This is a genomic window from Vagococcus lutrae, assembly GCF_023299185.1.
GTDB classification, from domain to species: Bacteria; Bacillota; Bacilli; order Lactobacillales; family Vagococcaceae; genus Vagococcus_A; species Vagococcus_A lutrae.
The window spans coordinates 975,172-1,205,857 of the sequence record NZ_CP097017.1 but is presented as its reverse complement, the minus strand read 5'-3'; the positions used below and the strand labels follow the sequence as shown (position 1 = coordinate 1,205,857).

Below are 230,686 nucleotides of genomic sequence, written 5' to 3'. Positions count from 1 at the left end.
CACATCTTTAATTTTTTAGAAGTCCAACTATTAGCGAATACAGGTGCCAATCCGTATAATGCGATTATTACCTGTTCTGTTGCCGCTCAAGGTGGTGCTGCACTAGCAGTTGGAATGAAGACAAAGTCTAAGACGTTAAAAACACTTTCCTTTTCATCTGCAGTTTCTGCCTTTTTAGGAATTACTGAACCCGCTATTTTTGGTGTTAACTTACGTTACGTGAAACCTTTCTTCATGGCGTTAGTGGGTGGCGCTGCAGGTGGCTTTATTGCCTCTATCTTACAGTTAGCAGGAACAGGGATGTCTGTGACTGTTATTCCAGGAACCCTGCTTTACTTAAATGGTCAATTATTTGGTTATTTATTAGCCAATGGTGTTGCGATTGCGGTTGCCTTTGCTTTAACGTATATGTTTGGCTTTAAGGATGAGGCTCATGCAGTATCGTAATCTGGACCGTCCACAGTGGCATGTCTATCCAGAACAGGGATTGTTAAATGACCCTAACGGTTTAGTCTATTTTAAAGGGAAGTATCACGTTTACTATCAATATAATTTTCGTGATACGACGCATCATTTTAAAGCGTGGGGACATCGCACGAGTTCAGACTTGTTGACTTGGTCGGAAGAAGATATTCCGCTCGTTCCAAGTGAATGGTACGATAAAGACGGTTGTTACTCAGGTGGGTCATTTGTAAAAGATGATTGCCTATATCTTTTTTATACTGGTACAGTGATTGAAGAAGATGGCTCGAAATCAAGTTATCAATGTTTGGCGACTTCGACAGATGGGTATCATCTTGTAAAACAAGGACCGATATTACCTCATCCGGAGGGCTATACACGTCATGTACGTGATCCTCAAGTGTTTCAAGGCACGAATGGTCGTTACTACATGTTGCTAGGTGCGCAGACAAATGATTTGCGTGGGACGACGTTGACGTATCAATCTGACGACTTACATACATGGAAGTTAATGGGTGAAACCGTCCCTTCAGTGTCTTTAGATAGCTACATGTGGGAGTGTCCTAATCTAGTGAGATTGGACGAATATGATTATTTTATCTTCTCTCCACAAGGGTTACCAAAAGAAGCAGAACGTTTTCGCAATGTTTTTTCTACGACATATTATGCGGGACGCTTTGATGAAGAAACAGGTTGTTTTACGCCCTTTACACCGTTAGAAGAGTTAGATAAAGGCTTTGATTTTTATGCTCCTCAAGTGTTTAAAGGCCCACATAATGAGTCCATTATGTTTGGATGGGCGGGAGTCCCAACGCCTGAAGAAGAATCAGCGATTCCGACGATAGCAAAAGGTTGGGTACACACCCTGACAGCAGCGCGTTTGCTAAAAGAAAAAGATAAGCGTTTGGTTGCTTTACCAGTTATTCCCGATCAACTTAAAACACTGTCCGAAGAAAAAAATTCATGTGTGGTCATTCCGCAGTGCAGTGGAGCCATTTGCATTATGCCACAGAAAGAAGAATGGCAATTGGTAAGTGAAGGTTGGCAACTCTCTTATCGTGATCAGACTTTAACACTAGAGCGTCAAAATTGGTATACAAAAGAACCTGAGTATCGTGTCGTTTATCGTGGAAAGATAGTTGAACTTTTAATAACAATCGACAAAAGTATTGGTGAACTTTACATCAATGATGGTGATGCTATGGCGACCTTTAAGTTTTTTACAAATAACAACAATATGTCTATAAAATACACTTAATCAAAACGTAAGATCTGCGGATCTTACGTTTTTTTCTCTTTAAATAATGAGCCAAAGACAAGAAGTTATCCTTTTACAAAATAAAATAAAGATGATAATATTTTAAAAAAATAACTAAAATGATAGAAAGGAGGAATCATTGTGTCATTCATTATCGACGTGTTTTTATTCCCAGAGTTCATTATGGGGCTGATTATCTTAGTTGGAACAAGTTTATTAGGCAAATCTTGGTCAGAGCGTATTGAAAGTACTGTACAAACGATTCTAGGTTTTATGGTATTACAGATAGGCTCAATGGTAGTGGTCAATAGTCTAACTCCTTTTTCGGAGATGTTTGACAAGGCTTTTGGATTGACGGGTTTAATGTTGGAGGATAATGCTGTCTCACAATTTATTCAAATGGCGCTAGGTAAAGAAACGGCGCTCATTTTAGTTGTTGGATTTGTGATGAATTTAGTGTTTGCTCGTTTAACGCCTTTAAAGTTTATTTATTTAACAGGAAACATGTTATTTACTTCTGCAGCTGTTTTTGCTCTCGCTTTAAAACAGTTAGATTTGTCGCTTGGTTGGATTATTTTGGTGGGAGGTCTTGTGCAGGGCTTGTATAGTGTGATCTTTCCAGCTATTAGCTATCGGTCAGTAAAAGCGGTCACTAGAGAGAAAGAGCCCCTTGGTTTAGCTTTTCCTGGAAGTAGTTTAATTGCTTTTTCCAGTGCCGTTGGGGGTAAAATAGGGAAAAACTCTGCAGATGCTGAGGAAATACCATTTCCAGAGAGCTTGGCCTTTCTAAAAAACCGTTCTGTGACGATGGCTTTGGTAATGAGTGTTATCTTCACGATCACTTCTTTTTTTGTAAAACATGATGAAATGATGGAGATTTCTCAACATATTCATCCGATTATTTTTTCGATTGCGACAGCACTAGAGTTTACAGCCGGCGTCACATTGATTTTGTACGGAGTGAAATTATTCGTTCAAGAATTAGTTCCAGCGTTTAAAGGGATTAGCGAACGAATGGTACCGGGTGCTAAAGCTTCCGTAGGGGTTCCAATCTTTATGCCTTACGGAGAAAATGCGTTGTTACTAGGATTTATTGTTGCTTTTATTACCAGTGTTATTACCTTGTTGTTGACAAGAGCATTAGGAATCGTCATCTTACCATCTGTTACCGCCTTGTTTTTTGTTGGAGGTGTTTCGGGTGTCTTTGGTAATCGACGAGGTGGTTGGATTGGAGCGGTGGTAGCAGCAGTCATAACCAGTATCTGCTTATCGTTGACCGGTATTTTAGCGTATTATTTGTTGGCACTTAATCAACTCGATTTAACAGGATTGACACTTGGCTATCCAGATATTGTCTTAGTCGCTGCACTGATTAAAATCATCGGCCGTTTATTCGGTTTATAAATTAGGAGGGATTTTAATGGTTAAAAAACCAAATGTCGTGTTTATTTTTGTAGATGATGTCGGAGTGGGAGATTTATCGTGCTTTAATCAGCAATCTCAGATTAATACGACTCAGCTAGACCGTTTAGCAGAAAGAGGTATGCGTTTTGAAGATTCTCATTCTATTTCAGCACTTTGTACGCCATCGCGTTATGGCTTATTAACGGGGAATTATAGTTGGCGTTCCCCTCTTAAAAGCTATGTATTACCAGGGGACTCATTACCATTAATTGAAAATGAACAAAAAACAATGGCAGATATGTTTAAAGGAATGGGATACCACACCGCTGTGGTAGGGAAATGGCATTTAGGTCTAGGTTGGAAATTAAAAGAAGAAAAAGATTTTGAGGCATATGGACTAGATGCTAATGACTATCACGATCCAGAGCAACAAATGGGACGCGACGGCGATTTTAATATCTTATCAGGAATGTACGATATGGAAGGACTTGACATCGACTATAGCCAGGCGATTGAAGATGGACCGTTGACTAAAGGTTTTGATTATTTTTACGGAACACCCGCATCGATTGACCAGCCACCCTACGTCATTATTGAAAATGATCGTGTTTTAGAAGAGCCAACTTATGTGAGCGGTATTCCTAATATTGAACGTCAAAGTGGTATCCATCAACAAGAGTGGCAAAATGGAGTGATTGCACCTAGTTATGATCACACTGCTTTACCAAGACAAATGCAAGATAAGGTGCTAGAGTTAATGGAAAATTATAGCCATACAGAAGAGCCATTCTTTATTTATTATCCTGTTCATATTGCACATGGACCGATATTGCCAGATAAACCATTTGCAGGAAAATCAGGCATTGGCCCTTATGGGGACATTATTTTACAATTAGATGCCTATGTCGGAGAAATTCAAGATAAATTAGCAGAGTTAGGGATTGATGAAGATACAATGGTCGTCTTTACGAGTGACAATGGCGCAAGTGCTGTTGCGGATTTTCCGCATTTATTAGCACAGGGACATAATCCAAGTGCCCATTTTCGTGGAGAAAAATTTGATATTTGGGAAGGTGGACATCGAGAGCCAACTATTATGACGTATCCTAACTATATTCCAGCTAACAGTTTCTGTCAGGGACTAGTCGCTCATACTGATTTTTATCGTACTTTTGCAGATCTTATCGGTTATGAACTTCATAGTGATGAAGCACTTGACTCTCAATCAATGTTAGATTTATTACAAGAACCTGAGCAAACGGGACGTGAAACCTTAATTGTTACCTCAGCAAACGGTGCGTTTTCTATCCGCAAAGGTCCTTGGAAATTAGAGTGTACGGCAGATGAGGGGTCAAAAGTGCCAGAGATTAATAACCCAGAGGCTTTTCAGCCGGCGCAACTGTATCATTTAGAAAGCGATCCGTGGGAACATCATAATGTCATTGATGGGCATCCTGAAATTGTCGCTAACTTGATTGATGAAATGACAGCCATTGTTAAAAATGGCCGCTCAACGCCTGGACCGATACAAAAAAATGCTGCTAATCCGCCAACATTTGAATGGCATCAGTTAGCCTGGATGCCTGATTATGAAGCCTATGTAGCAGAGATAAATCAGGATTATCAAGAGAAGTAGGATCGTAAGAGATGAAACATATCACAGTTTTAATAAAACCAGCCTCATCCGCTTGCAACATTCAGTGTCAATATTGCTTTTACGCTGATGTCAGTGCACATCGATCGGTAAAAAGTTTTGGACGGATGAAGCAAGCAACGATGGAAAAAATGATTGCGAATATTTATCAAGATTTAGACGAGGGAGATGAAGTGACCTTTGCTTTTCAAGGTGGCGAGCCGACTTTAGCGGGATTAATGTATTATCGCCATTTTGTTGAGGAAGTGAAGAAACAGACACCCGTTTGTCGCGTTCACTATACTTTACAAACCAATGGAACGCTTCTAAATGAACGTTTTGTTCGTTTTTTTAAAGAACATGACTTTCTTATCGGTTTATCTCTTGATCCACTTAAAGAGTTACACGATCATCATCGCATTGATACGAAAGGGAGAGGCACTTTTTCTCGTGTCATGCAAGCTAAGAGGTACTTGGACAGTTATGACGTACCCTATAATATTTTATCTGTTTTAACTGCTCAGGCTGCACGTCATCCTCAAAAAGTTTTTCGTTTTATTCAGCGAGAAAACATCCGACATATTCAGTTTATTCCATGTTTGGATGATCTGGATAAAGGAAAAGAAAATCCTTTTATTTTGACACCTGAAGGGTTTGCTCATTTTTATAAAGGGTTTTATCCATTATGGAAAAAGGAATGGCAAAAAGGGAACTACATCAGTGTGAAATTTTTTGATGATTTAGTGACGTTGTTAAAGGCAGGCCGTATGTGCGCATGTGGAATGTTAGGTCAATGTCAAATTCAATATGTGATTGAAGCTGATGGGAGTGTTTACCCGTGTGACTTTTATGTTTTGGATGAATGGAAGTTAGGGAATATCACGGAACAGCCTTTACGTGAACTATTTGAAAGTGTTCCCGCACAGGCGTTTTTGACAGAAAAACGAACACTCTCTAAGATGTGTCAACGCTGTCCTTTTTATAAAATGTGTCGTGGTGGTTGTAAACGCCTTAATGATGCTATGTATGTAGATGAAACAGATAGTCATTGTGGTTATCAAGATTTTTTAACTCACTATCTTGAGGATTTGTTAAAAGTGACAGAAAAACCGTTTCTTGCTTAAGCAAGAAACGGTTTTTTAATCGTCTGTATGTAAATCAGAAAAAGTAAAACTAGGCAATTCTATTCCTTCTGAGTGAATGGCATCAATATATGCACCTAAAAAATCACGACGTATTTGTTTTTGGTCAAACACATCCGTGTATACGACACTGCGAATAAATAAATTACCGACACCCTTATCCGTTACTCCTAAGACTTTCGGCTTTTGAGAGATTCGGTCATCTTTGTGTTGAAGTAGTTCGTTGACGTCTTCCATAATTTGTTCGATACGATGGATATCACTGTTGGGGAGAATCCGGACATCAATAGTGACACGTCGGTCATAAAGTGAAAGGTTTTTTACGATATCAATCGATCCATTCGGGATGAAAATAGCTGTGCCATTATCCGACCGAATTTGCATACTACGAATACCAATGGAAATCACTGTGCCTTCAATTTCATCTTGTAGACGAATATAGTCACCTACGTTGATTTGTTTTTCAATTAAAATAAAGAGTCCTGTGATCACATCTTTAATTAGACTCTGTGATCCTAAACCAATCGCCGCTCCGGCAATCCCAGCCCCAGCTAAAATAGAATTAACTGGTACATCAAAAGTAGATAACACGCCATAAATAAGAAAAAATCCTAATAAATACCGATAGATATTGGAAACAAGTGAATGCATGGTTTTTACTCGGCCTTTATGATGACGCTTGGCAATATTTTGATCGCTAATGGTATTTTTAATAAAATACAACCCTCCTTTTTTTAAGGAAAAATATACAAGGATTAATAAACCTAACGTGATAAGTTTATGTAAAGTTGAGACGATAATCTCTTCCCATTTTATCCCGTTTAAGGCAATCATAAAATCATTTTTTATTCGATTATAAGTAGAATTTAAGACGTCACTTTTAAGTATGTACATAATGATAACTCCTTTTAAAATTAATTTTGGTATTTGTAATAAAACAATATAAGTGCCAGCGTTAAAGAATTAGTATAATAATCAAAATATACCTTAAAATATTATTATATTTTATTTTTAACTCATTTAAAATAATTATAATAAAAGAATTGACGATAATCATATTTTTATATTATTATGTTATTTAATCAATGTAAATAAAAATAACTAAATAGTTATTTGTCAGGAGGCAATGATGAAACGGAAAAAGTGGTTATCGTTGTTTATTGCAAGCAGTATGCTGCTAAATGCTAGTCTGCCTACAGCAAAAGTAGGAATACAATGGGTACAGGCACAAGGAGTATCTAGTGAGTGGCAAAAGGAGCTAGCCGATTATAATCAAGGACGGCATTACGCCTCTATCGAGTGGTTACTTCAAAAAGTCAAAGAAGAAAGTGCTGAAGACAGTGAGATATACCTGCAGGCGATAACGTTAGTAGACGTACTAAAGAAACCGTCACAAGAAACAGCACGTTTGTTTAAGAATACCGATGCAGTTCTATACGAGAAATGGCTCACCTCTGTAAAGGATGACCATGCCTCACTATATGAACAGTTTGTGGCACGTACCAAAACAGAAGTCCCAAAAGATGTGGAGGGTACAGAGGAAACAGACGCGACAAAGGAAATAAGCGAAGAATCAATTAAAGAAACCATCGAAGAAACGGTCGATACAAAAGATCCTACTACGACAGACTCTTCTGAAGAAGTAAGTGAAGAGACGGCAGGGGTAGAAACAAGTGATCAGACGGAAGAAGCTGACTCGCGAAAAGAAACATCTCTGAAAGAAAAACCAGTAAAAGAAGTTATTGAAAGCGCACCGAAAGGGCTTCGGCTATATGACTTGATGCAAAAAGCAGATACGAATAATAATAATAATAATAATGCACAGGTTGTAACAAACGGCGCTAATAATACCGATGTCGTCATTATTACGGATGACAAAGATGGAGGTCAAGCAGGGGCGATTTGGTCGGAAGAGGGATATCGTATTGATCTGCGACGCTCATTCCACCTGAAGATGAAAGTGTACCTTGGAAATAAAGGGAAAGATGCCGCAGATGGTATCACGTTTACGATGCACAATGATCCGCGTAAAGGAAAAGCTATCGGACACGATGGTCAATCTCTTGGTGCGATGGGGAATTTTAAAGGCAAAAAACCTTGGGAAGATGGGGTTATTAAAAATAGTTTTTCCATAGAGTTCGATACTCATCTGAATAATGATGGGAAGAATGAATCGGATAAGTATAATTTTCAAGGTAAAAATAAACCACATCCAGAGTATCATATGAGTATGTATTATCCCAATTTAATGAGTAGTTACACAGATATGGGTACTAAGGACTATTCTTTATTTCACGAGCGTTTTAGCAAACGTAAAAATGGATCGAGTACAGACAATAATAGGTTTTTAACATTAGACAAGTCACCCGCAGATGGAGCGTGGCATGATTTTAGCTTAGATTATGAGCGTATAGAAGTAGATACTGAGAAAGACGTTTGTTTTGGTGGAATTCCAAAGGGTCAAAGGTCTAAATACTCGTATCGCTTATCGTATACGTTTGATAAGAAAACGTATGAATTTTATGAAGATAAGAATGAGCAAGCAACAAATGAGTTAAAGAATCATCATGATAAGCATTCTTTAGAGTTAAATCGTTTAGGAGTAACGCGCGATCCAAGTGATGATTATGAGCTTTATAAGGATGAAACGGAGTTAACAGGAGACAATCCTTACGTTTACTGGGGATTAACAGGAGCGACAGGAAAGCAATCTTCTGTTCAAGCGGTCGTTTTTACGGAGTTACCTGATTTAGGTGCACCAACAGTCACTCAAGATGTGCTGAAAGAAGACGAAGGTCAAGATGTTTCTGTTAATGAGATTAACCCTAATACGACAAACTTGTCAGTTGAATCTGGTGATAAGCTAAAGTATCAGTATATGATTGACTTTCCGGAAGAAGGAAAGCAATCCATTCGTAATTTAGTGTTTGATGCTTCTTTTAATGACAAGATTGCTCAAAGTGTGAAGACAGAAGATGTCAAGATTACATATGAAAATCAAAAACCTGGACCAGGAGAAGAGAATGTTGGGCAAGTATTACCGGTTGAAAATTTAAGCTATGAAGATACCACCGGTAAGTTGCATATTGAAAACTTTCAAGCAATCGGTCCAGGTGACGGCTATCCGACTCGTGTAAAAATCGAAGTACCATTTATTGTTGACCAAGATTTTACTTTAGATGAAGACACTACTTTACAAGACAATGTGGTAATTGGTGGGACGTACGAAGATCAATCGACTTCACGCCAACTTTTGACCAATCAAGTAAAATATACAGTCAAGCCATTTGATGGCAAGATAACAGGAAATGCTATTGAGATAGAATCGAGAGACTTGATAAAAGAAGCAATTCATTTACAGAAAGCTCAAGTTTTAAAAGACCGTACCCTTATTCACCCTAATGAGTTAGAAACTCTGATTATCGAGAAGATTAAAAACGATGACGAATGGCAATTAGGAAGTATTCCTAAAGATGAGTGGGTAAAGGATTTGATAATATCAGGACTGGATCGTGTTACGTATCATCCAGGAGAGTATGGACTGAGAGCAACCTATAATAAAGGGCCCAAACCATATACTGACTTTCGTTTGATAGTTAGCGATGGTGCTTTAGAGATTAAGTCTGAGGGTGGGTTAGATTATCGACCTAAGATAAGTAGTCAGAAAAAACAGAGCGCTCTTTCAACTGAGGGGGCGACTGTCACAGTGACTGATCAGCGTTTTGCACAGGATGGTTGGCAAGTAGAGGTAAAAGCTTCGCCATTTAAGAAGCAAAATGAAGAGCAGGGAGAGCAACGTTTACAATTAAAAATAGCAGGAATGATACTTCAAAACGATACTTATATATGGAATGACGGTAACAATAAATCTACGTGCTTAGAGATTGACGGGAAACAGCCTAGAAATTCTAACGTATTCTTACCTATTGAATTATACATGGAAGACGCCTCAACTTGGGCGAGAGTTAAAGATAGCTATCACGCCACAGTTTCTTGGAATTTGTCACCTAAAACAAGTAACTTACCTCGTGTGACCTTGCCTAAAGCACGAGAGGAGGAGGCACCATGACAAGAACGTACAGGAAAGTGATTTACTACGTGCTTAGTGTCGGATTAATTTGCTTGAGCTGTGGGAGTTTCGGACAAGAAAGTCAAGCTGTGACAACAGAAGTGGGCGTTACTTTTTTAAATGATGGTTGTATCTGTCCGCCATCCAATCCAGATTTGCCAATCGTCTGTCCACCTCACGCACCACAATGTTCGACGCCTCCAGGTAAGTTACCACCAGGAAAGGGACGCCTCCCTCAATTGAATGAGCAACGCTCATCTTTGTATAGCATCATTGGAATAATGTGTATTGCCTTATTCTTTTTAATAAAAAAATATAGAAAAAAACAATCAAAGGAGATTGAAACGAATGAAAAAATTAACTGCTAATTTATTAATCGCTAGCACTATCTTAGGAAGCATCGCAGCTCCTATTGTAAAAGCAGAAGAAGAAACTCAAAAACCTGCTAATGTAGTAGAGACAAAAGCTAACGTGCAATTTACAGCAAATGATGAGGGAGAGACAACACCAGTTGACCCAGTTGAACCTGGAAATCCTACAAACCCAACAGACCCAGAAAGTCCAGGCGGACAAGAAGGCGGTATAGGTGCTCTTCGTATAGACTGGGCACCGCACTTTAATTTTGGTAAGAACGAGATTAAAGGCGGAGGAGATTTTGTTATTCCTGCGACACATTATGTGAACGAAAACGGAAACTCTATGCATTACTTTGTCCAAGTGTCTGACCTACGTGGATTAGATGATGCTAATTGGAAACTAGACGTTACTGCTAGCGCTCTTGAAAAAAAAGAGACTAAAGAAGTTGGTGTTGAAAATCAGCTAGAAGGTTCACAAATTAAGTTTACACCAGGAAGAATTTTAAATGATGGCATAGCTCAACTGGCATATGAAGAAAATTATAATGGTGTTAAATTTGAAAAAGTGCAAAAGATTGAATTTGGTACACAACAAACATTAATCAACGCTGAAAATAAACAAAACCCACGAGGGACATGGTCACTGGCAATGGAAAGAAATTCTGAACCATATACAGATGAAGAGTCCTCAGAAGACAGTAGAACGTCAGAAGTGACCTTGACAATACCAGCTAGTCAAGTCAAAAAAATCCGCAAAGCTACTTATCAAGCAACATTGAACTGGGAGCTATCATCTACTGTTTCAAGTGATACAAAAGGATTATTACCTGTTGCTAAATAGACAAAACGAGGTTACGGCCTCGTTTTTTCGTATGAAAAAATGAAAGGAGCTACTATGAAACGATATTATCTAGCAATCATCACGATGGTAGTGTTTTTTGCGGGAAATATGATGTCGGTACTCGCAGATGAAAATCGTATGAACTTTACTCCGACAGTTGAAAGTTCTAAGGGAAAGATGGATGAGTCGACAAGTGATATTAAATTAAAAGGAGAACCAGGCGAAACAGTCGTAGCACGCGTGCGTATTCGCAACGAAGCAAATGAACCGATTAAAGTAGTCGCACAAGTACACGATGCAATGACAAACGGACAAGGGATTATGACATATACGGGAACACGTGAGGTCTTAGATCCAGACTTTGCAGCATCACAATGGGCTAAGTTTAAAGAATCTTATTCATTAGACCCACAAGAAGAAAAAGTCGTGGAGGTTCCGATAACATTGCCGAAAGAGCCTTTTTCAGGAGTTGTCTTAGGTGGACTCTTGCTGGAACAAGAAGCTAAAGATACGGATGACATGATCAAAAATGTCTTTTCTTACAGTATCCCACTTTTAATTATCCAAGATGAGACGAATCTAGAAGCTCGCTTAGAAAAAGGAGGGGTTAAACCAGAGCTGACTAACGGTCGTAATGCTCTCGAAATCAGTGTGAAAAATCCTATTCGACACGTCTTACCAGAAGCTGATTATAAAGTATCCGTCACGCGACGAGATGAAAAAAAGGTTTTATATGAAGGTCATCTTGAAGATGTTACGTTTGCGCCTAATAACATGTTCATCTATGATTTAGAAATGGGAAAAGATGCTTATCAAGCGGGGGATTATACTGCCCATATTAAAATTCATTCACCTTATGGGGATTGGGAATGGGATGAGCCTTTTACGATTACAAAAGAACGTGCAAAAGAACTTAATCGTGACTCTATTAGTGTTGAAAAACCTAACTATCTTATCCCTATTTTAATTATAATCATCATTTTACTTGTCTTATTAGTGGCAGTGTTACTATGGAGACGACGTCATCAAACAGAAGAAAAATAAAAAGATCTGGCCATTATGCCAGATCTTTTTTATTTATGTATTTCCATTTCTAAGGCTTGATTACGAAATTCTTTAAAAGCTGCAAGGTATTGAAAAGCCTCATCTATTTTACTTGGATCTTGCATGACAATTCCTTTTAATAAGAAAAGCTCATCTAAGTAATACGTTACTTGTCGTTCTTGCGCCCAAGAGATTCCTTGATTAATAATGGTTAAAGCAAGGTCGTACTCTTGATAGCGTGTGTAAGATAAGCCAATCGTGTAAAAAACACGTACCAATTCGATATTTAAACGTTTACGTGAATGTTGTTGTAAAAAAGTGAAAGAGCGAGATAAATTAGACACGCCCATTTCTGTTTTATCCATTGCTAAGTATGTTTTACCTATTTCACATAGAATAAGGACTTCCATGTCTGTCACGAAGTCTTTGTCATGACTAAAGGTGTATTTCAGACTCTTTTGGAACATTTCGAGTATTTCTTCCGGTGCTTTTTGTTCCAAATAGGATAAAGCACAGGCGTAATAGTAATAAAAAATTTGCAACTCATCATCGGTCTTTAGAGATTTTTTAGGGTTAAAATTTTCTATAATACTTAGCAATTGGTGGTATTGTTGTGTTTGATGTAAATAACGCATTTGTTTTAAAACATCTTTAGTTTGGTTTTTACTATGTATGAAAGTGGTATCGTCAGAAGAAACGATATCATCTAATGAAACATTTAAACGGTGACAGAGTTGTTGCATGATAACAACATTAGGAATAACGTCGTTGTTTTCAATGCGGCTTAGCATCGCTTGCGAACAAATATCATGTGCTAGTTCTTTTTGAGATAGATGCTGATGCTTACGTATTTTCTTTAATTTAGTGCCGTATGTGTAGCGATTCACCGATTTTCCCTCCTATTTTTTGGACATCATCAATTAGAATAGTATTATTTTAACTTATTTTTCTAGTAATATCAAACAATAATAAAGTAAGAATGTTATAAAACATAGAAATGACTAAATTGATAACAAATTATTTCAATGTGATTAAAAAAGCAACAGAATGACGGGTGACCCCTTACACTTTGATTAAAATTTGTTACAATAGGAATGGGGTAAACTGAGCAGAAAGAAGGAGGCTATTATTAAATGAGTAAAGAATTAGAACAATTTTTAGCTGAAGGATTAGCAGAGCTGAAAGATAACGGTATGTACAATGAAATCGAGCCGCTATCCAGTCCCAATGGGCCGATGATTCAAATTGGAGAGAAAGAGTTAATTAACTTGTCTTCCAATAACTATCTAGGACTGGCAACAGACTCATCGCTAAAAGCAGTAGCAAAAGAAGCGATTGATGAATGGGGAGTGGGTGCAGGGGCCGTCCGCACGATTAATGGGACGCTTGACTTGCATTTAGAGTTAGAGCAAGAGCTAGCGAAGTTTAAAGGAACCGAAGCAGCCATTGCGTATCAATCAGGATTTAATTGTAATATGGCAGCTATTTCAGCTGTGATGGGTAAAGGAGACGTGATTTTATCAGATGAACTAAATCATGCGTCTATTATTGACGGCTGTCGTTTATCAGGTGCGAAGATTGTTCGTGTGAAACATTCGGATATGGCCGATTTACGTCAAAAAGCTCAAGAAGTCAGAGAGTCGGGTCTTTATAAAAAAGCTATGTTCATTACAGATGGTGTCTTTTCAATGGATGGAGACATTGCAAAGTTACCAGAAATTGTGGAGATTGCGAAAGAGTTTGACATGATGGTATATGTGGATGACGCACATGGTTCTGGTGTTTTAGGTAAAGGGCATGGAACGGTAAAACATTTTGGTTTAGAAAAAGAAGTAGAATTCCAAATTGGAACCTTATCAAAAGCAGTAGGCGTTGTAGGTGGTTATGTTGCTGGAAGCCAAGCGTTGATCGATTGGTTGAAAGTCCGTTCGCGTCCGTTTCTTTTTTCGACTGCCGTCACACCAGCCGATGCAGCAGCAGCAACCGCAGCTTTGCGTCGTATAGACGAGCATCCTGAGTTGAATGAAAAACTGTGGGAAAATGCGCGTTATTTTAAAGAAAAACTAGAGGCACTTGGTTTTGAAACAGGGATTACAGAAACACCCATCACGCCGGTAATTATTGGAGATGAACAAGCCGCTCAAGATTTTAGTAAACGACTCTACGAAGAAGGGGTTTATGTGAAATCGATTGTGTTCCCAACCGTACCAAGAGGGACAGCTCGCGTTCGTAATATGCCGACAGCGGCACACACAAAATCAATGCTAGATGATGCTTTAGCGGTGTATGAAAAAGTAGGGAAAGATTTTAACCTAATCTAATCTAAAGGGGACATTTATTTTGGAAAAAATACTGATTACAGGGGCATTAGGTCAAATAGGTTCTGAATTAACGCGTGCGTTACGTCAAAAATATGGGGTAGAGAATGTCATCGCAACGAGTCTTGAAGCAGATGAAACGTCTGATATTGTGACAGAAGGTCCTTTTGAGGTCTTGGATGTCTTAGATTACGAGCGGTTTTTAGCGATAGCTCGTGAGTATCAAGTAGATACAGTCATTCATTTAGCAGCCCTTCTTTCAGCTGTTGCTGAAGGGAATCCTCAACTGGCATGGCAAGTGAATATGGGAGGCTTATTAAATGCTTTAGAAGTCGCTCGTGAATGTCAGGCATTATTTTTCACGCCAAGTTCGATTGGAGCATTTGGTCCAGATACACCAAAAGATCAAACACCACAAGTGACGATTCAACGTCCTACGACTATGTATGGGATTAACAAAGTAGCAGGTGAATTGTTATGCGACTACTATCATCAAAAATTTGGCGTAGATACGCGTGCGGTGCGTTTTCCAGGGTTAATTTCTTATTTAACCCCTCCAGGTGGTGGAACAACGGACTATGCGGTTGAAATATTTTACGAAGCATTACGGCACAATCACTATACCTGTCCATTAGCTAAAGATACGTGGTTGGATATGATGTATATGCCAGATGCGATTCAGTTGATTATTGATTTGCTTGAAGCGGATGGCGAGAAGTTACAACATCGCAACGCTTATAATGTGACAGCGATGAGCTTTACGCCAGAGATGTTAGCACAAGCCATCCAAAAGGTGCGTCCTGAGTTTACCATTAGTTATGAGGTCAATCCGATGTTGCAAAAGATTGCCAATAGTTGGCCAAATTCCTTAGATGCGACGTGTGCACGTGATGAATGGGGCTTCAACTGTCATTATGATATAGACGCCATGGTGGCGGATATGTTGGAAAATGTGAAGATTTAAAAAAAAGCAAGGGGAATCCCTTGCTTTTTTATATACACAGTATCATCAGTCCAGAGTTAAGAAAAAAGGCTATCGTTAGGTAAACGCGTAAAAATATGGCAAAATATAGGTAGACTAGGAGGGATATTTCATGACATATCAAGATGTATTACATTTTTGGTTTGAAGAAGCAACGCCTGCGCAATGGTTTGAAAAAGATCCGACGTTTGATGAGACAATTCGCCAACGTTTTGGGGAGTGTCATCGTCAAGCAACGCAAGGAGAGTTAGTCGATTGGCGAGCGAGTGTTCGAGGACGTTTGGCAGAGATTATCGTGCTTGATCAATTTTCACGTAATTTATATCGTGATGACGCACGTTCATTTGCCTATGACGGTATGGCACTGGTTTTAACGCAAGAAGCGATGGCCCAGGAAGATTTATCCGAACTCACGACAGCAGAACGAGCCTTTTTGTATATGCCTTTAATGCACTCCGAATCTGAAAAGATTCATCAGATTGCTTTGAAAGCTTTTTCTGAACCGGGACTGGAAACTAATTTGGCATATGAAAAACAGCACTATGATATTATCAAACGCTTTGGTCGTTATCCACACCGAAATGCTGTCTTAGGTCGTCCGTCTACATCGGAAGAAATTGCCTTTTTAAAAATGCCGGGGTCTTCATTTTAAAGACGAAAGGAAGAAAAAAATGGAAAATTTTGATTTTCAAGCACCAACTAATATTTTATTTGGAGAAGGACAATTACAGCACTTACCACGACTATTACAAGAACACGGGCAGCGTGTGTTATTGACGTATGGTGGAGGAAGTATAAAACGTAACGGGCTGTATGATGAAGTTCAAGCATTGTTAAAGAATGCGAATATGACCGTTATCGAATTAGGGGGCATCGACCCTAATCCGCGCTTAGAGACTGTCAAAGAAGGTGCTCGCTTATGTCATGAACATGATATCGACGTGATTTTAGCAGTGGGCGGTGGTTCTACAATCGATTGTTCCAAAGCTATTGCGGCTGCGTATTACTATGATGGCGACCCTTGGGATTTTACACAGAAACGAGAGCTAGCAACAAAAGGACTACCGATAGTCACGGTCTTGACATTAGCTGCAACCGGCTCAGAAATGAACGGTGGGGCTGTTATTTCAAATATGGAAACAAAAGAAAAGTTAGGAATGGGTGGTCGTGCATTAATTCCGAAAGCATCGATTCTTGATCCGACCAATACGTTTACTGTGCCACGTTATCAAACAATGGCTGGGTCAGCCGATATTTTAAGTCATTTAATAGAAAACTATTTTAGTGTGACAGAGCATGCGACGGTGCAAGATCATGTCGCAGAAGGGCTAATGAAAACAGTTCTTCACTATACACCGATTGCTTTAGAACAACCTGAGCATTATGACGCGCGTGCTAATTTGATGTGGGCGAGCTCTCTTGCACTGAATGGCCTGACAGGAAGTGGGAAAAAAGGCAGTTGGTCTTGTCATCCGATGGAGCATGAACTGAGTGCTTATTACGATATTACGCATGGAATCGGTCTAGCTATTTTAACACCACGTTGGTTGGCACATATTTTAAATGCCGATACGGTTGAAAAAATCGCTGCGTTTGGTCGTGCTGTTTTAGGTGTGGAATGGGAAGAGCCATGGGCGGCAGCGCGTCAAACAATTCAACGTTTATATGAAACGTTCGTTGCGTGGGGCGTTCCGATGACGCTAGGCGAAGTTGGAATTGATCGTGAGTATTTAGAAGAAATGGCTGAACAAGCGGTCAAGCATAGTACGCTGGCGACACATGCCTACGTGCCACTGGAAGTAAAAGATGTGCAAGCTATCTATGAAGCTTGTTTAACACCGATGACCTTTACAGAGTAAATTACTAGATAAGAAAAAGCCCTGCCTTTCTCGTTCAAGAGAAGGGGAGGGCTTTTTGTGTGAGGTCAGTTGCTTGCTTCTACCAGTGTAGAAAATCTATGCGTTGTTTGATGTCCACAGCGTGGTGTGAATTTCAGCTGGTAATAAAGTTGACGTCAATGCTTTGTCAGAGACTGTTTCAATTAGCGTACTTCTAACCGCTTGATGTCCTGGAATGTCTAATGTCAGTGGCGCTTCATCATCAGAACTTAAGTTATAACCACGCATGATAATATTTAACGTGTGTTCTTGACACTTGAAGCTTGTTAATTGATAATTTGGACTTTCAATGGTCGCAAATTGTTTGTCGGCTGGTAAGGCACCAGCATGACGTGATGTTTGCGTAACAGAAATCGGTATTTGGAAATTATGGGCTTCTTGATATGTCGCAAAGCCGTCATTAGCTCCATGTGGCTCTATCGTGAAAGCAGCTGTTTGTTCTCCTAGGCACTGTGCTTCAGGTGTTTCAAAATAACCCCAATCTCCTAATTCGGCGGTAGCGCGTAAGATGGTGACAGCGATTGTCGTGTCTTGTTCTAATAATTCATATTCGTTTAACCCATAGTTACCAATCGTTAATCCATGTGTTTCGTTATGAACGTTAACAAAAGTTTGTTGATGTTGTGGATTCGTTGGATTTGTCCACGTATCCGCTACATCGTTAGGACGTGTCGCCACTTCGTAAATGCTGTCAGCAACATGTTTATTCGTTTCAATCATCGTTGGGAAGAGCACGCGTAAACGATGATTTTTCATTTGATTGTTAAAACGTGCTTCACATTGGATTTGGCGTTTGCCACGTTCTAGGCGTAATATCGTTTCTATTGTTAAAGGAGCTGTTTCTTTCGTACGTGTCGCGTGACGTTGACGAAACTCCGTAACAGACTTCATCTCTTCGCGTAATTGTTCTTCTTCTACACCAACAGGTACAGGTAAAGTTTGACGAATCATGACTTCGGCTAATAACGGGGTGTCGGTTATGACGTTGACTTCCGCTGGGTAATCATGACTGTATAAGACAGTCTTATCTGGTGATTGTTTAAAGATATATTCATTCCCAACATCGCCGACATTTTCATACGTTAGTAAGTTTTCAAAACGTTGTGCCGTTACTTTATCTGTTAAAGTAAGACGTCCATCTTCTTGAATTGTAAGTGTAACGTGTTCATTTTCTAGGTGATAACCATCGTTGGTTACCATAGAAGTTAGTGAGAATTCTTTCGCCTTACCTGCAACTAGAGCATAGCCTTTCCATGATAAAGGATCAAATGCTTCGTGGACACGAACGGTCACATAATTCGCCATAAACGGAATTCGGAAGCCATCTTTTGGTAAATCATAACCAAAACGAGTGTCGTATGCGACGATTTCCGCTGCGACTTGTTGTCCCTGTTCATCGATAACGTAAAAATCAGGCAAATCTTTGGCTTTTAATTCACGATAACCAGCAGGTGGGGGCATTTCTGAAAACGGAATGCGTTCCCACTCGATTTCTGTTTCAAATACCGTCTGTTTTTGATTTCCGCTAGTATTAAATGCGATAAATGGGCGACTTTCTTCTGGGAACACCTCAGTATTCATCGCAAGTGTTAAGGTTTCGAGTGCTTCACTAGCGACAAAGCGACCTACTTCAAGTGCTTTGTCAAAGCGGGTCATCATTTCTCGGTGAACTTCATCGACACTACAACCACAAATACTATCATGAGGGTGGTTTTGTAATAGTAATTTCCACGCATAGCGTAATTCATCGTGTGGATAACGACCTGACACTTGGCTTGCCATAGTAGCTAAAGGCTCAGCAATGCTTTCTAATTGACGTTGCACTTCGGTATTTTTTTGCTTTAAGTAGATGCGAGAAGAAGAAGTATTAGCTAACGTATACCAACCGTCTGTTTCTTGACTCGTTAATTCTCCTTCAACAGTACTTAGGTTGTCTGGTAAGTCGGTCATCACTGCCTCTAGGTACTCTTCAAAACTACTGTGAATAAATTCATAGTCATCGTAAAGTTCATTTGCGACTTTGATAGCTTGCGTCACATCCTTTTGTAAAGGTTGATGGTCACAACCATTCATCATCAGCAAATGATTCGTTGAAGCGTATAATTCTGCGTCTGCTAATTTGCGTTCCCAAAATACTTTAGCTTCTTCTTTATCTACAGGGATTTCATTACCATTACTGTACCAGTTAGCAAAGAGAAGGCCGAAAATTTTAGAGCCGTCTGGACCTTGCCACCACATTTCTGAGAATTGCGATGCATATTTTTCATCGTTAATTACGACGTTGTTAAAGCCGGTTGGTTTGACACCACGACCGAACGCCGCCATTTCAATGCCGGCTTCAAGCATCATTTGCGGAGCTTGTCCCATATTTCCAAAGGTGTCTGGAAAATAGCCTAGCTTAACTGGTGTTCCCCATTTGCGACTTTCTTCTAAACCAATCAACATATTACGTGTGTTGGCTTCTGAACTAATAAGGAAATCATCTTGCAAGATATAGAAGGGGCCGATTTTTAATTTTCCAGCGTCAATCGCTGCTTGGACTTCCTCTTTTTTATGAGGTCGGACTTCAAGATAGTCGTCTAAAATAATCGTTTGACCATCTAAATGGAAACTGTGAAAATCAGGATCTGTCTTGATAATTTCTAGTAAATCATCCATCAATGTGACAAGGCGCATGTGATGTTGCTCGTAAGGCATGTACCACTCGCGGTCCCAATGACTATGCGAGATAATATAAACTTTTTTCTTACTCATCGTAGTTGTTCCTCCTTATTTTTCAACGCGAATGTCATAGTAATCCATGACTAATTCGCAAAACATCATGTTCGCCCATGAGAACCATTCACGTGTATACTTAGTCGGGTCATCTACATGGACACCTTCGTGCATTAAATCGGTACCCCCGGTTGTTGCAGCGAGCATATCTAAAATACGTTTTTTCTCCGCTTTATCGGACGTCGTCATTCCTTCGATAGAAACAGCGATTGGCCAGATATAATTTTCAGGTGTATGTGAGCTACCAATGCCTTTTGCATATTTTCCTTCGTAATAATAAGGGTTTTCCTTACTTAATAGAGTGCGACGTGTCGCGAGATAAACAGGATCGTCGTCCGCGCAGTAGCCAAGGTATGGAGCAGACATCAGGCTTGGTACATTGGAGTCATCTTGAATAGAATGGTGACCTAGTCCGTCGACTTCGTAAGCATAAATAGTCTCACCGGCTTGATTTTGGATCTGTGCGTATTGGCGAATCCCCGCATCGATTTCTTCTTTGAGTTTTTTCGCTCGTTGTGCTACTTTAGGTTGATTGAAAAGAGAGGTATAAAGCTCTTCTAAATAGCCTAAGATGACGACGACAAACATATTAGAGGGGACTAAGTAGCCATAGATACAGCGGTCGTCACTTGGACGGAAACCTGACCATGTCATACCAGTATAGCCAACAGGAGTACCGCGCCCATCATGGGTTAACGTATCTTCTTCACGCCATGTGTCACGCTCAAATGTATAAGGTGAATTTTCATGATGTTGTTCTGTTTCAAACACTTCTAAAATTTTCGCCACACCTTTATGAAAATCGGCGTTAAATTGGTCGGTTTGCCCAGTTGCTTGATGTAATAAATAAGCGAGCTGAACAGGGTAGCAGAGTGAGTCAATCTCGTATTTACGTTCCCAAATCCAGGGGTTCATCTCAGTATGGTCTGTTTGATGCCCGGCATTATTGGGTTCTTCGTTGAAAGCGTTCGCATAAGGGTCGATGTTAATATAGAAAAATTGACGTTTGACTAGTCCAGCAATCATATCTGCTAAATCAGCGTCATCTTTTGCAATCGGTAAATAAGGACGTACTTGAGCGGTTGAATCACGTAACCACATGGCAGGAATATCGCCTGTTAATAAAAAGGTCGTGCCGTCTTCTTGACGCTTAACCGTTGTTAAAAGGGTATTGGCAAAACATTTGTTAAAAATCTCTCCCCACTTAGGGTTGTCCTGTTGTGTTAAAGAATTAATGTGATCCATAAAAGATTGGACAGATGCAGGTATCGTTTGATAAACCATGATGAGCCTCCTATGATATATGTATTTTATTTTTATACCCAAATGATATATCATTTACAAAAGAATGTCTATCTTTTTCTAAAGTTTAATGACAAGATGTGGTAAAATGATAAAGAAGACAGAAGAAAAGAGGGAACGTTATGAGTAAAATACCCTTATATCAACAAATTATTAATGATATAAAAAAAGATATAGTCTGTGGAAGATATACCAAAGGGGATAAAATTGCGACAGAGTTGGAGTTGTCGGAAAAATATCAAGTGAGTCGTATTACGTCAAAACGAGCCTTAGTAGAGTTAGAAGCTGAGGGGTTGATTTATCGCGTTCGAGGTAAGGGAAGTTTTGTAAAGGGGATACCAAGTAAAGTGTCGACAAATAAAAAAGAAGATTTATTATTTGTCAGTCCGTTTTCACATGACACGAGTTTTGGAAACTATGCTCAGGGTGTTTTTCAAGCGTTAGCGGGCACATCTTATCGTGTCGTCATGTTAGGACATGACCAGCTTTCGCAGTACCAAATTGCTGAAGTTGTAGAAAACTATGCGGGTGTGTTGTTCTATCCGATGACGCAAGAGATAGATATTGATTGGTTATATCATTTATATTTACATCGTGTCCCCACCGTTATTTTGGATAAAGAGTATGAAGCTATTGGCTTTCCGAGTGTTGTCGCAGATAACGAACAGGGAGGATACGAGGCGACGAAACATATGCTTGCGAGTGGTTTGAAAAAGATTGCGTTTGTTTCTAGTATGCCATTGCTTGAAGTGTCGACTATCCAAACACGTTATCTAGGTTATTTAAAAGCGCTATATGAAGAGAATGTGACAGAAAAATGCTTATATCAAAATTTAGAACGATTAGCTTTAGATGATTATTTAGAAGAAGTCGTCAGTCAGATGTTAGCGCAAGGTGTAGAGGGAATCGTAGCGGAAAATGATATTGTCGCAATTTCACTGGTTAATCAACTTAAAGAACGCGATGTACAAATTCCTGAAGAAGTTTCAATTGTCGGCTTTGATAATAGTCAGGCGAGTCAATTGATAACACCTAAACTAACAACGGTAGCACAAGATTTTGCTGAAATGGGTGCATTGGCAGCTAAACGATTAATACATCAAATTGAAGAAGCGAGTATTCAGGCGACGCAAGATGTGGTGCCAATTTGTTTAAAAGTGAGAGAAACGACTCATCAAGAAAAATAAGTATATCATTTGTTTACTTTTTCAAATTAATGGTATATCATTTAGTCAACTAAATGATGAAAGGCGTGGTAATATGATACGAACAGAACGTGATTTACTTTCGATAGACACGCGTCAAGGAACAGACAATCAGTATACTTTTTCTAATGGTAATGCTCTTCCATACACAGGCGTACCGTTTGGCATGAATTATTTTGTGCCGCAAACAGCTGGAGAGCGTGGAAGTTGGTTTTTTAATCCGAACGATCGTACCTTCCAAGGGTTTCGTTTAACGCACCAACCTAGTCCTTGGATGGGCGATTTTTCCTCATTTGTTATGACTCCTACTCAATCTAACGTGGCAGAGACGACTCTCTTTTTTCATCAAAGTAGTTATCGTCCAGACCAGAGTGTGTTTGCACCGCACTATTTAAATATTACATCTTTACGTCACAGAATTGTGTCTGAGTTAGTGCCGACGCGCTATGGTGCACAGTTGTGTATGACGTACCAACAACCAGAGACAGCAGCGTGGCTATTGTCTTTAAAAGGACGTTATACGTTTTCCCTATCAGATGATGGTTTAGCTTTGTCTGGTTATATAATCAATTATGCAGGCTGTGAAGATCCTGACTTTAAAATGTACGTCACGTTTCGTTTTTCAACCCCTGCGACATACTTATCAACAGAAGAGATGTTTAACGAAGAAGAGTCTGAAAAGACACATAGTTTGTTATTTGGTTTTGCTTCTGCGGCTGATAATGTAACCGTTTCAATCGGCACGAGTTTTCTTTCCAGCGACCAAGCGACACGACATGCTCTGGCAGTCGAAGGTGATTCTTTTGAGAGTTGGCGACACGCAGCGTGTCAAGAGTGGTTAGATTATTTAGGACGGATTCATATCGATGATCAAGCGTCAGCAGATAGTCGTACATTTTATGGTAATCTTTATCGAACGGGTTTATTTCCTCAAACCTTTTACGAACGTGACGAAGCTGGGAATGACTATCACTACGATACGATGAGTCGTAAAATACGACCGGGTAAATATTTTACAAATAATGGGTTTTGGGATACGTATAAGACGCTCTTCCCGTTATATTCCATTATTGCTAGCGATTACTATGACATTATGCTAGAAGGTTTTTTAAATGCATATCGTGAGACAGGTTATTTGCCTAAGTGGTTATCGCCTGATGAGCGTGGTCTAATGCCAGGAACTTTAGTGGATGCAGTGATCGCAGATGCCGCGGTAAAAGGCATTCGTTTAGATTTAATGCCTGAATTTTTAGAGGCGATGATCAAAGGAGCTACCGTTCAAAGCGAGCATGAACATTACGGACGTCGAGGAACGGAACAGTATATAGAGTTGGGGTATGTTTCGAGCGATTATGGTGAAAGTGTCAACCATACGCAAGATTACGCGTACAGTGATTTTTGTATTGCTCGCGTGGCAGAGCAATTAGGAGAAAGAGCTGTTATGGAAAAGTACGATCAACAATCGTTAAATTATCGCCATTTGTTTGATGCAGAAACAGGATTTATGCGACCGAAAACGGCTGCTGGTGAATTTGTGACACCTTTTAATCCTCTTGACTGGGGCAAGCATTATACAGAAGGTTCTGCTTGGCAAAATAGTCTAGCTATGTATCATAATTTTGCAGATATGATTGAACAAATGGGTGGAGCGGAAGCCTTTACGCATCATTTAATCGCCTTAGTTCAAAGTTCGCCTGATTTTAACGTGGGAGGCTATGGTTTTGAAATTCATGAAATGAGTGAGATGGCGGCGGTGGATTTTGGTCAGTTAGCGATGTCCAATCAGCCAAGTTTCCACATACCGTATTTGTTTAACTATGTGAATCAACCTGCCTACACGCAAATGCTCGTCAAAAAAATTCAAGACGAGCTATTTGATAGCTCTTGGCAAGGCTATCCGGGAGATGAAGATAATGGCAGTATGTCAGCTTGGTATATTTTATCAAGTTTAGGTTTTTACCCAGTTTGTCCAGGTTCAGGTGAGTATGTCGTTGGCGTCCCACGTTTTGAAAAAATGACCGTGAAGGTAGGCACTGATCGTGAATTAGTCATCCGGACGACTGCCTGTCCCAAAATGTATCCTTTCGTAAAAGGACTGCGAATTGACGGTGTAGAAGTAGCACCGTTAGCCATCCGTCATGAACAATTGATGACAGCCAATGAGATAGAATTTGAAATGAGTTTAATTCCCCCACTGCCTCAAGAAAAATGGCAGAAACACTTACCTTATTCATTGCATAAAAAATAAACTTAGAGGAGAATTTTAAGATGAAACGTTTAATTAGCAGTACGGCTTCAGAAATTAAGAGAATGTCAGCGACCGAGTTATTTCAATCAATCAAAGCAAGTGAGGGACGTACTGTTGTTTGTGAGAACATCAACCACGCCCAAGCGATGTGGCCATTAACAAATGCGGAAGTCTCCGTTTCGTTTGGTGGCGACATGATTTTGTTAAATGGCATGGATGTGTTGCAACCTCATGTTGCGGGGGTGGATAGTGAGACGGATGTGATAGCCCGCCTAAAAGAACTATCCGGTGCGCCTATTGGGGTTAATTTAGAGCCTGTTGCAGGAGAGGCTGCCTTAATGGAGTCGCAAATTGCGATTGCCAGTGGGCGTAAAGCAGTGAAGGAAACATTTGAAGAAGCGAGTCGTTTAGGGTTTGATTTTATTTGTTTGACTGGCAATCCAGGGACGGGTGTGACAAATGTCGAGATTGAAAAGGCAATTCGAGTGGCGAAAGAATCATTTGACGGTCTGATTATTGCAGGAAAAATGCATAGTTCAGGGGTAGATGAACCCGTTATTTCTCAAACGGCGATCGACCAATTTATAACAGCCGGTGCAGATATTATTTTACTACCATGTCCGGGTACGGTTCCTGGTATTCGTGAGCAAGAAGTCTATGAAGCTTGTCAACAAATTAAAGCAGCAGGTAAATTATCTATGTCTTCTATTGGCACGAGTCAAGAAACATCTGATGAAGCAACTATTCGCGAATTAGCTTTAGCAAGTAAACGTTGTGGTGTTGATTTACAACATATTGGCGATGCTGGTTTTGGTGGCATGCCGACTCCTGAAAATATTATGGCACTTTCTATTGCGATTCGCGGTAAGCGACATACTTATTATCGTATGTCACAGTCTATCGTTCGCTAGTATAAAGTAAAACAGCCACGCTCTCTAATAGAGCGTGGCTGTTGTTTTTGTTAATAGGTAATAATCATATCATCTTCGTCATCATCGGTAACGCCTTGAATTTCAATGACTAATTTATGTGGCAGGCAGATACTCGTCTGGCCCGGTTGACTAATCCAACTAGTACGAACAGCAATTTGGTCAGGACTATTATCTTCTTTGACTCGAATACGCGTACCGTCTACTTCAATAATATTATACTGTTTTTTTGAAGGGTGGTAAGTTTTCTCTTGATGAGGTGTTTCTTCCGATAGGACAAAACGGTCGACCTCTTTGCCGTCGATAGAAACGATTGCCACTGTTTCTCCTTCTTTATGTTGTTGCTTAGCTTGCGTATATGAAAATACCCCGATCGGTAAAAATGATAGTATCACTAAGAAAATAATGATAATGCCGTCCATGTAACGATATTGTTTTTTTAATTCTTTCCATAACATGAAACGTTCCTCCAATCATTATTTCTAAAGTGTAACAAAACTCATGACATGATGCAATCTTCTTTTTATTTGTTTTTTCACAATCTTTTAAAGTGAAAAAATGAACGACTATTAGCTCGTAAAACACAAACAAAACTGTTTACAATCGTCTTAGTTTGTATTATTGTATTATAGACGAATTATGTTTGTGAAAGGACTAAAAAAGATGAAATACCAAGTTTTATTATACTATCAATATGTAAGAATTGACAATCCTGAGGCATTTGCAAAGGTTCACTTAGAGATGTGCCGTTCTCTTAATTTAAAAGGGCGTATATTAGTAGCAGAAGAAGGAATCAACGGTACCGTATCAGGTACGATTCAAGATACTGAAAAGTATATGGAGTTAATGCATGCGGATGAGCGTTTTAAAGATATTCTCTTTAAAATAGATGCGTCTGAAGGTCATGCCTTTAAAAAAATGCACGTTCGTCCACGTCCGGAAATCGTTTCGTTAAAATTAGAAGATGATATTGACCCATTAGAAATCACAGGGAATTATCTTTCACCAAAAGAATTTAAAGAAGCGTTGTTAGATGAAGATACGATTGTGATTGATGCGCGTAACGACTACGAATATGACCTCGGCCATTTCCGCGGCGCTGTCCGTCCTGATATTCGTGTGTTTAGAGATTTACCTCAATGGATTCGTGATAATAAAGAACAATTTATGGACAAACGTATTGTCACGTATTGTACAGGTGGTATTCGTTGTGAAAAATTCTCAGGTTGGTTATTAAAAGAAGGTTTTGAAGATGTTAGTCAATTAAAAGACGGTATCGCTAAATATAGTCGCGATGAAGAGACACGTGGTGAACTATGGGACGGTAAAATGTACGTCTTTGATGAGCGAATCAGTGTGCCGATTAACCATGTTAATCCAACTGTTATTGGAAAAGACTGGTTTGATGGAACACCATGTGAACGCTATGTAAACTGTGGTAATCCAGAATGTAACCGTCAAATTTTGACATCTGTTGAAAATGAAGATAAATACGTTCGTGGATGTAGTGCAGAATGTCGTGCACACGACCGTAATCGCTATATTGCTGAAAATGATTTATCAGAAGCAGAATGGGAAGCACGTTTAAATGCTTTAGGCGAAACGCGTCAACAAACAGCTAACGTGTAATAAGTATAAAAAGCTAGCAGGGATTTTCCTTGCTAGCTTTTCTTTATGATTAAAAACGGACTATGTTAAAATGAAGAGCAAAGGAGGCCAATCATGGTAAACGTGCAAATGACAGAGATTGTGATGGACAAAGTGCAGCTGTGGATAGGGTTGTGTGAGGACGTTATTGTCTTTGTTGGCTCACCTAATGGATCGAAGGAGGAGGTTCATCAGTTTATAAAGAACGCCCATCTTGAAACGATTTTGATGCCAACAGATGTATTAAAGCAAGCCTTTACTGCGTATTTCGAAGAAGGTGTCCCTTTGACGCTTTCTTATAGCGATATTTTCGGAACGTCTTTTCAGCAAAAAGTTTGGCAGGCTGTTAGAATGATTCCGTATGGTGAAACACGATCTTATAGTGATCTGGCGAGAGCAATCGGCATGCCAAGTGCCGTTCGCGCTGTGGCGTCAGCAGTCGCTCGCAATCCACTTCTTTTAGTTGTACCGTGTCATCGTGTTATTCAAAAGTCAGGGAAGTTAGGAAACTATCGAGGAGGAGCGACATGGAAACAATCACTACTGAAATTAGAAAAATCTTTCCACGAGCCGACCGTTTAACACCTGATTGGTTTCAAAATAAAACAACAGTCGTGGCACAAGCCTTGTTAGGAAAACTGCTTGTTCATGAAACGACCAAAGGAGTGACAGCTGGTTATATTGTGGAAACAGAAGCTTATTTAGGAGCCGAAGATCAAGCTAGTCACAGCTTTCAAAGGAAACGCAGTCCTAAAAACGAAAGCATGTATCAGCAAGCTGGGACGCTTTATTTGTATCGAATGCACCGTCATACGTTGTTAAACGTGGTAACAGGCCCCCTTAATCAACCAGAAGCTGTTTTAATCAGAGCGATTGAACCTGTGATAGGGGAACGTATTATGCAAGAAAATCGCGCGCAACATGGTGTTAACTTGACTAATGGTCCAGGTAAGTTAACTCAAGCGCTAGGGATATCGTATATGTTAGACGGTTATTTACTCAATCAAGCGAATGTGAGTATCTGGGATGTGTCGCAAGTGCCGATGGATATTGTGGCTACACCCCGAATTGGTATTCCTAATAAAGGAGAGTGGACACACCGTCCTTTGCGTTATACAGTGCTAGGTCATCCGCATATATCTAGGCAATTAAAAAAAGAAGTTCGCACGTCCGTGTGGCAAAATAGAAAGTAGGTAAAAATGATGCGACAAGAAATTATCGACTTGGTCAATCAATTTCGTGATGAAAGAAATTGGCGACCGTTTCACAATGCAAAAGACTTTGCATTGTCTATCTCGCTAGAAGCTAGTGAATTGTTGGAAAACTATCAGTGGTTGTCGAGTGAAGAAGCCAATGAACGTCATCGAGAGAACATTGAAGATGAGGTGGCGGATATCCTAATCTATCTGACGATGTTCTGTGATGATTTAGATATTGATATGGAAGAAGTGATAAAGAAAAAACTTAAGAAAAATGCGATAAAATATCCTATTTCCTCTCAACCTAAAAATTTGATGAAGTAAAGAAGAAGCTTGTTTTGATTTTAAGAAACAAGCTTTTTTCTTTTGTCTATTATATTTAAAATCACCCTATTAAAAAAACTTTTTAAAAAGTATTGATAATTATTTCACAATAGAATATAGTAGTTACTGTAAGGAGCTACTATAAAAGAAAAAGTGAGGAAGTAAGATGAATACCATTAAACAAGTAATGAAAAAATTTGGCTATACAGAAAACGAGACAAGTATCTACATTACGCTATTAGAAAGCGGTAATCTCTCTGGATACGAAGTCAGCAAACGTTCCGGTGTGGCGCGTTCAAAAGTGTATAATCTGTTAGAAAATTTAGTGAATAGTGGACTTGTTGTGGTAAATAAGACTGAACCGAAGCTTTATCATGCGATATCAAGTGAAGAATTGCTCAATCTTTTGGAGCGAGATATTCATGCCGATTTAGCGCAACTCGAAAAGCAACTTACAAAAGTAAAAGAAACGGATGAAAGTGATGATTTACTGTGGAAAATTAATGGCTACGGGCCAACGTTAAGTAAAGCAAAATATTTAATTGAACAAGCAACAGAAAGTCTCTACATTCAGATTTGGGAACAAGAGTTAACACCCGAACTGATTGACGTGTTAGCTGCTGCCGAACAGCGTCTTGAGCATTTTGTCTTGATTCTATTTAAAGAAAATAATGACTTTACTTTACCGTTTACTCGTTACTATGATCATGGCTTTCAACAAGATAAATTAGCCGATTTTGGCAATCGATGGCTAAGTATCGTGAGCGATTCACAAGAAGTTCTATTTGGCGATTTGAACTTTGAAGTTAAAGAAGTTGAGTTGATTTGGACGAAGAATCGGGCGATGATGACTCTTGCGAAAGAGTACATTAAGCATGATGCCTATACATTAAAACTCATCGCTCAGTTACCAGACTCGATTGCAGAAACGTATCACGGCGATTTAGGACAGTTACGACAAATATACTGAGAAGAGGAAACGAAATGATAAAACCGCTATTATTATTGTCTATTGTATTGATTAATGGTTATTTTCTATTCACGTTTATCAAAGATTTATTGTTACATAAAGAAGAGATGAAAGCTGAAAAAGCAAATGGTAAAGTTTTACCGTTCACGTCATTTATCATGTTTTTCTTATCAACATTTGGTATTTCGGATTTTGCGATTGGGAGTGTGTTATATCCCAAGTTAGGTTGGACTTCAATGAAAAAGCTACCAGGGACACTTAACACGCAATGTGTTATTCCTGTCGCAACAATGGCGCTATCTTATATCACATCCATTGATGTGGGGATTAAAACATTACTCGTTTGTATCGTGTCACAAGTTATCGGGGCGTATGTTGGGCCACGTTTTGTTGTTAAATTACCTGAGCGAACGATTAAATTGTTTGTAGGGGTGGGCTTAATCGTAGCCGCAGGATTAATCTTTGCCGGTCAAATGAATTGGATAAAATCAAACGGAACAGCCACGGAGCTCTATGGAGGTAAATTAATTTTAGCTGCGGCATTATTATTCTTGTTTGGTGCGTTAAATAATATTGGAATTGGCTCATATTCCTTGACGATGGTTACCGTCTATATGTTAGGCTTAAACCCTGCAGCTGCTTTTCCAATTATGATGGGGGCTTGTACCTTCTCTGTACCTGTTGGCAGTGTCCAATTTGTTAAATTTGGAGAATACAGCCGTAAAATTACGCTTTATACCGCAACGTTTGGTGTGTTAGGTGTTTTAGCCGCCGTATTTTTAGTTAAAAACTTAAATGTGACCATGTTGAAATGGCTAGTGATTGTGGTCTTAATTTATAGTGCATACAGCATGTTGTCATCTTTAATGAAATCAGAAAAAGCAACCGCTTAGGAGGAAAAAATATGTTAATCTTAACAAAAGAAGATGTCCAAAAATGTTTTTCAATGAAAGAAGCAATCGAAGTATCCAAACAAGCTTTGGCAATGTATACTGCAGGTGACGCGCAAGTTCCTTTAAGAACAAATCTAGACGTCGCGCTACATGAAGGGCAAAGTCTGTATATGCCAGCTTATGCTAACGGTGATGTAGAAGCGTTAGGCGTAAAAATCGTTTCAGCGTATCCTAAAAATATTGATAAAGGGTTGCCAAGTATCCCAGCAACAATGGTCGTATTAGATCCAGAAACAGGGATTGTTTCAGCGATGATTGACGGCACGTACTTAACGCAGTTAAGAACGGGGGCAGTTCAAGGAGCAGGAACAGACTTACTCGCACGCCAAGATGCCACTGTTGGTGCGTTGATTGGAACGGGAGGCCAAGCAGCGAGTCAATTGGAAGCCATGTTAACCGCGCGTCCGTTAAAAGAGGTTCGCGTATTTGATATTAATTTAGAACGAGCGCAAGCTTTTGTCGCACAGATGGAAGAATTGTTAAGTGAATTTGAAACAACGTTTATCGCACTAGATGATATTTCAGCAGTTGTTCAAGGAGCAGATGTGATTACAACCGTGACGACATCGAAACAACCTACTTTTAAAGCAGAAGATGTTAAAGAAGGAGCGCACATCAATGGTGTTGGAGCTTACACACCTGAGATGAAAGAAGTTCCTGCCGGTATCATCGCAAGAGCGGACCGCATTATTTTTGATACGATGGATGGCGTTTTGGCTGAAGCGGGTGATTTCATCAGCCCACTAGAAGATGAAGTCGTAACTGAAGCTGATTATCATGGTGAGTTAGGTCAAGTCGTACGTGAAGAAGTGGCGGGCCGAGCGTCAGATAAAGATATTACGATTTTTAAAACTGTCGGCTCAGCTGTTTTAGATATTGTGACAGCACAAGCGATTGTCAATAAAGCAAAAGAGCAAGGAATTGGATTAGAATTAGATGTATAAAAAAGAGCTTCTCGTATAATCACGAGAAGCTTTTTCATTTAGATTTATTTTTTCATAAAGCCGATAATCAGGGCACTAATCAATGCGCCTAAAAGAATAAAGGCGATATAAAGCAATGGATGGCTAATTAAAAAGATAACGAATATCCCACCGTGTGGCGCCATTAATTTGATTCCCATACCGCTAACAAGTGCACCTGTGACAGCGGAACCTGCTACAAATCCTGGGATAATACGTAATGGGTCTGCTGCAGCAAAAGGAATGGCTCCTTCTGTGATAAATGATGCCCCCATAATTAAGTTAGTTAAACCAGCATTTTGTTGTTGCTTGTCAAATTTATTTTTGAAAAGGGTTGTAGCTAAGAAAATAGCAAGGGGTGGCACCATTCCGCCAGCCATGACAGCAGCCATCACACTACTACCACCTGTGGCAACAGAAGCTGCAAGTGTCCCTGTACCGAAGACGTAGGCGGCTTTGTTAACAGGTCCTCCTAAGTCGATCGCCATCATTCCAGCCAGTAACGCACCGAGTAGGGCAGCGTTTGCTCCAGAAAGGCCATTTAAGAAATTATTTAGACCGTTGTTAATGGCTTGCATTGGGATGTTAATAAGTAACATTAATCCACCTGTGATTAAAACACCTAGCACTGGATAGAAAAGAATCGTGCGAATTCCTTCGAGTGATTTAGGTAAATTAGCGAGCGCTTTTTTCAAGAAGACCATGACATAACCTGCTAGGAAACCACCGATTAAGGCGCCTAAGAATCCAGCCCCGCCAGACGCGGCTAAACTCCCCGCAACAAACCCGGCAACTAAACCAGGACGGTCAGCAATACTAAAGGCGATATAACCTGCAAGGATAGGTAACATAAAGCTAAATGCAGCGCCGCCGATTGTATTTAAGTAACCTGCAAAGGCGTTGTAGCTACCTAGTTGACTAAGTTCGCTTTGTGGGACTCCCATAAATTGGTCAACCATAAAGGCTAAGGCAATTGCAATTCCTCCGCCGATAACAAACGGTAACATGTTACTAACACCATTCATTAAATGTTTATAAATTTGTGAACCAACAGAAGTATTGCTTGAACGGCTTTCGTCCCCTGTATTTTTCTTATCTTTAGCATGATAAGTCGGGGCTTGTTCATCTAAAATTTGATTAATGAGTGCTTCTGGTTGGCGAATACCGTCGCCTACCGGACGACTTAGTAAAGGTTTGCCGTCAAAACGTGCCATTTCAACATTTGTATCTGCTGCGACGATAACGCCTTTCGCTTCAGCGATTTCTGAATCAGTCAGACGATGTTGGACTCCGTCAGAGCCGTTTGTTTCAACACGAATTCTAACATTCATTTCTTTTGCTTTTTTAATAAGAGCTTCTTCTGCCATAAAGGTATGAGCGATACCTGTTGGGCAAGCAGTAACTGCAACAATCAACGGTTGTGTCTCTGCAGCTGTTGCTTTAGGTGCTGTTTCTTTTGTTTCTTCTTGTGTCAGTACCGCGGTGATTTCTTGTGGTGTTTTAGCAGAACGAAGTGCCGCTAATTTGTCCGCGTCTAGCAATTGACGTGAAATCGCTGCTAACGTTTGGAGATGTGTATCGTTTTGGTCATTAGCTGGTACGGCAATCATGAAAAACAAGTCCGTTGGCTGTTGATCCAGTGCTTCATAATCTAGTCCATTCAATGATCGAGCAAACAAAACAACCGGTTCGGTCACTGCTTCATTTTTTGCGTGAGGCATGGCGATACCATCCCCTAATCCAGTTGACGTTTGTGCTTCACGTTTTAAAATGGCCTCTTTAAACTGCTCATGGTCTGTGACATAGCCATGTGTGACAAGGCTATTAATCATTTCATCGATGGCGGCTTCTTTAGATTGAGCCTTTAAATCGAGTAACATAATTTCTTGTTTTAATAAGTCGCTAATTTTCATCAGATTCTTCCTTTCTTGTTAAGCTGTTTATTTTGACTTGTTTGAGCATTGCTTCTATTTCTGTTTTAGTTGCTAAGTCGGCTGCAAATGCCGTAGCTGTTCCACTTGCTACCGCCAATTTGAAACTTTCAAGCGGAGAATAGCCTAGTGTCACACCCGCTAAAAAGCCTGCCACCATAGAGTCCCCAGCTCCGACAGAATTAATCAATTCGCCTTTAATAGGTAAGGCTTGATATACCTTGTTTTCCGTGAAAAATAATGAGCCATCTCCACCTAAAGAAATAATGACATGTTGGGCACCTTTTGCCTGTAAGTCTTGTCCGTAAGGTATCATTTCTGCTACAGACGTGAATGTCGTTTGATATAAATCAGCAAGTTCATGATGATTAGGCTTAATTAAAAAAGGCTGATAAGGTAGTGCTTCTTGCAGTGGTTCACCTGTTACGTCTAGTAAAAAGCGAGCACCTTGTTTAGTAATTTGTTGGATAATCGTGTCATAAAAATCAGCTGGTAAGCTATTTGGCAAGCTTCCTGATAAAATGACCGTGTCGTCTTCGGTTAAATCTGCTAGTTGTGCTAAGAGCGCCTTTTGCTCTTTGGTAGAAATAAGTGGACCTTTTCCATTTATTTCGGTTTCCACATGTGATTTCATCTTGAGATTAATACGCGTGGTGGCGTTTATCGGTGTAAATTGATGAGAAATTCCTTCATCTGTTAGGGCGCTTTCGATAAAAGCTCCCGTGAAATCACCTAAAAAACCTAAGGCAGTGGCTGGAACATTTAATTGATGTAAAACACGAGAAACATTAATACCTTTACCGCCAGGGAAGTAGTAAGAGTCATCATAGCGGTTTAAAGATCCTTCATGAAATTCATCTAAAAAAAAGTTAAAATCAATGGATGGATTTAAAGTTAATGTGTATATCATAGTGTGACCTCCGTAACTGTTGTGTCTTGATAGAGCGTGTGCCACTTTTCAGGTAAAACGTCTGTAATAATTTTAGCTTCTTCTAAATTTGCTACTTTCGAAAAGCTTAACGCTTCAAATTTAGAATGGTCAGCTAAGACAAAGCACTGCGAAGATTGACGCATGGCAGTTGCTTTGACGGTGGCTTCCTCTTCATCAGGCGTTGTAAAGCCATATTGATGATGAACGGCATTCATTCCCATAAAAGCTTTACTAAAATGATACTGGCCGAGTTGTTTAACACTTTCGCTCCCAATAATAGCTTGCGTAGATAACTTTAACCGTCCGCCAATCATAATGGCAGGAATCTGATGTTGCGCTAGATAATGAGCATGTACAATCGAATTTGTGACAATGCGAATATCCGTCCGTAATATAAAAGGTAACATTTCATAAGTAGTAGAACCTGCATCTAAATAAATAACATCATTTGGTTCAATGAGCTGTGCTGCTGAACGAGCAATCGCTTTTTTCTCCACTAGATATAAGTCAGCTTTTTCACTCATGCTAAGTTCAGTATTTAAATGAAATAACGTACTTGCACCGCCATGAACTCGTTTTAACTGACCATCTTGTTCAAGTTCTTTTAAATCACGACGAATGGTGGATTCTGACGTCTGGGTTTCTAACACTAAATCAGATGTCTTGATGGTGTGTCGCTGTGCTAATTCTTTAAGAATGTATGCTTTACGTTCTTCTGTTAACATAATCATCCCTCACTTTATGTATAGTTTAGCATAAAAACAAAACGCTTTCAATCAAAAACATCCAAAATCATCCAAAAACAACCAAAAGCAATTGGTTTTAATAAAGAAAAAAGTCGCTAGCTTTCAATTCTACTTATTTATTGTTAAAATATAAGGTAATGAAAAAGAGAAGAGGATGCATGAATGCGAATATTATTTGTAGGGGATGTCGTGGGAAGTTTAGGTCGAAAAATGGTGGCAGAATATTTGCCGCGATTAAAGCAACGGTATCGTCCTCAAGTGACCATTGTTAATGGCGAAAATGCTGCGGCAGGTCGAGGTATTACTGAAAAAATCTATAAAAAATTATTACAAGACGGGGCAGATGTCGTCACTCTTGGTAATCACGCTTGGGATAATCGGGATATCTTTAATTTTATCGATACTGCACCGAAAATGGTTCGACCGGCAAACTTTCCAGTGGCCTCTACGCCGGGTCAAGGAATTGTCTATGTGAAAGTCAATCAAGTGGAGTTGGCGGTGATTAATCTTCAAGGACGCACATTTATGACGGCGATTGATGATCCATTTGAAAAGATAAGCGAATTAGTTGCTGAAGCGAAACAGCGTACGCCGTTAATTTTTATAGATTTTCATGCAGAAACGACCAGTGAAAAGCAAGCGATGGGTTGGTATTTAGATGGCCAAGTCTCAGCAGTTGTTGGGACACACACGCATGTTCAAACAAGTGATGCACGTATTTTGCCGGGAGGAACGGCTTATTTAACGGACGTTGGGATGACAGGTCCGTATGATGGAATTCTTGGGATGCAGCGAGAAGCTGTGATAGGGAAATTTCAAACGGCGTTACCCCGTCGATTTGAAGTCGTTGAAGAAGGTCGCGGCCTTGTCTCTTATTGTGTGATTGAATTGGATGACCAGACGGGACAAGCTAAATCGATTACACCGGGCTTAATAAATGCTGATCATCCTTGGCGTGATTAGAAGGTGATAATATGACAGAAGAAAGACATATTCAAGACGATGACATTCAAGGAGCGTTGACAACATTATTGCATCAGTTGCAAGCGTACGATGTGATTCAAAACTATCAATTGATTGAAGCACAAGCAAAAGATCATCCTGCGCTACAGGAGCTGATTGAACGTATTAAAGCTGAGCAAAAAAATGTCGTGCAATTTGAGCATTATGATAAACCAGTAGCTGCTCAAAAAGCATTAAAGGAAGCTGATCGTTTACAAGCGGAGCTAGAAAATCATCCACTAGTGGTCAGTTACCGTCATCATCTTATCGAGGCCAATGAACTCGTCCAATATATAACACAGCGTATCGAGACAACTGTGAACGACGAATTAGAACATAAATTTTTAGAAACGTTTCAACAAGAAGAACCGTTTGATGAGGAGTGACGTAGAAAGTGTCTCAATCTAAAAAAATAACCCCTATGATGGAACAATATTTGGGAATAAAAGCGCAATATCCGGATGCTTTTTTATTTTATCGTTTAGGCGACTTTTATGAAATGTTCTATGAAGATGCTGAGCGAGCGGCGCAATTGTTAGAATTAACGTTAACAAGCCGCAATCGTAAAGCAGAAGATCCGATTCCCATGGCGGGTATTCCTTATCATTCTGCAGAAGGATACATCGAAACTTTAGTGGAGTTAGGCTATAAAGTTGCTATCTGTGAACAAGTAGAAGATCCTAAGATGACCAAGGGGATGGTCAAGCGAGAAGTCGTCCGTTTAATCACACCGGGAACGGTAATGGAAGGAAAAACGATTGAAGCCAAAGGGAATAACTACTTAACAGCGCTTTACTATGAAAACGAGAGTGACATCGGTTTTGCCTATGTCGATTTAAGTACGGGTGAATTGAAAGTCACACATTTAGTAGATGAGATGAGCGTTATTAATGAATGTGCTAACTTAAAAACGAAAGAAATAGTTTTAGGGACAACTATTCCCGACTCATTAAGAGAACAACTGGCATTGCGTTTTAATATTTTGTTTTCTGAGCACGATGCGTCGGAAGTTTCGACAAGTCATACAGTAGATGATTCACAGCTTGACATGCCGAGTATGAAAAAAGTTCTCGACACGTTAATTAGCTATTTGTCGGTAACACAGAAAAGACATCTGAGTCACTTGCAGCCAGCAGAAACGTATGAACCAGCTCATTATTTAAAATTAGATCACTATTCAAAATATAATTTAGAGCTTACACAGTCAATTCGGACGGGAAAAAAACACGGTACGCTGCTTTGGTTATTAGATGAAACGCAAACAGCTATGGGAGGGCGTCTTCTAAAGCAATGGCTCGACCGACCGCTTATTCAAAGTCATGTAATTGAACGTCGTCAACAACGTGTGCAAATTTTGGTTGATAGTTTTTTTGAACGGCTAAGCTTGCAAAATCTACTCAAAAATGTATACGACTTGGAGCGCCTAGCAGGTAAGGTCGCCTTTGGAACAGTGAACGGTCGCGATTTATTACAGTTGAAACACTCTTTGCAACAGATACCAGACATCCGTCATGTTTTGACGGGGATTAATCAAGGGGAGTGGGATGACGTACTAGAGGAAATGGATCCTGCACCAGACGTGGTCGCTTTGATTGACCGTGCGATAGATGAAGAAGCACCTCTTTCGATTACAGAAGGCAAGGTAATCAAAGACGGTTATCACGAGCAACTCGACCAATACCGAGATGCGATGCGTAACGGAAAAAAATGGTTGGCGGAGTTAGAAGCGCGCGAAAAGTTAGAAACAGGTATTAAGACTTTAAAAATAGGATTTAATAGAGTATTTGGCTACTATATAGAGGTCAGCAAAGGACAATTAGCGAACTTACCTGAAAGTCGTTATGAAAGAAAGCAGACGTTAGCGAATGCCGAGCGTTTTATTACCCCAGAGTTAAAAGAAAAAGAATCATTAATTTTAGAAGCAGAAGAAAAGTCACAACAACTAGAGTATGAGCTGTTCTTAGAAGTGCGTGAAGCAGTCAAACATGAAATTAGTCGTTTACAACGTTTAGCACGTGCTGTCGCTGCTGTTGACGTTCTACAGGGGTTTGCGACAGTCAGTGAAGCGTATCAATATGTTCGACCAGAAATGGTACAAAATGGACAAAACTTATGTATTCAAGATGGCCGACATCCTGTGGTTGAAAAAGTGATGGGGCATCAATCATATGTTCCAAACGATATTGAAATGTCTGAAGATACAGAGATACTACTTATTACGGGGCCTAATATGTCAGGTAAGAGTACTTATATGCGTCAACTTGCTTTAACGGTTGTCATGGCTCAGATGGGCTGTTTTGTCCCGGCAACGCATGCGGTCTTGCCTATATTCGACCAAATCTTTACACGTATCGGGGCGTCGGATGATTTAATAGCCGGACAAAGTACCTTTATGGTTGAAATGATGGAAGCGAATGAAGCCTTGCAACACGCGACGCCTCAAAGTTTAATTTTATTTGATGAACTGGGTCGTGGAACGGCGACGTATGACGGTATGGCGTTAGCACAGGCTATTATCGAATATATTCATCAAGAAGTTCATTGTAAAACACTGTTTTCAACGCATTATCATGAACTGACTGTTTTGGAAGAGAATTTATCAAAAGTGGTCAATTATCATGTGGGAGCTGTTGAAAAAGACGGGGATGTTGTGTTTCTCCATAAAATGTTACCGGGACCAGCGGATAAAAGTTACGGTATACATGTAGCCAAGTTAGCTGGGATGCCATCTAAACTTCTAGCGAGAGCAGCTGAACGCTTAACTGAGTTAGAGAGTTTATCCGCCGCACCGTTAGTAAGTGATACCCGCGTTCAAGTGAACGAGAGAACTGAAAAGAAAGCACAAGAACAGCTCAGTCTGTTTCCAAGTGTAGACCAAGATGAACAAGCAGTATTAGAAGAAGTCAAGCAACTTAATTTATTAACTATGACGCCACTTGAAGCGATGAATGTCTTAAGTCAGTGGCAAGAAAAATTAAAGGGGTAAAAAGAAGGAGGCACTCGTAAATGAAACAAATCCGTGAACTTTCTGAAGTACTAGCGAATCAAATCGCCGCCGGAGAAGTCGTTGAACGACCTGCCTCCGTCGTGAAAGAGTTAGTTGAAAACGCCGTTGACGCCCAAAGTACGCAAATTGATATTTTGTTAGAAGAGGCGGGGTTAAAAAAAATCACAGTGATTGATAACGGCCTAGGTATCTACGATGAAGATGTGATTGATGCTTTTAAACGACATGCCACCAGTAAAATTCAAACCCAGCAAGATTTATTCCGTATTCAAACGTTAGGATTTCGAGGTGAGGCGTTACCGAGTATCGCCTCGGTATCCAAAGTAACAGTGGAAACGTCGACAGGTAAAGAAGGCTCGTATGTGGCATTAAAAGGTGGCGAAGTGGTCGAACATAGACCGCACTCTCTACGTCAAGGGACGAAAATTGTTGTAGCGGACTTGTTTTTTAATACACCGGCACGGTTAAAATATGTTAAAACATTACAAACCGAGCTAGCAAATGTTGTGGATATCGTGCAACGCATGGCGATGAGTCATCCAGAAATTGCGTTTCGACTGGTTCATGATGGAAATGCATTGTTTAGAACGAGTGGTAATGGCGATTTAAAGCAAGCGATTGCTGGTATTTATGGTGTCAGTACGGCCAAAAAAATGATACACGTTGAAGCAGAGGATTTAGACTTTCAATTAAGTGGTTATATTTCGTTACCTGAATTAACGCGTGCCAGTCGTAAGTATATGACTGTGTTAATCAATGGTCGCTATATCAAAAACTTTGCCTTGAATAAGGCGATTACAAATGGGTATCGCTCGAAGTTAATGATTGGCCGTTTCCCTATTGCCGTCCTAAAGATAGAGATGGATCCACTCCTTGTCGATGTTAACGTACATCCTACTAAACAAGAAGTCCGTCTAAGTAAAGAAAAAGAATTGGAAGCATTGATTGAGACGGCAATTCATCAAGCGTTAAGCGAGGAAGTATTGATTCCATCAGTACCAGGTGCTACTATGCAAGAGAAAAAACAAGTTGTCTCATCAAGACCACCTGTTTCACCTATACCTAATACAATGTCTGAGAAAAAAGATGAACCTAAAGCGAAGGAAACAACCTTAAAATTTGATCCGGTTCGTCATCAATTTTTTGTGAATGAACCGACAGTGGCGGTTAAAGATGATAAAGAACAAGCACATATCAATCCTCACGAATACATTAATGAATTAAGTGATGTTGAGAGTGAGAAATTACGACATCCTTTTGGAAAACAAGAAACAGAATCCTTAGTTGACATTGAACCAGAGAGAGCGAAACAGGCATTTCCAGAATTAGAATACTTTGGTCAAATGCACGGCACTTACTTATTTGCTCAAAGTGAGCAAGGTCTTTATATTATTGATCAACATGCTGCACAAGAGCGTATTAAATATGAGTATTATCGAGACAAAATCGGAGAAGTGGGCGAGGATCGTCAACATCTGCTATTGCCTTTAGTTTTGGAATATCCGTATCAAGATTTGGTGACGTTTCAAGAGAAAAAACCATTGCTTGAAGCGGTCGGTTTATATTTAGAACCGTTTGGGAATAATAGTATAATTATTCGTGAACATCCTACTTGGTTTCCAGAAGGACAGGAAGAAGCGGTCATTCGAGACATGTTAGATTATTTGTTAAAGCATGGCGACATTAGTATCGCTAAGTTTCGCGAAGAGCAAGCCATTATGATGAGTTGTAAAAAATCGATTAAAGCGAATCATCATTTGTCCGATGCACAAGCACGACAGTTGCTTTTAGATTTAAAAATGTGTCAAAATCCATTTAACTGCCCTCATGGACGTCCAGTGCTCGTTCACTTTACGCCGCATGAAATGGAGCGGATGTTTAAACGGATTCAAGATTCCCATTAAGAGGAGTGAAAAAGCTATGCAGCCCTTAATTTTAGCCTCTCAGTCTCCAAGAAGACATGAGTTAATGCGTTATATTACGTCCGATTTTGAAATTGTGTCTGCTTCAATTGACGAGTGTGTTTATGAAAATGAATCGGTCGAAGATTATGTCGTGCGTATGGCAGAAACTAAAGCAGAAAATGTCTATCAAAATCATCCAGAATCAGTGGTTATTGGATGCGATACGATTGTTAGTTACAAAAATGAAATTTTAGGCAAGCCGGTAGATAAAGATGAAGCTTATCGCGTATTGTCGTTATTATCAGGGAAAACGCATCATGTCCTAACGGCTGTTTCGATTGTGTCTTCACAAAAGAAAAAATCCTTTATATCGAAAGCAGAAGTTACTTTTTTCTCTTTAACATCAGAAGAAATATGGCGCTATATACATACAGATGAACCTATGGATAAAGCAGGCGCTTATGGCATCCAAGGGCAAGGTAGCTTGTTTGTTTCTGAAATAAAAGGGGACTATTATAGTATTGTAGGATTGCCAGTTGCGCATTTACAACGTCACTTAATGAGTTTTATACAAGGAGAATCGCTATGAAAAGAAAACAAGAAGAACTTCGTCAAAAATTAACTCCCTTACAGTATCAAGTGACACAAGAAAATGGAACAGAACATCCTTTTAGTAGTGAGTATGATAAATTTGATAAACCGGGTATTTACGTGGACATCGTGAGTGGTGAGCCGTTGTTTTGCTCGCTTGATAAGTATGATGCAGGGTGTGGATGGCCTTCGTTTACTAAACCAATTGCTAAGTTAACTGAAAAATCTGACACGACGTTAGCACGTGAGCGCACGGAAGTCAGAAGTATTGAGGCAGATTCACACTTAGGACACGTCTTTCCAGATGGACCTCAAGATAAAGGCGGCTTGCGCTACTGTATAAATGGAGCAGCGTTACGTTTTGTCCCGATTGAAGACATGGAAGCGGAAGGGTATCGCGCGTATCTTTCTTTATTTAAATAAGATGGTAGCAATGAAAAAGACTGAGAACGATGTTTCTTAGTCTTTTTTCAATTTTGAGGATGAAAAGAGATAGAACGCAAGAAATAAATACGTTATGATAGAAGGTAGAAATCGCATGTGAAAGGATGAGACAGGGTTGGAGATTATTGGAACGCTTCAAGAAACCTATTCAGCACTTTCTATTAAAGAAAAAGCTGTGGCAAGTTATTTATTGCAACACCCTGATAAAATAAAAAATACGAGTATTAAAGAATTGGCGAAAAGGACTGAGACATCGCCAGCGACGATTACTCGCTTAGTGAAGAAATTAGGGATGGAAAATTTTGTTGAATTGAAACTAGCATTAAATGCCGTGCAAACACCAGAACAAAAAGTAGTAGACCGAACGGATGCAGTGTTTGACTACTATCAAAAAGCGATTCATTACACGCGTGAGATGAATACGAGGGAGATGCTGGAGCGAGCTGTTCATCGTATTATGAAAGCTAATCGCTTATTAGTGTTAGGGATAGGTAGTTCTGCTTTAACAGCTGAGGAGTTTTGTCAGCGTTTATTGCGAATGGGATTAAACGCTTCTGCGGTGACCGATTCTCATTTTATGTTAATTAGTAGTAGCATTGTAACGGCAGATGATTTAGTTATTGGCATCTCTGCTTCTGGCGAAACAGTTGAAGTGATTGAGTCGATGAAAACAGCTAAAGAAGCAGGCGCTAGAACGATGAGTTTGACCTGTTTTTCAAAAAGCACGTTGGCTGAGATTAGTGATGAAGGGCTAACAGCTTATAGTAGTTCGTTTATCGATAACCGGCGTTTTATCAACAGTCAGTTTGGTATGATGTATATGATTGACGTCTTATCCACACAGCTCCTTGAACAACCTATTTTACAACAAAATATGGATCGAACAGTTCAAGTTTTTAGTCGAACTAAGAGTAGTCACTAACTCAATAAAAAGAAAAATTCGTACAATATTTCTTGTACAATTATCAAAAAAACTTATAATAGATAGAGTGTTAAAAAAATAGGCAAGGAGATGGATGGTCAAGATGAAAAAAGTAGGGTTTGATCCAGCGAAATATATCGAGGAACAATCGAAATATATTTTGGAACGCGTGAATCATTATGACAAATTGTATCTAGAATTTGGTGGGAAACTGATAGGTGACATGCATGCAAAACGTGTCTTACCTGGTTTTGATGAAGATGCCAAAATCAAGTTACTTCACCGTTTGAAAGAGCAAACAGAAATTATCATTTGTGTCTATGCTGGTGATATCGAGCGAAACAAAATTCGTGGCGATTACGGTATTACTTATGATATGGATATTTTACGTTTGATTGACGATCTATCTGAATATGAATTAGCAGTGAACAGTGTGGTCATCACTCGTTACAATGGTCAGCCATCGACGAAAATTTTTATGAACAAGTTGCGCCAAAGAGGAATTACCGTTCATACACATACTGAAATAGAAGGATATCCAGTGGATGTTGATAAGATTGTCAGCGAAGATGGCTTTGGTAAAAATACATTTATTCCAACAACGAAGCCTATCGTCGTTGTGACAGGTCCTGGAGCAGGCAGTGGGAAATTAGCAACCTGTCTAAATCAGTTGTATCATGAAAGCCGTCATGGTCGCACTGCCGGTTATTCTAAGTTTGAAACATTTCCTGTTTGGAATGTTCCTTTACGTCATCCTTTGAATATTGCCTATGAAGCAGCAACAGTTGATTTAAAAGATGTGAATATGATTGATTCCTTCCACTTTGATACTTATGGAGAAATAGCGGTTAATTATAATCGTGATTTAGAAACGTTTCCGATTATTAAACGAACAATCGAGCGAATTACAGAGCGTGAATCAGACTTTCATTCTCCGACCGATATGGGTGTGAACCGTGTTGGCTTTGGGATTACCGATGATGAAGTCGTTCAAGAAGCATCGAAACAAGAAATTATTCGTCGCTACTTCTCAACGGCGTGTGATTATAAAAAAGGGTTAACAGATTTAGATACACTAAACCGCATGAAATTAATTATGGAAGAAATGGACTTACGTCAAGAAGACCGACCGGCAGTTGTCCCAGCACGTGACTATGCTGCGAAACTAAAAGCCAGTCAAGAGGAAGAAGTACCAGCTGTTATGGCGCTTGAATTGAACGACGGTCGGATGATTACGGGGCGTGCTTCTAGCTTAATGGATGCAGGTTCGGCAGCGTTGTTAAATGCAATAAAAGAACTCGCTAACATTGCCGATGAAATCTTGTTGTTGTCGCCTGTTATTTTAGAACCAATTCGTAATTTAAAAGCTAATGAACTAGGTGGACGTATGACAGCCCTAAATGCCAATGAAATTTTAATTGCGTTATCGATTAGTGCTGTTACGAATCCAACGGCACAATTGGCTTACGAGCAATTAGGGAATTTAAAAGGGGTTCAAGGACACGCAACAGTGATGTTAAATAAAGATGAGGAACAAGTGTTACGTAATTTAGGCATTGAATTTACGAGTGACCCGTATTTCCCTTCTAAAAACTTATATTATATTTAAAAGTAAATCAGAAGCACGACGGATGACGTCGTGCTTTTTTGCAAAGGAGAGTGCATCAGTGGATAAAATAGACGTGTATGAAGCCGTTCAGCAGTTTGTGGTGAAGCAGTTGGAAGACGATGCTACTGGGCATGGGGTGGATCATATTAAGCGTGTGGTGGCGCTAGCACAACATTTAGCTTCTCTTGAAACAACGGCAGTCATTAATATGACGCGTGTGGAACTAGGGGCGTGGCTTCATGAAACATTTGATAGCAAACTCGTACGTGACGTTGATGAGCGTGAGCGACAATTACGTGCGTTACTAAACGCTCATCACATGCCAGAGTCAGAGCAAGTAGCGTTACTAACCCTTATCAAGACGGTTTCGTATCAACGAACGCTAGCTCATCCATCTGTACTAGAAGATTCAATTGAAGCCAAAATTGTGCGAGATGCAGACTTTTTAGATGCACTTGGTGCGATTGGGATTGCGCGTGCTTTTTACTATGGTGGGGCTAAAGGGGACCAAATATACCATTCTGATATCTTGCCTCGTGAAGTATTGACAGCCGATAATTATCGCTTGTCTAATACGGTAGTGAATCATTTTTATGAAAAATTATTTTTACTACCAGACTTAATGAGTACGACACAAGGGAAAAAAATAGCACATGAACGCGTGGCAGTAATGAAAGAGTTTTTGAACTCTTTTTATAAGGAATGGCACTTTGCCTTGAAGGATAAATAGTTATAAAAAACGTTTCTCAATGAAGAGAAACGTTTTTTTAGTGATTGAGTGGTTCGTCATCTGCCATGACACGCTCTTTTTCACGATATTTCGTCATTTTTTTGCTAAATAATTCACCGTTGCTTGGTGGCGTGTACGTAATAGCGTTGGCACCGGCTTCAATTGTTTCGGCAATGCTTTCTTCAGTCGGTCCACCTGTCGCGATAATTGGGATTTTAGGATAAATTTCACGAATGGCGCGTACGACTTTCGCTGTTTCTTTCCCAGCACTGACATTTAAAATTTTGGCTCCTGCTGCAATTTTTTCATCGATTTGAGAGTAGATTGAAGTGACGGTTGCTACAATAGGGATATCAACGGTGTCAAAAATATCAGCGATTGTTTCAGGTTGAGTAGGAGAATTGACCACGACGCCAATGGCACCTTGAGATTCGGCAAAACTACTCATTTGAACCGAGCGTTTTCCTTGAGTAGTACCGCCCCCAACGCCTGAAAAAACAGGTATATCCGCTGCTTCGGTAATGCTTTTGGTAATAGTTGGATGGGGAGTGAAGGGATATACGGCAATGACCGCATCAGCGTCAATATTTCGAATAATGGCGATATCAGTTGAGTAAACAATCGATTTAATTCGTTTGCCAAAAATACGTATTCCCGTGCATTGTCTAATAACAGTTGGAACGTGGATTAAATCTTGGCGTAAATCGGTCATGATTTCAGGAACTTCTCGTTGAGTCATTGCTTTCACTACTTTCTATGTTATTTTATTTATTATAACCGATAAGCAATCGGAAAGAAAACGATAACAAGTATATTTTTTTCAGAAATTTTCAAGAATAACTAACGAGATGACTAGAAAAATGCTATACTACTAGGGAATAGAAGGAGAGACGGTTCATGAAATTATTTCGACAGTTTTTAATTATTATTAGTTTTACGTTTGCGGGAGTCGTTTTACAAACGCTATTTTCACTACCTATCCCCGGGTCGGTTATTGGTATGGTAGGACTATTTGTAGCGCTCATGACGGGAAAAGTCCGGCTTGATAGCGTGGCAACAGTAGGCGATTTTTTACTAGAAAATTTAAGTTTGTTTTTCTTGCCAGCAGGTGTTAGCTTAATGTTGCATTTAGCTAAAATTAAAACGACGTGGCCACAATTATTAGGGATTACGGTAGTGACTTTTGCCTTATCTTTTATCGTCGTAGGTCGTGTGGTTCAGTTTATAAAAGTTCGCTATGAAGAAAAACCAGTGAATATCACGGAGGAGGATAAGCAACATGTTATTGACATTGACGAGTAATCCATTATTCGGTTTGATTTTAACGATAGCGGTTTTTTTATTTTTCAAAGAAATCGAACGACGCTATCCGCATCCGTTGATTAGTCCACTACTACTATCAATCGTAGCGATTATGCTGATTCTTTGGCTAACAAAGATTCCGTATGAGCATTATTTTAAAGGAGGACAATTTATCGACATGATGATTAGTCCGGCTACCGTAGCACTGGCTATTCCGTTATATCGGTCGATTCATTTGCTGAAAAAACACTTTAAGTCGATTTTAATTGGTATCACTATTGGTTCTGTATTTAATATTGGATTAACATTTTTATTCGCTGTGATGTTTAAGTTGGATAAGATGTTAATAGCGTCTTTAATCCCAGAATCTGTCACGACGGCGATAGCTTTAGATATTTCAAAACAAATTGGAGGTATTTCAGCTATTACAGTATTAGCCGTAATTGTGACGGGGAATTTAGGTCCGTTGTTAGGGCCAACATTAATGAAAATAGGGCGAATAGATGATGAAGTGGCACAGGGGCTCGCCTTAGGAACAACTGCCCACGCGATTGGAACAGGCAAAGCGATGGAAATGGGAGAAGTACAAGGAGCAATGTCTGGTTTAGCCATTGTGATTGCGGGTATTGTGACGGTTATCGTAGCGCCGTTGTTTATGCTTTTCTTAAATTAAGTGAAGATACTCAAAAAAATCGAAAAATGATCATCTTTTTAACATAAAAGACTTCCAGTTAATGGGAGTCTTTTATTTTTTATTAAGATGTGTTGTTTTATATTAAGACGTACTATATAATGAAAGTAATCAAATATAAGATGAGGTAATGTCATGGAACTTACAGAAAGACAAAAAAAAGTCATCCAAATTGTAAAAGAATGTGAACCGATAAGTGGAGACAACATTGCCAAACAATTAGGCTTGACGAAGCCGACACTCAGGAGTGATTTATCTCTTTTAACCATGACGGGCATTTTAGATGCACGTCCGCGTGTAGGATATATTTACTCTGGTCAGACGATTGAACCGTTGCTTTATGAAGAGTTATTCCATTTAAAAATCGGTGAAATTATGGTGCCACCTACTATTGTCAACCAAACAGCCCCTATTAGAGAAGCTGTCATGGAGTTGTTTTTAAATGATACGGGTAGCTTGTATATTGTCAACGATCAACGTGAGTTTGTGGGGCTAGTTTCGAGAAAAGATTTACTGAGAGCCACACTCAACAATCAAAACTTAGATGAAACACCTGTAGCGATGATTATGTCACGGATGCCAAATATCATTACGATTACACCGGAAGAGCGGATTATTGATGCTGGCTATCTGATTATGCATCAACAAGTAGATTCATTGCCAGTTATGGAAAAAAATGGGAGTTTAAAAGTCATTGGGAAAATCTCTAAAAGTAAATTGTTGAACCATTTTGTCACAGCAGGTTATGAAATGGAAAAAAATAAAGAAAAGTAAAGAGGTATAGAATAATGAAAGAAGTTTCGATTTTTATCGTATCAGATTCAGTTGGAGAAACAGCGCAAAAAGTGATTTCAGCTGTTATGGCACAGTTTCCAGATGTAGAAGAAACTAATATCAAGCGTTATCCGTTTATAACGACGGAAGAGGATTTAAAAGTCATCTTACGTGACGCTTTAAACGAGCGAGCGATTGTCGTTGCCACACTTGTTAATAAAGACTTGGTTCAATCGTTAGCAGACTTTTCAAGCAAAACAGGCTTAGACTATGTCGATTATATGACACCATTAACGAAACTTGTTCAAGGAAAGACGGGCTTAACGCCTCAAGAAAAACCGGGTGCATTACATAAACTTGACCAAGAATATTTCAACCGTGTAGCAGCTATCGAGTTTGCGATTAAATATGATGATGGCAAAGACCCACGAGGCTTTAAAGATTCTGATTTCGTCTTGTTAGGTATCTCGCGTACATCAAAAACGCCGTTGAGTATGTATCTTGCGAATAAGTCTTACAAAGTATCTAATTTGCCGCTGATTCCTGAAGTGCCACTACCAAAAGAGCTAGACCGAATTCCTTCAGAAAAAATCATCGGATTAATTGGTGAGCCTGAACGAATTTTAGAAATTCGTCAATCACGTTTGCAATCATTAGGATTGAACGGCGATTCTAAATATGCTGATTTAGACCGTATTCGTGAAGAAGTAGCATATTCTAAAGAGGTGTTTGAGGCATTAGGCGCTCATGTGATTCAAGTGGATGATAAGTCAATCGAAGAAGCAGCAGCCATTATTGAATGTGTGGCTAAAAAATAAGATATGTAAAAGGTTATTCTTATGGAATAGCCTTTTTTTGTATGTGCTAATAAGCGTCAAAAGATACTTTTTCATAAAAATAGCGTAAAATAAAAAGGTGAGAGAAGGTGGGGAAATGAGACGTTTTTTAGTGTTATATAATCCAGGTTCTGGGACAGATAGTGGCCGAGCTATTGCCGAGCGCTTTAAAGAGATTGTTAAGGGAGATAATGCGAGTCATCACGTCTACTTGCACTCGTTTGATGAGAAGACAGATAAGGAGCCGTTACGTGAAAAAGCAGAGGTTAATCAAATTGATACGCTTGTGATTGTCGGTGGAGATGGGACGATTCGACATGTAGTACAGACATTTCGTGATTGCTTAGTTGATTATAAAATTGGGTTACTACCTGGTGGAACAGTCAATAATTTTATGCGTTCACTCGACTTGCCGCTTGATATAGGAGAAGCGGCACGCGTGATTCTTGGTGATGAGACGCAAGCAGTAGACTATGGTGTTGTCAATGGGGAAGTCTTAATTTCCACACTGACAATTGGCATATTAGCAGACACGGCAGCTGATATAACACAGAAAGAGAAGCAAAAGTATGGCCCGTTTTTATTTGTGAAACGTTTTATTGATTTACTTAGAAAAAGGAAACGTTATAATTTAAATGTGGTAACCGACGAAACAACATGGCATGGAAAGAGTCAGCTATTATCGATTAATATGACCCATTCAGTAGGAGGTTTTACTCGATACGACCGCTTAGCACGACCAGATGACGGAATATTGCATATGACGATTATGCCTAAGTTAAACATATGGGAGCTCATCCGTTATTCTCCTAAAATTCTTCAAGGTCGTCTTTATGAATTGCCACAAATCGAGTATTTAACTGCGCGTAGTGTTCGTATTACTGCTCAAGAGATTAACGTCGGTACACGCATTGATGGGGACCCGAGTATGGATTTGCCAGTGGAAATGGAAGTCATACCTAGAGGTTTACAAATATTAATCAAAAAATAAAAAAGCTAGTTTTGAGAATTCTCAAAACTAGCTTTTTTTATGGAGGCGAGGGGAGTCGAACCCCTGTCCAAACATATCGCCACTCAAACATCTACGCTCATAGACATATTACTAGAGATTCGCTTTGCTAACTGCCATATGACGGGCGTTTAACATCGCTAGTCTGATAATCTCTTCTTATTTTTACAGACGGAAAAAATAAGCGTATCCCACTAAGTTTGAGACCCTGGTCCGAGCACATGGGCGATGCCGGTAGGATCTTCACTAAGCTGTTTTTAGGCAGCTAAAGCGAAAGTATTGTTTTCGTTTTTTGCAGTTATATTTAACTGTGACGTTTTTATGTAGTCGTCACCTACAAAGCGCCATTCGAGCTCGAACTATGCCTGTCGAATCCAGAACGCCCCCTTATTAAGAGCTATTCTATTATAGCATTTTTAAAGAATAAAGGAAAGTATCACTCGTTATCGAATGATACTTTCTTAAAGGACTAGATTAAGTTAAAGTGTTTTAAAGCATGGACGATACCGTTATCAGTATTGGCTTTTGTCACGAAATCTGCTTGTTCTTTTAGAGCTGGAATAGCATTTCCCATCGCAATTTTATAATCACAAGCAGCTAGTAAATCCATATCGTTTGGTCCATCGCCAAATCCGTAAGTTGGAATATCCGTTAAGCCGATGTGTTCGACAAATTTGGCAACACCGCGTCCTTTTGACCCACCCTTACTGATGACATCTATAGTGTATGGACCATTGCGGAAGAAAGTGAGTTCTGGAAAATGTTCATGATAGAACGCATCTTGGTCTTTACCAATAATTAACATCATATTAATAGGTTCTTCCCAATGACGCTTAGCATTTTCTTCTGGCATACCTTGATGGATGTATTCATAAGCCACTTTGACGGCAGGTGTTTGTTCAGAAATGGTAATACCTTTTTCGTTATACAAACCAAGCTGATGTCCTTTTTCAGCTGTTTTTTGTAACATTTTATCGACAACATCGGAGCTAATTAAATCACTGTAAATTTCTTCTCCTTCGAACAAAACATATTGCCCGTTCATTGTAATGCTTGATTCGATGACTGTATCATCGAGTACATGTTGGATTTCCGTATTTGTACGGCCTGTTGCAATAACAGGGATAATACCATTATTTTTTAACGCAACTAAAGCAGAAGCAACCTGCTCATCGACTTCAGATTGATGATTTAATAATGTTCCATCTAAATCAAAAAAAGCAAAACCTTTTATATTTTTCATCGTTTATGACTCCTTTTCAGAAAACTCTTCTTCATCATAGCAAAGTTTAAGTCAAAACTCTAGTTTACTTTCTAATAAAGGATGGACTAAGCTGTTGTTAGAGTGAAAAGGTGATTTGTAGTATAATGAAAGAGAATGAATCTGCTAAAGAGGTGAAAAAATGAAAATACTAATGATTGAAGATAATGAATCTGTTTCAGAAATGATGCAAATGTTTTTTTTAAATGAAAAATGGGAAGCGACGTTTAAATATGACGGGAAAGAAGGACTCGATACGTTCCTTGAAAATCCAGATGAATGGGATATGGTGACGCTTGATTTAAATTTACCGACTATGGATGGGGTAACGGTTTGTCGAGAGATTCGAAAAGTGTCGCAAACCGTACCAATTATCATGTTAACTGCGCGTGATTCAGAAAGTGACCAAGTGATAGGGTTAGAACTTGGTGCGGATGATTACGTGACTAAGCCGTTTAGTCCGATTACTTTAATTGCTAGAATGAAAGCTCTACATCGTCGTTCAGAGTTGATTGAGAATAAGACTGGCGCAAGCGAGCAAGAGGACGAAGGCTTTGATGTTCAAACAGAACACTTTAAAATGAATACTAAGACACGTGAAGCATATTTAGATGACGAACTAATTGAAGGGTTGACACCGAAGGAATTTGATTTACTTTACACACTGGCGAAAAAGCCACGCCAAGTCTTTTCACGTGAAAAATTATTAGAACTTGTTTGGGATTATCAATATTTTGGAGATGAACGGACAGTGGACGCTCACATTAAAAAATTACGTCAAAAAATGGAACGTGTCGGTCCGCAAGTCATTCAAACCGTTTGGGGAGTGGGTTATAAGTTTGACGACTCTGGAGTACTAGAAAAATGAAATACCTCTATCAACAAATGTTAGCCTTTTGGGCGATTATCATTTTGATTATGGTTGTCGTTGGTTTGTCATTTACTTCATTTACGAAAAAAACGATTCTCGACAGTATGTATGAGCAAATGTTTGGGTACGCTGATAGCGTGTTAGAAAACAGTCAAGATGATCCGACGACGATTTTAGCGAATGTTAAAAATACCGAAGTAGTTTTACACAATCAAGGCGTCCGGTTATTTTATATTTCAGATGACCAGACGATTATCTACCCTGACTGGTTAGAAGGTACGATTGGTAATAGTTTTATGACAGACGATCAGTGGCAACGTTTAAAACAAGGCGAGCGTGTAAAGGCAGATATGGAAGTCCCATACAACCGCTCTAAGACGAGAAATATGGCCATCGTGCTGCAACCTTTTTTCTTATGGGAAGATAAACCGACATTTATCGGTGCGCTGGCCGTCATGCAGCCGGTCAGCAATTTAGAAGCTAACATGGATTTATTAACCGAAAACTTATTCAAAGGCTTTTTAATTTCCAGTGTGATTGCGCTTGGTTTTAGCTATGTGTTAGCACAATTCCAAGTAAATCGAATTAATCGGATGAAAAAAGCCACAAAACAGATTTCAGAAGGAAACTTTGATGTTTATCTGGAAGTAAAAGGACAGGATGAACTGGATGAGCTAGCTGAGGACTTTAATCAGATGGCCACGACATTAAAAGCGTCACACCAAGAAATAGAGCGTCAAGAGGAACGACGTCGCCAGTTTATGGCCGATGCGGCTCATGAGATGAGAACGCCACTTACTACGATTAACGGCTTATTGGAAGGAATGGCCTATCAAGCCATTCCAAAAGATCAAGAAGCGAAGTCGATTGAACTCATGAGAAAAGAGACGAAACGGTTGATTCGTTTAGTTAATGAGAATTTGGACTATGAAAAAATACGAACGAATCAAATTAGCATGGTCATTCAAAAGATGAACGCGACGGAAATTGTTCGAAATGTGTTAACACAATTAGAAAATAAAGCGTCAGAAAATGGCAATAAGTTGCAACTTACATCGCCTGAGTCGGTAGAGGTGTATGCTGATTATGATCGCTTTGTCCAAATTATGGTGAATTTATTACAAAATGCCATTCAATTTACGACAGACGGTGTGATTAGTGTAGTGCTATCAGAGGACGATGAACAGACGAAAATTGCCATTTCAGATACGGGCATTGGTATGTCAGAAGAAGAGTTGGCAAATATTTGGGAACGATACTATAAAGTTGATCCTTCTCGCAAAAACACTAAGTATGGCGAGTCTGGTTTAGGACTTTCAATCGTCCAACAATTAATGAAATTACATCATGGAACGATTGACGTGACGAGCACGCAAGGTGAAGGAACGTGCTTTACGCTTTTATTTCCTAAACAATTAAAAGAAGAGAAAGAAACTGAATAAAGAGGAGTGGACAGCAATGGAAGGATATACTTATCCCCTTGATTTAGATTGGTCGCAAGCCGAAATGGTCGCCGTTGTAAATATGTGGGAAGCGGTCGAAAAAGCTTATGAAGAAGGGATCGAACGTGAGCAGTTACTAACACGTTATCAAAAGTTTAAAGAAGTGGTCAAAAGTATTGGAGAAGAACGCACGCTAGGGAGAGAATTTGAAGAAGTGTCGGGTTACTCACTATATCGCGTCATGCAAGAAGTGAGAAAAACGACCGCTCCTGTGATTAAGATGAAAGGAAGAAAAGTATGACCGAACAAGTGATAGCCGATGTGAAACAATGGATAGCTGAAGCGGAAAAGCTGATTATCGAGCGTTTGCAAACGCCGTTACATGTTGAGGAGAAGACTAGTCAAGCAGACGTCGTAACGAATGTCGACAAAGAAGTAGAAGCTTTCTTTGTTAAGAAAATTACTACGCATTACCCTCAAGACGGTATCTTAGGAGAAGAAGGTATGGCTGAGCCTGTGACATCAATGGATGGGCGCGTGTGGATTATCGATCCTATAGACGGGACGTTAAATTTTGCTAAGCAACAAGACCATTATTGTATGATGCTTGCACTCTATGATAATCAACAACCAGTTGTTGGGTTTATCTATGACGTGCCGAGAAGAGAGTTGCTATGGGGTGGACCTAGCATGGGCGTATATTTTAATGACAAAGCTATCACAGAGGTTAATCCAGATACATTGGCTGATGGGATTATTAGTGTGAATACGCATATGTTTGTTGACAATCGCTACCGTGTTCGTGAAATAGCAATGGATGCATTGGCGGTGCGCATGACGGGGTGCGCTGGAATTGGTTTTAAAGAAGTAATTCTAGGCAAACAAAATGCATATATTTCGATGCTTGCTCCTTGGGATTATGCGCCGGGTATGGCAATCGCAGCAGGTCTAGGTATTAAAACAACACCATTGAATGGAGAACCTTTTACCTTTAAAGACCGTGTCCCTGTTCTCGTTGCAGCTGAGAATACCCATCAGGAAATAGAAAAATATCTCTAATTGAAAATAAAAATGAAACTTTCAGTTGTGCAAGTCCCGTTTTATTTGTTATAATGACATGTTGATTAAAATGAGTCACTGTGTCATCAAGGAAGGTAAGGATAAAAAAGTGAAATTAAGAGAAGATATTAGAAACGTTGCCATTATCGCCCACGTCGATCACGGCAAAACAACGTTAGTAAACGAGTTATTAACCCAATCAGATACTTTAGATGAGCGTACTGAAATTGAAGACCGTGCGATGGATTCAAATGATATCGAGCGTGAACGTGGTATTACAATTTTAGCTAAGAATACCGCTATTCGTTATAAAGATACACGTATAAATATTATGGATACACCAGGGCATGCGGACTTTGGTGGCGAAGTAGAGCGTATCATGAAAATGGTAGATGGGGTTGTTTTAGTCGTCGATGCGTATGAAGGAACAATGCCACAAACACGTTTTGTTTTGAAAAAAGCACTAGAACAACGTTTAACACCAATAGTAGTGGTTAATAAAATTGATAAGCCTGCGGCTCGTCCAGCAGAAGTTATCGATGAAGTATTAGAGTTATTTATTGAATTAGGAGCCGACGACGATCAGTTGGAATTCCCAGTGATTTATGCGTCTGCTGTAAACGGGACATCTAGTTTATCAGATGATCCTGCTGACCAAGAAAAAACAATGGCGCCGATTTATGATCAAATTATTGAGCATATTCCAGCACCAGTGGATAATAGCGATGAACCATTACAATTCCAAGTTTCACTATTAGACTATAGTGATTATGTTGGACGTATTGGGATTGGTCGTGTTTTCCGTGGAACTATCAAAGTAGGAGACCAAGTGTCTTTACTGAAATTAGATGGAACAGCGAAAAACTTCCGTGTTACAAAATTATTTGGTTTCTTAGGTTTAGACCGTGTGGAGATTAAAGAAGCACGCGCGGGTGATTTGATTGCTGTTTCGGGTATGGAAGATATTTTCGTCGGGGAAACAGTGACACCTGTTGACCATCAAGAAGGTTTGCCAACGCTCTTTATTGATGAACCAACATTGCAAATGACATTCTTAGTGAATAACTCACCATTTGCTGGTCGTGAAGGTAAGCACGTTACCTCTCGTAAAATTGAAGAGCGTTTAATGAGCCAACTTCAAACAGATGTTTCTTTACGTGTTGATCCAACTGAATCGCCAGATGCTTGGATTGTTTCAGGTCGTGGAGAATTACATTTATCTATTTTGATTGAAAACATGCGTCGTGAAGGCTATGAATTGCAAGTTTCACGTCCAAAAGTTATTGAGAAAATCGTAGACGGTGTTAAATGTGAACCGTTTGAACGCGTGCAAATTGATACTCCTGAAGAATATATGGGTGGTATCATCGAATCTATGGGTAACCGTAAAGGTGAAATGCTTGATATGATTAATTCTGGAAATGGTCAGGTTCGTTTAATCTTCTTAACGCCTGCTCGTGGTTTAATCGGTTACTCTACTGAGTTTATGTCATTAACTCGCGGCTATGGTATTATGAACCACGTGTTCGATCAATACTTACCTAAAATTCAAGCAAGTTTAGGTGGACGTCGTAATGGGGCTTTAGTTTCAATGGATACAGGTAAAGCGACAACGTATAGTATTATGAGTGTGGAAGAACGTGGGACAGTCTTCGTTGAGCCAGGGACAGAAGTCTATGGTGGGATGATTGTTGGTGAAAATAGTCGTGAAAATGACTTAACTGTCAATATTACCCGTGCCAAACAAATGACTAACGTGCGTTCTGCTAACAAAGACCAAACTAGTGTTATTAAACGTCCTAAGATTTTAAGCTTAGAAGAATCATTACAATTTTTAAACGATGATGAATATTGTGAAGTAACACCAGAAAGTGTTCGCCTTCGTAAGCAAATGCTTGATAAAGGTGAGCGTGAACGTGCTGCTAAAAAGAAAAAATGGGCAGAGCAAGAATAATTGTCCTTAATGAAAACACGTAAAGTTTAAGACTTTGCGTGTTTTTTTATTTGTCTAGGTTTATTTCATGATACAATGATAATAGTTTGTTAAATGAACGGAGAGGAAACGGACATGATTTTTTTACTCTATTTTATTGTAATTTTCTTAGCGAATACGATTGGGGCTATCTCAGGGATGGGTGGCGGTATCATTATTAAGCCGGCGCTAGATATGATTGGGTTTCATAATTTGACACAAATAGTATTGTACTCAAGTATTGCTGTATTCGTGATGAGTATCAGTTCGACATTAAAGCAAGTCAGGCGAGGAACGAAATTAGATGTCGGACATGTTTTATTTTTGTCTGCTGGTTCGATTGTCGGAGGGTTTGTTGGAAACAAAGCGTTGACGTATTTATTAAAAAATGTAGCGGAAAACACCGTCTTAGTGACGCAAATCATCATTATGCTAGTTATTTTATTTTTAGTTTTATTGTATACAAATTATAGTCACTTTCAGTTGCATTGGTTGAATAATCCTTCTTTTTTTGGAGTGGGTATACTACTTGGCTTTTTCTCAGTCATTTTAGGTATTGGAGGAGGACCAATAAATGTTAGTTTGCTTGTTTTATGTTTTGGTTTTACCCTTAAAGAAGCCATGGCCTATTCGATTGCGACTATCTTTTTTTCACAGCTAACACAGCTAGTGACGTCTTGGAGCAATGGTTCTTTTGTTTATTTAGATTCACGCTTTCTGTTAGTTATCTTACCGGCCGCTCTTTTAGGTGGCTATGTTGGCAGTACGATTAATACACATGTAAATGATGTGTCGGTACGTCGACTTTATAATGCAACTCTTATCGGTGTAATGTTACTAAATATTTATAATTTAGTAGTCGCACTGGGAATAATAGGGTAAAAAAACCACTTAACTGAAAAGTTAAGTGGTTTTTGTTATTTATTAGCGTTTGATACCGAATAAGTCTTCTTTCGCATGAATTAAGTCGGTAATGATTTGACAAGTTGGTGCTTCAAAATTGTGCTCTTCTGCCATTTTTGCTACGGCACCGTTCAAGTAGTCAACTTCAGTAGGACGTTTGTTTTGGATTAAGTCTTGGTGCATTGAAGGGTAATGTGGTCCAACAGTTTTGTTGACTTCTACTAAGTAGTCGACTGTTTCTGTCACATCTAATTCAACGCCTTCTGTTTTAGCTGCAAGTGAAAATTCTTCGATGATCGCTGTCATCATTTCGCGAGAGTTTTCTGTTTTAGAAAATTCTTCAATATTACAGTCTAAGATAGAACATAATACGTTTAATGTTCCGTTGACACATGCTTTTCTCCAAATTGAGAATAGCACGTTATCACTGTAAACTCCATTTAATTTAGCGTCTGTTAAAAGCGCTACGACTTCTTTAGCCGCTGCTTCACCGCTTGGATGAATATTTTGTAACTCAACAGGACCTTTCCCCATAAAGTGAACTTCACCCGGAGCGTCAATCCCAGCAGTCCAGACAGTTGTTCCCATTAAAATATTTTCTTCTTTTACATATTGCATTAATGTTTGACGGTGTCCTAAACCGTTTAATAGACAAACAACTTTAGTATCTTCTCCTAAGATAGGTTGGATTTTTTCAAGCATGCTAGCAAGTTGCATAGACTTAGTGAAAGTAAAGACTAAATCAAACTCTCCTTTAACGTCTTCTGGATAGACAGCAGGAATCATTTCTGTTCCTTTTTCTCCATTAAAGTCGACTGTTAACCCTTTTGAGTTAATAGCGTCAATGTGCGCTGGCCATTGGTCGATAAGTGTGACCTCATTTCCTGCTTTGTGCATTAAGTAACCAAAGCCACATCCTAAAGCTCCAGATCCTGCAATTGCGATTTTCATATCTAAAAACTCCTTTTCGTTTTTTATTTTTATTAATAATTAATAAACTAAATTAAACAGCTTTGTATAAGAAAGCGTCTTTTGTATATAATTTTAACACGTTACTGAACAGATAGTCCATTGCAAACCCTACCACAAATGGAACAACGATAAAACTGATGGTAACAGCAAGTAATTTCGCTACGGCACTGCCTTGTAAGAATTGGAAAGCATGAATAGGTCCAACCAATCCTACTAAACCAAAACCAGCACTAGCTGGGATACCTTGAATGTTTAAGAGAGCAGAAACAATACCGCTGACAGCTGCTGTACTTACGATAGGTACAAGAATAATTGGTTTTCTAACCATATTAGGCATCATCATTTTCATCGCACCTAAAAGGATGGCTAGTGTTGTTCCGCTGTTATTTACTTTACGTGAAGCAATTACGAGTACGGCAGTACATGCTGCTACTCCAATCGCAGCTGAACCAGAAGCGATTCCGTCTAAACCGATAGCTAAGCCGATTGCCACAGTAGAAATAGGTGAAATAATTAAAATAGAGAATGTGATGGCAATCAAAATACTCATTAAAACTGGTTGTAAGTTTGTAAAACTATTAATCATATTACCGATAAGTGTCGTGATTTTGCTAACGTAAGGAAGCATGAAAACGCCGATAGCGGCTGGTAAAGCGCCTCCTATAATTGGTAAGCCAATTGCTGTTAATGAACCTAGATGGTCTTTAATTTTTAAAACGACGTAAACTGCTAAGGCGGCAGTCAACATCACGTTAATTAAATCGCCAATGCCTCCGCCTGTCCAGACGCCATCAACGAGCTTAACGGCACCAGACGCAACAAAAGTAGCTGTTCCGACGGTCGTTGTTTGCATAGCGTTGAATCCAAATTGCATGGCTACAAGGACTCCGATAATCGCCGGTGTCGCAAATTGTAATGAGAAAACAACTTCCCAAAGTGTTTGGAAAATGTTTCCGTAAGGCATTAAAGCTTTAAAGATTTCTCCTAGAACAGCGTTAGGAATTAATCCGACGATAATACCGGTCGCCGTTCCGTTTAGTACTTTAAATAAAAAATCTTTACCTGACATACGTGGTTGTTCTGTCATATGAATCCTCTCCCTTGTTCAATATGTAACAAATAATTGCTATGGATAAATAATATCAAATTGTGACTGAGTTAGCAATAAAAATCACAAACTTTCTTTAAAAGGGGATATAAACAGACAGTAGGTATTTGAACAAAAAATGCTTTTATAAGTGCGTTAATTAGACTTTGTTATTTAATAAGTTGATAATCTCAACGTTTCTAAAAGGAGAGTTTGTTCGATAATTATCTATGATAACTGTATAACAAAATGTGATAGTACGTTATTTAAAATTAGAATACTATGAGAAAGGAAAAGTGATTTCACAAATTATCTTAAAGTTATAAAATACTACAAACGTTATTATAACAACGTTTGTATATAAATGGTATACCTATATCTTAAGAGATGTTTAAGAAAAAAGTGTTTAACAAACAGATAACTTGAGAGAAAAATGTAAACGGTGTATATTGCAATATATAAAGAGTATTAGGAGGAAAGATATATGGTTAAATTAGATGTTCAGAAGAATTACGGTTTATTTATCAATGGAGAATGGACAAATGGTACAGGTAATGAACTGATAGATGTTATCAGTCCAGCTACAGGTGAAAAAATCGCTGCGTTCGTTGATGCTACGAATGAAGATGTTGATGCAGCTGTTGAAGCGGCAGAAGAAGCGTTAAAAACATGGCGTCATACTAGTATTGAAGAGCGCAGTCGCTTGATGCTAAAAATTGCTGATATCATTGATGATAACTTAGAACATTTAGCACTTGTAGAGACGTTAGATAATGGTAAGCCAATTCGTGAAACATTAAATATCGACTTACCTGCTGCGTCAGATCATTTCCGTTATTTTGCGGGTGTCATTCGTAGTGAAGAAGGAACGGCACAAGCGTTTGATGAAAATCGTTTAAGTATTGTGATAAAAGAGCCTATCGGTGTAGTCGGTCAAGTTATTCCATGGAACTTTCCATTCTTAATGGCAGCTTGGAAACTAGCTCCTGCTTTAGCCACAGGAAATACAGTAGTGATTAGCCCGTCATCTACGACCTCTTTAAGTATTTTAGAGTTTGCGCGTCTCATTGATGGGGTATTACCAAAAGGTGTCTTAAACGTGGTAACTGGTCGTGGACGTAAATCTGGTGACTACCTATTAAATCACCCAGGCATTGATAAATTAGCATTTACAGGGTCAACAGAGGTCGGATATACTGTGGCAGAAGCAGCAGCGAAGCGTTTAGTTCCAGCCACACTTGAACTTGGTGGGAAGTCAGCTAATATCTTTTTTGATGACATGCCTTATGAGAAAGCGCTAGACGGAGCTCAAATGGGTATTTTGTTTAATCAAGGGCAAGTATGTAGTGCTGGCTCACGTATTTTTGTACAAGAAGGTATCTACGATCGTTTTGTAGCAGATTTGAAAGAAGCGTTTGAAAAGATAAATGTTGGCTTGCCTTGGGAAGAAGAAACACAGATGGGCTGTCAAGTTAGCGAAGGACATTTGAATAAGATTTTAGACTATGTTCGTATTGGAAAAGAAGAAGGCGCTACTGTTTTAACAGGTGGTAACCGTATTACAGATGGAGAGCTTGGTAAAGGTGTCTTTATGCAACCAACGTTATTATCAGACGTGACCAATGACATGCGTGTGGCACAAGAAGAAATATTTGGCCCAGTGGCTGTGATTATTAAATTTAAAGACATTGATGAAGTGATTGCAATGGCCAATGATTCAGAATATGGTTTAGCAGGTGGCGTTTGGACGCAAGATTTAAATAAGGCATTAAAAGTAGGACGTGAAGTTCAAACAGGGCGTGTTTGGGTTAATACTTATAATCAATTACCAGCTGGGACACCATTTGGCGGCGTGAAAAATTCAGGTATCGGACGTGAAACGTATAAATCAATGGTAGATGCTTATACCCAAATGAAAAATATCTATATTGATACGAATGAAAAAAGTACAGGACTTTACAGTTAAGAAGACTCCTTTATGAAAAAGTATTGAAAAAAATCATTGCTATTCCACACAAGTTACAGGAAAGTCAATATATAAGTAGTAAAATTCTTACTTATCTGATAAAATAATGGTGTCAGTTAAGTAAAGACTTAACAAATACATTTTCCATTATAGGAGGAAACAAACATGGCATTAGTATCAGCAACAGAAATGTTACAGAAAGCACGTCAAGGTAAATACGCAGTAGGAGCTTTCAACACAAATAACTTAGAGTGGACAAAAGCTATCTTAAAAGGTGCACAAGAGTCTAACTCTCCAGTTATGATTCAAACATCAATGGGTGCAGCTAAATACATGGGCGGTTACAAAATGTGTCTACATATGGTAGAAGATTTAATTGACTCTATGGGAATTACTGTACCAGTGGCATTACACTTAGACCACGGTGAGTATGAAGATGCTTTAGAGTGTATTGAATTAGGTTATACATCAGTTATGTATGACGGTTCACATTTACCATTCGATGAAAACTTAGAAAGAGCCAAAGAAGTTGTAGCGAAAGCACATGCTAAAGGCGTTTCTGTTGAGTGTGAAGTGGGTAGTATTGGTGGGGAAGAAGACGGCATCATCGGTTCTGGTGAGCTTGCAGATCCACAAGAATGTAAACAAATGGCTGACACAGGTATCGATTTCTTAGCAGCAGGTATTGGTAACATTCATGGTGCTTATCCTGCAGATTGGGCTGGTTTAAGCTTCGATCGTCTATCTGAAATTGCTGATATTACAGGTGGCGAATTACCATTAGTTTTACATGGTGGTTCAGGTATTCCTTTAGACCAAATCCAAAAAGCGATTTCTTTAGGTGTATCAAAAATTAATGTGAACACAGAAGCACAAGAAGTGTTTGCTGCAGCAACACGTGAATATATTGAAGCAGGTAAAGACCGCGAAGGTAAAGGATTTGACCCTCGTAAATTATTAGCACCTGGTACAGATGCTATTACTGAATTAGTAAAACAACGTATCGAATGGTTTGGTTCAAAAGACAAAGCATAGAAGTAATAAATCAAACACCTCATGACTTTTAAGTCATGAGGTGTTTTTTATTTTTATGATGATTTTGCTAATCGACTCATGAGATAGGCGGTAATGGGAATAACAGTTGCAATCCCTACACCACCGATAACTAATAATAAGAGTTCTGATACAATCGCTTGATGATTGATTAATTCATAAATATTGTAATCTAAGTCCGAGATCCAGATGATTAAAGCCAGTGAATTACCGATAAAAGCAAAAAGTAACGTATTGATCGTTGTGCCGATGATATCGCGACCAATGGTTAAACCGCTTTTAAATAGAGGGGATGCTTGAATATCGGGCTCGTGATAAAGCAGCTCAGTCATAGCAGAGCTAATGGAAATAGCGGTATCACTAACAGCAATACCGCTACTTAATAGTATGACGGCTGCTTGGATATGGATGAAGTTAATCGGTAGATTTAAATCAAGCGTATCCATTTCAAAGAGCTCTTCTTTTGAAAAACCTTGTGTCAGTAATAAGTAAGTCGTGAGATAAATAAATGCTGTCTGTAAAAGTAATGTAACAAGAGTCCCTTTAAAAGCTAATCGGGTTTTAGTATGAAAACCATTAATAAAAAATAGATTCATACTAATCAAAAAGAGAGTGAAAATAACAGCAATCAAAAAGGGAGATAACCCTGTACCTAAGAAAAAAACAAAGACAAACAATGTAAAAAGATTAATAATTAAAGAAATAAAGGTCTTATGACCATTTTTCCCACCGTATATCCGCATTAGTCCCCATAACACTATACCAAGTAAAATAATGACATTCATCCTGCTTGCCCTCCTTTTTTAAAAAGAAAGAAGAGCGAGAAGTGAATACTAATTGGGATAGTCAGGACAATACCAATTCCGCCTATGAAAGCACGTGCGACTTCAAGTGTTAATAACATGTCCCATGTATGTGGAAGGGTAAGATGATTAAGTAAAAAAATCAACATCATAGGAATAGCACCGCTTATATAGGAGAAAAAAAGCACGTTGGTCATTGGTCCCATAATATCCTGTCCGATTTGTTTTCCTGACTGTTTAACAGCAGCACGTGACAGATGCGGTGTCTGCTCTTTTAGCTCATATAGAGAGGCAACGACTGTCATTGCTACGTCCATCACGGCTCCTAAGCAACCTATTAATAAGCTTGCGAGGAAAATTTGCTGTGGTGATCGCGTGATAAATCCCATTTCTTCAAAACGTAAGCCGTTAAAATGCGTCAGGTTTAATAATAACCAGCCCATTAAAAAACTTACAAATGTCCCACTCAACGTCGCTAATATAGCGGTATAGGTCTTTTTTTGCCAACCGTTTGTCAGAACAAGAGACACAATCGTTAATGGAATAATCGCCATCATAAAGTATGTAACAAGATTAGCAGTAGGTTGAGCCACGTAGTCACGTACGATTAATGTGATAAGGGCTAAGTTAGCGATAACGCTTATTAGCGTAAATAGTCCTTGTTTTTTTAAAAGCCAGATAAGCAGTATAGCAAACCCTATGAGGATACGCCATATCGTTAAATCTCTCTTTAATCCTTGAATAGTATATGACGATTGATTTTCACGAAGAAAAAGTTTTTGATTGGGGCGATAACGTGTCCCATTGATTTGAGAAATCGGAACGGTTTGTTTTAACGTTAATGTTTTTTCTTTAATCTGATGATTGAGTCCCTTTACTTTAATCGTTTGAACCGTTTCGGTCTTCGTTTTTTGTTCGCTGACGGTTTCAATTTGCGCGATAAGTTGCGGATAATTTTCATAGCGCGTTAGCTGGTGATGTCCGTATAAGCTCAGACAGATAATGAAGAATGTTAGTAAAATCGTCGCTTTTTCGTGTAATAAGTGCTTGAGCATCTTAATATCCTTTCTAATTTAAATCGATAGAAAGAGGCGTACCTGTTAATCTAGAACGCCTCTTTTTTATACTGATTTAAGCAAAGTAAGTACAGACACATTCAGGAGCAAGGATGTCGGTTTCCTTCAATGTTAAGCGACCATTTTCAGCATCACGTTTAAATAGCGTGATATTATCTGAATTTTGATGAGCGACTAAAACCCAGTTGTTATCAGGACTTAAAGTGAAGTCACGTGGGAAATCACCTTCTGAAGCAATGGTTTGAATTTTTTCGACGCGATGTCCTTCTTCTTGTGTTTGATAAACAGCTACAGAATTATGGCCGCGATTAGAAACGTAGACGAAGCGACCGTCCTTACTGATACGAATTGCACCGCCAGCACTTTCGCCGTCAAAATCACTTGGTAAGGTGCTTAGTGTTGTGATTTCTGAGAACGTTCCTGTTGTTTCATCGTAATTGACCACGGTCAATGTGTTAGCCAGTTCTCCTAAGATGTAAGCCACTTTACCTTCTGGGTGGAAAACGATATGACGTGGTCCAGTTCCAGGAGCGACATTGAGACGAGCGACTTCTGTAAGTTTTCCTTTAGATGATACATCATATGTATAGACTTCATCTGTCCCTAAGTCACATACGACCAGACGATTATCAGGAGTTAAATCAGCGTAGTGAGCATGTGCGCTTGCTTGGTTGGCATGAGGGCCGTTTCCTTCATGTTGAACTGTATCGGTTAGTGTGAGTTGTCCCGTTTCGTCGATATGATAAACGGTTACTTCACCCTTGTGGTAGTTCGCACCGTAAACTAGTTGGCGGTGATTGTCGATACCGACATAGCAAGGCGCTGCGCCTTCTAATAAAACATGATTGATTTCTTTGAATTCACCGTTGTCATCTTTTCGATAACTTGCTACACCACCCATGTTGTCGCGTGCTGTAACGGTCACTAACGTATTATTATCGGTTAAACCAAGATAGGTTGGATTTCCTTCTTTAATGATTAAATTTAAATTATCGAGGGTACCTGCTTCAAAATTCCAATCAAGTGTATAAATACCCTGACTTTCTCGTCGTGTATATGAACCTAAGTATAGTGTTTGCATAATAAAACTCCCTTCAGCTATTCATTTTATGTTAGTTTTATTATAGCATATAAAATGAATCGTCAAAAAAATAATGCTGAAACATGACAAACTGGAGAGACAAGAATAAGGTGTTTGCGGCATAGTATGGTATAATGAACAGTATGTAAATGTTGGAGGTTATGAAGATGAAAAAAACAAAAATTATTGAAATCGGCCCAAAAGCTATATCGGAAACAGATCCGATGTTAATTTTATTTGATGATACAGCGACAGATGAAGTTAAGAAAGTAGCGCTTGTTCAAGAACTAATAGAAGAAGAACCTAATTATAAAATAACAACAAATAGTCACATCCACTTTGACGACCAAGTTTATCAAGTGGAACATGTGGGAGATAAAGTGAATCAAATGTTACAAGAAATAGGGCACGCGACTATCGTATTCGCCGAGCGACATGAAGACCATGACTTGCCAAATACGATTTATGTCTCTCCATACCAGTTGCCTGCACTCTCTGTTGGAACAGAAATCATTTATCGTTAAACGGTAAGCTAGGAGGGATACTATGGAAAAAATAAAAAAAGTAGAAGTCAATCGTAAGTCATGGTTTTGGCGTTGGTTTTTAAACAATCAAGTCGTGTCATCGTTATTAATTGTCTTATTAATTCTTTTAATCGTCTTAATTTCGACAAAGGTATCGCATTTATTTGAACCTGTTTGGCAATTTTTTGCTATCGTTGGTTTCCCTGTTATTTTTTCGGGGATATTGTTTTATCTGTTTAATCCGATTGTCGACCGTTTAGAAAAAAAAGGACTAAAACGTGTTTGGGGAATTAGCTTGATTTTTATCGCCGTTTTGTTTCTGTTAATTTGGGGTGGCGTCACGCTAGTACCTAAAATGGAAGAACAAACAATGAGCTTTATAAAAAGCTGGCCACATTACTGGAGCACGATTCAAACAAAAGGAAATGAAATTTTAAGTCATCCATTTTTAGAACAATATGCTGATGACATCGAGAAAATTACTAATAACTTTTTTGACTCGATGGGCACGATGATTAAGAGTTTATCAATTAATACGTTTCAAGGAATAGGTAGTGTCATTGGGGCGTTTACGACCGTCTTTTTAACGATTGCAACGGCACCAATTATTTTATTTTACCTATTGAAAGACGGTAAGGAATTAGGTCCTTATCTCGTTCATTTTTTACCAGCTAAAACACGTCGTCCTGTTTATAATGTTTTAAAAGATGTCAATAAACAAGTTTCTCAATATATTCGTGGACAATTAACCGTAGCCTTAGCTGTGGCGATTATGTTTATGATTGGTTTTAAAATTGTTGGATTGGAATACAGTGTTACGCTCGGTATCTTTGCTGGTTTTATGAATCTGATTCCATATTTAGGCTCATTTCTAGCGATGATTCCAGCCGTTTTAATAGCCTTAGCTACCAGTCCTAAAATGTTAGTTGCGGTCCTCATCGTGTTTGCGTTAGAGCAATTTATCGAAGGACGATTTGTTTCACCATTAGTTTTAGGAAGTCAATTAGACATTCACCCTGTGACAATTATTTTTGTACTATTGACCGCAGGGAAATTATTTGGCGTCGTGGGAGTTATCCTAGGAGTACCAGGATACGCCGCGATTAAAGTTGTGGTAACACATATCTTTGAATGGTATAAAGCGTACTCTGGCTTATATCCTGAAGATGAAGTATCACAAGAATATGTGGAAATGCAAAAAGAACCATTGGAATAAAAACCGTTTGATAAAATGATAGTAACCTTATAAGTGAGTGTATAAAACTCGCTTATAAGGTTTTTTTGATTACAGAAGTGAGCGAGTGAATATTTAATTCTCTAATCTTTTCAAGATAGTGATAAATTAGTTTGATATTAACGTTTAATATGTTATTTTATAGAATGGTATTAGAGGGATTAAATAAGGGAAAGCATTGTTGCGAAAAGATTGGTTTGAGAAAAGTGGTTTGCTTGAAAAAACAGGTTTGATTTATTTGAAATTATTATAGTTAAAAGGGGTCTTGAGAGATGAATTTAAAAGAAAAAAGCAATTTAGATATCAACTCTATCAAAAAAGCAATCAGAACTAGTGAAACGACACACGAAAGGAAACTTTATATTTATGCGTTAGTATTAAAATCACTCAAGATTTTAGTATCTTCTGTGTTGCTTATTACATTAATTACGACTCTATTTGGGAATGAAAGTTCAGCATTTGCGGTTGTTCTATTTTGTCTGTGGTTAACTTTAAAAAATATTAACTTTGGTTATAGATTTAGTACGTCGCTTATCATTTTATTTATTACCATCTTTTTGTTATTAGTTTCTCCGATAATGTACCAACTAACTACACCAGGCGTCGGCTTTTTGATTAATCTTTGCTCTTTATTTACGATATATTTACTAACTGTCAAAAATCCCATGACGGGTAATGCCGGGCTAATTTCTTTTTCTTATATATTTTTATTAGAAGCACAGACTGTAAAAATAGGTATTCAAAATTTAATCCTGTTAGGCATAGTTTCTTATTTACTACTTGCTGTCACACTATACCGCTATCATCGACATGAAAATGACACGGTTAGTTTTTGGAAGAATTTTAGAGATAATGGCACTAACCCTGATAAAATAGTATGGTTACTGCAACTGTCGTTTGGTATCAGTTTGATATTTTATTTAGGACATTCTCTCGGTCTAGAAAAATTTGTGTGGGTAGGTTTTGCGTATTCTTCATTAATTTCCACGACCTCTAAAGATATAAAGAAAAGATTCAAAGATCGCCTATCAGGCGTGCTTTTGGGTTCACTAGTGTACATGCTTTTATCTTTAGTTTTTGGTGAAGTGCTTTTAAGTAAGTTTAGTTTGATTGTTGGACTGGTATTAGGAATGTCAGGTACTTACAAATATCAATCATTTTTTAATACGTTAGGTGCTCTTTTTATAGCGGGGACATTATACGGAGGTGTTGAATCTTCTATTTTGAGAGTAGTTAACAACTTTCTTGGTTTAATCATTGGGTTGATTTACTTTTATTTTTCAACAACCTTTTTTAAATTTTTGAAGAGAAAGTCAGGCAAAGAAGCCTAATATATTACTGACATCAAAAAAAGCATCTCTTTAATGCCGATGGCATCAAAGAGGTGCTTTTGCTGTTTTTGGCATAATATTGAAAGGTCTAATGTTTAAAATTCTTTTGCAACATTTGCTGCATTAGCTAGAGAAGCTTCTAAAATAGAGGCTTCCAGATGAGGTTGATGATCAATACCTTCTACATTGATTTTCGTATGGTCGGTTACACCGATAAAGGCGAAAATATTTTGAATGTATTGACTTGCAAAGTCTTGTCCATTATAAACGCCACCGCTCGATTGAATGTGAACCAATTTTTTTCCTTCAATCAATCCGACTGGACCATTTTCCGTGTATTTAAAGGTTGTACCTGCAATCACAATAGTATCAATCCAAGCCTTTAACTTAGTCGGAATGTTTAGATTCCAAAGGGCGTTAGCAATGACAATTTTATCAGCTGCTAAAAATTGTTCGGTCAGTTCATTGAATCGTGCAACAATTTGTTGTTCTTCGTCCGTAAGTGTTTCAAACGCTTCGCCAGCACGCAATTTTGCCCAACCTTTTAAAAGGGGAGCGCTAACTTCAGGGATGTTATCTTCGTATAAATTGACTCTTTCAATTGTATCATTTGGATGGCTTGCTTGATACGACGTGATGAACGCCTCTAATGCTTTTAGTGTTCGTGATTCGGATTGGGTTAATGGATGTGCATTGATGACTAAAACAGTTGACATAGTTGTATTCCTACTTTCTTTTTTCGTATTGCTTCTGTTATTTTACTAAATTATAACAAGTAACTCAACCACAGAAAGCGATAAGTTGAATTGCTAGCTTTTTTTGATTATGCATAGTAAAATAACTAATATAAGGATTTTTTATAACGTACGTTTTGTTGTCTTAGTCAAACGTTTTTCACAAATTACACAAAGATACGCAAAGTATGGACTAGATTTTAATTGGTTGGTTTAATATAATTAGAACAGTAAAATAACGCTCAGTATTTAATTGGGATAACGTTGAAAGAGAGGAATATATATAATGGCCAAAATAGGATATGTATATGCAGGTGCCGATAAAGGATATTTAGACCGTCAATTGGAAGGCTTAAAAAAATATGGTGTAGATTCAATCGTTCAAGGGGGTATTCGTAACCCTAAATATATTCATGAAGAATTGGATGAATTACTTGAGAGCTTAACTGAAGGCGATCAGTTAGTTGTATATCATTTGGTTTCTGTAGGGAAATCTATTATTCAACTAGCTGAGATGTTAGCAGAATTTGAAGAGCGCGGTATTGATTTCTTAGTTATTAAAAAAGCACCAGAATTAGTGACATTAGATGATGAAACATATAAAGCGATGATTCATCGTTTAGCTAAAATGGAAAAAATGATTATCCGAGAGCGTACAGCACGTGGTCTTGAAGAAGCACGTAAAAATGGTCGTATCGGTGGTCGTCCACGTATTTCTCAAGAAACTGTCGATAAAATTCAATTTTTATATCATAAAAATAAATATACCTTACGACAAATTGCTGAAGAATGTAATATTTCGTTAGGGACAGCTTACAAGTATACGCAAGAAAAATCATAAAAATAAAAATGACCTTTTAGTTATATTAAGACTAAAAGGTCATTTTTTTGGTGGATAAAGATACTGTGAAATCATAATGTTTTTCCCTTGACGCTTTGCTTCATAGAGTAGTTCATCCGCACGAAGTAATATTTTTTTTCGATTAAAAAACTTAGAAGTGTGGGTGTGGACCATACCAATTGACAGAGAAAGTATCATAGTTTCTCCTTGATAAACAAAGGGAACTTTTTCTAAATGCGATTTAATCAATTCGAGCAGTTCTTCTGATTCCTCACTCGTTCGTGATAAAACGAGTCCAAACTCATCGCCACCTAATCGTCCGATATAATCAATATTTGTGACAGTATTTTGCTTAAAAATCCGCGAGAGGTAGAGTAGCGCTTGGTCGCCTGCCTCATGCCCTAAAGAATCATTTATTTCTTTAAAGTTGTCCACGTCTAAAATGGCAAGTGAGATAGGTTGCGGTTCTTTTTCTTTTTCACCTTGATCTAAGACGGTGTTAAGAAAAAATCTTAAAGACTCGCGGTTTAATAGACCAGTCAGTGGGTCATAAATGGAAGCTTTTTTATAAATTAACACTGACTCAGACGTTTGAATCGCAATATGAATGAGATATGTTGAAGAAACAAAGATAGCAATAAAAGTCACAGTGTATATCGCAAAGGCTACGAGATGACTCTGTTCAGGGAAATCAGGAAAATACAATGTATAACTGATAAATTTAGCTACTAAAAAGAGTGTTAAAAACGTTGCATGCGATTGTTTGACTGAATGACAGTATTTTTTGACAAGGGTGCCAATGACGACAATTAGCAATGTGAAAATAATATTATTCCAATATTCAACGGGTGTCACATGGATTTGTGGTGCGATAAAGGAAATGGTTTTAAGCGCAATAAGCGTAAGCGCAGTACTCCAACTGATGTATACTGACTCATAGAAAAAGGCAAAGTAAATGAGAATGTAGCGCGTATCGACTCGACTATAGGCATCAATAGGCACACGATTATAAGATAAGATTAAAGCGAGACAGCCGATAACGAACCCAATGAAGAGTTGATAAGGGATGTTTAAATCTTTAATCCGATATTTCATTAATAAACTTTTTCCATTAATTAATTTTTGCAAGGTGAGAAAATACATGATTAACATGGAAGCCACAATAATCGAAAGATTAATAAAAATACTGTTTAAGTAAACAAGCCAATTAATCTGCATTATTCCGTCACCTCAACGATATGTAAAGCATTACTCGTTTGATAAAAAAGCGAGTCGATGGCATGGCGCATTTTACGCCAATCTTGGTCGGAAGGGATGACGTTTACGACAATGACTTTATCTTCTGGAAAGTAATCTCGGTAGAAATTACAGATGATATAATCGTAATCATCAAAATCTTCCCATTGTTCACTCTCTAGGAAAAGAGTTGTTTCTTTATAAACATCGAGTTCCACTTTTAAGCCAAAATTATTATAGACGAGGTCACGCAGTAATATAGCGTGCGCCACTCCATGATCACTAAGGACGAGAACTTTTACTTTTTTACGGTTGTTAATGAGTCGCTCAGGTAGGCGTTCCCACTTCACCATGACCCAGTATAAAATTTCATCAGAAAGTTCCGAACACCATGGGAAGTCCATTTCATACTCCATTTCTAATAACAGAGACGTCATCACCGATGTATAGAAAGGATAACTGTCACGAATGGATTGCGCATTGAAATAGTACTGATTAAATAAAATAGTGTTTGGAAAAGGAAATGTCATGTATTTTAAATACATGAAACGTAAAATACGTTGAATGTCAAAACGACTGCGCTCATCAATGGCAATATGTAATTGTTCAGACAGACGTGTGACAAATTGCTCAGTTTGACTAACGATAGCAGAAAGCTGTCCGTCGGATAATCGTTTTTTCTTTAAAAAATAAATAGAATTAATTAAATCATCAATCATCTCATCTGTTACTGGAACTTGCTGATGTAAGATGTCGTGAAGTAATTCTTTTTTGTCTAAAAAGATATAACGATAGCGCTCTAATATATATTGATTTTCTTGTTCATCCGTTTTAAACCCTTGTAAATGACGTGTTAGTGACACAGCTAGAATATAAGCAAGATTCATAATCTGAACATCATCTACTTCAAAATATTCATGTTGGTAAACATGATTATAAATGTGTTGTGCAAGGTAAAGTAATTTCGTACGGTTAAGTTTGAAAGGCCAGTGATGGATGCTATATTTTTCATTAAAATAAATAGTAAAGAAATAACGCAAATAAATTTCATTCGAAGCATTTAAATGACAAGGTGTTTTCTCAAGCGTCATTTGATAATGGTCGAGTGATTGATTTAATTGCTGAATCATTCGATATAAAGAAGATTCGCTTGTAAATAATGTTTCTTCCCAATATTCAATCGATTCATTAGGTAAGAAAAAAACTTTTTCTAAAAACTGAAAAAGTTCTGACTGTTCTAGGACGTAATGATAAACCATTTGAATATGACTTGCCGCAGTCGTGCTAAGCCGAATGCCATTTTTTTTGGATGTTTCAATAATCAAGTGGGGAGCCCAGTTTTCTTTTAAATATTGAATGTCATTATTAATCGTTCTAAGTGAAGCGTTATTTAAATTAGCTAATTCATTAGAACTAATCCAGTCAGAATGTTTATTTAGTATTTCAATAATATGTAAACGACGCTGTGTTGTCGTATCTAATAAACTACGCATCTACTCACTCCTTTCTATAATTAGGATAAAAATATATAAAAGGCATAGTTATTTAACATTACCATTATATAGAAAAACTATCAGAATGAAAAGGGTTTTACTTGTGTAATCAGTATAAATAGTAAAAGGCCTTGTTTTATTTTTAACATGACGTATGCTATTATTATGAAAGATTTTAAAAATAAGGAGGAAAAAAGAATGTCATTACCAAATTGTCCACAATGTCAATCGACGTATGTTTATGAAGATCGTGACCTTTATATTTGTCCTGAGTGTGCACATGAATGGTCAGAAGGAGAGGAAGAAACGCTTGAATCAACTGTTATTATTAAAGATGCTAATGGAAATCCTCTAGCAGATGGCGATAGCGTCACAATCGTTAAAGATTTAAAAGTAAAAGGTAGCAGTCAAGCATTAAAAAAAGGGACGACCATTAAAAATATTCGTTTATTAGAAGAAGCGGTTAATGGCCATGACGTAGATTGCAAAGTCCCTGGTTTTGGCGCGATGCAGTTGAAATCTGAATTTTTGAAAAAGATTTAAAACTATTCAAGGAAAGAGAATGAAGGCTTCATACCTTTTTCAAGAGTTTTTGTTATAATTAAATATAAAGAGTAAAAAGGAGGAAGTAACGATGATGTCGCCGTTTTATATGATGTGGGATCCAACTTATATCTTAATTGTCATAGGTATGGGGATTTCGCTAGCAGCATCTGCCTATGTTCAAAGTACTTATCGTAAATACGCTGATTTTCACAGTGCCAAAGGCTTAACGGGGGATGATGTTGCACGCTATATTTTGGAATATGCAGGAATTCGAGATGTCAGAGTTCAACGGATTCGAGGGAATTTAACCGATAATTACAATCCTAAAGATAAAACGTTGAATCTATCAGAAACAGTTGGTCCTTCTACTTCGGTGGCAGCTATTGGTGTCGCAGCTCACGAGTGTGGGCACGCTGTTCAAGACCAAGTTAGTTATCTACCCATGACCTTACGTTCTGCTATCGTGCCAGTCGTAAATATTGGCGCTACTATTTCACTGCCGTTGATTATTGCAGGATTATTCTTTGGTCAATTTATTACCAATATAGGCATATTATGTTTTGCTTTAGTTTTAGTTTTTCAAGTTGTCACGTTACCTGTTGAGTTTAATGCCTCGAGACGTGCCTTAGCTATCTTAAAAGAAGGCGAATTATTATCAAATGAGGAATTAGGAATGGCTCGCCATGTGTTAATTGCAGCTGCTTTAACTTATGTCGCAGCAGTTTTCTCAACATTTTTACAGTTATTACGTCTAATTATCTTGTTTGGAGATCGTCGTGATTAAATAATCCAACCTTTTATGTTATAATATAGACATAACACAAAAGGAGTGATTGAGGATGCGTAGATCGACAAAAGTGCTAGTAGGATTAGGAGCTGTTACGGCTGTATCAGTCGGGGCGGCGATTGCTATTTCGGATAGAGTCTCAGATAGACTAAAGAATTACAAAGCTCGTCATGATGTCAAAGATTTTGTGGAAGATAATTTAAATGGTAATGCGTTATTTATGGACTTGGTAGATGTTTTAAATGACCAAGAAATTGAAGCTTTATCAGGTATTATCAAGAAAATGGAAGATCGCAAGAAAAACGTTCGTATTGAAGGAAAAAGCTTTAGTGATATGAAAGAGGAAGTGACTGATCGTTTAGTCGGCTTTTTAGAATCTTTCACAGAATAGATGAAAAACCGTATGACTTTATAGGTCATACGGTTTTTTTAGTGTACCAGTAAATAAGCGAGAACTAAGTCATCCATATTTTTGAGAGAAAGATTGGTTTGGTCGTAAAATTTATCAATTCGGTATTGTAGGGTATTTCGATGCATAAATAGTTCTTTGGCAGTAGAACTGATATTTCCCTGATGTTTCCATAAAGCAGAGATAATCAGTGCCATATCTTCATCAAGGGAAAGTTTTTTCTTAAATACTTGCATGATTAGACTGTCTTCTATCGCTTTTTCTGTAAGATAGGTCAGTGCTAGCTGTGGCAATGCAACGACCGTGTTGACTGTCAAACGTTGTTGAGAAGTTAAAAACATTTGTTTTTCTTCTTGAAAGAAACGAGGAAATCCGTCGCTTAAGGTGAAAAATGTTCCCGCAAATGCTTTAGCTTTAATATTATGTTCGGTTTCTAATGTTTTTAAGATACCTTCTAATTCGGTTAAATGATAAAAATGTTCAGTTTCTTTTTCAATAAGTAAGGCATATCCTGGTTCTACAAAAAAAGCATCAGCTACTTCGTTAAACATATGCGATAGCGACTTTAACCAGTCTTTACGCTCGCGATGAGAATCAGGGGTATCATTTTCCAGGATGAATTGAATCACTCGAAAATTGCCATTAGTTAAAGGCAGTGTCTTTTTTAAAAATAAAAAACCATACCAAGGATGACGGTCATTGGAAGGAGCGGCTTGCTTAGAATCGAGAAACACGACCTGTAATAATTGCTGTTCTTTTTCAGAGAGGTCTTTTTTTGGAATAGATAGCCATTGATGTTGATAAGGAAATGTTATCATGGAAGCTTCTTCAATAGGATGATGAGTTAAACGACTGTTAGGATATAAGGAACGAAGTGAATCTATCATGAGCAACACCTTTTCTTAAAGTTTTCATTTCATTTATTGTAGCATAGGTTATGATAAAATATATAGTAGAGATGAAAGCGTGAGAGCGAAAGAGGGAAGAAGATGAATCAGCAATCAAGAAAAACTTATTATATGGAGCAAGCCTTGATAGAGGCCAAGAAAGCACGCGCGATTGGAGAAGTCCCGATAGGTGCGGTTGTTGTCTATCAAGATACAATTATTGGTAGAGGATATAATCAACGAGAAACGAGTCAAAATGCCACAACACATGCCGAAATGATTGCGATTCAAGAAGCATGTGACTACTTAAAAAGTTGGCGCCTTGAAAATTGTGAATTATATGTCACATTGGAACCTTGTCCCATGTGTAGTGGTGCTATTATTATGTCACGCGTGTCACACGTCTACTTTGGTGCACGTGATCCAAAAGGTGGAACAGTTGGGTCGTTGATGAATTTATTAACAGATGAGCGCTTTAATCATCAACCGATGGTAACAGAAAATATTTTAGCGGAAGAGTGTGGAGAAATCTTAACCTCATTTTTTAAAGACTTACGAAAACGAAAAAAAAGTCAAAAAGAAAAAGACTAGCATTTTTTTGATAATATGTTACAATAGGTTTTGGGCAATGGTGAGCCTGCTAAGCGTGTCAGGTCCGGAAGGAAGCAGCACTACGTAGGCGTCATCATGTGCCTATTTTTTTACCTATAAATAGTCAAAAGTGCGTGAACGTTATCGTTCACGCACTTTTTTTAGAAACTACGACCGCCTCCACCATGAGTATGGCCCCCACTGGAAGTATGTGTACTACTACCTGAAGAAGGTGGATTTTTAGGTATATGGCGTGTAGTAATATAACTTCGCACTAGCGTATCTTTTTCACTTATTAATTGAAGTGTGCCATATTGTTGATAAGGATAGTGATATGTCGGTTTCTTCAAATCGTATTCTTTTTTAATAGCTAGATAGACCGCTCCAGCAGAGATGACACCAATTACTGCTGGAATGAAGATTCTTAAAAAAGAATTACCATCCTGTATTACTTGGTTACCTTGTTGGTTCGGTAACCCTCTTCGATAATAAATAACAGCATCGGTTAAAACGGTATCAATTGCTTCCCGATAGTTTTCATTCGGAAGGTAGGCCGCCGCCTTATCCAAAGTTTGATTAATTCGCTCATCTGTTAGATAACGAATCATTTTTCCCGAAGTGGATAAATAGATTTGACGATTGTCCATATCTATCAGGAATAAAAAACCATCTTCACTGAAATCATGTTGGTCATAATAGTCATCAGCGTACTCACGTGCTGATAAACCGTTGGCATCACGTGTCGTCAATACAACGACATCCGCTTCAATTTCGGAATGTGTGGCTTCGATTTGCTCGAGTAAATAGGCCTTATCTTCTTCAGAAAGAAGTTGTGCCTGGTCGACTAATCGCTCCGTTTCAGCTGAAACATTAAGAGGGGAGGCGGTGATTAGTAAGAAAAATAATCCCCATAACCCAATGACTAAAGGATTAATGTTTAATTTTACCATAAGAAATACCCCACAATCACGAGTAAGATAAAGACGATACTTCCAGCAAATAAGGAAAATAATGAAAGTCTCAGTTTATTAATCGGTAGCTGTCCACTGGTTTTGCCAGAATGTCCGTTCATCGCAAAATAGTAATGTTTTTCTGGGTCACGCTCATTTTGATAGGTAATCAACCAAACGGGTAGTAAACAATACTCACCTTGGTCGCGCATCGTTTGAATCTGTGCCTGACCACTCGTAATCGTGCCGACATGATTCGCAGTAGCCTCAAGCATAGCAGAGGTATAATGATGTAAGTCTGCACGGATACTTTCTTGTAAGGCCTCATAACTTAAATCGCGCTTATCAGCTTGAAAGCCAGAAAGGTATTCTGTATGAAATGGCTTTAACGCCGTGACGTCAAAAGGTTGGACGGATTCGACCATTGCCAGTGGTGTGTTTTTTTTCAAGGCATTCTTAACAAGTTGGTCAAAATTCAAATGCCCTGCACGAAATAAATCATACACTTTGGTCTGAGTGTATTCTGTTTCGCCAACGCGCCAAACACGAATATCTTTAGCAGAGCCTTCCCACGTGGCTTGAATATCAGCTTTAACTAACCAGTAAGGAAAATAGACACCTGTAATCGACTCAATTTGGTCGCTTGAGAAAAAGTTTTTACGAGCAAACCATTTTTTCCTACCCCAATCGATAAATGTTTTTTTCGCTTCCTCCTCTGAAACTTTAAAAGGCAAAATATAACGTGGTAAAAATTCACCACTGACACGCCCACTCAAAATGACGGGGTTATGACAATAGTAGCAATGAGTAGCTGCAGTGGTTTCATCCGTGACAATTTCTGCTCCGCAACTGGGACAAGTGAATAAAGACATAGCAGTATGCATCTCATCTTCTTTTGGAGACGTGTCAGCTGACGCTTGCGTCTCTTCTGATAGATTTTCTTCAAAAGCAGCCATAACTGTGTCTTTCAGTGCTTCGTTTTTCTCTTCTGGCTCTTCAAAAGAAGCAATATCCGCCACAGTAAACTCGCTCAAACAATAATCACAAGTAAATAACTCGTCGCTTGGCGAATAGGTTAAGGGTCCGTCACAGTTGGGACATTTATGGGTAATAACGTCACTCATGAACGCGACCTCCTTTCTCGGTCAATACTAAATTAAACCGCAGTCCCCGAGAATGGTTTTCCACATTCAGGACAAAACTTAGGCATAGCATCGGTGATTGTGACAATTTCCTGACAAGCGCTACAACGCATTTTGATTCCTGCTGTCGTTGCAGTCGGTCTAGGTTCTCCACATTCTGAGCAGAATTTTCCAGTATTTAAAGTTTGGTCATTCGGGCAACGCCACTCATCTTGGCCTGAACTAGCTTGTTGAGCAGCTTGCTCACGATTTGTTTTAGAAGCTTCACTCATAAAGCCTCCGGCAGTATTAAGTCCTGCACCCATTCCCATAAAAGTAGCAGCACTGCCGTTTGGATTTTCCCCAGCCTTTTCAATCCCACTAGCAATCGAACCTTGAACAAACCCTTCGCGAATTTGTGCATCACTCAGCATTGCGCCTTTATTGCGCATTTGAATTAAAGCTTTAGAATCATCATCATAAGAAATACTTGCAACTCCAACGGATACAATTTCTAAACCACGCTGCGTACCCCATTCCTGATCTAAGACATCTGCTAAATGATGACTTAATTCACTACTTTTTGATGCTAATTGACTAACGCGGAAACCTTCAACAGAAAGTTGTCCAATCGCTGTTTGAAAAGCGGATAAAAATTCATCTAAAAACTGACCTGCTAAGTCGCTTACTTCAACATGTGAAGCTGATTTTGATAACACTTGATTATAAAATAAAATCGGGTCAGTCACGCGGATAGAATAACTGCCGTGCGCACGCACAAAAAGCTCGGCATTATAAAAGTTATCAAAATAGTTAATCGGAGAGCGCGTACCAAACTTAATATCTGTCATTTCTTGTAAATTAATATAAACAACTTCCATATTTTGAGGAGAAGTTCCACCAAATTTAAAGCGTTTAAATGACTCATCAATCGCCCCTTTTAAATTACCACTAAAAACAGACGGAGAGCTAGGGTTATCTAGTGTGTAGTAACCTTCTTCAGCAGTAAAATCAATCATCTTACCGCCATCCATAATCATCATGGCAGTATTTGGATACACATGGATGACCGAACCGTCAGTAATCACACCTGACGTTCCTTTTTTATTACTATTACGTTTATCATTTTTTCGAACGGCGACACCTTTTGTCATTAAAGTCTGGTTGGTTAATTGAGCGGGTTCGATAACTTCTAGCCACTGATCAGCTAAGCCACCTGATACACTACCTACTGCTGCACGTATTAATCCCATACTATTGCCTCCATTTAAGTTCAATTTGTTGTCTTAATTGTATCATATTTTAGAAAGAGTCGTTAGAAAGTGATAACCCTTTTTTATTTACAAAGTAAAATAGGTTAAAATAAAAAGAATGAATAAAATCGATAGACTCTCCTAGTATTGTGAAGAAAACTTTCGTATAATAGAAGAGACTGTTTAAGGGAGGAGAGGCAAATATGAGCTATCAAGCTTTATATCGCGTGTGGCGTTCTCAACGATTTGATGAGATTGTTGGACAACAAACTGTCACACAAACATTAAAAAATGCGCTCATCCATCACAAAACCTCTCACGCCTATTTATTTACAGGCCCACGAGGCACTGGGAAAACGAGTGCGGCAAAAATATTTGCTAAAGCGATTAACTGTCCCAATCAGGAGAATGGTGAACCATGTAATCAATGTGAAATTTGTCAGCAAATTACAGAAGGCAGTTTAAATGATGTGATTGAAATTGATGCGGCTAGTAACAATGGCGTTGAAGAAATTCGAGATATTCGTGAAAAAGTAAAATATGCCCCGACTCAAGCGCCTTATAAAGTTTATATCATTGATGAGGTTCATATGTTATCAACAGGTGCGTTTAATGCGCTACTGAAAACATTAGAAGAACCACCAAAAAATGTCGTTTTTATACTGGCTACGACCGAGCCACATAAGATACCAGCGACGATTATCTCTAGAACACAACGCTTTGACTTTAAGCGAATCCGAACGGAAGACATCGTCACGCATTTGCGTACGATTTTAGATAGCTTGAACTATGTTTATGAAGAACGAGGGTTATTTACGATTGCACGTGCAGCAAATGGTGGGATGCGTGATGCCTTAAGTTTACTAGACCAGACACTTTCTTTTTCTGAAGGAGAAATTACAGTTGCAGAAGCAGTTCAAGTAACAGGTAGTCTCACTCAGGAGATGATGGCGGACTATTTAACAAAATGTTATGAAGCGGACACAGAAGCTGCATTACAAGTTTTAGCTGATATCTTAGCAGAAGGGAAAGAGAGTCATCGCTTCATCGAAGATGTGTTGCTTTATTGTCGTGATTTGTTAATTCAACAACAGGCACCTGCTCTTTTAAAGGAAGAAGTAGGTGAAGTGACAGAAGAATTTCGTTTGTTAGCAGAACAAATTCCTTCCGCAACGCTCTATGACTATATTAGTATTTTAAACCAAACACAGAGTGAAATGCGTTTGTCTTCTCAACCACAAATCTATTTGGAAGTGGTAACAGTTAAATTAGCTCATACGCTGTTAGAGAAACCTCAAGCAAGTACACCGATAGCCGCTAATGAGTTAGCAACAAATGAAGAAATCAAGGAACTGCGTCAACAAATTTCTGAAATGAAAAAAACAATCAAAAAAATACAAACTTCAGGTGGCGATAAAACAGTACAGGAGCCAGTTAGAACTGTAAAAGCTAACTCGGTGACACCTTTTAGAGTTCCCAAAGATAGAGTTTATAAGGTGTTACAAGAAGCAACTCGTCAACATTTAGATTTATTAAAAGATAGTTGGCCAGATATGTTACAGACAGTTAGTGTGACACAGCGAGCGATGTTAAAAGCTAGTGAACCGGTGGCGGCTAGTGCAGAAGGGTTTGTGATAGCATTTGATTATGAAATCGTATGCCAGCGTGCAGTAGATGATGAAGAATTACTAGAGCAAATGAAGGAGAGCCTCCGTCGCCTTATTCAATATACAGGAAATCCTGTGATGATACCGCGTGAGGTATGGCCTCAATTACGTCAAGATTATATTCAACATCATCAAGGCGCTAAAGAGGATATAGCGGTTGAAGATGACATAACGACTGAACAAACTGCAGCAGATGAATTAGTCAAAACGGCGATTGAATTGTTCGGTGAAGATAAAGTAGAAATTATTGAAGAATAGAAAGGGAGTTATATAAATGATGCGTGGAATGGGAAATATGCAAGGCATGATGAAACAAGTACAAAAAATGCAAAAGGAAATGGTGGCTGCACAAGAAGCACTTGAGAAAAAAGAATTTGAAGGCCGCGCGGCGAATGACTTAGTCGTTGCTACGTTTACCGGTAACCGTCAATTAATTAATTTAGATATTAACGAAGAAATCATTGACCCTGAAGATCCAGACATGTTACAAGATATGATTTTAGTAGCGGTTAATGACGGATTGAGTCAAATTGCCACTGAAACAGAAAAAACAATGGGTAAATACACACAAGGAATGGGAATTCCTGGATTATAAGAGATGAAGCTAGGGCAAACACTGTTGTTTGACCTAGCTTTCTTTTAAAAGCCAAAGAAGGAGCGATAAAATGGAATATCCAACGCCAATAGCCAAACTAATCGAAAGCTATATGCGCTTGCCAGGAATTGGAGCGAAAACAGCCGCTCGATTAGCTTTTTTTACATTAGATATGCAAGAAGAAGAAGTCACAGAATTTGCCCGTTCTTTGATTAGTGTTAAGCGTGATTTACACTATTGCGAAGTATGTGGCAATATTACTGATCAGAAAAAATGTCAAATTTGTGAAGATGAAAGTCGTGATCAAACGACTATTTTAGTAGTAGAAGAGCCTAAAGATGTGATGTCAATGGAAAAAATGCGAGAATATCGCGGTTTATATCATGTACTTCATGGAGTCCTTTCACCAATGGATGGCACGGGGCCGGAAGATATTAATATGACATCGCTAATTCAACGTTTACAAGCAACGGATGTTGCAGAGGTGATTATCGCTACCAATGCCACTACAGAAGGTGAAGCCACCGCTATGTACTTATCACGCTTAATCAAACCAGCCGGCATTAAAGTCACACGTCTAGCACACGGACTTTCAGTTGGAAGTGATATCGAGTATGCGGATGAAATGACGTTATTAAGAGCGGTTGAAGGAAGACGAGAACTGTAGTTATCATGGACATAATCAGGATTATCAAGTAAACTTATGGTAAGAGTTATCAGAAAGGAAGCGGTGTTGTGGCAGGAATATTTATAACGATTGAAGGACCGGATGGGGCTGGTAAGACAAGCATGATACAAGAGCTTGTTCCAAGACTAGAGGAGACGTTGACATGTTCTGTCATGACAACAAGAGAGCCTGGCGGTATACCTATCTCTGAAGAAATCAGAGAGGTTATTTTAAATCCGCGCCACATCACGATGGATGAACGCACGGAAGCTTTACTTTATGCGGCAGCGCGTCGTCAACATCTTGTTGAAAAAATACTTCCGGCACTTGAAGCAGACAAACTAGTATTATGTGACCGTTTTGTGGATAGCTCTCTCGCGTATCAAGGGGTAGGACGCCGTATTGGTATGGAAGAAATTGCGGAGATTAATCATTTTGCAACAGAAGGCTTAAACCCACATTTAACTTTATATTTAGATGTCGATTCCGAAACAGGATTGAGACGTATTCAAAAAGGACGGTCGTTGTCAGAAATTAATCGCTTAGATAATGAAGATTTAGTTTTTCATCAACGAGTCAGACATGCTTATCTAGACTTAGCTGAAAAATATCCAGACAGAATTATCACGATTGATGCTAAACAATCTTTAGAAAAGGTTGTGGAAAAAGCTTATTCTGAGATTATGACCTATTTAACACAAAATGAAAGGATGGGAAGACGATGAAACTGATTTTAGCGATTGTACAAGATAAAGATAGCCAACGTTTATCCAATCGATTGGTAGAAGAAAATATCCGTGCTACAAAATTATCAACGACAGGTGGATTTTTAAAGTCGGGTAATAGTACGTTTATTGTAGGGATAGAAGATGAGCGTGTTGAAGATGTATTGGCAGTGATTAAAGATACATGTGAATCACGCGAACAGTTTATCACAGCGCCGGTTAGTCTAGACGCGACCTTTGATAGTCATATGGCGTACCCAATCGAAGTTCAAGTAGGCGGTGCGACCGTCTTTGTGTTACCAGTTGAAGGGTTTCATCAGTTTTAAATGAAGACGATACAAGAACGCCAGCCGGTAGTTTATCAAACGTTATTTAATGCATTAAAACATCACGCTTTGAGTCATGCGTACTTATTTGTAGGCGAATCGGGAACAGGCAAGCAGCCGACAGCTAATTGGTTAGCTAGTAGCTTTTTGTGTCAAGATAGTACGACACCCGTTGCTTGTGGAAACTGTTCAAGTTGTAAACGAATCCATGACCAACAACACCCAGATGTTCATCATTTACTACCTGAAGGACAATCTATCAAGGTGAATCAGATGCTGGCGATAAAATCACATCTTGGAAAAAGTGGGATGGAATCAGCTAAACAAGTGTTAATTGTGCATCAAACAGAGCGACTCACAACGGCTGCAGCGAACAGCTTGCTTAAATTTATTGAGGAACCAGAAGGCGAATTATTAGTTGTTTTTTTAACATCCAATCGCCAAAGTGTGCTTCCTACCATTCAATCACGCTGTCAAGTGGTTTATTTCCAGCAAATCCCCTCAGATGAATTAATGTCACAATTTATGTCGGAAGGGATGTTGAAAAAGCACGCAGTCTTGCTTGCAGAAATTGTGAACAGTACAGAGCAAGGATTAGCTTTGTATCAAGAAGAATGGTTCGAAGAAACAGTGACAATTATGGAAAAGTGGGCGGATTATTTATCAAAACGCGATCCATACGCGTTTGTTTACGTTCAGCAAAAAATCGTGCCTGTTTTTAAAGATAAGACACAGCAGTCTTGGCTTTTCACATGCTTAACAGCACATATAAAACAAACGTTTTTAACACAAATTTCCACACTTAGTCAAGAAGAAGAATACTTTTTTGTAAAGCTTCAAAACAGTGCATTAGACGCGACAAAAAAGTGGCAAGCCAATGTTAGCTTTCAAAATGTGTGTGAGCAATTAGCAGCCAAGATTACGAAGTAAAATAGGAGGTCAGTATGAAAAAAGTTGTAGGCGTACGTTTTCGACCAGTTGGCCGAATATATTATTTTACAGTAACAGATAATGAAGCATTAGGTTATGGGGACCGTGTGTTAGTCGAAACTGACCAACATAAAGAGCTAGGTTACATTGCCCTAACACCACGTGAAATGGCAGCGGAGGATTTACCTAAAAACTTAAAACCGGTGATACGAAAAGCGACTACCGCTGACCTTCAGCAAGAAGAACAAAATCAAAGAGATGCTCAAGAGGCGTTTGAAATTGGAAAAGAGAAGATACTTGCCCATCAATTGGAAATGAAATTAGTCGAAGTGCATTACGCTTTTGACCGTTCTAAAATGGTTTTTCAGTTTACGGCAGAAGGACGTATTGATTTTAGAGAGTTGGTAAGGGATTTAGCCGCTATCTTTAAAACACGCATTGAATTACGACAAATTGGCGTGCGTGATGAAGCGAAAATCTTAGGCGGTATCGGACCATGTGGGCGTCCCTTATGTTGCGCTACCTTTTTAGGTGATTTTATGCCTGTTTCAATTAAAATGGCAAAAGACCAAAATCTCTCGTTAAACCAAACTAAAATATCAGGAGTATGCGGTCGTTTAATGTGTTGCTTAAAATATGAAAATGACACATATGAAGAAGCTAAACGCGCTTTACCTGATTTTGGGAAAGAAGTAGAAACGCCTGATGGTAAAGGGCGTGTAGTAGGACTTAACTTACTGGATCGCGTTGTAAAGGTTAAACTTTATAAGAAAGCCATTGCGATGGATTATGACTATGAAGAATTAAAAGTATAAAAAGGAAGATTCCGATGGACAAACGAGCCTTATATGATGAATTTGGACAAATAGAATTGGATATAAAACAGTTACTGGACCGTTTGAATGAGATGAAACATTCTGCAGAAAAATTAATGGAGCAGAATGTGAATTTAGAAATTGAAAATCGTCACTTACGTGAGCGTTTACTTGAATATGAGGCAAATGAGTCAAAAGATGCAAGTGATGAACGACAAGGACTTTCAAAATCACGTTTAAACCTTGAGAAAATATATGAAGAAGGTTTTCACGTATGCAATGTGTGCTATGGAACGCGACGAGAAAATGATGAAGAATGTGCGTTTTGTTTAGATGTGATTTATGGAGAAAGAAAATAGCTGGGGGAGTGTTTACTCACCAGCTTTTTTTGAGGAGAGAGAAGAATGCAAGTACAAAAAAGTTATAAAGAACAGTCGGAGCTAGGCAGCTTATATTTGGTCCCGACACCTATTGGTAATTTGGAAGATATGAGTTATCGTGCAATTAAGACACTAAAAGCTGTCACTGTGATTGCAAGTGAAGATACACGTAATACTCAAAAATTATTAAATCACTTTGAGATAGATACGAAACAAATTAGTTTTCATACGCATAATACACAGCAACGCTTACCTGAATTATTAAATATGCTACTATTCGGTCAAGATATTGCACAAGTCAGTGATGCCGGTATGCCGTCTATTAGCGACCCTGGCTCTGAATTAGTTGCAGCCTGTATAGAGCATGGTATTAAAGTAATTTCATTACCCGGTGCAACAGCAGGTGTGACGGCTTTGATTGCGTCAGGACTTTCACCAGACCGCTTTACCTTTCATGGGTTTCCTCCTCGCAAAAAAAACGAACAGCTGCTTTTTTTTGAAGGATTGAAAGCTCAAACAACCACCCATATTTTATATGAATCACCTTATCGTTTGAAAAAAACACTGAACGTGATGAAAAATGTTTTTTCGGATAATCATCGCATCGTGATTTGTCGGGAATTAACTAAAATTCATGAGGAATATTTACGTGGAACCTTATCAGAAATTCATGCCTATATTGAAGAACATGAGATTAAAGGAGAATGTTGCCTGTTGATAGAAGGAGGCGAAATAGACACGGGAACGTCCCCCACTTTGAATAGCGAGTCATTAACTGTGGAAGAACATGTTCAGTTATTAATGACAGAAGAACAACTGTCCAGTAAAGAAGCCATTAAAAAAGTTGCGAAAGAACGCCAGTTACGAAAACAAGATGTTTATCGTATGGTCCATCAACGAGATTAAACGATATAGTGAGAAAAAAGTCCCCCTTTGTCACTCCAGCTAGCTGAAGTGATAAAGGGGGACTTTTATAGTATAAAAAAACCAAAATGCTTTTTAGCAAATATTTTGCACGTCTTTTTTTTGCTCAACAATCCGATTAAGATATTTTTTAAAGCGATATAACTCAATTTCCTGTGGACAATCATCAATATAAAAAACAGGCATTGTAGGATGCTGGATCTGGGTATTATTAATAATCATTAAATCATAGTCATCGGTATTCATAGTGGCATAGTCAGTCAGTGAAGCGATCGTAAAGTTTAGATGCTTTAATTCATCATAATTCAAGATATTTTTAATCATTCGTGCCGCAAAGTAACCATGATTTTTACCTAAGTCACTGACAACAAGTATTGATAATTTTGGCATGTAAAAGAGCAGTGAAGGTATTTCAATACATAACCAATAGATAACAGAGTGTCGATGAAGTTGTGGGTCTAATCCGATTTCTTCAGAAAGACAGTCGTACATCGCATTTAGAATTTGGAACAAAGAGGTATTACTTTTTTCGACTGTTTTTGAAAAATAGTAAAACCGATCAAAAAAAACAGAGGAAGGGGTCGTCGAGATTTTCTCTGTTAGATAGATTTGTTTGACTAATCGAACTAAAAATTCTTGTTGCTTATCGTTTAATTGAACAGATGTTTTTTCTCGCAACATTTTAGAGAATCGGAAAGCAGTCAATTCAATTCTGTCTCGCTCTTCTACATCTTCCCAGCCATGTACATGAGCATATATTACTTCATGTATTTGTTGAAATTGTTCTTGTTTAAGCGTTGGGAAGTAAGAGCGAATTGAAGAGACAGAAGCTTTTGTTACGTCTTCTAAAGGTTGAGCAAATTCTTTTGATTCGTTCGCAAAACCATGGTATTCCCTAAACAGCGAGACATAGTACAAAAATTGAAAAAAATAAAATTGTTGGTCATCATCTATTTCACTTTCACTAAAAATACAAGAAGTAATAACAGTTGCTATCTTTGGGAATATATCTGGATAAGGGACTTTTGCACCCGGAAAGATAAAAGATTCAAGTAAGAAAGCAGCGAAAAATTTTCGTAAGTCATCCTCTGTGTCTCCTTCTAAAAAAAAGCACGTTTGCCTTTGTCGAATATGAATAGGTAACGCTTCAAAGGCATCTTCTAATATGATTTGTGTCCGGTAAAGAGTGGAGCGACTGACATGTAATTTATCGGCATACTCAGTAAGTGTTTTATAAGGTTCAAAAAACATTAGCGTTAACCATTTTAAAGGAACAGACTCCGTAATGAGCTCGCCGATTATTTGTTGAAAGAGGGAATTGTTTTTAATTTTAATTTCGACTTTTTGTGAATCGGTGATACTTAAATTAAGTAAATGTCCCCACTTCGTTTCAATCAAAGATAAGTCTTGTTTGATCGTCGCTAGGCTGACGTTTAATTTTTCTGAGATGGTTTCTAATTTTATAGGTTTAGCATTTTCCTTTAATATAAGCAAGATATTATATTGACGATTAGATTGTGCATCTAAAAAATGATGAATCACGATAACCACTCCTTTTTTAATCGTACGTTAATCTTAAAAGGTGTTTTTTTTAAAAAAACTGAACAGACAAAATATATTTTGTTCATTAGAATATATAGAGTGCTAGTTTTTGAAGGGATATTTTAAAAGGATATAAATATTTCAAATTATTAAACACAAAAAAGATTATTATTAAAATTTATCATACCATAAACAGTAAAGGTTACGCTAATTTTTTGTTATGAAACCCTTTAAAATTAAGGGTTTGTTCAATAATTAACGTATAAAAAATGGAGGAAGAGATTTAATGGAGAAACATAAGTGGATAACCTATGTGAGTTTGCTGCTCTTATTAATGCAATCGGTTTTATCACCAGCGGCAGTTTTAGCAGAAACATTATCTAACACTCAGACAGAAACAACATTAGAGAATGTCTCATTGTCTTTGGTAGATAATGCAGGTATGGAAGTTAAAAAAATTGAAAAAGATCAAGAATATCGATTGAAGATTCAAGGTAAAATGAATGGGAATAATCTTCGTTTGACACTTAGTGAACCGTTTAACGTTTCTTCTAATAAAGAGATAGTGGTTTCGAATTCTAAAGGAGAGTTAATCGGTCAAGCACAAGCTGCTAAGCAACAAATCACGTTAGATGTCGAAAATATTGAAGATTTTGTAGATGACATCGTGTTTGAAGTACCAGTTAAATATCAACCATTAGAAGAGAAACAACAAGAAGTATTAACATTACATGGAGTAGAAACGAGACTCCCACTTAATGTTAAACTTCAATCACAAAATGATACAACTAAGGAAGAAGCAAACAAAGAGGACGACGTTAGTGACTCTGATGATGACGCCGCTCCCGAAGCTGAAGAAAATTTAAATTTAATAACTAGCGAAGAAGTTGGAGAAGATGAAATAAGTCAAGAAGAATTTACGTTTAATAGTGGTTCAAACAATAACTTCAGAAGTGCCCAACCCTCTCTCGAGAGATTTGATTTAAGAACCTATAAAGACTTGTTTGAATATGTAGATCAACAATCTTCACCTAAAGAAGAAAAAGGAATATATCCTAAACATCACAGTAATAATTACTTACTTCAAAATGGAAATGAAGCAGCCTATGAGGATAACAAAGAAATCACTACAAAAAACTTTCGCTTTGGGGAACATTACACGGGTAGCGGACCGGTAACGCAAAATATCTTAAAAGGAAATCTAAACTTTGCTAACGGCTATCATCACTACAATGTATCGAAAGCAAACGAAAACTTAGGAGTAGAAACGAAGAAAACCGTAAAACCTAGAGAAGATGACCCTACAAAATTTGATATACAATTAGATATTATAGGGGACGCTGTTAAAGAAAAGAAAAAAGTCGATGTTGTTTTTGTCATCGATAAATCTGCTAGTATGCATGTCGCAATGAATACGTCAACAAGATGGGGTGTTTTAACAGACGCGATGAAGACATTTTCCAATGGGCTCTTAAATGATCAAGATAACTATGATATTCAAATGGGCTTGGTGTCTTTTGGATCACAAGATAGACAAGTGTGGGGAATGTGGGGATGGAGATGGACAACTGACATTTTCTATGAGATTTCTAATTTTAAAAACAGTGGTAATCAATACTTCACCAAAAGTAGTCAACAGCTACTTAATAATGACTTGCTTACAATCCCCCCACCTGAGAGCTCTGGAACACCAACGTTTATTGGTGTAGATGCAGGGGCGAAACTCTTGATAGACTCAACAAAAGGAGCACGACCAGATGCCGAAAAGCATATAATTGTTTTGACAGATGGTATGGCAACATTTGGACCGAATAAACAAACATATATAACAACGTTACAAAGAAGTGGATATTTTGGTGAAAGAGATTACGAAGGTAATGGATCTGAGAATAGACCTACTGTGCCACTTAGAAGCCTCGCAAACCGTAATGCCGAGTACATTAGGAATATTTATAAAACCTTAGACGTTAACGATAAAAAATATTCTATAGCATTTGGTGTTAATAACGAAAATGCCAATACTGTATTGAGTGCAGCTGGACCGGATTTTCAGGGAAATGCTAATGATGCACAAGAACTAAATGAGGTTTTAAACATTATTAAAGGGAATATTTTAGAGCCAGAACCAGCTTTCGAGAAAGGTCAGATTGTAGATCCAATGAGTGAGTACGTTGACTTGGTGGAAGGCTCAGTTAAATCTTCTGCTTTGATTTTAGACGGAAGCAATGAACTGCGAGCTGTGGAAGCGACAGCTACCAATGCTCCACAATATGCAAAAGACGCAAAAATCGATTCACAAAACAATCAAATAAATGTCTCAAACCTTACCTTAAGTGCGAGTGCCAAATCAGGAGCGAAAGAATTGACACAACGGCACGGCTATCGTTTGAACTATACGGTGAAGTTAAAAGAAGACTATTACGATAATCAATTTTATCCGACAAACGGACCTACATTTGCTCAGACAGCCAATGAAACACAATCGTTTGGCTTTGCAGTGCCTTCTGTACGCGTCAGACCTGAAAAAGGCTCTCTCTTAGTGAAAAAAATCTGGGATGATCAAGAAAATGTTTGGCAAAAAAGACAAGATATCATTATACAATTACAACGACGTGAAAAAGGTAGTAATGGAAAATGGGAAGATGTTCCAGATCAGCGTGTTAGTCTATCGAAAGATAAGGCAGAAACAGTGTTTGAACATGAATTTAAAGAGGTTCTTTTCCGTTCGGGCAATAAACAATATGAGTATCGTGTAGAAGAACGAGTGAATGATAAAAATACAGGAGTTGCAGGTTATGAAAAACCAAAGTATTCACATGAGGCCATTGATCAAACGAAGTCGAACGAAACAATGACGGTGATCAATGAACTGAAGTACTTGCCTTTAGAACTTAAAAAAGTGGGACATGACGGCGAGACGCCTTTAGCTGATGTTGGTTTTACACTTTATGAAGAAGGAAGTCATGAGTCTATTGGAAAAGAAGTAACCTCAGATTCTAAAGGGAAAATTAATTTCGGCTCATTACCGATAGGAAGGTATGTATTAAAAGAAACAACACCTCTTATAGGCTACCAAGCTATGGAAGACATTCATTTCGAGATAGTTCAAGATGAAACTAGTCGTGAGTTGTCATTCAAGGGGTTACCTGAAAATAGCATTCTTGTAAATCGTTTGAAAGATTTCCAACTTCAAATTGAGAAAAAAGATCAGTATGGTCGACCTGTTCCTAATGTGACGTTTCAATTAAAAGGAAAAGATTATGACAAAAAACAAGCTGCCGACGAGTTGAGTGAAAAAGGCAATACGTTTACTTTTAAAGGGTTAAAGCCAGGTGAATACACATTAGAAGAAGTCGAAGTGAATTCTCACTATGTCTTACTTGAAAAACCTATTAAGATTGTCATTTCAGATATTGGAGAGGTTACAATAGATAATGAATTATTGCAAAATGTGCTGACGGAAGAAGGCAATATTATTCACCTTGAAGTCACGAATACGGCTAAAGGTATTTTACCCGCAACTGGCGGCACTGGGTATCAAACCTTCAAGAAAGTAGGCGCGATATTATTGGTGACGGGTATGATAGTTATGGGCTATTATCTATGGCGAAATCGTCAGGAGGTGGCTTAGCATGACAGAAAAAATTTATACTTATAAAATATGGTTTCTTCCTTTCTTATTAGGCTTGTTGTTTATGACGGAGTTCCGTGTGAATGCGGCCAATCAATCAGTTATAAAAGAAGATCATGCTACGCTTTATATTCATAAACGCATGTACAAAAATCCAAATGCTCGTCCATCTTACACAGAGAATGACGGGTTACAACGAGAAGTCGAGAATGAAAGTGATACTTATGGATTGAACGACGTCACATTTGGTATATATGATGTGACGTTGCCACTCGCTGAGAAACTTAAAACACGGTCATTAGAAGACATTCAACAAGAAGTATTAGCTTGGGATTTAGATGAAACCCATCATCCACTTCCTGGTTCTCAAAAATTAGGCTCTATCAAAACAAAAACGATGAATCAAGAATCCGGTCTGGGACGTTTTGAGTTCACTATCCCTGAGGTAGAAAATCCAGCGATTTTAATAGTAGAAGAGGATGCACCACTTATCAATGGGGAAAAGATTGAGCATCCAGCTGCTCCAATGTTGATCGTTTTTCCAGTTGAGAATCCAATGCAACCTGGAAGTTATTTATCAGAGATTCATCTTTATCCTAAAAATTATGGTTATAGAGTGAAGGAAACGCCACCTAATAAACCAGTTACCCCAAGTCCTAAACCTCATAAGCCTTCATTGCTTCCTCAAACTGGGGAAGCTAAAACAGCGATAACATTGATTGGATTTGTTATCGTGGTAAGTGTTGGAGTTATAGGGTTAAGAAATAAAAAAATAAAAAAGAAACATAGGAGGATTTAAATATGAAAAAGATTTTAAAAACATTGACTGCTAGTTTTGTAGCAATGTTAGTATTGCCATTATTGACAGGTGCTGTATCGGTTAAAGCAACTGAACCAGAAGAGGGTACAGAAACTAATATTACGCTACATAAGAGAGTCTTTAAAGAAGGGGAAACACCAGAAAACAAGTTGAATACTGGACTAGAAGATAATGATTTTGGTGGAGATCCACTCGCAGGTGTCGAATTTACAATGTATAACATTACTGATATTTATCATGAGATGCTAGCGAAAACTTCTGTAAATGTGGAAGAAGCTCAAAAAAGCGTTATTGAGCAAATTCAAAAAACAGTTATCGATACGCCAGAAAATTTTGATCTCCGATCAAAATCAATTCAGGTAGTAGAGACGCAAGACGATGGAAAAGCAACTTTTGGAAATGTCGCAATGAAGCGAGACGGAAAAGATGCGGTTTATTTATTCTTAGAAACTAAGACACCGAATGAGCCGACGATTACAAAAATTGCAGCCCCTATCGTATTAGCAATGCCAATCTATAAAAATGACAACAAAGAGTTAAATAGAGATATCCATGTCTATCCTAAGAATGAGTCTGCTGAAAATAAAAAGGAAATGACGAATAAAGGATTAACGGAAGTTGAAGTCAATGGTGTAAAATACCCTAATGTTACAACAGGAGATACGTTGAACTATAAATTGACTATCAACGTGCCAACCAATATTACGCATGAATCTACTACAGGATACGCGATTAAAGATACACCGTCTGAAGGATTAGAATATAAAAAAGGTACAATTAATATTGAAGATTTAGATTCAGGAAAAGATTATAAAATTGAAGAAGTTGGAAATGGATTTAAAATTAGCTTTGTATTAAATGATAAGGTTAAAAGTTATGCTGGTAAGAAACTATTTGTAACCTATGATATGAAATTAACAGCAGAAGTTAAGCCAGATGAGAAGCACGAGAATAACGCTTCTGTCATTGTTTCTAATGGTCCAGAAGATGAAACAACAACAGAAATAACTCCTCCACCGGCAGTTGTAACTGGTGGTAAAAAGTTTGTTAAGCAAGATGCTCATAATAAGAACCCATTAGAAGGAGCAGAATTTGTCGTAAAACAGAATGATACATATGCAAAATTTTACGATGATTTAAGTTTGACAGGAGAATATGTTTTTGAAAAATGGGTTGATAATGTAGATGATGCAACAAAAGTAGTTTCAAATACACAAGGTGAGTTTTCTGTGAAAGGTTTATTAGATGGAGACTACCAATTAGAAGAAACAAAAGCACCAAGTGATAAATATGTGAAGTTAAAAGAAGATGTCAATTTTATAGTTAAACATGGAGAATACGGTACTGCTAAGTTACAAGAAATTAAAAACACACCTAAAGGTATTTTACCTTCAACAGGTGGCACAGGAATTATCGCGTTCTTAGTACTGGGAAGTGCAATGATGTTAGGGGCATTTGCTTGGTCACGAAAGCATAAAGAATTAAACGTTTAGAAATCTTAAAGACTACTTCAGAAGAAGTAGTCTTTTTCTTACAAGAAAGCGAGGATGAACGTGGCAACTAAACCAAATAAAGCGGTCAACCATGTACTGACAGCCACAATTGTATTGTTATTTATTACAGGCGCTGTTATCTTTTTCTATCCATTTATAGCGAATGCGATTAACACCTACTATGCGAATCAGATGGTTGAAACGGTACAAAAAGAAGCAAACGATCAATTTTTAAAAGAAAAAAAAGCACGACTACGTAAAGAAAAAAAAGCAGCGCAAGAGACTGCTGCCAAACAAGTAATCGGACTTACCGAAGATATGTTTGATGTCGATGAGTCCGACTATAGACCATTATCAAAAGAAGATTATCAAAAGCACTTGATAGGATCCGTCTATATTCCTAAAATTTCGGTGGGCTTACCTTTATTTGATGAAACGACAGATGATTTGTTAGAACAAGGAGCAACTCTGTTACAAGGAACCTCGTATCCAACTGGAGGCTATAGCACACATAGTGTGATAACAAGTCATAGTGGACTTCCTGAGAAAAAATTATTCACTGACTTGGAAAAATTGAAAGTTGGCGACTATTTTTTAGTGAATAATTTAGATAAAACTATGAAGTATGAAATAGAGAGTATCAAAGAAGTACTACCGACGGAAACAGACGATTTAGTCATTCAAGAGGGAAAAGATATGATGACATTATTGACATGTACCCCCTATATGATAAATACACATCGTTTGCTTGTAACAGGACATCGTGTGCCTTATACAGAAGACGAAGCGAATAAAGAAATAAGTTCAGTTAAAAAAAGTCAACAGAAAGATTATTACCTTCTTTTGTTAATTATTTTGATCGTATTTACTTTCTTTATATGGTGGCTTCGAAATAGGGTATTAATAAAAGAAGACAAAAGGGGATATGAAAATGAAAAAAGGAAATAAGCGTATCATTTCTCAAATCGGTATGCTTATTGTATTTTTAGTGGGCTTTTTAATTATGTTGTACCCATTTTACGTTAATGCTTTAAACGATTTAATAGCAGAATATACTGTTATGAGATATCAAAAAAAGGAACATCAAGATTTTATAGAAAAAAAAGAAAAGTATCAAAAAGAAAATGAAAGAATAAAAAAAGAAGGATTACATCCAGGAAGTGATCCATTTGAAGAAGAACAGGTAGCTATAAAAAAAGATGCAGAGTTGCGTGAACATGTTATTGGAAAAGTAAATATACCAAAACTAGCTGTTGAAATGCCGTTGTTTGATAAAACAACCCCATATTTGCTAGAGCATGGAGCAAGTGTTTTAGAAGGAACATCATTTCCGGTAGGTGGCGATAGCACTCACTCGGTGATTTCTGCACATCGAGGATTGCCAGACAGAGAGCTTTTTACTAATCTCCCTAAATTAAAGTTAAACGACATATTTTTAGTGGAAGTTTTGGGTGATACTTTGGCATATGAAGTGGATAGTATTGAAACGGTTCTCCCCGAGGAAACATCTGTTTTAGCAATTGAACCGGGCGCAGATAAAATGACCTTACTCACGTGTACCCCCTACATGATAAATACACATCGTTTACTTGTGACAGGACACCGTGTGCCTTATACACCAGAGTTGGCAAAGGAAAAAGAGCAGAGAGATCAGTGGAGAAAATTAAAACGTATTGGGATTATAGTAGGTGTCATCTGTATCGTGATACTATTAGGTAGTATGATGATAAAAAGAATAAAGGCTTATTATTTATCTAAAAAGAGTATGACACTAGAGATTCAAGTGAAACATGAAGAACAGATAGAACCTTCACGTGTAACCTTGTATGATTATCGAGGAAAAAAGCCAGTATATCGTAACGGGGAGCCTTTGGTTTGGATTGGACATCAGAATAGTCATGGTCACGTAAAATTTGAGAATTTACCAGGTGGAATATATCAAATTAAAGTTGAAAATGGTCCGAAAGTAAAGACAGGGATTAAAAGTTCAAAACAAAATATGCCCATGTTTTATTTGAAACGTCAATCAGTATTTGAATTGAAAAAAGACGGTTGGGAATTAATTATACTAAATCAAAATAAAGTCTGATTTCAAATATGACGGTCTTTTTAGAGTAATTGATACATAATATAAGTGATACACATATAAATGATTATTATAAAGGACTGATGAATCAGAAAATGATTCATCAGTCCTTTAAATTATAGAGCCAATTTTTCTTAATCCCCACGTAACTGTGTTTCATACAATCGACGATAATAACCGTTTGTATTTGTCATTAGTTCTTCATGAGAGCCAACTTCTACAATTTGACCTTTCGACATGACGAGAATTTTATCGGCTTGTTTAATCGTTGAGAGACGATGTGCGATTATAAAGCTGGTTTTATTTTTCATCATCTCTTGAAATGCTCGTTGAATAGCAAGCTCGGTCATTGTATCTACAGAACTGGTTGCTTCATCTAGTATAAGCATAGGTGGATTAGCAATAATCGTTCGAGCGATACTCAGCAGTTGTTTTTGTCCCTCTGATAGTGTTAAGTGCTGGCTATTGACAGGGGTGTCATAGCCAAGCGGTAGTTGTTCAATAAAAGTATCAATTTGAGCTAAAGCCGCTCCTTTTTTAACATCCTCTAGACTAGCATTAGGCTGACCATACGTTAAATTTTCTAAAACTGTGCCTTGATGTAACCATGTCTCTTGTAACACTATACCGAATAAAGAGCGTAGTTGTGTTTGCGATAGTTGAGATAATGGAACATCATCCACATAGATTTCTCCACGTGTTAAAGGATAGTAGCGCATGAGAAGATTGACAATGGTAGTTTTACCTGCGCCAGTTTCACCAACAATGGCGATAGTTTCACCCGGTGCGACTTCTAAATTAAAATTCTCAATCAAAGGTTGGTGTTCATAGTACTGAAAATCGACCTGTTCAAATACCACTTTTCCTCTAACTTGCTCTGGCTGCAGTATCGATTTACTAGGATATGCAGGTTCATCTGGACTGTTTACAAGTTCTTCAATCCGATTTAATCCAGCTAAGGCACTTTGAATTTGTGTCGTTAAGCCCGATAGCTCGATGAATGGCTTTGTAAACTGATTAGCATAAATAATAAATGTCGTCATCATACCAATTGTAAGAGTCGACGATGTAAAAAAGATGAGATAGGCACCGACAAAACCGATGATAATATAGCCTAAGTGGTCGATAAAGCGAGATAATGGGTTACTCAATGAAGAGATAAACTGTGCGCGTTGACCAGCATGTTGTAAAGCATGATTCATTTCCCTATACTGCTCAGTACTGTTTTTTTCTTGTTGATAGAGTTTAATTAATGTCATGTCAGCAAAGCGTTCGGTCATGAATCCTGTCATACGACCGACTATTTGTTGTTGTTCTTTAAACGACTGTTGACTTTTCGTAGCAATCGTCCATGTCGTGATGAACATTAAAGGAGTCATTACGATAACACATAGGGCTAACCAACTATTCAATTTAAACATCATTACAATTGCGACCAAAATTAATGAAATGCCTGAAAAAGCGATGGTAATCGTTCCAATGAGCGCTTCTGCGACAAAATCTAAGTCATTCGTAAATCGACTGATAGTGTCGCCTTTTGAATGGTAATCAAAATAGGAAACAGGTAAACGTTGTAGTTTATCCAGCCCTTTTTTTCGCAGAGTTGTCACACTTTGGTAACTGATTTTATTTGCTAAGCGCATTAAGAGCCATTGAGTAGTGCTTGCCAGTAGTAAACACAGCAAGAAACGTTGTAGTGCTTGAGAAAAAGGTTGCGAGCTATTGGGTAGCGACAAAGCATCGATACTGAGTCCAATGTAATACGTCATTAACACGGTCGCCGTGCCGCTTATAATCCCGAAAAAAATAGTGACAAAAAGCGAGAGACGATAAGGAGCAAGTAGCTCTTTTAAAATAGAAGAACGTTTTAACACTGATTGTCTCATGCCTCATCTCCTCCTTGCTGTGATTGTTTGATTTCTTGATAAAAAGAGGATGTGGTTTCTAAAATCTCTGGTTTATTTTGGTCGATAATTTTTCCGTGTTTCATTGTCATGATCCAATCAGCCTCTTGCATGAGCGCCAATCGTTGGGAAATCATAATAATCGTCGTGTCTGTTAGGGTTAATAAATGATGTTGGACACGTTGGGCAGTCAAAGCATCAAGAGCGCTTAAGGTGTCATCTAAAATAAGAACGCTTGGTTCTCCCACTAATGCACGTGCTAGCGCCAGTCGTTGACGTTGTCCTCCAGAAAAGTTTCGTCCAAATTCAGCGACGTCTCCGTCAAGTTGACCAGGATGTGAAAGAATCTCATCCTTTATTTCTGCTAGAGATAAAGCGCGCCAAAGCTCATCATCTGTTGCCTCTGCTTTTCCCCAAAGTAAATTTTCTCGAACAGTCCCTTTAACTAAATTGCTTTTTTGAGGAACTAATCGAATTTGCTGCATGAGAGTGGGGCGATGTAAATCCTGAATAGGATATCCTTGATACATTAAAGTCCCTTCTGTAGGTGCGTACAGCTGAGCTAAGATAGCAGCAAGCGTAGACTTCCCACTACCAGTTGGCCCAATAATTCCTGTGAATGTCTTTGGTTTCAGTGTAAAATCCAGAGATTGTAAAACAGTCGGCCCCTCTTCTTGATAACGAAAAGAAAGATTTTTTGCTTCGAAGATAGGGATATCACTTGTAATCGATTTGCTTGCCAGATTTTCTGGGAAAGACTCGGTGTTTTGTTCCTCTTTTTGTTCGAGTAACACGGTTAAACGCTGTTTAGAAGCAGCGGCTTTTGTAAAAATAACCACTAAGTTTGAAACGACTATTAAAGCGAGTAACATTTGCATCATATAGTTAACTAAGGCGACTACTTCTCCTTGTTGCAACGCACCTAGTTGAAATTGCCCCTTACCATTTACGATAAGTAAGGCAATGCCCAGATTCATCAAAAGTAAGGTTAATGGATTAAGTAGGGCGGATACATTGGCTACACGTGTGTAAGCGCGAGCTAAGTCATCACTGACGTCATGTAATTGCTGTGTTTGTTTTTCTTGACGATTAAAGGCACGAATGACGCGTACGCCGCTATAAGTTTCATCAATTGATGCGGTTAAAGTTTCAAGTTTCGTTTGAACGTGTCGATACATAGGCACTGTTTTTTTTATGATGAAAAATAGGACGAGTGAAAAAATTGGGAGTATCGTAAGAAATATCAAGGCACTTTTCGGATCGATATAAAAAGCCATAACAATCGAGCCAATGCTGAGAAAAGGTGCCCGGATGACTAACCGGATTAACATAGCTAGTGCTAGTTGTAATTGATTAATATCATTGTTCATGAGCGTTGTCATATAAGAAGGACTTAAACGATTTAACGTTGTTGGACTGAGGCGATGAATTTTTTGATACACGCCATTCCGTAAGTCTGTACCAAATCCTTGAGAGGCGACTGCTGCATAATACTGACAGATTAGCACGCAGACTAATCCAATCACAGTAAACCATAACATGTGACGGGACAGCTCTTTAACTCGGCCCCAATTTTCTAGTCGAATTCCTTCATCAATGAGTTTCGCCATATAAATAGGTAAGAGTAGTTCAAAAATGGCTTCGAGTAGCTTGAAAAAAGGACCTAGAAATAGTTCTTTGCGATAAGGTTTTAAATAAGGATATAAAATGCGCATAGTAAACTCCTTTATAGTATCGATTTCATTATAATTTTACGCTAGTTTGTGATAGATTTAAAGTAAACAGATATAAAGGAGGAAGAGCGATGTTAAAAAATCTAGACGAAGATGTCCGCAGTATGATTCAAGAGCTCATACAGCAAGCAGAACTGACAGCAGGAGATATTTGCGTACTTGGATGTAGCAGTAGTGAGGTAGTAGGCAAGCAGATTGGCAAAGGTTCAAGCGCGGAAGTAGGAGAAGTGATTGTTAAGACGCTTTATGAAGAATTAGCAAAAGAAAAAGTGTATCTAGCCGTACAAGCCTGTGAGCATTTAAACCGTGCGCTTGTTATTGAGAAACAGGCGATGACACATGATTTGGAGGAAGTGTCAGTAGTTCCAACTCTATCAGCAGGAGGCTCCGCTGCGACGGCTGCCTATCGTTATTTTAATGAACCGATAATGGTAGAGTTTATTAAGGCAAAAGCAGGGATAGATATCGGTGATACAGCGATTGGCATGCACATTAAACATGTTGCTGTCCCTATCCGCCTATCTACTCAACAACTAGGGCATGCACACGTTACAGCGTTAAGTTCTCGACCTAAATTAATAGGTGGCGCTCGAGCTAGTTATTAAAAAAGGGTATTTATTTGACTTTCTGTTTGGAATGACGTAGCCTAGATGTATAAGCTTATATTATAGTGTGGTTATTTATTTTCTAATAAAGGCCACGATGAGCAAACAACATGTGAAGACTAACATATTGTTTAAGTGTGATTTTACACTCGCCTCTCATGATCTGTAAAGATCTCTATAACTATAAGTGAAGTTCGTTTTGGTACGCCATGTTCAAGTAATTGTAACATTGCCAATACGAGCTTATTTATATGACTATGAGGAGGAATAAACATGGCAGTAACATTGAAAGTAGAAAGAAGAGCAATTCGTCCACGTTCTATCCGTAAACAATTACGTGTAGAAGGACGCGTACCTGGTGTCGTTTATGGTAACGATGTTGAAAACACATCTTTATCGGTTGATGCAATGGCACTATCAAAAGCAATCCGCGAAAATGGTGCTAACGCTGTTTATTACTTAGAATTAGAAGGTAAAAAAGTTCCAACATTAGTACATGATTATCAAGTAGATACATTTAACGGAGACTGGGTTCACGTTGAATTCCTAGCTGTTGACATGAGTGAAGAAACAGAAGTTGAAGCAGAAATCGTCTTAATTGGCGACGCTCCAGGGGTTAAAGCTGGTGGTGTGTTAACTCAAACATTATACAACGTGGTTGTTTCAGCAACTCCAGATAAATTACCAGAAACAGTAGAAGTAGATGTGTCAGGTTTAGAAATTGGCGACAGCATTAGCGTAGCTGACTTACCTAAATTTGAAGACTTTACAATTGTTACAGAAGCAGAAGAACAAATCGCATCTGTTACAGAACCAGAAGTTCATGAAGAACCAGAAACAGATGGCGAAGCAGCTGAGCCTGAAGTTATTGGTGAAGATAAAGAAGAAGCATAAGTTTACCTATAGAAGTGTGTCGTCAATTAGACGACACACTTTTTTTATTATCCACAGTTTATCCACAGGAAGTTGTGCACAACTTGTGAATTATGGGGAAAACCATGTGTAAAATAGAAAAGACGAGAGATAAAAAGTGGAAAAACGAAGGAATAGTTATCCACATCGTTTGTGGATAATGTGGAAAACCCCACAATCCTATATTGTGGGGTTAAAGTATCATTGTTATGAGAGAACACGTTGTAAAAATTCTTGTGTTCGTTTTTCTTTAGGCTGTTGAAAAATATCTTCAGGTCGTCCTTCCTCTGCGATAACACCTTGATCCATAAAGATGACTCGGTCAGAAACTTCTTTGGCAAATCCCATTTCGTGTGTCACGATGACCATAGTTAAACCTTCGTTAGCTAATTCACCCATAATGTCCAGAACTTCGCCGACCATTTCGGGATCGAGAGCAGAGGTCGGTTCGTCAAAGAGTAAGCAGTCAGGATCCATTGAAAGAGCGCGAGCGATAGCGACACGTTGTTTTTGTCCGCCGGAAAGTTGTTTGGTTTTTGCGTTAGCAAAAGTTGCCATACCAACTCGCTCTAAGTTTTTTAATGCGACTTGTTTTGCTTCTTCCTCCGAGCGATTTAAGACTTTTATTTGGCCGACCGTGCAGTTGTCTAACACATTTAAGTTTTCAAATAAGTTAAAGTGTTGGAACACCATGCCAAGATGTGTACGATATTCTGGTAAATTATAATGATTGGCTAGCACGTTTTCGCCTTTAAATAAGATTTCCCCAGCTGAAGGTTCTTCTAATAAGTTAATACAGCGTAATAATGTTGATTTTCCAGAACCTGAGGAACCGATAATGGTCACCACTTCACTTTTTTCAACATGGAGCGTTACGCCTTTTAAGACGTGATTGTCACCATAGTATTTTTCTAATTGATTAATTTCTAATAAACGACTCATTCAATTTCTTCCTTTCTAGCGTTGTGTGGGCTCTTGAACTTGCATCTGATTGGCATAAGGTGCATAGTGCTCTGGACCGTCTAAGCGTTTTTCCACACGTCTTAAAATTTGAGTGACTGTAAACGTCATTACGAAGTAAATAACACAAACGACGAAGAATGTTTCAAAGAATCGGAAGTTACTTCCTGCAACTGTTTTCGCTTGGAAGAATAATTCTGACACGGCGATAACATTCAAGACGGATGTATCTTTAATATTAATAACAAATTCATTACCTGTTGCTGGTAAGATGTGACGGATGACTTGTGGTAACACGATGTTACGCATCGTTTGGCCATGCGTCATACCAATTGCTTGAGCTGCTTCAAACTGTCCTTTATCCACAGCATAAATACCACCACGGACAATCTCGGTCATATAAGCACCCGTATTAATCGATACGATGAAGAGTGCTGCTAAAATTCGATTTAAATCAATTCCAAATGCTTGTGCTGTACCATAATAGATGACCATTGCTTGGACAATCATCGGCGTACCACGGAATATTTCAATATAAACATTGAAGAAAATATTAAGAGCTTTTAATAAGACGCGTTTAATTCCAGATTTTGGTAAAGTAATGGTACGAAACACGCCGATTCCCAAACCAATCAATGTACCGACGACTGTTCCGATTAATGAAATAAAGAGTGTCACACCAGCGCCGCGTAAGAACATGCTGCCATTTTCTTTCATTATTTTAACCACCCAGTTTTGAGTGCCGCTGTTATCTGGTTGTGATTGAATCACATTTTCCATAATGTCTTGTTGTTCATCGATTGAAATTTGACTTAACACTTGATTTATTTCGCTTGTGAGCGGACTATTTTTTGCTACACCAATAGCAATCGCAGTGTCTTCAGGTTCTGTAATAAAACCTTCACCGTCTTCAAATGATACGACTTTAAAATTAGGATTAGCATTTGCAGCAGTTAAGGCTTCAGGCATCTCAGTAACGTAACCGTCGATAACACCTGACTCTAAAGCGACGCGCATCGCTGGGAAGTTATCCATAGCCGTCTGTTTATCGACTTCAGGAATTTGGTCAATCACAGAATAGTGAAACGTGTTTAATTGAGCGGTAATTTTAGCCTGTTTGAAATCACTTAAACGGGTCGCTTCTTCAAAAGGGCCACCTTTTTTTACGAGCAACACGAGATGTGACTGATAATAGACATCAGAAAAATCGATACTCTTTTTACGTTCTTCAGTTGGCGACATACCAGCAATAATTGCGTCTATTTTTCCAGATGTTAAAGCAGGAGAAAGACCATCCCATTCAGTTTTAACGATGACTAATTTTTTATTTAAACCTTCAGCGATACGTTTGGCGATTTCTACGTCATAGCCGCCGGCAAATTCTTGTGAACCTTGAATAGGAACGGCACCATTTTCATCTGTTTGTTGTGTCCAGTTGAAAGGGGGATAACCGGCTTCCATCCCGACGCGAAAAACACCATCATTTTCCGCAGCTGAAAGGGTTAGGGGCAAGAAAGCAATCAGGCTGAGTAGAGCCATAAGTAAGTAGCGATACTGTTTTTTGTTCATAATTATTCTCCTTTATCTATCATACAAAAAAAGACCTTACGAGGATGATAGACATCTTCATAAGGTCTTGCATTTGCATGTTCTTTTCTGCCTTTAGACAAAAATAGCGCAACTCGACTTTCACAAATCGAGACAGTCCAACAGCTATCAACTGTTGTCCCAACAAATGTTAGTGAGGCTAACATTCATTTCGGCGACTTTCCCTCCTCTTAAAATCCAAACGTTCCCTCTGAACTTTTTTAAGATTCCTAATCATCGCGACCTCTACCTCATCATGAGGCATATTCAATTATCTGTCATGATAGCTTAAAAGTGTAAGCTTGTCAAATGAAAATAAAATTAAGCTGTTTTTACTTTAGGTTGACGACCTAGAATAGCTTGTAAAACTGTTAATCCTAAATTAGCAAAAATCATTGTTTGGATTAAAGAGCTATACATCGTGATGTTGAAGTCCCAAGTTTTATAAACAAGTAAAATAATACCTAAGTAAACTGCAGCTAAAACATTAAAGAAAGCGAACGCCCATAGGTTTCCATTTTCTTTTTTAGCTAGATAATAAATAGAAAAAGCGACACTCAACACTAACCAAGCAATGTTGATTAAAATACTTCCCCAATAAATGATAAACGCAACCATTTTTTTCACCTCTCTTGTTGTTAAACCATAGCTTATTTTCATTCATATAATACCACGTTATTTAGTATTTGTCATGAAATCTACGATAAATGTGAAAAAAATATCATGTTATAAATGAGTAACAGGTAGCTGTGCGTCGTCGAACAGTTGCAAGAGCGTCATGTCAGAGGTTAGTAATATAACTTGAATATGGACTGGTAATGATTGCAAGAGTAGCACTAATTGCTTTTTACGTGCAAGGTCGTAATGCAGCCAACCGTCATCAATGATGATAGGAGCCGGTACAGTGTCTTTGCTCGTGATAAAAGCGAGACGAAGAGCCATATAGAGTTGATCCTTGGTCCCAGTTGAGAGGTCAATCGTCCTAAAGGTTTGTTGCTTGTCATTTTGTATCAAAAGAGTTTCTTTTTTCAGGAAAATATCTTGATACTTTCCGTTTGTTAAAAGTTGAAAATAGTGTTGGGCAGTTTCCAATAAACTAGGAAGTGTCTGGTCGCTCATTGCGATAACTAAATCACTAAGTAGTTCTTTTTCTAAAATCAGGCTGAGCCACTGAGAACTAAGCCGGTTGACGTCATCTTGCAAAAGAGCTCGTTGTTGGTACAACTCGTCTAAGGTACCATCTTTACCTAGCCAATCTAAGTTAGCACTTAATTGAGTTTGTTCATATTGTAGGGCATCACGTTGCTCCTCTAAGCGAGTTAGATGTGCTATTAATTGGTCTAATTCCTGTGGTAATTGATTATAGGAATTTAGTTCATCTAAGTTAAATAATGGACGTAATTCTTTTTCTAACGTTACTTGTTTTTGGAGTAAAGCTTGACTTTGCTGGTCATCTTGTAAAAGATGTTGAATATCTGCCAGACTGTCTAAATTTAAAGTTTGGAGATAAGGGAGATGACCGTCGAAAAAGTCCGTTTGTTGTTGAATGGCTAATTTTAAATCGTCTTCTAATTTCGGAAGGTTAGCTGACAGCTCCCGTGCTTGCTTTATCAACATCTCGTCGGCATAGTCTCGAATCAATCGATAGCGTTCGGGAAGAGTTTTATCTGATAAAGGTAACCATTCTTCTAAAAAAAGAGTTTTTTCTTGATATGATTGCAATGTTGCGATGGTTTGCTCGAGTAATTGACTCGTTTCTTTTTGACGTTCTAGCAATTGTAGAAATGTCTCTGGCATACTGCCAAATCGCTGACAATCGGCAAGTGTTGTGAGTTTTCCCCAGTGATGCTCTTTTAAAATCATCGTGACCTGTGTTTCTATCTCTTGCTTTTTTCTCGCATTATTTGACTGTTCGCTGTGGCGTTCGTCTAATGGTGCATCATCTAAAGAGGATGCGTGTTGTTTTTTAAACTGATAAATCGAAAAAGCCACGAGTATGAGTGCTAGGACACGCACGACATAATTAACAGGAGTCGCCAAAAATAAAGATAGGATAAACATTATGGCTGAAATGGTCGCAAAACCGATTGTCGTATAAGACTTAGTTCTATCAGTCTTTGGTGTGGCTTGCGTCACAGATGACGTTTCTTGTACTTTTTCAGTTTCAAGCAATTGTTGATAAACTTGATGCAAATCTTCTAGTTCTTGTTTTGCAACTGTATCTAGTAGAAGAGGAGGGGAGGTAGTAGAAAATCCCCATTGTTCACTCAGTTGTTCGCTCTGGCTGTCGATTTCATCTAACTGTTGAAGTAAAAATTTGTTTTCCGCATAACCTTCTAACATTTTTTTCTCTGTTTTCAACAAGTCTTGAATAGCATCTTGATGTTTTGTGAAAAACCAGAACGATTGATTTTGATTTTTTAACAAATCATTTTTGGTAACAGCAATCTCTTTTTGTAAACTATGAATTTGTTGCGATAATACTTGATATTCTTCAGCAATCGACGTTAGTTTTAATCGTTCTTCTGCTGAAAGTATTCTCCGGTGTTGAAGTTCTTTGTTAATTCGTTGATATTCTTTTAATTGGGTAAAGGCTCGTTGCTGACGTTCTTTTTGCGCGATTAGCTGCTTGAGTTCTGCTGCTTGTTTTTGTAGTGATTCTCGTTTGGTGTCAAGTGTTTTCATTTGTAAAAGAGCGTCACGATATTGAGACTCTGAGCTTTCTTTTTCTTCGATTTTTTGAGAAAGAAGTTGAAGCTCCGTAAGTTTTTGATTTAAGATTGGTTTACTACCGGTCGGTTTAAATAAAGCTTGAGCGCTTTGTTCAAGAGTCGTGGCAGTTTCAAGCAAGCGTTGTGATCCTGTTGAAGCGACTGCGACCAATGTTTGTTCTAGTTGCGTAGCAGAAAGTTGGTCTAATTCAGTTAGTTGTTCTTGTTGAAAAGAAAAAACATCTAAGAATAATTCTTCAGTCAAAGGTAAAATGATTTTTTCTAGTAAGCGGTCATCACCCGTTCGTCCATCTTCAAGTTGAACACGCGCAGTATTTGCTTTTATATTATCTCGTTGATTGTCAAAGCGTGTTAATTGCACATTTTGATGTTGGTCAGTATCAAACCAAATTGTTCCTCCGTACAAACCATGATAATCGTACGGTTTAAAATTACGACGCGTATTTGTTGGCTTACGAATGCCAAATAAAATATAACGGATGAAGGTATAAAGGGTAGATTTTCCCGCTTCATTTTCACCAAAAATAAGTTGGGGGCCTTTTTGAAAATCAAATACTCGATTTTCAAATTTTCCGAAACCGAAAATTTCAATTTTTTTGATAATCATGTTCGTCCTCCTGCAAAGAAAAAGCGTGTTCAAAACGGTTTAGCACCTGTTTTTCCACTTCGTCTATCGAAATCATCGAACCTAATTCTAAACGTTCGAAATCGCGATGATACCATAGTGGCTGTTTTAAGTCTTTTAGTTTATGCGTCATGATATAGTCCCAATTCTGTGTGACATCTCTGGCAGTCAAAGGTAGTGGTAAACGGGCGTCATACCGTTTGTTTGTAGATAAACGTTTAATATCAAGAATGGTTAAGTTTGGAAACTCAGCTTGCAATGCCTCTATGACATCATCTGTTTGAATCTGTTCAAGCCATTCTTCGTGGGACACTTCTTCATTTTCTATTTCAATTTGTAAAAATAGAAGAGTCGCGTATTCTAAAGCAACGAGGCGTTCATTTATTTGTAGACGCAGTGCTTCCAATAATTTTTGCTTAGTCATTCGCTCATCTAAAGAAAGTGTCAATGTTTGATAAGAAACGGTCGCCACTGGTTGCCACTGATACGTCACTTTATTTTTTTCTAAATTAACTAAAAGGACACCACGAACGTCTTGTTCTTTTTTATTATGTCCTTGTGGTGTCCCAGCATAAATAATGGGCGGCTGATTTTTTAAAACAGTTGGCACGTGTATATGGCCGAGAGCCCAGTAGTCGTAATTTAGTGAAAGTAAATCACTTAGGCGAGTTGGGGCGTATTGTTGCGTACGATGAGTATCGACTTGTTGACCAACGTCCCCATGATACATGCCAATGTGGTAGTGACTTTCTTGGGGCTGGCGTCTTGGAAAGTCAAGTGCTTTATTTTCATTTATCCATGGTTGCGTGTAGCTAAAACTGGAGATGGCAACGACTTCTTTATTCGGTAACGTATGATAGTAAGTTTCGATACTTTCTGATTTCCAGATATGAACATTATCAGGAAAATCAAACCAGAAGCGGTCAGGCTGATAATAGTCATGATTCCCAAAGGTAAGGTAAACATCAATTTTGTTTTCAGCTAAGGTTGTAAAAAAGTCATGTAACAGACGCTGACTTCTGATACTAGAGGTCGATTGATGAAAATTATCGCCTGTCATTAAAATAAAATCGACTTGATTTTCGATGGCTATCTGTCCAATACGATGTAAGGTAACTTCATTGGCAGAGCTAAGTTTTTGTAAAAAATCGGCAGAAGGTTGCATGTGACCTTCAAAAGAACGATCTAAATGTAAATCGCTAATATGTAAAAAAGTGACCATTAGGTTTACTCCTTTTTCGCAAGATGATTATAGCTTATTATACGCTACTCAAAATACGAACACAAGTTCAGTTGTAAAGACAAAAAAAGCATTCAAGAAAGTTCTTGAATGCTTTAAATGATGTATTATAGTTTTTTGTTGTAGAATTCAACGATGTAAGATTCATCAACTTCTTGTGATAATTCTTCGCGGTCTGGTAAGCGAGTTAAGCTACCTTCTAATTTTTCTTCATCAAAAGAAACGTATGCAGGACGACCTACAGCAGCCTCTAAAGCTTCTTTAATGATGACTAAGTCTTTAGATTTTTCACGAACAGAAATCACTTGGCCAACAGCAACTTGGTATGAAGGGATATCCACACGTTTGCCATCAACTAAGATGTGACCGTGGTTTACTAATTGACGAGCTTGACGACGAGTAGTCGCTAAACCTAATTGGTAAACGACGTTATCTAAACGTTGTTCTAATAAAATCATGAAGTTAACACCGTGTTTACCTTCTCTGATTTTACCTGCTTTAATAAATGTGTTAACGAATTGACGTTCGTTCATGCCATACATATGACGTAATTTTTGTTTTTCAGTCATTTGCATACCATATTCAGATTTTTTACCACGGCTGTTTGGTCCGTGTTGTCCTGGTGCGTATGGGCGACGTGCGATTTCTTTACCAGTTCCTGATAATGAAATACCCAAACGACGAGATAATTTCCAGCTTGGTCCAGTATAACGAGACATTTAAAATTCCTCCAATAATGTTTTTTTGGAGTAAAATAATTAGGGAAAATATTAGTATTCGTTCAGTTCATCCTTCAGTCTTCACCTTTGCAGCCGCGGTTACACAACTGAACCGTAATCGGCGATAAACTGTTTACGAGCTTACTTATTTTCTAGCTGCATTATTTTACACGCTCTCTAGTATAGCTAACTTTTATCAAAAGGTCAAGTAGTCATGCTATTTTATACAAGATGAAAGGCATGTGCGATAAAAGTAGTTAACATGGTGACGATAATCCCCATAGCTGTTGGAATTAAAAATGATAACCACGTCCATTTGGCACTTTTTGTTTCTTTATAGATAGTTAATAGAGTGGTAGAACACGGCCAGTGATAAATAGTAAACAATAACATGTTCATCGCTGTTAACCATGTCCACCCATTTGATACTAATAAATGTTTAAATTCGGCAAGCGAACTGAAATCCGTAATAGTGCTTGTTGATAAATAGCCCATAATCATAATAGGGATGACAATTTCATTAGCAGGTAGACCTAAAATAAATGCCATTAAAATAACGCCATCTAAGCCCATAAGACGAGCGAATGGATCAATAAAATCTGTCACGACTTGTAAAATAGTGGCATCGCCAATATGAATATTAGCCATTACCCAGATAACTAATCCTGCAGGAGCAGCCACAATAATGGCGCGCCAGAGGACAAATAAGGTCCGATCGAAAATAGAGCGGACAACGACTTGTCCTATTTGCGGTTTTCGATAGGGAGGTAATTCTAGAGTAAAGGAAGAAGGCATTCCTTTTAAGACAGTTTTAGATAAAAGTTGTGATACCCAAAAGGTTGTAAAAACGCCTAGCAGAATGACCCCTGTTAAAAATACGGCAGATTTTAGTGACCCTTTAAACGTCACAGCGCTTCCAGTGAAAAACATGGTGATAACAGCGATTAAGATAGGAAAACGGCCATTACAAGGAACAAAATTATTCGTAATCGTGGCAATAATTCTTTCTCGTGGAGAGTCAATAATCCGTGTGCCCACGACGCCGGCTGCGTTACATCCAAATCCCATACACATTGTGAGTGCTTGTTTGCCACATGCTCCAGCTTTTTGAAAATGTTTATCTAAGTTAAAAGCAATGCGTGGTAAATAACCAAAGTCTTCTAATAAAGTAAAGATTGGGAAGAAGATGGCCATAGGGGGCAACATCACAGAAATAACAGTTGAAAGTACTTTATAGACCCCATTGATTAAGACATCTTGTAAACCCGATGGCATACCTATCTGAGTGGTCACTTTCATCAGCCAATCTCCGAACACTTGAAACCAATGAGCGAGAAAATCGGAAGGGATATTAGCACCCGAAATAGTAAACCAAAAAACTAAAATGAGCAGCAAAATCATGATGGGGACTCCTGTGTGTTTTTGCGTCAAAATTCTATCTAATTGTCGATCACGTTTATCGTAATCTTCTTTACGATAGGTAACAACTTGTTGGGCAATGATTGAGGCGTGGTCAAGTAAGGCAGCTCCTTCTGTTTCAGGGTTTTTATGAATCTCGTTCAAGGCATCTATCATATAAGGATTTGCACGGACGTCGCCTTTCGCGACTTTTTCGACTGCTGCCATTAAATCGTCCAATCCTTGTTTTTTGATAGCAGAGGTTCCAACAACAGGCGTGCCTAATAATTCTTGAAGCTTAGGTAAATTGACCTCAATTTTTTTCTTTTTCGCTTCATCGAGTAGGTTAATACATACGACGACTTTATCAGTTAAACTCATAATTTGTAAAACTAAGTTAAGGTTTCGCTCTAAGCTCGTTGCATCACAAACGACAATAGTCGCCACCGCTTCTTCAGACTCTATAAAATCGCGAGCGACTTCTTCTTCCGTCGAATGAGCAATCAATGAATAAGTACCAGGAAGGTCCACAAGTGTATAAGTATGACCATTGTAGGTTGTATTACCCTGTGCTAAATCCACCGTTTTTCCTGGCCAGTTTCCTGTATGCTGGCGCATGCCTGTTAGTTCATTAAACACCGAACTTTTTCCTACGTTAGGATTTCCTGCTAATGCAATAATTGTTCCTTGAGAATCAGTCATTTTTCTTTACCTCCTGAACGTGAATATACTGAGCATCACTTTGTCTTAAAGCGATAGTTGTACCACGAACTTTATACGCATGTGGATCGTTTTTTGGACTTATGAGAACTTTCTCAATCAATGTTCCTTCATAAAAACCTAAATCTAATAAACGTTGTTTCATACTGGCGTCGGGATGGACAACGTCGATTATTTCGGCTGTGTGACATTGAGCAAGCTTATCTAAAGTCAACATTCATTTCACTCCTTTTAGGGATACCTAATTTTATTTTTAGTGTACACCCGATTTAATCAAACATCAATATTTTTTTAAAAAAATCACATTTTTAATAAAGTGTTGGAGAAATTATATTAATGAAAGGAGCGAAAAAATTGCAAGTTTGGTTTGAGGAAAATAAAAAAAGAATAATTGTCATTACAGGAGGCATTGTGGGAGTTTTTATTATCATCATGATGACTTGGAAAACAACCAAGCAGAATAGCTTAATAACAGAAACAACGATGATGAGTGAAACAGTAATCACAACAGATAGTGAACAGGATACATTAAAATCAGATAGTCAGGAAAAATGGTTCGTAGATATAAAAGGAGCAATCAAGTTTCCAGGGATGTATCCTGTTGAGACCGATATGCGAATTTTTGATGTGATTGAGTTGGCAGGAGGTCTATCAGAGGAAGCGGATCGCAATCAAGTAAATCTGGCTGAGCATGTTAGAGATCAAATGGTTATTTATATTCCTAAAGTCGGTGAGAATTTAGCGGAAGTCATGCTACCGACCGAGAGTTCAACGAGTCATCATGATAGTGGTCACGCTCAAGCGGAAAATGAAACGCTAGTCAATCTCAATACGGCAACCGCTCAAGAATTACAAACATTGTCAGGGATTGGTGAGAAAAAAGCAGAAGCAATTATTACCTATCGTGAAACAAATGGGGCGTTTCAAACGATTGATGATTTAAAGAAAGTTAAGGGGATTGGGGAAAAGACCTTTGATTCTTTGAAAGAAAGCATTACAATTAATTAAAAGAAGGAGGTCGTATAATGACAATCGAAAGAATTCCATGGGATCAGTATTTTATGGCCCAAAGCGTCTTGTTATCGTTGAGGAGTACCTGCCGACGTTTAGCAGTTGGTGCAACTATCGTGCGAGATAAAAGGATGATTGCAGGTGGTTATAACGGGTCGGTAAGTGGCGACGTTCATTGTATAGATGAAGGCTGTTATGTTGTAGATGGCCATTGTGTACGAACGATACATGCTGAAATGAATGCTATTTTACAATGTGCAAAATTTGGTATCCCTACTGATGGGGCTGAGATATATGTGACACATTTTCCTTGTTTACAATGTACGAAGATGATTTTACAAGCTGGAATTAAGAAAATACACTATCTAACAGATTATCGTAATGATGACTATGCGATTCAGTTATTAGAAAAAACAGGTGTGATAGTCGAGCAAGTGACATTAGATCAAGAATATTTTACCGAACTGCAAGCAATCTATGGAGGAAATAACCAAAAAGAAACCAACGCGGAATAAATACTACCCTGAGCAGCTGTCGAGCCTTTATGGCAAATGGATTTATCCAACGATGTTGATACTTTTAATGTACGGTTGGCTAGTAGGAAAATCGAGACTATTTGGTGGACTGACGATTATTTATGGTATGCGACTCATTCTAACACGACAAAAGACGGTAATAGGGATGAGTCTTGTACTTGGTTTCATTAGTCTGTGCTATTTTTATGAAGTGGAACAAACGTCCCAGCTAACGTCGTTAAACTCATCGATTACTAAAAAGGTTATCACATTCCCTGATACTTTTTCAGTCAAGGAGCATTATATCTCTGGTGTCGTGCAAGAAGTGGAACGACCTTTTCGTCGATCTTATATACGAGGGCGAGTGGACGACATGACTGAAGAAGAGCAAAATGATTGGCGGGTAAGGAGTCAGTTGCTTATAGTCCGAGGAAGTGAAGTGTTTCCTTCTTTTCCTCGTAATCGAGATGGTTATGATGCTCGTTTGTATTTTCATGACTTAGGCATATCGAAGATTCTAACGATTGACAATGTGAAACGGCTACCTCAACCACGTCTTTCTTTTTGGCGTGCTTCATTTCGTGAAAAACGAGCGAGATTAGCTTGGCGAGCTGAGCAACAATTTCCAAAACGAACGGCTTCCTATATTAAACGTCTTTTTTTAGGTATTAAGGACGAGTTATATCAACAAGAGCGCGACAGTTATAGCGAAACAGGATTATTGCATTTCTTTAGTATTTCAGGGTTACACGTCTATTTTTTTCTGTCTATAATTCATTACGTCATTCGTCGTATGGGCGGCTCCCCCTTTTTACTTTTAATTATTGAGTTGTTATTTTTAAGTAGCTTTATTTTATTAACAGGAGAAAGTGTGAGCGTTATTCGTGCATCACTTTTTATTGTTTGTCATCGTATTAACACGTTTCTTGGGAACAAGTTGACACGCTTAGATAGTTGGTGTTTGACGGTATTCATTGTAATGATTATTCGGCCACACAGTTTGTTGACAGCCGGAGGGCAACTCACCTTTTACTTTACTTTCATTTTGATTTATCTTAGAGATATCGTTTCATCAACTACAAATAAATGGCGAAAATCTGTTCAAACGGTTTTTTGGATGTCATTACTTAGCTTGCCTTTGACTGCGTATCATTTCTATCAGTGGAGTTTATTAGGAACGGTTTTAACCTTACTTATTTCGCCATTTTTTGGCTATGTTCTGTTACCAATCTTATTATTATCATGGTTAGTCAGTGCTTTTGTTTCTTTAAAGGGCAGTGTATGGCTTTTGATGATAGATAAATTAGTAACATTGTTATACCAAGTTATTTCTTACGTGTCAGAGTGGCCAATAGTTAAAGTAGTGACAGGAAAACCGCCATTGTTTTTAATAATAGCAATGCTTGTTTATTATTTTGGTTTTCTTGGTTATACGCGACGAAAAGCGAGCTACTACGGGGTCGTTTTAATAATGAGTATGGGACTCTTCGTTGGGTTAAAGTATGTCAATCCGTTTGGAACCGTCGCATTTGTGGATGTGGGACAGGGGGACTGTCTGGTCATTCATCCTCCTTTTTCTGCAAAAGCTACGGTGATTGATACTGGCGGGAAGTTGCAATTTGCTAATCAAAAGAAAAAACAAGTACCACAAGCTAAATATCAGCTACTGCCTTTTTTGAAAAGTCGAGGGGTAACTCAAATTGAGACCCTATTTTTAACCCATGCGGACACTGACCACATTGGAGATGTGAAAGCGTTAAGTCACGTACTCCCTATTGAAAAGGTGGTTTTTCCTAAAGGAATGAGAAAAAAGGCTCTGGGCGCTAAAATTATTGCGTCTCTTGATTCGCAAACAGAAATCATGGAGGTACTAAGTTCTCAAACGATAATAAATCATGCAGGTGTTTTTCAAGTTTTGTCTCCAGCTGAAAGTGGAGAGGGGGACAATCAACATTCATTAGTGCTTGCGACGACCGTTGGAGGGAGACGGTTACTTTTAACAGGTGATTTAGATGTTGAGGGAGAAGAGCGAGTAATGAGGCGATGGCAACCAACGGAGTTTGATATTTTAAAGGTCGGTCATCATGGCAGTCGTTTTTCTACGAGTGAGCAATGGCTATCCTACGTGTCACCTAAAGTAGCAGTTATTTCATGTGGAGAGAATAATCGATACGGCCATCCTCATCCTGAAGTTTTGAGTGAATTAAAAAATAAAAACATTCAAATCTTTCGAACAGATCAGCAAGGCATGATATATTATGATTATATGACATTGTTTCCATATCGTACTCAGATAAAAACAATGATAGAGTGAGAAGAAAGATAGGTTAGAGAAAAATATGGTGAAAAAAGATTTTCAACAAGCAATTTCAGATATTCGTGCCGGGGATTTTGCTGCGATTTATGTCGTACATGGAACTGAAAAATACTTATCAGAATGGTTTAATCGCGTACTACAACAGAGCGTTGTTTCAGATGAAGATGAGATGAATATCATGCACTTTGATATGACGGAAACGTTGTTATCAGAAGCTATGTTAGAGGCTAACAGTTTACCTTTTTTTGGAGATAAGCGACTAGTCATTGTGGACCAACCATATTTTTTAACAGGAGCGAAGCCTAAGCAGAGTTTGGAGCATAACATAAAGGAATTAGAACAATATATTGAACAACCCTTAGACTCAACGGTGCTTGTCTTTAATGCTCCTTATGAAAAGCTAGATGGACGAAAAAAAGTAGTTAAACAGTTAAATAAACAAGCTGTTGTTGTCGACGTGCAACCGATGCAAGAACGCGACGTTCGTCAATTTGTGAAACAACACATACAAAATGATCGATATCAAGTAACACCAGAGGCTTTAGAAACGTTGCTAGTATTATGTCAAATGGATTTGTCACGAATTATGGGAGAATTGAATAAGCTCTATATTGCCGGGATAAATGATTATAAAATAACCAAACCGATGGTAGAAGAGTTAGTTGCTAAAAGTTTAGAACAAAATGTTTTTGATTTGATAACTTATGTCATGAAAAAGCAACCGAATGAAGCATTAAAATTATATGAAGAACTATTGCTTCAAGGGGAAGAAACCATCAAAATGAATGCGATTTTGATTGGGCATGTGAGATTGCTTATTCAGGTAAATGTTATGCAGCAAAAGCATTATCAGCAACCCAATATGGTAGACGTTTTAAAGGTTCATCCATATCGTATTAAGTTGGCACAGCAAGAGGCACGTCGAATGAGTTTGGGCTTTTTGATGAATCTTTACGATGAATTGGTAGAAAATGACTATCGTATGAAAACAGGTCAGATGGATAAAGAACTGCTATTTCAGTTGTTTATTTTAAAATTTAGTCAAAAATAAAAAGAACGTTGGCAAAATCTCTTTTGTCAACGTTCTTTTTATATGAAAAAACACCCCAATGTTACAAAGAACAATCGGAGTGTGTCATCTTTTGTGATTATGCATTATTTTGCTTTCATCATTTTCGCATGTAGACGAGATTTGTCTCGGTCAGCTTTGTTTCTATGGATTAGGCCTTTTGTTTCAGCCATATCAATTGCTCTATGCGCATTTTTTAATAATTCTTCAACGTTGTCAGCACCTGCTTCTAAAGCAGCTTCAAATTGTTTGATTGCTGTACGCATTGCACTTTTTTGACCAGAGTTTAATTCGTTAGAACGTTCTGTCGTGCGCACACGTTTAATTGCAGATTCAATATTTGGCATGGATTTCACCTCCGTCAATAATAGCTTATCCCTAATGATTATTAGCGACAATTCAACATTCTCAATTATACCGAAAACTTGTTAGTAATGCAATATTTTTTTAAGGATAGTCGCTTAAAAACAATGTCTCTGTGCCAATAAAAAAATAGTCAAAGCCCTTTCACTTTATTCTCAATATGTTATTATTAGAGCGTTAGATAATAATATAGGTGGTGTAAATTTGTGGGAACAATCGATTTGTCGGCAGGTCAGTTTAATCTTGCCTTTTTTGTGACGTTTATTTTGATTATGGGCGTCATCTTTGTTAATGGCTGGACTGATGCGCCAAACGCAATTGCCACAGCTATTTCGACACGTGTGCTGAAACCAAAGTTTGCGATTCGAATGGCTGTTGTAATGAATTTTTTAGGCGCTTTAGTCATGACGCTCTTTAATGCGCAAGTAGCAGAAACCATTAGTAATATCGTTTCATTCGGAGAAGATCATACGAAAGCGCAGATTGCTTTAGCCGCGTCACTTTTTGCTATTGTGACATGGGCCGTGGCTGCTTGGTATTTTGGGATACCAACGAGTGAAAGCCATGCTTTAATAGCAGGCCTTACAGGCTCAGCGATGGCGATGGGCGGACTGGATGCTGTGAATATGGGCGAATGGTCAAAAGTATTAGTAGGTTTGGTCGCTTCTACGGTGGCAGGATTTTTAGGCGGCTATCTTATGGTTAAATTGATCGTGAAACTCTTTCGACATACAGACCGGCGAAAAGCTAATAAGTTTTTTCATAACGGACAGGCGTTTGGTGCAGGGGCGATGGCCTTTTTACACGGAGCGCAAGATGGTCAGAAGTTTATGGGAGTTTTTATGTTAGGTCTTTATTATAATGGTTTTGTAGGAATGAATAGTTCCGGAGGGTTTACGATACCGATAAGTGTTATGGCGATTTGTTCCCTTGTAATGGGGTTGGGAACTTCCGTTGGAGGAATGAGAATTATTAAATCAGTCGGTATGGACATGGTAAAACTTGAAAAGTATCAAGGTTTTTCAGCAGACTTAAGTGCAGCAATCGCACTACTTGTTGCCTCTCTTTTTGGAATACCTGTTTCAACAACACATACCAAAACAACTGCAATCATGGGGGTTGGAGCTGCTAGACGTATGTCAAGTGTTGACTGGCGTATTGTAAAAGAAATGATGTTAGCTTGGATTTTGACTTTTCCGGGTTGCGGTTTAATTGCTTATATGATGGCGAAATTATTTGTGTTTTTATTCTAATTAAAGAGAAAATAGTAGGGGGATACTAGGATGGCAAGAAAAAAAGAATTTAACTATTTTGACGCGTTGACACAATTAGCATCAAAGGGATATGAAGCAGCGCGTGTGTTAGAAGATATTATTTTAAATTATAATTATGAAACGATTGCCGCACGTGCCAAGGAAATTCATGTCATTGAAAATGAAGGAGATGAATTGGTTCATACTATTATGGATGAATTGAACCGCTCATTTATTACACCGATTGACCGTGAGGATATTGTGGCGATTACGGAAGACTTGGATGACATTTTAGATGGTATTAATTCCCTTCCATATTTATTTGATAGCTATTTGATAAAAGAGCTACGCCCTAAAACTGAAATGATTAGCCACTATATCTTAGAAGCAACTGAATCAGTTTGTGTTGTGACAAAAGAATTTTCAAAATTTAAAAATTCAACGACGTTAGGAACAATGATTGCACAGGTGAATGACATCGAAGAGAAAACGGATGACTTGTATCGTAGTTTAATAAAAGAATTGTTTACTCACGAAACAGATCCGTTGGAAGTGATTAAGTGGAAATCAGTCTATGAACGTTTTGAACGCATCATTAATGCCACAGAAAAAACAGCTGATAACTTAGCTGGTTTAGTTATTAAAAATACATAAAAAAGAGCAACTGCCAAAGCAGTTGCTCTTTTTTTAGTCGATTTTTTTCAGCATGCGCAAGCCATTTAAGATAACTAAAATAGTACTTCCTTCATGTCCAATCACACCTAAAGGTAAGCTGACGGCTTGCATGAAGTTGAAAATAATTAATAATACAATAACGCTAACAGAAAAAATAATGTTCTGAGTGGTAATCCGTTTTAGTTTTTTTGCGATTTTATGACTCATGGTTAATTTAGAAAGGTCACTTTGCATTAGCACCATATCTGCTACATCAATCGCGATATCCGTTCCTTGTCCCATTGCTACACCGATGGTCGCATTAGCAAGTGCCGGCGCATCGTTAATTCCGTCACCGACCATGGCGTTAATGCCATACTTTTCTTTTTGTTGTTTTATTAAAACAGTTTTTTCTTCAGGTGTCTGTCCAGCATGGATTTCATCGATATTTAGCATTTGACCTACTGCTTTAGCAGTTTGTGGGTGGTCACCTGTAATCATCGTGGTATGAATATTTTCAGATTGAAAATAGTGAATGGCTGCTTGTGCATTTTCTTTAGGTGTATCTAACAGAGCAAAGAACGCAACAATCTGATTATTACAAGATAAAAAGACAACGGTCTTTCCTTCTTTTTGCCATTTTAAGACGTGAGTCATGGCTTCATTTTCAAGAGGTTGAGTTGAAACAAAGTCAGCTTTTCCGACACGCCACGTTTCCTCATCTGTTTTTCCTTCTAGTCCGGAACCTGTTAAATCGTTAACGATTAAGTTAGGTAAACGGTCTGTCACTTGTGAACGAAAGTGTTTTGTTAATGCCATAGCGAGTGGATGTGTACTGGTCGATTCGATAGCAAACACAGTATTAATAACATCTTGTTCACGTTCTAAAATAAAGGTATCTGTGACAACAGGCGTACCGTTTGTAAGGGTTCCAGTTTTATCAAAGGCAATCGCTTGTAATTCAGCTAGTTGGTCGAGAAACATCCCGCCTTTAAATAATACACCGTTTCGAGCGCCATTAGAAATCGCAGCTAGAGAAGCGGGTGTAGCGGAAGCCACTAGCGCACAAGGGGAAGCAACAACGAGTAAAACCATTCCGCGATAAAAACTTTCGCTCCAGCTCCAGCCTAAAAAGAGATAGGGGATAAAAATCATTAATGGAACGAGCATTAGGACGACTTTAACATAGGTATTTTCAATGCGATCAATAAAGCTTGCTGTTTTTGAGGGAGTATTTTGAGCCTCATCTACGAGCTGAACGATTTTACTAAAAATAGTATCATCGCTTGTTTTAGTGACGGTCATTTCAAAAGTATTGCCGACATTGATCGTTCCTGCGAAGACTTCTTCAGACGCTGTTTTTTCTGCAGGAACGGACTCTCCGGTAATAGTTGCTTCGTTAATGGTTGCCATATCTGTATTTAAAACACCATCGATGGGTAAGCTCTCGCCTTTTGGTACTTGTAAATGGTCACCAATTTTCAATGTTTCAACTGGTACAATTTTCGTGTGACCGTCAGGTAATAGTAAGTGTGCCTCTTCAGGTTGTAGTTCAAGTAAACTTTCGATTTCCTTTTTACTTTTGTTCATAGTATATTCTTCAAGGGAACCACTGAGAGAAAAGATGAACGTTAACATAATCCCTTCAAAGTAATATTGAATGAGGCAAGCTCCTATTGCGGCAAGTGCCATTAACAAGTCGACACTTAAATGGTTTTCCTCAATTGTTTCTTTAATCCCTTCTTTTGTCTGATGAAAGCCGCCAATAATCATACCGATAATGTAAATAAATGGATAATAGCTAAATCCGGCACGTTCAGCGAAAAAGCCGACAATCATCAAAACGCCTGATATGGCGGTTGCTAAAATAATTTTATTTTGTTCTGATAGTTTTGACATAGAAATCCCTCCTTGAAATCATCATAACAAGGCTAGGATTTAAATGATAATGAATAAGCATTAATTGATAATGATAGTTGTTATCATTTAATACAAAAAAATGACTATGTTTAAAATGTTGGGTTTGATAGTTATTAAGTGTGAAAAAGAGAATGATAATCATTATCAAGGTAATTGTAATGATTATAAAAAGGGTTGCTCTTTGAGCAACCCTTTTGTTATTTTATAGATGAGTCATTGTCCAATAACCAATGAGAATGACACCGAGAATAATGCGATACCATCCAAATGGTTTAAAGTCATTTGTTTTAATATAGTTAAGTAAGAATTTAATAACAATGAGTGACACGACAAATGCGACTACAGAACCAACGATAAGAATCATCAATTCGTCACCTGTAAAGGCACCGCCAATTTTTAAAAACTTGAGCATCTTGTAGCCACTTGCACCAATCATAACTGGAATACTTAAGAAAAATGAAAACTCTGTGGCAACAAAGCGTGAGGTGCCAATGAGTAATGCCCCAATAATTGTCGCACCTGAACGAGATGTTCCTGGCATTAAGGCAAGGACTTGGAAGAATCCGATGATTAAGGCAGCTTTATACGTAAAATCTTGAAATGAGGTAATCGATGGCTCACGGTCCTTGTTACGATTTTCAACAATAATAAATAGCACCCCATAGATAATTAACATTAAAGCAATTGGTAAAAATTTATGGAAATGTTCGTCTAGAAAATCATCGAACATTAAACCAAGAACCGCTGCCGGCAGACAACCGACTAAAACTTTAAGCCATAGATTCCAAGTGTCTTTTTTCTGTGTTGCTGTTTTTTTAGGTGAAAAAGGATTTAATTTATTAAAGTAAATTAAGATGACCGCAATTATTGCGCCAAGTTGTACGACGACGTTAAACATTTCAATAAATTCTGGTCGTGCATCCAATTTCATAAATTCTTGAACTAATATTAAATGCCCGGTACTACTAATAGGTAGCCATTCAGTGACACCCTCAACAATACCTAGGATAATGGCTTTGATTAAATTATACCAATCCATGTTGTCATTCCTTTCTAAAATAGTGTTATCAGTTAGCACTATGCTTTAGTATACTGTTTTTTGCTCTAAAAAAAAAGCCGAAAATGAACGAAAACGGTTGCTTGTTGTAGATTCCCCTCAATCATATTGAAAATATGATAATATCAAGGTTAATAAATGTTAAAATAATATAAAGAAATAAATTCAAGGATGCTAACTAGGAGGAACGAAGCGATGTCGCAACATAAATATTTAGAGATACCAGATTTAGATGTGAAATTTCCATTTCGTTGTTTTTCCGATGACGGTCGTGGCTTAGTTTATCCGCATTGGCATAAAGAAATAGAAGTCATCTACGTGGTAGAAGGAACGATTAAAATTGGCGTTAACGATGCTTTACTATCAGTCAATGAAGGCGAAATTTATTTCTTTGATAGTGGTGAGACGCATTATTTTCTCGCTACACCGGATAGTAAGCGACTCGTCTTTCAGTTTGATACGCGTTTATTTGATGCGCTTTTTCAAACGAGTCAGCATACGATAAATGTTCGTGATATATTTAAAACGCGTGAAAATTGGAGTGTCTTTTGGTCGAAAGAGACTGAAACCAGTGTTCGTCAATGTTTACAAGCGTGTTTTGAGTATGCACACGATGATGCACCAGCGTCGTTGTATCTTTTATATGCTCGTTTATATGAATATTTAGGTTTAATGGTAGGGAAGGTTCCTTTAAAAAAAGCTTCGAATAAAAAAGCCTTAACCAATGATTCTTTACAAAATCAAGAAGTGATTGATAAAATGGATCAAATTTTTACCTTTATTGAAGAGCGTTATGGTGAACCAATCCAGCTTGAAGATATTGCCGATGTAGCAGGTTTTACCCCGCACTATTTCACACGTTTTTTCAAGCGAAATACAGGGGTCACATTTGTTCAGTTTTTGACGGAATATCGTATTAATATGGCAAAGTCCATTTTAGGAACGGAAGAGTTACCTATGATAGAAGTAGCTGAAAAAGCAGGATTTAATAGCGTGAAGACGTTCCATCATGTTTTTAAAGAGAACGTCGGTATTTCGCCAAAAAAATATCAAAAGTTAATATCTGGGAATTAGAACGTAAGTATAGGGAAGAAATCCTTTTCATTCTTTTGTATAGTGGAGTTAACACGACAATTGAATGAGGAGGATTTTTTTATGACAGTAAGGGTAGGAATTATTGGCTGTGGAGGAATTGCCAACGGAAAACATTTACCTAGCTTAGCGAAGATACAAGAAGTAGAGATGGTTGCTTTTTGTGACATAGTGGTAGAACGCGCTGAAAAAGCAAGAGAGGATTATGGGGGAAGTGAGTCTAAGGTTTATAACGATTATCGAGAAATGTTAGCGGATACAGAGTTGGATATTGTTCATGTGTTAACGCCAAATAATTGTCATGCGGAAATGACCATTGCTGCATTAGAGTCAGGGAAACACGTGATGTGTGAAAAGCCGATGGCGAAAACATCTGAGGAAGCGCAAGCCATGCTTGATGCGGCCAAACGTACTGGGAAAAAATTAACGATAGGCTATCAAAATCGTTTTCGTAAAGATGCCAAATACTTGAAAACCGTTTGTGACGATGGCGAGCTTGGTGAGATTTATTTAGGAAAAGCCAAAGCCATTCGTCGTCGAGCAGTACCAACTTGGGGTGTCTTTTTAGATGAAGAGGCACAAGGAGGAGGACCGCTTATCGATATCGGGACGCATGCCTTAGACTTAACCTTATGGACGATGAATAATTATGAACCATTATATGCAGTAGGAAATGTGTATCATAAGCTGTCGCAAACAGAAAATGCAGCCAATGCTTGGGGACCTTGGAATCCAGAAGCGTTTACTGTGGAAGACTCTGCTTTTGGTTTTATTACAATGAAAAATGGCGCAACGATTATTTTAGAATCAAGCTGGGCTATTAATTTGGTTAACGATGGTGAAGCCAAAACGACCTTAGCGGGCACAAAAGGTGGTGCCGACATGGATGAAGGATTGCGTTTGAATGGCGAAAAACATGGGTTGTTGTACGATAATCACATTCAGCTCGAAACAGGCGGCGTTGATTTTTATGATGGAGCAGGGGATGACCCTGCTTATGAAGAAGCACGTGCATGGATAGACGCTGTTTTAGGGAAACGAGAGGTTTTAGTGAAGCCAGAAGAAGCATTCGTTGTTACGCAGCTACTTGAAGCGATTTATGAATCAGCGAAAACAGGTCAGCCTGTTTACTTTAATTAATGTATAAGGAGGGTGTCTATGATTCGGGTAACGATTTGGAATGAATTTCGTCATGAAAAAGAAGACGAAGAAGTACGCACTATCTATCCTGATGGGATTCATATGCAACTAGCTTCCTTTTTAAAGGAAGATTATGTCGTGCGGACAGCGACGTTAGATGAACCGGAACATGGATTGTCTCAACACGTATTGGATGAGACGGATTGTCTTATTTGGTGGGGACATCGGGCACATGATGAAGTTAGTGATGAGGTCGTTGAACGAGTGAAACAACGAGTTCTTAATGGTATGGGACTGATTGTATTACATTCAGCTCATTTCTCAAAGCCTTTCAAGGTGCTAATGGGAACAAGCTGTGATTTAAAATGGCGTGAAGCGAGTGAAAAATGTCGGTTATGGGTAGTCGATCCCACGCATCCGATTTTAGCAGGGATTGGTGAAACGATAGAATTAGAACAGGAAGAAATGTATGGCGAGCATTTTGATATTCCGACACCTGATGAATTGTTACTTATAAATTGGTTTGAAGGTGGCGAGGTTTTTCGTGGAGGTTGCGTGTTTAAGCGTGGTAAGGGGAAAATATTTTATTTTCAACCAGGTCATGAAACTTATCCAACATACTATCATCCGGATATTCAACGTGTTATTTCTAATGCTGTTAGTTGGTGTGCCAATATGAACAACACGCCAGTACCTAAGTATGGTCATCATGAAGCCATCGAAAATATAGTAGAAAAGAGGAATTAAATTGAAACTAGGTGTATTTACTCCGTTATATAATAATTTAACATTTGAAGAAATGATTGAAGAAGTAGCAGCGAAAGGGTTAGATATGGTGGAAATTGGCACGGGTGGTTCTCCTGGAAATGCCCACTGCGATATTGACGCTTTATTGGCTAGTGAAACTGAGCGTGAGAATTATTTAAAAAAATTATCTGATAAAGGATTGACGATTAGTGCGTTCAGTTGTCATCATAATCCGATTTCACCGAATAAAGCAGAAGCAAGGGAGGGAGATGAATTACTTCGTAAGACGATTCAATTAGCTTCTTTGATGAATGTACCAGTCGTTAATTGCTTTTCTGGTGTAAGTGGTGGGAATGAAACAGATACAACTGTGAACTGGCCGGTGTTACCGTGGCCAACAGATTACACAGATATTTATCACTGGCAATGGGAAGAGCGTTTGATTCCCTATTGGAAAGAAATCAATACGTTAGCTGAGGAAGCAAACGTGAAAATAGGAATCGAATTGCATGGTGGGTTTTTATGTCACACCCCTTACACGATGTTAAAACTTCGTGAGGCGACAGGCCCAGCGATTGGTTGTAATTTAGATCCTTCTCATTTATGGTGGCAAGGGATTGACCCTGTCGGAGCGATTAAGATATTAGGAAAAGCTGGTGCCATTCACCATTTCCACGCTAAAGATACATACTTAGATCAAGATAATATTAATATGTATGGTTTAACGGATATGCAACCGTATGGAGATGTTCAAACGCGCTCTTGGACATTCCGCTCAGTTGGATGTGGTCATAGTTTAGACGAGTGGTCTAATATTATTAGTGCATTGAGACTTTATGGTTATGATTATGTGTTGAGTATTGAGCATGAAGACCCTATTATGTCAATTGATGAAGGATTCACTCGTGCTGTAACGAATTTACGTTCAATTATGATTCATGAGCAGCCAACAGAGATGTGGTGGGCTTAAAAGGAGTGGAAGAGTAATGGAAAAAATGAACTTTGTGATTGTCGGATACGGAGGCATGGGCGGATATCATGCACGCGAATTGATTGGTGAAAATGACTACGTCCAAACGTACGGCGTATACGATATTAAAGAAGAACGTCGTGAACAAGCGAGAAAAGATGGATTTCAAACATATGACACTTTAAACGATGTCTTAGCGGATGATGATGTCGAAGCAATATTAATTGCAACACCAAATGATTCACATCATGAGATAGCGATTAAAAGCTTAAGAGCTGGAAAGCATGTTGTGTGTGAGAAACCTGTCACAATGTCGGTGGCTGAACTAGATGATATTTTAGCGGTCGCTGAAACGACGCAGCGTCAATTTATGGTTCATCAAAACAGACGCTGGGACAATGATTTTTTAATTGTTCGAGAGTGGTATCAACAATATATGCTTGGGGAAGTCTTTCAAATTGAATCACGTGTACATGGAGCAAATGGGATACCTGGAGATTGGCGTCATCTAAAAGAGTACGGTGGCGGAATGTTACTTGATTGGGGCGTTCATCTTTTAGACCAGTTACTCTTCTTAGTAGACCAACCTGTCAAACGTGTTTATAGTGACTTAAGCTATGTATTAGGTGATGAGGTTGATGATGGTTTTACAGCGTGGCTGACGTTTGGAAATGGTGTAAAAGCTCATGTAGAAGTTGGCACGAGTAACTTTGTTAAACTGCCACGTTGGTATGTGAAGGGATACAGTGGAACGGGTCAAATTAATGACTGGGATTTAAGTGGTAAAATCATCGTTCCAAATGAGACAACCGAACGAGTGGCTCCTACACCGATTAAAGCTGGGCAAGGGTTAACTAAGACGATGGCCCCTCCATCAGAAGAGATGACAAAAGAGTTACCTATATTAGAAGTGGAAGCAGATTTCCCTGAGTTTTATCGTAATTTTTATGAGGTTGTTCACCAAAACGCTACCCCTGTTGTAAAGAATAATGAAGTGCGTCAGGTCTTAGTTTTAATCGATGCTATTTTTGAATCGGCTATGACAGGGAAAATTATTGAGATGAATTAAAAAATCACCATGATTACAAAATGTAATCATGGTGATTTAATTTTTTTAAGAGAGTAAATTGTTTTCACGATACCAATCGTCTGGACGCCAGACCCATTCGTGACCGTCTTTTTCTATTAAGTCAAATGCTTCTTTTGGTCCCATTGTACCAGTAGCATAGGTTGGAATCGGATCGGTGTTTTGATCCCAAGCGGCACGAATAACATCGACAATTCGCCAAGATTGAGCCACTTCATCCCAATGCGTAAAGTTAGTCGCATCACCATTCAACGCATCAAGCAAAAGCTTTTCGTAAGCTTCGGGACTATTTTCTACCATTTCTGTTGTATTGCGGTAATCTAATTTAACCGGGTTGATATCAAAACCAGGTCCGATTTCTTTACCATTAAGTGTTAAAGAGAAACCTTCCGTTGGTTGAATATAAATTGTTAAAACATTTTGCGGTAGTTGATTGTTTTTAACACAGGTTACTTCATCACGGAAGATATTAACAGGAGTGGGTTTAAAGACCACATTGATGCGGGCAGCTTTAGTAGTCATTTGTTTGCCAGTTCGTACATAGAAAGGAACGCCTTGCCATCTAAAGTTATCAATTAAAAACTTACCTGCAACAAATGTTTCTGTTCGAGACTGCGTCTCAACATTTTCTTCTTCAAGGTAACCCTTATACGATTGTGTCCCAACATTCCCCGCTGTATATTGTCCTCGTACAAAGTAACGATTTGCCTCTTCCTCATCGTACAAACGAATCGCATTTAGTGCTTTAATCTTTTCTTCGCGGATTGATTTTTCAGAGAACAGATTTGGAACCTCCATAGCAAGTAGAGCAACGACTTGTAAAATATGATTTTGTACCATATCTTTTAAGGCACCACTTTGATCGTAGTAGCCACCACGTTCTTCTACACCGAGGTCTTCTGCTAATGTTACTTGAATATTTTCGATGTATCGATTATTCCATAGAGACTCAAAAATATTATTACCAAAGCGGACGGCTGAGATATTTTGAATCATTTCTTTACCTAGATAGTGATCAATTCTAAAGATTTGATCTTCAGCAAATACTGCTCGGATTTCTTCGTTTAATTTTTCGGCAGAAGCATAATCTGTTCCAAAAGGTTTTTCGATAATCACGCGGTTATAACCAGATTCTGTGATGATTTCTTCAGATTCCAAGTGGTTGACAATCGTGCCAAAAAAGTTAGGCGCCATGGCTAAATAGAAAACACGATTCCCCTTTAATTGATAGCGCTCATCCAGTTCGGTTGCTAGTTTCTTTAGATGGATATAGTGGTCGGTATCATTAACATTATGTGATTGATAGTAGAAGTGGGAAGTGAAATCAGCCAATTCTTCTTCTGTTGGGGTTAATGAGGTAAGCGATTCTGCAACGATTTCACGATAATAGTCATCGGTCCACTCTCTGCGAGCTGTCCCAATAATCGCAAAATGCTCTTGTAAATGCCCTTTTCGATATAAGCGAAATAATGACGGATATAGCTTTCTTTTTGCGAGGTCGCCGGTTCCTCCAAAAATGGTAAACAATGCCACTTGTTGCTCAAACATAACAAAACTCTCTCCTTTAGGTTCTCTATTTATTATACTTGTTCTTAGTATAACGCGATATGAAAAGATATAAAAATGCTGTGCTTATTATGATAAAACTTCTATAAAAATATTATGGGCAGCTTTATGGCTGACGATGATTTTTTCACCGTGCTTATCAACGAGTGTTAAAGGACCGTCATAGGCAGCGATATGTTCAACGGTTAAAACATCCTGAATATTCAGGTTAATCTCCGCTAGATAATCTAAAAGTTCTAGCTCATCGAGAACGCGTATGATTTTAATTTTATCTTGTAATTTTGCTTCCATTAACGTTTTTTGACCCTGTTCCTCAATCGACTGATTTTCTCCGGGAATGATACCACCATGCGGGCAAGTATCCGGAAATTCTAAATAGGCTTCAAGTCGATTGGCTAGGGTATCAGATGTCACATGCTCGAGAACTTCGGCTTCTGCATGTACATCGTTCCAACTGTATCCCAAGTGTTCGACTAAAAAGACTTCCCATAGACGATGTTTACGGACGAGACGACTGGCGTGTTGTAAACCTAAATCGGTAAGTTGCACGCCTTGATAGGGGATATGGACGACAAGTTTCTCCTTTTCAAGTTTTGAGACCATTTCACTAACAGAGGCGGCAGATACATGGAGACCAGAGACAATCGCCTTATTGCTGATTTTTTGTGTAAAACCACCTAGCTCATAGATAAGTTTTAAATAGTCTTCTTTATTAGGTGTCATTATTTCAGTCCTCGCTTTCATTATCTTTTTCATTTTATCAGAAAATCAACATAAAGTGCAATATTGATGCCATATTGCTTTATTAATTGGGGGTTTATATATTACTATAGAATTAAGCAAGTGAGAGGAGCAAAGTCATGACAACCTTCTACTTTATGACACCATTTTTATCATTAGAAGAAGAGCGTACGGCCTCTAATAGTAGAAAGACGCTTTTTAACGGTTATGAACGATTAGACGTACAAGACTTAGATATCGATGCATCTTGGCAATTATGGACAACGAATGAAGAATCAGTTAACGAAATGATGCAACGTGTCTCAAAAAAAATAAAGAAGCCGGTAAAAACAGCGACTGTTTTTGCTAAACGTGATACGTCTGAATGGCCAAAAGACGTGCAAAAAAGTATCGATACTTATTTATGGGAAAATCCAACTAAAGAGTTACAAGGATTATCGTCTAATTATGATTGTCAAACTGCTATGCAAAAGTGGTTAATGGCTCATCAACAAGGTGGAACTAACCTCATAGGACTAACGCCAGAGGCTTTAACTCTGCTATTGAATAGCTATGATGTGACGTATCATCATCTCAACGGGTTGGCTTTTTTATCAGGAACATTAATTGAGTTGAAGATAGCGGACACAGTTACGATAAAATCAATAACTAATGATTAAGAAAAGAGGAGCAGTATGGGAAAAAGATATACACATGCACACACTATTAAATTTTATGAATGTGATACTACTGGGGAACTGACATTGCCGATGGTTTTAAATATTGTGATTCAAGCTTCGGAAGCACAGAGTGAACAACTGGGTCGTGCTGAGGATTACGTTCATCGCTTAGGTTATGGGTGGGTGATTACAGAACACGAATTGACAGTCACAGAATTACCACGAGTAAATCAAACGATAAGCGTCTCAACAGAAGCTCGCTATCACAATAAGTATTTCTGTTATCGTCATTTTTGGTTACATGATGAGTCGGGGAATGAGCTCGTTCATATTATTTCGACATTCGTATTAATGGACATGACATCACGCAAAATGGTCAGTGTACCGAGTGAGTTAATTGAACCTTTTGCCAGTGAGAAAATTAGTAAAATACGAAGAGGAATGCGTTTCCCAACATTTTCTCAACCGAACGAGCAAGCTTATAAAGTGCGCTATTTAGATATTGACAGCAATCAACATGTGAATAACTCTAAGTACTTAGATTGGATGTTAGATGGCTTAGGCTGGGATTGGTTAACACAATACCGCGCTTCTAAAGTTATTATTCGCTTTGTTAAAGAGGTTGGCTATGGGCAAATGATTACGAGTCGGTGGGAAAAGGATGTAGCAGACAGTGAGCATGTGACGGCATCTCTTCATCAAATTACGTACGAAAATGACACGTTTGCTGACGGATATATCGAATGGTCTAAACGATAAAACGTAGTTAGTTAGAAATAAAAAGCTGATAAAAATCAATGGAAACGCGCCGTATCTGTCTTGTTTAATAACCACATTATTTGAATAATCAGTTATTTTATGAGATGCTTTTAAGGTATAGCTCAAAAATTCTATACAAAGGAGAGTAAAATAGTGATTGAATTTAAAAATGTAACTAAAATTTTTAAAGGCAGTAAAGTAGCGGTTGATAACGTGAATATTGCATTTGAAAAAGGCGAGTTTGTTTGTTTTATTGGAACAAGTGGTAGTGGGAAAACGACTACTATGAGAATGTTAAATAGAATGATTGAACCAACTAAAGGGGAAATTTTAATAGATGGTGAAAACATCAATAAAAAAGACCCTGTTCAGTTGCGTCGCGAAATCGGATATGTCATCCAAAATATTGGTTTGATGCCACATATGACAATCCGTGAAAATATTGTCATGGTACCTAAATTATTGAAATGGCCGGAAGAAGAGCGCAACCGAATCGCAGAACGTATGATAGATTTAGTTGAATTGCCACGTGAAATGCTTGACCGTTATCCAGCAGAACTTTCTGGTGGTCAGCAACAACGGATTGGAGTCGTTCGGGCGTTAGCTGCCGACCAAGATATTATTTTAATGGATGAGCCTTTTGGTGCTTTAGACCCAATTACTCGCGAGTCTTTACAAGATTTAGTGAAACACTTGCAAGAAAAAATGGGAAAAACCATTGTTTTCGTTACTCATGATATGGATGAAGCCTTAAAATTGGCGAATCGTATTATGATAATGGATGAAGGAAAAGTAATCCAATTTGACACGCCGGATAATATTTTAAAAGAGCCGGCTAATGAGTTTGTTGAAAACTTAATTGGTGAGGATCGTTTAATTCAAGCACGTCAAGACGATACAACGGTAGAACAAGTCATGTTGAAAACAGCGATTTCGATTACACCAGAGAAATCATTATCTGAAGCGATTCGTTTGATGAGAGAAAAACGAGTGGATACGCTATTAGTGGTTGATGGAACGGGTGTTTTAAAAGGTTTTATTGACTTAGAAGACTTGAATAATAAACGTCGTGTGGCTACCAGTGTGGGAGATATTCTCCAACCTGATGTTTTCTATGTGAATAAAGATTCTCGTTTAAGAGACACCGTTCGTCGTATTTTAAAACGAGGCTTAAAATATGTGCCAGTAGTAGACGACCAAAAACACTTGGTTGGAATAGTGACACGCGCGTCACTTGTCGACATTGTTTATGATGTAGTATGGGGAGATGAAGACTTCCTTGAATCAGCGATTGAAGAAAAGATAGCTGAGCCTGCTGAAGTCGAAACAGGTAAGGAGGCTGAATAGTCATGGAACAATTTCTAATGACGCACGGCCAAGAACTTGTTATAAAAAGTTGGGAGCATATTTCTATTTCAGCTATTTCTCTTTTATTAGGTGTGGTTGTGGCAGTTCCTTTAGGTATAGCATTAACACGTACTGATAAATTGGCTAATTTTGTGATTGGTTTTGCCAGTCTTTTGCAAACTATTCCGTCATTAGCGCTACTGGCGTTGATGGTACCTATTTTTGGGGTTGGGAAGTTGCCAGCGATTATTGCGTTATTTATTTATTCGCTATTGCCGATTTTACGTAATACCTATATTGGGATGGAAAGTGTGAATCCTGATTTGAAAGATGCTGCTAAGGGGATGGGCATGACTAATTTACAATCCATTATTCATGTAGAAATTCCATCCGCTTTGCCAACGATTATGGCTGGGATAAAACTTTCTGCTGTTTATGTTATCGCATGGGCTACATTGGCGTCATACATTGGTGCTGGCGGATTGGGTGATATGATTTTTAGTGGATTAAATAACTACTTACCTGAGCTGATTATTGGGGGAACCATTCCAGTAACACTCATGGCTTTAATTACGGATTTCTTATTTTCTAAATTAGAAGAACGTCTGTCGCCAATTAAAGAAGGAGGCGAATAAAGATGTTAAAATCAACGAAAGTGAAATTGACGGTTCTTTTGAGTAGCCTGTTACTTGTTTTGAGTAGTTGTAGTTTGCCAGGCCTACCAAGTGGAACGAGTAAAAATACGTTATCTGTCGCAACACTCTCTACTTCTGAATCACAGATACTAGCAAATATCGTGAAAGGAATGGTTGAGTATCATTCAGACGATTTGAAAGTAAACTTAGTCAATAACTTAGGAACATCAACAGTTGCGCATCAAGCGATGCTACGTGATGATGTGAATATTTCAGCATCACGTTATACAGGAACAGATTTAAGTGGGGCGTTACAATTACCGCCAGAAAAAGATCCTGATAAGGCAATGGAAATTGTTCAGCGTGAATTTAAAGAGCGTTACAATCAAAAATGGTATCCTTCTTATGGCTTTGCTAATACATACGCTTTTATGGTTTCTAAAGAAACTGCTGAAAAATATCAATTGAAAACAATTAGTGATTTAAAAGACGTAGCAGACGATTTGACTGCAGGTGTTGATACGTCGTGGCTTGACCGTAAAGGTGATGGCTATAAGGGATTTGTTGATGAGTATGGATTTGACTTTGGGAAAGTCTACCCTATGCAAATAGGTCTAGTTTATGACGCAGTCAATGCGGGTAAAATGGATGTCGTTTTAGGATACTCCACAGATGGCCGGATTGCTAGTTATGATTTAGTCGTACTTGAAGACGATTTACAGTTTTTCCCACCTTACGATGCATCGATTGTGGCTGGTTATGATTTGCTTGAAGAATATCCAGAGTTAGACGGTATATTGGGTGCTTTAAGTGATAAAATTGATACGAAAACAATGCAAGAATTGAATTATCAAGTCGATGATAATTTATTAGAACCTGAAACGGTAGCAAATAACTTTTTACGAGAACATAAATATTTTGGAGAAAAGGGGGCGTTTGTTAAATGAGTGATATGAATGTATGGGAACAGTTTTTCTATTACTTTACTCAAAATGGCAGTTATGTTTTAAGCCAATTTTGGCGCCACTTTTTAATTTCCTTATATGGCGTCTTTTTCGCGGCGATTGTAGGTATTCCATTGGGTATTTTTATCGCACGTCGTCGAAAAATGGCGAAATGGGTACTCGGTGTGGCGAACGTGATTCAAACGGTTCCGTCATTAGCGATGCTATCGATTTTAATGTTAGGCTTAGGATTGGGAGTTAATACGGTTATTGTCACCGTCTTCCTCTATTCCTTATTACCGATTGTCGCAAATACTTATACTGGCATGATTCAAGTGGACCCGACTATTTTAGACGTCGGAAAAGGAATGGGGATGACCCGTTTTCAACTGCTTATGCAAGTAGAGTTTCCTCTTTCTTTTGCTGTTATCATGGCAGGTATTCGTAACGCGCTGGTCGTTGCGATTGGAATTACAGCGATTGGCTCGTTTGTTGGAGCCGGTGGTTTGGGAGATATTATTACAAGAGGAACAAATGCCACAAACGGGACGTCTCTTATTTTAGTAGGTGCCTTGCCGACTGCGTTAATGGCGGTCGTTGTGGACTGGGGATTGAGTTTAGTTGAAAAACGATTAGACCCAGCTTCTAAGGTAGAAAAATAAAGTTTAATTAAAATAGTGCACAAGTTGGGACTTGTGTACTATTTTTTTATTGCTTTTTGATGAGAAAAAGAGTATTTTTTAATTAATTATGAAGCAAAAGTTAAAATGCCTGAGGAGGCTGCCAGTATGAGAGAATTTCAGAAGTCAGTTAAACTAGAAAACGTAAGTTATGATGTTCGGGGGCCGGTATTAGAAGAAGCCGAGCGCATGATGGAAGAAGGCGTCAAAATATTAAAATTAAATACAGGGAATCCAGCAGCGTTTGATTTTCATGCACCGGATGAAATCATTCGTGATTTGATTTTGAATGCGCGTCATTCAGAAGGTTATTCAGAATCAAAGGGGATTTTTTCGGCACGTAAAGCGATTGAGCAAGATTGTCAGCTAAAAGGTTTCCCGAATGTAACGATTAATGATATCTACACGGGAAATGGTGTTAGTGAACTGATTACTATGAGTATGCAAGGCTTGCTTGATAAAGGTGATGAGGTGCTAGTGCCTATGCCGGACTATCCATTGTGGACGGCGTCTGTTTCATTGGCAGGAGGAACGCCCGTCCATTATATATGTGATGAGGAAGCGGAATGGTTTCCTGATATTGAAGATATGCGTAGTAAGATTACGCCAAATACGAAAGGGATTGTCATTATTAATCCGAATAATCCAACAGGCGCTCTTTATTCGAAAGACTTATTAGAAGATGTGGTCGAGTTAGCACGTGAACATGGTTTGCTTTTGTTTTCAGATGAAATTTACGATCGTTTAGTAATGGACGGTCACACGCATATTCCTTTAGCAACGTTAGCGCCTGACTTGTGCGTGGTAACCTTTAACGGTTTATCGAAATCGCATCGTATTGCTGGATTTAGAGCTGGTTGGATGGTTTTGAGCGGTGATAAATCGCATGTGAAAGGCTATATTGAAGGGTTAAATATGTTGGCGTCAATGCGCTTGTGTTCTAATGTTTTATCGCAACAAGTGATTCAGACAGCTCTAGGTGGTCATCAAAGTGTAGATAAGTTATTATTGCCGGGAGGACGTATCTATGAGCAGCGTGAGTATATTACTAATGCGATTAATAGTATCCCCGGTTTAAGTGCGGTCAAACCAAAAGCGGCATTTTATCTATTCCCGAAGATTGATACGAAACGATTTAATATCACAAATGATGAGCAATTTGTCTTAGATTTTCTGCATGAGCATCGCATTTTACTTGTTCATGGTGGTGGTTTTAATTGGCACCAACCCGATCATTTTAGAATTGTGTACTTACCTCAGTTAGAAGAATTAAAACGAACGGCTGAAAGTTTAGAGGCCTTTTTAAGTCATTATAAGCAAAAATAAAAAGAGACAGACGGAACAATGTTTTCCTAATGGTGCAACACTACTAGGAGAGCATGGCTCTGTTCTGACTCTTTTTTATTTCGTTTCTTCTTTGCGATACATTAAAATATATTCTCTTGCATAAAGTAGCCAAGATAAACAAAGGAAAAACAGCATAATGGCGACGACAACTTTGATAATCTGTGTCGAATTGTGTGGCCAAATAAGTAACCCAAACATCCCAATGTAAAGACTGGCTGTTGCTATTTTACCGAACCATTTAGCGCCGTTTAATACCAGTCCTTTATTAATGAAGATGATACCTGTTATCAACATAAAACATTCTTTACCCACTAAGACAAGAGCCACTAAAAGCATCTCAGGATAAAATTTAATCAAGCTGAAAGCAAGCGCAAGCTGTGTTAATTTGTCAGCAACAGGATCTAAAACTTTGCCTAAGTTAGTAATTTGATTATAATTTCGTGCGACATATCCGTCTAAAAAATCGGTCAATCCTGAAGCAACAATAATAGCCGCTGCTAAATAAAAATCTGTGCGTTTTTCAGCATTTAAAATCACGATGAGATAAGGGAAGATTAGAAATAGACGAAATAGTGATAATAGGTTGGGAATACTGGTAATATCTTCCTTGATATTGAGATTTTTTAAATAATCTTTCATGGTATATCACCTCTTTTCATTCTCCTCTCTTAGTATAACTGATAGCTTAAAAAAATTCTTCTCTCATCCCAAAAGAATGATCAATTCTATCTTTGAATACTAATTTTCTTTACAAAACGTTCTTTAATGGTACAATAAACGAAAAGAGGTGGGAAGATGACAGGCATTGGTAGTTTTTTAAAAAGGATGAGAATCGAAAAAAATTATACGGTAGAGATGCTCTCTCAAGGTATTTGTTCGACAGATGAGCTTTTACGAATGGAGGCGAATCAAGAGCTTCCTACAACATACGTTTTAACACGACTGTGTGAGCGATTGAGTATCAGTCCACGTGACTTTTATATGAAAGAGCTGAGTATCAATGACAGTTTGACAAACTGGCTAGCACTTTTGACTTATTATTTTCGGCAAAATAAATATTCAGCCATAGCAGAGGTATTAATATATGTTCGAGAAACGTTTCAAGTCGAAACGCCAGAAGTGATGCAACAATTATTATTTTATGAGGCTCGTTGTGAACGTGAGTTAGCACACGATTTAAATAAAAGTGTGGAGATTTTCCAAAAAAGCTTAAATTTAACTTACTATAAAGGCAAGCAATGGTTAACGGAATGGGAAATTTTGCTTTTATCGGAAGTTGGGTTCGCTTATTTAGAGCAACATCAACCAGCTAAAGCATCCTATTTCTTGGAAAAAAGCGTAACGACTTTGCTCGGTCAACCGAGCTATCATTATCGTATGGAATGTGTGCGCGCTTTTTATTTTATGAGTCAGTATTTTATGTATGTGGATGATTTAGAACGTGCTTTACATTTAGTACATCAGGGAATAACGTGGAATCGCAAAAAGAAATCAGCCTACCTGTTTGCGGAGCTGCTTGAGATGAAAGCTATTATTTTATCGGAGATGAAAGACATTGATGCAGCTGCAGATTGGTTAGAGAAAGCTAATACATTAAAATGGTTGTATCGTTCGACAGAATGTTATGATTATTAGTCAAGAATGGTGTAGACCATTCTTGACTTTTTTTTTAGAAAAGAGTAGCGTTAGGGTAGGAGAAAAAACATTGAGAAAGAGGGATAGAAAAGATGACGAGCTATATTTATGCAGATAAATTCTTTTTGAAAAGTGGCGTAGTGGGACCGGGTTATTTAGAAGTAAAAGATGGAAAATTTGGAAAGATTTTAGATGAAGTGGCAGATGAGGCCCAAGTGACGAATTATCAAGGGAAATGGATTGCACCAGGATTGGTAGATACACATATTCATGGTTATGCCAATCACGATGTTATGGACAATGATGCAGAAGGATTGAAAGTAATGTCTGAAGCTTTACTTTCATGCGGTGTGACGTCATTTTTACCGACAACGCTAACATCTTCGCGTGAATTACTAACGAAAGTAGCTCGTACGATTGGGGAAACATATCAAGACGTCAAAGGGGCAAAAATTAAAGGAATTTATTTTGAAGGACCTTTTTTCACTGAAAAACATAAAGGTGCACAGAATCCTTCTTATTTCTTTGACCCAAGTTTAGAAGTTTTTAATGAATGGCAGGAAGCGTCTGGTGGGATTATTAAAAAGATAGCATTGGCACCAGAACGTGAAGGCGTATCCGAGTTTGTCAAAGAAGTGACATCACAAGGAGTTGTTGTAGCTTTAGGTCATAGTGATGCGACTTTAAAAGAAGCACAAGCCGCAGTTGAGGCAGGTGCAAGTGTCTTTGTTCATGCGTTTAATGGTATGCGTGGCTTACACCACCGTGAGCCGGGAATGGTAGGGGCTGCTATGAGCCTACACGACGTTTACTCAGAGTTAATTTGTGACGGACACCATGTACATCCAGACTCCGTCGATATTTTAGTACAGGCTCAGGGACATGAGCACATTGCGTTAATCACCGACTGTATGATGGCTGGTGGCATGCCTGATGGCGAATACATGTTAGGAGAGTTTCCTGTAACTGTTGGTAACGGTACTGCACGAATGGCGGAAGGAAATCTTGCCGGAAGTATTTTAAAATTAAAAGAAGGTCTGAAAAATGTTGTGGATTGGGGCATTGCCACACCTGAACAAGCGGTGATGATGGCCACATTAATTCCTGCAGTAAGCTGTAAAATCGACGATGAGTGTGGTGTGATTGCAGAAGGTCGTGACGCTGATTTTATCGTTTTAAATCCAGCGATGGAATTAGAAGCGACTTATCTAGACGGGGAATTACGTTATCAAGATGGTGAATAAAAACTCAATCGACAAACAAAAAATGCTAGCAAGTCGCGCTTATCAAGCGGGCACCTCACAATTGGCAGCAGAACGGTTAGCTTGTCGTCAAGTCTTGCATGAGTTCAATCAGATGTCGCCTACGGACATTCAAGATAAAGGAATGGAAAAGCTCGCAACATTATTTGGTGCTAGTGAGGACTTCTTTTTCGAACCCCCATTTCGTTGCGATTATGGATATAATATTCATCTTGGAAAAAATGTTTACGCCAACTTTAATTTAACTATTTTAGATTGTCAAAAAGTTGAGATTGGCGATGATGTCATGTTTGGCCCCAATGTTAGCTTATTTACGGCGAGTCATCCTTTAGATGCGACGCAACGTCATGAAGAAGGTTGGGAATATGCTGAGCCGATAAAAATTGGCAATCGTGTTTGGATAGGGGGTCAGACGGTCATCAATCCGAATGTGACGATTGGCGATGATACGGTAATTGGATCAGGAAGCGTCGTCACAAAAGATATTCCTGCAGGAGTCATTGCTGTGGGTAATCCTTGTAAAGTATTGCGTTCAATAACAGATGAGGATCGTCAAAACTTTAGTAAAAGATATCTCAATTGATAAATATAGAGCTGTTTAAAATTTTCGCTTCTCTTTTTAGTAGGGAAGTGAGATTTTGAACAGTTTTTTATTGTGATTTTGATAAGAAACGATTAAAACTAGCAAAAAGAAGCGTCAATAGCGTATAATAGTATTTTGAGAAATCGAAATAGGAGAAAAAGAATGAGTGAATTTAAGCAAAGTGGTTTAACGTCACAAGAAGTCATAGACAGAAAACAACAAGGTTTGGGAAATGACTTTCAAGAAGATGTATCAAAATCAACAACGGATATTGTCAAAGACAATGTTCTTACCTTATTTAACTTTTTAAACTTAGCAATTGGAATCTGTTTAGCTTTAGTAGGCGCGTATAGTAATATGGTGTTTCTTGCCATCATCGCCGTTAATATCGCGATAGGTATTTATCAGGAAATTCATGCGCGTAATATGGTGGCTAAACTGACCATTGTGTCAAAAGGGCAAACGACGGTCATTCGTGATAGCCATGAACATCGGATGGACGCTAGTGAGCTGGTTATGGATGATATCGTAAAATTACAAGCGGGAGAACAAATCCCCACCGACTTGACTTTGGTGTCAGGCAAAGTCGAAGTGAACGAAGCCCTGTTAACGGGTGAATCAGATTTAATCGAAAAAACATTGAATGATGAATTACTTTCAGGCAGTTTTGTTTCAAGTGGACAATGTTATGCACGTGTTATTCGTGTGGGACAAGATAACTACGCAACAAAGATAGCCACACAAGCAAAAGTCCATAAACCTATTCAATCAGAGTTAGTCAATGCCATTAAGAAAGTATCAAAATTTACGAGTTTTATTATTATTCCTCTAGGGATTATTCTTTTCTTAGAAGGTATGTTTATTCGTCAAAGTGATATCAAAACAGCGGTAGTATCATCGGCAGCCGCTTTACTTGGTATGTTACCTAAAGGGCTGGTGTTGTTAATCAGTATTTCCTTAGCGACAGCGGTAACGAAATTAGCGAAAAAACGTATTCTTGTCCAAGATATGTATGCTGTAGAAACGCTAGCGCATGTAGATACTTTGTGTTTAGATAAAACGGGGACGATTACCGAAGGAAAAATGACGGTGCAACAAGTCACCCCATTTTCAGAGACAAGCACGGCACAGTTAGAAACAATCATGGGGAATTATTTGGCTAATACAACAGATAACAATATTACCATGCAAGCCATTCGTCATTACTATCCTGAAAAACAGACATTCACTCATCAAGATACGCTCGCATTTTCTTCCGAGCGAAAATGGGGAGCGGTGAGCTTTAAAGAGGAGGGCACCTACTTTTTAGGTGCACCAGAACGACTACTAGGTACGCGTGAAGCAAATGAGATGCCACTCATTCAAAAGGCACAAGAGAACGGTCATCGTGTTTTAGTATTGGGTCATAGTGATGAAAGTTTGATATTAGAAAATATCACGGCTCTACCGTCTATTAACTGTTTAGCGGTAATTGAAATTGATGACCCGATTCGAAAAGATGCGAATAAAACCCTTGCATATCTACATGCTGAAGGGGTAGATTTGAAAGTGATTTCGGGGGATAATCCTGTTACTGTGTCTAATATCGCTCGTCGCGCAGAATTACCGCACTACGACCAATACATTGATTTATCTGCTACAACGACCGAAGCAGAAGTTCGTGAAGCAGCACATGAATACACAGTCTTTGGCCGTGTGACACCTCAACAAAAACAGATTTTAGTCCAAGAATTTAAAGCGGCTGGAAGAGTCGTAGCAATGACAGGAGACGGTGTCAATGATGTTTTAGCTTTACGTGAAGCTGATTGCAGTATCGCAATGGCAGAAGGAGACCCTGCAACGCGTCAAATTGCTAACTTAGTCTTACTAGATTCAGATTTTACGAGTCTACCAGAAGTTTTATTTGAAGGAAGACGTGTGGTTAATAATGTCACGAAAGTCGCGAGTATCTTCTTTATCAAAACAATCTATTCGTTTTTCTTGTCGATTCTTTGTGCGATTACGGCAGTGGCATTCCCTTTCGTGCCAATTCAAATTACGTTGCTTGACTTGGCGATTGAAGGGTATCCTTCTTTCTTCTTATCTTTTGAAGAAAATAAAAAACAAGTCAAAGGCAAGTTTTTACCGACAGTTATACGTCATGCCTTACCTAATGCTTTATTAGTCGTGATGAATGTTGTGATTGTTTATATGTTAGGCAAGAACCAAGGGTGGTCAGAACTTGAAACGACGACATTGATGTACTACTTATTAATGGGTGTGAGTGTGATTGCGGTTATTAAAGCATGTTTACCGTTTAATCCATTACGAGTGTTCTTGGCTGTTACGACGACGGTAGGAGTTTACACGGCTGCTTACCTGTTCCGCTCTATTTTATATATCGGAACATTGACGTCACATACATTCTGGCCATTTGTTGTATTGATAGTAGTAAGTTTAATATTACGTCTTATTTACGATAAGTACTTTTTAAAAGAAGTTTATTATCACTAACGGAATGCCTGGAGAATTTCTTCGGGCGTTTTGTTAGAAAAAATGTTCATATAATAATGCTATTATAGAAAGAGGGCTGTTATGAAAAAAATTATCTTTTTTGATGTAGACGGTACGCTATGCCAAATGGACGGTACTGTACCACAAAGTGCGAAAGAAGCGATTAAAGAAGCGCAAGCGCAAGGACATAAAATGTATTTATGTACAGGGCGTTCACGACCGGAGATAACGTCGGAATTATTAGCGATGAATTTTGACGGTATTATTGGTGCTGGTGGTGGATATATAGAAAAAAATGAAGAGGTACTGGTTCATAAAAAATTACCAGCTGATGCCGTAAAAGATATTATTGCCTACTTTGATGAACATCAGATAGGTTATTATTTAGAGTCTAATGACGGTTTATTTGCCAGTGATAATTGTCAAGAAGTGATAGAGCATCAAGTTTTAACCTATTACAAAGGAGACCGTGATGCATTAGCAGGAACGCAGTCGTTTTTAGCGTTGCTAGCAGAGGCGGCCGGTAAAGAGATGAACCTTCACAATGTTAATAAGATTTCTTTTATTAGTATCGACCATCCGTTTGACAAAGTAGCACAGCAATTTGGCGAGCGTTTCTTGTTGCATCATTCAACTGTTCCACAATTTGGTCCACAAAGTGGCGAGTTATCAATGAAGGGTGTTGATAAACAAACCGCGATTGAATATGTCTTAAATGCGTATCAATTGACTTCAGACGACGCCATTGCGTTTGGCGATGGTAATAATGATATTGCGATGTTTCAAGCTGTTGGCTATGCGATTGCAATGGAAAATGCCACAGACGAATTAAAAAAATATGCTGATGCAATTACTGCTCGTGCCGAAGACGATGGGATTGCTAAAAGTTTTGCTCAATTGGGATTGATGAGTTAATAAAAAGGCTGTGACGAACATGTATGTTCGTCACAGCCTTTTGAGTTTAATTGTTTTTTTCGATAGCATGTCCACCGAAACCATTGCGTAAAGCCGCAACGACTTTACCTGTAAAGGTATCATCATACATAGAGCGATAACGCATCATTAATGAAAGAGCAATGACGGGTGTAGGAATTTGGTAATCTAAGGCGGTTTCAACCGTCCATTTGCCTTCTCCAGAAGAATGCATTACGCCTTTAATTGCCTCTAATTTAGGATCTTCTACGAATGCTTCGTGAGCTAACTCCATTAACCATGAGCGGATAACAGAACCATGATTCCAAACGTTTGCCACTTCTGCTAAATCATAATCGAACGGCCCACCTTCTAATACTTCAAAGCCTTCTGCGATAGCTTGCATCATGCCGTATTCAACACCATTGTGTACCATTTTTAAAAAATGACCGCTACCAGCGGGACCTGTATACATGAACCCTTCATCGACTGCGAGAGCTTTAAAAAGAGGAGCGAGTTGTTCAAAAATCGTTTGTTCGCCGCCAATCATTAAACAAGCTCCTTGATTTGCGCCGCTTGTGCCACCGCTTGTACCGACATCTAAGAAATGAATGCCTTTTTCTGCAAAACGTGCCGCTCTTAATTGAGATTCTTTATAGTTAGAATTTCCGCCATCAATGACGATGTCATGTTCTGATAGTTCGTTTAATAATGTTTGACACGTTACTTCAGTGGGTTCACCTGCTGGGACCATCATCCAAACAATCTTTTGTTGTGGTAATGTCGCTAATAATGAAGTTAAAGAATCAGCTGTTTCGATACCTTGTGCCTGAATTGTTTGTCGACAGGTTTCATTCAGGTCAGTGCCGACAACACGAAACCCTTCTCGCTGCATATTTAACGCTAAATTTGCTCCCATTTTTCCTAAACCAATCATCCCTATTTCCACGTCGTTCACTCACTTTCGATTTTATAGTTTCATTATAGAACATAATTCTTTTTAAATCAAACTAAAAAAGAATTATGTTCTATTTATAAATCGCATAACATGGTATAATAATGTTAAAAAGAGAAGGTGAAAAAATGAATCGCGTATTAAAGTTAAAAATAGAAGCCGTTTACCGAGACTTAACTGCTAAAGATAAGAGAATTGCCGATTATATAGTGAAATATCCTGAACAAGTGATGACGTTGTCGATTAGAGAGTTGGCGCAAGTGCTGGAAGTAGCAGAATCGACGATTTTTCGTTTTGTACAACGATTAGGGTATGAAGGGTATAAACAGTTTAAATTGGAGCTAGCTCAAACACAGGGAAAACCACAACTTACTACCAATTTGTATGAAGAAATCTCTGCTAACGACTCCCCAGTTATTATTGCGCAAAAGGTATTTGAAGCTAATACGCAAGCGTTGATTGATACACAGCATTTATTAGCAGACGACGCATTTGAAGAAGCGGTACGACTTTTAAGTGAGGCAAAATCAATCTTCTTTTTTGGAGTGGGTGGATCTAACGCTATCGCAATGGATGCGTATCATAAATTTTTACGTTCGCCACTTTCTGTTTCATATGCGATTGATAGTCATATTCAACGTATGGAAGCCTCACGTTTAGATGAGACCGATGTAGCGCTGATTATTTCTCATTCTGGACAGAGCCATGAAGTGTTAGAAATGGCCAAGCAAGTGAAACGCAATCAAGCACGGCTAATTGCTTTGACGAGTTTTGCTTTGTCGCCTTTAGCAGAGCTCGCCGATGTCGTGTTAATTTCACGAGCTAACGAAGTGAAGTATCGACCTGAAGCATTAGCTTCACGTCTTTCACAGCTCAGTATTATCGATGCCTTGTTTGTGAATGTGATGTATGCCGACGAAGAGGCCTCACAGTCCTACTTAACTAAAATGCGAGAAGTAATTGAAACGACTAAAGAAATAACAGACTAAAGTATTCGCCAATGCGAATGCTTTTTTATTTTGAAAATTATCATTACTGAATATTATTCAATAAAAGGTCTTGATTTTTAATGTGACGTACTATATAGTTTGTGTTAGGTAAATAATACGTCTTATTAAAAACAGGAGGATGCAGTATGAAATATGTTTACCCCTTTTCTGAAGGTAGTAAAGAAATGAAAGCCTTGCTTGGTGGTAAAGGTGCTAACTTATCTGAAATGACACGTGAAGGCTTGCCAATACCTGAAGGATTTGTGATTACTACCGAAGCATGTATGAATTATTTAAATAAAAAGATGGATTTAAAAAATGATTTGATGAATGATGTTTTAGAACAAATTTCGCAATTAGAGCAGCTAACAGGGAAAAAATTAAACGGTCAGCGCAATCCGTTGCTGTTATCCGTTAGAAGTGGCGCACAGTATTCAATGCCAGGTATGATGGACACAATTTTAAACTTAGGTTTAAATGATGTCACTGTGGAAGGATTGGCTACTGAAACACAGGATGAACGGTTTGCTTATGATTGCTACCGTCGTTTTATTCAAATGTATGGCAATGTTGTCATGGGCATAGATATTAATCGCTTTGAACAATATTTTGAACATATGAAAGAAACATGTGAGATTACGGAAGATCATCAACTAACAGCGACAGATTTGAAACAAATTGTCAAAGTCTATCAAGAGATTTATCAAGAAGTGACTCAGACGATATTTCCACAAGATCCATTAGAGCAATTGACTCTAGCAATAGAAGCCGTTTTTAATTCTTGGCATAACCATCGTGCCTATATATACCGCAACCGTCACGGCATACCTCACGATTTAGGTACCGGTGTGACAGTACAACTAATGGTTTTTGGTAATAAAGGCGAAACGAGTGGAACGGGTGTCCTATTTACACGTCATCCGAGTGAAGGAACTGATGAAATATTTGGTGAGTACTTAGTTAATGCGCAAGGAGAAGATGTTGTAGCCGGTATTCGTACGCCACAGCCTATTGAACAAATGGCAGCTCAGTGGCCAGATGTCTATCAAGAACTCGCTCAGCATGTCAAACATTTAGAGCGTCATTATCGAGATATGCAAGATGTGGAATTTACCGTAGAAGAAGGTAAACTATATATTTTACAAACACGTAATGGTAAACGAACGGCACGCGCGGCTTTCCAGATTGCACATGATTTGGTAGAAGAAAATCTCTTGACACCGCGTGAGGCGCTTGCTCGTTTAACGCCTAATATGGCAGATGAATTGTTGCATCCTGTTTTTGTTGAAAATAGCGAAACACAAAGTAAGTGGCTAGCGAAAGGCTTGCCAGCCAGTCCCGGAGCAGCTACAGGTAGAATCGTTTTTAATACAGTAGCAGCTAAAGAGTGGACGGAGCGTGGCGAGTCGGTGATATTAGTTCGTCAAGAAACGTCACCTGAAGATGTTGAAGGGATGTTATTAAGTCAAGGAATTTTAACAAGTCGTGGTGGAATGACTTCGCATGCTGCTGTGGTTGCTCGTGGTTTAGGGACTTGCTGTATCGTAGGATGTCAGGAAGTAATCGTAAATGAAACGACTAAAACAATGACCACCGCTTCCGCTGTTTTTAGAGAAGGCGATGAGATTTCGATTGATGGAAATACGGGTAATGTCTATCAAGGCGCAGTTGAAACAGAAAGTGCTGAGGAAATGCCAGTCTTTGAAACGATACTCGGTTGGGCAGATGAGATTGCGACAATGAAAGTGAAAGCAAATGCTGAAACACCTAAAGAAATGGCATTGGCTTTAAAATTTGGGGCGCAAGGTTTTGGTTTAGTCCGAACGGAGCATATGTTCTTCAGTGAAGATAATTTAAAATGGATGCGTCATATGATTTTGGCTGAAAATGTGGCAGAACGCACAGAAGCATTAAAAGTATTAGGAAAAAACCAAGTTCATGATTTTAAACAGTTATTAGATTCTGCACAAGGAGCGCCATTTGTTATTCGGTTACTAGATCCTCCACTGCATGAATTTTTACCTCATACGGAACAAGAAATTCAGCAAGTTGCACAACAACTTGGAAAAGCGCCAGACAATTTAGCGCAAAAATTAAATGACTTAAAAGAAGTCAATCCTATGTTAGGCCATCGAGGCTGTCGTCTAGCTATTACCTATCCTGAAATTTATGAGATGCAGTTGGAGGCGATTTTAACAAGCTTATCAGAAACGACACAAGCATTACGACCATCCGTTTTAGAAGTGATGATACCATTAGTTGGGTCGCACGCGGAGTTGGCACTTATTCGTCAACGATTAGAAGCTTATCAAGCTAACTGGGAAGCGAAACATCAAGAGCGTCATACGATACGCTATGGTACGATGATTGAAATCCCTCGAGCTTGTGTTACCGCGGATAAATTAGCAGAAAGTAGCGACTTCTTTAGTTTTGGAACTAACGACTTAACACAAATGACTTATGGCTTTTCACGAGATGATGTGTATAAATTTATTGGAGAGTATGTTGAACAAGGCTTGCTACCTCATGACCCATTTCAACATGTGGATACAGAAGGAGTCGGTGAACTCATGCGTATGGCAGTTGAGAAAGGACGTCAGACGAATCCTGACTTACCAATCGGCATTTGTGGAGAAGTAGGAGGAGACCCACAGTCTATTGAGTTTTACCAAACACTCGGATTAAACTATGTTTCTTGTTCTCCATATCGTGTGCCTTCTGCTCGATTGGCCGTCGCTCAGGCAACTATGTAAAGTAAAAAGAAGCGTGTGCTTTAGACACACGCTTCTTTTTTTATTTAAGGAGATAGAGGATTCTTTGAACAATGCTTTTTGTTTCTTCTTCACTTTCTCTAAAAGTGACAGCTCGATCAGGATGATTGGTAATAATTCCGTCCACGTCCCATCGTAAATATTTTTGAATCAAGTCATCTTTGTTAACTGTCCAAACAAAGAGAGGCTGTTTCTTAGCTTCTGCTTGTTGAATTAATTTTTTAGTGACTGAAAATTCTTCAAGCACGATAAAATCATGCGACGTATCAGGTAAGTTGCCTATATTTAGTGGCAGTACATAGCCTGTTTGAATATCGTCATTGATTTTTTTTAATTGATTCAGCATAGGAAGGTCGAGCGATTGGACGAGAAAGCTTTCCGTCACTTCGTAACGTGTTAATAACTCGTTTAAATGAGTGAGATACTGTTCTGATTCAAAGCCATGTGGTTTTATTTCAATTAGAAGCTTAATGTCTTCTTTAATTGCAACTTGAATAAATTCTTCTAATGTTGGGATGCGACTCGTCATGTTGTTTTGAGAAAGCTGTAATGCTCTTATTTCGTCTAAAGTCATATCGTAAACCATCCGATTGTGACCAGTTAGTCTTTTTAAATTAGTATCGTGCATGACGACGATTTCTCCGTCTTTGGTTTCTTGAATATCCAGTTCAGCGTAATCAGCTCCGCTTTTTGCTGCGCCAATAAGGGCTTCTATTGAGTTTTCCACTCCTTTTTCCATGAAGCCGCGATGTGCCACGATAGCTGTTTTAGGCTGATAAACAAGATGTTTCAATGTCAATGTATTGTTAACACTAAATGTGATAAACAATAGCAGCGTGAATAATAATTTCCACTGATTTTTTTTAAAGAACCTGTTAAATCTAGGCTGAATCATTGTAGGTGACTTAGTAATAGGGTGATACGTTTTAACAATCATAATGCTAATGAAGACTTGAAACAGACCGACAGCGAAAAAGAGTAGCAGTTGAATTAAGGTTAAACTAAATCCTGCTAGAAACGGAGCTAATGAGGGCTGTAAAATCTCGGTCATTAAGACGGGTGATAATAGTACACCAACAATGACAATTACTAAAAGAGTATAGATAAAAGTAGTAAATGAAAAAAGTAAAAACTGTTTTAAAAAGCGATGTTGTGTTTTGTGCCAACTTTTTTGAAAAGCTTGTTTAAGGGTTAGAGTCTCTCGTGTAATAAATAGATATAAAACATAGATTAAACGGAAACCAAGATAGGTTAAGAGTAACATGAGAGTCAGATATAATATGCTACCTTTTGTCGTCATTAATAATTCATCCACAATAAAATCTGGTAATTTAAGATTTTTGAGAAGGTCTGGTTGGATACCTACCGAGACTAATGGAGTGATGATGAAAAAATACAAAATAAATAGTAACGTATACGGACTTAAGAGATAAGGCAGTTTCTTTTGAATACGTCGGTTAATCGTGAGATGAGTGGGTACTTCTTGACGCTCTTGATAGTCAATTAGTAGAAAATAATAGCTAGCTTCAAAAAAGATGGCGATAAAAAGAAAGATAATCAATAAAAATAGCAAAATGATAGTAGCTGGCTGTGTTAAAACGACTAGCAAGGTCTGGTCAGTAAGACTGTTTAGGTTAGCCTTTGACAATAACTGATATAAAATAAAACTTATCGTCGGTAGTGTTATAAAAAACTTCAAAAGCTGAAAGAAAAATAAGGGAGTCATGTACTCTTTTAAGTGTGTTTTGAAATGGTAGAATGTTTCAGTGATACGGTTAAACATAGGTTCAACTCCTTTAATCATGTTGATATTAGTGTAACTGAATAGGGAAATAATGCAAAGATTAACTCATCCAGATAGTATGCTTTAATGAGAGAATGTCTTTTTTTATGATAAACTCATTTAGAATAGGATTTTTTTAGTGAGTTCTCTAGAATTGTGATATACTTATAAGCAAACTGATAAATTTCAAGATTGAATTATTTGGAGGAGGAGCAGCAATGGCTGACAAAAAACCTTTTTATATTACAACTCCCATTTACTATCCAAGTGGGAAGTTACATATTGGCAGTTCATATACCACGTTAGCGTGTGATGCTATGGCACGTTACAAGCGACTGTCAGGTTACGATGTTTTTTATTTAACAGGATTAGATGAGCATGGACAAAAAATTGAACAAAAAGCAAGTGAACTAGGTGTGACACCGCAAGAGTATGTTGACGGTATGGCGGTTTCCGTGCAAAAGCTATGGAAAGACTTAGAAATTAGTAACGATAAGTTTATTCGAACGACAGACCCACAACACGTAAAAGTCGTGCAAAATGTCTTCGAACGATTATTGGCTCAAGGAGATATCTACTTAGGTGAATATGTGGGTTGGTATTCGGTTTCGGATGAAGAATACTTTACTGAAACACAGCTATCCGAAGTCTATCGCGATGATGAGGGTAATGTGATAGGTGGTAAAGCTCATAGTGGACATGAAGTTGAACGAGTGAGTGAAGAGTGTTATTTCTTTAAAATGAGTAAATATGCTGAACGATTAGTCGAGCATTATGAAACACATCCTGATTTTATCCAGCCAGCTTCTCGTAAAAATGAGATGTTGAATAACTTTATTAAACCAGGATTGGAAGATTTAGCTTTAACTCGGACATCTTTTACATGGGGAATTGAAGTGCCAAGCAATCCTAAACATGTCGTTTATGTATGGATTGATGCTTTGATTAACTATATTTCGGCATTAGGTTACGGTACTAATGAAGATGGCGATTTCCAAAAATATTGGCCGGCAAATGTGCATATGATTGGAAAAGAAATCGTTCGTTTCCATACTATTTATTGGCCGATTATCTTAATGGCGCTAGATTTGCCATTACCTGAAACGATTTACGCTCATGGATGGATTGTGATGAAAGACGGTAAAATGTCTAAATCTAAAGGGAACGTTGTCTATCCAGAAATGTTAATGGAGCGCTATGGATTAGATGCGTTACGCTATTACTTGTTACGCTCAGTATCATTTGGTAGTGACAGCGTCTTTACACCAGAAGATTTTGTTTCTCGTGTGAATTATGACTTAGCCAATGACTTGGGTAACTTACTTAATCGTACGGTTGCCATGATTAATAAATATTGTGACGGGGTTGTACCTAAATATGCGTCACTTGTAACAGAATTTGATAGTGAATTATCTACAACCGCAGCGAATACGATTGGAAACTATCATCAAGCGATGGAGAAAATGGACTTTAGTGCTGCGCTAAAAGAAATATGGGTGCTTGTTTCACGTGCTAATAAGTACATTGATGAAACTGAACCTTGGGTTTTAGCGAAGCTACCAGAAAAAGCAGCCGAACTAGACAGTGTCATGGTTCATTTAGCTGAAGCATTAAGAATCATTGCGATATTATTGCAACCATTTTTAACCCACGCACCTAAAAATATTTTCCAACAATTAGGACTTGAAGTGGAATCAATGGCGTTAAGTGATATCCGTTTTGGTGAGTTTCCAGAAGGGGTTAAAGTAATAGGGAAAGGCGAACCTTTATTCCCACGCTTAGACACAGAAGAAGAAGTCGCGTACATTCATGAAAAAATGAATGAAAAACCAACTTCTGATTCAGAAGTTGTGGTTTGGAATCCAGAAGAAACAACGTTAGTTTCTTCAAAAGAAAAAGCTGCTAAATTTGAAGACTTTGAAAAAGTTGAATTAAAAGTCGCAGAAGTGATTGATTGCCAAAAAGTAAAAGGAGCAGATAAGCTACTTCAATTCCGCATTGATGCAGGAGATGAAGGACATCGTCAAATCCTATCTGGTGTTGCGGAGTTCTATCCGAATCCAGAAAAACTTATTGGTAAAAAAGTCGTCATAGTGGCGAATTTAAAACCGCGTAAGATTAGAGGATTATTGAGTCAGGGAATGATTTTATCAGCAGAACATGAGGGAAAACTCCAGTTAATTGAAGCGCCGAAAGAAATGCCAAATGGTTCTGAAATCGCGTAACCCTGTTTTCTAGAAAGAATTTGAGTGGAATGTGATGGGAAAAGAGGCTATCCGATAAGATCAGCCTCTTTTCTGTGTTTGAGAGGAGCGTTAATATATGATATTTGATACACATACGCATTTGAATGTACCACAATTTGCTGAGGACTTGGATGAAACAATTGCACGCGCTCATGAGTATGGTGTAAATGAAATGGCAGTAGTTGGTTTTGACCAGCCAACAATTGAAAAAAGTCTGCAGTTAAGTGAAAAGTATCCTGAGATATATAGTATTATTGGTTGGCATCCAACTGAAGCAGGAAGCTATACACCGGCAGTCGAAAAACAACTGTATCAGTGGTTTGATTCATCAGATAAAATCGTGGCTTTAGGTGAAATTGGGCTAGATTATTACTGGATGAATGATTCTAAAGAAGTTCAAGCAAAGGTTTTTCGTCGTCAGATTGCGATGGCAAAGGAACTTGGTTTGCCGTTTAGTGTACACACGCGAGACGCTTTAGCCGATACGTATCAAGTGCTAAAAGAAGAAAAGGTGGGCGCTCAAGGTGGTATCATGCACAGTTTTAGTGGAGATTGGGAATGGGCGCAACGCTTTTTAGATTTAGGCATGATGATTTCTTTAAGTGGCGTTGTGACATTTAAAAAAGCACTAGAAGTAAAAGAAGTAGCTAAAAATGTACCGCTTGACGCTCTTTTAGTTGAAACAGATGCCCCGTACTTAGCGCCAGTTCCTTATCGTGGTAAACGTAATGAGCCTGGCTATACGTCCTATGTCGTAGATGAGATTGCGAGTTTACGTGGCGATACGCGAGACAATATCGCACGCCAAACACGAGCGAATGCCTATCGTTTATTTCAGTTAGGAGAGGAATATGACGCATCCAAATAATAAGAAAATGAAAATTGACCAAGTGGTTGTCGTTGAAGGAAAAGATGATACCAAGCACTTAAAACAATTTTTTGAAGTAGATACGATTGAGACTATCGGTTCAGCAATTAATGCGGATATTCTAGAACAAATTCGTTTAGCTCAGCAAGTAAGAGGGGTAATTGTTTTAACAGATCCAGATTTTCCTGGAGAGAAAATACGTAAGACGATTACTCACTCCGTGCCAGAAGCTAAGCATGCATTTTTGACACGTCAAGAAGCAACGCCTAGAAAAAAAGGACGTAGCCTAGGTGTCGAGCATGCTACTCAAGAGGATTTGACGTATGCCTTGAGCAAAGTCATGACCCCTACTGCGCATAATGACTACACGCCCGTTTCACGAGAGGTCTTAATAAAATGTGGTTTATTAGCGGGGAGCGAGTCGAAAATGAGACGTGAGTGGCTAGGGAATCAGCTACGAATTGGTTATACGAATGGAAAGCAACTAGTCAAGCGTCTTGAAATGTTTCAGATAACTGAGGAGCAAGTGATAGAGGCGATGAAAAAATTAGGAGAACAACAACATGATTAATCAAAAAGATATAGCAAATCCAAGTCGGACGAAAGAAATTTTAAAAAAGCATGGGTTTACCTTTAAAAAGAGTTTAGGACAAAATTTTTTAACCGACTTAAATATTTTAAATAATATTATCGAAGCGGCGGATTTAAATGAGGAAAGCCACGTCATAGAAGTCGGACCGGGGATAGGTGCGCTAACCGAACAGCTTGCTCGCCATAGTCAACAGGTTTTAGCGTTTGAAATTGACCAACGTTTGTTACCTGTTTTAAAAGACACATTGTCACCCTATTCAAACGTGACGGTTGTCAATCAGGACGTGCTAAAAGCCGATGTAGCTCAAATTGCAGCCGAAACATTTTCATCATTAGATAATATCAAAGTGGTGGCTAACTTACCTTATTACATTACTACTCCGATAATGATGTCGTTTCTGGAGTCAGAGTTACCGGTTGCTGAGATGATTGTCATGATGCAAAAAGAAGTGGCGGAGCGAATTATAGCGAAGCCAGGGAGTAAAGCGTATGGCTCGCTTTCGATAGCGATTCAATACTACATGGAAGCGTCCATTGCCTTTATTGTGCCAAAGACCGCGTTTGTCCCACAACCGAATGTAGACTCTGCTATTTTAAAATTAGTGAGACGCTTAGAACCGAGAGTTGCCGTTCATTCTGAGCAACACTTTTTTGAATTAGTGAGAGCGTCATTTACTCAAAGAAGAAAAACATTGTGGAATAATTTAATCGGCTTTTATGGTAAAACGCCCGAACAAAAAGAAAAAATCCGTCAGGCGTTGGAAATCACTAACATTGAACCGAGTCGTCGCGCGGAGACTCTGTCATTAGAAGAGTTTGCTGATTTAAGTAACACCTTAGTTTCAGCGTAATAAAAAGGCTCTATAATTTAAAGGACTGATGAATCAGAAAGTGATTCATCAGCCCTTTTTTAATTTTCTTGATTTTAGGTATTAAAAAGCATACCGTTCTCCTATATGATTAATTTACCACAAAAAAACAAACGGGAGGCGATATGCTCATGTCTAATGATATCAAAAAATTACTTCGAATCATAGAGCCAAATTTAATCACATCTGACATTTCTTACGAAATGGTAAAAGGACAACAAACATGTGTGGTCAACGCTACTTTTTCACCCCCACTAATGCCTTGTCATCATTGTGGTTCAACGGTGTATAACGAAAGTGGAAAGCAAGTAGTCGTAAGAAATGGTAAGAAAAAAGCGGTCGTGCGTTTTGATCAATTTAATCATTTACCTTTAATTATGAACGTCGCAAAACAACGCTATACCTGTAAAAATTGTGCTCATCATTGGACCGCTACCCCTTATTTTGTCGAGAAAGGACACTCTATTTCAAGACATGTGATACTTAAAATAATAGATTTATTAAAAGAAAAAATCTCATTCACTTTAATTGCGAAGTTATGCCATGTTTCTATTACTACCGTCATTAGGGTATTACGCTCAATAAAAAGTTATTTACCAACTCCCTATCAAACGTACTTGCCGGAGGTCTTAATGGTAGATGAATTTCGTTCCCATTGTTCTTCAGAAGACACCATGAGTTTTATTTGTGCAGATGGTATAACAGGAAAACTTATTAATATACTTCCTTCACGGAAGTTAACGCATTTGACTGCTCATTTCAAAAAGTATCCGAATCCTAACGACGTCAAATTATTAGTCACAGATATGAATGCCGCTTACTTTCAATTGACGAAGAGTGTTTTTACGTCAGCCAAGATTATTATTGATCGATTTCACGTGGTTAAACATTGTAATAAAGCCTTTCAGGACTTTCGTATTAAGGAAATGAAGCGATTGAAACAACAGCATAACCACTTAGGTTACCTAAAATTAAAAGCCAACTGGCGTCGCTTAACGAAGGACCGAATGTCTATCAATCATTCAGAATATAAAACATGGCGCAGTTTCCGTGCACCCCATTATCCTTATCAAACAGAAGCCATGATGATTGACCGTCTTTTGTCTTATTCTGAACCATTAAAAGAAGCCTATCACTGTTTTCATGATATGATGGATGCTTTCAGAAGTAAAAATCACGTGTCATTTATCCAACAACTAAAAGGACTACCTGAAACATTGGATTCAGAATTTCGTAAGAAACTTCAAAACCTTTTAAACTATGAAGAAGGGATTCGTAACTCTCTTCTATATCCTTATTCAAACGGTAAGATTGAAGCTAAAAACACACATATTAAAACTTTAAAACGGGTATCCTATGGATTTAAATCATTTGAGAACATGAAATTAAGAATATTCATGATGAATCGCCTCATTGAAGTAAAATAAAAAAGATGAATGGAACAAGTTCCACTCATCTTTCGACTTCATTTTGATTCATCAGTCCTATTTGACAAAGAGCCAATAAAAATCCCCGATTCTTTTTATAAAGAGTCGGGGATTTTTATTATTTATAAATTTCTGACCATTTCATCAAAGTAATGATCTAGAAAAGGGGGGCTGTTTTAGCGGATGACTTCTTCTGAATCAACATCAAAGAAGTGAGATTTGTTTAAATTGAATGCAAGATCAACTCTTTGACCTGGACGGTAAGTTGAGCGAGCATCTACTTTAGAGATAAACTCAGTATCACCCACAACTGTATATAACATCGTTTCTGCACCTAATAATTCTGAAACGACTACTTCTGCATTCACGACAGAATCTGGTTGTGCTTCTAGAGCGATTGGCTCTGTATGAATATCTTCTGGACGAATACCGAAAATAAGTTTTTTACCTTCGTAACCTTTTTCTTTCAAAACTTTGTTGCGTCCTTCTGGTAGTAAAAGGTTAAGGCCATGTTCATTTGTAATACGGCCATCTTTTAATGTAACGTTAAAGAAGTTCATAGCAGGAGAACCAATGAAACCAGCGACAAACACATTGTTTGGAGTGTCGTAAACTTCTTTTGGAGAACCGATTTGTTGTACAAAACCGTCTTTCATAATGACGATACGGTCAGCCATAGTCATCGCTTCTGTTTGGTCATGGGTAACGTAAATCGTTGTTGTCTCTAAGCGTTGGTGTAATTTAGCAATTTCAGCACGCATCGCTACACGTAATTTAGCATCTAAGTTTGATAAAGGCTCATCCATTAAGAACACTTTTGCGTCACGTACAATCGCACGACCTAATGCCACACGTTGACGTTGTCCACCAGAAAGAGCTGCAGGCTTACGGTCTAGGTATTCTGTTAAACCTAAGATTTGAGCCGCATTTTCAACACGCTCTTTAATTTCATCTTTTGGATATTTACGAAGTTTTAAACCAAACGCCATGTTATCATAAACGGTCATGTGAGGATATAGCGCATAGTTTTGGAAAACCATTGCAATGTCACGGTCTTTTGGTGCAACTTCGTTCATTAAAGTATCACCAATCCAAAGTTCTCCTTCAGAAATATCTTCTAAACCGGCCACCATTCTAAGCGTTGTAGATTTACCACAACCAGAAGGGCCAACGAACACGATAAATTCGCGATCTTTAATATCTAAGTTAAAATCAGTGACTGAATAAAAGTCATTACCATCGTATTTTTTATGAATGTGTTTTAAAGCTATATCTACCATGTGTTTTCACGCTCGCTTTTCTAATTTTCTTTACAAACCAAGTATAAATGAAAGCGGTATTATTTAACAATGTGATTGTGCACAATGATTTCGTCTTTTTTTTCGTCAATCTGACAAGTATGGTACAATGAAAAGAAAAAAGGAGCCGACTATTATGAAAATCGCCTTAATTGCGCACGACCGTAAAAAAACGGAAATGGTGCGCCTTGTTAAAGCTTATCAGCCGATATTTGAAAAGCATAAACTATTTGCGACGGGAACAACTGGTGGTAGAATTGCTGACGAAACGGGTTTGCCTGTTCATCGTTTTAACTCAGGACCTTTAGGTGGCGACCAACAGATTGGTGCTAAAGTGTCAGAGAATGAAATGGATATGGTGATTTTTTTGCGTGATCCATTGACGGCACAGCCACACGAACCAGATGTCAGTGCGTTAATTCGCTTATGCGACGTTTATGAAGTACCGCTTGCGACCAATAGTGGAACGGCAGAAGTATTGATTCGTGGATTGGAAAAACATTTACTTGATTTTAGATATGTCGCAGAAGAACCGCATTTATAAGTCCATCGTTTCATTTTTAAAAGTAGTGTGGTAAGATGATAGCGGTAGAAATACCAAAAATACAGAGTAGAAAATAAAGCGTTAAGTGCCGACGGGATGGGATGTTGCCTGTTGGACGAAGAATTTATTTCGCGATTTTATTTTCGCATTCGCTGCATTACTATGTAGCAACTCTATCAAAGGAGTGCTTCAAAATGAAACAACATTTACAAAGTAAACAAATTGCCTTGATGGGTATGCTTATGGCGTTACAATTAATTGTGACGCGCTTTTTAGCATTGGAAACGCCGATTGTACGCATTAGCTTTTTGTTTATACCGACTGTCATAATGGCGATGATTTTTGGTCCTTGGTTGACAGGAATAGGGAGTACCTTATCAGATTTTATCGGCATATTCTTATTTCCAAAGTCTGCTCCATACTTTCCGGGCTTTTCACTATCAGCTTTTTTAACCGGAGTCATTTATGGACATTTCTTTTATCGAAAGGAAATCACGCTGAAAAGAGTGATTATTGCTAACGTTCTTGTCACGTTTATTATCGATTTAGGACTTAACACACTTTGGCTCTATATGATTATGAATAAAGGAATGTGGGCGTTACTTCCCACCCGATTAGTAACAAATGGTATCATGTTACCGATTCGAATTATTGTAATATATAGTATGGGTCAAAAGAATGTTTTGACTCAGAAGATTAATCAATATGTTATAAAATAAGTAACCAAAGGATTAACATCCCAAATCCTTTTCAAGCCTTAGCGAGAGCTAGGGCTTTTTATATAAGCAAAAAGAGAGAAACGGTTGAATAATCATATGAATTTCGATAGAATGAAAAGGGACTATATTAAAAAGGAAGGATTGTGAGATAGTGTGACAGACCAACGGTTAGAAACGGTATATAAAGCTCTTTATCACATGGCTAAGCAAACGGCTAAGCGTGAGCACGTTTCTTTTTTTGAATCATTAGTGCAAGTTGGAAATAAAATTCTCGATGTTCGGGAAGAAGCAACGCTAACTGACAATCAACAAGAACTTTCAAAAGAGACGTTAGATTTTCTTTCGTTAGTACAATCGTCGGAATTAAAAGCAGAAGAGTGGCGGAAAGTATGGCAGTGGACGCTTTTAAAAGGCTTGACGGAAGAGCCATTACAAGCGAACCATCAACTAACACCTGATGCCATCGGATATTTTATCGGCTTTTTAGTGGAGAAGTTACTTGGCAATGACAAGACGTCTGTTGCGATTATGGATCCTGCCGTTGGAGCGGGTAATTTACTATTAGCTGTCATGAATAGTTTGGCTGAACAGAAAAATCAGTTAGTTGGATTTGGAATAGAAGTAGACGATACGCTTATCGCGTTGGCTGATATTATCTCAAACTTATCTCAAAACTCTGTAACTCTTTATCATCAGGATGCTATGAGACCGTTACTTCTTGACCCAGTAGATATTGCGGTGAGTGATTTGCCGATTGGCTACTATCCGGACGATGAACGGGCGGCAGCGTTTGAGATGAGTATGGAGGAAGGGCACACCTATGCTCATCATTTATTAATCGAGCAGAGTATGAACCACGTGAAAGAAGCAGGGTTTGGTTTGTTCTTAGTGCCACGAGCGTTTTTATCCATGCCACAAAGTCACAAATTTAAGAAATGGATTCAACATTCAGTTTATTTACAAGCGATTATTGCGTTACCCCAAAACCTCTTTAAAAATGAAGCTTCAGAGAAGTCCATTATCATTCTTCAAAATAAAGGGGCACAGAGTAAACAAGCAGAAGTCTTAGCTGCTTCATTAACATCATTACAGGATATCACTGCTTTAAGTCGATTTTTTGATGAATTTGATGCTTGGCAGATGAATAATTTAAAATAAAAGGAGAATATTTATGTCTAAAACAATTGCAATTAATGCAGGTAGTTCTAGTTTAAAATGGCAAATCTTTGAAATGCCAGAAGAAACAGTTATCGCGAAAGGTATCGTTGAAAGAATTGGTTTAAATGACTCAATCTTTACTATTTCTTACGGAGAAGGCGAAAAATTTCATAATGTCTTAGATATTCCAGATCATGAATTTGCTGTGAATATGTTATTAGACAAGTTAACCGAGCTCAATATTGTGTCATCTTTAGAAGAAATCGAAGGTGCTGGACATCGCGTGGTAGCTGGGGGAGAATATTTTAAAAAATCAGCATTAGTGACAGCAGATGCCTTAGCGAAAATTGAAGAATTAGGAGAATTTGCACCACTTCATAACCCAGCAGAAGCGAAAGTGATTCGTGTTTTTGAAAAATTATTACCACACACAGTGAATGTGGCAGTTTTTGATACATCATTCCACACAACAATGCCTGCTGAAAATTATTTATATAGTATCCCAATGGAATATTATGAAAAACATAAAGCACGTAAATACGGTGCACATGGTACAAGTCACCGTTATGTTTCAGAGCGTGCAGCAGAAATGTTAGGCAAACCAATTGAAGAAACTAAGATTATCACTTGTCACTTAGGTAATGGTGCTTCTATTACGGCAGTTGAAGGTGGTAAATCGATCGATACTTCTATGGGATTCACACCGTTAGCTGGTGTTACTATGGGGACACGTTCGGGTGATATTGATGCGTCAATCTTACCATACATCATGAAAAAAGAAGGTATGACGGATATCAACGAAATGGTTGATATTTTAAATAAAAAATCAGGACTACTTGGTTTATCAGGCATTTCAAGTGATATGCGTGATGTTCAAGCATCTGATACAGAAAACGCTAAAACAGCTCTAGCTATTTTTATTAACCGTGTTCAAAAGTACATTGGTAGTTATGTTGCCGTTATGAATGGTGTCGACGCTATCGTCTTTACAGCTGGAATTGGCGAAAACGCGATTGAATTACGTCGGGACATTATTAATGGCATGACGTGGTTTGGTTGTGAAATTGATGACGAGAAAAACAATATCCGTGGAGAAGAACGTGTCATCTCTACTGACGATTCTTCCGTTAAGGTGTTATTAGTGCCGACAGACGAAGAAGTAATGATTGCTCGTGACGTAGAAGCTTTAAAATAATCATTTAGATCGTTTAGCTCTTTGCTTTTAAGCAAAGAGCTTTTTTGTTTAAAAGAAACTTGCATTTTGTTGTGAAATTACTTACACTGTTATTGGGAATGAAAATCATTCTCATTTAGATAATTGAGGTGAGAAGTTTGCAAAAGAAAGTACTTTTTATACTATTACTTGGTTTTAGCTTACTGTCATTATTTGTAGGGGTTAAAAGTGTACCGGTAACCTCCTTGATACATTTAACGCCCGAACAGTCTTTGGTGTTATGGACTACGAGGATACCGCGAACTTTGAGCTTATTGATAGCTGGAGCGACGATTGCGGTTAATGGGTTAATCATGCAACAGTTAACTCAAAATAAATTTGTTTCCCCAACGACAGCTGGAACTATGGATAGCGCTAAACTAGGTATTTTGATTGCTATGCTTTTCTTTCATGATAGTAGTATTTTGGTACGCTCCGGCATTGCGTTTGTATTTTCGTTACTTGGAACCTTTGTATTTTTACGACTTATCCAGAAATTACCTCAGTATAATCAATTAATGATTCCACTGATAGGGTTAATGTACGGCAATGTAATCGGTGCTGTGGTGACATTTTTTGCTTATCAATTTCAGCTAATTCAAAACATGTCATCATGGTTACAAGGTAATTTTGCTACGGTTACTAAGGGATCTTTTGAGTTAATGTATTTGGCTTTTCCATTATTAATAGTTGTGCAGTTATACGCTCAGCATTTCACGCTAGCAGGGTTGGGAAAAGATACGGCGACAGCAGTGGGGTTAAACTATCAAAAAACGCAGTGGCTAGGTTTAACCATTGTGGCGATGTCTAGTAGTGTCGTATTAGTTACAGTCGGGACACTACCATTTTTAGGTGTAGTTGTACCGAATATTGTTTCATTATTTTATGGTGATTATTTAAAAGAAACGGTTAGTATTACGGCGATTTGCGGGAGTTTATTTTTAGTCGTTTCTGACATTTTAGCTCGGCTTGTGATTGCGCCTTATGAAGTTCCTGTTAGTTTGATTGTATCGGTAATTGGTAGCTTATTATTTATTGGTTTGCTAATAAGGGGGTATCGCAATGAATAAGGGATACTCGACGAAGCGTGTTTGTCTGTTACTTGTCCTTTTACTTATAATAAGTACGCTCGGCTATTTATTTTATCAAACCTATGGGAATTGGGAGTTTGCCTTAGCTATTAGAGGAAAAAAATGGTTGGCTTTTCTATTAGTCGGGATTAGTGCTAGTTTTTCAACCATCACGTTTCAAACATTAAGCCATAATCATTTTATTACGCCCACTATTTTAGGATTTGATGCCCTTTATGTTCTCATTCAAACCTGTTTGTTTTTTCTGTTTGGAGCTTCGTTTGTCTTGCATCCGCAACAACAAGTTTGGCTCTTTGTTCTTAATGTCCTGTTAATGGTTGTCATGGGAACGCTTTTGTATAGTGGCTTGCTACGGTTTGCTAAAAAGGATATTTTCATCCTTTTGATGATTGGGATGATTTTAGGCACGCTTTTTTCTAATTTTGGGACCTTTTTACAAGTTCTGATGGATCCAAATGAGTATGATAAATTACAAGGTCGTCTATTTGCTAGTTTTGGCAATATTAATCAACAATTATTACTATACACGGCTATCGGTACGCTTATTACGATTATTTGGCTTTGGTCACAGCGACATAAATTAGATGTCTTATTACTCGGCGATGATTTAGCGATTAATTTGGGTGTCAATGTCGCGGTCTTTCGTATACAATTACTCATTGCAATTACGTTATTAGTAGCATTGAGTACGGCGTTAGTAGGACCCATTTTATTTTTAGGCTTCTTAGTCGCTAATTTAACCTACCGTTTAGTGAATCGGCATGAACATCGCCTTTTATTTGCGATAGGAAGTTTGATAGGGATGACCTTATTAATTGTGGGACAGTTTTTAGTTGAATTTATTTTTCATTGGAATACGACGTTAAGTGTCGTGATTGAATTTATCGGAGGTAGTTATTTTATTTGGCTAATATGGAAGCAAAGAAAGGCGTTGGGTTAGATGGAGTTATCGTCAGTATCAAAACGTTATGAAGCAAAACAAGTCATTGAACCAGTCGATTTGACTATTAAAGAAAAAAGTATGACCGCCTTTATCGGTCCAAACGGTGCGGGAAAGAGTACCTTGTTAAGTATGATGAGTCGCTTAATTGAAAAAGATACGGGTTCTATTTATATCGACCGACAGGAAATAAAATCTTGGAAACAAGATGAGTTAGCCAAAAAACTAGCAATTTTGAAACAATCCAATACCGTCCAGTTAAAATTGACGGTCGAAGAACTGGTGTCGTTTGGACGCTTTCCTTATAGTCATGGCCGATTGACAAAAAAAGATAATATTTTAATCAATGAAGCTATTCAGTTTATGGGGTTAGATGAATTGAAAATCTGTCGTATTAATACGTTATCCGGTGGGCAATTACAACGCGCGTATATTGCTATGGTTTTAGCTCAAGATACGGATTACATTTTATTGGATGAGCCGCTCAATAACTTGGATATGAGTCACGCAGTTCAAATGATGCAGATATTACGTCAACTAGTCGATGAAAGGGGCAAAACAGTGATAATTGTTTTGCACGACATCAATTTTGCAGCGAGTTATGCAGATGAAATCGTTGCGATGAAAAAAGGGAAAATTTATCAGACAGGTCCGACAAATGATATTATTCAAAAAGAGATATTAGATAGTTTGTATGAAATGAACATTCGAGTTTGCGAATTGGATGGGAAACGTTTTTGTTTGTATTTTAATGAATAGGAGAAAAAAGATGAAAAAATGGATGAGTTTAGCAGTGTTAGGAATCATGATAGTTGGCTTAGTCGGTTGCGGTAAGCAAGAAACAAAAACAAGTGAAACAAAAGATGCTGCTGATAAAGAGGTAGTGACGGTACAAGATGGTCACGGTCAAGAATTTGAAATGATGAAAAAACCTCAAAAAATAGTGGTTTTTGATATGGGGTCATTAGATACGATTCATGCGCTAGAAGAAAGTGAAAAGGTTGTAGGAGTACCTCAGAAAAATCTGCCTAGCTATCTTTCTGAATTTGAAAACGTGTCCTCTGTTGGTGGGTTAAAAGAACCGGACTTAGAAAAGATTAATCAATTGAAGCCAGATTTAATTATTATTTCAGGTCGTCAAGAAGATTATCAAGAAACTCTTTCAGCTATTGCACCGACATTGTACGTTGCTTTAGAAAGTGGACAAGCGTGGGAAGATACACTAAAAAATATAGAACAATTGGGGCAGATATTAGATAAAGAATCTGAAGCAAAATCACACATAGACTCGTTAAAAGCAAGACGCGACCAATTACGTGAAAAAATTGAAAATAAAGAAGAGAAAGCATTAATTACTCTTGTGAACGAAGGACAGCTATCGGCGTATGGCTCCGGTTCGCGCTTTGGGATTATTCATGATGCGTTTGGTTACAAGCAAGCAGATGATACCATTGAAGCTTCAACACATGGTCAGTCAGTATCGTTTGAATATGTATTAGAAAAAAATCCAGATGTATTATTTATTATCGATCGTACGCAAGCTATTGGGGGAGATACACATAACAATAATATTGAAACGCAACCCTTAATAGCGGAAACGAAAGCAGCTCAAAATGAACGATTGGTTCGATTAAATCCGGAAGTTTGGTATTTATCCGGCGGTGGAATTGAGTCCTTAAATCTTATGATGGATGATTTAGAAAAATAAAATAAATGATAAAAAGAAAACGTGTTTGGCTTAGCTAAACACGTTTTTTAATAATTAAAACATAAAAAAGCGCATGAAACTATGATAATATAAATAAAAAGATGAAAGGGGTTTTTAGATGAATGGGAAACAAGATGAATTAATTAGACGAGCTAAAAATAATGATAGTGATGCTTTTTCTGAATTATTTAAACAATATAGACCAATGGTGTTAAATCTATGTCATAATTATTATCTGCGTGGCTTTGATAGAGAAGACTGGATACAAGAAGCCAGAATTGTTTTGTATGAGGCCGTTGGTCATTATGACGAACTTTTTGGGGTCCACTTCTCAGTTTATTACAAAATCCTTTTAAAACGTCATCTTTTTAGTCTCATTAGGAAAAATAATGCGAAAAAAAGACGTGCAAGTCAAGAGGTACTGTCTATAAATTCTGTATATGAAAATGATAACATGCGGTATTTGATGAGTGATACAATTGATTTAGATGCGATTGATCGGGTTATTATTAATGAAACAATTAAAAACATGATTGACAAATTAGATGAGGAAGATCGAAAAGTTTTTTGCGCCTATTTACGCAAGAAAACATTAAAACAAATTAGTGAAGAGTGTAATTGTACGGTTTATAAGGCGACTCAGATTCTTAAAAAAATAAAGATGAGAATAATAACATTATTAAACGAAAGCTAATAGAAAGTTGAACTAACAGTGATTAGAAATAATTGTTATCGAAAATCCATCAAAGATGTGATACAATCAGTAGAAGTTTAATATAAAAGATAATTTAACGTGAGAAAGATTTTACAAACAATACATTCAGATAGGAGCGGTTGAATCCGTGCTTAAAAAACAATTACTTAGGCGACAGTGGCAGTTTATTCTTATGAGCTTAACGCTATTATTAGCCTTTTGTTATCCTTTTATGATGGTTAAAGCAGCAGTCGAAGAATTTCGAGTTGTTGGTTACTTACCAGACTATGATATGGTTCATTTGAAGCATACTGTTGACTTTAAACAAATGACGGATATTAACTATTTTTCAATGGTCCCGACCAGTTCAGGTAGTTTGAAATTTACTGATAGTGGGAGCGGTGATCAACTGACTCACTTAGTAACTGAAGCTCATAAAGAAAATGTAAGAGTGGGCGTCAGTATCGGTGGTTGGGGGTTAAGTGATAATTTTAGTCAAGCAACGAGCGAAGAGAATCGTCCGCACTTTGTTAAGGAAATTGTTCGTTTTGCAGCCAAATATAAGCTGGATACGATAGATATTGATTGGGAATATCCTTCTGTTTCAGAGGCGGTACAGTTTACTGATTTTATGAAAGACCTAAGAGTGGCGCTTCCCTCTAAGGTTGACGTGACCATTTGTGTCCCTTCTGGTGTTACAGCTGACGGGGTTCCAAGTGGAAATTGGGAACAGCATTTTACCCCAGAGGCATTGGCAGAAGCTGACTGGATTAATGTGATGTCGTATGATGCTCAATCTACAGGCTATCCTAATCACTCACCACTTGAACTACACGAACAAAACTTGACGTATTGGAATCAAGTTATGGGTGGAAATCATCTTGACAAGTTAGTTATTGGGATTCCATTTTATGGGAAGGCACTTGATGGTTCAGTGCTGACATATCAAAATATGATCGCCAAACTTTCGGAAGTCCCGACGCGTGATGATGTAGAAGTGAATGGAACAGTCTATTACTTTAACAATAAAGAAACAATCAGTAAGAAAACACAATTGTCAATAGACCAACAAGCGTTAGGTGTGATGATTTGGGCGCCCACACAAGATGTCGAGTTAAATAGTCCACGTCGTTTAACCGATGTGATTACAGGAACTATTAAGAAAAATCAACTGGCTTTAGATAAGACTGTTTTTCCAAAAGCAAAGCAAGTAAAGACTTCGCGACTCAAAGGAATAATTACATGGAAGCTTTTCTTTACGATAATCATGTTAGGTGTGCTTGCTTTTGGCCTCTGGTTATTTTCTGGACGCGGAAATCAGTGGATGCCTGACTATCTCGGCGAAAAGAAAGTAAAAAAGGAAAAGTTTGGACCGATGGTGGGACTTCTAGTCACCAGTCTTTCCATTTTAGTCTTAATAGCGATTTTATTTCCTTGGTATGTGATTATGACACTCTTAGTTGCTTTAGCAGGAGCAATTGTCTGGTTATTAAAAAATTAAAAGCGTGAAAGTGTTAAATTCTAACACTTTCACGCTTTTTTATTGTAAATCTCCTGTTAAGAATTGAGCTTTGCCAAAACCAAAACTCCAGTCTTCATCCTCATTGATAACAAAATTAATCATCAAATCCTCAGGTTTTAATTGACATTCTTTATAAAGGGCTTGTTGTAGCTGTTCATACAGTTTTTCCTTCTGTTCGGTCGTGCGTTTACGACTGACAACAGTGATGAGGACGCGCTGATGTGTACGTTCAAAGCCAAGTCCTGTATCTTCCATGACTAATTCATAAGGTTCATGTTGAGTCACGACTTGATAACGGTCACCTTCTGGTAATTCTAAAGCATCTAAAAAAATACGATGTGATACGTCTAATAAATGAGTGATTTCCTGCTGACTCCGTCCTTTTACGAGGTCAAATTTAACTAATGGCATAATACATGTAACTCCTTTCTATATGTCAACTGTTATGGGTTCAATCTGTTTGTCATTAAAGAAATCAAGATAAGTCGTATCAAAATCTTTATCCGTAATAATTTTATCTACTTGGTCGAGAGAAGCGTAAGTGAGTAAGGTTGATTTTTCAAACTTACTTTTGTCGGCAAGTAAATAAATATTAGCCGCTTTATCCACAATATGTTTCTTTATTTCATACTCCATTAAATCAGAGTTCATCATGCCATTATCAATAGAAACGGCAGTAGCTGCCATAAATGCTTTTGAAATATTATATTTATTAGTAATTTGATCCGGTGTAATGCCGACAAAAGAACGCGTTGAGCGTTTGAACATATTCCCTAATAAAAAGACTTGGATTTTTTCAAAAACTTCAGCTTTTAGTACAATATCTAGACTGTTCGTAATAATCGTCATTTCAATGTCTTTCGGTAAATAATCTAAAATATACTTGGTGGTTGTCCCAGAGTCAATATAGATTAAATCGTGTGGTTGGATAAGTTTTGCCGCTTCCTCTGCAATTTTTTGCTTGACTTCTTTATTTTTAATACTTCTATTTTCGAAAGAAATTAGTTTGTTTTTCTTCACACTGACGCCACCATAAACTTTTTCAAAACGAGGGTCGGTAATAATCTTGGCAACATCTCGTCGAATAGTGTTCATTGAAACGTTAAATGTTTCTTCTAATTCTTTCAGTGTCACATGTTCTTTTTCTAATATATATTCTTTAATTAAATCATTACGTTTGGCTTTCATCTCAGTTTCTCCTGCTTCTTAATTTCTATGCTCACTATATCATGCCAAGCCAACTTAATCAACAGTTAACCATAAAATAACGATTTATCCAGGCTACATACTCAAAAAAACAATTTTTTGAAAAAATGCTATAAAAATAGATTGACTATCTTGGTAAAGTTGTGTAATATATGTTTTGAAGATAACCAACTTAACCATAAGTTGATAGTAACTTGTGGGAGGTTGGAAATAAGATAATACGGAGGAATATTATGTCTGAGGTAAGAAAACTTAAAAATTATGTAAATGGGGAGTGGATTGAAAGTCGTACATCAACATATGAAACAGTGGTCAATCCAGCTACGAAAGAGCCGATGTGTGAAGTTCCTTTATCAACACGTGAAGATTTAAATCATGCTGCAGAAGTCGCTCATGAAACATTTTTAGAATGGAAAGAAGTAGCGGCACCTCGTCGTGCACGTATTTTATATAAATTTCATCAATTATTAATGGATAACAAAGACGAGCTAGCTCGCTTAGTCACAATTGAAAATGGAAAGGCTTTATCTGAATCTTACGGTGAAGTACAACGTGGGATTGAAAACGTAGAATTTGCAGCTGGAGCACCTACATTAATGATGGGTGATAGTTCATCCTCTATTGCAACAGACGTTGAAGCGACAACTTATAAATATCCAGTTGGGGTTGTTGGCGGTATTACACCATTTAACTTCCCGATGATGGTACCATTTTGGATGTTCCCAATGGCAATTGCAACAGGGAATACAGTCGTTTTAAAACCATCTGAACGTACACCAATGTTAATGGAAAAAGTCGTTGAGTTATTTACTGAAGCTGGTTTACCAAAAGGGGTCTTGAATATTGTTTACGGAGCACATGATGTGGTTAACGGTATTTTAGAACATCCAGCGATTAAAGCAATTTCTTTTGTAGGGTCTAAACCAGTTGGTGAATATATTTATACTGAAGGTTCTAAAAACTTAAAACGTGTTCAGGCTTTAACTGGCGCGAAAAATCACACAGTCGTCTTAAATGATGCAAACTTAGATGACAGCATTCCGGCGATTGTTGGTGCAGCATTTGGTTCTGCTGGAGAACGTTGTATGGCGGCAGCTGTTGTAACCGTTCAAGAAGGCATATACGATGAATTCATGGAGCGTTTGGTTGCAGCAACGAAAGATATTAAGATGGGGAACGGACTAGATGATGGCGTCTTCTTAGGCCCAGTTATTCGTGAAGACAATCTAAAACGAACACTTGGATACATCGAAAAAGGTATTGAAGAAGGAGCAAACTTAGTTTGCGACGGACGTGAAATGGTTAATGAAGATGGTTACTTCGTCGGACCAACTATTTTTGAAAATGTGACAACAGATATGACGATTTGGAAAGATGAAATTTTCGCACCGGTTCTCTCTATTGTGAAAATTAAAGATTTAAAAGAAGGGATTGCTATTGCTAATCAATCTGAATTTGCGAATGGAGCATGTCTATTTACAAATAATGCTTCAGCAATTCGTTACTTCAGAGAAAATATTGACGCAGGTATGATTGGTATTAACTTGGGCGTTCCAGCTCCAATGGCGATGTTCCCATTCTCTGGATGGAAATCTTCTTTCTACGGTACATTACCAGCAAACGGAAAAGCAGGAGTCGATTTCTATACACGTAACAAAGTGGTCACAGCTCGCTACTCACGTAATGATATATAAAGATTAGGAGAATAAAGAATGGCGGATTTAAAACGAACACCTCAAACAAAAGCGTTAAATGATAAAGTGATTGAACGACATCATGTTACGCGAGAAAAAGACGGATTAGAATATATCGAACTTCGTTTACTTTCATTTGAAGCAGGTGGTACTTATCAAGAGCATTTAGATGGCTTGGAAGTATGTGCAGTTGTGTTAACGGGTCAAGTAACAATTTCAGATGAAACAGAAACATTTGAAAACATTGGGACACGAGATAGTGTGTTTGAGAAAATACCAACCGATAGTGTCTATATATCTCATAACCATGACATGACGATAACAGCCAATAAAGAGGCAAAAGTTATCCTTTGCTACTCGCCATCTGAGAATCAGTTGCCAACGCAACTGATTCCAGCAGCAAGTAATCGCATTGAAAAACGTGGGAAATATAGTAATAAACGAATGGTTCATAATATTTTAGATGACGAAAGTCCGATTTCTAATAGTTTAATTGTGGTAGAGGTTTATACAGATAGCGGCAATTGGTCAAGCTATCCACCACATAAGCACGACGAAAACAACTTGCCACATGAGTCATTCTTAGAAGAAACTTACTATCATGAAGTCGATCCGGGACAAGGCTTTGTTTTCCAACGTGTTTATACGGACGATCGTTCGCTAGATGAAACGATGGCAGTTGAAAATGAAAATGTTGTCGTAGTACCAAAAGGTTATCATCCAGTGGCTGTGCCAGATGGATATAACTCATACTATCTGAACATTATGGCAGGTCCAATTAAAAAATGGCAATTCCATAATGACCCAGATCATGAGTGGATTTTAGATCGAAAATAAAAAGGAAAATAAAAATTAGGAGTGTCATTATGGCAAATAAAAAGTATGATTTAATCGCTGTTGGACGGGCATGTGTGGATTTAAATGCTGTCGAGTATAATCGACCTATGGAAGAAACCATGACGTTTAGTAAATATGTTGGCGGTTCTCCCGCTAACATTGCAATTGGAGCTTCAAAATTAGGATTGAAATGTGGGTTCATCGGTAAAATACCAGATGATCAACATGGTCGTTTTATTACAGATTACATGGGCAAGGTAGGAGTTGACACTAGTAATTTTGTATTAGACACAGAAGGACGTAAGACAGGTTTAGCTTTTACTGAAATTTTAAGTCCGGAAGAATGTAGTATTTTAATGTATCGCGATAACGTAGCTGATTTATACTTAGATCCATCAGAAGTTAATGAAGAGTATATTAAAGAGGCGAAAATGTTAGTCGTTTCAGGAACAGGTTTGGCACAAAGCCCTTCTCGTGAAGCAGTATTAAAAGCGGTTTCTATTGCTCGAGAAAATCAAGTGAAAGTAGTGTTTGAGTTAGATTATCGTCCATACACGTGGAAAAATGCGGAAGAAACATCTATTTATTATGCTTTAGTAGCAGAACAATCAGATGTCGTGATTGGTACACGTGACGAGTATAATATGTTGGAAAATGTTGAGAATGGTTCGAACGATGTAACGGTAGATTATCTGTTTTCACATCGTCCAGAATTACTTGTGATTAAACACGGTGTTCAAGGATCATACGCCTATACAAAAGACGGGCAAACATTTGCAACAAAAGCCTATAAGTCTAATGTATTAAAAACATTTGGAGCAGGGGACTCATATGCTGCGGCCTTTATCTATGCCCTTTCACAAGGGAAAGATATTCAAACCGCATTACAATACGGTAGTGCTTCAGCAGCTATCGTTGTAAGTAAACACAGTTCATCTGAAGCGATGCCGACAGTCGAACAAATAGAACAATTAATGGCAGAACAAGCAGAATAAAGGAAGTGTGAAGATGGGTAAAACAATAAGAATGACAACAGCTCAAGCCCTTGTCAAATTCTTAAATCAACAATATATCTCAGTCGATGGTAAAGAGTTTCCATTTGTAGAAGGTGTATTTAATATTTTTGGACATGGTAATGTCTTAGGAATTGGGCATGCCCTTGAACAAGATCCTGGTCATTTAAAAGTGATTCAAGGAAAAAATGAACAAGGAATGGCGCATGCTGCCATTGCATTTAGTAAACAACAGTTACGCCAAAAAATATATGCCGTTACAGCGTCAGCAGGTCCTGGGTCAGCTAACATGGTAACAGCTGCAGCGACGGCTCATGCCAACAATATTCCCTTATTGATTTTACCAGCTGACACCTTTGCGACACGTCAACCAGACCCTGTTTTACAACAGTTAGAACATGAAACAAGTATTGCAACTACTACTAATGATGCGTTTAAAGCTGTTTCTCGGTACTGGGATCGCGTGCAACGACCAGAGCAACTAATGTCGGCATTAATCCGAGCATTTGAAGTAATGACGAATCCTGCAACAGCAGGTCCTGCGACGATTTGTATTTCGCAAGATACAGAAGGAGAGGCGTATGATTTTGAAGTGAGTTTCTTTGAAAAACGCGTGCATTATCTAGATCGTCGCGTACCTACTAATCGTGAAATAGAAGGAGCAGTAGCGCGTATTAAAGAGAGCAAAAAGCCCGTTATTATTGTAGGTGGTGGGGCTAAATACTCACAAGCTGGTGACATTTTACGTCAATTATCAGAGACTCATGAGATTCCACTGGTGGAAACTCATGCAGGAAAATCTACTGTCGCTCATTCATTTGAGAATAATTTAGGAGGCACTGGGATTTTAGGAACCTCAGCTGCTAACAAGGCGATTGATAATGCGGACTTGATTATAGGAGTGGGAACGCGTTATACAGATTTTACAACGTCTTCTAAAACAGCGTTTGATTACGACCGTACGAAATTCTTAAATATAAACGTAGGTAGAATGCACGCTTATAAATTCGATGCGTTTCAAGTTGTTGGAGATGCGAAAGTATCGTTAGAAATGATGGCGAAAGAATTAGGAAACTATCGTGCATCGTTTGGTTCGCAGTTAAGCGAGTGGAAAAAGGAATGGAAACAAGAACGCGAGCGTCTACATAATGTTACGTTTAATCGTACAGCCTTTAAACCGGAAATTGACGGACATTTCAGTCAAGAAGTCATGAATGAATATGCAGATAGTTTGAAGACCGAATACACGCAAACAGATGCGTTTATTACAATGAATGACACTGTAGAAGAAGGTAGCATCGTCGTAGCCTCAGCTGGTTCATTGCCAGGTGACATGCAACGTCTATGGGAAACGGATACGGAAAACACCTATCACTTAGAATATGGTTATTCATGTATGGGGTATGAAGTAGCAGGAGCATTAGGTGCTAAGTTAGCAGAACCTGAACGAGAAGTATATGCCGTGTTAGGAGACGGTAGCTTCTTAATGTTACATACCGAATTAGTAACAGCATTACAATATAAACAAAAAATCAATGTCATGCTTTTTGATAATTCAGGCTATGGTTGTATCAATAATTTACAAATGTCTAATGGTGGTGGTAGTTATAATTGTGAATTCCGCGATGCCGATCACAATATTATGGCTATCGACTATGCTAAAGTGGCGGAAGGCTACGGGGCTAAGACGTATCGTGTGACGACGCGTGACGAATTAATTGCTGCTATTGAGGACGCTAAAAAACAAACTGTTTCAACTTTAATTGACATTAAAGTGTTACCTAAAACTATGACAGACGGATACGGCGGCTGGTGGAATGTTGGAGTTTCCGAAGTTTCTGAAACAGAAGCCGTAGTTCAAGCGGCGCAAGAACGTGCTGAAAAATTACAAGACGCTTGGAAATATTAATTCTAGGAGGCGCACCATGAAGGTTGTAAAAGTTGGGATTATCGGGTTAGGAAGGTTAGGGAAAGAACATGCTAAAAATCTAGCATTTCACGTACCTAACTGTGAGCTCTATGCTGCATGCAGTGTGGTCGAAGCAGAGTTAGATTTTGCTCGAGAAGCACTTGGCGTGACCAAATTGTATCGTGATTATGGAGAAATGGTGCAAGATGTAGCCATTGATGCTATCTTTATCGTTTCGCCGTCTGGGCTACACTGTGAGCATATTCAGTTGGCGATGAAGAATGGCAAGCATGTTTTCTCTGAAAAACCAATTGGGCTAGACGTCGCTGAAATTGAAAAAACAATGGATGTGATTGACGCTCATCCTAATCAAGTCTTTATGCTAGGTTTTATGAGAAGATACGACGAATCTTATCAATATGCCAAACAAATGGTTGAAAAAGGTGAGTTGGGAGAACTGACATTAATTCGTAGCTACGGAATTGATCCAAGCGAAGGTCTCGAAAGTTTTGTGAAATTTGCTGGAGCAAGTAATAGTGGCGGCTTGTTCGCTGATATGTCTATTCATGATATTGACTTAGTTCGTTGGTTTTCAAATCAAGAAATCGAACGTGTCTGGGCAATTGGTAAAAACGCCGCTTACCCTGAGTTAGATGCTGTGGGTGAATTAGAAACAGGGGCAGCTATGATGCAACTGACAGACCAGACGATGGCTATCTTAGTTGCAGGTCGTAATTGTCATCATGGTTACCATGTAGAAACGGAATTAATCGGAACAAAAGGAATGTTGCGAATTGCGCAAATACCAGAAAAAAATCTTGTCACAGTAATGAATGAACATGGTGTGGTTAGACCGTGTTCACAGAATTTCCCAGAGCGCTTCAAGGAAGCTTTTATCAATGAGACAAAAGAATTTATCCGTTGTATTCAAACGGGTGAACAGCCTGGCGTTAATGCTAACGACGGCTTGCAATCAACTAAAGTAGCGATTGCTTGTCAATCATCTTATGAAGGAAAATGCTTGGTTGAAGTGCCCCATTAAAAAGGATTTTAAGCAGTGGAGTCACACTGACTCCGCTTGCTTTTACATCACAAATGAAAACGCTGTACCGAAAACAAGGAGGAAGAAAAATGACAATCAAATTAGGAATTGCACCAATCGCTTGGACAAATGATGACATGCCTGAATTAGGAAGCGAAAACAGTTTTGAACAATGTATTAGTGAAATGGCTTTATCAGGTTATGTTGGAACTGAAATTGGAAACAAGTATCCACGTGATCCCGAAGTATTAAAAAGCTATTTGGAACCACGAGGATTATCAGTGGCAAGCGCTTGGTTCAGTGCCTTTTTAACAACGAAACCTTACGAGGAGACGGCTCAAGCATTTATTGAACATCGTGATTTTTTACATGCAATGGGAGCGAAAGTTATCGTTGTATCAGAACAAGGTCATAGTGTACAAGGACAAATGGAAACACCTGTTTTTGATAAAAAACCAGTCTTTAATGATGAAGAATGGGAGTTGCTAACAACTGGTTTAGAAAAACTAGGCGAGTTAGCAGCTGAAAAAGACATGAAAATTGTTTACCACCACCATATGGGAACAGGAGTTCAAACGACAGCTGAAATTAAACGTTTAATGGACCATACAGACCCAGAAAAGGTTAGCTTACTATTTGATACAGGACATCTCGTTTTTTCTGGTGAAAATCCACTTGAAATTTATAATTTATATCAAGATCGTATTTTCCACATCCACTTTAAAGACATTCGTGAAGCAAAAATGGCTGAAGTCAAAGCGAATAAAATGAGCTTTTTAAATGGTGTGAAAGAAGGCGTCTTTACAGTTCCTGGAGATGGCATGATCGACTTTAATCCTATTTGGGAAGCCATAGAGAAGAGTGGTTATGAAGGATGGATTGTTGTGGAAGCCGAACAAGATCCAGCAAAAGCTAATCCATTTATTTATGCAAAAAAAGCACGTCAATATATCAATGACGTCACAAAACTTTAAAAATAAGAGGTGTAGACATGAATGTATTTTCAATGGTAAGTTTTATTCTCATCATTGTGGCGGTTTGGATGTTTGCGTTTAAGAGGTCACGTGGCGTCGATGTGACAGATTCTGAAGGATTCTTTATGGGTGGTCGAAGTTTAACGGCATTACCAATTGCAGGGTCCATTATTATGACCAATTTATCAACTGAACAGATTGTCGGACAAAACGGTCAAAGTTATGTAGCAGGTATGGAAGTTATGGCTTGGGAAGTGACATCAGCGATAGCTATCGTCATGCTAGCTGCGGTGTTCTTACCAAAGTATTTCAAGTACGGTATCAATACGGTTTCTGACTTTATTGAAATTCGTTATGATACGCGTACGAAGCGTATTATCTCAGCTTTGTTTATTATTACTTATATGACATCATTCTTACCTGTTGTGCTGTATTCTGGTTCACTTGTTTTTAACAAAATATTCAGAATAGACGAACTATTGGGAATTCGTCCGATTACAGCAATCATTTTGGTGTCATTTGCAATCGGTATTATTGGTATTTTGTATTTATTAATTGGTGGATTGAGTCTAAGTGCGAACAGTGATACAGTTTATGGATTTGGTTTATTAATATGTGGCTTGTTAGTACCAATTTTAGGAGTGACTAAGCTAGGTGGAGGAAACTTCATTGGTGGTATTGATCATATCGTAGATAATACACCTTGGTTACTAAATTCAGTCGGTTCGATTGATTCTGCGGTCGTTCCTTGGCCAACACTCTTTACAGGTATGTTATTTAATAACTTGTATTTCTGGTGTACGAACCAGATGATTGTTCAAAAGGCTTTGTCAGGTAAAAACTTAGCTGAAGCTCAAAAAGGAGCATTCATGGTTGGATTCTTCAAGATTTTTGGGGCATTATTCCTAGTATTCCCAGGAATTGTAGCTCGTAATATATTTGGTGAATTACTCATTAATACACCAGATGAAGCGTATCCAGCATTAGTAACGGAAGTTTTACCACAAATGATGTATGGTATTTTTGCGGCGGTCATTTTCGGAGCTATTTTATCTTCATTCTCAGGAGCGCTAAACGCCACCTCAACATTAGTTTCATTGGATTTTTATAAGCCAGTTATCAACAAACAAGCAACAGACGCGCAAATTGCTCGTGCCGGTAAAATGGTAACGGTTATTGTTGGATTGGTTTCGGTTATTGTGGCACCATTTATTTCGTTTGCACCAGCTGGACTTTATCAATTCGTACAAGAGTTCAATGGACTATATAATATGCCGCTTTTAGTTATTATTTTGTTAGCCTTCTACTCTAAAAAAGCGACAGCATTGTCTGCCAAGGTTACAATCTCTATGCATATTGTTTTATATGCGTTATCTAAAGTTTTCTTAAAAGATGTTCACTTCTTATATGTGTTAAGTGTATTATTCTTCTTAGACATGCTAGTGATGTTCTTAGTTTCAAAATGGAAACCAGAAGGCGACTTCGAATTGAAAGTGTTTAATACGAAAGTTGACATTACCCCTTGGAAACATACGAAGTTAGTTAGTGTGATTACGATTGTTACAGTTATTATTACCTATTTAGCATTCTCACCAATTGGATTTGCTAGATAATAAAAAATAGGAGTTGAAAAAGATGAGTAAAGAATTAGTAGTAGGTGTTATCGGTGGAGGACGTATTGGGAAATTGCATACCAATAACTTAGTCCGAATGGCCGGCGTTAAAGTTAAAAAAGTAGCAGATATTTTTGCGGATAAAATGCCTGATTTTGAAAAAGAAGTCGGTGTACCGTTAGTAGCAGATTTTGATGAAATTTTAACCGATGATGAAATTGATGCTGTTTTTATTTGTAGTCCGACAGATACCCATGCGGAGTTAATCAAAAAAGCAGCTAAAGCAGGCAAGCATATTTTCTGTGAAAAACCGATTAGTTCATCAGATGAAGAAACATTGTCAGCTTACGAAGTAGTGAAAGAAGCAGGCGTGAAATTCCAATTAGGTGTTAACCGTCGTTTTGATCGCAACTTTGCTCAGGTAAAAGAACATGTCACAAGCGGTGCGATTGGAGATATTCAATTATTACGTATTGATTCACGTGATCCTGAAGCGCCACCATTGTCTTATGTTAAATCATCAGGGGGCTTGTTCTTTGATATGATGATTCATGACTTTGATATGGCACGTTTTATTGCGGGTAGTGAAGTAGACGAAGTTTATGCGACAGGAGAAGCGTTAGTCAATCCTGAGATTAAAGGCATTGATATTGATACTGCTGTTGTCACATTAAAATTTGAAAATGGTTGTTTAGGGGTTATTAGTAATAGCCGTCAAGCAGTGTATGGTTATGATCAACGTTTAGAAGCTTTTGGTTCAAAAGGAGCATCTCAAGCGGAAAATGAATTAGTTAATAATGTGACATTATCAGATGTAGAGGGTGTTCATAGCCAAAAACCATTGCATTTCTTCTTAGAGCGTTACAATGATGCTTATATTGCAGAAGTAGAGCAATTTTTAGATGCGATTAGAAATAATACAGAAACTGTGGTAACATTTGAAGATGGTATTATGGCGCAACGCTTAGCCTTTGCAGCGAATGAATCATTAAAAACAGGCCAACCTGTGCGCGTTAAAAAAATATAGATAGGGGTTTTATGATGGAAAAAAGTATCTTACTCGTGTGTGAAACGGGCATTAGTGCAGCATTATTTGTTTCTAAAATGTTAGAAAGTCTTCGTGCAAAATCATTAAACTATGACGTAGACTATGCACCTGTTGCGAGAGTAGAAGAGAAATTGGACTTTAAACACTATGACTATATTTTACTATCACCTCAAGTACATCGCTATGAGGAAGAATTAAAGGGATTACTTGAACAAGTAAAATGTGAATCAGAAATTATTGGCATTACTGGTGAAGAGTTTGCAACCATGAATATTGAAAAAATCATGGCAAAGTTTTTAGATTAAAATAGAAAGGCTGTCCGCGAGCGGACAGCCTTTTTATTGGTTCTATAATTTAAAGGACTGATGAATCAAATAAATGATTCATCTGCTCTTTAAACCGTAGAGCCTTTATTTTTTATACAGTTTTCTAAGACTGTGATTGTCATCTTTATAAAAACTAAATGATAAGGTTAATAAAAAATTAAATTACTACAATAGATATGAAATATAAAGTGTATTTAACTAATATCAGTGACTAATATATGTGGCATAATTTTTTTAATTTCATCTAGATTAACTACGCCAGTCCCCTCATTCATAGTGTTTGAAATACCACAAGCTATAGAAAATTTTATTGAATCTTCAAGAGAAAGATTTCGCTCTAAGGCTGCTGCAAAACCTCCAACAATTGAATCACCTGCCCCAGTTGGATTAACTACTGTTATGTTTGGAATTTTTACATCGTATAATTTATTATTATGAATAACAATTGCCCCTTCTTCCCCACAACTAATAAAAACTATAGGGATATTAGTTTTTATATTTTCGTTTAAAATAAAACGAATTGCTTCGGATTTTGTGGTTAATTCTTTGCCTATTAAATCGCTGAATTCAAGCAAGTTAGGTTTTATTAAGAAAGGTACATTTACTTTATCTAACCAAGCTTTTTTTAAAAATGGTCCGGAGACATCTAGTAAAATTTTATGTGGTCCGTTTTGATAAATACTATCCATAATAATTGAATAAAAATCGGAATTATCAGAGTTCACTGAACCGTTTATACATATACAAGAAATCTTGTTATTGCTTAAAATATGTATTATTTTATTAAGCAATTCTATATGTTCGTTTTTTTTAATCGTGGGTCCTGACTCAATAATTTCAGTTTGTTGTTTAAATTTGTCAACAATGGTAATTGCTGAGCGATTTTGTCCATTATCTATTTTCACAAAATCTTGTATAAATAAATTCTCTTTTTTTAACATATCTTCCAAATTTTTTCCATTAATATTACTTAGGAAACCGGTTAAAATTACTTCGTGACCTAACAATGCAGCAGCTCTACCAGCATTAATTCCTTTTCCTCCGATGTTAGTATAGGCTGTTTTCGAACGATTCAACTGTCCTAATTTAAAATCATCTAATATATACAGTGTGTCGATTGACGGGTTAGCGGTAACGGTTAGTATCATGTTGTATCTCCTTTACTACGGTAGTGTATGAGCTATATTTTTTATAATCATCATCTGTTATTTTACTATCAGTAATTAAGAAATCTAAATTGGATAATTTATAGAAAGTAAAAATATCAGATTTATTTAATTTTGAACTGTCAGCTACGATACATTTAATTCTAGAACTTTGAAAAGCAGCATTTTGAACACCACCTTGTAAAGAAGTGGAAGTAGTAACATTATTATCAAAAATTCCATTAGTTGCTGCGAAAGCTATATCGATATTAAGAGTTTTAAATGATTTTTCTGCGATGTTTCCAATGAATTCCTCAGTTCTAGAGTTAAACTCACCTCCTGTTAATATGACTTTATAATCAGTATTTTCATTTATGTAATTAAAAGCAATTAGGCTATTAGTAATGATATACAAATTCTTTTTAGTAATATGCGATAACGCATAAAATATTGTAGTACCTGCACCTATATAAATTACCTGATCGTCTTTGATTAAAGAGTTCATAAACATTCCAATTTCTTTTTTTTCTGATACATTACAGTTGATTTTTTCACTTGTAGATAATTCTTTAGGTTCTATTTTCTTTGCTCCGCCATGTACTTTTATTAATTTGCTTTCTTGAGCTAATTGATTAAGGTCTCTTCGAATAGTCATTTCCGAAACTTCTAATTGTGTAGAAATATTTGAAACGGTTAGAAAACTTTCTGAGTCTAATAAATCTATAATTTTATTTTGTCTTTCTTCTTTTAACATTAAGTCACACCTTTCATATGTTTAAAAATGATGATAAACACATACCTATTATACTACATCTGTAAAAAAACACAAATAAACAAAAGAAAGCGTTGACATTTATTTAATTTTGATATATTATTTAGTTGCAAACAAAAAAGAACACAAACAAACATAAATAAACAAAGGAATGAGGGAGTTTTATTGTTAAAGAATATGCTATCAGAAGATTTGATTATTTTAAATGTAGAGGGAGATGATTTTAAAGATGTTGTAAAAAATGTTTCAAAAAAACTCAAAGAGAAGGGGTTGATAAATGAAAAGTATGAAAACGCTGTTATGGAAAGGGAAACTAAATTCCCAACGGGTTTGATGACTAAATTTATTAATGTTGCTATACCTCACACAGATCCGGAACATATCAAGCAACCATTTGTTTGCGTGGTAAAAACTAAGGAATTAATAAATATGAAACAAATGGGTGATAATCAGGAAATAAAAGTTAAAGATTTTTTCTTTTTAGGTATTACAGAACCTAAAAAACAAGTAAGTTTGTTAAAAGAAATTATAGATTTGTTAATGAATGATAGTTTTGTATTAGAGTACAAAGATAGTAATAATAAGAAACAAGTAATGTCGACAATAGAAAATTTTTTATAAAAATTAATTATATATGGAGGAATACGACTATGAATAAAAGAATAATTGTTGCATGTGGAAGTGGAGTGGCTACTAGTCAAACGATAGCGAGTAAATTATCTAGTATGTTAGATAATGATGGAATTGACTATATTGTAGAAGCTGTGGACTATAAATCAATTATGAACGAGTTACCAACTTCTGAAATTTATGTCTATATAGCTCAGCCAGATGAAGATGTACTTCAGAAAGCCGAGGAGCTAAGTGTAAAAGTTTTTCCTGGGATACCTTTTTTAACTGGAATGGGAATGGAAAAAATTTATGAAGATATTAAAAATGAAATTAAATAAAGGAGATTGACATGGAAATATTTCAAAATATTATTAATTATATACTAGATTTAGGTTCTGCAATTTTTGTACCTTTAATAATATTAATTCTAGGGCTTGTAGCTGGAATGAAATTTAAAAAAGCTTTTATGTCTGCGATTACGCTAGGAATAGCTTTTACTGGAATGTCTATGGTTATTGGCTTTATGTCCAACGCAGTGAGCCCTGCTTCTGAAGCGTTAGCAAAAAATACAGGGATTAATTTACCTGCTCTAGATTTGGGTTGGACAGGTGCAGCGAGTATTACTTGGTCATGGCCATATGCTTTTGTTTTTTTCGCTGTAGTAATAGTTATAAACATTGTTATGCTATTATTAAACTTTACGAAGACTCTAAATGTCGATATGTGGAATGTTTGGGGAAAAGCTTTAACAGCTTATCTGGTATATTTCATTAGCGGTAGTTTGGCTGCAGGGTTTATCACAGCATCAATTCAGGTTGTTTTAGAGCTGAAAATGGGAGATATGTTTCAAAAACATATTGAAGACTTAACCGGTATTCCTTTAGTTACAGTTACCCATTTTATGAATATATCAGCCGTCTTACTGTTGCCTTTCAATATGTTAATGGATAAAATGCCTATTTTCAATAAAAAAGCTGATACTAATGCACTTAAAAAGAAGATAGGTGTTTTTTCAGAAAATTCTGTTATGGGATTTATAATAGGTTTAGGTTTAGGTTTTGCTGCAGCTTATGGGGTATCTGGTTCTCTTAATTTGGCAATTCAAATCGCGACTGCTATGGCATTGTTTCCTATGATATCTAAAATGTTCATGCAAGCTTTATCACCTTTAGCTGATGCAATGTCTGAATTTATGAAGAGCAAGTTCAAAGACAGAGAGGTATATATAGGGTTGGATTGGCCTATTTTAGCAGGTAGATCAGAGGTGTGGGTCACTGCAATATTACTTGTCCCTGTTTTTATTGGTTATTCAATTGTATTGCCTGGAAACCTTGTACTACCTTTAGCAGGTATCATTAATTACTCGATTGCAGTAGGAGGTTTATTGTTAACAGGTGGGAATCTATTAAGGATGCTTGTTTTAGGAATAATATCAATGCCACTATATTTATACGGTGCTACATACCTAACACCAGTTTTAACAGGATTAGCTAATAAAACGGGTGCTGTTGAAGGTATAAAAAAAGGACAACAAATTACGTGGTCCTCAATTGAGGGGCCTGAATTTAGAATTTTGTTTGCTGAAGCATTTAATAAGAATATTTACGCAATAGTTGGTAGTTTAGTTTTCTTAGCATTATTTGTGTTGCTTTATAGATATATGAATAGAATGAAAGTACCGAGTGAACGTTATAAAGGATAGGTGTATTTATGAATAATAAGCAAGCTCTTTGGTATACATTCTTAGCATTTACCCTATGCTTATTTTTATACTCTTTAATAACAAACAATACTTTTTTGAATGTTATAACATTAGCTTTATCATCTTATATATATATTAAAGGTGATCCAATTATGTTTAGAAAGTATAATGAAAAAAAAATTAAGAAAAAAGAAAAACAAGAAGAAGTTAAAAAAATAATTTATCAGTCAATAAAAAAATGATTATGGAGGATATTAAATGACAGCTGGAAGAATGATATTTGAAAGCGAAAGACAAGATTTAGCTAATATAGTTAAATTAATATTTAATAGAAAAAATACTAATGTAGCTGGTGGGAACTTTTCATTTAAAGTATCGGATGATAATGGGGATGAATATATAATTATGACACCAACCATGATGTCGGAAGCATATTTAGGTAATCTATCACCGGCGCAAATATTAGTGGTTGAGCCTCATACTAGAAAGGTTATAGACGGAGTAGGTAACTTAACTCGAGAAATAAATTTACATGAGGCTATGTACGATACTAATAAAGATGTAAAAGCGGTATTACATGCACACGCACCTAACGCTATGTTTTGGGCAACATCTGGGTTAGACTTACCTAACTTGACAGAAGCTACTCAAAAAGTGAAATATGTCCCCGTACTGGAATTTGAACCTAATTGTTCAGAAGAATTAGCAAAATTAACAAGTGATTATATAAAAGAAAATAATGTTGAATTACCTAATATGTTGTTGTTAAATAGTCATGGTGTTCTTATTAATACATCGGGAGAAAATGGCGTAGAGGCAATACATAAAGCATTGTCTATTTTGGACACGATGGAATGGAATGCTGAAATTGCTTATAAACAAGCAATTTTTCAGAAAATTGGAATTTTAGATGGTTTTTACTCTAAAGGGGTAAAAATAGGAGAAATTGAAGATTTAAAAAACAAAACCCCCTTATATAATACAATCGTCGAAGATGCAGGTGGAGATTAAGAAAGTAGTTGTCTTAGAATCAATTTTTATTAAAGAGAACAGAATTTAAAAGAGGATAAAAAACAAAAGTATATTAGTAAAAATAAGCGTTTTGTAGTGAGATGTTTCATTACAAGATGCTTTTTTTGTTCAAATAAAAATTTTACTTTATATCTTTTTATGCATATCTAAATTGTCGTAAAATAAAATATAATAGAGAATGTGATAAGTTGTTTTCTAATAAAAGTAATAAAAACACTATCAATAATTAAAGTATTATAAATTTATTTTTTTATATAATGTTACTAAAAGGCTCTTGTGTATTGACTACCTAGACGTTAGGGATTATGGTACAATCTTAAGGGAACGCTTGTTTAAGTATGGAGGAAAAAAGATGTATGAATATATAAAAGGAATGGTAACCTATATAAGTCCTTATTATATTGTGATAGAAACACATGGAATAGGCTATCAAATACTAGTGGCGAATCCGTTTAAATTATCAAGTTATCGTGACAAGCAAGTCACCCTTTATTTGTATCAAGCGGTAAGAGAAGATGCGATGACGCTTTATGGGTTTGAAACATTAGAAGAAAAGCAGTTGTTTTTAAAATTAATCAGTGTATCTGGTATTGGGCCTAAGAGTGGCTTAGCGATAATGGCAAGTGCTGATCATGCTGGTCTAGTAACAGCGATTGAAAATGCTGACCATAGTTATTTGACTAAATTTCCTGGTGTTGGTAAAAAGACAGCGCAGCAAATGGTCTTAGATTTAAAAGGAAAACTAGAGGGTGTTAACTTCGAACCGTCATTAGTCGGCCAACAACAGTTAGAAATGGATTCTGAATTTACAGCGAAAGGGACAATCAGTGCTTTAGAAGAGGCGTGTGAAGCCTTGAAAGCATTAGGATATAGTGCTCGAGAGATTTCGAAAGTGAAAAAAGGGTTAGCAGCTGAAAACTTAACGACGACAGATGAATATCTGCGTAGAGGATTAAGTTTATTGATGAAAAAGTAAGGAGTGATGCTAGATGACGGAAGAACGGATTGTATCGCCAGACGAATGGGAGAATGACGCTTCATCTGATAAAACCTTACGCCCGCAGTACTTAACTCAGTATATTGGACAGGAAAAAGTTAAGCGAGAATTACTGATATATATTGAAGCAGCTAAACGAAGACAAGAATCACTGGATCACGTGCTATTGTTTGGGCCTCCTGGTTTAGGGAAGACGACTTTGGCGATGGTTATTGCGAATGAACTAGACGTCAATATTCGGACAACGAGTGGACCCGCAATCGAACGGCCAGGTGACTTAGTGGCGATATTAAATGAATTAAGTCCAGGAGATGTCTTATTTATTGATGAAATACATCGCCTACCTCGTGTAGTGGAAGAAATGTTATACTCCGCGATGGAAGATTTTTACGTAGATATTATGATGGGACAAGGCGAAACTGCTTATCCTCTTCATTTTGAACTGCCACCCTTTACATTAATAGGAGCGACGACGCGTGCGGGTATGCTTTCGGCACCATTGCGTGACCGCTTTGGGATTGTGTCTCATTTGGAGTATTACTATCCAGAAGAATTAGCGGAGATTATCGTGCGTTCAGCAGCTATTTTTGAAACGGATATTGTTGAAGAAGGAGCTTTTGAGATTGCACGACGTTCACGTGGAACGCCAAGAATTGCGAACCGTTTATTGCGTCGAGTTAGAGATGTGGCTCAAGTTGAAAGTGATGGTGTCATTACGCCGCAAATAGCAGACTATGCTTTAGCTTTACTGCGTGTTGACCAAGAAGGCTTAGATTATATCGATCAGAAGATTTTACGTACGATGATTGAAGTATATCGAGGTGGGCCTGTTGGATTAAGCACGATTGCCGTCAACATCAGTGAAGAAACAGAAACAGTGGAAGACATGTACGAGCCATTTTTAATCCAAAAAGGGTTTATAAAGCGAACGGCTCGTGGACGAGTAGCAACAGAAAAAGCGTATCATCATTTAGGCTATGCATATGATGAGAAGAACTAGAGAGAAGAGTGAAAGTATGGTTATGAGTACCGAAGATTTTGATTTTGATTTACCAGAAAAATTAATTGCACAAACGCCTCTGAAAAATAGGGAAACATCGCGTTTGCTCGTAGTGGAACAAGCGACTGGTAAAATGGCAGACAAACATTTTACGGATATTTTAGATGAGTTACATCCTGGAGATGCGTTAGTTATGAATGATACACGAGTGTTACCTGCGCGTTTACATGGTGTTAAGCCAGATACAGGGGGACAGTTAGAAGTATTATTATTAGTGAACCAAGAAGGGAATCGTTGGGAAACGCTAATTAAGCCGGCACGTCGAGCGAAAGTTGGAACTGAAATTCATTTTGGTGACGGTCGCTTAAAAGCGAAAGTGGTAGAAGAACTGGATCACGGGGGACGAATTATTGATTTTATGTATGAGGGTGTTTTTCTTGAAATTTTAGAGTCTCTTGGCGAAATGCCTTTACCGCCATATATCAAAGAACAATTAGAAGATCCAGAACGTTATCAAACGGTTTATGCGAAAGAAAATGGTTCGGCAGCTGCACCAACTGCAGGTCTGCATTTTACTAAAGAGTTGTTGCAAAAAATTGAAGAAAAAGGTGTAAAACTAGTGTATTTGACACTTCATGTTGGATTAGGAACATTTCGTCCAGTGAGTGTTGAGAACGTAGATGAGCATGAAATGCACCGTGAGTTTTATCGCTTAACAGAAGAGGCGGCTGAAACGCTAAAAGAGGTCAAAGCCAGTGGCGGACGGATTGTCGCAGTAGGGACAACAAGTATTCGTACGTTAGAAACGATAGGCACTAAATTTGATGGACAATTACAAGCTGATAGTGGTTGGACAGATATCTTTATCTATCCAGGATATGAATTTAAAATTGTCGATGCTTTTTCGACGAATTTTCATTTGCCAAAATCAACACTCGTGATGCTAGTCTCTGCCTTTTTAGGAAAAGAGTTAACAATGGAAGCATACGCACATGCTGTTTCTGAAGAATATCGCTTCTTTAGTTTTGGTGATGCGATGTTTGTTAAATAAATAGTCAAAGAAAGTAGGAACAAAAATGACAGAATCACCGATTCGTTACCGATTAATTAAAACAGAAAAACATACAGGGGCTCGTTTAGGCGAAATCATAACACCACATGGAACATTTCCGACACCGATGTTTATGCCAGTCGGAACACTAGCTACTGTTAAAACAATGGCGCCAGAAGAATTGAAAGAAATGGGAGCAGGAATTATCTTAAGTAATACATATCATCTATGGTTGCGCCCAGGCGAAGATATTGTAGAAGAAGCAGGTGGCTTACATCAATTTATGAACTGGGACCAAGGGATTTTAACGGACTCAGGCGGTTTTCAAGTTTGGTCGCTAGCTGACATGCGTAATATAACAGAAGAAGGCGTTCATTTTAAAAATCATTTAAATGGTTCTAAAATGTTCCTCTCACCTGAAAAAGCGATTCAAATTCAGAATAAACTAGGACCAGATATTATGATGAGTTTCGATGAATGTCCGCCATTTTACGAAAGTCACGATTATGTTAAGAAATCAATCGAGCGTACAACGCGCTGGGCTGAACGTGGTTTGAAAGCTCATGCCAATCCAGATCGTCAAGGATTATTTGGAATTGTTCAAGGAGCTGGCTATAAAGACTTACGTATTCAAAGTGCGAAAGATTTAGTAAGTCTTGACTTCCCAGGTTATTCTATAGGAGGTCTTTCAGTTGGTGAATCAAAAGAAGAGATGAATGAAGCGTTAGAATGGCTTAATCCTATCTTACCGTCAAATAAACCACGCTATTTAATGGGAGTTGGGACTCCAGACTCATTGATTGACGGTGTTATTCGTGGAGTCGATATGTTTGATTGCGTCTTACCAACTCGTATTGCTCGTAATGGAACATGTATGACAAGTCAAGGACGTTTAGTGGTAAAAAATGCGAAATATGAGCGCGATTTTCGACCAATCGATGAAAAATGCGACTGTTACACGTGCCGTAACTATACCCGTGCTTACGTGCGTCATTTAATCAAAGCGAATGAAACCTTTGGATTGCGTTTAACCTCGTATCATAACTTGTATTTCTTATTAAATGTGATGAAACAAGTTCGTCAAGCGATTATGGATGATAATTTATTAGAATTCCGTGAAGCCTTTTTTGAAGAGTACGGTTTTAACGAAAAAAATGCAAAAAACTTTTAAATCGTCGAAGATAAAACTAGTAGTTTAGGAAATTATTTGTTAAAGTTAAGAGTGAACGAGAATAGGATGAGGTGAATAGAATGCAAAGTTTAGGTATGTTTTTTCCATTAATTATTATTGGTGGTATGTTGTTCTTTATGACACGTACACAGAAAAAGCAACAAAATGAACGAAAACAGTTACTTGATAGTATGGCAATTGGTGATAAAGTTGTCACTATTGGCGGGTTACATGGTATTGTGTCAGAATTCAATCAAGAAGACGGAAATAATACAGTAATTCTTGACTGTGAAGGAATCTTCTTAGAATTTAACCGAGCAGCGATTGCACAAGTAACACCTGGTACTCATGAACCGGAAGTCGTAGAAGAAGTTTCTGTGACTGAAGTTGATGAAACATCAAATGAAGAGTAGTCACTTAAGATAAAATCAGCAGTTGTTGGTTTTATCTTTTTTAGTCTGTTACGTTGTTTTGATGGTTAAAAGGTAAAGGAAAGTACAATGAAAACAATGGAAGTATGGGAACGTTGGCAATTAAGACGTGGGATGAAACAAAAAACAAAAGAGTTTCATCGTCTAGGTTATTTAAATATGACGGAGCAGAACTTTGGGAGTATATGCAAGAAAAAGTTTGGCATCACGACTGGTCGACTAAAGAAAAAAGACAAAGTGTGATGATCATTACTCCGAATGATTTTTTTGATTATCAACGTGTTAAAGCACAAGTAAAAGATGTGCTGTCATTTGATTGGGAAGACATTGATGATTTATTATAGAAAAGAGCTGAAAAACGGCTCTTTTCTTTTTTTACAAAAGAAAGTGAAAAAAATCACAAATATCTCTTTACAAATAAAAAAAGATGTAGTATAGTTATTTGTGAAAGAGGTAACAAATAAAATTTTCATGGAGGTTTCCTAAATGAGTAAAAAAGAAGACGTTAAAAAAGAAGTAGTAGACAAAAATCAAGTGGCATTAGAGATGGTCAATGATTTAGTTGCAAAAGGGCAAGAAGCACTAAAAGCAATGGAAGAATTTACGCAAGAACAAGTTGACCACATTGTTCATCAAATGGCAATGGCGGGCTTGGATGCACACATGCCTCTAGCAAAAATGGCAGTAGAAGAAACAGGTCGCGGTGTCTATGAAGATAAATGTATCAAAAATATGTATGCCTCTGAGTACATCTGGAATAATATAAAAAATGATAAAACAGTCGGTGTGATTCGTGATGACGAACAACATAACATTATTGAAGTAGCAGCACCAGTTGGCGTTGTGTGTGGTGTAACACCTACAACAAACCCAACATCAACGACGATTTTTAAAGCATTAATTTCAATCAAAACACGCAACCCGATTATCTTTGCTTTTCACCCAAGTGCACAAAAATCATCAGCTGAAGCAGCTCGAATTGTAAGAGATGCAGCGATTGCAGCAGGCGCACCAGAAAATTGTGTTCAATGGATTGATCAACCTTCTATGGAAGCAACTAGTCATCTTATGAACCACGCTGGCGTAGCCATTGTTTTAGCAACGGGTGGAGCAGGAATGGTCAAATCAGCATATTCTACTGGAAAACCAGCGTTAGGAGTTGGACCGGGTAATACGCCAGCTTACATTGAAAAATCAGCAAAAATTAAACGAGCAGTTAACGACTTAATCGTCTCTAAAACATTTGATAACGGCATGATTTGTGCTTCTGAGCAAGGAGTCATTGTTGACAAAGAAATCTATGACGATGTAAAAGCAGAATTTTTAGCTCACCAAGTTCACTTTGTCACAAAAGAAGATTTACCAAAATTAGAAGCAACGGTTATGAATGAAGCTAAAACAGCTGTTAATCCTAAAGTAGTAGGGATGCCAGCGACTCAAATTGCAGAATGGGCAGGAATTAAAGTGCCAGCTGGAACGAAAATATTAGTCGCTGAATTAGAAGGAACAGGTAAAGAGTACCCACTTTCACTTGAAAAACTATCCCCTGTATTAGCTATGGTGAAAGCAACTGATCGCGATCATGCTTTCCAATTATGTGAAAATATGTTGGAATTTGGTTTAGGACATACAGCTGTGATTCACTCTGAAGATGAAGAATTACAATTAGCATTTGGCTTGAAAATGAAAGCGTGTCGTGTACTTGTAAACTCTCCAGCAGCTCAAGGAGGTATCGGTGATTTGTATAATGAAATGATTCCATCACTAACTTTAGGTTGTGGTTCATATGGTAAAAACTCTGTTTCTAAAAACGTCACAGCTATTAACTTAATTAACACGAAAACAATTGCGAAAAGAAGGAATAATATGCAATGGTTCAAACTACCATCAAAAATTTATTTTGAGAAAAACTCATTAAATTATTTAGAACAAATGAAGGATGTAGAAAAAGTCTTTATCGTCTGTGATAAAGGAATGGTCGACTTAGGCTATGTTGATCGCGTGATTGAAGCGTTAAATCGTCGTGAAGGAAAAGTCAGTATTGAAGTCTTCTCTGATGTCGAGCCAGATCCTTCAACGAACACTGTTTATAAAGGAACAGACCAAATGATGAACTTCGAACCAGATACAATTATCGCCCTTGGTGGTGGATCTCCAATGGATGCGGCAAAAGGTATGTGGATGTTCTATGAAAATCCAAATGTAGAATTCTTCGGAGCGAAACAAAAATTCTTAGATATTCGTAAACGTACTTACCGTATTCCAGAACCAAATAAAACAAAATTTGTATGTATTCCAACAACATCAGGAACAGGTTCTGAAGTAACACCTTTTGCTGTTATTACCGATAGTGAAACAGGCGTGAAATATCCATTAGCAGACTACGCCTTAACGCCACATGTAGCAATTGTTGACCCACAGTTTGTCTACTCAGTACCAGCGAGCGTCACAGCTGATACAGGAATGGACGTATTAACACATGCTATTGAATCATATGTGTCTGTAATGGCATCTGATTATACACGTGGTTTAAGTCTCCAAGCGATTAAATTAGTATTTGAAAGTTTAGAAGATTCCGTTAAACGACCTAATGAAGTGAACCGTGAAAAAATGCATAACGCTTCATGTTTAGCAGGTATGGCGTTTGCAAATGCGTTCTTAGGTGTTTGTCACTCTATCGCGCATAAATGTGGTGGTGCATATCATATCCCACATGGTCGTACGAACGCGATTTTATTACCACATGTTATACGTTATAATGCGAAAGATCCTTCTAAACATGCGTTATTCCCTAAATATGATTACTTCAGAGCTCATGAAGACTATGCTGATATCGCTCGTTTCTTAGGCTTGAAAGGTGAAACGACTGAAGAGCTTGTCGAAGCATTGGCAACAGCAGTCGCAGAGTTAGGTGAAACTGTAGGTATTGACATGAGCTTCAAAGCACAAGGGGTAACGGAAAATCAATTGAATGAAACAGTAGATCAATTAGCTGAATTAGCTTATCTTGACCAATGTACAACGGCTAACCCTAAAGAGCCACTAATCAGTGAATTGAAAGAAATTATCATTCAAGCATACAACGGTCAATAAAATAATAACACAACCTCCTAAAAGCCAAAGATTCGTCTTTGGCTTTTTTAATATTTCCCTAAAATTCCAAAGGGCTATTAGCAATAGTAGAAAAACGAACGTAACAATGATAAAATAAGAAAGATTAGTGTCATGTTTTAGATGAATAATATGAGGTGTATAAATGAAAAAAAAGAATTCAAGCAAACAAATGATTATTGGCATTATCATCGCGATTATCATTGTTTTTCTAGTAAGTGTCAGTGTGATGCAACGTGATAAAAAAAATGAGAGTGGTCCGATTCAATCAACAGGAAATGATTTAGTCGCAAAAGTAGATAAAGCTATTTCGTTTCCGTTAAGAGCCTTTGAAGCAACGGTTTCATCTGTGACGAATTTATTTGGCACATATCAAGAAAATAGTCAGTTAAAAAAACGTTTAGATAGTTATGCGTCGTTAGAAAATCAAAACTTGTTATTAGAAAAAGAAAATCAAGCGTTGAAAGACCAACTTGAGTTGACCGCTACGATTTCGAGTTATGAACAAATCAATGCGAACGTGATTAGTCGTTCGCCAGACGATTGGCAAAACATCTTGATTATCGATCGCGGCACGAATGATGGTATTGAAGCCAATATGCCTGTGATGGGACGTAAAGGTTTAATCGGTCGTGTCATTGTAGCTAATAAATCGAGTTCAAAAGTGGAATTACTAACGTCACGTAATCAAAATAGCAATCATTTTCCAATCATGGTCGTGAGTGAAAAGGGTGAAACAGCTTACGGATTAATGGAAAACTATCTTGATGAGGAAGAGTCACTTGTGATTACACAATTGACGACTACTAAAGACATTCAACCCGGAGATCAAGTGTTAACATCAGGATTAGGAAGCACATCACCGAAAGGGTTATTAATTGGAGAAGTAAAAAAAGTCAATCCTACTAAATATGGTTTGGAACAAGAAGTGTATGTGACACCTGCTTCTTCTCTTTATGATATTTCAGTTGTAACCGTCGTGAAACGTTTAGTAGGAAGTGAGCTAGAATAATGAGAGAAACACTATGGAAAGGAATATACCCCGTCTTACTAGGAGTGATGATGCTTGCAGATGCGCAGATTAGTAATGTCTTGCGAATTGCAACGAAAAATGAAGTGTTTTTAAATAGCCACTTATTTCTGATAGGATTAATTTTAGGATGTTTTTATTATAGTCGTCGCTATATGATGAGTATTGCCATTGTTTTAGGTTTGATATTTGATATGTATTATTACGGAATTTTAGGGATTAACACAGTATCATTTCCTTTAACTGTTATGCTTATCTATTTTGTCTTTACTTATATTAAACCAAGTATTTCGATGATTTTTATAAGTCTAGTTATTTTTATTACGATTATGGATAGCAGTATTTATATTATCCAATTAATTTTTAATTTAATTCAAAGTAATACACAAGCATTTATCGTCCGGCAATTAGGCCCAACAATGCTACTGAATATGGTGTTTTTCATCCTGCTCGCGTATCCGATTCAAAAAATGATAAAAAATAGAGATTATTTGTAATGAAATATTTTTGTAACATTCCTATTATATGATTGTGACATGGATGTGCTACAATGCAATCATGCTTAAGAAAAGATTAAGGTTTATCCTTAATACAAATCGGAGGAATTACAACGTGAAGAAGCGAATCTTATCAGTAGTATTAGTAAGTTCAATAGCATTAGGAAGTGTAATGGCTCCTACAGTTGCATTAGCAACAGACTTAGATCAAAAAATTGAAAAATCTAATAATAAAATTAAAGAATTATCTAGTAAAGAAGCAAGTGCTGCTGCAGAATTAGAAGCAGTTAAAGCGAATATTGCAAAAATCCAAGAAAAATCAGCTAAATTACAAAGCGAACAGCAATCATTGGATAAAGAAGTAAACACATTAGCTTCAGAAATTGAAGTGCTAAATGAAAAAATTGCCAAGCGTGATGCAGCAATTAAAGAACAAGCACGTTCAACACAAACTGAAGGAATGGGTAACAACTTAGTAGAGGCTGTTTTTTCAGCAGAAACTGTTTCAGAAGCAGTGACACGTGTAGCTGCTGCAACAAAATTAGTCTCAGCAAGTAATGACTTATTAAAACAACAAGAAAATGATAAAAAATCTGTTGAACAAAAGAAAAATGAAACAGAACAAAAATTAGAACAAATTACTGAAAATGCTATTGCTTTAGAAGCACAACAAGGGCAATTATATGATCAAGAGTTAGCACAACAAATTTTAGTTGCTACCGTATCAGCAGAACGTGCAACTGAAGAAGGTAAAAAAGCAGAATTTATTAAAGAAAAAGAAGAATTAGAAGCTAAACGTAAAGAAGAAGCACGTTTAGTTGCTGAAGCGAAAGTACAAGCTGAACAAGCAGCTACTGTAGCGACGACTGAAAATACAACAGCGCCTTCTCAAACTCAAGAGACAGCAGCGACTGAAAATCAAACGCAAGCGCCGCAAACATCGACTGAACAGCCAGCAGCACCGGCTCCAAGTCAACCGGCTGCTCCAGCACCAAGCCAACCGGCTCCAAGTCAACCAGCTCCAAGTCAACCAGCTGCTCCAGCGCCAAGCCAACCGGCACCGAGTCAACCAGCAGCACCGGCTCCAAGCCAACCGGCACCATCCCCAACGCCAGCTCCAAGTAATGCATCAGGAGCAGCGATTGTTGCAGAAGCGCAAAAGCATTTTGGTAAGCCTTATACGCAAGAAGCGGGACGTCGTATGGGACCTAACTCATTTGACTGTTCAGGTTTAACGAACTATGTTTACCGTCAAGTAACTGGTAGAGATATCGGTGGATGGACAGTACCTCAAGAAGCAGCAGGAGTACAAATTCCTGTTTCACAAGCACAACCAGGTGACTTATTATTCTGGGGAGCTCGTGGAGCTACATATCACGTAGCTATTTCAACAGGTGGTAGTGGTTATATTCATGCCCCTACTTATGGACAAACTGTAACATCAGCATCAATTTCGCCATACTTTGCACCAAGCTTTGCAGTACGTGTTTTGTAATTTTTAAAACTTGAAAGAACCTCTCAGTTAGAGGTTCTTTTTTTATTGAAAGACTAATTGAGGAGTGAATTATGAAAGAAACTAAAAAACTTCATAGTGGTTATAATTTGATGACGGCTATTACAATGATTGTCGGTATCTGCATAGGTTCAGGTATCTTTTTTAAGGCAGATGATATTTTAGCATATACAGGAGGAAATGTTGGTTTAGGTGTTTTATTATTAAGTATAGGTGCTTTTAGTATTATATTTGGAAGTATGACCCTAACCGAACTTTCCGTAAGAACATCAAGTTTGGGTGGATTAGTCGGTTTTTATGAAGTTTTTATTTCAAAAGCCTTTGCCAATGGCTTTGGTTGGTTTCAAACATTTGTTTATTATCCAACAATCAATGTTGTCGTAGCATGGGCAGCAGGGATTTACACTGTAATGTTACTCGGACTTGAGATGACGCTTGAATATCAAATATTAATTGGAACAGGCTATTTATTATTAATGTATGCAATGAATTACGGCTTCAAACAAATAGGTGGTTGGTTTCAAGTTTTAACTACTTATGTGAAACTTTTACCGTTGCTTTCGATAGCGATTATTGGAATGTTTCAGCTTGCGCCTGTCACGACTGTAGCCACATCTGAGACGTCAGTTTTACAGTCTGTTGGGTTTTCTTTTTTAGCAGGTCTAGCGCCTGTGGCATTTTCGTTTGACGGTTGGCCGATTGCAACAAGTATCAGTAATGAAGTTAAGAATCCAAAACGTAATATGCCCATTGCGTTAACAATTGGCCCATTAATAGTTTTAATCGTCTATGTGACGTATTTTCTAGGTTTGACAAAATTATTAGGGATAGAGCATATTTTAGCAGTGGGCGATCAGGCTATTTATGATGTAGGTAATATCATTTTTGGTGCGTATGGAGGCAAGCTGATTTTAGTTTTTGTTATTATATCAGTTCTTGGAGTTGTAAATGGGGTTACGCTTGGTCACATACGAATGCCGTATGCACTGGCAACTAAAGAAATGCTTCCTAATAGTGAAGCGGTAAAAATAATGAATGATCGTCGTCAATTGTCTCCTCGTTCGTTCAAAATATCTTTATACACCTCCTTAGTATGGATGACTATTCACTATCTGACACAAAAGCTAGGATTATTAGATACAGGAGATGTCAGTGAAATAGCGATTGTTTTTGCTTATATATGCTATCCTATTTTGTATGTGTATGTTATGAAGCTATACATGAAGAAAGAGATTAAGAGTCATTTTAAGGGGATAATAGCGCCTATGTTAGCGTGTATAGGCAGTGGGATTATTATCCTAGGGGGCATTATGTCTAATCCGGTCTATATGCCAGTTTTTATTGTGCTATGTGGCATTGTATTTTATCAAGGGTATCGCTTTAAAAGAGAATAAAACACCGTTGCCTCTTTACGAGGTAACGGTGTTTTGTTTTTAGACAAGGTCTTCAGTTAATGTCATGAATTCTTCAATATCTTTTTTGACCATATCAATGCCAGCTTGCCAGAATTCTGGTTGCGTTAAATCGACATTGAGATGTTTTTGTGCGAGTTCTTCAGTTGTCATTGAAGCAGTGTCGCGTAGGAGGGCAATATATTTGTCTTCAAAATTATCCCCAGATTGTTGAGCGTATGCATAGATTCCCATACTGAATAAGTAGCCAAATGTATAAGGGAAGTTATAAAACGGTACGTCGTCAATAAAGAAATGTAATTTACTTGCCCAGAAGTGTGGATGATAAGAAGCCAATGTTCCTTGATAAGCTTCTTCCTGTGCTTCTAGCATTAATTCTGTTATTTCATCGACCGATAGAACGTGGTCTTGACGAGTTTGATAGAATTTATTTTCAAAGATAAAGCGCGCATGAATATTTAAGAACATCGCAGTAGCATTTTGTAGTTTTGTATCGAGCAAGCTGATCTTTTCTTCTTTAGAACTTGCTTCTTTTAAAGTCGCATCTGCTACAATGAGTTCTGCAAAAGTACTAGCAGTTTCAGCAACGTTCATCGCATATCCTTGGCTCATGACAGGTAAATCCCACATCACGTGACTATGGTAAGCGTGGCCTAGTTCGTGCGCCAATGTAGCTACTTCATTTATTGATTCGCCATAAGTCATAAAGATACGTGACTCTTTACTTTCTGGGATTCCTGTACAATAACCACCTGGGCGTTTTCCTGCACGGTCTTCTGCTTCAATCCAAGCATTTTCAAAGGCATGTTGAGCAAATGTTGCCATCTTAGGACTGAATTTATTAAAATTAGCAATGATAAATTCAGCGGCTTCATCAAAAGTGAAACGTTTTTCTTTTAAGTCTCCTAGAATGATAGGAGCATCGACATCTTGCCACTCCATTTTCTCTTTTCCGAATAATTGTGCTTTACGTGTTAAAAAGTCAGTGAAAGCTTTCTTATTATCAGTGATCGTTTGCCACATCATCTCTAACGTTTCTTTTTTCATACGATTGTAAGTGAGTGGTGTTTCTAAATAATCAGATTTACCGTGTAACTCGTAATTTGTTAAACGGAATCCTTGTAAATGGTTAAGTGTATCGGCAAACAAAGGCGCTTTTTCTTCCCATGTTTTTTCCCAAATTTCAAATAAATCAGCACGTACTTGTGGGTTGGCATCTCCCATCATTTTATTGAAGGCTTGGCCAGCTGAAAGTGTTTCTCCATCGTATTCGATTTGAATAGACGCAACAATCGTATCGTAATGAGAGCTCCATGCATTAAAACCGTCTAAAGCTAAATGGTTAATGATATTTTCTTCTCGCTCGCTTAAAAGCTCTTTTCCGTCACGACGAATTTCATTTAAGTTAAATAAGACCCCATGTTCTTGTGCAAAAGACGTATGTGATAAGTCGTGCCACGCGTCATCAGATAGCTCGGTTAATTTTTTAGTGAATGTCACATGAGCGTTGCTGAAAAGTGTGTGCAAACTATAAAGAGTCCCTAGCAATGTGTTAGCATCTTTGTTATTTACATCGGCTGATTGAATAGCATTGACAAAACTAATTGTTTGTCCGAAAGCTTGTGATAAAGTAGCCGATTTTTTTAATAGTTCCTCAAGTGTTTTAAAATGAGGGGCATCTTGTTGAGGTTCCCACGCTTGAACGTGTGATTCATATGTTTTAACAAGCGTCTTCATCTCTGTAATTTTTTCTTGGAGAGCTTTTGATTGCGTACCTCCTGGAAAAATACTTTCTAAATCCCATGTAATTGAATATGACATTAAATCCGCTCCTTTCAAGTTAACTTCTATTATAAGCTATATCTTAAAAAATGATAAGAAATAATCTCAAACTTCTTCATTTTATTTTCATTATGTAGGATAATAAAACAAAAGGAGGGATGGCAATGGCAAAATATCGTAAGGATGGAACCCTGTATTTATTTTTAGCGTTTCTAGTGATGGGGTTACTTTTTTGGAGTTCATCCCAGACATATGAACAGCAATCTCAAATAGGTTTGTTAGAAGTGCTACTTAAAAAGCAGCCATTTCATGAGGCGTTAAGCTCCATTCAATTTATGTATGCTGGAGAAGAAGTCAGTGTGGCACATAGTGGTTATTTTAAGTTTGTTGAGTTTTTTATCCGAAAAGGGGCACATTTTTTTATTTACTTCTTATTGGGCAGCTTTTTATTTCTAGGTTTAACTCCGCGAGTTAAAGGGATATGGATAACTACAGTGATAAGTTGGCTATCTGCTACAGGATATGCTGGTCTAGATGAATTTCATCAACAATTGACGGGTGGACGAACGCCGCTATTTGAAGATGTTATGCTCGATAGTATGGGCGCCTTGACGGGAATTGTGATTTGCTTAGTCGTTCTTTACATAAAAAAATCAAAGAAATAATAAAAAAATCTTGCGTTAAGATAGTAAGTGTGTTAAAATTTGAGTTTTTATTATGTTTGTGGTATAATGGCTACGAGGTGAAGGGAATGCCACAAACATTAGCGACGATTAAGAAGAAGATGGAAGCACGTATTGGTAGTGAAATTATGTTAACTGCACAAACAGGTCGAAAACGCCAAACAGAGCATCGTGGTGTTTTAACAGAAACTTATCCTGCCGTCTTTGTGGTAGACTTAGATGAAGATCTGAATTCATGTGACCGGGTCTCTTATAGTTATACAGATATTTTGACAAATACTGTAGCAGTAGAATTTTTATAATAAGAGCGAAAAAGACCTTACAGCTTATGGCTGTAAGGTCTTTTTTGTGTTTTTAGAGAAAAACACATCACGAAAAAAATACATACGTAAAAGCGGTTGCATATTCTTTTTAGTAGTATATACTAGCGTTGTTAAGTGATAAAGGGAGGGTGTTACACGTGAATCGACAGTATTATTCAAAATGCTTAGTGGCAGTAGCCTACGCTTTTTTATCATCGTTAGCATTTAATTTCTTTTGGTTTCCGGGAAAAATTTACGCAAATGGGATAACAGGTCTGTCTCAATTAATGAGTACATTAGCAGGCACATTTTACGATTATGAGATGTCGATACCTTTACTCGTACTACTATTCAATCTTCCTTTGTTATTTATTGCTTGGTTCCATATCGACCGAGAATTTACAGCGATGACCGTTGTAGCGGTTTTTCTTACATCCTTTATGATGGCTCGCTTACCAGTAGTGACATTGACGACAGATCCGATCATTTGTGCGGTCTTTGGTGGAGTATTACATGGGGTGTCGGTGGGTATTACGTTAAATAGTGGCTTTTCAACGGGCGGACTTGATATTATAGGAATTTTAGTTCGGCAAAAGACCAACAAATCATTAGGGACGATTTTTATTATTTTTAATGTGTGTATTCAGTTTGTAGCTGGCTACGTTTACGGTTGGCCACTTGCTTTCTACAGTGCGATTTCTGTTTTCATTAGTGGTCGTGTCGTGGATTTTGTTAATACTCGACAACAAAAAGTACAAGTGATGATTGTGACCGAAAAAGCAGAGGCTCTGATTACACAAATGCAAACACATTTAAAGCGTGGGATGACGATTGTCAACGATGTTGAAGGAGCGTTTAAGCGAGAAGAAAAGAAAATTATCTTTGTCGTTATTGCGAAGAATGAACTAACAGCATTGTATGATGACATTCAACTTTCAGATCCCGATGCTTTTATGAGTGTTTCACCTAAAGTGATAACCAATAAAGTATTTTATGAATGGTAGGTGAGAATAATGACGAAACGCGTTACCCTTTTTACAGAAGTGGCAGATGAACTTAGACGACGGATTCAGACGGGGGTTTATTCAGAACAAATGAAATTGCCGTCTGATTATGAATTGGCAGATGAATTTGGTGTTAGTCGTTTGACCATACGTAAGGCAGTCGATCAATTGATAAGTGAGCAGCGACTGGTGAAACATCGAGGAAAAGGAACTTATGTCATGCGTGCGCCCAAATTATACAGTGGACATTATGGTTTAACGAGTTTTACAGAGGTTGGCGAACATTTAGGAAAGGATGTTCACACAAAACTTTTGTCTTTTAAAAGAATAAGTGCCGACCAATTAGCGTTGGATTTTGGCGAAGCACGTGAGTTATTTGTGATTCAACGCTTACGTCAATACAATCAGACGGCGATGACGGTCGAAGAGCTATGGATACCTGTTGACTACTTGCCGCCGACCTTTTCTGAAGAACAGGCGACACATTCGCTTTTTCAACTCTTAGAGCAGTCTCATGTTATAGGTTACTCTCATCAAGAAATTGCGGCGGTCAATATAGAGGCGCCTTATCATGAGTTACTAAATGTCCCTTTGCATCAAGCTGGGTTTAAAATGATGTCCGAAACCTATTCGGTAGATGGAGCCCTATTATTATATGATTGCTCTTACTATCGAGGCGATGAGTATCGCATAAAACAAACTTTACAACGTTAATAAGAAATGAGGAGAAATCATGGTGTATCATCCAGAATTTAAACAATGGATTGCAGAGAATCAAGCGCTATTTTTAAAAGATTTAGCACGAATCATTCGAATACCAAGTAAGAAATCAGTTGCCACGACAGAAGCTCCTTTTGGCGAAGCTAATTTAAATGTATTACGAGAAGCATTGACGATTGCCGACGAATATGGTTTTTCAACGAAGATGGTTGAGAATGCAGTCGGCTACGCTCAGCTAGGGGAAGAAGAAGATTATATCGGAGTTGTGGGGCATCTAGATGTCGTGCCAGAAGGAGAGGGCTGGAGTAGTCCACCGTATGAACTAACATTACGCGATGAAAAATTATATGGACGAGGGGTTTTGGATAATAAAGGCCCTATCATGGCGTGTTTATTTGCATTGAAATTATTACAAGACCATGAAGTCCCTTTAAAAAGAACTGTCCGAATCGTTTTTGGGACAGACGAGGAAAGTGGTTCGCAAGATATGCCGCTATATCTAGCAAAAGAAAAAGCGCCTATTTTTGGTTTTACGCCTGACTGTAAATATCCAGTAGTTTATGGTGAACGAGGAATTTTAAGAGTGGGGATAACGACGAAAATAACGGCAGACTCTTTTACGCATTTAGGTGCGATTGTCGGTAGTCAAGATCCTTCTTTTATTCCCGATAGTTTAACCACTGTGTTTCAAGGAAGAACGTTTACAGCTAGTGGGAAGCGAAGTCCTTCCAATGCACCAGAATTAGGAGAAAATAGTATTACGCTATTAGCGAAACAATTAGAAGAAGTATTGACTCATGAGGATGATTTGAAAGACTATCTTGCATGGATAGTGACACATTTACATCAGCAACATCAGGGAGAAGGACTGGGGTTAAATTGGTCTGATTCAGATAGTGGAACGTTGCAAATAAGTCCGTATCGTTGGACTAAGCAAGATGACGGGATGTGTTTAGAAATTAGCATACGTTATCCTGTGACAGTCACAGAAGAAGCAGTTCTAGAGCAGTTGACAAAAGTGCTACCGAAGCTAAGTACGTTAAATGTTTTAAGAAGTCTACCAAGTACAGTCTTTTCTAAGGAACATTGGGGTGTTCAAAAATTAGTAACAGTATACGAAGAGGTCATGCAGGAAGATGGACAACCTGTGACGACGACAGGCGCTACCTATGCTCGTTTTGTTCCTAACATTGTGGCGTTTGGTCCTTCTTTTCCAGGGCAGAAAGGGATTGCTCACAATCCGGATGAATATATGGATTTAACAGATTGGTTAAAAAATATTGAAATTTATATGCATGCGATTCTTGCATTAGCAAATGATTGAGGAGGAAATATAAATGAAATGGGGCGCAATTGCAACTTGGCGAATGGCACATGATGGTGTTAAAAAAGCTGGGGATATTTTAAAAAAGGGTGGAAAAGCCGGAGATGGTGTTGAAGTTTTAATCAAAACGGTTGAAGACTATCCTTTTTACAAATCAGTAGGATATGGCGGGTTACCAAACGAAGAAGGTATTCTTGAAATGGACGCTGCGTATATGAATGGAGATACGTTTGCAATTGGTGGTGTCGCAGGAATCCAAGATGTAAAAAATCCCATATCAGTGGCACGCCAATTAAGTCATGACCATTTTAATAGTTTTCGCGTGGGGGAAGGGGCAACGAAGTACGCCTCGCTAGCAGGATTTGAAAAGCAAAACATGTTAACACCACGCGCTCATAAAATATGGAAAAAACGATTGAAAGAAGTACAAGAAAACCAACTAAACCCTTATGACGGACATGATACCGTAGGGGCAGTTACCTTAAATAGTCAAGGAAGTATGGCTGTGGGGACGTCGAGTTCTGGTCTTTTTATGAAGAAAGCTGGACGAGTCGGAGACTCCCCTTTATCAGGCTCTGGTTTTTATGTAGATAGTGAAGTTGGAGGAGCTAGCGCAACAGGATTAGGAGAAGACTTGATGAAAGGGTGCCTTTCCTATGAGATTGTACGGTTAATGAAAGAAGGACTTACTCCGCAAGCCGCATGTGATCGAGCTGTTTACGACTTTGCTGATATGTTAAAAAAACGTTATGGCAAAGCAGGTGCGATGAGTCTTGTCGCGATGAATAATCAAGGAGAGTGGGGCGTGGCTACTAATGTCGAGTTTACATTCTCAGTCGTGAATCATAAGGAGGAAGCAGCTATCTATATCGCTCATCCCGGAGAAAATCATACAACGTCTATTGCACCGATTACTCAAGAGTGGTTAGATGCTTATGAAAAACGTATTAAAGCCCCTATCGAAGACTAAAAAGGAGAGTGTCCTATGTTAAATTATCGTCAAGTACATTTAGATTTTCATACAAGTGAACATATTCCAAATATTGCGGAACGTTTTGATGCCCGTTTATTTGCGAAACAAGTAAAAGAAGCGCATATTGATTCGATAACGTGTTTTGGTAGATGTCATCACGGTTGGCTTTATTACCCGTCGAAAGCACAACCTGAAATGATTCATCCCCATTTGAAAAATCAACGACTATTACTAGATCAAATCGAGGCTTGTCATGCGGAAGGCATTAAAGTGCCTGTCTATACAACTGTTCAATGGGATGGCTATGTGGCAAAACATCATCCAGAATGGTTGTGTCGTGACGAAAAAGGGGAGCCGATTAATAGTCAGGGAGTGCCAGAGCCGCATTTTTATTATACGTTATGTTTAAATAGTGATTATCGAACGTACTTTAAAGAGCATCTTGTGGATATGATTGAGTCTGTCACGCCAGATAAGTTGGACGGTGTGTTTATGGATATATTATTCCGCACAGATTGCCAATGTGAGCATTGTCAAAAAGAGATGAAAAAGCATGGCTATGACGTGACGAATAAGTCAGACCGTTTGGCGTATTCTGATGAAATGCTACGTATCTTTAAAGCAGAAATTAGCGAATTAATCCGTCAAAAAGCACCTAAAGCGAGTATTTTTTATAATGGTTCGCATGTTGGGTTTGCAGATAAACATCATTTAGAGGCATATTCACATTTAGAACTGGAAAGTTTACCAAGTGGTGGTTGGGGATACGACCATTTTCCGATTACCATGCGTTATGCTCGAAATTTAGGGAAACCAGTGATTGGTATGACAGGAAAATTCCATACTTATTGGGGAGATTTTCACTCATATAAAAACTTGCCAGCCCTACAATTTGAGTGCTTTAATATGTTGGCTTTGGGAGCAGGCTGTTCGATTGGCGATCAACTTCATCCTGATGGTGCTTTGTCACCAGCTAGCTATGAGTTGATTGGTAAAGTTTATGAAGAAGTAGCAGGAATTGAAAAATGGTGTCGTCAGGCAAATCAAGCGCAAGTAGAGATAGGGGTATTAACGCCAGAAGAAACGTGGCGACCTGGTAGTCACAGCTTACGTATTTCGCCTTCAATAATTGGTGTCAACCGTTTGTTACAAGAATTAAACTATCAATTTGATATTATCGACAGTGAGATGTTATTTGACCGTTATCGTGTGCTAATCTTACCAGATATTGTGGAGGTGACACCGTCATTAGTAGAGAAATTAGCTACCTTTACAAGTCGTGGTGGCGCAGTAATAGGAAGTTTTAAATCATTGGTCGAAAACCAAGCAGGTGCAGAGTTTTTTGGGATTGAGTTTGAAGGATTAAGTCCTTATCAACGTGATTTTATTTTACCAAATGACCGTTATGGTCGTGAACTCCCTCAAGAACCTCATGTCATGTATTTACAAGGAGCATCGGTAAAAACGACGAAAGCAGAAACATTAATGGCGACGGTAAAAAGTTACTTTAACCGTGAGGGTGAAACATTTTGTTCGCATCAACATGCACCTGCTCAGAATGAATTAGGAAGTCCTGCACTGACACGCTACCAAAACCAGGTCTATTTTTCACACCCTATTTTTGAAAGCTATCGTCACAATGCACCTCGTTGGATAAAAGTGTTGTTGGCAGAACAATTAGCCGAGTTACTGCCAGACAAGTTATTAACACACGATGGCCCAAGTACGTTATTAACGACCGTGAATCAAAGTGAGGACTCCCAGTTGGCTCTAATACATTGCTTACACTATATTACACAGAAGAATACAGAAACGATTTATACCATTGATGAAGTTATTCCACTTCACGATATTCATCTAACTTATCAAATCGGCTCTCGCTCAGTCAAACGAGTCACAAATGCTTTGACTGGCGAAACGATATTTGCAAAAGAAGAAGCGGGCAAGCTCCTTCTTGATATCGATCGGATCGACGGACATCTTGTGATTGCCGTTGAATTTGAATAGATAAGGAGTGGTTGGTATGACGCTATTAGTAGTTGATATAGGAGGAAGTGCATTAAAAACAGCGATTTGGCACGATGCTTCTTTAGTTGATAAACAGACGGAGCCGATGGTGACAAGCTGGGAGTTGTTAGAACAAGCTCTTTTTGAAAAATGGCAGAGGTATCGAGAGAAATATGACTTAAAAGCTCTTCATCTTAGCTTACCTGGAGTTGTAAATCAGGAAACCGGCTATCTAGAGGGTGCTAGTTCGTTAGCATTTTTGCATGGGGTTCCTATTCGTGAGCGATTAGTGAAGTTAATCGGCGCTCCTGTAAAAATGGAAAATGATGCGAACTGTGCAGCTTTGGCAGAGTGTCATCAAGGTGCTGCCAAAGGTAAAAAGAATGTTGTGTTTGTAGTAGTAGGAACGGGGATTGGCGGTACAATGGTGATAGACGGTAAAATTCGTCAAGGGCATCATCTTTATGGCGGCGAATTTGGCATGATGTTGATTGATGGCCGACGAGAATGGGCAGAGTTAGGCTCTGCAGTTCATATGGCACGCAAAGTTTCGATAGCCAAAGGACTCGACATGCATGCACTGTCTGGAAAAGAAGTTTTTGCTTTAGCCGAACAGGGTGACAATATAGCACAAGAGGCCGTCGAAGAATGGTATCATTATCTAGCGTTAGGGTGTTATAATTTGCAATACATACTCGACCCAGAAGTGATGCTCATTGGGGGAGGTATTTCGCAAAAACCCGATTTGATTGCTCATATCAATCGTCATTTAACAAAAATAATGTCTTATGGACAACGTTCTCCCTTGACACCCAACGTGCAAACATGTGATTTTTACAATGATGCGAATCTCATTGGATTGGCATATCTTTAATAAAAAAGACGACTTATCTCAGAAGGAGCTGACGGAACTGACCCACTTACGTGGGACACAATAAAAAAGCACCTCTTGTTGAATTCAAGTAAAATGAATTTAACAGGAGGTGCTTTTTAGCATGGGAACAAGAGTATCTTATCCATTAGAAGTGAAACAAGCAGCAATAAAGATGAAATTAGAAGGCAAATCAACAAAAGAAATAATGGAGAAACTAAGTATTAAAAATAGAACACAAGTCCAAACATGGTGGCGATGGTATCTAAATAGTGAAGAATATCGATTTCTCCAACCTGTCGGGAAACAATATACATATGGTAAAGGACCCGAAGGTTTAAGTGAGGTTGATAAATTGCAACTTGAAAATAAATTTTTAAAGAATAAAATTTCTATTTTGGAAAAGTACAACGAATTGGAAAGGATGTGGCGCAACAACTATTTGTAGAATTAGTGGAAGAAATGAAGGGAGAATTGCCCGTTAGAACGATTTGCCAATAGTTTGGTATTGCAAAATCAACTTATTATCGTTGGAAAAAGCAATCATTTAAATCTATGCTAACAGACACGGAAGAGTTCATTCAAAAAGTGTGTGTAGAACATCGGTTTACTTATGGTTATCGAAGAGTCACCGAAGTGATAAGAAGAACTCAAATTATAAACAAAAATACCGTTCAAAAAATAATGCAGAAATATGGTTGGAATTGCCGTGTCAAAGTAAAAAAGATAAAGAGAATTGGCAAGGTTCATAAAATATGTGACAACGTATTAAACCGGAATTTTAAAAGTGAAGAGCGCTTTAAAAAATTAGTAACAGATATCACTTATCTACCCTTTGGCTCTAAAATGATGTATTTATCCTCGATTATGGATTTATAGGTTCTGTTGCAAAGTTTAAAAAGAAATAAGATTTTCACTTAATTGTTTCAAAATTATGCTAGAGTGCCTAATAATAGATTAATTTCATGCACGACTGAAAAGCCAAAGAGATTAACGTCTCTTTGACTTTTTTTATATAGGGCATGAATCGTTTCAATTCCTTTTATCGTGAATGAAGCAGTCCTTATGGACTGATATAATTTGTGTCTTTTCTTAATTGACCGGTGATCTTGTTCGATAATATTGTTTAAATATTTACTTGTTCGATGAGAAGTATACGTAAATTCTCCCTCTGATTTAAGTTGATTAAATGCACTTCTTAGAGAAGGAGCTTTATCCGTCACAAGAACTCTAGGTTCTCCAAATTGCTTGATTAATCGTTTGAAGAACGCATAAGCTGCTTGTTTATCACGATTTTTTCGTAACCAAATATCTAATGTCATTCCTGAAGAATCAATCGCACGGTATAAATAATGCCACTTTCCTTTTACCTTAATATAAGTTTCATCCATTCTCCAAGAATCACCAACAGATTTATTTTTTTTCTTCCATAAACAGTAAATAATCTGACTGTATTCTTGTACCCACCGGTAAATAGTTGTATGACAAATACTGATTCCTCGGTCATTCATAATTTCAGAGACTTCTCTATAACTCAAGTTATATCTCAAATAGTAGCCTACAGCTACCATAATAATATCTTTTTGGAATTGTTTCCCCTTAAAATGAGTCATTTTGAATCTCCTAGTCAGTTTTTATCTTAAGTTTAGCCTAAACCAGTGGATTTGAAAATCTTTGCAACAGAACCATTTACTTTAATAGGAGAGAAGTCTTATCTTCTCTCCTATTAATGATTTATATCGGAAGCCAGCAGTATAAATATTGGAGGGATTTTGATTGAAATATGTAGTTAATCCATATTTGATATATGAATTAGAAGATGAAAACACAACAATAATCCAAACTAAAGATAATTCTTTCGCAACTAAAAATGAGGCTCTGGTTAATTTTCTCAGATATATGGAAGAAAATAAAATCGAAAATATTACTTTTAATGACTTTATGGTAATTTTCAAAGAAGAGAATATTGCTAATGAATCAATAAAGTTTTTAATGGATTCATCAATCATCAAGGGAGAGAACAGTACATATTTATCAAGTATAAACGATATAGTAATCTTCTCAAATAGTTCGAAATTTTTAGAATTGTCTAGAGATATTTGGAAAGAAGATCATGAGATAAGGTCACTCGACGAATTTAAAGATCAAAATTACGAGGATAAATTAATTATTGTTTGTTTAGATCCGTTTAGTTTACAAAAGTTAAAAGAAATAGTTAGTTTTATAAATAAAGATAGTACGAATGTATATAAATTTGTTTTTGCATACAATCATAGTCTTTACCTTAGTAACTATTATTCTCCTAGATGGGGAAATCCTTGCCCTCTATGCTTCTTTTATAGTATTGAATCTCAACTAAGAGGTAGTCAATCAGGTAAAAATAATTTGAATTTTCAAGTTATGGTAGATTTGTTTTACAATGAGAAAGGTTTTTTTCAATATGATGGGTTGTTAAATAAAAGTGATTGGCTACCGGTAATCAATCAACTACACAAAGAGCAAAAAATGTCCAAAGCCAACTTTAGTATAATTGATGATGTTTTAAAGATTGACTTAAATAACTTTTCATTGAGTTATGATACTTGTTATTTTTGGGAAATGTGTGATTGTTATGAATAAGTACTATTGGAATGAGTATCAATCACAATTTGTTGACAAATCAGCCCATTCCTCATTTGAAGGTGGTAAAAGTGGTTGATGAGAATTGGTTTCCACACATGAATCCTATTTTATATAATGAGAGTGTGTATGCTTTTGTTCAGTCGATTTGTGGAAAAGAACTAGATAAAAGCATAGAGTATATTCCTTTTCCATAAATTCATCGAAGGAGAATATTATGTCAAATGTCATTACTATCTGCAAACTAAATATATCATTACTATTAAAAGACAAACTATCTTTTTTTTGGTCACTAGGGTTGCCTAGTATAATGCTTTTTTTTAACAGTAGGAATATAACAACCGTTTATGATTTAACTTACTGGTGGATATATATTGTATTCAATGCTTTTGTTTACGGTGTAGGATTGTTTGCTTTAAATGAGAAAGATACAGGTGCACTATCCATAATATTTTCTATAAAGTGGATACCTGTAAAATTCTTTTTTGGACTACTTCTTACCCAACTAATTTATTCTATTGTTTGCTTAACTATGTTTAACCTCATACCTGCCTTATTTTTCAATTTAAATTATATTCATTTAACAGTGTTATCATTGATAACAATTATAGTAGTTTTACCTGTAGCGTTCATCGGATATAATATAACCTACTTAAGAAATCTTTACTCGTCGACCGTTTCATCCATATGTAATATGGTAATATTTTTATTTTTTATATTGATAGGAATAGATACACCAGTAAATTACATTAATCCCTTTATTATTATTGGAGATGTGATGAATGATTTAATATCAGGTGATTTTCCAGTGTCTTACTTCCTGATTTGTATAATACTGATTATAGTAAGTATACCTAGTATTATTTTCTTTAAACCGTTATCTAGAGAAAGTAGATGATTTTGTGATTGTTATAGAAAATTTATTTATAAAAGAGATTGAAAAGGAAATAAATTGTAAGTTTGAAGAAGGAATTACTTATTTAAAAGGGAAAAACGGTAGTGGAAAAACGCTATTATTAGATTATATTAGTGGTCTAAGAAATCCACTTCCGAAAAATAGTAAAATAATTAATAATAATAGTTGTATTTATATGCGCCAGAACTTTACTTTTTATAGTCGATTAACTGTAGATGAGTTTATTCACTTTGTTGAGGGGTTGACCAATGAATCAAAAAAAATTTCCTGAATTTATTAGATACATACTTTCCTGATATAAATTTTGAAAAGTATAAGAAAAAGAAATTAGGTTTATTGTCAGGTGGGGAACGAAGGCTAGTATACATCCTTTCAATTCTCAGTATAGAAAGGAAATGGTATATTCTAGACGAGCCTTTTAGCAATCTTGATCAAGAAACAAGAGACATACTAATGATTATAATAAAAACAATGAGTAGAGAAAAGAAAGCAAATTTTATATTGACAGCCCATGAGAACCTTTCCCTTGATAATTTACATGTTTTAGATTTCAGTTCTATTATCAATGAAAGTAAATAGGTTTGATAAAAATCATAACTTTAAAATTAATTTCAGGAGTTTAATATAAAAAACAGAGGGTCAGAAACTTAAAAGTTTTTGATCTTGTTTTTGACTCCAAATTTCATAGCTCGTTCAGCGGCTCGATTAATTAGGTCATAAAGTACTCCATTAAAAAAATTTACTTCTACAATGACCGTGCGATTATTGTTGATAAATCAATAAAAGAGTATTGTTGTGTGTCAGACCGATTGGGGATTTTGAAGGTAAAAGATATGGTTGGTTTCTTCATATGCAATGAGAATCTTAAAGAGAAAGAAAATCAGCTGAAGAACCAAAAGTACAAAAAAGTAGATTCGATGATCGATCGGTATACTAAATTATAAAGTATGATTAATAGTGTTTTAGTACCATAAAAGAATTCCTTTGTTTACTTATACACCAAAAAGGTGTATAATAGGCGTATAGAAAGAAGGGATTATATGTCAACAAAAGAAAGATTGAATGTTAATTTGGATTCGGAATTGAAAAAAGATACAGCTGAAACACTAGAAGCATTGGGACTTGATTTTACAACTGCCATTAATATCTACTTCAAACAAATCGTTAGCAAGCAAAAGATTCCTTTTGAAATATCTGTCCCAAAATATTTTTCTGCTGAGGAAGTTATGGGAAAAAATTGGAGAGATGACTTAGATACCGTTGAGGACGAGTGGGAATGAGTTACAAAATAAAATTCACTCCTGCTTCTAAAAAAGATTATGACAAACTTGACAATAGTCAAAAACTCCAAGTGAGGAAATCCTTGCAAAGAATTGAGGAATTTGGATTAGATACTGGGCAACCTCTTAAGGGAAAACTAGCAGATTGCAAAAAAATGAAACACAAAAAATTAGGCTTGCGAGTGATATTCAAACAGTCTGATTTGGGTATTGAAATAATTGAAATTGTAGTAATTGGCAAAAGGGACGAAAAAGAAGTGTATAAGAAAGCTGAAAAAAGATTGGGTAGGTAGATGCAAGGTTCTGTTGCAAAGTTTAAAAAGAAATAAGATTTTCACTTAATTGTTTCAAAATTATGCTAGAGTGCCTAATAATAGATTAATTTCATGCACGACTGAAAAGCCAAAGAGATTAACGTCTCTTTGACTTTTTTTATATAGGGCATGAATCGTTTCAATTCCTTTTATCGTGAATGAAGCAGTCCTTATGGACTGATATAATTTGTGTCTTTTCTTAATTGACCGGTGATCTTGTTCGATGAGAAGTATACGTAAATTCTCCCTCTGATTTAAGTTGATTAAATGCACTTCTTAGAGAAGGAGCTTTATCCGTCACAAGAACTCTAGGTTCTCCAAATTGCTTGATTAATCGTTTGAAGAACGCATAAGCTGCTTGTTTATCACGATTTTTTCGTAACCAAATATCTAATGTCATTCCTGAAGAATCAATCGCACGGTATAAATAATGCCACTTTCCTTTTACCTTAATATAAGTTTCATCCATTCTCCAAGAATCACCAACAGATTTATTTTTTTCTTCCATAAACAGTAAATAATTTGACTGTATTCTTGTACCCACCGGTAAATAGTTGTATGACAAATACTGATTCCTCGGTCATTCATAATTTCAGAGACTTCTCTATAACTCAAGTTATATCTCAAATAGTAGCCTACAGCTACCATAATAATATCTTTTTGGAATTGTTTCCCCTTAAAATGAGTCATTTTAAATCTCCTAGTCAGTTTTTATCTTAAGTTTAGCCTAAACCAGTGGATTTGAAAATCTTTGCAACAGAACCGATACATTAAATCAACTACCAGAAGTTAATGATTGTATTTTACATAGTGATCAAGGCTCTGTGTATACATCTTACAACTATCAGCAAGAAATAACGAAAAGAGGCATTACCATGAGTATGTCCCGTAAAGGGACTCTTGCCGATAATGCCTGCATCGAATCGTTTCATTCCTCTCTAAAGTCTGAAACGTTCTATCTCGATAGACTCAATAATGAGCCTACATCTATTGTCATTCAAATCGTGATAGATTACATTAAGTATTATAATAAAACACGAATTCAACAAAAATTGGGATACAAGTCACCGATAGAATATCGGCAATCTGTAACCCAATAAGAAAGCTTTTTTGATACTGTCCCATTTTAATGGGTCAGTTCCGAAGAGTTAAGTCGTCTTTTTGTCTCACTATTTTAATGTAAGTTTTACAACCACTTCACAACGAGCGGTTTGAGGGAACATATCGACCGATTGTAGATAGGCGACATGATAATGCTTAGATAGTGTTACTAGGTCACGCGCTAAGGTGGACGGGTTACAAGAAACGTAAACCAATGTCGGTGTCGGGTAGCGACAAAGGGCATCTAACAAAGCTTTATCGAGACCCGTACGTGGTGGGTCCACAATAATCCCGTCGAATGTCTGACCTTGTTTGAGCCATTTAGGTAGTAAGGCTTCTGCTGTTCCCACTTCATAGTGTGTATTAGTAACACCTAGTCGCCGTGCATTTTCTTTCGCGTCATCTATGGCTGAAGGAATAATATCCATTCCCCAGATACCGCCAACCTTTTTAGCTAAACTCAGTCCTATCGTTCCAACACCACAATAAGCATCCACGATATGATGATGTGGTTTTGCGTTAAGAGCTTTTTCGACTTCTTTGTAAAGTACTTCCGTCTGAGCGGGGTTTAGTTGGAAAAAAGCGCGAGCAGATAAGTCAAAGGTCACATCACGTAGGGTCTCTTCAATGCTTTCTTTTCCCCACAGATGATGCGTGACATCTCCCATAATAGTAGAGTCACGTGTTGGTTGCACATTGTGCATGATAGAGACGACTTGTGGGAACTCAGAAGTTATCATATCGATTAATACGCGTGATTTTGGTAAATGCTGACTATGAGTAATAAACACGACTTGTATCTCGTTAGAAGCGAGTCCTTCTCGAATCATGACCGTCTTTAAAATCCCTTTGTGATCGCGTTCGTTGTAAGCAGGTATATGAATAGTTTGAATTTTTTTAATAATTTGATTTAAAAGCGACATCGATGTAGGTTGTTGAATGTAACAATCATCTATTGCGACTAGTTGATGTGAATTTGGCTCATATAGGCCGGCAACGACTTCTCCGTGTTCTTCACGAATTTGAAATTGTAATTTATTACGATAGCGCCATGGGTTTTCCATCCCAATAGTGGGGTGCAGTGTATAGGACTGATAGCCTGCTGGTTTAAACTTAGCTAGAGCCTGTTTGACGACATCACGTTTATAAACTAACTGTCCTTCATAAGCCAAGTGTTGAAGCTGACAACCACCACAGCGGTCATAAAAAGGACAAGGAGGGACGACACGTTTTTTTGACGGTTTCAGTGCTTTAATCATCTTTGCTTCGATAAATGTGGGGGTCACGCGAGTGATTTTTGCCTTTACCGTTTCCTCTGGTAAAGCTCCCGTGACAAAGACTACTTTTTTCTTATAATAACCAATACCTTCACCATTAATACCTAAACGTTTAATTGGTAGTGTGATGATTTGATTGGGGTTACTCTTGGTTTTTACCGCCATTATTTTTCACCCTTTTATAGTTGTTTAGCCCAGTTTACCATATTTTTATCGTTTAGAAAGTAAAAATTAAGACAGAGAATCATAAGAATTTAAAGGGCAACTGTTGACAAATTGTCAGTTTATCCGTAACGTAGAAGAAAGTACTTGTCTTGAGGAAAAGGGGAAAACAGATGAAAGAATTAGAAGCACGTATTTTAAAAGACGGTAACGCTATTGCTGACGGTGTTTTAAAAGTCGATCAGTTTTTGACACACCAAGTGGATCCTGACTTAATGATGAAAGTGGGCCAAACATTTGCTGATTATTTTAAAGAAGCAGGTATTACAAAAGTTGTAACAATCGAAACGTCAGGCATTGCGCCCGCTTTGTATGCGGCTCAAGCATTAGGAGTGCCGATGATTTTTGCTCGCAAATCAAAAAGCTTAACGATGAAAGAAGAGTTATTGACTAGCTCGGTTTATTCATTTACAAAACAAACGACCTTTCAAGTGTCAGTTTCTAATAAATTTTTAACAGCGGATGACCATGCATTGTTAATAGATGATTTCTTAGCGAATGGACAGGCAGCGGAAGGATTAATCGAAGTATGTCAACAAGCCGGTGCATCAATCGCTGGTTTAGGAATTGTGATAGAAAAGTCGTTCCAAGACGGTCGCTCACTATTAGAAAAATATCCATTCCCTGTGGTATCACTTGCACGTATTGCCTCACTAAAAGAAAATGAAATTACCTTTACAGAAGCCGATATTTAAAAAGGAGTGAGTATAGATGAACGTCATATTCCATATTGATGAGCAAGAGAAATGGCCATTAGTTCTGGCTAACGTCCAAAACTTTGCTAATGAGATGACATCACGAGCAGCGACATATCATATTCTGATTTTAGCGAATGGACCGGCAGTACGCTTTTTAGAAAGTAAAGAGACTGTCGACAAAGTCAAGGCTGTTTTAGATGAATCGCGTGTGGCGTTATTACTTTGCCGAAACGCTTTAAAAGGACATGCTTTACTCGAACATGCTAATTTAAAGACCATTACGCACGAAGTGGTACCGGCAGGAGTTGTCGCATTAGCAGAAAAGCAACAGGAAGGCTATGCTTATATTCGCCCATAATAAAAAAAGTTATTCCAATTTTGGAATAACTTTTTTTGTTAGTGAAGGATATGACCTTCTTGTAATTTTTCATTTAGTTTTTTCGTAAAGCCTCTTACTTCAGGGAAGAATAAGACACCTAGTAAGAAGAAGGCAATACCGAAAATGAGTAAAATAACCATGGCTTTAATCGTGTTTGGCCAATAGATGCCTCCGACTGATTCACGTAGTAAGTTAACGGCATGGGTAAATGGTAGGAAAGGATGAATGAACTGGAAGAATTTACCAGACATTTCAATTGGATAGTTACCCCCACCACCGGAAATTGAAAGCACGAGAATAATGACGGCTGCCCCTTTACCTAAGTTGCCAAGCAAGGCGACAAGCACATAAACCATCATCATAAAGACAAATGCGATAAATAATGCGAATAAGACATTATACACAGGGTTAAATGCATACGTACCTAATAACCACAAGTTTCCACATGCTACAATCAATGCTTGGAAAAAGGCAACAGTTTGGAATGTAAGCATACGAGCTAAAAACTGTTGACGTTTGCTGTAACGTTTTTGATCGTCTTTTGATAAATGGAAATCGGTTGTTGCGATACTTGAAAATAGTACAGCACCGACCCATAAACATAGCGCTGTATAGAAAGGTGCGCTGGCAGAACCGTTATTTGGTACTGGGTAGACATCGTGTTGATTAATCATGACCGGATTGGCGATAAAATCACTTTCTGATTGAGCGTCGGATTTAAGAAGTTTGATTAATTCTGCTAAATCGACATCTTTTTGCCCCTCACGGATAAAGCCTGCTGCTTTATGAATACCACTCTTGATATTAGGCCAGTCATTTTGGATTAACGTAGTGGCTGAAGCCAAAGCTTTTTCAACTTCTGGGACTTTTTCATCCACCAACTTCATCGTTTTGTTTAAATCTTTTTTGACGCCTGGCCAGTCATTTTTAACAAAATTAGCTGCTAAGGCTAGTTTCTTTTCCGCTTCAGGCAAGTCATTTTCATACATAGCGACGGCTTTATTAATGCCATTAACGATTTTGTCCATGTTGCCATTTAACATGAGGTTGGCATCATGAATTTCTTTCTTGATAGCAGGTAATTCTTTTTGGTATTTTTCGAGTAAGCTAATAGCTTGTTTAATTGTTACAGATGTATTATTTAATAAGCCATTAATATCATTCAACATATTTTCATCGATAATTTTACCAGTTAAGTCTTTACCTTTTGTAATAATTTCAAAGGCAGTTTTTAAATCTTCTTGTAAAGAGCCAATAAAAAGATCTGATTTAATATCATCTAACGTTTTTTGGATAGCTGTTAGTTCACTGATAATCGAACTGAAATCAGGGTCTGTGATACTACCATCTCTGACACCTATTTCGATATGTTTAAGTTCTGTAGCGATGCCTTTTAAGCGATCGCTTTTAGAAGTTAATTCTTGGATTTTTGCATCGAATTTGTCTGTATGGAGTAAGTTAGCTAAACTTTGCAATAAGTTAGCAATGGAATCGAGATAAGACATTTGAATGTTAACAATTTTGTTAACATTTGCAATAGAATCAGCAATTTCATTTTTATTGTCTTCTATTAGGTTAAGAGATTCTAGAATATCAATAGCACTACCAACACCATTACTTGCTGCTGATGCGATATTTTTAACAGAACTTGCAATTAGCTCGGGTAAAGATTTACCATCTTCATTTGCTTTTTGAATAATAGCATCAATATCTGTTAAGACTTTGTTAGAATTATCCACAATGGTTTCGACTTCAGGTATCAGATATGAAACATCATCAATAATTTTTAACGCATTTGTTGCTTCTGAGATAGCACTATTCATCATAGTTTCGACTTGCTCAAAATCTTCATCGACCATAGCAATCTGACGGCCTGCGTCTTGTATTTCTGGAATTTTGTCTTGCAAGTCATAGACGATTTTCCCTTGTTTTTTAATCTCAGGCATTTTGTCATTTAACTCTACGATTTTACCACCGAGTTTATCAACTTCTGGAATGTAATCCATCACTTCATGTGCTTTGTCAATTTTCTTTTTATATTCAGGGAAATCTTGGTTGAGTTGCACGACCTTTTGAGCATAACCGTCGATATTATCGAGATTGTCATCTAATGTTAAAATTTTGCTGCTAATTTTGTTAATAGTCACAAGGTTACTATCTAAATCGTACCCGATGTCATTGAATACTTTTAATAACGTATCACTGACTGTTGCGACAAACTCTGTTGAGATAGTGTCTTTGATACCAGCTGCCCCTTTATCTGTAATCTTAGGTGCAATGGCGTTGATTTTTTGGTTGACGGAGTATTCAATTTTAGGCTTTTGAATATCTCCGCTGACAAAGCTGACGAGGTTTTCAGAGAAATCTTTCGGTAGGTAAATTCCTCCGTAATATTTTCCGCTTTGAACGCCTTTATCTAGCTCGGATTTAGATTTAACGAATTGCCAACCTACCTTATCATTATCTTTCAAGCCATCGATAATTTTATCCCCAATATTGACTGTTTGACCTAGTACTTCGGCAGTTTCATCATCCGAATAAACTGCAATGGCGATATCTTTTGTGTTTGAGTAGGGGTCCCATAATGCCGCAATGTTAAACCATGCGTAAAGTGATGGGATAATCATCAAGGCGATAATTAGTAAAAAAGTTAATTTGTTATCATAAATACGTCGCCAATCTAACTTATATAGTTCGAAGACGTTTTTAAATTTTTGCTTCATAGCACTCACTCCTTATCAATGTTCTAAGTTCCAATCATGCACTGGAAAGGTTTCATAACCTTGAAAAACTTCTGTAAAAACGTCTGCTACGGATATGTTTGCTAAAGAGTTTTTCCAAGACTCATCAGCCTGTGTAAAAAAATTAGCGATAACATAGTGCCCGTTTTGCGCTTCTTCATCAAATTCAGCAAACGCCTGTTTGAGTACGCCAATATCTGGGAAAGAACGAAACGGGCCTTCAATAGCTTTCACGACATCATAAAGCGAGATATCGTGTAATGCCTTGTTCAATTGGAATCCGCCACTGTTTCCTGAAACGCTAGAGACAATTTCCGCTACGACTAATTTCCGTAATAGTTTTTTTATGTAAGACTGTGAAACAGATAGTTTACGATAAATTGTTTCAGATGAGACAAGAGTCTCATGCGATTGTGTCGCAAGTATGGCGACAATCGCGACGGCTTGTTCGGTCGCATTAGTTAATTTCATTTAAATCACTCCATTAATAATAGGTCACAAATCATTATAGATTTTTTTTATCTATGATGCAACCAATTCGACCACTTTTTTAAAATTTTAAGGAACCTTAATAGTATGGTACGATAGAGAGGAAAAAAAGAGGATGAGGTTGGGGTTATGAATAAATTTAATTTGATTTTTAAAGACTTAGAAGAAAAAATAAGACAGGGAATTTATCAAGAAGGAGACTTACTTCCTAGTGAAAATGAACTGACCAAAACGTATGATGTTTCAAGAGAAACAGTTCGTAAAGCCTTGAATCTCTTATTAGAACACGGTTATATTCAAAAACAGCAAGGGAAAGGGTCTATCGTCTTACCGACTGGTCAATATCAATTTCCTGTTTCTGGATTAACAAGTTATAAAGAACTTGAACGCTCACAAGGGATTAAAGGAAACACAAAAGTAATAGTGAACGACTATCTGTCTTTTCCAGATGTGTTAAGAGAAGAAAGTGATATGCCTGAGGTGGCAGAAGTTCAGTATATTTTAAGAGAACGCTTAGTGAATGGTGAAGTCTTAATTTTAGATAAAGATTATTTTGATCCTGCGATTGTCCCACACATCCCCACAGAAGTAGCAGAAGACTCTATTTATGCCTATCTTGAAGGAGTACATCATTTAGATATAAGTTACGCTAAAAAAACTATTACGGTAGAGCCGGCTACAACGGAGGATAAAGAGTTAATGCAGTTGCAAGAGCCTTTTGTCGTCGTTGTGCGAAGTGATGTCTATCTAGATGATACGCGTCTGTTTCAACACACAGAGTCAAGACATCGCCTAGACCGATTTAAATTTGTGGAATTTGCACGTCGTAGAAATGTATAGTCGTTTATCACCATATAATAGTAGAAAACAGCTCACGCCTTTTGTCAAAAAGGAAGTGAGCTGTTTCTGTTAAGCGAGATAAAGTGCTAGTGTTTCATAAGGCTCTAGTGTCATCTCTTTTGTAAGTGGTCGTTTTGTACCATTTCCAATGAGCCACGTTGTATGGTCATTCAGATAATCATCAGGCAAAGTAATAGTCGCTTCTACATCTTGATAGTTATTAAGCACAAGAAGGCGTTCAGACTCATAAGTGCGTTCATAGGCCATAATTTCCGGATGCTCTAACTGATAAGCTTCATAGGAACCGTGTGAAATTACACGATAATCTTTGCGTAATTGTATTAATTTTTGATAGAAATAAAAGACTGAGTCAGGTTCGTTTAAAGACTGCTCAACGTGAATGCTTTCAGCACTTTTTCCTACACTTAGCCAAGGTTTTTCGTTAGAGAAACCTGCATGTTTTCCACCATTCCACTGCATTGGTGTCCGCCCATTATCACGTGATTTAGCACGTAGCATTTGTAAAGCTTTTTCCTCAGAAAGTCCGTCATCGCGTAATTGCTGATAGGCATTGTGGGACTCAACATCTTGGTAGTCTTCTAGCGAATCAAATTCTGGATTAATCATTCCGATTTCTTCACCTTGATAAATGTAAGGAGTACCGCGCAATAAGTGCATACTCGCTGCTAACATCTTAGCTGACTTTTCACGATAGCGCCCAGTATCACCAAAACGATTTAGCGCGCGTGGTTGGTCGTGATTATTCCAAAATAGTGCATTCCAGCCGTTACCGTCGTTCATTCCTTTTTGCCATTCATGTAAAATCTGCTTTAATGCCATAAAGTCATAAGGCATATCCGTCCATTTTTCTCCATTTTCATAATCTACTTTTAGATGATGAAAACTAAAGACCATTGAAAGCTCTTGGCGGTCTGGTTGTGAATAGAGTATCCCTTGGTCGACTGTCGTGGAGGACATTTCACCTACCGTGATAATGCCGTCATGTTGACCAAATGAAGCTTGATTCATTTCATGTAGATAATCATGAACGATTGGTCGATCGGTGTAAAGCAATTTATCATTTTCGCCAGGAAGAGCATCACGTAGCTCTTTATCTTTTCCTATAAGATTAATAACATCAAAACGAAAACCTTTAACGCCTTTGTCTAACCAAAAATTAACGACGTCATAAAGTTTTTTGCGTACAGGTTCGTGACGCCAATTTAAGTCGGCTTGTGACGGGTCAAAGAGATGTAAGTAATAATCACCCGTATCGCCAAAAGGTGCCCAGACTGGCCCAGAGAATTTTGATTCCCAATTAGTTGGCAAGGAACCGTCAGTTTTTAAAGGACGACGAATATAAAAATCTTGGTATTCTGGAACACCCGCTAACGCTTTTTGAAACCATTCATGCTCTGTCGACGTGTGATTAAAGACCATATCAAACATGATATCAATATTGACTGCCTTTAGCTTTGCGACTAACTTTTCAAAATCAGCCATTGTGCCAAATAGTGGGTCAATCTTACAGTAATCAGATACGTCATATCCATTATCTTTTTGAGGTGACGGGAAAATCGGATTTAACCAAATCATATCGATTCCTAATTCGTTTAAATACGGTATTTTTTCTATAATACCACGTAAATCACCAATCCCGTCGCCGTCACTGTCGCGAAAAGATTTTGGATAGATTTGATAAATTACTTTTTGTTTAAAATCTAAAGTCACATTAAAACTCCTTTATATTAGTGTGCTGTTTTAGTAAATAAATTTTTCTTGTTAAATAAAATAGTTAATAGGAATGGTACAACAATCACAATGACCATACATAGAGCGAACCATATAACAGATTGAGGTTGAATAGAAATAATTCCTGGCAAGCCACCGACACCGATCGAGTTAGCGGTTACTTTCGTAAGCGTTGCGACTAAGCCCGCGACAGATGAACCAATCATAGCTGCGACGAAAGGATAAACATATTTTAAATTAATCCCAAACATTGCGGGTTCGGTAACACCGAGATAAGCAGAAATCATTGCGGGAATGGATACTTGTTCTTCTTCCTTATTACCCCAATGTAAGTAGATGATTCCTAGAATAGCAGAACCTTGTGCGATGTTAGAAAGAGCAATCATCGGCCAAAGATTAGTACCGCCAAAGTCTGCAATCAATTGTAAATCAATGGCATTACTCATATGGTGTAAACCAGTGATAACCAGTGGTGCATATAGGAAACCAAAAATAGCACCGAATAACCAATTGAACGTACTTTCTAAACCAGCGTTAACAATAGAAGAAATAAATGATCCAATCTTCCAACCGATTGGTCCAAGAATTACGTGTGCTGCCATAATAGCAGGAATAAGTGCAAAGAATGGTACTAGAATCATTGAAACAGCGTTTGGAATAACTTTTCGCAGCCAGATTTCCAAGTAAGCTAAGACGAAGCCGGCAAGCATTGCTGGAATCACTTGCGCTTGATATCCAATCATATCAATTTGAAAAGCACCGAAATCCCATTGTGGAATATCACCTGCGGCAGCTCCTGAAACGCCATACGCATTTAATAATTGAGGTGATACTAAGGTAATCCCGAGAACGATTCCTAAAATTTGTGTCGTTCCCATTTTTTTAGCGATACTCCAAGTAATTCCGACTGGTAAGAAATGGAAAATCGCTTCACCCGGTAGCCATAAGAAAGCATTGACACCGCTCCAGAAAGGATAGACATCGACAATTGTTTGATTGTTTAAAGCTTCAAAGGGAACGCCTTCTAGAATATTTCTAAACCCTAAGATTAACCCTCCAACGACAAGGGCAGGAATAAGCGGACTAAAAATTTCTGCTAAAACCGCCATAGCACGTTGTAGTGGATTCATATTTTTCTTTGCTGCCACTTTAGCCGCATCTTTTGATACGCCGTCTTTACCTGAAAGTGCTATAAAATCATTGTAAAACTCTGCAACATCATTTCCAATAATGACTTGAAACTGGCCCGCTTGAGTAAATGTCCCTTTAACAGCTGGAATTTTTTCTATTGCTTGCTCGTTGGCAATGCTTGGATCTTCTAAGACAAAGCGCATACGTGTCACACAGTGTGTTACCGCTGAAATATTTTCTGTCCCTCCAACTAAATCGAGCAACTGCTGTGCATCGTTTTTAAATTTTCCCATTTTGATTCCTCCAAAATTTTATTACTTGTATATACAAGTCGAGATAAGTGTAAACCTTTTCTTAAAAGAATGCAAGCGATTTAATTTTTTAGCATATAAACACAGATAAAATATTTTTCATTTATCGAAAATAACCGAAACTATGATAAAGTAATAAGAGCATGAAAAAGAAGGAGAGAGGTGTGATGAATAGACATCCTTTTATTATATTATCTTTTTACCTCACCGTGTTGAGTCTTTTGATGACAATCACGCATCCCGTTTGGCGTTTAGTCGCTTGGTTGGTAAGTTTGTTATTAATCAAAGTGACAAACCATGATCGAAATCATTTAAAAAAACTATGTCAATGGCAACTAGGATTGATTATCGTGAGTAGCTTAAGTAATATTCTATTCATTCGTCAAGGTTTGACAGTTCTTTGGCGACCGACTGTTCATATCGGTCATCACAGTATTTCTTTTCCATTATCGCTAGAAGCTGCGCTTTACGGACTGTTTTTTGGTGTGATGATGGCAGCGATGTTAAATTGGTTTTATCTATTCAGCCTAGCGTTAAGCAGTCGTGATATTGTGTTTCTTTTTGGCAAACGATTACCAATGTTTTCTTTTTTATTAACGCTAAGCCTCCGACTAGTTCATCGATTTAATGCACTACTCATCGAGATTCAATACGCATTAGATGGTTTAGGTGCTAGTAACCGACCACCACGCTCTTTTAAAGCGCGACTCTATCCCTATCAGCAAAAATGGTTGAAAGTTTGGGATGTAGGTTTTGCAGAAAGTTTAGGTTTGGCTAATGCTTTAGAGGAAAAACGTTTAGATTTTCAAAAGCGACGACCCTATACGATTTATCGCTGGCGTTTTCAGGAATACGCTGAATTAGGCTTATTAATTATGATAGTGGTAGCACTGAGCTATGGTGCGCGTCAAGGTATGATGACTTTTTATTATTATCCTAAACTCACGTGGGCTATCATCCTTCGACGGTTTAGTATGGCGCAAGTCTACTGGTTAGCGCTTGCCACACTGTATGTGTCACTTCCACTTTTAAACTTAGGAAAGGAGCGTTTAAAATGGCAATTATTCACATTGAAACTCTCTCGTTTCAGTATAAAGAATCTAAGACAAAGTTAGTGAGCCAGCTAGACGCTGCAATCGAGAAAAACACGTGGACTACCGTGGTAGGAGCGGTAGGGGTGGGGAAGACAACCTTGTTACGCTTGTTGAAAAGAAATCGTCAGCCTAAAGGTGATTTGTCAGGTCGGATAACAGCGGATGAGGATTTAGTGATAGCGTATCTTCCTGAAAATCCAGACGGACAGTTTGTGACAGAAGATGTGTGGAGTGAGTTAGTCTTTCCTTTAGAAAATTTAGGTCTATCGGCTAGTGAAATTGATTGGCGTGTCGGGGAAATGGTTCACTTTATGGGCATTTCATCTTGGCTATCTCGTTCGCTCTCGTCGCTATCTGCTGGACAAAAACAGTTAGTTCAACTGATGGCCTGCTTGATAACACGACCAGACGTCCTTATATTAGATAATCCTTTAACGTATCTTGATGACATTACACGTCGCCGTTATTTAGATTTATTAAGTGAGATACAGGCAGTCACGTCGCTGACGATTATAATGAGCACACATGATATCTCCCAAGTAATGGCTAAAAGCGATGCGTTTATCTGGTTAAAAGAAAACGAGAAAAGCGTTTATTTAAATCGTCAAGAATTTATAAAATCTGTATATCACTCTTCGTCAGATATAGCCTTTCAGTTACCGGTCTCTTTAACTATGGCTCGACGATTAAGGTACGAAGAAATAGGAAAACTTTCGCTCAAAGAAACACGCCACTGGTTAGAGAGAGATTCGGTGGTAGTTGAAAGATGTTCACACCCCTATCAACAAGACTTTGAAACAGGTCATCCTGTTCTGATACAGTTGAAGGATGCTATATTTCGTTATGAACGAACAGGCGAGATGATTTTAAACCAAGCAGAGTTAACGATTGAAACCGGTGAGCGCTTGATGTTATTAGGAGCGAATGGTGTCGGAAAAACGACTCTTTTGAAATTGCTAGCACGTCAGCTACCGCTCTATCAAGGAAGTCTGTCTAGTCCAGCTTTTAAAAAACGCGAATGGCGTCATTTTGTCAAATGGTTACCACAACATGCGTTATATATTTTAACTGAAACCAATGCAGACGCTGAGTATCGGCAATATTTGAATAGTTTAGGCGTTTCTGCCGAGATGATTTCAGTGAAAATTCAAGAAGTTGTGACCAAATTAAAGTTAAATAAGATGATGAGCCGACCGTATTATCAACTAAGTGCTGGACAGCAACAGTTGATTGCACTGGGGAAATTAATGTTAAGCCAACCTAAATTGCTTCTACTAGACGAACCTACACAACATTTGGATGAACATGAAAAACACCGTCTTGGTCAAATATTACGTCAGTTATCGAGTGAAGGAGTGACGATTGTTATCGCAACGCATGACCGTGAGTTTGCGGCGTTATATGGTAGCAATTGTTGTATGATGTTTCATGGAAAATTAACACAAAAAGAAAATCCAGTCACTTTCTTTTCGAAGCATTATTTTTATCGAACGCCGATTGCGTCATTATTGCGTGACTATGACGACGAGGTAGTCGTCCCCGAGCAGTTAGCAGCACAGGGACAAAATTTATGAAAAAGTATTTAAAATGGGGTATCTACGTAGGGCTGTTAGTCGGCGCTTATAGTTTAAGTCAAACTTATGCAGCGTATGGGTTTTACTTAGGGGTATTGACCACGCTATATATTGTAATAAAAGAGTTCGAACAGCGTTTCTTGTCGCTAAATCAATTAGTCGTTGTTGCGATGATGATTGCGATGGGAACAATCGGACGTTTAATCTTTTTCTTTATACCAGGTGTTAATCCGATGTCAGCGATAGTGATATTAACGAGTTTATATTTAGGTCGAAAAGAAGGTATGATAGTCGGATTAATGTTACCTTTTGTTTCAAATTTCTTCTTTACACAGGGACCTTGGACGCCATTTCAAATGTTAGCTATGCTTATCATTGGTGGATTAGCGGGCCAACCGTTTGTTGCGAACCTTGTCAAGCAATCTTTTCTTTGTTTGGGCCTACTAGCAGTCTTTTCGGGCGTCGGTTATTCTTTACTAATGGATATATGGACGACACTATCCATTGACGGTTATTTTTCTTTTTATCGTTATTTTATATTGATAGGACAGGCGTTACCATTTACAATAAAGTATAGTATCAGTAACATTATATTCTTAAAAGTATTACAAAAACCGTTAGCCGAACGTTTCATATACATACGTGACGAGCTAATTGAAAAATAAAAAGGACGTGTTGAGATGAAAAAGAAATGGTTAGTAGTCGGGATGACTTGTGTAACATCGTTGGTGCTAGTAGCTTGCACGCCAGCTAGTCAAACTTCAGAGGAAAGTAAGCAAACAGCAGTTTCCGAAGTGAGTCAAGCGGAATTTACACTGGAGTTGAAAGAAGATGGCGAAACATTTTCAAATGAAACTTTAGTTATCAAAGAAGGAGAAAGTCTCATGTCACTAATGGCAGAACAACATGATATTGGTGAAGAAAACGGTATGATTATGGAAATCGATGGACATAAGAGTGATAGCCAAACGGATAAATATTGGCTATATGAAGTCAACGGTGAAATGCCTGATGTTGGAGCAAATGAGTATTTTCCTCAAAAAGATGACAAAATTGTGTGGGAATTAAAAGAATTGGAAATAGAATAGCTAAAAAAGTGTCTTGTTTAAGGCACTTTTTTTTAGTCTTGACCTAGAGTCAACTCCAAGTGTTACAATCAAGTAAATAGAAAGAAAGATGTGATGAAATGAAGATTAGAGAAGTCAGCGAACTGTATGACATGAGTGCGGATACGCTACGTTATTATGAAAAAATTGGACTGATTCCACCTGTCCCTAAAATTAGCGGTCAGCGCGTCTATGATGAAAATAGTTTAGAACATTTGACCTTCATTCAATGTATGAAAACATCAGGTTTGTCATTAGCTGAGATCAAGCAATACCAAACTTGGTTTCGTGAAGGAGATGCGACACTTTTACAACGATTAAAATTACTAGAAGCGCATTATGAGCAGTCGCAGCAACGTTTAAAAAAATTACAAGAATCTATAGACTATGTCGCCTATAAGATTGATTTGACAAAACAAAATTTAACTCGTTATGAAGGAAAGGAGTAATAGTATGACGCAAGTATTATATTTAATGCGACACGGACAGACACTATTTAATCAACGGAGAAAAATTCAAGGCGCGTGTGATTCACCCTTAACGCAACTAGGAAGAGAACAGGCGCAAGCTGCGAGCGATTACTTTAAAGCACAAGGAATTCAATTTGATTACGTTTATAGTTCAACACAAGAACGTGCGTGTGACACAGCTGAAATTGTCACCAATAACCAATCCTATGAGCGCTTAAAAGGGTTAAAAGAGTGGAACTTTGGTCTGTTTGAGGGAGAGAGTGAAGATTTAAATCCACCACGTGATGAAACACGCCACTCTTACGGTGACTATTTTTTAGATTATGGTGGCGAATCGGATTTGCAAGTCCAAGCTAGAATGACGGCGTGTTTGACAGAAGTGATGAATCGCCCACACCATCAAGAGGTTTTAGCCGTTAGTCATGGTGGTGCTGTCTTTATGTTTACGCAACAGTGGTTAGAATGGGAAAAAGTGGCACAGATTCAATTTACCAATTGTTGCATTTTAAAATTCACTTATGAAGCAGGACGCTTTGAATTTGTTGACGTGATTCATCCAGTCATATAAAAAATAACCGACTACTTTATGGTAGTCGGTTATTTTTTATTGTAAGTCTAAGACAGAATAGCCACGCACATCAAAGCGATTGCGGCTGCGAGAATACTCGAGTAATTGTCCGTTTTTCAAGTAGACAACTTGTTCCACTTCTAAAATAGGGTCGGTTACCTCGCAATTTAGATAGGTTTGATCAAACGAGTCACTTTTATCTGCTTGAATCATGCGGTAGGCGCCCGCAAATTTTAAGTCTAACTCGTTTTTCAGATAGTCATAAATAGATTGTTTTAAAATGTCTTCTGTTAAATGTGGCACTAAGTGAACGGGCATATAAATATGTTCTAAGATGTAGGGTTGATTATCTACACGACGTAAGCGAATGATGTGATAAACGGCTTGAGTGGCTGTGATGTGTAGTTTTTCTTGAATGTGTTGATTAGGAAATGTGACATCAAATAAAATAATATCACTATCGACCGAGCGTTCCTCTTTTTCCATAAGCGCCGTTAACCCGTAATACTCTGTAGCAGGTGATGCTTCTTTTTGAGAAAATGGTCGATTTAAAACGACCGTTCCAGAACCACGCTGAGCGTAAACAAGTCCTTCCATCGTAAGAAGGTCTATCGCTTTTTTAATCGTTTCTCTACTTGCAGAAAATTCTTCCGCTAATAAACTTTGTTTCGGCAATTGTGAATGAACAGGATACTCATTCTTTTTGATTCGTTCGCGGATAATATCAGCGATTTGTTCGTACTTTGTCAATGAAATCACCTCTTCCAAAGTATAGCTAAAAATAAAAGAATAGACAAGTTGTTAAAAAAGACTAGTCTTTTATTATTAAAAGATTGCTCTTTTTATAAATGTGGTTTATGATAATCGTATAGAAAGGATGATGAAGATGACAACGTATCAATTTCCGAAAGATTTTTGGTGGGGGTCTGCGGCAAGTGGTCCTCAAACAGAAGGTCGACATGAAGGTGACGGCAAAGGAGATAGTATTTGGGATTACTGGTATCAACAAGAACCAGAAAAATTTTTCAACCAAGTCGGACCAGAAGTAACTTCCAATGTTTTATCCTATTACAAAGAAGATATCCAATTAATGAAACAAACAGGGCATAATACGTTTCGCACATCGATACAGTGGAGCAGACTTTTCCCAGAAGGAACTGGCGAACCAAATCCAAAAGCAATAGCATTTTATCGTGATTATTTCAATGAGTTGCTTGCAAACGATATTGAACCATTTGTTAACTTGTATCACTTTGACATGCCTATGGCTTTACAGGAAAAAGGCGGTTGGCTCAATAAAGAAACCGTAGAAGCCTACGCAAACTATGCAGAAACTTGCTTTAAATTATTTGGTGATAAGGTGACGAAATGGTTCACTCATAATGAACCGATTGTTCCTGTAGAGGGTGGCTATTTATATCAATTTCACTATCCAAATCACGTTAATATGAAAGAAGCCGTGCAAGTTGCTTATCATGAAGCGTTGGCAAGTGCCAAAGCCATTGAACGTTTTCGTCAGTTATCCTGTGAGGGGGAAATCGGGATTATTTTGAATCTAACCCCGAGCTACCCACGTAATCCAGAAGATCCAGAAGATGTGAAAGCAGCTTCTATTGCCGATGCTTTTTTCAATCGTTCTTTCTTAGAGCCTGCGATTAAAGGGGAATATCCACAAGATTTAATATCTATTATTAAAGAATTAAATATATTACCAGACTACACAGCAGATGAGCTGACTGTGATAAAAGAAAATACGATCGACCTATTAGGGATTAATTATTATCAGCCGAGACGTATAAAGAAAAAAGAATCTCCTGTGACGAATGATAAGACACCCATGCCGGATGATTTTTTTGATATGTACGACATGCCTGGTAAAAAAATGAATCCCTATCGTGGTTGGGAAATTTATGAAAAAGGTATTTATGATATCTTAATTAACTTACGAGATCATTATGGAAACATCCCTTGTTACATTTCTGAAAACGGTATGGGAGTGGAAAACGAAGAACGTTTTATTAATGAAAAAGGCGAGATAGAAGATGATTACCGTATTGAATTTGTTAGTGAACATCTGCGATATGTTCATCAAGCAATACAACAAGGAAGTGCGTGCAAAGGCTATCACATGTGGACGTGCATGGATAACTGGTCTTGGATGAATGCGTATAAAAATCGTTACGGTTTTATTTCAGTTGATTTAGAAAATAACGGTCAACGCACGATTAAAAAGTCTGGATATTGGTTTAATGAAGTTTCTAAAAATAATGGTTTTTAACGGACATATAAAACAAGATGTTACAAAGTGTTAAAAATAACAAAAAAATGTAATCTGAATGTAACTTGGTGAAGTAGTGGACGTGATATAGTAGTTAGTGTCGAATAAAAGGAAAAGAAGAGGTATAGCTAACTATGAAGAAATATATCGCGTTATTTACTGCAGTGTCAATTACAGCATTAACTCCTTTAACAGTAGCGGCAGATAACATTGATACTAAAATTAATGAATCAACTAATAAAATAACAGAATTAAAAAATCAAAAATCAGCAGCTGAACGTGAATTACAGCAACTAGACAGTGAAATCAGTCATTTAGAAAATGAAATCTCACAAGTACTAGCTGAAAAAGTAAAATTAGAAAAAGAAATCAACACATTGCGTGAAGAAATTGCTCAGTTGGAAGCAGCAATTGAAAAAAGAACGGAACGTATTAAAGACCAAGCACGTTCTGCACAGGTTAGCGATGTCGGATCAAGTCTGATTAATGCTGTTTTTGAAGCAGATAATATTTCAGATGCGGTGACAGCATCACTTGCTTATATGAAAGTCTTAAACGTTAACAAAGAAATAGTCGAAGACCAAAAACGTGACCAAGAAGCTTTGGAACAAAAAGAAGCAGAAATCGAAGAAAAGATTGAAACGGTTAATCAAAAGCAAGCTGAGCTAAATCGTAAACAAGAGTCTTTAACTGAAAAACGTTATGACCAAGCTATTTTAGCAAAAGAAGTAGCAGCAAGCTTAACTAATGAAGAGTCTAAAAAAGCGGCGTTGTTAAAAGAAAAAGAAGAAGCCGAAGCGCGTAAACGAGAAGCTGAGCGTCTTGAAAGAGAACGACAAGCAAAAGAAGCACAAGCGCGAGCAGAAGCAGAAAAACAAGCGGCTGCATTAGCTGCACAACAAGCTCAGGCACAGGCACAAAAACAAACAAGTGTTGCACCAGAGACAACACCAGTGTCAAATAACACTGTAGTAGAATCAGCACCTCAATCAAAACCAGCGGCGCCAGAATCTACACCAGCTCCAAGCCCAGCACCGTCTACGGGTAATGGTTATCAATCACCGTTATCAAGCTTAGTCGTTACAAGCCCATTTGGACCACGAGTTGATCCAACGGGAACAGCTGGAACGTATCATGATGGTATCGATTTTGCTGGAAGTATGAATCAAAGCGTTTTTGCTGCACGTGGAGGTTCAGTTGTAATGACTGGATTTGATGGTAGCGCAGGAAACTATGTCATTATTAAACATGATAATGGTATGTATACTTATTACCTACATTTAAATCAAATCATGGCGTCATCAGGACAATCTGTTTCTGCTGGAACAGTGATTGGATTGATGGGAACAACAGGGAACTCGACTGGCGTTCACTTGCACTTTGGAATGGCGTCCACACCGTATTGGTCAGGATTTGTGAATCCAGCACCTTATTTAGGATTATAATAAAAAGCTCGTTACGTATCGACACGTAACGAGCTTTTTTTATTTTATTATGAAGGAGATAGCTCACGTTGATCCATAGAAGAATAATAAACCGTAAGCGGTTCGGACTGATTGACTAGCTCCGAGACAGTTTTAAATTGATATCCTTGTTTTTTTAACTCAGTAATAATATCAGGTAAAGCTTCCGCGCTTTGTTCATGAATATCATGCATTAAAATAATCCCTTGGTTGTGTGTTGAAGTTTTAACGTCTTCGATAATCTTTTTCTTATCTTTAGCCTTCCAGTCAAGTGAGTCAACTGACCAATTCATAATTGGTTTTCCAATAGCGACCGCCGTTTCATAATTAACACTACCGTATGGTGGACGCACGTATTTTGGTAAGACACCAGACGCTTCATAAATCGCGACTTGGGTATTAATAATCTGTTCGCGTACTTGTTCAGCTGGTAAAGTGGTCAAGTCAGGATGATTATAAGAATGATTAGCTAGTTCATGTCCTTCGTCAGCAATTTTCTTTACGACATTTGGATATCTTTCTGCTTGAGTTCCTAACATAAAGAAGGTAGCTGGAACATTTTCATTTTTTAATGTATTCAGAATTTTTAATGTGGTTGAATCGTTCGGGCCGTCGTCGAAAGTAAGAGCGACAGATTTAGTGTCTAAAACAGGGACATCGACCTCAGTAGCAGGCTTAATATAGGCACTGTCAACGTATTCTGGATTTAATAAATCACCAACGTCTTGATAATCCACTTGATACTGACTTAAGCCTAACTCGTTTTTAGGAAAATTAATGACGACATGATTTTTATCGTATGTAAAGTTAGTCTCTTCCGTAGATAATAATGGCAATGAAAGGATAGGTTTAACCGATTGTTCTTTTTTATGATGCAACAAATCGTTTTGTATAAGTTCATTTACTTTAATCAAATTTTTCTGATTTTGGAAGAGATGTCCTAACGTTAAGGGACTATGCGACCGACTCTCTAAAATATGAGAGGAAACAGCTTCGTTCTGTTTTTCTTCCCACTGTTCTTGATGCTTATTCCAAGTGAATAATTGATGTTTAAATGTTGCCTTTTCTACATTATCTTGGAGCGGTTCTTGCTCGACTGAAAGTACGTGTTTAACATCTTCTTGAGTCGTTGACTTTAATTCCCCAGATATCTTAGTCATCGTATCCTTGTAGAAAGAAATCGGTTCTTTTTCCGATGTATGAGGAATAAATTGAATAATTTCACCATGTTTCATTTTTTCGGATACGAAAGTTTGATTTGGATGTTTTTCTATAAGATTGTTTACTAACGTTTCTTCTTGCTCTTTATAATGGAGACGCGCTTTTTTCTCTTGGTTCTTAACGAAGAAACGTCCATAAGCACCTAATAATGTCATAATAAGAATTAGAGAAATGATTTTTTTCTTCATAGTAAGTATCAGAATCCTTTTCTATCATATTTGTCAATATTGTAACGTATTTGTAATATAACTGCAACAAAAAGAAGTGGAATTTTTAGAAATTAAAGACTTGCTTAATCGTCTTTTTTTTGATAATATTTAAAACG

At 37.8% G+C, this 230,686-nt stretch carries 213 protein-coding genes, 2 other RNA genes, 3 pseudogenes and 2 riboswitches (1 of these 220 cut by a window edge); of the genes and pseudogenes, 161 read left to right on the top strand and 57 right to left on the bottom strand.

The annotated features are described in order from the left end of the window. The 5 genes and pseudogenes from M2919_RS05750 to M2919_RS05730 all read left to right on the top strand — a co-directional run. A pseudogene (locus M2919_RS05750) lies at window positions 1–444 on the top strand (sucrose-specific PTS transporter subunit IIBC); its annotated part reaches 945 nt to the left of the window's first position; the annotation flags it as partial. Further along, the gene (locus M2919_RS05745) at window positions 425–1,720 is read left to right on the top strand and encodes a glycoside hydrolase family 32 protein (protein WP_420857184.1); all 1,296 of its coding nucleotides are present in this window, start codon (window positions 425–427) and stop codon (window positions 1,718–1,720) included. The pseudogene M2919_RS05750 and the gene M2919_RS05745, both read left to right, overlap by 20 nt. A gap of 141 nt (window positions 1,721–1,861) precedes the next feature. Beyond that, on the top strand, window positions 1,862–3,124 hold the full coding sequence (locus M2919_RS05740) for a PTS transporter subunit IIC (protein ID WP_222317066.1): 1,263 nt from the start codon (window positions 1,862–1,864) through the stop codon (window positions 3,122–3,124). A gap of 16 nt (window positions 3,125–3,140) precedes the next feature. Next, complete coding sequence (locus M2919_RS05735; protein ID WP_248848359.1) at window positions 3,141–4,760, top strand: sulfatase family protein; 1,620 nt, start codon at window positions 3,141–3,143, stop codon at window positions 4,758–4,760. Between the two features lie 11 nt (window positions 4,761–4,771). After that, complete coding sequence (locus tag M2919_RS05730) at window positions 4,772–5,881, top strand: anaerobic sulfatase maturase (RefSeq protein ID WP_248848358.1); 1,110 nt, start codon at window positions 4,772–4,774, stop codon at window positions 5,879–5,881. Between the two features lie 15 nt (window positions 5,882–5,896). Here the strand turns inward: M2919_RS05730 and M2919_RS05725 are convergent, their stop codons facing one another. After that, on the bottom strand, window positions 5,897–6,793 hold the full coding sequence (locus M2919_RS05725) for a mechanosensitive ion channel family protein (protein ID WP_248848357.1): 897 nt from the start codon (window positions 6,791–6,793) through the stop codon (window positions 5,897–5,899). 235 nt (window positions 6,794–7,028) lie between these two features. Here M2919_RS05725 and M2919_RS05720 point away from each other — a divergent pair, with 235 nt between their 5' ends. The 4 genes from M2919_RS05720 to M2919_RS05705 are packed head-to-tail and all read left to right on the top strand — an operon-like array spanning window position 7,029 to window position 12,209. Beyond that, complete coding sequence (locus M2919_RS05720; protein WP_248848356.1) at window positions 7,029–9,968, top strand: lectin-like domain-containing protein; 2,940 nt, start codon at window positions 7,029–7,031, stop codon at window positions 9,966–9,968. Next, window positions 9,965–10,336 (top strand): LPXTG cell wall anchor domain-containing protein, encoded by a 372-nt coding sequence (locus M2919_RS05715; protein WP_248848355.1) that lies wholly within the window; start codon window positions 9,965–9,967, stop codon window positions 10,334–10,336. The genes M2919_RS05720 and M2919_RS05715 overlap by 4 nt, the downstream gene beginning before the upstream one ends. Next, complete coding sequence (locus M2919_RS05710) at window positions 10,317–11,165, top strand: WxL domain-containing protein (RefSeq protein WP_248848354.1); 849 nt, start codon at window positions 10,317–10,319, stop codon at window positions 11,163–11,165. The genes M2919_RS05715 and M2919_RS05710 overlap by 20 nt, the downstream gene beginning before the upstream one ends. Before the next feature lie 54 nt (window positions 11,166–11,219). After that, on the top strand, window positions 11,220–12,209 hold the full coding sequence (locus tag M2919_RS05705) for a DUF3324 domain-containing protein (protein ID WP_248848353.1): 990 nt from the start codon (window positions 11,220–11,222) through the stop codon (window positions 12,207–12,209). A 29-nt stretch (window positions 12,210–12,238) separates the two neighbouring features. Here M2919_RS05705 and M2919_RS05700 read toward each other — a convergent pair whose 3' ends face one another. Next, entirely contained in the window at window positions 12,239–13,096 is an 858-nt protein-coding gene (locus M2919_RS05700; protein WP_248848352.1) for a helix-turn-helix domain-containing protein, read from the bottom strand. A 246-nt stretch (window positions 13,097–13,342) separates the two neighbouring features. On the opposite strand from M2919_RS05700, the gene M2919_RS05695 reads away from it, so the two are divergent. The 4 genes from M2919_RS05695 to M2919_RS05680 all read left to right on the top strand — a co-directional run bounded on the left by M2919_RS05695 (window position 13,343) and on the right by M2919_RS05680 (window position 17,368). Then, window positions 13,343–14,530 (top strand): glycine C-acetyltransferase, encoded by a 1,188-nt coding sequence (locus M2919_RS05695; RefSeq protein WP_248848351.1) that lies wholly within the window; start codon window positions 13,343–13,345, stop codon window positions 14,528–14,530. Between the two features lie 19 nt (window positions 14,531–14,549). Beyond that, on the top strand, window positions 14,550–15,491 hold the full coding sequence (locus M2919_RS05690) for an L-threonine 3-dehydrogenase (RefSeq protein ID WP_248848350.1): 942 nt from the start codon (window positions 14,550–14,552) through the stop codon (window positions 15,489–15,491). 130 nt (window positions 15,492–15,621) lie between these two features. Further along, window positions 15,622–16,161 (top strand): DUF924 family protein, encoded by a 540-nt coding sequence (locus M2919_RS05685; RefSeq protein WP_248848349.1) that lies wholly within the window; start codon window positions 15,622–15,624, stop codon window positions 16,159–16,161. A gap of 19 nt (window positions 16,162–16,180) precedes the next feature. Then, the gene (locus M2919_RS05680; protein ID WP_248848348.1) at window positions 16,181–17,368 is read left to right on the top strand and encodes an iron-containing alcohol dehydrogenase; all 1,188 of its coding nucleotides are present in this window, start codon (window positions 16,181–16,183) and stop codon (window positions 17,366–17,368) included. Window positions 17,369–17,464: 96 nt separating this feature from the next. Here M2919_RS05680 and M2919_RS05675 read toward each other — a convergent pair whose 3' ends face one another. Further along, window positions 17,465–20,161 (bottom strand): alpha-mannosidase, encoded by a 2,697-nt coding sequence (locus M2919_RS05675; RefSeq protein WP_248848347.1) that lies wholly within the window; start codon window positions 20,159–20,161, stop codon window positions 17,465–17,467. Window positions 20,162–20,176: 15 nt separating this feature from the next. Next, a complete protein-coding gene (locus tag M2919_RS05670; RefSeq protein ID WP_248848346.1) occupies window positions 20,177–21,466 on the bottom strand; it encodes a glycoside hydrolase family 125 protein in 1,290 nt (429 codons plus the stop codon). A gap of 140 nt (window positions 21,467–21,606) precedes the next feature. Between M2919_RS05670 and M2919_RS05665 the strand changes: the two genes are divergently transcribed. The 3 genes from M2919_RS05665 (at window position 21,607) to M2919_RS05655 (ending at window position 25,848) form a co-directional block, all read left to right on the top strand. Beyond that, a complete protein-coding gene (locus tag M2919_RS05665; RefSeq protein WP_248848345.1) occupies window positions 21,607–22,671 on the top strand; it encodes a GntR family transcriptional regulator in 1,065 nt (354 codons plus the stop codon). Window positions 22,672–22,744: 73 nt separating this feature from the next. Continuing rightward, window positions 22,745–24,937 (top strand): GH92 family glycosyl hydrolase, encoded by a 2,193-nt coding sequence (locus tag M2919_RS05660; RefSeq protein ID WP_248848344.1) that lies wholly within the window; start codon window positions 22,745–22,747, stop codon window positions 24,935–24,937. Window positions 24,938–24,957: 20 nt separating this feature from the next. Further along, entirely contained in the window at window positions 24,958–25,848 is an 891-nt protein-coding gene (locus M2919_RS05655) for a DUF7916 family protein (RefSeq protein WP_248848343.1), read from the top strand. A 50-nt stretch (window positions 25,849–25,898) separates the two neighbouring features. On the opposite strand, the gene M2919_RS05650 is transcribed toward M2919_RS05655, so the two are convergent. Continuing rightward, window positions 25,899–26,324, bottom strand: a complete 426-nt coding sequence (locus M2919_RS05650; RefSeq protein ID WP_126763589.1) for a NusG domain II-containing protein — start codon at window positions 26,322–26,324, stop codon at window positions 25,899–25,901. Window positions 26,325–26,529: 205 nt separating this feature from the next. Here M2919_RS05650 and trhO point away from each other — a divergent pair, with 205 nt between their 5' ends. The 7 genes from trhO to M2919_RS05615 all read left to right on the top strand — a co-directional run bounded on the left by trhO (window position 26,530) and on the right by M2919_RS05615 (window position 31,903). Then, the gene (trhO, locus tag M2919_RS05645) at window positions 26,530–27,495 is read left to right on the top strand and encodes an oxygen-dependent tRNA uridine(34) hydroxylase TrhO (RefSeq protein ID WP_248848342.1); all 966 of its coding nucleotides are present in this window, start codon (window positions 26,530–26,532) and stop codon (window positions 27,493–27,495) included. 93 nt (window positions 27,496–27,588) lie between these two features. Next, the gene (locus tag M2919_RS10070) at window positions 27,589–28,095 is read left to right on the top strand and encodes a methylated-DNA--[protein]-cysteine S-methyltransferase (RefSeq protein WP_274981565.1); all 507 of its coding nucleotides are present in this window, start codon (window positions 27,589–27,591) and stop codon (window positions 28,093–28,095) included. After that, on the top strand, window positions 28,041–28,706 hold the full coding sequence (locus tag M2919_RS05635) for a DNA-3-methyladenine glycosylase (RefSeq protein ID WP_023606735.1): 666 nt from the start codon (window positions 28,041–28,043) through the stop codon (window positions 28,704–28,706). The genes M2919_RS10070 and M2919_RS05635 overlap by 55 nt, the downstream gene beginning before the upstream one ends. Window positions 28,707–28,715: 9 nt before the next feature. Further along, window positions 28,716–29,036, top strand: coding sequence for a nucleotide pyrophosphohydrolase (locus tag M2919_RS05630; protein ID WP_202585669.1), 321 nt, complete (start codon window positions 28,716–28,718; stop codon window positions 29,034–29,036). A 166-nt stretch (window positions 29,037–29,202) separates the two neighbouring features. Beyond that, on the top strand, window positions 29,203–30,006 hold the full coding sequence (locus M2919_RS05625; RefSeq protein WP_248848341.1) for a TrmB family transcriptional regulator: 804 nt from the start codon (window positions 29,203–29,205) through the stop codon (window positions 30,004–30,006). A gap of 14 nt (window positions 30,007–30,020) precedes the next feature. Further along, window positions 30,021–30,899: a sulfite exporter TauE/SafE family protein gene (locus tag M2919_RS05620; protein WP_248848340.1), complete on the top strand. Its 879-nt coding sequence runs from the start codon at window positions 30,021–30,023 to the stop codon at window positions 30,897–30,899. An 11-nt stretch (window positions 30,900–30,910) separates the two neighbouring features. Then, window positions 30,911–31,903, top strand: coding sequence for an ornithine cyclodeaminase family protein (locus M2919_RS05615; protein WP_248848339.1), 993 nt, complete (start codon window positions 30,911–30,913; stop codon window positions 31,901–31,903). A gap of 44 nt (window positions 31,904–31,947) precedes the next feature. Here the strand turns inward: M2919_RS05615 and M2919_RS05610 are convergent, their stop codons facing one another. From M2919_RS05610 to M2919_RS05600, 3 genes are read right to left on the bottom strand one after another with little or no spacing between them, the layout of a single operon-like run. Continuing rightward, window positions 31,948–33,834, bottom strand: a complete 1,887-nt coding sequence (locus tag M2919_RS05610) for a PTS fructose transporter subunit IIABC (RefSeq protein WP_248848338.1) — start codon at window positions 33,832–33,834, stop codon at window positions 31,948–31,950. Next, window positions 33,824–34,762, bottom strand: coding sequence for a 1-phosphofructokinase (gene pfkB / locus M2919_RS05605; protein WP_248848337.1), 939 nt, complete (start codon window positions 34,760–34,762; stop codon window positions 33,824–33,826). The genes M2919_RS05610 and pfkB overlap by 11 nt, the downstream gene beginning before the upstream one ends. Then, window positions 34,759–35,508 (bottom strand): DeoR/GlpR family DNA-binding transcription regulator, encoded by a 750-nt coding sequence (locus tag M2919_RS05600; RefSeq protein ID WP_248848336.1) that lies wholly within the window; start codon window positions 35,506–35,508, stop codon window positions 34,759–34,761. The genes pfkB and M2919_RS05600 overlap by 4 nt, the downstream gene beginning before the upstream one ends. Before the next feature lie 183 nt (window positions 35,509–35,691). Here M2919_RS05600 and M2919_RS05595 point away from each other — a divergent pair, with 183 nt between their 5' ends. The 9 genes from M2919_RS05595 to M2919_RS05555 all read left to right on the top strand — a co-directional run bounded on the left by M2919_RS05595 (window position 35,692) and on the right by M2919_RS05555 (window position 45,738). Continuing rightward, on the top strand, window positions 35,692–36,492 hold the full coding sequence (locus tag M2919_RS05595; protein ID WP_248848335.1) for a TIGR00282 family metallophosphoesterase: 801 nt from the start codon (window positions 35,692–35,694) through the stop codon (window positions 36,490–36,492). An 11-nt stretch (window positions 36,493–36,503) separates the two neighbouring features. Then, a complete protein-coding gene (locus M2919_RS05590) occupies window positions 36,504–36,917 on the top strand; it encodes a YlbF family regulator (RefSeq protein WP_248848334.1) in 414 nt (137 codons plus the stop codon). A gap of 8 nt (window positions 36,918–36,925) precedes the next feature. Further along, window positions 36,926–39,517, top strand: coding sequence for a DNA mismatch repair protein MutS (mutS, locus tag M2919_RS05585; RefSeq protein ID WP_420857183.1), 2,592 nt, complete (start codon window positions 36,926–36,928; stop codon window positions 39,515–39,517). Between the two features lie 20 nt (window positions 39,518–39,537). Beyond that, complete coding sequence (gene mutL / locus M2919_RS05580; protein WP_248848333.1) at window positions 39,538–41,442, top strand: DNA mismatch repair endonuclease MutL; 1,905 nt, start codon at window positions 39,538–39,540, stop codon at window positions 41,440–41,442. A 16-nt stretch (window positions 41,443–41,458) separates the two neighbouring features. Continuing rightward, entirely contained in the window at window positions 41,459–42,031 is a 573-nt protein-coding gene (locus tag M2919_RS05575; RefSeq protein WP_248848332.1) for a Maf family protein, read from the top strand. After that, window positions 42,028–42,456: a peptide-methionine (R)-S-oxide reductase MsrB gene (msrB, locus tag M2919_RS05570; protein ID WP_126763619.1), complete on the top strand. Its 429-nt coding sequence runs from the start codon at window positions 42,028–42,030 to the stop codon at window positions 42,454–42,456. The genes M2919_RS05575 and msrB overlap by 4 nt, the downstream gene beginning before the upstream one ends. A gap of 136 nt (window positions 42,457–42,592) precedes the next feature. Further along, window positions 42,593–43,399 (top strand): MurR/RpiR family transcriptional regulator, encoded by an 807-nt coding sequence (locus tag M2919_RS05565; protein ID WP_248848331.1) that lies wholly within the window; start codon window positions 42,593–42,595, stop codon window positions 43,397–43,399. Between the two features lie 103 nt (window positions 43,400–43,502). After that, a complete protein-coding gene (locus tag M2919_RS05560) occupies window positions 43,503–45,008 on the top strand; it encodes a DUF1846 domain-containing protein (protein WP_248848330.1) in 1,506 nt (501 codons plus the stop codon). 58 nt (window positions 45,009–45,066) lie between these two features. Next, entirely contained in the window at window positions 45,067–45,738 is a 672-nt protein-coding gene (locus tag M2919_RS05555; protein WP_248848329.1) for an HD domain-containing protein, read from the top strand. A 37-nt stretch (window positions 45,739–45,775) separates the two neighbouring features. Here the strand turns inward: M2919_RS05555 and M2919_RS05550 are convergent, their stop codons facing one another. Next, window positions 45,776–46,477, bottom strand: a complete 702-nt coding sequence (locus M2919_RS05550; RefSeq protein ID WP_023606718.1) for a beta/alpha barrel domain-containing protein — start codon at window positions 46,475–46,477, stop codon at window positions 45,776–45,778. A 158-nt stretch (window positions 46,478–46,635) separates the two neighbouring features. Between M2919_RS05550 and M2919_RS05545 the strand changes: the two genes are divergently transcribed. From M2919_RS05545 to M2919_RS05525, 5 genes are all read left to right on the top strand, one after another. Beyond that, window positions 46,636–47,040 carry a CidA/LrgA family protein gene (locus tag M2919_RS05545; protein ID WP_126763629.1) on the top strand — a complete coding sequence of 135 codons (405 nt, stop codon included), beginning with the start codon at window positions 46,636–46,638 and terminating at the stop codon, window positions 47,038–47,040. Then, window positions 47,018–47,713: an LrgB family protein gene (locus M2919_RS05540; protein WP_248848328.1), complete on the top strand. Its 696-nt coding sequence runs from the start codon at window positions 47,018–47,020 to the stop codon at window positions 47,711–47,713. The genes M2919_RS05545 and M2919_RS05540 overlap by 23 nt, the downstream gene beginning before the upstream one ends. 153 nt (window positions 47,714–47,866) lie before the next feature. Next, window positions 47,867–48,505 (top strand): helix-turn-helix transcriptional regulator, encoded by a 639-nt coding sequence (locus M2919_RS05535; RefSeq protein WP_126763633.1) that lies wholly within the window; start codon window positions 47,867–47,869, stop codon window positions 48,503–48,505. Window positions 48,506–48,519: 14 nt separating this feature from the next. Beyond that, entirely contained in the window at window positions 48,520–49,323 is an 804-nt protein-coding gene (locus M2919_RS05530) for a pyruvate, water dikinase regulatory protein (protein ID WP_023606714.1), read from the top strand. A 115-nt stretch (window positions 49,324–49,438) separates the two neighbouring features. Further along, window positions 49,439–50,332 (top strand): diacylglycerol/lipid kinase family protein, encoded by an 894-nt coding sequence (locus M2919_RS05525; protein WP_248848327.1) that lies wholly within the window; start codon window positions 49,439–49,441, stop codon window positions 50,330–50,332. 37 nt (window positions 50,333–50,369) lie between these two features. On the opposite strand, the gene ssrA is transcribed toward M2919_RS05525, so the two are convergent. Further along, window positions 50,370–50,737, bottom strand: a transfer-messenger RNA (tmRNA) gene (gene ssrA / locus M2919_RS05520). A gap of 82 nt (window positions 50,738–50,819) precedes the next feature. Continuing rightward, complete coding sequence (locus M2919_RS05515; RefSeq protein WP_248848326.1) at window positions 50,820–51,593, bottom strand: Cof-type HAD-IIB family hydrolase; 774 nt, start codon at window positions 51,591–51,593, stop codon at window positions 50,820–50,822. Between the two features lie 160 nt (window positions 51,594–51,753). Between M2919_RS05515 and M2919_RS05510 the strand changes: the two genes are divergently transcribed. The 6 genes from M2919_RS05510 to M2919_RS05485 all read left to right on the top strand — a co-directional run bounded on the left by M2919_RS05510 (window position 51,754) and on the right by M2919_RS05485 (window position 57,837). Continuing rightward, window positions 51,754–52,479, top strand: a complete 726-nt coding sequence (locus M2919_RS05510; protein WP_248848325.1) for a response regulator transcription factor — start codon at window positions 51,754–51,756, stop codon at window positions 52,477–52,479. Further along, the gene (locus tag M2919_RS05505; protein ID WP_248848324.1) at window positions 52,476–53,924 is read left to right on the top strand and encodes a sensor histidine kinase; all 1,449 of its coding nucleotides are present in this window, start codon (window positions 52,476–52,478) and stop codon (window positions 53,922–53,924) included. The genes M2919_RS05510 and M2919_RS05505 overlap by 4 nt, the downstream gene beginning before the upstream one ends. A 16-nt stretch (window positions 53,925–53,940) precedes the next feature. Then, window positions 53,941–54,225: a UPF0223 family protein gene (locus M2919_RS05500; RefSeq protein WP_023606709.1), complete on the top strand. Its 285-nt coding sequence runs from the start codon at window positions 53,941–53,943 to the stop codon at window positions 54,223–54,225. Continuing rightward, the gene (locus M2919_RS05495) at window positions 54,222–54,983 is read left to right on the top strand and encodes an inositol monophosphatase family protein (RefSeq protein WP_248848323.1); all 762 of its coding nucleotides are present in this window, start codon (window positions 54,222–54,224) and stop codon (window positions 54,981–54,983) included. Before M2919_RS05500 ends, M2919_RS05495 begins: the two co-directional genes overlap by 4 nt. Before the next feature lie 109 nt (window positions 54,984–55,092). Continuing rightward, entirely contained in the window at window positions 55,093–56,937 is a 1,845-nt protein-coding gene (gene typA, locus M2919_RS05490) for a translational GTPase TypA (RefSeq protein ID WP_170167787.1), read from the top strand. 114 nt (window positions 56,938–57,051) lie between these two features. After that, entirely contained in the window at window positions 57,052–57,837 is a 786-nt protein-coding gene (locus tag M2919_RS05485; protein WP_222317104.1) for a sulfite exporter TauE/SafE family protein, read from the top strand. Window positions 57,838–57,879: 42 nt separating this feature from the next. Here the strand turns inward: M2919_RS05485 and M2919_RS05480 are convergent, their stop codons facing one another. Both M2919_RS05480 and M2919_RS05475 read right to left on the bottom strand, forming a co-directional pair. Beyond that, window positions 57,880–58,809: a 2-dehydropantoate 2-reductase gene (locus tag M2919_RS05480; protein WP_023606705.1), complete on the bottom strand. Its 930-nt coding sequence runs from the start codon at window positions 58,807–58,809 to the stop codon at window positions 57,880–57,882. Between the two features lie 52 nt (window positions 58,810–58,861). Continuing rightward, window positions 58,862–59,917 (bottom strand): PTS sugar transporter subunit IIC, encoded by a 1,056-nt coding sequence (locus M2919_RS05475; protein ID WP_126763742.1) that lies wholly within the window; start codon window positions 59,915–59,917, stop codon window positions 58,862–58,864. A gap of 484 nt (window positions 59,918–60,401) precedes the next feature. On the opposite strand from M2919_RS05475, the gene M2919_RS05470 reads away from it, so the two are divergent. Both M2919_RS05470 and M2919_RS05465 read left to right on the top strand, forming a co-directional pair. Continuing rightward, complete coding sequence (locus M2919_RS05470; RefSeq protein ID WP_126763740.1) at window positions 60,402–61,883, top strand: aldehyde dehydrogenase family protein; 1,482 nt, start codon at window positions 60,402–60,404, stop codon at window positions 61,881–61,883. A gap of 165 nt (window positions 61,884–62,048) precedes the next feature. Beyond that, on the top strand, window positions 62,049–62,918 hold the full coding sequence (locus tag M2919_RS05465; RefSeq protein WP_126763738.1) for a class II fructose-bisphosphate aldolase: 870 nt from the start codon (window positions 62,049–62,051) through the stop codon (window positions 62,916–62,918). A 53-nt stretch (window positions 62,919–62,971) separates the two neighbouring features. Here the strand turns inward: M2919_RS05465 and M2919_RS05460 are convergent, their stop codons facing one another. The 3 genes from M2919_RS05460 to M2919_RS05450 form a co-directional block, all read right to left on the bottom strand. Beyond that, the gene (locus tag M2919_RS05460; protein ID WP_222317106.1) at window positions 62,972–63,721 is read right to left on the bottom strand and encodes a YibE/F family protein; all 750 of its coding nucleotides are present in this window, start codon (window positions 63,719–63,721) and stop codon (window positions 62,972–62,974) included. Beyond that, entirely contained in the window at window positions 63,718–64,794 is a 1,077-nt protein-coding gene (locus M2919_RS05455) for a YibE/F family protein (RefSeq protein WP_222317107.1), read from the bottom strand. The genes M2919_RS05460 and M2919_RS05455 overlap by 4 nt, the downstream gene beginning before the upstream one ends. Window positions 64,795–64,870: 76 nt before the next feature. Beyond that, entirely contained in the window at window positions 64,871–65,899 is a 1,029-nt protein-coding gene (locus M2919_RS05450) for a lactonase family protein (RefSeq protein WP_248849483.1), read from the bottom strand. 164 nt (window positions 65,900–66,063) lie between these two features. On the opposite strand from M2919_RS05450, the gene M2919_RS05445 reads away from it, so the two are divergent. The 3 genes from M2919_RS05445 to M2919_RS05435 all read left to right on the top strand — a co-directional run bounded on the left by M2919_RS05445 (window position 66,064) and on the right by M2919_RS05435 (window position 68,985). Then, window positions 66,064–66,420, top strand: coding sequence for a PTS glucitol/sorbitol transporter subunit IIA (locus M2919_RS05445; protein ID WP_170167791.1), 357 nt, complete (start codon window positions 66,064–66,066; stop codon window positions 66,418–66,420). Window positions 66,421–66,442: 22 nt separating this feature from the next. After that, entirely contained in the window at window positions 66,443–67,636 is a 1,194-nt protein-coding gene (locus M2919_RS05440; protein WP_222317108.1) for an AI-2E family transporter, read from the top strand. A 290-nt stretch (window positions 67,637–67,926) separates the two neighbouring features. Continuing rightward, window positions 67,927–68,985, top strand: coding sequence for an FUSC family protein (locus tag M2919_RS05435; protein WP_248848322.1), 1,059 nt, complete (start codon window positions 67,927–67,929; stop codon window positions 68,983–68,985). A 95-nt stretch (window positions 68,986–69,080) separates the two neighbouring features. Here the strand turns inward: M2919_RS05435 and M2919_RS05430 are convergent, their stop codons facing one another. After that, complete coding sequence (locus tag M2919_RS05430; protein ID WP_248848321.1) at window positions 69,081–69,701, bottom strand: FMN-dependent NADH-azoreductase; 621 nt, start codon at window positions 69,699–69,701, stop codon at window positions 69,081–69,083. A gap of 304 nt (window positions 69,702–70,005) precedes the next feature. Here M2919_RS05430 and M2919_RS05425 point away from each other — a divergent pair, with 304 nt between their 5' ends. After that, the gene (locus M2919_RS05425) at window positions 70,006–70,560 is read left to right on the top strand and encodes a recombinase family protein (protein WP_126763722.1); all 555 of its coding nucleotides are present in this window, start codon (window positions 70,006–70,008) and stop codon (window positions 70,558–70,560) included. Window positions 70,561–70,599: 39 nt separating this feature from the next. Here the strand turns inward: M2919_RS05425 and M2919_RS05420 are convergent, their stop codons facing one another. Both M2919_RS05420 and M2919_RS05415 read right to left on the bottom strand, forming a co-directional pair. After that, window positions 70,600–71,778, bottom strand: a complete 1,179-nt coding sequence (locus M2919_RS05420; protein ID WP_248848320.1) for a GGDEF domain-containing protein — start codon at window positions 71,776–71,778, stop codon at window positions 70,600–70,602. Further along, on the bottom strand, window positions 71,778–73,289 hold the full coding sequence (locus M2919_RS05415; protein WP_248848319.1) for an AcpB/EbpR/MafR family transcriptional regulator: 1,512 nt from the start codon (window positions 73,287–73,289) through the stop codon (window positions 71,778–71,780). Before M2919_RS05415 ends, M2919_RS05420 begins: the two co-directional genes overlap by 1 nt. Before the next feature lie 198 nt (window positions 73,290–73,487). Between M2919_RS05415 and M2919_RS05410 the strand changes: the two genes are divergently transcribed. From M2919_RS05410 to M2919_RS05400, 3 genes are all read left to right on the top strand, one after another. Next, complete coding sequence (locus tag M2919_RS05410) at window positions 73,488–73,832, top strand: zinc ribbon domain-containing protein YjdM (protein ID WP_126763715.1); 345 nt, start codon at window positions 73,488–73,490, stop codon at window positions 73,830–73,832. Between the two features lie 94 nt (window positions 73,833–73,926). Next, the gene (locus M2919_RS05405) at window positions 73,927–74,619 is read left to right on the top strand and encodes a zinc metallopeptidase (protein WP_126763744.1); all 693 of its coding nucleotides are present in this window, start codon (window positions 73,927–73,929) and stop codon (window positions 74,617–74,619) included. Window positions 74,620–74,674: 55 nt separating this feature from the next. After that, on the top strand, window positions 74,675–75,013 hold the full coding sequence (locus M2919_RS05400) for a hypothetical protein (RefSeq protein ID WP_023606689.1): 339 nt from the start codon (window positions 74,675–74,677) through the stop codon (window positions 75,011–75,013). A gap of 38 nt (window positions 75,014–75,051) precedes the next feature. Here the strand turns inward: M2919_RS05400 and M2919_RS05395 are convergent, their stop codons facing one another. Further along, window positions 75,052–75,918, bottom strand: coding sequence for a helix-turn-helix domain-containing protein (locus M2919_RS05395; protein ID WP_248848318.1), 867 nt, complete (start codon window positions 75,916–75,918; stop codon window positions 75,052–75,054). A gap of 102 nt (window positions 75,919–76,020) precedes the next feature. On the opposite strand from M2919_RS05395, the gene tadA reads away from it, so the two are divergent. Then, on the top strand, window positions 76,021–76,509 hold the full coding sequence (gene tadA / locus M2919_RS05390; protein ID WP_248848317.1) for a tRNA adenosine(34) deaminase TadA: 489 nt from the start codon (window positions 76,021–76,023) through the stop codon (window positions 76,507–76,509). 22 nt (window positions 76,510–76,531) lie between these two features. Then, window positions 76,532–76,631: signal recognition particle sRNA small type (gene ffs, locus M2919_RS05385), an RNA gene on the top strand. 39 nt (window positions 76,632–76,670) lie between these two features. On the opposite strand, the gene M2919_RS05380 is transcribed toward ffs, so the two are convergent. The 3 genes from M2919_RS05380 to M2919_RS05370 are packed head-to-tail and all read right to left on the bottom strand — an operon-like array spanning window position 76,671 to window position 79,833. Then, the gene (locus M2919_RS05380) at window positions 76,671–77,459 is read right to left on the bottom strand and encodes a TPM domain-containing protein (RefSeq protein WP_222317114.1); all 789 of its coding nucleotides are present in this window, start codon (window positions 77,457–77,459) and stop codon (window positions 76,671–76,673) included. Then, window positions 77,453–78,583, bottom strand: coding sequence for a TFIIB-type zinc ribbon-containing protein (locus tag M2919_RS05375; protein ID WP_248848316.1), 1,131 nt, complete (start codon window positions 78,581–78,583; stop codon window positions 77,453–77,455). Before M2919_RS05375 ends, M2919_RS05380 begins: the two co-directional genes overlap by 7 nt. 32 nt (window positions 78,584–78,615) lie before the next feature. Then, window positions 78,616–79,833 (bottom strand): SPFH domain-containing protein, encoded by a 1,218-nt coding sequence (locus tag M2919_RS05370; protein WP_168413960.1) that lies wholly within the window; start codon window positions 79,831–79,833, stop codon window positions 78,616–78,618. 203 nt (window positions 79,834–80,036) lie between these two features. Between M2919_RS05370 and dnaX the strand changes: the two genes are divergently transcribed. From dnaX to rsmI, 9 genes are all read left to right on the top strand, one after another. Continuing rightward, a complete protein-coding gene (gene dnaX / locus M2919_RS05365; protein WP_248848315.1) occupies window positions 80,037–81,758 on the top strand; it encodes a DNA polymerase III subunit gamma/tau in 1,722 nt (573 codons plus the stop codon). A 16-nt stretch (window positions 81,759–81,774) separates the two neighbouring features. Next, entirely contained in the window at window positions 81,775–82,095 is a 321-nt protein-coding gene (locus tag M2919_RS05360; RefSeq protein ID WP_023606682.1) for a YbaB/EbfC family nucleoid-associated protein, read from the top strand. 70 nt (window positions 82,096–82,165) lie between these two features. Beyond that, window positions 82,166–82,762, top strand: a complete 597-nt coding sequence (gene recR / locus M2919_RS05355; protein ID WP_023606681.1) for a recombination mediator RecR — start codon at window positions 82,166–82,168, stop codon at window positions 82,760–82,762. Window positions 82,763–82,830: 68 nt separating this feature from the next. Beyond that, a complete protein-coding gene (gene tmk, locus M2919_RS05350) occupies window positions 82,831–83,487 on the top strand; it encodes a dTMP kinase (protein WP_248848314.1) in 657 nt (218 codons plus the stop codon). Continuing rightward, window positions 83,484–83,813, top strand: a complete 330-nt coding sequence (locus M2919_RS05345) for a cyclic-di-AMP receptor (RefSeq protein ID WP_023606679.1) — start codon at window positions 83,484–83,486, stop codon at window positions 83,811–83,813. Before tmk ends, M2919_RS05345 begins: the two co-directional genes overlap by 4 nt. Then, window positions 83,814–84,743, top strand: coding sequence for a DNA polymerase III subunit delta' (gene holB / locus M2919_RS05340; protein ID WP_248848313.1), 930 nt, complete (start codon window positions 83,814–83,816; stop codon window positions 84,741–84,743). A 14-nt stretch (window positions 84,744–84,757) separates the two neighbouring features. Next, window positions 84,758–85,558 (top strand): PSP1 domain-containing protein, encoded by an 801-nt coding sequence (locus M2919_RS05335; RefSeq protein WP_202585663.1) that lies wholly within the window; start codon window positions 84,758–84,760, stop codon window positions 85,556–85,558. 14 nt (window positions 85,559–85,572) lie between these two features. Further along, window positions 85,573–85,917, top strand: a complete 345-nt coding sequence (locus M2919_RS05330) for a DNA replication initiation control protein YabA (RefSeq protein ID WP_023606676.1) — start codon at window positions 85,573–85,575, stop codon at window positions 85,915–85,917. 45 nt (window positions 85,918–85,962) lie between these two features. Further along, entirely contained in the window at window positions 85,963–86,844 is an 882-nt protein-coding gene (gene rsmI, locus M2919_RS05325; protein WP_248848312.1) for a 16S rRNA (cytidine(1402)-2'-O)-methyltransferase, read from the top strand. Window positions 86,845–86,937: 93 nt separating this feature from the next. Here the strand turns inward: rsmI and M2919_RS05320 are convergent, their stop codons facing one another. Beyond that, on the bottom strand, window positions 86,938–88,404 hold the full coding sequence (locus M2919_RS05320; RefSeq protein WP_248848311.1) for an AcpB/EbpR/MafR family transcriptional regulator: 1,467 nt from the start codon (window positions 88,402–88,404) through the stop codon (window positions 86,938–86,940). Between the two features lie 286 nt (window positions 88,405–88,690). On the opposite strand from M2919_RS05320, the gene M2919_RS05315 reads away from it, so the two are divergent. From M2919_RS05315 to M2919_RS05295, 5 genes are read left to right on the top strand one after another with little or no spacing between them, the layout of a single operon-like run. Further along, window positions 88,691–92,035, top strand: a complete 3,345-nt coding sequence (locus tag M2919_RS05315; protein WP_248848310.1) for a SpaA isopeptide-forming pilin-related protein — start codon at window positions 88,691–88,693, stop codon at window positions 92,033–92,035. 1 nt (window position 92,036) lies between these two features. After that, entirely contained in the window at window positions 92,037–92,834 is a 798-nt protein-coding gene (locus tag M2919_RS05310; protein ID WP_248848309.1) for a pilin N-terminal domain-containing protein, read from the top strand. A 2-nt stretch (window positions 92,835–92,836) separates the two neighbouring features. Further along, entirely contained in the window at window positions 92,837–94,348 is a 1,512-nt protein-coding gene (locus M2919_RS05305; protein WP_248848308.1) for a SpaH/EbpB family LPXTG-anchored major pilin, read from the top strand. A 54-nt stretch (window positions 94,349–94,402) separates the two neighbouring features. Next, window positions 94,403–95,296, top strand: a complete 894-nt coding sequence (locus M2919_RS05300) for a class C sortase (protein ID WP_248848307.1) — start codon at window positions 94,403–94,405, stop codon at window positions 95,294–95,296. Then, on the top strand, window positions 95,280–96,437 hold the full coding sequence (locus M2919_RS05295) for a class C sortase (RefSeq protein WP_222317127.1): 1,158 nt from the start codon (window positions 95,280–95,282) through the stop codon (window positions 96,435–96,437). The genes M2919_RS05300 and M2919_RS05295 overlap by 17 nt, the downstream gene beginning before the upstream one ends. 131 nt (window positions 96,438–96,568) lie before the next feature. Here the strand turns inward: M2919_RS05295 and M2919_RS05290 are convergent, their stop codons facing one another. Together M2919_RS05290 and M2919_RS05285 are read right to left on the bottom strand one after the other, a co-directional pair. Further along, window positions 96,569–98,320, bottom strand: coding sequence for an ABC transporter ATP-binding protein (locus M2919_RS05290; protein WP_248848306.1), 1,752 nt, complete (start codon window positions 98,318–98,320; stop codon window positions 96,569–96,571). Further along, a complete protein-coding gene (locus M2919_RS05285) occupies window positions 98,317–100,053 on the bottom strand; it encodes an ABC transporter ATP-binding protein (protein ID WP_248848305.1) in 1,737 nt (578 codons plus the stop codon). The genes M2919_RS05290 and M2919_RS05285 overlap by 4 nt, the downstream gene beginning before the upstream one ends. 89 nt (window positions 100,054–100,142) lie before the next feature. Here M2919_RS05285 and M2919_RS05280 point away from each other — a divergent pair, with 89 nt between their 5' ends. Beyond that, a complete protein-coding gene (locus tag M2919_RS05280; RefSeq protein WP_248848304.1) occupies window positions 100,143–100,676 on the top strand; it encodes a TIGR01440 family protein in 534 nt (177 codons plus the stop codon). A gap of 273 nt (window positions 100,677–100,949) precedes the next feature. Next, the gene (locus tag M2919_RS05275) at window positions 100,950–101,570 is read left to right on the top strand and encodes a 50S ribosomal protein L25/general stress protein Ctc (protein WP_126763171.1); all 621 of its coding nucleotides are present in this window, start codon (window positions 100,950–100,952) and stop codon (window positions 101,568–101,570) included. A gap of 225 nt (window positions 101,571–101,795) precedes the next feature. On the opposite strand, the gene M2919_RS05270 is transcribed toward M2919_RS05275, so the two are convergent. The 8 genes from M2919_RS05270 to M2919_RS05235 all read right to left on the bottom strand — a co-directional run bounded on the left by M2919_RS05270 (window position 101,796) and on the right by M2919_RS05235 (window position 111,786). Next, window positions 101,796–102,530: an amino acid ABC transporter ATP-binding protein gene (locus M2919_RS05270; protein WP_023606668.1), complete on the bottom strand. Its 735-nt coding sequence runs from the start codon at window positions 102,528–102,530 to the stop codon at window positions 101,796–101,798. A 15-nt stretch (window positions 102,531–102,545) separates the two neighbouring features. After that, window positions 102,546–104,117, bottom strand: a complete 1,572-nt coding sequence (locus tag M2919_RS05265) for an ABC transporter permease subunit (protein ID WP_248848303.1) — start codon at window positions 104,115–104,117, stop codon at window positions 102,546–102,548. A 96-nt stretch (window positions 104,118–104,213) separates the two neighbouring features. Next, a riboswitch (Lysine riboswitch) is annotated at window positions 104,214–104,392 on the bottom strand. A gap of 64 nt (window positions 104,393–104,456) precedes the next feature. After that, window positions 104,457–104,753, bottom strand: coding sequence for a hypothetical protein (locus M2919_RS05260; RefSeq protein WP_023606666.1), 297 nt, complete (start codon window positions 104,751–104,753; stop codon window positions 104,457–104,459). Between the two features lie 108 nt (window positions 104,754–104,861). After that, a complete protein-coding gene (locus M2919_RS05255) occupies window positions 104,862–107,474 on the bottom strand; it encodes an ATP-binding protein (RefSeq protein WP_248848302.1) in 2,613 nt (870 codons plus the stop codon). Further along, complete coding sequence (locus M2919_RS05250) at window positions 107,455–108,714, bottom strand: metallophosphoesterase family protein (protein WP_248848301.1); 1,260 nt, start codon at window positions 108,712–108,714, stop codon at window positions 107,455–107,457. The genes M2919_RS05255 and M2919_RS05250 overlap by 20 nt, the downstream gene beginning before the upstream one ends. Window positions 108,715–108,839: 125 nt before the next feature. After that, entirely contained in the window at window positions 108,840–109,451 is a 612-nt protein-coding gene (rpsD, locus tag M2919_RS05245) for a 30S ribosomal protein S4 (protein ID WP_023606663.1), read from the bottom strand. Window positions 109,452–109,673: 222 nt separating this feature from the next. Beyond that, entirely contained in the window at window positions 109,674–111,551 is a 1,878-nt protein-coding gene (gene feoB / locus M2919_RS05240) for a ferrous iron transporter B (protein WP_248848300.1), read from the bottom strand. Further along, a complete protein-coding gene (locus M2919_RS05235) occupies window positions 111,544–111,786 on the bottom strand; it encodes a FeoA family protein (RefSeq protein WP_248848299.1) in 243 nt (80 codons plus the stop codon). The genes feoB and M2919_RS05235 overlap by 8 nt, the downstream gene beginning before the upstream one ends. A gap of 119 nt (window positions 111,787–111,905) precedes the next feature. Here M2919_RS05235 and M2919_RS05230 point away from each other — a divergent pair, with 119 nt between their 5' ends. From M2919_RS05230 to holA, 4 genes are read left to right on the top strand one after another with little or no spacing between them, the layout of a single operon-like run. Continuing rightward, window positions 111,906–112,577 (top strand): helix-hairpin-helix domain-containing protein, encoded by a 672-nt coding sequence (locus tag M2919_RS05230; protein WP_248848298.1) that lies wholly within the window; start codon window positions 111,906–111,908, stop codon window positions 112,575–112,577. 23 nt (window positions 112,578–112,600) lie between these two features. Continuing rightward, entirely contained in the window at window positions 112,601–113,095 is a 495-nt protein-coding gene (locus M2919_RS05225; protein ID WP_126763259.1) for a ComE operon protein 2, read from the top strand. A gap of 52 nt (window positions 113,096–113,147) precedes the next feature. Next, complete coding sequence (locus M2919_RS05220; protein WP_248848297.1) at window positions 113,148–115,409, top strand: DNA internalization-related competence protein ComEC/Rec2; 2,262 nt, start codon at window positions 113,148–113,150, stop codon at window positions 115,407–115,409. A 25-nt stretch (window positions 115,410–115,434) separates the two neighbouring features. Further along, a complete protein-coding gene (gene holA / locus M2919_RS05215; RefSeq protein ID WP_168413944.1) occupies window positions 115,435–116,463 on the top strand; it encodes a DNA polymerase III subunit delta in 1,029 nt (342 codons plus the stop codon). 104 nt (window positions 116,464–116,567) lie between these two features. On the opposite strand, the gene rpsT is transcribed toward holA, so the two are convergent. Next, window positions 116,568–116,828, bottom strand: coding sequence for a 30S ribosomal protein S20 (gene rpsT / locus M2919_RS05210; protein WP_023606656.1), 261 nt, complete (start codon window positions 116,826–116,828; stop codon window positions 116,568–116,570). A gap of 288 nt (window positions 116,829–117,116) precedes the next feature. Here rpsT and M2919_RS05205 point away from each other — a divergent pair, with 288 nt between their 5' ends. After that, on the top strand, window positions 117,117–118,097 hold the full coding sequence (locus tag M2919_RS05205) for an inorganic phosphate transporter (protein WP_126763261.1): 981 nt from the start codon (window positions 117,117–117,119) through the stop codon (window positions 118,095–118,097). 30 nt (window positions 118,098–118,127) lie between these two features. Next, window positions 118,128–118,751: a DUF47 domain-containing protein gene (locus M2919_RS05200; RefSeq protein ID WP_126763192.1), complete on the top strand. Its 624-nt coding sequence runs from the start codon at window positions 118,128–118,130 to the stop codon at window positions 118,749–118,751. Between the two features lie 33 nt (window positions 118,752–118,784). Here M2919_RS05200 and M2919_RS05195 read toward each other — a convergent pair whose 3' ends face one another. Together M2919_RS05195 and M2919_RS05190 are read right to left on the bottom strand one after the other, a co-directional pair. Next, on the bottom strand, window positions 118,785–120,650 hold the full coding sequence (locus M2919_RS05195; protein WP_248848296.1) for a heavy metal translocating P-type ATPase: 1,866 nt from the start codon (window positions 120,648–120,650) through the stop codon (window positions 118,785–118,787). Window positions 120,651–120,873: 223 nt separating this feature from the next. Further along, entirely contained in the window at window positions 120,874–121,710 is an 837-nt protein-coding gene (locus tag M2919_RS05190; RefSeq protein ID WP_248848295.1) for an undecaprenyl-diphosphate phosphatase, read from the bottom strand. A gap of 213 nt (window positions 121,711–121,923) precedes the next feature. On the opposite strand from M2919_RS05190, the gene M2919_RS05185 reads away from it, so the two are divergent. From M2919_RS05185 to M2919_RS05165, 5 genes are all read left to right on the top strand, one after another. Next, a complete protein-coding gene (locus tag M2919_RS05185) occupies window positions 121,924–122,802 on the top strand; it encodes an AraC family transcriptional regulator (protein ID WP_222317141.1) in 879 nt (292 codons plus the stop codon). A gap of 81 nt (window positions 122,803–122,883) precedes the next feature. Continuing rightward, window positions 122,884–123,960: a Gfo/Idh/MocA family protein gene (locus M2919_RS05180; protein WP_248848294.1), complete on the top strand. Its 1,077-nt coding sequence runs from the start codon at window positions 122,884–122,886 to the stop codon at window positions 123,958–123,960. 18 nt (window positions 123,961–123,978) lie between these two features. Next, entirely contained in the window at window positions 123,979–124,707 is a 729-nt protein-coding gene (locus M2919_RS05175) for a ThuA domain-containing protein (protein ID WP_248848293.1), read from the top strand. 1 nt (window position 124,708) lies between these two features. Beyond that, entirely contained in the window at window positions 124,709–125,677 is a 969-nt protein-coding gene (locus M2919_RS05170) for a sugar phosphate isomerase/epimerase family protein (protein WP_126763204.1), read from the top strand. A 16-nt stretch (window positions 125,678–125,693) separates the two neighbouring features. Further along, window positions 125,694–126,746, top strand: coding sequence for a Gfo/Idh/MocA family oxidoreductase (locus M2919_RS05165; protein WP_248848292.1), 1,053 nt, complete (start codon window positions 125,694–125,696; stop codon window positions 126,744–126,746). 45 nt (window positions 126,747–126,791) lie between these two features. On the opposite strand, the gene zwf is transcribed toward M2919_RS05165, so the two are convergent. Next, window positions 126,792–128,312 (bottom strand): glucose-6-phosphate dehydrogenase, encoded by a 1,521-nt coding sequence (gene zwf / locus M2919_RS05160; RefSeq protein ID WP_248848291.1) that lies wholly within the window; start codon window positions 128,310–128,312, stop codon window positions 126,792–126,794. Between the two features lie 87 nt (window positions 128,313–128,399). Then, window positions 128,400–129,053 (bottom strand): metal-dependent transcriptional regulator, encoded by a 654-nt coding sequence (locus M2919_RS05155; protein ID WP_202584918.1) that lies wholly within the window; start codon window positions 129,051–129,053, stop codon window positions 128,400–128,402. A 137-nt stretch (window positions 129,054–129,190) separates the two neighbouring features. Here M2919_RS05155 and M2919_RS05150 point away from each other — a divergent pair, with 137 nt between their 5' ends. From M2919_RS05150 to M2919_RS05120, 7 genes are all read left to right on the top strand, one after another. Further along, a complete protein-coding gene (locus M2919_RS05150) occupies window positions 129,191–129,730 on the top strand; it encodes a hypothetical protein (RefSeq protein WP_168414141.1) in 540 nt (179 codons plus the stop codon). 15 nt (window positions 129,731–129,745) lie between these two features. Beyond that, window positions 129,746–130,489: an acyl-[acyl-carrier-protein] thioesterase gene (locus M2919_RS05145; RefSeq protein WP_222317146.1), complete on the top strand. Its 744-nt coding sequence runs from the start codon at window positions 129,746–129,748 to the stop codon at window positions 130,487–130,489. A 153-nt stretch (window positions 130,490–130,642) separates the two neighbouring features. Further along, window positions 130,643–131,836 (top strand): betaine/proline/choline family ABC transporter ATP-binding protein, encoded by a 1,194-nt coding sequence (locus tag M2919_RS05140; RefSeq protein WP_126763217.1) that lies wholly within the window; start codon window positions 130,643–130,645, stop codon window positions 131,834–131,836. A 2-nt stretch (window positions 131,837–131,838) separates the two neighbouring features. Beyond that, window positions 131,839–132,471 carry an ABC transporter permease gene (locus M2919_RS05135; protein ID WP_248848290.1) on the top strand — a complete coding sequence of 211 codons (633 nt, stop codon included), beginning with the start codon at window positions 131,839–131,841 and terminating at the stop codon, window positions 132,469–132,471. A 2-nt stretch (window positions 132,472–132,473) separates the two neighbouring features. After that, window positions 132,474–133,418: an osmoprotectant ABC transporter substrate-binding protein gene (locus M2919_RS05130; RefSeq protein ID WP_126763219.1), complete on the top strand. Its 945-nt coding sequence runs from the start codon at window positions 132,474–132,476 to the stop codon at window positions 133,416–133,418. After that, complete coding sequence (locus M2919_RS05125; RefSeq protein WP_272158201.1) at window positions 133,415–134,077, top strand: ABC transporter permease; 663 nt, start codon at window positions 133,415–133,417, stop codon at window positions 134,075–134,077. Before M2919_RS05130 ends, M2919_RS05125 begins: the two co-directional genes overlap by 4 nt. Window positions 134,078–134,203: 126 nt before the next feature. Next, complete coding sequence (locus tag M2919_RS05120; protein WP_023606637.1) at window positions 134,204–135,421, top strand: pyridoxal phosphate-dependent aminotransferase; 1,218 nt, start codon at window positions 134,204–134,206, stop codon at window positions 135,419–135,421. Between the two features lie 75 nt (window positions 135,422–135,496). Here the strand turns inward: M2919_RS05120 and M2919_RS05115 are convergent, their stop codons facing one another. Next, entirely contained in the window at window positions 135,497–136,081 is a 585-nt protein-coding gene (locus M2919_RS05115; protein ID WP_126763223.1) for a CDP-alcohol phosphatidyltransferase family protein, read from the bottom strand. A 156-nt stretch (window positions 136,082–136,237) separates the two neighbouring features. Here M2919_RS05115 and M2919_RS05110 point away from each other — a divergent pair, with 156 nt between their 5' ends. The 5 genes from M2919_RS05110 (at window position 136,238) to M2919_RS05090 (ending at window position 142,330) form a co-directional block, all read left to right on the top strand. Then, on the top strand, window positions 136,238–137,077 hold the full coding sequence (locus M2919_RS05110; RefSeq protein WP_248848289.1) for a helix-turn-helix domain-containing protein: 840 nt from the start codon (window positions 136,238–136,240) through the stop codon (window positions 137,075–137,077). 92 nt (window positions 137,078–137,169) lie between these two features. Further along, on the top strand, window positions 137,170–138,321 hold the full coding sequence (gene nagA, locus M2919_RS05105) for an N-acetylglucosamine-6-phosphate deacetylase (protein WP_248848288.1): 1,152 nt from the start codon (window positions 137,170–137,172) through the stop codon (window positions 138,319–138,321). Next, window positions 138,311–138,922 carry a sugar O-acetyltransferase gene (locus tag M2919_RS05100; RefSeq protein ID WP_248848287.1) on the top strand — a complete coding sequence of 204 codons (612 nt, stop codon included), beginning with the start codon at window positions 138,311–138,313 and terminating at the stop codon, window positions 138,920–138,922. Before nagA ends, M2919_RS05100 begins: the two co-directional genes overlap by 11 nt. A gap of 162 nt (window positions 138,923–139,084) precedes the next feature. Then, window positions 139,085–141,415 (top strand): cation-translocating P-type ATPase, encoded by a 2,331-nt coding sequence (locus M2919_RS05095; RefSeq protein ID WP_248848286.1) that lies wholly within the window; start codon window positions 139,085–139,087, stop codon window positions 141,413–141,415. Window positions 141,416–141,496: 81 nt separating this feature from the next. Then, on the top strand, window positions 141,497–142,330 hold the full coding sequence (locus tag M2919_RS05090; protein ID WP_248848285.1) for an HAD family hydrolase: 834 nt from the start codon (window positions 141,497–141,499) through the stop codon (window positions 142,328–142,330). 46 nt (window positions 142,331–142,376) lie between these two features. On the opposite strand, the gene gnd is transcribed toward M2919_RS05090, so the two are convergent. Next, window positions 142,377–143,276, bottom strand: coding sequence for a phosphogluconate dehydrogenase (NAD(+)-dependent, decarboxylating) (gene gnd / locus M2919_RS05085; RefSeq protein ID WP_248849482.1), 900 nt, complete (start codon window positions 143,274–143,276; stop codon window positions 142,377–142,379). Window positions 143,277–143,410: 134 nt separating this feature from the next. On the opposite strand from gnd, the gene M2919_RS05080 reads away from it, so the two are divergent. Together M2919_RS05080 and ppdK are read left to right on the top strand one after the other, a co-directional pair. Beyond that, entirely contained in the window at window positions 143,411–144,271 is an 861-nt protein-coding gene (locus tag M2919_RS05080) for a MurR/RpiR family transcriptional regulator (RefSeq protein ID WP_222317153.1), read from the top strand. Between the two features lie 146 nt (window positions 144,272–144,417). Next, entirely contained in the window at window positions 144,418–147,024 is a 2,607-nt protein-coding gene (gene ppdK / locus M2919_RS05075; protein WP_248848284.1) for a pyruvate, phosphate dikinase, read from the top strand. A gap of 40 nt (window positions 147,025–147,064) precedes the next feature. Here the strand turns inward: ppdK and M2919_RS05070 are convergent, their stop codons facing one another. Beyond that, window positions 147,065–148,825: a glycerophosphodiester phosphodiesterase gene (locus M2919_RS05070; protein ID WP_248848283.1), complete on the bottom strand. Its 1,761-nt coding sequence runs from the start codon at window positions 148,823–148,825 to the stop codon at window positions 147,065–147,067. A 218-nt stretch (window positions 148,826–149,043) separates the two neighbouring features. On the opposite strand from M2919_RS05070, the gene metG reads away from it, so the two are divergent. The 5 genes from metG (at window position 149,044) to M2919_RS05045 (ending at window position 154,826) form a co-directional block, all read left to right on the top strand. Beyond that, a complete protein-coding gene (gene metG / locus M2919_RS05065; protein WP_248848282.1) occupies window positions 149,044–151,050 on the top strand; it encodes a methionine--tRNA ligase in 2,007 nt (668 codons plus the stop codon). A gap of 97 nt (window positions 151,051–151,147) precedes the next feature. Then, complete coding sequence (locus M2919_RS05060; RefSeq protein ID WP_248848281.1) at window positions 151,148–151,939, top strand: TatD family hydrolase; 792 nt, start codon at window positions 151,148–151,150, stop codon at window positions 151,937–151,939. Further along, the gene (rnmV, locus tag M2919_RS05055; RefSeq protein WP_276520470.1) at window positions 151,923–152,510 is read left to right on the top strand and encodes a ribonuclease M5; all 588 of its coding nucleotides are present in this window, start codon (window positions 151,923–151,925) and stop codon (window positions 152,508–152,510) included. Before M2919_RS05060 ends, rnmV begins: the two co-directional genes overlap by 17 nt. After that, window positions 152,503–153,381, top strand: a complete 879-nt coding sequence (gene rsmA / locus M2919_RS05050) for a 16S rRNA (adenine(1518)-N(6)/adenine(1519)-N(6))-dimethyltransferase RsmA (protein ID WP_248848280.1) — start codon at window positions 152,503–152,505, stop codon at window positions 153,379–153,381. Before rnmV ends, rsmA begins: the two co-directional genes overlap by 8 nt. Before the next feature lie 149 nt (window positions 153,382–153,530). Continuing rightward, complete coding sequence (locus tag M2919_RS05045; RefSeq protein WP_248848279.1) at window positions 153,531–154,826, top strand: ISL3 family transposase; 1,296 nt, start codon at window positions 153,531–153,533, stop codon at window positions 154,824–154,826. Between the two features lie 176 nt (window positions 154,827–155,002). On the opposite strand, the gene M2919_RS05040 is transcribed toward M2919_RS05045, so the two are convergent. Then, on the bottom strand, window positions 155,003–156,106 hold the full coding sequence (locus M2919_RS05040) for an ABC transporter ATP-binding protein (protein ID WP_248848278.1): 1,104 nt from the start codon (window positions 156,104–156,106) through the stop codon (window positions 155,003–155,005). 154 nt (window positions 156,107–156,260) lie between these two features. Between M2919_RS05040 and mgsA the strand changes: the two genes are divergently transcribed. From mgsA to M2919_RS04990, 10 genes are all read left to right on the top strand, one after another. Continuing rightward, window positions 156,261–156,668 (top strand): methylglyoxal synthase, encoded by a 408-nt coding sequence (gene mgsA / locus M2919_RS05035; protein ID WP_248849480.1) that lies wholly within the window; start codon window positions 156,261–156,263, stop codon window positions 156,666–156,668. Window positions 156,669–156,728: 60 nt separating this feature from the next. Then, window positions 156,729–156,825: riboswitch (THF riboswitch) on the top strand. 37 nt (window positions 156,826–156,862) lie between these two features. Continuing rightward, complete coding sequence (locus tag M2919_RS05030) at window positions 156,863–157,387, top strand: folate family ECF transporter S component (protein ID WP_168413620.1); 525 nt, start codon at window positions 156,863–156,865, stop codon at window positions 157,385–157,387. Window positions 157,388–157,585: 198 nt separating this feature from the next. Next, window positions 157,586–158,545: a class I SAM-dependent methyltransferase gene (locus M2919_RS05025; protein ID WP_248848277.1), complete on the top strand. Its 960-nt coding sequence runs from the start codon at window positions 157,586–157,588 to the stop codon at window positions 158,543–158,545. Between the two features lie 13 nt (window positions 158,546–158,558). Continuing rightward, complete coding sequence (locus M2919_RS05020; RefSeq protein ID WP_248848276.1) at window positions 158,559–159,740, top strand: acetate/propionate family kinase; 1,182 nt, start codon at window positions 158,559–158,561, stop codon at window positions 159,738–159,740. Between the two features lie 137 nt (window positions 159,741–159,877). Continuing rightward, the gene (locus M2919_RS05015) at window positions 159,878–160,828 is read left to right on the top strand and encodes an ABC transporter permease (protein ID WP_023606617.1); all 951 of its coding nucleotides are present in this window, start codon (window positions 159,878–159,880) and stop codon (window positions 160,826–160,828) included. Continuing rightward, window positions 160,821–161,789 carry an iron chelate uptake ABC transporter family permease subunit gene (locus tag M2919_RS05010; RefSeq protein ID WP_222317162.1) on the top strand — a complete coding sequence of 323 codons (969 nt, stop codon included), beginning with the start codon at window positions 160,821–160,823 and terminating at the stop codon, window positions 161,787–161,789. Before M2919_RS05015 ends, M2919_RS05010 begins: the two co-directional genes overlap by 8 nt. Further along, window positions 161,790–162,548 carry an iron ABC transporter ATP-binding protein gene (locus M2919_RS05005; RefSeq protein WP_248848275.1) on the top strand — a complete coding sequence of 253 codons (759 nt, stop codon included), beginning with the start codon at window positions 161,790–161,792 and terminating at the stop codon, window positions 162,546–162,548. 22 nt (window positions 162,549–162,570) lie between these two features. After that, a complete protein-coding gene (locus M2919_RS05000) occupies window positions 162,571–163,497 on the top strand; it encodes a siderophore ABC transporter substrate-binding protein (RefSeq protein ID WP_248849479.1) in 927 nt (308 codons plus the stop codon). A gap of 118 nt (window positions 163,498–163,615) precedes the next feature. Next, entirely contained in the window at window positions 163,616–164,191 is a 576-nt protein-coding gene (locus tag M2919_RS04995; RefSeq protein ID WP_248848274.1) for a sigma-70 family RNA polymerase sigma factor, read from the top strand. A gap of 148 nt (window positions 164,192–164,339) precedes the next feature. Beyond that, window positions 164,340–165,692, top strand: a complete 1,353-nt coding sequence (locus M2919_RS04990) for a glycoside hydrolase family 18 protein (protein WP_248848273.1) — start codon at window positions 164,340–164,342, stop codon at window positions 165,690–165,692. Between the two features lie 39 nt (window positions 165,693–165,731). On the opposite strand, the gene M2919_RS04985 is transcribed toward M2919_RS04990, so the two are convergent. After that, window positions 165,732–166,124, bottom strand: coding sequence for a tautomerase family protein (locus M2919_RS04985; protein WP_126762794.1), 393 nt, complete (start codon window positions 166,122–166,124; stop codon window positions 165,732–165,734). Between the two features lie 18 nt (window positions 166,125–166,142). Next, on the bottom strand, window positions 166,143–166,901 hold the full coding sequence (locus tag M2919_RS04980) for a DeoR/GlpR family DNA-binding transcription regulator (protein WP_248848272.1): 759 nt from the start codon (window positions 166,899–166,901) through the stop codon (window positions 166,143–166,145). Window positions 166,902–167,152: 251 nt separating this feature from the next. Here M2919_RS04980 and M2919_RS04975 point away from each other — a divergent pair, with 251 nt between their 5' ends. The 9 genes from M2919_RS04975 to M2919_RS04935 all read left to right on the top strand — a co-directional run bounded on the left by M2919_RS04975 (window position 167,153) and on the right by M2919_RS04935 (window position 177,354). Beyond that, window positions 167,153–168,613, top strand: coding sequence for a CoA-acylating methylmalonate-semialdehyde dehydrogenase (locus M2919_RS04975; RefSeq protein WP_126762790.1), 1,461 nt, complete (start codon window positions 167,153–167,155; stop codon window positions 168,611–168,613). Between the two features lie 18 nt (window positions 168,614–168,631). Further along, the gene (iolB, locus tag M2919_RS04970; RefSeq protein ID WP_248848271.1) at window positions 168,632–169,450 is read left to right on the top strand and encodes a 5-deoxy-glucuronate isomerase; all 819 of its coding nucleotides are present in this window, start codon (window positions 168,632–168,634) and stop codon (window positions 169,448–169,450) included. A 29-nt stretch (window positions 169,451–169,479) separates the two neighbouring features. Beyond that, the gene (gene iolC, locus M2919_RS04965; RefSeq protein ID WP_023606607.1) at window positions 169,480–170,445 is read left to right on the top strand and encodes a 5-dehydro-2-deoxygluconokinase; all 966 of its coding nucleotides are present in this window, start codon (window positions 169,480–169,482) and stop codon (window positions 170,443–170,445) included. A 13-nt stretch (window positions 170,446–170,458) separates the two neighbouring features. Further along, complete coding sequence (gene iolD, locus M2919_RS04960; RefSeq protein ID WP_248848270.1) at window positions 170,459–172,372, top strand: 3D-(3,5/4)-trihydroxycyclohexane-1,2-dione acylhydrolase (decyclizing); 1,914 nt, start codon at window positions 170,459–170,461, stop codon at window positions 172,370–172,372. Window positions 172,373–172,388: 16 nt separating this feature from the next. Next, window positions 172,389–173,414: an inositol 2-dehydrogenase gene (gene iolG, locus M2919_RS04955; RefSeq protein ID WP_248848269.1), complete on the top strand. Its 1,026-nt coding sequence runs from the start codon at window positions 172,389–172,391 to the stop codon at window positions 173,412–173,414. 89 nt (window positions 173,415–173,503) lie between these two features. Continuing rightward, window positions 173,504–174,388 carry a myo-inosose-2 dehydratase gene (gene iolE, locus M2919_RS04950; protein ID WP_023606603.1) on the top strand — a complete coding sequence of 295 codons (885 nt, stop codon included), beginning with the start codon at window positions 173,504–173,506 and terminating at the stop codon, window positions 174,386–174,388. A 17-nt stretch (window positions 174,389–174,405) separates the two neighbouring features. Beyond that, window positions 174,406–176,001 carry a solute:sodium symporter family transporter gene (locus M2919_RS04945; RefSeq protein WP_126762781.1) on the top strand — a complete coding sequence of 532 codons (1,596 nt, stop codon included), beginning with the start codon at window positions 174,406–174,408 and terminating at the stop codon, window positions 175,999–176,001. Window positions 176,002–176,023: 22 nt separating this feature from the next. Continuing rightward, complete coding sequence (iolG, locus tag M2919_RS04940; protein ID WP_248849450.1) at window positions 176,024–177,028, top strand: inositol 2-dehydrogenase; 1,005 nt, start codon at window positions 176,024–176,026, stop codon at window positions 177,026–177,028. Window positions 177,029–177,042: 14 nt separating this feature from the next. Beyond that, window positions 177,043–177,354: a PTS sugar transporter subunit IIB gene (locus M2919_RS04935; RefSeq protein ID WP_023606600.1), complete on the top strand. Its 312-nt coding sequence runs from the start codon at window positions 177,043–177,045 to the stop codon at window positions 177,352–177,354. Between the two features lie 215 nt (window positions 177,355–177,569). Here the strand turns inward: M2919_RS04935 and M2919_RS04930 are convergent, their stop codons facing one another. Continuing rightward, window positions 177,570–178,523: a 1-phosphofructokinase family hexose kinase gene (locus tag M2919_RS04930; RefSeq protein WP_248849449.1), complete on the bottom strand. Its 954-nt coding sequence runs from the start codon at window positions 178,521–178,523 to the stop codon at window positions 177,570–177,572. Next, the gene (locus M2919_RS04925) at window positions 178,501–179,274 is read right to left on the bottom strand and encodes a DeoR/GlpR family DNA-binding transcription regulator (RefSeq protein ID WP_248849448.1); all 774 of its coding nucleotides are present in this window, start codon (window positions 179,272–179,274) and stop codon (window positions 178,501–178,503) included. Before M2919_RS04925 ends, M2919_RS04930 begins: the two co-directional genes overlap by 23 nt. 195 nt (window positions 179,275–179,469) lie before the next feature. Between M2919_RS04925 and M2919_RS04920 the strand changes: the two genes are divergently transcribed. The 16 genes from M2919_RS04920 to M2919_RS04845 all read left to right on the top strand — a co-directional run bounded on the left by M2919_RS04920 (window position 179,470) and on the right by M2919_RS04845 (window position 194,833). Next, window positions 179,470–179,913, top strand: a complete 444-nt coding sequence (locus M2919_RS04920; protein ID WP_248849447.1) for a PTS sugar transporter subunit IIA — start codon at window positions 179,470–179,472, stop codon at window positions 179,911–179,913. A 29-nt stretch (window positions 179,914–179,942) separates the two neighbouring features. Further along, a complete protein-coding gene (locus tag M2919_RS04915; protein ID WP_248849446.1) occupies window positions 179,943–180,242 on the top strand; it encodes a PTS sugar transporter subunit IIB in 300 nt (99 codons plus the stop codon). An 11-nt stretch (window positions 180,243–180,253) separates the two neighbouring features. Further along, window positions 180,254–181,606 carry a PTS galactitol transporter subunit IIC gene (locus M2919_RS04910; protein ID WP_248849445.1) on the top strand — a complete coding sequence of 451 codons (1,353 nt, stop codon included), beginning with the start codon at window positions 180,254–180,256 and terminating at the stop codon, window positions 181,604–181,606. 8 nt (window positions 181,607–181,614) lie between these two features. After that, on the top strand, window positions 181,615–181,848 hold the full coding sequence (locus M2919_RS04905; RefSeq protein ID WP_248849444.1) for a hypothetical protein: 234 nt from the start codon (window positions 181,615–181,617) through the stop codon (window positions 181,846–181,848). 16 nt (window positions 181,849–181,864) lie between these two features. Then, window positions 181,865–182,617 (top strand): class II aldolase/adducin family protein, encoded by a 753-nt coding sequence (locus tag M2919_RS04900; protein WP_248849443.1) that lies wholly within the window; start codon window positions 181,865–181,867, stop codon window positions 182,615–182,617. A 373-nt stretch (window positions 182,618–182,990) separates the two neighbouring features. Continuing rightward, a complete protein-coding gene (gene ruvA / locus M2919_RS04895; protein ID WP_248849442.1) occupies window positions 182,991–183,614 on the top strand; it encodes a Holliday junction branch migration protein RuvA in 624 nt (207 codons plus the stop codon). A gap of 13 nt (window positions 183,615–183,627) precedes the next feature. Further along, window positions 183,628–184,635, top strand: a complete 1,008-nt coding sequence (ruvB, locus tag M2919_RS04890) for a Holliday junction branch migration DNA helicase RuvB (protein ID WP_023606598.1) — start codon at window positions 183,628–183,630, stop codon at window positions 184,633–184,635. A gap of 16 nt (window positions 184,636–184,651) precedes the next feature. Next, window positions 184,652–185,686: a tRNA preQ1(34) S-adenosylmethionine ribosyltransferase-isomerase QueA gene (gene queA / locus M2919_RS04885; RefSeq protein WP_168413610.1), complete on the top strand. Its 1,035-nt coding sequence runs from the start codon at window positions 184,652–184,654 to the stop codon at window positions 185,684–185,686. A 25-nt stretch (window positions 185,687–185,711) separates the two neighbouring features. Next, window positions 185,712–186,857: a tRNA guanosine(34) transglycosylase Tgt gene (tgt, locus tag M2919_RS04880; RefSeq protein ID WP_023606596.1), complete on the top strand. Its 1,146-nt coding sequence runs from the start codon at window positions 185,712–185,714 to the stop codon at window positions 186,855–186,857. 80 nt (window positions 186,858–186,937) lie between these two features. Beyond that, window positions 186,938–187,270: a preprotein translocase subunit YajC gene (yajC, locus tag M2919_RS04875; RefSeq protein WP_023606595.1), complete on the top strand. Its 333-nt coding sequence runs from the start codon at window positions 186,938–186,940 to the stop codon at window positions 187,268–187,270. Window positions 187,271–187,374: 104 nt separating this feature from the next. Beyond that, on the top strand, window positions 187,375–187,632 hold the full coding sequence (locus tag M2919_RS04870) for a post-transcriptional regulator (protein ID WP_248849441.1): 258 nt from the start codon (window positions 187,375–187,377) through the stop codon (window positions 187,630–187,632). A 142-nt stretch (window positions 187,633–187,774) separates the two neighbouring features. Continuing rightward, window positions 187,775–190,381 (top strand): bifunctional acetaldehyde-CoA/alcohol dehydrogenase, encoded by a 2,607-nt coding sequence (adhE, locus tag M2919_RS04865; RefSeq protein ID WP_023606593.1) that lies wholly within the window; start codon window positions 187,775–187,777, stop codon window positions 190,379–190,381. A gap of 163 nt (window positions 190,382–190,544) precedes the next feature. Beyond that, window positions 190,545–191,411: a rod shape-determining protein MreC gene (gene mreC / locus M2919_RS04860; RefSeq protein WP_202584940.1), complete on the top strand. Its 867-nt coding sequence runs from the start codon at window positions 190,545–190,547 to the stop codon at window positions 191,409–191,411. After that, window positions 191,411–191,926 carry a rod shape-determining protein MreD gene (gene mreD / locus M2919_RS04855; RefSeq protein WP_248849440.1) on the top strand — a complete coding sequence of 172 codons (516 nt, stop codon included), beginning with the start codon at window positions 191,411–191,413 and terminating at the stop codon, window positions 191,924–191,926. Before mreC ends, mreD begins: the two co-directional genes overlap by 1 nt. Before the next feature lie 115 nt (window positions 191,927–192,041). Beyond that, window positions 192,042–193,421 (top strand): C40 family peptidase, encoded by a 1,380-nt coding sequence (locus M2919_RS04850; RefSeq protein ID WP_248849439.1) that lies wholly within the window; start codon window positions 192,042–192,044, stop codon window positions 193,419–193,421. Between the two features lie 71 nt (window positions 193,422–193,492). Further along, window positions 193,493–194,833, top strand: coding sequence for an APC family permease (locus M2919_RS04845; protein ID WP_248849438.1), 1,341 nt, complete (start codon window positions 193,493–193,495; stop codon window positions 194,831–194,833). Window positions 194,834–194,872: 39 nt separating this feature from the next. On the opposite strand, the gene M2919_RS04840 is transcribed toward M2919_RS04845, so the two are convergent. Then, complete coding sequence (locus M2919_RS04840; RefSeq protein WP_248849437.1) at window positions 194,873–196,672, bottom strand: M3 family oligoendopeptidase; 1,800 nt, start codon at window positions 196,670–196,672, stop codon at window positions 194,873–194,875. Window positions 196,673–196,797: 125 nt separating this feature from the next. Here M2919_RS04840 and M2919_RS04835 point away from each other — a divergent pair, with 125 nt between their 5' ends. The 10 genes from M2919_RS04835 (at window position 196,798) to M2919_RS10110 (ending at window position 205,396) form a co-directional block, all read left to right on the top strand. Next, window positions 196,798–197,298, top strand: a complete 501-nt coding sequence (locus M2919_RS04835; RefSeq protein WP_248849436.1) for a VanZ family protein — start codon at window positions 196,798–196,800, stop codon at window positions 197,296–197,298. Window positions 197,299–197,384: 86 nt separating this feature from the next. Next, entirely contained in the window at window positions 197,385–197,618 is a 234-nt protein-coding gene (locus M2919_RS04830; protein ID WP_023606586.1) for a Veg family protein, read from the top strand. Between the two features lie 158 nt (window positions 197,619–197,776). After that, complete coding sequence (locus M2919_RS04825; RefSeq protein ID WP_248849435.1) at window positions 197,777–198,622, top strand: YitT family protein; 846 nt, start codon at window positions 197,777–197,779, stop codon at window positions 198,620–198,622. A 9-nt stretch (window positions 198,623–198,631) separates the two neighbouring features. Next, the gene (locus M2919_RS04820; RefSeq protein WP_222317181.1) at window positions 198,632–199,336 is read left to right on the top strand and encodes a GntR family transcriptional regulator; all 705 of its coding nucleotides are present in this window, start codon (window positions 198,632–198,634) and stop codon (window positions 199,334–199,336) included. Between the two features lie 19 nt (window positions 199,337–199,355). Next, window positions 199,356–200,666, top strand: a complete 1,311-nt coding sequence (locus tag M2919_RS04815) for a Sapep family Mn(2+)-dependent dipeptidase (RefSeq protein ID WP_248849434.1) — start codon at window positions 199,356–199,358, stop codon at window positions 200,664–200,666. 13 nt (window positions 200,667–200,679) lie between these two features. Then, window positions 200,680–201,636: a glycosylasparaginase gene (locus M2919_RS04810; protein ID WP_248849433.1), complete on the top strand. Its 957-nt coding sequence runs from the start codon at window positions 200,680–200,682 to the stop codon at window positions 201,634–201,636. Between the two features lie 15 nt (window positions 201,637–201,651). Next, the gene (locus tag M2919_RS04805) at window positions 201,652–203,646 is read left to right on the top strand and encodes an alpha-amylase family protein (protein ID WP_248849432.1); all 1,995 of its coding nucleotides are present in this window, start codon (window positions 201,652–201,654) and stop codon (window positions 203,644–203,646) included. 16 nt (window positions 203,647–203,662) lie between these two features. After that, window positions 203,663–204,520 carry an ROK family protein gene (locus M2919_RS04800; RefSeq protein WP_222317185.1) on the top strand — a complete coding sequence of 286 codons (858 nt, stop codon included), beginning with the start codon at window positions 203,663–203,665 and terminating at the stop codon, window positions 204,518–204,520. A 121-nt stretch (window positions 204,521–204,641) separates the two neighbouring features. Beyond that, window positions 204,642–204,965, top strand: a complete 324-nt coding sequence (locus M2919_RS04795) for a helix-turn-helix domain-containing protein (protein WP_222317186.1) — start codon at window positions 204,642–204,644, stop codon at window positions 204,963–204,965. A gap of 107 nt (window positions 204,966–205,072) precedes the next feature. After that, the gene (locus M2919_RS10110) at window positions 205,073–205,396 is read left to right on the top strand and encodes an IS3 family transposase (protein ID WP_246616548.1); all 324 of its coding nucleotides are present in this window, start codon (window positions 205,073–205,075) and stop codon (window positions 205,394–205,396) included. Between the two features lie 53 nt (window positions 205,397–205,449). On the opposite strand, the gene M2919_RS04790 is transcribed toward M2919_RS10110, so the two are convergent. Next, a complete protein-coding gene (locus M2919_RS04790; protein ID WP_222317188.1) occupies window positions 205,450–206,130 on the bottom strand; it encodes an IS6 family transposase in 681 nt (226 codons plus the stop codon). 163 nt (window positions 206,131–206,293) lie between these two features. Between M2919_RS04790 and M2919_RS04785 the strand changes: the two genes are divergently transcribed. The 4 genes from M2919_RS04785 (at window position 206,294) to M2919_RS04770 (ending at window position 209,625) form a co-directional block, all read left to right on the top strand. After that, the gene (locus M2919_RS04785) at window positions 206,294–207,136 is read left to right on the top strand and encodes an McbB family protein (RefSeq protein ID WP_248849431.1); all 843 of its coding nucleotides are present in this window, start codon (window positions 206,294–206,296) and stop codon (window positions 207,134–207,136) included. Between the two features lie 902 nt (window positions 207,137–208,038). Then, entirely contained in the window at window positions 208,039–208,323 is a 285-nt protein-coding gene (locus M2919_RS04780) for a P-loop NTPase family protein (RefSeq protein WP_246616549.1), read from the top strand. Between the two features lie 769 nt (window positions 208,324–209,092). Next, window positions 209,093–209,332, top strand: coding sequence for a type II toxin-antitoxin system RelB/DinJ family antitoxin (locus M2919_RS04775; RefSeq protein WP_222317195.1), 240 nt, complete (start codon window positions 209,093–209,095; stop codon window positions 209,330–209,332). Further along, complete coding sequence (locus tag M2919_RS04770) at window positions 209,329–209,625, top strand: type II toxin-antitoxin system RelE family toxin (RefSeq protein ID WP_222317196.1); 297 nt, start codon at window positions 209,329–209,331, stop codon at window positions 209,623–209,625. The genes M2919_RS04775 and M2919_RS04770 overlap by 4 nt, the downstream gene beginning before the upstream one ends. Window positions 209,626–209,685: 60 nt before the next feature. On the opposite strand, the pseudogene M2919_RS04765 reads toward M2919_RS04770, so the two are convergent. Further along, window positions 209,686–210,336 (bottom strand): annotated as a pseudogene (locus M2919_RS04765) (IS6 family transposase). A gap of 74 nt (window positions 210,337–210,410) precedes the next feature. Here M2919_RS04765 and M2919_RS04760 point away from each other — a divergent pair. After that, a pseudogene (locus M2919_RS04760) lies at window positions 210,411–210,746 on the top strand (transposase); the annotation flags it as partial. Between the two features lie 69 nt (window positions 210,747–210,815). Here the strand turns inward: M2919_RS04760 and rlmD are convergent. Continuing rightward, window positions 210,816–212,189 carry a 23S rRNA (uracil(1939)-C(5))-methyltransferase RlmD gene (rlmD, locus tag M2919_RS04755; RefSeq protein ID WP_222317198.1) on the bottom strand — a complete coding sequence of 458 codons (1,374 nt, stop codon included), beginning with the start codon at window positions 212,187–212,189 and terminating at the stop codon, window positions 210,816–210,818. Between the two features lie 170 nt (window positions 212,190–212,359). On the opposite strand from rlmD, the gene M2919_RS04750 reads away from it, so the two are divergent. After that, complete coding sequence (locus tag M2919_RS04750; protein ID WP_023606578.1) at window positions 212,360–212,941, top strand: xanthine phosphoribosyltransferase; 582 nt, start codon at window positions 212,360–212,362, stop codon at window positions 212,939–212,941. Between the two features lie 16 nt (window positions 212,942–212,957). After that, a complete protein-coding gene (locus tag M2919_RS04745; RefSeq protein ID WP_023606577.1) occupies window positions 212,958–213,302 on the top strand; it encodes a DsrE family protein in 345 nt (114 codons plus the stop codon). Between the two features lie 38 nt (window positions 213,303–213,340). On the opposite strand, the gene M2919_RS04740 is transcribed toward M2919_RS04745, so the two are convergent. Both M2919_RS04740 and M2919_RS04735 read right to left on the bottom strand, forming a co-directional pair. Continuing rightward, window positions 213,341–216,046 carry a YhgE/Pip domain-containing protein gene (locus M2919_RS04740; RefSeq protein ID WP_248849430.1) on the bottom strand — a complete coding sequence of 902 codons (2,706 nt, stop codon included), beginning with the start codon at window positions 216,044–216,046 and terminating at the stop codon, window positions 213,341–213,343. 15 nt (window positions 216,047–216,061) lie between these two features. Further along, window positions 216,062–216,535, bottom strand: coding sequence for an Rrf2 family transcriptional regulator (locus M2919_RS04735; RefSeq protein ID WP_248849429.1), 474 nt, complete (start codon window positions 216,533–216,535; stop codon window positions 216,062–216,064). Between the two features lie 147 nt (window positions 216,536–216,682). Here M2919_RS04735 and treR point away from each other — a divergent pair, with 147 nt between their 5' ends. Next, window positions 216,683–217,393, top strand: a complete 711-nt coding sequence (gene treR, locus M2919_RS04730) for a trehalose operon repressor (RefSeq protein ID WP_023606574.1) — start codon at window positions 216,683–216,685, stop codon at window positions 217,391–217,393. 69 nt (window positions 217,394–217,462) lie between these two features. On the opposite strand, the gene treC is transcribed toward treR, so the two are convergent. Together treC and treP are read right to left on the bottom strand one after the other, a co-directional pair. Next, window positions 217,463–219,124: an alpha,alpha-phosphotrehalase gene (gene treC / locus M2919_RS04725; protein ID WP_248849428.1), complete on the bottom strand. Its 1,662-nt coding sequence runs from the start codon at window positions 219,122–219,124 to the stop codon at window positions 217,463–217,465. Between the two features lie 17 nt (window positions 219,125–219,141). Continuing rightward, entirely contained in the window at window positions 219,142–220,569 is a 1,428-nt protein-coding gene (treP, locus tag M2919_RS04720; RefSeq protein WP_126762740.1) for a PTS system trehalose-specific EIIBC component, read from the bottom strand. A 242-nt stretch (window positions 220,570–220,811) separates the two neighbouring features. Here treP and M2919_RS04715 point away from each other — a divergent pair, with 242 nt between their 5' ends. From M2919_RS04715 to M2919_RS04690, 6 genes are all read left to right on the top strand, one after another. Beyond that, a complete protein-coding gene (locus M2919_RS04715) occupies window positions 220,812–221,702 on the top strand; it encodes a hypothetical protein (protein ID WP_248849427.1) in 891 nt (296 codons plus the stop codon). After that, window positions 221,642–223,255 (top strand): ATP-binding cassette domain-containing protein, encoded by a 1,614-nt coding sequence (locus M2919_RS04710; protein ID WP_248849426.1) that lies wholly within the window; start codon window positions 221,642–221,644, stop codon window positions 223,253–223,255. The genes M2919_RS04715 and M2919_RS04710 overlap by 61 nt, the downstream gene beginning before the upstream one ends. Next, complete coding sequence (locus M2919_RS04705) at window positions 223,252–223,920, top strand: ECF transporter S component (protein WP_248849425.1); 669 nt, start codon at window positions 223,252–223,254, stop codon at window positions 223,918–223,920. Before M2919_RS04710 ends, M2919_RS04705 begins: the two co-directional genes overlap by 4 nt. Window positions 223,921–223,935: 15 nt before the next feature. Beyond that, entirely contained in the window at window positions 223,936–224,343 is a 408-nt protein-coding gene (locus M2919_RS04700; protein WP_248849424.1) for a DUF4430 domain-containing protein, read from the top strand. A gap of 98 nt (window positions 224,344–224,441) precedes the next feature. After that, window positions 224,442–224,810: a MerR family transcriptional regulator gene (locus tag M2919_RS04695; RefSeq protein WP_248849423.1), complete on the top strand. Its 369-nt coding sequence runs from the start codon at window positions 224,442–224,444 to the stop codon at window positions 224,808–224,810. Between the two features lie 4 nt (window positions 224,811–224,814). Next, window positions 224,815–225,399 (top strand): histidine phosphatase family protein, encoded by a 585-nt coding sequence (locus M2919_RS04690; protein WP_168413596.1) that lies wholly within the window; start codon window positions 224,815–224,817, stop codon window positions 225,397–225,399. A 36-nt stretch (window positions 225,400–225,435) separates the two neighbouring features. Here M2919_RS04690 and M2919_RS04685 read toward each other — a convergent pair whose 3' ends face one another. Then, the gene (locus M2919_RS04685) at window positions 225,436–226,149 is read right to left on the bottom strand and encodes a GntR family transcriptional regulator (protein ID WP_023606565.1); all 714 of its coding nucleotides are present in this window, start codon (window positions 226,147–226,149) and stop codon (window positions 225,436–225,438) included. Between the two features lie 136 nt (window positions 226,150–226,285). On the opposite strand from M2919_RS04685, the gene M2919_RS04680 reads away from it, so the two are divergent. Further along, a complete protein-coding gene (locus M2919_RS04680; RefSeq protein ID WP_248849422.1) occupies window positions 226,286–227,677 on the top strand; it encodes a glycoside hydrolase family 1 protein in 1,392 nt (463 codons plus the stop codon). Between the two features lie 134 nt (window positions 227,678–227,811). After that, the gene (locus M2919_RS04675) at window positions 227,812–229,122 is read left to right on the top strand and encodes a murein hydrolase activator EnvC family protein (RefSeq protein ID WP_248849421.1); all 1,311 of its coding nucleotides are present in this window, start codon (window positions 227,812–227,814) and stop codon (window positions 229,120–229,122) included. Window positions 229,123–229,169: 47 nt separating this feature from the next. On the opposite strand, the gene M2919_RS04670 is transcribed toward M2919_RS04675, so the two are convergent. Continuing rightward, complete coding sequence (locus M2919_RS04670; RefSeq protein ID WP_248849420.1) at window positions 229,170–230,549, bottom strand: polysaccharide deacetylase family protein; 1,380 nt, start codon at window positions 230,547–230,549, stop codon at window positions 229,170–229,172. Window positions 230,550–230,686 lie beyond the last annotated feature (137 nt).

Excerpts from the sequence above, each read along its gene's own strand:
- M2919_RS05745 (WP_420857184.1), top strand. The coding sequence starts at position 425 with ATGAGGCTCATGCAGTATCGTAATCTGGACCGTCCACAGTGGCATGTC.
- M2919_RS05735 (WP_248848359.1), top strand. The coding sequence starts at position 3,141 with ATGGTTAAAAAACCAAATGTCGTGTTTATTTTTGTAGATGATGTCGGA.
- M2919_RS05730 (WP_248848358.1), top strand. The coding sequence starts at position 4,772 with ATGAAACATATCACAGTTTTAATAAAACCAGCCTCATCCGCTTGCAAC.
- M2919_RS05725 (WP_248848357.1), bottom strand. The coding sequence starts at position 6,793 with ATGTACATACTTAAAAGTGACGTCTTAAATTCTACTTATAATCGAATA.
- M2919_RS05720 (WP_248848356.1), top strand. The coding sequence starts at position 7,029 with ATGAAACGGAAAAAGTGGTTATCGTTGTTTATTGCAAGCAGTATGCTG.
- M2919_RS05715 (WP_248848355.1), top strand. The coding sequence starts at position 9,965 with ATGACAAGAACGTACAGGAAAGTGATTTACTACGTGCTTAGTGTCGGA.
- M2919_RS05710 (WP_248848354.1), top strand. The coding sequence starts at position 10,317 with ATGAAAAAATTAACTGCTAATTTATTAATCGCTAGCACTATCTTAGGA.
- M2919_RS05705 (WP_248848353.1), top strand. The coding sequence starts at position 11,220 with ATGAAACGATATTATCTAGCAATCATCACGATGGTAGTGTTTTTTGCG.
- M2919_RS05695 (WP_248848351.1), top strand. The coding sequence starts at position 13,343 with ATGAGTAAAGAATTAGAACAATTTTTAGCTGAAGGATTAGCAGAGCTG.
- M2919_RS05685 (WP_248848349.1), top strand. The coding sequence starts at position 15,622 with ATGACATATCAAGATGTATTACATTTTTGGTTTGAAGAAGCAACGCCT.
- M2919_RS05680 (WP_248848348.1), top strand. The coding sequence starts at position 16,181 with ATGGAAAATTTTGATTTTCAAGCACCAACTAATATTTTATTTGGAGAA.
- M2919_RS05675 (WP_248848347.1), bottom strand. The coding sequence starts at position 20,161 with ATGAGTAAGAAAAAAGTTTATATTATCTCGCATAGTCATTGGGACCGC.
- M2919_RS05670 (WP_248848346.1), bottom strand. The coding sequence starts at position 21,466 with ATGGTTTATCAAACGATACCTGCATCTGTCCAATCTTTTATGGATCAC.
- M2919_RS05665 (WP_248848345.1), top strand. The coding sequence starts at position 21,607 with ATGAGTAAAATACCCTTATATCAACAAATTATTAATGATATAAAAAAA.
- M2919_RS05660 (WP_248848344.1), top strand. The coding sequence starts at position 22,745 with ATGATACGAACAGAACGTGATTTACTTTCGATAGACACGCGTCAAGGA.
- M2919_RS05655 (WP_248848343.1), top strand. The coding sequence starts at position 24,958 with ATGAAACGTTTAATTAGCAGTACGGCTTCAGAAATTAAGAGAATGTCA.
- M2919_RS05650 (WP_126763589.1), bottom strand. The coding sequence starts at position 26,324 with ATGTTATGGAAAGAATTAAAAAAACAATATCGTTACATGGACGGCATT.
- trhO (WP_248848342.1), top strand. The coding sequence starts at position 26,530 with ATGAAATACCAAGTTTTATTATACTATCAATATGTAAGAATTGACAAT.
- M2919_RS10070 (WP_274981565.1), top strand. The coding sequence starts at position 27,589 with ATGGTAAACGTGCAAATGACAGAGATTGTGATGGACAAAGTGCAGCTG.
- M2919_RS05635 (WP_023606735.1), top strand. The coding sequence starts at position 28,041 with ATGGAAACAATCACTACTGAAATTAGAAAAATCTTTCCACGAGCCGAC.
- M2919_RS05630 (WP_202585669.1), top strand. The coding sequence starts at position 28,716 with ATGCGACAAGAAATTATCGACTTGGTCAATCAATTTCGTGATGAAAGA.
- M2919_RS05625 (WP_248848341.1), top strand. The coding sequence starts at position 29,203 with ATGAATACCATTAAACAAGTAATGAAAAAATTTGGCTATACAGAAAAC.
- M2919_RS05620 (WP_248848340.1), top strand. The coding sequence starts at position 30,021 with ATGATAAAACCGCTATTATTATTGTCTATTGTATTGATTAATGGTTAT.
- M2919_RS05615 (WP_248848339.1), top strand. The coding sequence starts at position 30,911 with ATGTTAATCTTAACAAAAGAAGATGTCCAAAAATGTTTTTCAATGAAA.
- M2919_RS05610 (WP_248848338.1), bottom strand. The coding sequence starts at position 33,834 with ATGAAAATTAGCGACTTATTAAAACAAGAAATTATGTTACTCGATTTA.
- pfkB (WP_248848337.1), bottom strand. The coding sequence starts at position 34,762 with ATGATATACACATTAACTTTAAATCCATCCATTGATTTTAACTTTTTT.
- M2919_RS05600 (WP_248848336.1), bottom strand. The coding sequence starts at position 35,508 with ATGTTAACAGAAGAACGTAAAGCATACATTCTTAAAGAATTAGCACAG.
- M2919_RS05595 (WP_248848335.1), top strand. The coding sequence starts at position 35,692 with ATGCGAATATTATTTGTAGGGGATGTCGTGGGAAGTTTAGGTCGAAAA.
- M2919_RS05590 (WP_248848334.1), top strand. The coding sequence starts at position 36,504 with ATGACAGAAGAAAGACATATTCAAGACGATGACATTCAAGGAGCGTTG.
- mutL (WP_248848333.1), top strand. The coding sequence starts at position 39,538 with ATGAAACAAATCCGTGAACTTTCTGAAGTACTAGCGAATCAAATCGCC.
- M2919_RS05575 (WP_248848332.1), top strand. The coding sequence starts at position 41,459 with ATGCAGCCCTTAATTTTAGCCTCTCAGTCTCCAAGAAGACATGAGTTA.
- msrB (WP_126763619.1), top strand. The coding sequence starts at position 42,028 with ATGAAAAGAAAACAAGAAGAACTTCGTCAAAAATTAACTCCCTTACAG.
- M2919_RS05560 (WP_248848330.1), top strand. The coding sequence starts at position 43,503 with ATGAAAAAAGTAGGGTTTGATCCAGCGAAATATATCGAGGAACAATCG.
- M2919_RS05550 (WP_023606718.1), bottom strand. The coding sequence starts at position 46,477 with ATGACTCAACGAGAAGTTCCTGAAATCATGACCGATTTACGCCAAGAT.
- M2919_RS05545 (WP_126763629.1), top strand. The coding sequence starts at position 46,636 with ATGAAATTATTTCGACAGTTTTTAATTATTATTAGTTTTACGTTTGCG.
- M2919_RS05540 (WP_248848328.1), top strand. The coding sequence starts at position 47,018 with ATGTTATTGACATTGACGAGTAATCCATTATTCGGTTTGATTTTAACG.
- M2919_RS05535 (WP_126763633.1), top strand. The coding sequence starts at position 47,867 with ATGGAACTTACAGAAAGACAAAAAAAAGTCATCCAAATTGTAAAAGAA.
- M2919_RS05530 (WP_023606714.1), top strand. The coding sequence starts at position 48,520 with ATGAAAGAAGTTTCGATTTTTATCGTATCAGATTCAGTTGGAGAAACA.
- M2919_RS05525 (WP_248848327.1), top strand. The coding sequence starts at position 49,439 with ATGAGACGTTTTTTAGTGTTATATAATCCAGGTTCTGGGACAGATAGT.
- M2919_RS05515 (WP_248848326.1), bottom strand. The coding sequence starts at position 51,593 with ATGAAAAATATAAAAGGTTTTGCTTTTTTTGATTTAGATGGAACATTA.
- M2919_RS05510 (WP_248848325.1), top strand. The coding sequence starts at position 51,754 with ATGAAAATACTAATGATTGAAGATAATGAATCTGTTTCAGAAATGATG.
- M2919_RS05505 (WP_248848324.1), top strand. The coding sequence starts at position 52,476 with ATGAAATACCTCTATCAACAAATGTTAGCCTTTTGGGCGATTATCATT.
- M2919_RS05500 (WP_023606709.1), top strand. The coding sequence starts at position 53,941 with ATGGAAGGATATACTTATCCCCTTGATTTAGATTGGTCGCAAGCCGAA.
- M2919_RS05495 (WP_248848323.1), top strand. The coding sequence starts at position 54,222 with ATGACCGAACAAGTGATAGCCGATGTGAAACAATGGATAGCTGAAGCG.
- M2919_RS05485 (WP_222317104.1), top strand. The coding sequence starts at position 57,052 with ATGATTTTTTTACTCTATTTTATTGTAATTTTCTTAGCGAATACGATT.
- M2919_RS05480 (WP_023606705.1), bottom strand. The coding sequence starts at position 58,809 with ATGAAAATCGCAATTGCAGGATCTGGAGCTTTAGGATGTGGCTTTGGT.
- M2919_RS05475 (WP_126763742.1), bottom strand. The coding sequence starts at position 59,917 with ATGACAGAACAACCACGTATGTCAGGTAAAGATTTTTTATTTAAAGTA.
- M2919_RS05470 (WP_126763740.1), top strand. The coding sequence starts at position 60,402 with ATGGTTAAATTAGATGTTCAGAAGAATTACGGTTTATTTATCAATGGA.
- M2919_RS05465 (WP_126763738.1), top strand. The coding sequence starts at position 62,049 with ATGGCATTAGTATCAGCAACAGAAATGTTACAGAAAGCACGTCAAGGT.
- M2919_RS05460 (WP_222317106.1), bottom strand. The coding sequence starts at position 63,721 with ATGAATGTCATTATTTTACTTGGTATAGTGTTATGGGGACTAATGCGG.
- M2919_RS05455 (WP_222317107.1), bottom strand. The coding sequence starts at position 64,794 with ATGCTCAAGCACTTATTACACGAAAAAGCGACGATTTTACTAACATTC.
- M2919_RS05445 (WP_170167791.1), top strand. The coding sequence starts at position 66,064 with ATGAAAAAAACAAAAATTATTGAAATCGGCCCAAAAGCTATATCGGAA.
- M2919_RS05440 (WP_222317108.1), top strand. The coding sequence starts at position 66,443 with ATGGAAAAAATAAAAAAAGTAGAAGTCAATCGTAAGTCATGGTTTTGG.
- M2919_RS05435 (WP_248848322.1), top strand. The coding sequence starts at position 67,927 with ATGAATTTAAAAGAAAAAAGCAATTTAGATATCAACTCTATCAAAAAA.
- M2919_RS05430 (WP_248848321.1), bottom strand. The coding sequence starts at position 69,701 with ATGTCAACTGTTTTAGTCATCAATGCACATCCATTAACCCAATCCGAA.
- M2919_RS05425 (WP_126763722.1), top strand. The coding sequence starts at position 70,006 with ATGGCCAAAATAGGATATGTATATGCAGGTGCCGATAAAGGATATTTA.
- M2919_RS05420 (WP_248848320.1), bottom strand. The coding sequence starts at position 71,778 with ATGCAGATTAATTGGCTTGTTTACTTAAACAGTATTTTTATTAATCTT.
- M2919_RS05415 (WP_248848319.1), bottom strand. The coding sequence starts at position 73,289 with ATGCGTAGTTTATTAGATACGACAACACAGCGTCGTTTACATATTATT.
- M2919_RS05410 (WP_126763715.1), top strand. The coding sequence starts at position 73,488 with ATGTCATTACCAAATTGTCCACAATGTCAATCGACGTATGTTTATGAA.
- M2919_RS05405 (WP_126763744.1), top strand. The coding sequence starts at position 73,927 with ATGTCGCCGTTTTATATGATGTGGGATCCAACTTATATCTTAATTGTC.
- M2919_RS05400 (WP_023606689.1), top strand. The coding sequence starts at position 74,675 with ATGCGTAGATCGACAAAAGTGCTAGTAGGATTAGGAGCTGTTACGGCT.
- M2919_RS05395 (WP_248848318.1), bottom strand. The coding sequence starts at position 75,918 with ATGATAGATTCACTTCGTTCCTTATATCCTAACAGTCGTTTAACTCAT.
- tadA (WP_248848317.1), top strand. The coding sequence starts at position 76,021 with ATGAATCAGCAATCAAGAAAAACTTATTATATGGAGCAAGCCTTGATA.
- M2919_RS05380 (WP_222317114.1), bottom strand. The coding sequence starts at position 77,459 with ATGGTAAAATTAAACATTAATCCTTTAGTCATTGGGTTATGGGGATTA.
- M2919_RS05375 (WP_248848316.1), bottom strand. The coding sequence starts at position 78,583 with ATGAGTGACGTTATTACCCATAAATGTCCCAACTGTGACGGACCCTTA.
- M2919_RS05370 (WP_168413960.1), bottom strand. The coding sequence starts at position 79,833 with ATGGGATTAATACGTGCAGCAGTAGGTAGTGTATCAGGTGGCTTAGCT.
- dnaX (WP_248848315.1), top strand. The coding sequence starts at position 80,037 with ATGAGCTATCAAGCTTTATATCGCGTGTGGCGTTCTCAACGATTTGAT.
- M2919_RS05360 (WP_023606682.1), top strand. The coding sequence starts at position 81,775 with ATGATGCGTGGAATGGGAAATATGCAAGGCATGATGAAACAAGTACAA.
- recR (WP_023606681.1), top strand. The coding sequence starts at position 82,166 with ATGGAATATCCAACGCCAATAGCCAAACTAATCGAAAGCTATATGCGC.
- M2919_RS05345 (WP_023606679.1), top strand. The coding sequence starts at position 83,484 with ATGAAACTGATTTTAGCGATTGTACAAGATAAAGATAGCCAACGTTTA.
- holB (WP_248848313.1), top strand. The coding sequence starts at position 83,814 with ATGAAGACGATACAAGAACGCCAGCCGGTAGTTTATCAAACGTTATTT.
- M2919_RS05335 (WP_202585663.1), top strand. The coding sequence starts at position 84,758 with ATGAAAAAAGTTGTAGGCGTACGTTTTCGACCAGTTGGCCGAATATAT.
- M2919_RS05330 (WP_023606676.1), top strand. The coding sequence starts at position 85,573 with ATGGACAAACGAGCCTTATATGATGAATTTGGACAAATAGAATTGGAT.
- rsmI (WP_248848312.1), top strand. The coding sequence starts at position 85,963 with ATGCAAGTACAAAAAAGTTATAAAGAACAGTCGGAGCTAGGCAGCTTA.
- M2919_RS05315 (WP_248848310.1), top strand. The coding sequence starts at position 88,691 with ATGGAGAAACATAAGTGGATAACCTATGTGAGTTTGCTGCTCTTATTA.
- M2919_RS05310 (WP_248848309.1), top strand. The coding sequence starts at position 92,037 with ATGACAGAAAAAATTTATACTTATAAAATATGGTTTCTTCCTTTCTTA.
- M2919_RS05305 (WP_248848308.1), top strand. The coding sequence starts at position 92,837 with ATGAAAAAGATTTTAAAAACATTGACTGCTAGTTTTGTAGCAATGTTA.
- M2919_RS05300 (WP_248848307.1), top strand. The coding sequence starts at position 94,403 with ATGAACGTGGCAACTAAACCAAATAAAGCGGTCAACCATGTACTGACA.
- M2919_RS05295 (WP_222317127.1), top strand. The coding sequence starts at position 95,280 with ATGAAAAAAGGAAATAAGCGTATCATTTCTCAAATCGGTATGCTTATT.
- M2919_RS05290 (WP_248848306.1), bottom strand. The coding sequence starts at position 98,320 with ATGAGACAATCAGTGTTAAAACGTTCTTCTATTTTAAAAGAGCTACTT.
- M2919_RS05285 (WP_248848305.1), bottom strand. The coding sequence starts at position 100,053 with ATGCGCATTTTATATCCTTATTTAAAACCTTATCGCAAAGAACTATTT.
- M2919_RS05280 (WP_248848304.1), top strand. The coding sequence starts at position 100,143 with ATGTTAAAAAATCTAGACGAAGATGTCCGCAGTATGATTCAAGAGCTC.
- M2919_RS05275 (WP_126763171.1), top strand. The coding sequence starts at position 100,950 with ATGGCAGTAACATTGAAAGTAGAAAGAAGAGCAATTCGTCCACGTTCT.
- M2919_RS05270 (WP_023606668.1), bottom strand. The coding sequence starts at position 102,530 with ATGAGTCGTTTATTAGAAATTAATCAATTAGAAAAATACTATGGTGAC.
- M2919_RS05265 (WP_248848303.1), bottom strand. The coding sequence starts at position 104,117 with ATGAACAAAAAACAGTATCGCTACTTACTTATGGCTCTACTCAGCCTG.
- M2919_RS05260 (WP_023606666.1), bottom strand. The coding sequence starts at position 104,753 with ATGGTTGCGTTTATCATTTATTGGGGAAGTATTTTAATCAACATTGCT.
- M2919_RS05255 (WP_248848302.1), bottom strand. The coding sequence starts at position 107,474 with ATGATTATCAAAAAAATTGAAATTTTCGGTTTCGGAAAATTTGAAAAT.
- M2919_RS05250 (WP_248848301.1), bottom strand. The coding sequence starts at position 108,714 with ATGGTCACTTTTTTACATATTAGCGATTTACATTTAGATCGTTCTTTT.
- rpsD (WP_023606663.1), bottom strand. The coding sequence starts at position 109,451 with ATGTCTCGTTATACTGGACCAAGCTGGAAATTATCTCGTCGTTTGGGT.
- feoB (WP_248848300.1), bottom strand. The coding sequence starts at position 111,551 with ATGACTGATTCTCAAGGAACAATTATTGCATTAGCAGGAAATCCTAAC.
- M2919_RS05235 (WP_248848299.1), bottom strand. The coding sequence starts at position 111,786 with ATGTTGACTTTAGATAAGCTTGCTCAATGTCACACAGCCGAAATAATC.
- M2919_RS05230 (WP_248848298.1), top strand. The coding sequence starts at position 111,906 with ATGAAAGGAGCGAAAAAATTGCAAGTTTGGTTTGAGGAAAATAAAAAA.
- M2919_RS05220 (WP_248848297.1), top strand. The coding sequence starts at position 113,148 with ATGTTGATACTTTTAATGTACGGTTGGCTAGTAGGAAAATCGAGACTA.
- holA (WP_168413944.1), top strand. The coding sequence starts at position 115,435 with ATGGTGAAAAAAGATTTTCAACAAGCAATTTCAGATATTCGTGCCGGG.
- rpsT (WP_023606656.1), bottom strand. The coding sequence starts at position 116,828 with ATGCCAAATATTGAATCTGCAATTAAACGTGTGCGCACGACAGAACGT.
- M2919_RS05205 (WP_126763261.1), top strand. The coding sequence starts at position 117,117 with ATGGGCGTCATCTTTGTTAATGGCTGGACTGATGCGCCAAACGCAATT.
- M2919_RS05200 (WP_126763192.1), top strand. The coding sequence starts at position 118,128 with ATGGCAAGAAAAAAAGAATTTAACTATTTTGACGCGTTGACACAATTA.
- M2919_RS05195 (WP_248848296.1), bottom strand. The coding sequence starts at position 120,650 with ATGTCAAAACTATCAGAACAAAATAAAATTATTTTAGCAACCGCCATA.
- M2919_RS05190 (WP_248848295.1), bottom strand. The coding sequence starts at position 121,710 with ATGGATTGGTATAATTTAATCAAAGCCATTATCCTAGGTATTGTTGAG.
- M2919_RS05185 (WP_222317141.1), top strand. The coding sequence starts at position 121,924 with ATGTCGCAACATAAATATTTAGAGATACCAGATTTAGATGTGAAATTT.
- M2919_RS05180 (WP_248848294.1), top strand. The coding sequence starts at position 122,884 with ATGACAGTAAGGGTAGGAATTATTGGCTGTGGAGGAATTGCCAACGGA.
- M2919_RS05175 (WP_248848293.1), top strand. The coding sequence starts at position 123,979 with ATGATTCGGGTAACGATTTGGAATGAATTTCGTCATGAAAAAGAAGAC.
- M2919_RS05165 (WP_248848292.1), top strand. The coding sequence starts at position 125,694 with ATGGAAAAAATGAACTTTGTGATTGTCGGATACGGAGGCATGGGCGGA.
- zwf (WP_248848291.1), bottom strand. The coding sequence starts at position 128,312 with ATGTTTGAGCAACAAGTGGCATTGTTTACCATTTTTGGAGGAACCGGC.
- M2919_RS05155 (WP_202584918.1), bottom strand. The coding sequence starts at position 129,053 with ATGACACCTAATAAAGAAGACTATTTAAAACTTATCTATGAGCTAGGT.
- M2919_RS05150 (WP_168414141.1), top strand. The coding sequence starts at position 129,191 with ATGACAACCTTCTACTTTATGACACCATTTTTATCATTAGAAGAAGAG.
- M2919_RS05145 (WP_222317146.1), top strand. The coding sequence starts at position 129,746 with ATGGGAAAAAGATATACACATGCACACACTATTAAATTTTATGAATGT.
- M2919_RS05135 (WP_248848290.1), top strand. The coding sequence starts at position 131,839 with ATGGAACAATTTCTAATGACGCACGGCCAAGAACTTGTTATAAAAAGT.
- M2919_RS05130 (WP_126763219.1), top strand. The coding sequence starts at position 132,474 with ATGTTAAAATCAACGAAAGTGAAATTGACGGTTCTTTTGAGTAGCCTG.
- M2919_RS05125 (WP_272158201.1), top strand. The coding sequence starts at position 133,415 with ATGAGTGATATGAATGTATGGGAACAGTTTTTCTATTACTTTACTCAA.
- M2919_RS05120 (WP_023606637.1), top strand. The coding sequence starts at position 134,204 with ATGAGAGAATTTCAGAAGTCAGTTAAACTAGAAAACGTAAGTTATGAT.
- M2919_RS05115 (WP_126763223.1), bottom strand. The coding sequence starts at position 136,081 with ATGAAAGATTATTTAAAAAATCTCAATATCAAGGAAGATATTACCAGT.
- M2919_RS05110 (WP_248848289.1), top strand. The coding sequence starts at position 136,238 with ATGACAGGCATTGGTAGTTTTTTAAAAAGGATGAGAATCGAAAAAAAT.
- nagA (WP_248848288.1), top strand. The coding sequence starts at position 137,170 with ATGACGAGCTATATTTATGCAGATAAATTCTTTTTGAAAAGTGGCGTA.
- M2919_RS05100 (WP_248848287.1), top strand. The coding sequence starts at position 138,311 with ATGGTGAATAAAAACTCAATCGACAAACAAAAAATGCTAGCAAGTCGC.
- M2919_RS05095 (WP_248848286.1), top strand. The coding sequence starts at position 139,085 with ATGAGTGAATTTAAGCAAAGTGGTTTAACGTCACAAGAAGTCATAGAC.
- M2919_RS05090 (WP_248848285.1), top strand. The coding sequence starts at position 141,497 with ATGAAAAAAATTATCTTTTTTGATGTAGACGGTACGCTATGCCAAATG.
- M2919_RS05080 (WP_222317153.1), top strand. The coding sequence starts at position 143,411 with ATGAATCGCGTATTAAAGTTAAAAATAGAAGCCGTTTACCGAGACTTA.
- ppdK (WP_248848284.1), top strand. The coding sequence starts at position 144,418 with ATGAAATATGTTTACCCCTTTTCTGAAGGTAGTAAAGAAATGAAAGCC.
- M2919_RS05070 (WP_248848283.1), bottom strand. The coding sequence starts at position 148,825 with ATGTTTAACCGTATCACTGAAACATTCTACCATTTCAAAACACACTTA.
- metG (WP_248848282.1), top strand. The coding sequence starts at position 149,044 with ATGGCTGACAAAAAACCTTTTTATATTACAACTCCCATTTACTATCCA.
- M2919_RS05060 (WP_248848281.1), top strand. The coding sequence starts at position 151,148 with ATGATATTTGATACACATACGCATTTGAATGTACCACAATTTGCTGAG.
- rnmV (WP_276520470.1), top strand. The coding sequence starts at position 151,923 with ATGACGCATCCAAATAATAAGAAAATGAAAATTGACCAAGTGGTTGTC.
- rsmA (WP_248848280.1), top strand. The coding sequence starts at position 152,503 with ATGATTAATCAAAAAGATATAGCAAATCCAAGTCGGACGAAAGAAATT.
- M2919_RS05045 (WP_248848279.1), top strand. The coding sequence starts at position 153,531 with ATGTCTAATGATATCAAAAAATTACTTCGAATCATAGAGCCAAATTTA.
- M2919_RS05040 (WP_248848278.1), bottom strand. The coding sequence starts at position 156,106 with ATGGTAGATATAGCTTTAAAACACATTCATAAAAAATACGATGGTAAT.
- mgsA (WP_248849480.1), top strand. The coding sequence starts at position 156,261 with ATGAAAATCGCCTTAATTGCGCACGACCGTAAAAAAACGGAAATGGTG.
- M2919_RS05030 (WP_168413620.1), top strand. The coding sequence starts at position 156,863 with ATGAAACAACATTTACAAAGTAAACAAATTGCCTTGATGGGTATGCTT.
- M2919_RS05025 (WP_248848277.1), top strand. The coding sequence starts at position 157,586 with ATGGCTAAGCAAACGGCTAAGCGTGAGCACGTTTCTTTTTTTGAATCA.
- M2919_RS05020 (WP_248848276.1), top strand. The coding sequence starts at position 158,559 with ATGTCTAAAACAATTGCAATTAATGCAGGTAGTTCTAGTTTAAAATGG.
- M2919_RS05010 (WP_222317162.1), top strand. The coding sequence starts at position 160,821 with ATGAATAAGGGATACTCGACGAAGCGTGTTTGTCTGTTACTTGTCCTT.
- M2919_RS05005 (WP_248848275.1), top strand. The coding sequence starts at position 161,790 with ATGGAGTTATCGTCAGTATCAAAACGTTATGAAGCAAAACAAGTCATT.
- M2919_RS05000 (WP_248849479.1), top strand. The coding sequence starts at position 162,571 with ATGAGTTTAGCAGTGTTAGGAATCATGATAGTTGGCTTAGTCGGTTGC.
- M2919_RS04995 (WP_248848274.1), top strand. The coding sequence starts at position 163,616 with ATGAATGGGAAACAAGATGAATTAATTAGACGAGCTAAAAATAATGAT.
- M2919_RS04985 (WP_126762794.1), bottom strand. The coding sequence starts at position 166,124 with ATGCCATTAGTTAAATTTGACCTCGTAAAAGGACGGAGTCAGCAGGAA.
- M2919_RS04980 (WP_248848272.1), bottom strand. The coding sequence starts at position 166,901 with ATGAAAGCCAAACGTAATGATTTAATTAAAGAATATATATTAGAAAAA.
- M2919_RS04975 (WP_126762790.1), top strand. The coding sequence starts at position 167,153 with ATGTCTGAGGTAAGAAAACTTAAAAATTATGTAAATGGGGAGTGGATT.
- iolB (WP_248848271.1), top strand. The coding sequence starts at position 168,632 with ATGGCGGATTTAAAACGAACACCTCAAACAAAAGCGTTAAATGATAAA.
- iolC (WP_023606607.1), top strand. The coding sequence starts at position 169,480 with ATGGCAAATAAAAAGTATGATTTAATCGCTGTTGGACGGGCATGTGTG.
- iolD (WP_248848270.1), top strand. The coding sequence starts at position 170,459 with ATGGGTAAAACAATAAGAATGACAACAGCTCAAGCCCTTGTCAAATTC.
- iolG (WP_248848269.1), top strand. The coding sequence starts at position 172,389 with ATGAAGGTTGTAAAAGTTGGGATTATCGGGTTAGGAAGGTTAGGGAAA.
- iolE (WP_023606603.1), top strand. The coding sequence starts at position 173,504 with ATGACAATCAAATTAGGAATTGCACCAATCGCTTGGACAAATGATGAC.
- M2919_RS04945 (WP_126762781.1), top strand. The coding sequence starts at position 174,406 with ATGAATGTATTTTCAATGGTAAGTTTTATTCTCATCATTGTGGCGGTT.
- iolG (WP_248849450.1), top strand. The coding sequence starts at position 176,024 with ATGAGTAAAGAATTAGTAGTAGGTGTTATCGGTGGAGGACGTATTGGG.
- M2919_RS04935 (WP_023606600.1), top strand. The coding sequence starts at position 177,043 with ATGGAAAAAAGTATCTTACTCGTGTGTGAAACGGGCATTAGTGCAGCA.
- M2919_RS04930 (WP_248849449.1), bottom strand. The coding sequence starts at position 178,523 with ATGATACTAACCGTTACCGCTAACCCGTCAATCGACACACTGTATATA.
- M2919_RS04925 (WP_248849448.1), bottom strand. The coding sequence starts at position 179,274 with ATGTTAAAAGAAGAAAGACAAAATAAAATTATAGATTTATTAGACTCA.
- M2919_RS04920 (WP_248849447.1), top strand. The coding sequence starts at position 179,470 with ATGCTATCAGAAGATTTGATTATTTTAAATGTAGAGGGAGATGATTTT.
- M2919_RS04915 (WP_248849446.1), top strand. The coding sequence starts at position 179,943 with ATGAATAAAAGAATAATTGTTGCATGTGGAAGTGGAGTGGCTACTAGT.
- M2919_RS04910 (WP_248849445.1), top strand. The coding sequence starts at position 180,254 with ATGGAAATATTTCAAAATATTATTAATTATATACTAGATTTAGGTTCT.
- M2919_RS04905 (WP_248849444.1), top strand. The coding sequence starts at position 181,615 with ATGAATAATAAGCAAGCTCTTTGGTATACATTCTTAGCATTTACCCTA.
- M2919_RS04900 (WP_248849443.1), top strand. The coding sequence starts at position 181,865 with ATGACAGCTGGAAGAATGATATTTGAAAGCGAAAGACAAGATTTAGCT.
- ruvA (WP_248849442.1), top strand. The coding sequence starts at position 182,991 with ATGTATGAATATATAAAAGGAATGGTAACCTATATAAGTCCTTATTAT.
- ruvB (WP_023606598.1), top strand. The coding sequence starts at position 183,628 with ATGACGGAAGAACGGATTGTATCGCCAGACGAATGGGAGAATGACGCT.
- queA (WP_168413610.1), top strand. The coding sequence starts at position 184,652 with ATGGTTATGAGTACCGAAGATTTTGATTTTGATTTACCAGAAAAATTA.
- tgt (WP_023606596.1), top strand. The coding sequence starts at position 185,712 with ATGACAGAATCACCGATTCGTTACCGATTAATTAAAACAGAAAAACAT.
- yajC (WP_023606595.1), top strand. The coding sequence starts at position 186,938 with ATGCAAAGTTTAGGTATGTTTTTTCCATTAATTATTATTGGTGGTATG.
- M2919_RS04870 (WP_248849441.1), top strand. The coding sequence starts at position 187,375 with ATGGGAACGTTGGCAATTAAGACGTGGGATGAAACAAAAAACAAAAGA.
- adhE (WP_023606593.1), top strand. The coding sequence starts at position 187,775 with ATGAGTAAAAAAGAAGACGTTAAAAAAGAAGTAGTAGACAAAAATCAA.
- mreC (WP_202584940.1), top strand. The coding sequence starts at position 190,545 with ATGAAAAAAAAGAATTCAAGCAAACAAATGATTATTGGCATTATCATC.
- mreD (WP_248849440.1), top strand. The coding sequence starts at position 191,411 with ATGAGAGAAACACTATGGAAAGGAATATACCCCGTCTTACTAGGAGTG.
- M2919_RS04845 (WP_248849438.1), top strand. The coding sequence starts at position 193,493 with ATGAAAGAAACTAAAAAACTTCATAGTGGTTATAATTTGATGACGGCT.
- M2919_RS04840 (WP_248849437.1), bottom strand. The coding sequence starts at position 196,672 with ATGTCATATTCAATTACATGGGATTTAGAAAGTATTTTTCCAGGAGGT.
- M2919_RS04835 (WP_248849436.1), top strand. The coding sequence starts at position 196,798 with ATGGCAAAATATCGTAAGGATGGAACCCTGTATTTATTTTTAGCGTTT.
- M2919_RS04830 (WP_023606586.1), top strand. The coding sequence starts at position 197,385 with ATGCCACAAACATTAGCGACGATTAAGAAGAAGATGGAAGCACGTATT.
- M2919_RS04820 (WP_222317181.1), top strand. The coding sequence starts at position 198,632 with ATGACGAAACGCGTTACCCTTTTTACAGAAGTGGCAGATGAACTTAGA.
- M2919_RS04815 (WP_248849434.1), top strand. The coding sequence starts at position 199,356 with ATGGTGTATCATCCAGAATTTAAACAATGGATTGCAGAGAATCAAGCG.
- M2919_RS04810 (WP_248849433.1), top strand. The coding sequence starts at position 200,680 with ATGAAATGGGGCGCAATTGCAACTTGGCGAATGGCACATGATGGTGTT.
- M2919_RS04805 (WP_248849432.1), top strand. The coding sequence starts at position 201,652 with ATGTTAAATTATCGTCAAGTACATTTAGATTTTCATACAAGTGAACAT.
- M2919_RS04800 (WP_222317185.1), top strand. The coding sequence starts at position 203,663 with ATGACGCTATTAGTAGTTGATATAGGAGGAAGTGCATTAAAAACAGCG.
- M2919_RS04795 (WP_222317186.1), top strand. The coding sequence starts at position 204,642 with ATGGGAACAAGAGTATCTTATCCATTAGAAGTGAAACAAGCAGCAATA.
- M2919_RS10110 (WP_246616548.1), top strand. The coding sequence starts at position 205,073 with ATGCTAACAGACACGGAAGAGTTCATTCAAAAAGTGTGTGTAGAACAT.
- M2919_RS04790 (WP_222317188.1), bottom strand. The coding sequence starts at position 206,130 with ATGACTCATTTTAAGGGGAAACAATTCCAAAAAGATATTATTATGGTA.
- M2919_RS04775 (WP_222317195.1), top strand. The coding sequence starts at position 209,093 with ATGTCAACAAAAGAAAGATTGAATGTTAATTTGGATTCGGAATTGAAA.
- M2919_RS04770 (WP_222317196.1), top strand. The coding sequence starts at position 209,329 with ATGAGTTACAAAATAAAATTCACTCCTGCTTCTAAAAAAGATTATGAC.
- rlmD (WP_222317198.1), bottom strand. The coding sequence starts at position 212,189 with ATGGCGGTAAAAACCAAGAGTAACCCCAATCAAATCATCACACTACCA.
- M2919_RS04750 (WP_023606578.1), top strand. The coding sequence starts at position 212,360 with ATGAAAGAATTAGAAGCACGTATTTTAAAAGACGGTAACGCTATTGCT.
- M2919_RS04745 (WP_023606577.1), top strand. The coding sequence starts at position 212,958 with ATGAACGTCATATTCCATATTGATGAGCAAGAGAAATGGCCATTAGTT.
- M2919_RS04740 (WP_248849430.1), bottom strand. The coding sequence starts at position 216,046 with ATGAAGCAAAAATTTAAAAACGTCTTCGAACTATATAAGTTAGATTGG.
- M2919_RS04735 (WP_248849429.1), bottom strand. The coding sequence starts at position 216,535 with ATGAAATTAACTAATGCGACCGAACAAGCCGTCGCGATTGTCGCCATA.
- treR (WP_023606574.1), top strand. The coding sequence starts at position 216,683 with ATGAATAAATTTAATTTGATTTTTAAAGACTTAGAAGAAAAAATAAGA.
- treP (WP_126762740.1), bottom strand. The coding sequence starts at position 220,569 with ATGGGAAAATTTAAAAACGATGCACAGCAGTTGCTCGATTTAGTTGGA.
- M2919_RS04715 (WP_248849427.1), top strand. The coding sequence starts at position 220,812 with ATGACAATCACGCATCCCGTTTGGCGTTTAGTCGCTTGGTTGGTAAGT.
- M2919_RS04710 (WP_248849426.1), top strand. The coding sequence starts at position 221,642 with ATGGCAATTATTCACATTGAAACTCTCTCGTTTCAGTATAAAGAATCT.
- M2919_RS04705 (WP_248849425.1), top strand. The coding sequence starts at position 223,252 with ATGAAAAAGTATTTAAAATGGGGTATCTACGTAGGGCTGTTAGTCGGC.
- M2919_RS04700 (WP_248849424.1), top strand. The coding sequence starts at position 223,936 with ATGAAAAAGAAATGGTTAGTAGTCGGGATGACTTGTGTAACATCGTTG.
- M2919_RS04695 (WP_248849423.1), top strand. The coding sequence starts at position 224,442 with ATGAAGATTAGAGAAGTCAGCGAACTGTATGACATGAGTGCGGATACG.
- M2919_RS04690 (WP_168413596.1), top strand. The coding sequence starts at position 224,815 with ATGACGCAAGTATTATATTTAATGCGACACGGACAGACACTATTTAAT.
- M2919_RS04680 (WP_248849422.1), top strand. The coding sequence starts at position 226,286 with ATGACAACGTATCAATTTCCGAAAGATTTTTGGTGGGGGTCTGCGGCA.
- M2919_RS04675 (WP_248849421.1), top strand. The coding sequence starts at position 227,812 with ATGAAGAAATATATCGCGTTATTTACTGCAGTGTCAATTACAGCATTA.
- M2919_RS04670 (WP_248849420.1), bottom strand. The coding sequence starts at position 230,549 with ATGAAGAAAAAAATCATTTCTCTAATTCTTATTATGACATTATTAGGT.